Consider the following 183,679-nt stretch of genomic DNA (forward strand, 5'->3'; position numbering starts at 1 on the left):
ACCGCTTTGTTTTTGTTTGTTCCTTTATTTCCGTGGTTTGACCCCCCCAACCCCCCCCCCACCCCCCCCCCCCCCCCCGGGGGGGGGGGGGGGCCCCCCCCCCCCCCCGCCACACGCGTGTCGGGACTCGTCGAAAGTTTCGACAGCATTCCGGATCATCTGACGAATGGCCGCGTCCATCCATGATCATCCAGTTCGAACTCCACCGTCCGGCCACTGCGGAACGCCCGGTCGAACCATCCGACGCCGATGCAGACGCTTCCGGAGCACTTCCGGAAGTTGTTGACGCGCCGGAAATCACGCTGCAATACTCCGATTCATTCAGGTCGATGCGATGAGCCTCGTCGGTGTCGATCGACCGTCCCACCCATACCCACCTGTCCGCCGCGCGCCGCCGCATGTCCAGGCGCGTGCGGGCTTGGCCGAAGGGGCACCAGATGAGCACAGTCTCCGCTGGCACGGTCGGAGGGCCCAAGCGACTTCGCGCGGCGCTCGCCGTCCTCGCCACCGCCGTCGCGACCTGCGGCGTCGTCATCGCCGCCACCGCCACCCCGTCGAGCGCCGCCACCTGCAACGGCTACGTCGGGCTGACCTTCGACGACGGACCGACAGGCAGCACCAGCGCGCTGCTGAACGTGCTGCGCGCCAACGGCGTCCGGGCAACGATGTTCAACGTCGGGCAGAACGTGCAGAACAACAGGTCGGCGGCCCAGGCGCAGGTGGCCGCCGGCATGTGGGTCGGCAACCACAGCTGGAACCACTCGCACATGACCTCGATGAGCCAGTCGCAGATGCAGTCCGACCTGTCGCAGACGAGCTCGGCGATCCAGTCGGCCACCGGGAGCCGACCGCAGTTGTTCCGCCCGCCGTACGGGGAGACCAACGGCACCCTGCAGTCCGTCGCCTCGTCACTCGGTATGCGGCAGGTGATCTGGGACGTGGACTCCCAGGACTGGAACGGCGCCAGCGTCAGCCAGATCGTCTCCAACGCCAGCCGGCTGCAGAGCGGGCAGGTCATCCTCATGCACGACGGGATCCAGAACACCCGCGACGCCATCCCGCAGATCATGGCCAACCTCACCAGCCGCAACCTGTGCCCCGGCATGATCTCGCCGTCCACCGGACGCGCCGTCGCGCCGGACGGCACCACCCCACCGACCGGCGGCGGCACCACCCCACCGCCCAGCGGCAGTTGCACAGCGGCGGCGACGACCACGAACGTCTGGGGTGACAGGTACAACACCTCGGTGACGGTCAGCGGCGCCAGCACCTGGACCGTGGTCGTGGCAATCCCCTCACCCCAGCAGGTCTCCACCACCTGGAACGGCACCGCCTCCTGGGACGGCAGCGGCAACATGACCATGCGGTCCAACGGCAGCGGCAACACCTTCGGCTTCACCACGATGTTCAACGGCAACAGCGGCGCCCGACCGCAGATCCGTTCCTGTACCGCCGGCTGAACGCCGACGGCTCCACCGGCCGTGCGTGGCGACTCGGCGGTCGCCACGCACGGCCACCCCGTGCCACCACCTCTCACCCCGCCGACGTGCCGACGCGTGGGGTGCAGCACGGCCACCCAGGTGCGTACAGTTCCGGGTCGGACGTGGGCGGGCCGGAATGATCCGGCGTGGGGAACGGGACGAGACGAAGACGCATGACGGCGGACAGCATTACCGAAAACGGTCAGGACGGGATCGACCAGGACCGGCTGGAGACCTGTCTCAGCGTCTTCGAGGCGCTGGAGTCCCTGCCACCCGACCACCCCGACGTGGTGCGGGTGCAGCGGGCCACCGCGAAGCTGTACAAGGTGATCAAGCAGCGGCGGCGCGAGGAACGGCGGGACGCCATCCTGGCCGCCGACCGCGCCGTGACGGAGGCCACCGCCACCGGCGCCCCGGGCCGGATCGACGACGAGACCCAGGGCATCCCCCTCGCCTCGCCCACCACCGGCACCACCGCCGGCTTCCTGCACAACCCGCGCGGCTGCTACATCTGCAAGCAGCGCTACCGCGAGGTCGACGCCTTCTACCACCAGCTCTGCCCGTCCTGCGCCGCGCTCAACCGGGAACGCCGCGACGCCCGTACCGACCTGACCGGTCGGCGCGCCCTGCTGACCGGCGGCCGGGCAAAGATCGGCATGTACATCGCGTTGCGGCTGCTGCGCGACGGCGCCCACACGACAGTCACCACGCGCTTCCCCCACGACGCGGTCCGCCGGTTCGCCGCGATGCCGGACAGCGCCGACTGGCTGCACCGCCTGCGGATCGTCGGGATCGACCTGCGCGACCCGGCCCAGGTGATCGCCCTCGCCGACTCGGTCAGCAGCCAGGGACCGCTGGACATCCTGATCAACAACGCGGCGCAGACCGTTCGCCGCTCCCCCGGGGCGTACGCCCAGCTCGCGGCCGCGGAGTCCGCGGCCCTGCCGGACGGTCCGCTGCCCGAGCTGATCACGTTCGCCAAGCCCGAGGGCCAGGGCGGCCCGGCGGGCAGCCTGACCGCCGGCCCGCAGTCGACCGCGCTCACCCCGCACGCGCTCACCGCCCTGGCGCTGACCAGCGGCTCGGCCTCACCGGAGCGGATCGCCGCGTCCACCGCCATCGACGCCGGGGGCCTGGTGCCGGACCTCGACCCGGTGAACAGCTGGGTCCAGCGGGTGCACGAGGTCGACCCGGTCGAACTGCTCGAGGTGCAACTGTGCAACGTGACCGCGCCGTTCGTGCTGGTCAGCCGCCTGCGCCCGGCGATGGCCGCAGCGCCGGCCCGCCGCAAGTACGTGGTGAACGTCTCGGCGATGGAGGGCCAGTTCGGCCGCGGCTACAAGGGGCCGGGGCACCCGCACACCAACATGGCCAAGGCCGCGTTGAACATGCTGACCCGCACCAGCGCCCAGGAGATGCTTACCGACGGCATCCTGATGACGAGCGTGGACACCGGCTGGATCACCGACGAGCGGCCGCACCCGACGAAGATGCGCCTGGCCGACGAGGGTTTCCACGCCCCACTCGACCTGGTCGACGGCGCCGCGCGGGTGTACGACCCGATCGTGCGCGGCGAGCAGGGCGAGGACCTGCACGGGGTCTTCCTGAAGGACTACGCGCCCTGCGCCTGGTGATCGACGTTCCACCCGCTCGACGAGGAGAAGACATGCCATCCGACCATGACCAGTGGCCGACGCTCGACGATCTGCTGCGCGAGGAGAGCGAGCTGGAACTCGCGGGCCTGACCGAGACCGACGCGTACGAGCTGGGTGTGCTGGCCGTCACGGCCGCCGCGCAGCAGCGGCTCCCGGTCTCGGTAGGGGTGTGGAGGGCCGGGCGTCAGCTGTTCCACTGCGGTCTGCCGGGCTCGACGGCCGACAACGACGGGTGGCTGCGCCGCAAGGGTCGGGTGGTCATGCGGTTCGAGCACTCGTCGCTGTACATGGCCCGGCTCTGCCAGGACAAGCAGACGACGCTCACCGAGAAGTTCGGTCTGCCCGCCTCGCGGTACGCCGCCGCCGGCGGCGCGGTGCCGCTGCGTGTTCGCGGCACGGGCGTCGTGGGCTGGTTCGGAGTGTCCGGGCTCCCGCAGCTCGACGACCACCGCTTCGTCGTCGACATCCTCGGCAGACTCCCGCGCTGACCCCGCCGCCCGTGGGCCGGACCCACCGGCCCGGCCCACGGGCGAGCGTCAGCGGCCGGCGCGCAGGTTGGCGCGCAGAGACCGCAGGAGAATCCCCGGGGTGCTCAGCGTGCGCGGATGCTCCCGCATCGAGACGACGTCGTTGAACCGCCTGGCGACCGCGACGTCGGTGACCGTCGCCGCCACGATCTGCCGGCCCGCCCAGCTGGAGAGCCGGTAGCCGCGCGGGTAGGGCCCCTCGACGTGGGGCAGCGCCAGGTCGGCCGATGTCGAGATCGACCAGGCCGCGTCCACCACGACCTTCTGCATGTCGAGGTACGCGCGGGCGGGCACGCTCAGGTCCGGGTCGGAGCGCAGGTACGTCGACAGGCACGCCGCGTGCAGCGCGGCCGCAGTCATCCCCTGCCCGTACACCGGGTTGAACGAGGCGACGGCGTCCCCGACGCTGACGAGCCCGGCGGGGAACCGTGCCAACGCGTGGAAGTCCCGTCGCCGGCTGTCCGCGTGCGCGTACGTCCGGACGTCACCGATCATCTCGCTGCCGGCGACCTCGCCGAACTCCGGCGGGAACTGCTCACGCAGCCGGCGTACGAAGTCCTCGGCGGTACGACCCGGGCGATGGTCCCCGTACCCGGCCATCATGGCCATCCACCTGCCGTCCTCGATGGCGAAGAACGCGGCACCCGCCACGTCCGAGGACATCTTCGGGCTGAGCAGCGCCATGACGACCGCCAGGTCGGGGCTCACCTCGGTGCGCCGGAACAGCGCCGTCGCGTAGTTCAGGTGCACAGTCATCCGCCGCGTGACGGGCCGCTCCCAGTCGCCCTGCTCCAGCCAGTCCGACAGTCTGCTCGACCGCCCCATGGCGTCCACCACGAGGTCGGCGCTCTCCGCGCCCGGCAGTCCGTCCACATCGCAGCGGACCCCGGCGACGGCGGCCCCGTCGAACACGAGGCCTGTGGCGCGGGCGACCACCGTCTTGACGTTGGGAAGCCGCAGCACCTGCTGGCGGATCAGCCCCTCCAGCAGCGGCCGGCTCCCCGCCAGGCTGTCGGCGTCGTCGGGCACGACAACCTTCAACCGACCGTCGAGGTACGTCCGTCTGGCCGAGGGCCGAGCCTCTACCGCCCCCGCCGCCAGGGCCTGCTCGCGAAAGCCGGGGAACAGCCGTTCGAGCTGGAGGAGCCCACCGGGCAGCAACGCGTGCAGCTGCGTGCCCTGCGGGACACCGGGCCGCTCGCCGGCCACCTGGAGGTCGTCACGCTCGATGATGACAACACTCTGCGCGTAGTCGGACAGCACCCGCGCGGCGAGCAGCCCGGCGACGCTGCCGCCGACCACGACGGCCTTGCCCACGACCGGCGACGCCTGGCCGGGAGGCGATGCGGCGTTGAGCGCGGCGAAGACCTTTGCCGGAGAGAGGGACATCGTGCTCTCCAAAAGTTACGGGGCGTGGCGCCTCCCCGAGCCCGTCGGCGGACGCTACGCGGGACGGGGGCGGTGGACGGCCGTTCAGACAATGCCCATCGATCGTTGCACACACGTCGGACGTCGCCCGGACGGCTCCACCCGGGTGTCGGATACCGGCCAGCACGCTGGACGAGGTCGACGTTCGGGTGAGCCGCTCTGGCGTCACCTTCCGTCGGCTGTCACGATCACCCGATGCCCATCGCCCGTCGTACCCTGCTCGGAGCTGGCCTGGCCGCCGCGACCTCTGCCCTGACCGGCTGCGGCGACCACGGCGCGACAGTCGGCGACGGCCCGACAGGCGCGGTCACCGCGACCGACGCGGCGGGCAACAGGGTGGGATTCGGCACGGCCGGGCAGAGCCCGGCGGCCTCCGGCGCCCCGTCCCCGAGTGGTGTCGCCCCGCCCGCCGGTCAGGCCCGCTACGCCGCGGACGTGACCGCCCTGCTCCGGCGGCACCTGCCCGGCACCCCGCAGACCGTCCAGCACAAGGGCTTCCCCGGCGCGGTCGCGGTCGTCCTGGTCGGCGGGAAGACGACTGTGCACACGGCCGTCGGTGAGGCGCTGCGGTACGGGGCCGGCCCCAGGCTGCTCCCCGCGAACCAACGCGTCGCGATGCGACCCGACTCCGTCTTCGATCTCGCCTCGGTCACCAAGGTCTACACCGCCATCCTGCTGCTCCAGCAGGTCGACAGGGGACGTGTCGAGCTGGCCGCGCCGGTCCGCGACTACCTGCCCGGCTTCACCGGTGCCGGCAAGGACCGGATCACCGTCGAGATGCTGCTCACCCACACCAGCGGCCTCCCCGTCGGCGCGAAGGTCACCGGCCTGCCGGACAACGCGGCCCGCTGGAACGCAGTGCTCGCCACGCCGCTGGTCTCCGGCGCCGTGCCCGGTGACACGTTCCGCTACTCAAGCGTCGGGCTCATGGTCGCCGGCAGGATCGTCGAGAAGGTCACCGGTCAACGCCTCGACCAGGCTCTCAAGTCCAACCTCACAGGTCCGCTGGGCCTGCGCGACACCGGCTTCAACCCCGCCACGTGGCTGTCCGCCGGTGCCCGGACCGCCCGCCTGGTCGCCACCGACGCCCGCTCCTCGCGCGGCCTGCTGCGCGGCACAGTCCACGACGACGTCGCCAACCACCTCGGCGGGGTCGCCGGTCACGCGGGCATCTTCGCCACCGCCACCGACCTCGCCGCCGTCGGTCAGCTCCTTCTCGACGGCGGCGCCTACCGGGGCAGGCGGATCCTCGCCGCGGCGACTGTGCGACGGATGCTCACCAACCTCAACGCCGGGAAGCCGGCCGTCGACCCGGAGCGCCCCCGCCGCACCTCGGCCCACGGCCTCGGGGTGGTGCTCAACCAAGCCTGGTTCATGGGTGGGCTGGCATCGGCGCGGACCTTCGGCCACACCGGGTTCGCCGGTCCCTCGCTCCTGGTGGACCCCGGCCGCCAACTCGTCCTCGCGCTGCTCACCAACCGGGCGCACCCCAACTGGAGCTGGGCGAACCCGGATCCGGTCCGGGCCGCCGTCGGCGACCTGCTGGCCACGAAGGTGCGCTGACCGCAGGCCGTCGGGTCCGCCGCGACCTCACCGTCGCCCCGCCGTACGCGCCCGCGTCGAGCGGCGGCCGAGGGTGAGCGCGATCATCACCAGGGCCAGCGCCCAGACGATCACGAAGCTCCGGAGCGGCCGATCCTGCGTTGACGCACCCACGGCCCCTCCGACGGCGTAGCTGACCAGGCAGAGCAGCCCGATCATGGCGAGCCGGCGAACACGTGAGGTGTCGCCACGACCGAAGACCCACTCGGCGAGACCCTGGGTGGTACGCAGCAGGGTCCCGGTCTGGTACGACGTCGCCGTCTGCACACCGAGGGTACGGACCACGAGGCCGCCGAGGATGCCGGTGGGGAAGGCGCACAGGACGGTCAGCAGGGTGCGTTCGGTCGGCGAATCGTGACCCGAGTCGAGCCCCAGGTCGACAAGTCCCCAGACGACGAGCAGCACGAACATGACGCCCAGTTCCACGGTGGGCGGTGCGATCGGACCGGCCGCCGGGATCCGTCGGAGGCCGGCACCGAGCAGACCACCGAGACCGAAGGCGACAAGAGACGCCAGGGCGGACTGCCAGGACGCAGGATGCCCGGCCAGTCCCACGCCTACGAAAACCACGTTTCCGGTCTGATTTCCCACGAAGACCCTGTACCGCAGGATCGCGAAGCCGTCGACCACGCCGGCCAGGACGACGCCCATCGTCAACGCGAACAACGGTCCCCGGAAGGCCACTTCGGTCGTCCGCCACCGGTCCGGTGAGACCTGGGTCGATCGTCCGGATCCGGCCTGCGACTTAGACATTCGACACCCTTCCCGAAACGCATGTCGTAAAACACCCGCTCAGGGCGGCCGAATGGCGCGATCGCGCGATTCACCAGGCGACTCCGGTGCGAAATCGTAGGCAGGGAGACACGAGGCGCGAGGACCAGCCGCCTTGCGACGACACCGGACGGAGAAGGAGGACGCGATGGACCAGGCCCGCATGGCCAGAATGCGCCTGAAGCTCTACTCGTTCGCCCTCGTGGCCGTTGCCGGAATCGTCGTCGGCGCTCCCCTGTGGAGCGTCCTGGCGCCGATCTTCATCTGTGTCGCCATTCCGTTCGCGGTCGCGGCCCAGGGCGTCGGGCCGGTCCGCGCGCTGCTGCTGCCGTCCCGGGGGCCTCACCCCGACGACGCCCGTCCACCACGCGCGGATCAGCTGACGGTCGAGGTGCGGCGCTGAGTTCCCACAGCGACTGCGGGGCTCAGACGCCGGGATCCCGGGCGTCCCAGGCTCGGGCGAGCGCCACCCTGCTCCGGACGCCGAGCTTGCCGTAGATGGCCCGCAGGTGGGTGTCCACGGTGTGGAACGACAGGAAGAGCTCGCTCGCCGCCTGCCGCTTCGTCGCGCCACGCGCCAGCAGTTCGGCGACCCGGGCCTCGGCGGGGGTGAGCGCGTCGACGCCGCCGGAGCGCGCCGGAGCGCCGCTCAGGTCCCGGTCGCCGATGGCGCGGTTGACCCGCAGGGCCTGGTCCTCGTCGCCGCTGGCGCCGAGGCGTGCGGAGAGCGCGGCGCAGGTCTCCGAGGCGGCGAGCGCCTCCGGCGCCGGGACCCCCGGTGAGCGGGCCAGGTCAAGCAGCGCGTCGGCCAACGCCGGGCGCGCGGACGTGGTCCGCAGCCGGGCAACGGCCGTCCGCAACGCGTCGGGATCACCCGTGACGAGCCCGTCCACGTGATGGGCGACGCCTCGCCACAGCCGGTCGTTCGTCCTGACGGCGACCCGCTTCAGGTGATTGGCGAGCGCCTGGGCCCGCGGCGTGTCGCCGAGCGCGAGCGCGGCACGGACCAGTCGTGGCCCGCAATGCGGCACCAGAAGCAGCTGAGCCAGCGAACGTCCGGTCATGTCGATGGTGGCCCGAATGAGCGCCCCGTGGCGTTGCGGTTCGGGATCCCCGGCGACGGCACAGCCCAGGCGGTACCACTGCATGCCGTCCGGCCAGTGCGGCGCGGGTTGCTCGGACGCCAGCAGCGCGCGTGCCACCGTCACCTCGCCCCGGTGCAGGAGAACCTCCACCACCGTGGCGAGCAGGCTGAGGCGTGCGCCGTCCAGCCGGGCGTCGCCGGGCCCCTTGAGCGCCAGCCGGGCACGCGCCTCGGCCTCGGAGAACTCCCCCACCGCGAGGCGCGCGACGCAGTCCAGGGCGGTGACCAGCGGCCGCGCCGCCACCTCGAAGGTGTCGATCTCCGTGGTGAGGGCGTCGAGGGCGGTTCGCGCCTCGGCGAAGCGGCCCCGCGAGATGTCGTTGGCGATCCGATCGACGCGCAGGAACAGCATCTGGCTCCGCGCCGCAGGTTCGGCGGCGTCCGCCTCGCGCAGGATCCGCCCGGCACGCGGCAGATGCCCGGAGCCGGTGGCGCCGGCCGCGCGGGCCATGGCCAACCGGACCGCGCCGCCGGCCGTCGGCGCGGTGGCCTGCGCCCGCTCGGCCTCGACGAGCAGCCGATCGGCGTCCCGGTGGCCGTACCGGGCCGCCACCTCGGCGAGCATCGTCAGGACCCAGCTTCGGCCTGCGGCATCCGGGTGCTGTTCCAGCGCTCGTTCCAGGTAGGCCATGGACAGGAAGGGGCGCTGGGACGCGTAGAAGGCGCCCATGCGGTCGAACACGACGGCGCGCTGGTGCGGCCCGTACCGGTCGGCGGTCACCTCGTCGTGCAGCAACGCCAACGCCTCGGTGAGCCGCGCGGCCAGGAAGAGGTTGTCGGCGGTGGCGATGAGCCAGTCCAGGCGGGCAGCCGGCTCGTCGGGCGCGCCCTGGGCGAGCAGCAGGTCCGCCGCGAGTGTCGGGCTCACCGCCGGTTCGGTCACGAGGTGGGCGGCCGCCGTCCGAGCGGCGGCGCTCGCCAGCGGCACGGCCCGCAGCATCTGACTGGCGGCCTGGGCCGGGTGTCCCGTCTCGGCCAGCACCACGGCCGCCGTCTCGTGCAGTGCGCGACGCTCGGGCGGCGCGACGGAACCCAGTACCGCGTCGCGCAGCTCGGGCGAGGCCAGTCGCAGCCCGACCGGCGTGTCGACCAGGAGATCGTCGGCGATCAACGCCGCCACCGTCGCGTCGAGGGGCCGTACCGGCTCGTGGCCTGATCGGGCGATCATCTGGTCGAGAAACCACCCGTCGCACGGGGCGTCCGCGACCGCGACCGCGAGGAGCACGCGGCGTTCGTCCGCTGCCATGGTCGACGGCCCGCCGGTGTGCACGGTGTGACGATTGGTCAACGACGTCTCAGGCAACGGAAACCCACCTCTGGTCAACGCTTCCCGACAACCGCCGCAGGCCGTGGCGTTGCGGGTCGGACCCGTCACCGCGAGGCTAACCAGGCCGAAAGCCGGTCAGGACCGATTCGGCGCACAAAGGCGAAACAGATTTCGGGCAGTCGGGCGAGCCGCGGACAACCCGATACGGACGGGCGGACCGAATGGCCGCGAACACCCCACCGGCCGTATCGTGGGAGACGGAAGCAACGATCCGTCATCTTCGATGAGGTGCCACCCGGGGTCGAGGAGAATCTGATGATTCATCTGGCGACGGTCATCGCGATCGCGGGTGTCCTGCTCGTCGGTGTCGTGGTACTGGTCCGCCGGCCGGTCGACACTCCGCACGTCGTCCGATGGTCGGCCCTCGCGATCACCGTTCTGGTGGCCGCCATGCTGACTCCCTTCACCGTGGACGATTCCGGGGCCGCGGCCAGCTACCTGCTCGGGGTGCCAGTCGTCGCCGCGATGCTGCCGGTCCTCGCCCAGCGGTTCGCTCGGGCGGACAGGCTCGCCGACCTGGTCGCCGCGCTTGTCATCGCCGGATGGGGGCTGCTGCTCGGGCTGGGCATCGGGGGCGCGTTCCTGCCGGCGGCGGTGCTCCTCGTCGCCAGCGCCGCCGGCGCGGGTGGGTCGCGGATGGCCGCGACCGAGCAGCCGTGACAAGCCACCGAGGCGGCGACCACGAGACCCCGGTCCGAAGTGGTGCCTCGACAGCGGGTCCGTGCGGCGAGGATCAAAGATGCGGAGTGTCGGCGACGCCGCCGATTACAGTCTTCCCAAAAGAAGCAGGTGCCCGAGTTCAACGTCGGCTGCACAACCACCTCGACCGCCGTTTCGTTGCGGGCGTCGAAGGCCACCACCTGCAATTCCCCCGACGACCAGTCCGCCTACCGGGTGCCGACCATGCACCAGAACGGCACTGTCGTCGACCCGACGGAGGTGACCGTCTACCACGGTTCCCGGCTCAAGGACCCGAGCAGGACGCAGCCGTTCCCGTTCGGCCTGCGCATGATCACCGGTAACGCCAAGAACCAGGTGGACGCCCCCGACAAGCAGGACAACCACTTCTGGTGCGCCGGAATCGGCGGCGAGATCGGCCGCAGCGCCGACACGACCTTCCCGGTGTGCGCGAAGACCGCGCACACCGTCCGGCAGATCACTGCCCGAAGAGCCACCCGGCGCCGGTCCCCTCGGTGTCGTTCGTCATCTCGTACCCGCTGAGCGCGAACACCGACGACATCACGCTCGCCTCCGGCATGTCCCGGGCGCGCAACTGCCTCGACCAGGGCGTGAAGTGCGACTCGGCCGGCAACTTCTAGTCGACGCTGACGGCGTGCACTCCGGCTGGCCCGCTGTGCCGATGTGCTGTTGAGCGATATACCTCAGAGGCATGAATATGACTCTGAGGTATATCGCTCACTACCGCTTACTCCCCGACGGATGTGACTGACAGTCACCGACGGCCGCTGGCTGCGCCCACCGCCCCAGTCAGGGTCAGGACTCACCCGTCTAGAGCCTCGCGGCGCCCGCCTCGGTGGCCTCCCGCACCGCCGAGGTACGGCGCACCTCGGCGCGCTCGTCGCCGGCGTCCTCCCGGTCCGGCGCGACCACCCGGGCCGCCCGGTTGGCGGTCGCGGCCGCCTGGTCACCGGTCACGCCGCCGCGGATCCGGTTGTTGGCGGCCACCTGGGCGGCCGGTTCGTTGCCCGTCACGGTCAACGCGCCGTTGATGATGTTGTCATCGACGGTGACGCCACCGGTGGTGCTGGTGACGCTGACGTCCGCGCCCCAGTAGCCGCCGGAGGCGCAACTGTCGAGGCCGCCGTTCGGGCCGAGCTGCACGCCGCCCAGGTTGCCGGCGAACGTGGCCTTGCCGCGCACCGCGCTGCCGCACACGACGCTGCCGGTGGCGCTGTTGAGCACCGACAGGGTGCCGTCGACGAACGAGTCGTGCACGTCCGTGTAGTAGGTGCCGGTGCTGCTGACGTTGCGCTGCACCTGGGTGCCCCTGTCGAGTCGCACCTCGCCGGCGCCGACTGTGACATGCCCGGCGACAGTCGACGCCTCGGCGAACAGGAAGCTGTCGATCGTCGCGGAGCCCTTCGGGCGTACGGTCACCGTGCCGGTGCGGGCGTCCTTCAGGAAGATCCCGTACCCGCCGGCGGCCAGCACCACCTGGCCGTCGACAGTCGTGTCGGTGGCGTCGAGGTAGCCGTCGGCGCTGACGCGTACCTCACCGCTGATCCGCCCGCCGGTCACCACCAGGTTGCCGCCGGCGGCGACCGTGACGTTGCCGGTGATCGTGGTGCCGGTCAGCGCGCAGGACTCGCCGGCCGGCACGTACAGGTCGTTGGGCACGGTCACCGCACCGCCGGTGCCGATGCAGTGGGTGACCAGGTCGGCGTGCGCGGTGGGCGCCACGGTCAGCACCGAGGCGGCGACGACGGCGCTCACGGTGGCCAGCTTGGCTACGGTACGTCCGGGCATCGTGGTTCTCCCTGTCGGTGAGATTCGAGGACTCATGCGCCGACCTCCGATCGGGCCGCGGCCCGGACGATGGCGCCCTGCTGCCGCTTGGTGAGCGTTCCGTCTGTCACCAGCGCGGTGGTGACCGTCTCGACGTGCCTGACGAAGGCGGCGTGGCCGGGGTAGTCGGCGTGTTCGTCGATCAGATCGTTGATGGTGCAGCCGTCACCGGTGTCGACGTTGGCGACTCCGGTGTCGTCACCGTCGATGACCACAGTGGCCCGGGTGTCGGATGCGGGGCAGGCGTCGGTGCCGTCGGCCACCACTGTGAACGTCGTCGACTGCTCGGTGGAGGCGTTCCCCGCGGCGTCGGTGGCCCGGTGCCGCATGGTGTGCGCGCCTGTCGCGCGCACGGTGACCGGGGCCGTGTACGCGGTCCAGGCGCCGGTGTCGAGCGCGTACTCGACCGACGCCACACCTGAGCCGTCGTCGGCGGCGGTGACTGTCACCGTCGCGGCGCCGACGTACCCGCCGTCGTCGTTCCGGTCGCCGGTGACCGTCACGGACACCGTGGGCGGGGTCTCGTCCTCCTCCGCCGGGGCGACGACAGTGAAGTGGGCCATCTGCTCGGCTGAGGTGTTGCCGGCGACGTCGGTCGCCCGGTAGTGCAGCATGTGCATCCCGACCCCGGTCACCACCACGGGGTTCGTGTACGGGGTGAAGGCGGCCCCGTCGAGGGCGTACTCGATGGTGGCGACACCGGAACCGGCGTCGGTGGCGGTGAGCGTGGCGGTGGCCGTACCCACGTAGTTGCCGTCGCCGTCGCGGTCGCCGGCCAGGGCGGCAGTGACCACAGGCGCGGTGGTGTCCTCCTGTGTCGGCTCGACGATCCGGAACGCCACCGAGCCGACGGCGCTGGCGTTGCCGGCCTTGTCGGTGGCGCGGAACTGCACCGAGTGGTCGCCCACGGCGGTCAGCCGGACCGGCTGGGTGTACGGCTGGAAGCTGGTGTCGTCGACCTGGTATTCGACGGTGTCCACACCGGATCCGGCGTCGGTGGCCGAGACGGTCACCGTGGCGGCGCCGATGTAGTTGCCGTCCGCGTCGCGGTCACCCGCCACGGCGGCGGAGACCGTCGGCGCGGTGGTGTCCTCACCACCTCCGCCGTCGGTGACCACCAGTTCGCCGACCATCTGGCTGTGCCCCGGGATCGCGCAGAAGTAGCGGTACCGGCCCGGGGTCAGCGTCACGGTCGCCTGGTGGCGGCCGTCGTTGGCGTCGAACGGGTTGGCCAGGATGTTCACTGTGACGTCGTGGTTGTAGCCCTCGGTGGAGGTGTCGAAGGTGAGCGTGTGCGGCATCCCCGTGGTGTTGCCGGTGGCCGCGCTGTTCTCCCAGATGATCGTGGTCGGGCCGGCCACCGCCTGGGTGGGCACCGACTTGTAGCGGGTGGTGTCGTCGTCGGCGGTCCAGGTCAGGACCTGGTCGGCGACGATCGGGGCGGCGGAGGCGGGCGTCGCGGCAAACGGGGTCACCGTGAGCAGCAGCGCCGACAGCGCAGCCGTGAGGCGTCTGATCATCGTGTCTCCTAGAGTTCCCGCACGCGGATGTTGCGGAACTCGGTCAGGTCGTTGTCGCCGTGGTTCTGCAGGCCGATGAAGCCGCGCAGGAACTGCCGCAGGTCGGTCGGTGGGTCGCCGGCCCGGGACGACTGCTTGCCGGGCGTGTTGTCGAACTCGTTGATCACCACGCCGTTGCGGATCATCGTGTAGTGCTGCCCGACCGCGCGGATCTCGTAGTCGTTCCACTGCTCCTTCGGGGTGACACCGGCCTGGGCCAGCGGCACGGGGTCGAAGTTGTAGACCGAGCCGGTCTTCTGCGGCTCGCCGGTCTCACCGTCGTAGATCTGGATCTCGTGTCCGCAGTAGATGGCCATCCAGGCCGGGGAGGTACGAGCCGAGCCGACGGTGCCGCAGCTGCCCGGTGGCCGCTGGTCGAGGGGGGTTCGCAGGTCAGGGAACCGGATGAAGACGCCTGTGTTGGCCCGGCCGGTGCCCGGTGCGATGTCGCGGAACTGCACCTTCAGCGAGAAGTCGCCGAGTTCCCTGGTGTGCCAGAGCATGCCCAGGCCGCCGCTGGAGCGCAGCGACCCGTCCGGCTGGATGGCGAACGAGCCCGACGGCGCCTGCTGCCAACCGCGCAGCGACTCCTCGGTGCCGTCGAAGAGCGGCTCGTAGCCGGTGTGCCCGTCCCGGCCGATCGGGGACGCGGCGGCCAGCCGGGTGAGCGTGCCCGCTTCCCTGCTGGTGAGCAGGTCGTCATCCTGCGCCGCGCGGGCCACCGCGCTCACGTGCCTGACGAAGGCGTCGTGGTCGGTCCAGGTGCTCTCGTCGTCGATCAGGTCGTTGACCGTGCAGCCCTGCCCGACCGTACGGCTGGGCACCCCGGTGTCCGTGTCGCCGAGCCACACGTTCGGCCGGGCGTCGGGCACCGCGCAGCCCACCGTGACAGTGGTCCGCACAGTTGCCGTCTCACCGTCGGCATACGTGACTGTCAGCTTCGCGGTGTAGCTCCCGACCCGGGCGTACGTGTGCCGGGGGTTCGCCTCGGTGGAGGTGGCGCCGTCGCCGAACTCCCACCGGTAGCCGACGCCGCCGGAGCGGGAGCCGGTGAAGGCGATGGTCAGGGGCTTGTTCTGCACGGCCACCGAGGTCGCGGCCGGCGCCGGGGTGGGAGCGCCACCGGTGTAGGTGATCCGGATCAGCTTCTGGTTCGGGTGCAGGCTGAAGAACCCGCCTCCGTAGTCCAGCAGGTACAGCGCCCCGTCCGGGCCGAACTTGGCATCCATCCAGCTCTGCAACCTGTTGTCGCCGTTGCCGCTCGGGATGATGGCCCGCAGCGACTCGGCGTACACGGGTGGGGCCGCGGTCGGCACACCGGCCGGGTCGACGGTGACCGCGACCCGGTTGGCCGCGTTCGACTGGTCGCCGATGAGCCACTTGCCGTCCCAGTGCTCCGGCCAGGCCACGCCGCTTGTCGTGTCGACGAGTTCCCGGTGGTAGGTCGGACCGGACATGATGGCCTGCCCGCCGCCGCGCAGGTACGGCTGGGTGTAGGTGGCGTCCGCAGCGACGTACGTCGGCAGGTCGCTGCCGTCGGTCCGCTTCGGGAACACCGGGCCGCCACCGCTCGGCGAGTACCAGATCATGTTGTCCCGGGCGGCCGGGATGTCCACCAGGCCGGTGTTGCGCGGCGAGGTGTTCTTCAGGTTGTCGCAGTCGTACCAGCCGGTCAGCACCGTGGCGTCGGTGTCGCTGCGGTCGCGGTACGGCTGCCTGTTGCCCATGCAGTACGGCCAGCCCTGGTTACCGGCCGAGGTGATGATGGTGGCGGTCTCGTACTTGGCCGGGCCCAGGGTGGGGCTGGGCGTCGACGCGTCCGGGCCGACCCAGCCGGCGGTCAGCCACTTGCGCACCGGGTCGAACTGGAGGCGGGCGATGTTGCGCACGCCCATCACGTAGATCTCCGGTCGGGTCTTCCCGGTCCCCGGTGGGAACAGGTTGCCCTGCGGGATGGTGTACGTGCCGTCCGGCTCCGGGTGGATTCGGATGATCTTGCCGGCGAGGTCGTTGGTGTTGCCCGAGGTGCGCCGGGCGTCCTGGAACGAGATCCCCTGGTACTCCTCGGTCCAGTTGTTGCCGGAGTAGCCCTGCGACCCCTCGGAGGAGTTGTTGTCGCCGGAGCCGACGTAGAGGTTGCCCCTGTCGTCGAACGCCATGCCGCCGCCGGCGTGGCAGCAGCTGTGGATCTGCACCGGGAACTGGAGCAGGTCCTTGCGGGTCGCCTGGTCGATGGTCTGCGCCTGGCGGTCGTAGGTGAACCGGGAGATCGTGCGCTGACCGACCCGCTTCACCCGGTCGATCGACTCGTGCGGCATCCAGTAGACGTAGAGCCAGCCGTTGTCGGCGAACGCCGGGTCGGGCACGATGCCGAGCAGGCCCTCCTCGTTCTTCACCAGCTCCGAGCCACTGCCCCGGTTACCCATCACCTTCAGCGTCGTCAGGAGCTTGACCTGCTTGCTGCGCGGGTCCCAGGAGTGGATGGTGCCGCAGCCCAGGCCGACGTTCGGGTTGGTCCAGTCCGCGACCGGGCCGCTCGGGCAGGCCGCCTTGCCGACGTAGAACACCGTGCCGTCCGGGGCGATGGTCAGCCCGTGCGGCTCACCGATCTGGTCGAGCTGACCGGTCTGGTTGGCCGCGGTGAGCCGCTCCACCTTGTAGTTCGCGGCGATCGTCGCCTGGCAGTCGCCGCGTACCCGGCCGGTGGTCCAGTTGAGGGCGCCGGTCAGGTGCGCGCGGAACGCCTCCTCGCCGTAGCTGCCCTCGGTGTGGCCCATGCCCGTGTAGAACGACCGGCCCCCGTCGTAGTCCCGGCACCAGGACACCGGGTGGAAGGGGCCGTTGGCGGCCGCTCCCGCGTTGTAGTGCCGCTCCTCGACCTGGGCGAGGGTGTGCACGCTGCCGATCGGGTTCGGGTCCCAGTTCTCCCACCGGTCGGACCGGGTGATGGTCAACGGCAGTGACGCGGTGGCCGGGTGCGTGCGGTCCAGGATGTTCACCACCGCGCGGTTCACCGCGGGCGGCTCCGGGGCGGTGGTGCTGCCGGTGAACAGGCGCAGGTCGGCGAGCTGGACCAGTGGTTCGCCGCTGTTCGCGGTGATGTTCAGCCGGTAGCGCGTGAACTCCTGCGGGGTGGCGATGTCGAACCGGCGGGTCTGGAACCGGTCCGGGAAGCTCTGGCCGGTGCGTCGGTCCAGATCGGACCAGGTCTGCCCGTCGGTGGAGCCCTGCAGGGTCCAGTCCTTCGGGTCGCGTCCGGCGGAGTCGTTGGCCGACGTCAGCGCGTACCCGGTGATCCGCTTGGGCGCGGCCAGCTCGTACGCCACCCAGGCGGTCGGGGTGCGGACCAACCACTTGGTGTTGGCGTCGCCGTCGGTGAGCTTCTCCTTCGTCTCGTTCGGCGCGTTCTCGCCGCTGGCGGTCACCCGGGCCACCGGCTCGGCCACCGGGATGGCGCCGGCCGGCCGGGTGCCGATCAGGCCGGTGAACCAGGTGGAGTCGACCTGCGCGCGGGCGGCGTCGGCGATGCCGACGAAGCCGCCGCCGGCCTTCATGTAGCTCTGGAGCGCCGACTCCTGGTCGCGGTTGAGCGCGGCGCCCGTCGCGGAGAGAAAGACCACGCTGCGGTACGCGGACAGCCCGGCCGTGGTGAACACGCCCGGGTCCGTGGTGGCCGTGACATCGATGTCATTACTGACAGCAAGCTGTCGGATGGTGTCCACGGCGCGCGAAACCGGGTCGTGCTGCTCGGCCACCGGGCCGTGGAACACGAGGACCGCTGTCTTCGTCTGCGGTGTCGCCGCCGCCGGCGCGGCGGTTCGCGGCGCGGCCGCGGCCGACGCCGTCGCCGTTGCTGGGATCAGTGTCGCGATTGCCGCTACCGCGGCGAGGGCTCGTCGTAGATCTCTGGTCATCCCCGTCCCCACTTTCGGTCAGCTTCCGTGCGTGTGGGTGTGGCCCTGGAACCGGTGGATCGCCTCCTCGGCTCCGGGCGGCATGCTGCCGTCGGCGTTGCGCACCAGGAAGATCCCGGCCATGCCGCCGTCGGAGTGGAACTGCACGTGGCAGTGGTACATCCAGGCGCCGGGGCCGACGTTCTCGCCGGCCAGCACCTGGAACCCGAACGAGCTGCCCGGGTTGAGGTCCTTGTTGTCGATCACGAGGCTCGGGTCGGCCGGACCTTCCAGCATCCCGGTGCGGTTGTCCGCCCACCGGTGCGCGTGCAGGTGGAAGGTGTGGAAGGTGCCGCCGTGCCCGATGGCGATCCACTCCACCCGTTCGCCGAGGTTCGCCTCGAACATCGGGGTGTCCGGTGCCATCAGGTTGTTGATCATCATGTCGTTGAACACGACAGTGAACTGCTTCGACGGCAGGATGTCGCCGCGCCGCCGGACGACGAGCGCCCCGTACAGTCCCTTCGCGACACCGCCGGTGCCGTGGTCGGTGCCCATGGCGTGGTCGTGGTAGTGCCAGTAGCCGGCGCTGCCAGGCATGTACCGCCGGCCCGCCGAGGCCACCATCTCGTGCGAGCGCCAGACGTACGTCCGCGTCTCACCGGGATTGTTGAACGAGGCGTTGAACGGGCTGCCGTCCGAGTCGGTGCTGTAGTCCACCCCGTGCGGATGGATGGACAGCCGCTGGTTGGTGGTGTTGACCAGGGTGATCTCCAGGGTGTCGCCCTCGTACATCTCCAGGACCGGCCCCGGCACGGTGGCCCGGCCGGGTGCGAGGCCGTACCCGAACAGCCCTCCGGGCAGCTGCTCGGCGTAGAGGGTGACCTTCCTGGTGACGCCGGCGGCGGCCCGGGCAGGGCTACCTCCGAACGCGGTGCCGAGCGTGGGAGCTGACGCGCCCAACGCTCCGGCGGCGAGCGCCCCGGTGGCGATCAGGGATCGACGGGACAGGTGGCGGTGGGAGCCAACGGCGTGATCGTCCATGGGTCTCCGTTCCCGACCGGGCGAAGACGCGACGAAGGGCAGGGTGCATCGACCGCCGAGCACGGGGTCCAGGCACGACTGAGGGTGAGGCTCGTCGCGGGCTTTGCTCGGAAGACTCAGAACTTTCGGTGGATGACAGCAACTTATGTAATCCATCGACGAAAGTACAGGTCTGATTGCAAAAAGATTACCTTGACATCACGACGTGCTTCGATCGAGCATGAACCTGCCGGTGCGGCGCCACCGCACGCACCAACGGCCCGCCGGCACCTGCCGGCGGGCTGTGGAGAGGTGCGTCAGATGCGGTGGCGGTCGTCGGCCGGCAGGCCGGGGGCCGCCGGCGGCTCGGGAGCCTGGTCGGGCTGGCCGAGCTGCGCGACACGGGTCGGGTCGAGGACCCGGGAGAGGAACGCACGGGTCCGTTCGTGCTTCGGCGCGCCGAGCACCTCCTGCGGCGGCCCCTGCTCGACGACCACGCCACCGTCCATGAAGACGACCCGGTCGGCCACGTCGCGGGCGAACGCCATCTCGTGGGTGACCACCATCATCGTCATGCCGTCCTCGGCCAGCTTGCGCATGACGGTGAGCACGTCGCCCACGAGTTCCGGGTCGAGCGCGGAGGTCGGCTCGTCGAAGAGCATCAGCTTCGGCTCCATCGACAGCGACCGGGCGATCGCCGCGCGCTGCTGCTGCCCGCCGGAGAGCTGCGCCGGGAACGCGTCGGCCTTGTCGCTCAGCCCGACGCGCTCCAGGTTGGCCCGCGCGATCCGCTCGGCCTCCGCCCGGCCACGCCGCAGCACCTTGCGCTGCGCGACGGTGAGGTTGTTCAGCACGGTCAGGTGCGGAAACAGGTTGAACGACTGGAAGACCATGCCGATGCCGCGACGCACGGCGTCGACCTCGACGTCCGGGTCGGTCATCTCGACGCCGTTCACCCAGATCCGGCCGGCGGTCGGCTCCTCGAGCAGGTCCACGCAGCGCAGCAACGTCGACTTCCCGGAGCCGGACGGCCCGACGACGCAGACCACCTCACCCTCGGCGACCTCGAAGTCGATGCCCCGGAGCACCTCGAGCGGCCCGAAGGACTTGTGCAGGTCGCGGATCTCGACGGCGGGACGGGATGGCGTGGTCGTCATGCGGGTCACCGGGCCTTGGCGTAGCGGAGTTCGAGGCGTCGTACCACCTGGGACAGCGGCAGGGTGATCACCAGGTAGGCGAGGCCGGCCACCAGCAGCGGGGTCGCGTTCACCCGGTCGTTGAGCATGTCCCGGCCGAACTTGGTGATCTCGATGGTCTGCGCCGTCACACCCAGCACGTAGGCCAGCGACGAGTCCTTGGTGAGCAGGATCAACTCGTTCGTCAGCGGCGGGATCACGATCCGGAACGCCTGCGGGATGACGATCGTGCGCATGGCGGTGAAGTGCGACATGCCGAGGGTGCGCGCCGCCTCCATCTGCCCCTTGGGGACGGCCTGGATGCCGGCCCGGATGGTCTCGGCCATGTACGCCGCCGCGGTCAACCCGAGGCCGATCGCGATGGAACCGAACACGCCGCCGGGGATCTGGCGCTCCGGGAAGGCGATCGGGATGCCGTACCCGACGAGGAAGAGCACCAGCAGCGCGGGCAGGCCCCGGAACAACTCGATGTACGCCGTCGCCACCCAGCGGTACGGCGCCACCCGGGACAGCCGCATGAGCGCCAGGATGGTGCCGAACACCAGGCCGAAGGCGAACGCGCCAAGCGTGTAGAGGATGGTGTTGCGCAGCGCGACCGTGATGATCGTCGGGAACATCGACTTGATGATGTCGACGCGGAAGAAGGCGTCGGCCAACCTGTCCCAGTCCGCGGCGAAGAGCACCGCGGCGATGACGGCGATGAACACCAGGTACTGGATACCGAGGGACAGTCGTTCCCGCTGACGGCGTCGCAGCTTCACGTTCGGTCGTTGCCTTCCCAGAGGGGGGTGCCGACGGGCAGGGCGCCGGGGCGCGCCCTGCCCGGTGGAGCGTCGATCAGGCGCTCGGCCGCTTGCCGATCCACTTCTCGTAGATCGTGTCGTACGAGCCGTCCTGCTTGGCCTTGGTCAGCGTCTCGTTGATCTTCTTGAGCAGCTCCGGGTTGCCGTCCTTCTTCACCGAGAAGCCGTACTGCTCACCGGTGTCGAACTCGGCGGCCACCTCGAACCCACCCGGGTTGTTCTTGAGGTACTCGGTCCAGACCGGCAGGTCGTTGATGGCGGCCTCGACCTGGCCGTTGGCGACGGCCTGCTGCAGGGCGGCGAGGTCCTCGAACTCGACCAGCTGCAGGCCCTTCTCCTTCTCGTACTTCTTGGCGTAGTCGCGGCCGGTGGTCGCCGCCTGGACGCCGAGCTTCTTGCCCCGCAGGTCGTCGAGCGACTTGTACGCCTTGCCGGTCTTGACGAGCATCGCCTGGGTCGCGTCGAAGTACGGGTCGGAGAAGTTCATCACCTTCTGCCGTTCCTCGGTGATCGTCATGCCGGCGGCGGCGGCGTCGCACTTGCCGGTGTTGAGGTCCTGGCCGGACTTGATCCCCTCGAACGGGGTGTCGATGATCGTCTGCTCGACGCCCAGCTCCTTGGCCACCAGGTCCATCAGGTCGACGTCGAAGCCTGTCACCTTGCCGCTGGCGTCCTTGGACTGGAACGGCGGGTACGGCAGGTGGGTGCAGACCGTCAGCTTGCCCGCCTGGACGAGCTTGACGCCGTTCGCCTGGACCTCGCTGTCATCCTTCTTGGCGCATCCCGCGGTCACCGCCAGCGCGGCGATCGTCACGAGGAGCCCGGCCTGGCGGGCTGCGCTTGAGAACCTCACGGCTGTGTCCCTCCGGTGCGGCTCCCCCTGTGACGGGGCAGCCAGGTTGGTGCGAAGACTGTGTGACAGGCGACGGTACCCGATCACACGGGCAGCACCCAGATCGCGGCAGGTGGCCGACCTCCGCGGAAGCGCGGAACACGACACTCCGCCCGCAACCGGGCGGCTCCCGCGGTCCCGACGCGGCGGCTAGCCTGTCCCCATGCGCGAGTCGGTGTCCGGGAGTGATCCCCATGGCTGACGCCGACGATCTTCGGAGTCTGGTCCGGTCGCTGCCGGACGTCGTCGAGATCGACAGCGAGGGCTTCGACTTCCGGGTCGCCAACAGGGGCTTCGTCTGGTCCTATCCCGAGCGCAGACCCGGACAGCGCCGCCGCATCCGTACCGACGTCGCGGTGCTGTACGTGGGCGACGAGGCGGAGAAGCAGGCGCTCCTGCTCGGCGAGCCCGAGCTGTTCTTCACCGCGCCCGGGTACGACGGGCTGCCCCTGGTCCTGCTGCGGCTCGAGCGGGTGGACGTGGAGCGCCTGACCGAGCTGGTCACCGACGCGTGGCGGATGCGCAGCGCCGCTCGCTCGGAGTAGCAGCCCCGGCACACGACGTGCCACAGTCGCCCTATGTCGGACGGGGACCAAAAGATTTGTGGAGTTCCTACAACTGAGGGCCGGTTGGTTCGGTGATTGCGTCATGGCGCCGCCCGCCCGCAGCCGGAAAAGTGATCACTGCCGGGAGTCGTCCACTCGCGGCGCGCAGGCCATGGTCTACCAAAGGGGTCAGTCGGGTGTTCAACCGTATCGCCATCGTCAACCGAGGTGAGGCCGCCATGCGGCTCATCCACGCGGTCCGCGAGCTGGCTGCGGAGACCGGCGTCCCGCTGGAAACCGTCGCCCTCTACACCGACGTCGACCGCACCGCCACCTTCGTCCGCGAGGCGGACATCGCCTACGACCTCGGTCCGGCGTCCGCCCGCCCGTACCTGAATCTCGCCACGCTGGAGCGCGCCCTGGTCGAGACCGGGGCCGACGCCGCGTGGGTCGGCTGGGGCTTCGTCGCCGAGGACCCGGCGTTCGCCGAGCTGTGCGAGAAGATCGGCGTCACCTTCGTCGGGCCGAGCCCGGAGGCGATGCGCCAACTCGGCGACAAGATCGGCTCGAAGCTCATCGCCGAGAAGGTAGGCGTGCCTGTCGCGCCGTGGAGTCGCGGCGCCGTCGAGACGCTCGACGCGGCGCGGGCCGCGGCGGCCGAGATCGGCTACCCGCTGATGCTCAAGGCCACCGCGGGCGGCGGCGGGCGCGGCATCCGCGTGATCACCAGCGAGGCCGACCTCGCCGAGGCGTACGAGCGCACCAGCCAGGAGGCGGCACGGGCCTTCGGCAGTGGCATCGTTTTTTTGGAGCGGCTGGTCACCGGCGCGCGGCACGTCGAGGTCCAGGTGATCGCCGACGGGCAGGGCACCGCGTGGGCGCTCGGCGTGCGGGACTGCTCGGTGCAGCGCCGCAACCAGAAGGTCATCGAGGAGTCGTCGTCGCCGGTGCTGGACCGGTCGCAGGCGGCCGAGTTGAAGGCGTCGGCCGAGCGGCTCGCCGTGGCGGTCGGCTACCGGGGAGCGGCCACCGTCGAGTTCCTGTACCACCCGGGCGACCGGCTGTTCGCGTTCCTTGAGGTCAACACCCGCCTCCAGGTCGAGCACCCGATCACCGAGCTGACCACCGGCTTCGACCTGGTCAAGGCGCAACTGCACGTGGCCTCCGGCGGGCGCCTGGACGGTGCTCCCCCGGCCGAGCGCGGCCACGCCATCGAGGCCCGGCTCAACGCCGAGGACCCCGACCGCGACTTCGCGCCGTCCCCCGGCCGCATCGCACGGCTCGACCTGCCCAGCGGCCCCGGCATCCGGGTGGACACCGGCGTCAGCGAGGGCGACACCATCCCCGCCGACTTCGACTCCATGATCGCGAAGATCATCGCGTACGGACGCGACCGCGACGAGGCGCTGGGCAGGCTGCGGCGGGCCATGGCGAACACCACCGTGATCATCGACGGTGGGGCCACGAACAAGAGCTTCGTGCTCGACCTGCTCGACCAGCCCGAGGTGATCGACGCCAGCGCGGACACCGGCTGGATCGACCGGGTCCGAGGCGAGGGTCGACTCGTCGCGCACCGGCACAGCGCGGTCGCCCTGGCCGCCGCCGCCATCGAGTCGTACGAGGAGGAGGAGCGCGTCGAGCGCCAGCGGCTGCTGTCGACGGCGTCCGGTGGGCGCCCGCAGGTGCAGCACGCCAGCGGTCGACCGCTTGACCTCAAGCTGCGCGGCGTCGACTACCGCACCCGGGTGGCGCGGGTCGGCGCGCACCGCTTCCGGGTGGGCATCGAATCCGGTGGTGTGGTGCGCACCGCGGACGTCGAACTCGACCGCTTCGACAGGCACACCGGCCAGATCGTCGTCAACGGCATCCGGTACCGCCTGCTCACCGGCACGCACGGACCGACGCACCTGGTCGAGGTGGACGGTGTCACCCACCGGGTCAGCCGCGACGAGGGAGGTGTCCTGCGCTCCCCCATGCCCGCGCTCGTCGTCGCCACGCCACTGGAGATCGGCGACGAGGTCGAGGCGGGCGCGCCGGTGCTGGTGCTGGAGGCCATGAAGATGGAGACGGTGCTGCGGGCGCCGTTCCGGGCGCGGCTCAAGGAGTGCGCCGTCTCCGTGGGCAGCCAGGTGGAGGCGGGCGCGCCGCTGCTGCGCCTGGAGCCCCTCGCCGACGACGGCGACGCCACCGCGGACACCACCGCCACCCCGTCGGTCGAACTGGACCTGCCCACCTCCGCCGAGCGGTTCTCGGCGTCCGAGCGCAGCCGGCGCGGCCAGGAGGACCTGCGCGGCCTGCTGCTCGGCTTCGACGTCGACCCGCACGACGACCGCCGGGTGCTCGACGACTACCTCACCGACCGCCGTGCGGCCATCGAGGACGGCCACCGACCGCTGGCCGCCGAACTCGACCTGCTCACCGTGTTCGCCGACCTGGCCGAACTGAGCCGTAACCGGCCCACCGGCGAGGACGGCGGCGCGCACGTGCACAGCGCCCGCGAGTACTTCCACACCTACCTGCAGAGCCTCGACGTCGAACGCGCCGGCCTGCCGGACGCCTTCCAGGCCCGGCTCGGCAAGGCGCTCGGCCACTACGGTGTCACCGACCTCGACCGCAGCCCCGACCTCGAAGCCGCCGTGTTCCGGATCTTCCTGGCCCAGCAGCGCGCGTCCGCCGACGCCACTGTCGTCGCGGCGCTGCTGCGCGCCTGGCTGCGGGAGACCCCGCCGGACGAGACGCTGCGCGAGCCGGCCGGCCTCGCACTGGAACGGCTGATCGCCGCCACGCAGGTGCGCTTCCCGGTCGTCGCCGACCTCGCCCGCGGTGTGGTGTTCGCCTGGTTCGCCCAGCCGCTGCTGCGCCGCAACCGCGCCCGCGTCTACGCCGAGGTCCGTGGACACCTGCGGCACCTGGACGCCCAGCCGGACTCGCCGGACCGCGCCGAGCGCGTCGCCGCGATGGTCCGCAGCACCGAACCGTTGGTCCGGCTGCTCGGCCAGCGCCTCGTCCGCGACCACCTCGACAACACGGTCATGCTCGAGGTGCTCACCCGCCGGTACTACGGCAACAAGGCGCTCACCAGCGTCCGCACCCGCACGGTCGCGGACTGCTCGTTCGTGGTCGCCGAGCGCGCCGACTCCAGTGTGGTCTCCGCCGCGGTGAGCTTCGACGCGTTGGACCGGGCCCTGCGCGGGCTCGCCGACCTGGCCACCGGCGAGGAGTCCGTCGACGCCGACATCTACCTCGGCTGGGAGAACCAGCCGGAGGACTTCGACGCGATGGCCGCCGCGCTGCTCGCCGTCATCACCGCGCACCCGCTGCCCCCGCAGGTCCGCCGGCTCACCGCCACCGTCGCGGGTCGCGGCGGTGCCGTCATGCACCACCACTTCACGTTCCGCCCGTCCGGCGCCGCCCTGGCCGAGGACCGGCTGATCCGTGGCCTGCACCCGTACATCGCCGAGCGGATGCAGCTGGAGCGGCTGCACAAGTTCGACCTGACCCGGCTGCCGTCGTCGGACGAGGAGGTCTACCTCTTCCAGTGCGTGGCGCGGGAGAACCCGGCCGACGAGCGCCTCGTCGCGTTCGCCCAGGTGCGGGACCTGACCGAGCTGCGCGAGCAGGACGGCCGCCTGGTGGCGCTGCCGACGACCGAGGACGCCATCGCGGCCTGCCTCGACTCGATCCGCCGCGCCCAGTCCCGCCGGCCGTCGAAGACCCGGTTCAACACCAACCGGATCGTGGTCTACGTCTGGCCGCCCAGCGAGCTGACCCGCGAGGAGATGGAGATGATCGCCGGGCGGGTGCGCCCGACGACAGTGGGCGCCGGGCTGGAGGAGATCCTGTTCATCGCCCGCCAGCGGGACCGCCGGACCGGCGAACTGGCCAAGATCGCCGTACGGATCTCCTTCGACGCCACCGGCGGCGCGGAGCTGGCCGTCGGTGAACCGCCTGTGGAGCCGGTCGAGCCGCTGGACGAGTACCGGCTGAAGGTGCTGCGGGCGAGCAGCCGCAACACGGTGTACCCGTACGAGCTGACCGGCCGGCTCGGCGACTTCGTCGAGCACGACCTCGACGACGCGCACGTGCTGGTGCCGGTGGACCGGCCCAAGGGGCGCAACCGCGCCGCGATCGTCGCCGGCGTCGTGACCACCCCGACCGAGCGGTACCCGCAGGGTGTCACCCGGGTGGTGCTGCTCGGCGACCCGACGAAGTCACTGGGCGCCCTGTCGGAGCCGGAGTGCCGGCGGGTCATCGCCGCCCTGGACCTCGCCGAGCGGATGCAGGTGCCGCTGGAGTGGTGGGCGCTGTCCGCAGGCGCCCGGATCTCGATGACCTCCGGCACCGAGAACATGGACTGGGTGGCCGCCGCCCTCAAGCGGATCGTCGAGTTCACCCAGGCCGGCGGTGAGATCAACATCGTGGTCGCGGGCATCAACGTCGGCGCGCAGCCGTACTGGAACGCCGAGGCGACGATGCTGATGCACACCAAGGGCGTGCTGGTGATGACACCGGACTCGGCGATGGTGCTCACCGGCAAGCAGTCGCTCGACTTCTCCGGTGGCGTCTCCGCCGAGGACAACTTCGGCATCGGCGGCTACGACCGGGTGATGGGACCGAACGGGCAGGCGCAGTACTGGGCGCCGAACCTCACCGCCGCGCGGGACGTGCTGATGGCGCACTACGACCACACGTACGTCGCGCCCGGCGAGGACGCCCCACGGCGCGCGACCACCACCGACCCGACCGACCGCGACATCTCCGCCTTCCCGCACGACGTGGCGGGCAGCGCCTTCACCACCGTCGGCGAGATCTTCTCCGCCGAGGCCAACCCGGACCGCAAGAAGCCGTTCGACATCCGTACGGTGATGCGCGCCCTCGCCGACCAGGACCACCCGGTGCTGGAACGCTGGGCGGGCATGGCCGACGCGGACACCGCCGTCGTGCAGGACGTCCACCTCGGTGGCATCCCGGTCTGCCTGCTCGGCATCGAGTCCCGCTCGGTGCCCCGGCACGGCTTCCCGCCCACCGACGGCCCCGACACCTACACGGCCGGCACGCTGTTCCCCCGGTCGTCGAAGAAGGCCGCGCGGGCCATCAACGCGGCGAGCGGCAACAGGCCGCTGGTCGTGCTGGCGAACCTGTCCGGCTTCGACGGCTCACCGGAGTCGATGCGCAAGCTCCAACTGGAGTACGGGGCCGAGATCGGCCGGGCGATCGTGAACTTCCGCGGACCCATCGTCTTCTGCGTGATCTCGCGCTACCACGGTGGAGCCTTCGTGGTGTTCTCCAAGGCGCTGAACCCGAACATGACGGTGCTGGCCCTGGAGGGCTCGTTCGCCTCGGTGCTCGGCGGCGCCCCCGCCGCCGCCGTGGTGTTCTCCGCCGACGTCAACGCCCGTACCGCTGCCGACCCGCGGGTACGTGACCTGGAGGCGCGCGTCGCCGCCACGTCCGGCACCGAACGCGCCGCGTTGACGGCCGAACTCGACGAGCTGCGCTCGTCGGTGCGCGCGGAGAAGCTCGGCGAGGTGGCCACGGAGTTCGACCGGGTGCACAACATCCAGCGGGCCGTCGAGGTCGGCTCGGTGGACGCCGTCATCCGCGCCGCCGAACTGCGTCCGCGCATCATCGAGACCATCGAGACGCGTCTGCGGTAACGGGCGCGGCGCTTCCGCGTCCGGTCTGGGCCACGAGGTCGGGCATGCTCCAGGAACGCCACAGCTGGCTGTACCCTCCGCCGGCCTCCAGCAGCTCGGTGTGCGTACCCTGCTCGGCGATGCGCCCGTGGTCCAGGACGACGATGCGGTCCGCGGTGGCCGCCTGGCTGAGACGGTGGGCGACGACAAGTGTGGTCCGGCCCTCGGTGGCCGCCACGGCGGCGCGGTCGAGGTCGCGCGCGCCCGCGCTGCCCGCCTCCGCGGTGGCCTCGTCGAGGACCGCGACGGCGGGGTCGGCGAGGACGAGGCGGGCCAGCGCGAGCTGCTGGGCCTGTGCCGAGGTGAGCTGTCGGCCCCCCTCCCCCACGGCCGTGGCGAGGCCGTCCGGGAGGGTACGCAGCCAGTCGGTGGCGCCGACGAGGTCGAGGGCGGCGGTCAGCTCGGCGTCGGTGGCGTCCGGGTCGGCCAGGCGCAGGTCGTCGGCGAGCGGGCCGGCGAAGACGTGCACCTCCTGGCTGATCAGGGCGATCTCGCGACGGAGGCGGTGCTCGCCGAGGTGCGCCAGCGGCACGCCGCGCAGGCGCACCGAACCGTGGCTGGGCGTGATGATGCCGGAGATGATGCCGGCGAGCGTGCTCTTGCCCGCTCCGCTCGCGCCGACGAGCGCCACCCGCTCCCCCGGTGCGAGACGCAGGGTGATGTCCCGCAGGACGACGGGCCCGTCGTCGTAGCGGTGCCGCGCGACCGTCACCTCCAGCGCCGCCGGTTCGGGCCGGTGCTGTCGGGCGGGTTCGGGGTTGGCCGGGGACGCGGTGGTGTCGGGCAGTGTGGTGACGCCGACGAGCCGGGCCAGGCTCGCTCCGGCCTGCAGCACGGAGTCCGATTCGAACAGCAGCAGGCCGATGGGGTTGAAGAGGCGGTGGAAGTAGAGCGCGGCGGTGGTGGCCGCTCCCACTGTGGCGAGGTCGTCGCGTACCAGCAGGAAGCCGGCGAGCAGCACGGCGGCGAGCCCCACGAACTCGGACCTGTTGATGCGCAACCCGAACCGCGTGAACAGACCGAAGATCTCCAGCGACAGGTCGCGGGCGACAGCGGAGCGATCCGCGATGCGGGTGACGTGGGCGTCCTCCATCCGGTACGCACGAACGGTCGCCGAGCCGCGCAGCGCCTCGGCGGTCGCCTGCGTACGCTCGCCCGTCGCCACGCGCTCACGCGCGTAGTAGGAGACCGACCGCTTGAGGTACCAGCGCAGCGCCAGCGCGTACGCCGGCACGGCGACCAGCCCGGCGATGCCGAGTCGCCAGTCGAGGGCGAAGAGCCCCGCCCCGGTCAACACGATCGTCAGCAACGCGCCGAGGAAGGCGGGGCCGCTGGTGGCGATCACATTCGTCACCACTGCCACGTCGTCGCCGGCCCGTGCCACCAGGTCCCCGGTCCCGGCTCGCTCCAGGGTGGCCGACGGCAGGTGCAGGGCGCGGTCGAGGACCCGCTCCCGGAGCCGGGCCAGCACTGTCTCGCCCAGTCGTGCGGCGATCGCCGCCCCGACCGCCGTGAGGAGTCCGGCGAGCACCGCGGCGCCCGCGATCACGCCCGCCCAGGCCACGATGCGTCGCGTGTCGGACCCGGCGATGACGTCGTCGACGAGGCGGCCGAGCACCCACGGTGCCACGAGCCCGGTCGCGGCCGCGGCGACAAGCAACGTGCCGGCGAGGAGGCTGAGCCCCGGAAGGCGCGCCAGCTCGGTACGCAGGGCCACCCACGTCTGCCGGCCGGTGGCCGTCGGCAGCAGCCGCCGGGACTCGACACCGGTCACTGTGGACTGGTCGGTCATCGCAGGATCTCCTCCCGGTAGCGGGCGTCGCTGGCGAGCAGCCGCCCGTGTGGCCCCTCGGCGACGACCCGCCCACCGTCGAGCACGGCCACCCGGTGGGTGACCCGCAGCAGGGCCGGGCTCGTGGTGATGAGCACCGTGCCACGGCCTCCCCCGCCGCGAGCGGAGGCCAGACCCTCGGCGAGCAGCCCCTCGGTCACCGCGTCGACAGCAGTGGTGGGGTTGTGCAGCACCAGCACCGGCGGGTCGGCGACGAGTGCCCTGGCCAGCCCGATGCGCTGCCGCTGCCCGCCGGACAGGTTCGCCCCCCGCTCGGTGAGGACGCGGTCGAATCCGTGCGGGTGCGCGGCGAGCACGTCCTGGGCCGCGGCCGCGCGGACGGCGGCGCGCAGGACCGAGTCGTCGAGGTCGGCGCCGGCGCTGAGATTGTCCCGCAGGGTCCCTTCGAACAGCGCCACGTCGTGCTGTTCGACCAGGACTGTGGCCCGTACGGCGTCGATGTGCAGCTCGTCGGCGGGTACGCCGTCGACGTGCAGCGTTCCCCGGTAGTCCTGGCGTGGGACCCGTCCCGCCAGCAGCGTGACAAGCGCCTCGGCGTCGCTCGGGTCGTAGGCGAGCACGCCCAGGATCTCACCGGCGCCGACGCGCAGGCTGACGTCGTCGAGACCGGCGTAACGGACCGAGTCGAGGGCGAGGCGGGACGACGCCGGTGCGGGCGGGTCCGCGCTGCCGGGACGGTCGACGGGTGCGGCGCCGACGATCCGGGCGACCCGGCCCGCGGAGGCGCGGGCCATGGCGAACAGCTGCACGCAGTACCCGAGCGTCTGCACGGGCTCGGCGATGAACTGGGCCAGCCCGACGACGGCGACGAGTTCACCGATGGTGAGTCGGCCCTGTAGTGCGAGCCACCCCGCCACGCCGGCGACCGTCGCGAGGAAGAGGCCGTTGACCATCGTGGTGAGCCCGAGGTGCAGGCCCTTGGTGGTGGCGGCGCGCAGGGTGACGTCGAGGGCGTGCCGGCTGGCGCCGGCGTACCGGCGGGCGGCGTGGTCCTGGGCGCCGATGCCACGCAGCACACGCAGGCCGGTGACGAGGTCGACGGCGAGCGCGGTCGTGGCCGCGAGAGCCTCCTGTTGGGACGTGCTGCGCCGGGTGAGCAACGGTGCCATCCGTTGCAGGGCGACGACCAGCAGCGGTACGCCGATGAGCACCCCGAGGCCGAGCGGGATGTCGACGACGACAAGCGCGACGGCCGCGACCACGATGGCGGTGAGCGCCGCCGCGGTGAGTCCCGCGACCCGCACGACGAGTGCGGACAGCTCGGCGTCGGAGGCGGTGACGGACAGCAGCTCTCCGTCGCGCATGCCCGAGCGGTGCCCGTGCGGGTCGAGCGCGCTTCTGGCGATCTCGACCCGGATGGCGTGCGCCTCGTGTTCCACAGCGGCGTACGCCATCCGGGCGCCGGTCCGGTAGGCGAAGGCGAGGACTGTGAACAGGACGGCGAGGCCACCGAGCGAGAGCGCCAGCGCGCGTACGTCCCCGGTGGCGACCGCACGGTCGATGACCACGCCGATGGCGACCGGAATGAGGGCCTCGGCGGCCTGGTGGGTGCAGAGCAGTGCGATGCCGAGAACCACACGTCCACGCTGTCGGCGCAGCGCCCGACGCAGCACCGCCGCGCCGCTGACTCCCGGGACAGCCGTCACCGGCGTCACGACCGGGCGACCTGGACGAGCGCGTCGTCCGGCCGGTCGGTGGCCGGGACGACGTGGTGGCGGCCGATCGGCAGCATCAACGGCTTGCCCGACGTGGGATCGATGACGACAGTGCTGTCCAGCCCGAAGACGGCGCGTACGCATTCCTGGGTCAGGACCTGCGCCGGCTCACCTGCGGCGTGCAGCCGCCCGCCCGTCAGGGCGATGAGGTGGTCCGCGTACCGGGCGGCGAGGTTGAGGTCGTGCAGCACCATGACGATAGTCGTTCCGCGCGTCAGGTTGAGGTCGGTGAGCAGGTCCAGGACCTCGATCTGGTGACTGACGTCGAGGAAGGTCGTCGGCTCGTCGAGCAGCAGCAGGTCCGTCTGCTGGGCCAGGGCCATGGCGATCCACACCCGCTGTCGCTGGCCGCCGGAGAGTTCGTCGACCGAGCGGTCGGCGAGGTCCGCCGTCCGTGTCGCGTCCAGGGCGGCCGCCACCGCGGCGTCGTCCTCCCTGCTCCAGCGCGAGAGCATCCGCTGGTGCGGGTTGCGCCCGCGCCCGACGAGGTCGGCCACGGTGATCCCCTCGGGCGCGGTCGGCGACTGGGGAAGCAGACCGAGGGTACGGGCCAGTTGCTTGGCCGGCAGCCGGTGCACCTGTTTGCCGTCGAGCAGGACGTGACCGGTACGGGGTGCGAGGAGGCGCGACATCGACCGCAGCAGTGTGGACTTGCCGCACGCGTTCGCCCCGACGATCGCCGTGATCTTCCCGGGTGGCACGTCCAGGTCGAGCGAGGAGATGACGACCCGGTCCCGGTAGCCGAGGGTCAGACCCTCGACCGCGAGCGTATGGGTGGTGGTCACAGCGATCCTCCCGCGCGGTTCGTCCGGATGAGCAGGTAGATGAGGTAGGGGGCACCGAGCACGCCTGTGACGACACCCACTGGGTAGCGCGTGTCGAAGGCGAACTGGCCGACGAAGTCCGCGGTGAGCACCAGGAGCGCGCCGACCAGCGCGGACGGCAGCAGCAGTGAGCCGGACGGGCCGACGAGCCGGGCGGCGATGGGCCCGGACAGGAAGGCCACGAAGGCGATCGGCCCGGTCGCCGCGGTGGCGAAGGCGATCAGACCCACGGCCGCGATGATGACGAGGATCCGGGTGCGTTCGAGGCGCACCCCGAGCGCCGCCGCGGTGTCGTCGCCGAGCCGCATCATGGACAGGTTGCGGCCCTGGCTCAGCAGCACCGGCACCAGGACGGCCACGGCGACTGCCACCGGACCGACCTGCTTCCAGGTGGAGCCGTTGAGGCTGCCGGTCAGCCAACGCAACGCCTCCTGCAGGTCCCACTCGGCGGCCTGGGTGAGCACGTACGCGGTGAGGCTGTCGAGCATGGCCGCCATGCCGATGCCGATCAGCACGAGGCGCGTACCGGCGACGCCGTCGGAGAACGACAGCAGGTAGATGACCACCGCCACCGCCAGCCCGGCGACGATCGCGAAGGCGGACACCCCCGCCCCTCCGAGCTGCAGCGTCACGATCGCGAAGGCCGCCGCGGCGCTCGCGCCGGAGCTGATGCCGATCATGTCGGGGCTGGCGAGCGGATTGCGGAGCATCGTCTGGAAGGTGACGCCGCCGAACCCGAAGCAGGCTCCGACCAGAACCGCGAGGACCGCCCGGGGCAGACGCAGCGTGCCGACGGTGAACGACGCTCCGGGGACGTCCTGGCCGGCGATCACCGCCAGGACGTCGGCCGGCGGGTAGAACGAGCGTCCCGCCATCAACGAGACGGCGAACGCCCCGACGACGAGGACAGCGAGAACGGTGAGAACGGCACCGCGGCGGCGTGTCCGGCGGACCCGGCCGTTGGTGACGGCCTCAAGGGTCGTGGTGCTCACAGCTCGCGAACCTTCTGCCGTCGGACGATGTAGATGAAGAAGGGGGCGCCGATCAGTGCCGTCACGATGCCGACGTCGATCTCCGCAGGGCGTGCCACCACCCGGCCGACGACGTCCGCGGCGGTCAGCAGCGCCGCGCCGATGAGCGCGGAGAACGGTAGCAGCCACCTGTGGTCGAGCCCGACGAGGAGGCGGCACACGTGCGGGACCACCAGACCGACGAACCCGATGGGTCCGGCGACCGCCGTGGCGGCGCCACACAGCAGCACGGAACCGGCACCCGCGACGCCGCGCACCACGGCGACCCGCTCGCCGAGCCCTGCCGCGAGGTCGTCACCGAGGGCGAGCGAGTTCAGGGCCCGGCCGGACAGGAGGCAGATCACGAGACCCACGGCGAGGAACGGCAGGGCCTGCCGGATGCTGTCGTAGGTGGCGCCACCGACCCCGCCGATCTGCCAGGAGCGGAAGTTGCCGGCGATGTCGTTGCGGGGCAGCACGAAGGCGCTGATCAACGACGCGAGTGCGGCGGACGTGGCAGCGCCCGCGAGCGCGAGCTTGAGCGGCGTCGCGCCGCCGCGTCCCAGCGAGCCGACGGCGTACACGAAGACGGCCGCGAGGGCGGCGCCGAGGATCGCCACCCACAGGTAGCTGGTCGGCGAGGAGAGGCCGAACAGGACCATTCCGGTGACCACCGCGAGCGACGCCCCCATGTTCACGCCCAGAATGCCGGGGTCGGCCAGCGGGTTGCGGGTCACGCCCTGCATCACCGCCCCGGCCAGGCCGAGTTCGGCGCCGACGAGCACGGCGAGCAGGGTCCGCGGGATCCGTTTGGTGACGGCGGCCTGTTCCATCGTCTCGTCGGCACCCTGGAACGCGGCGACGATGTCGGACCACCCGACGTCGCGGGATCCGAGGGCGACCGACGCCACCATGAGCACCAGGAGCACCGCGGTAGCCACGAGGAACCACACCAGGCGTACCCGTGCCGGACGCCGCACCACGGCGACGTCCGGCACGGTACGCGGGTCGAGCGCGGTCATGAGACCCGGTCAGCAGCCTTGGCGAGCATCGCGACGTAGTCGTCCAGCACGAACGGGAGGGCCAGCGGGGTCGGGTTCGCCGCGGTGCCCAGCGGGGTGGCACCGGAGAGCATGACCACCGAGCCGCGCTTGATCGCGGGGATCTTCGACAGCAGGGGGTCGGCCTGCGCGGCGGCGAGGAGCTTGTCGTCGCCGTACGCGACGATGACGTCCACGTCGTCGAAGACCTGGATCTGCTCGGCGCTCTGCTCCAGGCTGAACTTGTCGGTGCCGGCGGAGAGCGTGGCGATGCTGGCCGGCACCTTCAGGCCGAGGTCGGTGAAGAACTGGGCCCGGGTGTCGTGCGTCGTGTAGAAGCCGATCTTGCTCAGGTCGGTCGGGTCGACGTGCGTCATGAACATCGCCGACCTGCCTGCCAGCTGGGGGTGCTTCGCGGCGGTGTCGGTCATCCGCTTCTCGAAGTCGGCGATCAGCGCGTCGCCTTCCTTCGCGAGGCCGAGGGCCTGGCTCTCCAACTTGATCGTGTCGCGCCACGCCGTGGCCCAGGGCGCCTGCGGGTAGGCGACCACCGGTGCGATCTTGCTGAGGGTGTCGTACTCCTGCTGCGTCAGCCCGGAGTACGCGGCGAGGATGACGTCGGGCCGGGTGTCTGCGACCGCCTCGAAGTTGATGCCGTCGTTCTCGTCGAACAGCACAGGCCTGGTGCCGCCGAGCGATGTGAGCTTCTCGGCGACCCAGGGCAGGATGCCGTCGTTGTCGTCGTCGCCGAAGTTGGCCTTGGCCATGCCCACGGGAACGATGCCGAGGGCCAGCGGAACCTCGTGGTTCGCCCAGGCCACTGTCGCGACCCGCTTCGGCTTCTCCTTGATCGTGGTTGTGCCGAGCGCGTGCGTGATCGTGATCGGGAAGGCGGCGGCGGGGCTGCCGTCGGCGGCGTCCTCGGCCGTGGACGACCCGCCGCAGGCGGCGAGCGCCAACGTCGCGGCCAGGGCGACGACCCCGGTCAGGAAACGGTTAGCACGCATAGAACTGAGCTCCATCGCTAGGTAAGGGAAGGCTAACCTAACACAGCGATATGAGTCGTTCTCGCGACCGGGTCAGGGGTGTGTTCGGTGGCTGGGCCTTCCCTTCCTGGGTCGACGGGCCGGCAGAGGCTGGGACCGCGCCTCAGCGCGCGGCGCCGCCCGGTCGACGCGTGCCGCCGCCGGACGGCCGGTGACCGATGCGCGGCGCCCGTACCGCCGAGGGCCTGGCCGACTCCGGACGGACGTCGCGGGCCGCGCTGGCCACCATCTCGTCGGGATCGCGCCGCAGTGCCTGCCGGATGTGCGCCGGGACGACCTCGGACTTCGCAAGCGCCAGTCGGACCTGCACGGAACGGTCGTCCACCAGTCGGGCCAGATCCGCGTCGTCCAGCTCGACCGCGCCGACGAGGGCGACACGGACGTCGACCACCGGGTCCTGGGCGAGCGCGCTGCGCTGCTCGGCGGTGGTCCGCGGATTGCGGGCGAGCCCCTTACGGACACGGGCGGTGCGATCGGCGAGCAGCGCGGTGATCACGTCAGGGTCCCGGGTGTGGGTGGCGAGCCGTTCCCGCACCTCCGGTGAGACGTCCTCGACCAACCTGGCCGCCAGCTCCGGCTCCAACTCGCGCGACTCGGCGAGGAGGCCGCGAAGCTCCTTGTCCGCCGCCTCCGACATCACCCGACGAACCGACTCGTCACACGCCGGGTTGCCGGCGACCGCCCAGCGGACCCACCGGTCGGCGTCCTTGACGAGACGCACCAGGTTCGCGATCGACGCCGAGGGGTTTCTCGCCACGGCCTCCCGTACCCCACGGTCAGGGTCCCGGGTCAGCGGGCGCAGAGCCTGGGCGGGAGCGTCGGCCCGCGACGCGACGGCCTTACGCACCGCCGCCGACGGGTCGGACGCCAGGTCGAAAAGGGTCATCTGTGGCGTTGCGGGATCCTGGGCGAGGGCGAGCCGCGCGTCGACGTCGCCATCGATCGCGCGCTCGTCGGTGGTGCCTGACCCGCTGTGACCGTCGGACCCGCCGACGTCCTGCTGCTTTGCCATGGACGCAATCATGTCACTGACCTGCTGCGGCATCGCGCGCCCGGACCAGGGCACTGACGACTGTCGAAGCGGTGCGACCCGGGCGGGAGCACTCGTTCGTCCCCGGCGGGCTCCCCGCGGCGGTCGTACAGTGGGGAAGGTCCTGGCCCCAGTGATCGTGGCGGGCACGTTCCCGGCCCGCCCGGAAGGAGCACAGTGAACCGTCCCCTCCGGACCGCCCTCGGCGTCGTCCTGAGTGCCGCACTACTGACCACCGCCGCGCCCGCGCCCGCGCAGGCGCACGGCGCGGGTCGCCCGCCCGCCGTCATCGCGCTGCCCGACGGGTTCCAGCCCGAGGGCATCGCCACCGCCGGCCGGTACGCGTACCTCGGCTCCCGCGCCACCGGCGCCATCTACCGGGTCGACCTGCGCACCGGTCGGGGCGCGACGATCGGCGCACCCACAGGCACGCCGTCGCTCGGCCTGAAGGTCGACCCGCGCGGTCGGCTGTTCGTCGCCGGCGGCACCGCCGGCGACGCCCGCGTCCTGGACACCCGCACCGGCGAAGTGCTGGCGAGCTACCAGTTCGCCACCGCCCCGACGTTCGTCAACGACGTCGTGCTGACCCGCGACGCCGCGTACTTCACCGACTCCAACCGGCCGGTGCTCTACCGGCTGCCGCTCGGCCGTGATGGCGCCCTGCCGCCCGCCGACGGGTTCACCACCATCGCGCTGACCGGCGCGTACGAGCAGGTGGGCACGGGCGTCAACCTCAACGGCATCGTCAGTACGCCGGACGGCAGAGCGTTGATCGTCGTGCAGTCGACCACCGGCGCGCTGTTCCGGGTCGACCCGGCGACGGGCGCCACCACGGTCGTGGACGTGCCCGGCTACACCTTCACCAACGGCGACGGGCTGCTGCTTATCGGCCGCACCCTGTACGTCGTACAGAACCGCCTCAACCAGATCGCGGTGGTCACGCTGAACCGGGCCGGCACCGCCGGAACGGTCACCGGCACCATCACCGACCCGAACTTCGACGTGCCCACCACTGTCGCCCCGGCACTGGGTCGGCTCTACCTGCCCAATGCCCGCTTCTCGACCACCCCGACGCCGACCACGCCGTACTCGGTGGTCGCCGTCCGCGCCCGCTGAGCGACAGCCGCGCCCACTGACGAGCCCCGGTCGATCCTTCGCGGATCGGCCGGGGCTCATCGGTGTGGCTGTCAGGCGATGTCGAACCTGTCGTTCTCCATGACCTTGGTCCAGGCCTTGACGAAGTCGGCCACGAACTTCTCGCGCGCGTCCTGGCTGGCGTAGACCTCCGCCAGGGCCCGCAGCTGGGAGTTGGAGCCGAAGATGAGGTCGACAGCGGTGGCCGTCCACTTCACCTCGTCGGTGGACAGGTCCCGGATCTCGTACACGTGCTCCTCGGACTTCGACGCCGTCCACCGGGTGCCCGGGGAGAGCAGGTTGGCGAAGAAGTCGTTGGTGAGCACACCGGGCCGGTCGGTGAGAACGCCGTGCGTCGCACCGCCGACGTTGTTCCCGAGGGCACGCAGGCCGCCGACGAGGACGGTCATCTCCGGCGCGGTCAGGTTGAGCATGAAGGCCCGGTCGACGAGCAGCACCTCCGGCTGGGTCTTCTCGCCCGGCCGCAGGTAGTTGCGGAAGCCGTCCGCGCGGGGCTCCAGGACGCGGAACGAATCGACGTCGGTCTGCTCCTGGGTGGCGTCGGTGCGGCCCGGCCGGAACGGCACTGTCACCTCGACGCCGGCGTCACGCGCCGCCTTCTCGACGGCGGCCGAGCCGGCAAGCACGATCAGGTCCGCAAGCGAGATCCGGGCGCCGCCGGCCGCGTTGAAGTCCCGCTGGATGCCCTCCAGGGTCTCCAGGACCGTGGCGAGCTGCTCGGGCTGGTTGACCTCCCAGTCGCGCTGCGGCTCCAGACGGATCCGCGCCCCGTTGGCACCGCCGCGCTTGTCGGTGTGCCGGAAGCTCGCGGCGGACGCCCAGGCGGTGGAGACCAGCTGGGCGGTCGTGAGACCGGAGTCCAGGACCTTCGCCTTGAGGGCGGCGATGTCGGCGTCACCCACGAGCTCGTGGTCGACGGCCGGCACCGGGTCCTGCCACAGCTGCGGCTCGGCCACCCACGGCCCGAGGAAACGGTCGATCGGGCCCATGTCGCGGTGCAGCAGCTTGTACCACGCCTTGGCGAAGGCCAGCGCGAACTGGTCCGGGTTCTCCAGGAACCGGCGCGAGATCTTCTCGTACGCCGGGTCGAACCGCAGCGCCAGGTCGGTCGTGAGCATCGTCGGCTTGTGCTTCTTCGACGCGTCGAACGGGTCCGGGATGATCTCCGGGGCGTCCTTGGCGACCCACTGCTTCGCGCCGGCGGGGCTCGTGGTGAGCTCCCACTCGAAGCCGAAGAGGATCTCGAAGAAGCGGTTGCTCCACTGCGTCGGCACGTCGGTCCACGTCACCTCGAGACCGCTGGTGATGGTGTCCCGGCCCTTGCCGCTGCCGTGGGTGCTCAGCCAGCCGAGGCCCTGCGCCTCCAGCGGGGCGCCCTCGGGCTCCGGACCGACGTGGTCGTCTGCGGGAGCCGCGCCGTGGGTCTTGCCGAAGGTGTGGCCGCCGGCGATCAGCGCGACGGTCTCCTCGTCGTTCATCGCCATCCGGCCGAAGGTCTCCCGGATGAAGTACGCCGCCGCCCGCGGGTCCGCGTTGCCGTTCGGTCCCTCCGGGTTGACGTAGATGAGGCCCATCTCGGTCGCGCCGACCTCGGGCGCCATCTCGGACTCGCCGACGTAGCGCTCGTCACCCAGCCAGGTGTCCTCCGGACCCCAGAAGATCTCCTCGGGCTCCCAGATGTCCTCCCGGCCGAAGCCGAAGCCGAAGGTCTTGAAGCCCATCGACTCCAGGGACACGTTGCCGGCGAGCACGAGCAGGTCGGCCCAGGAGATCTTCTGGCCGTACTTCTGCTTCACCGGCCACAGCAGGCGGCGGGCCTTGTCGAGGTTGGCGTTGTCCGGCCAGCTGTTGAGCGGCGCGAACCGCTGACCGCCGTCGCCGGCGCCGCCACGGCCGTCGTGGATGCGGTACGTGCCGGCGGAGTGCCAGCTCATCCGGATCATCAGGCCGCCGTAGTGGCCGAAGTCCGCCGGCCACCAGTCCTGCGAGGTGGTGAGGACCTCGACGATGTCCCGCTTCAGGGCCTCGACGTCGAGCTTCGCGAACTCCTTGGCGTAGTTGAAGTCCGGCCCCAGCGGGTTGCCCTGGGGCGAGTTGCTGTGCAGCACCGACAGGTCGAGCTGGTTGGGCCACCAGTCCCGGTTGGTGCGCGGGCGACCGCCGGTCTTAGGCGTCGGCGAGTCGATCGCCGGGTTCTCGCTCTCGCTGCCGTGCGAAGTCACCGAGTCGTGCGCGACCGGGCAGCCGGCCGCCTCCTTCTTGTCCACGCCCTGTGCGCTGCTGGGGGCCTGGTCCTGGGTGTCGCTCATGTACTTCCTTCCGAACTGGCGGATCGCTGGGCGGTGCGTTCGGTCGCGCAGTCGGGGCAGACGCCCCAGAAGACGACCTCCGCTTCGTCGACCACGAAGCCGTGGTCGTCGGAAGCGGTGAGACAGGGGGCGTCGCCGACGGCGCAGTCGATGTCGGCGATCGCGCCGCAGGAGCGGCACACGATGTGGTGGTGGTTGTCCGCCACCCGCGCCTCGTAGCGGGCGGTGGCGCCGGCGGGCTGGATGCGCCGCACCAGACCCGCGTCGGTGAGCGCCCGCAGGACGTCGTACACCGCCTGGTGCGAGACAGTGGGGTGCTCGGCGCGGACGAGCCGGAGCACGGTGTCGGTGTCGACGTGCGGATGGTCCCGCAGCGCGGCGAGCACCGCCAGCCGGGGTCGGGTCACGCGCAACGAGACGGCTCGTAGCTGCGCCTCGAAGCCGGACCTCATGTGCCGAACATTAGTCCACTCTTTTGGAATGAATCAAATTTCGCCGAATTTCGCCGCGTCCGTTTCCTGCCGATCGTGCCCGATCAGCCCCTCCTGCGTCGAACGACCCGCCGGGCGGCCAGGTACGCGACGCCTCCGGCCAGCAACCACGGCGCCGCGACGACGACTGGGTCCAGCGGGTGGTGCACCCGGTCCACCCGCTTGCCGCGCAGGCGCGAGGAGAGGCCGTGGTGGGTGAACTCGCTCAGGACGCCGGTCTCGGTGACCGGGTTGTCGGGGTGCCGGGTCAGCATCGAGCGCAGGGAGCTCTCCACCGCGTCCACCCGGTCAGCCGCGAGCAGGAGCAGCCAGTGGGCGGCCCGCGCCTCGCTGTACGTCCGGTAGGAGTACCGGCGGATCACTCCGGAGAGCCCCCGCGGCGGGCACGAGGTGCCGAAGACCGGGGTGAGGAACTTGTGCTCGATCGACATCTCCCGCGGCCACCTCTCCGGCTGCCGCTCCGGGAACTCCCAGTGGGCGCCGTTGAGGCCCGGGTCGAACCGCTCCTTCGGCACCGAGGGGCGGTCCCGGGGGTCGAGGTCGACACCCCACCCGGGAATGCGAGCACGCAGCTCGTCGGTGGATTCGGCAAGCTTCGGCTTGTCCGGCGTGTAGGGCATGGCGGCGCTCCCGGTCGGTCAGGCGGCGTTCGGGACGATGATCGGCTTGATGCAGCCGTCGAGCTTGGCGGAGAAGATGTGGTACGCCTCCGCGACGTGCTCCAGCGGGATCCGGTGGGTCACGATGTCGCTGGGCTTGAGGTGGCCGTTGCGGATATGCTCGAACAGGCGCGGCCACTGCCGCTTCACCGGGCACTGGTTCATCCGCAGGGTCAGACCCTTGTTCAGTGCGTCGCCGAACTTCACGGCGCTGAACATCGGCCCGTACGCGCCCATGACCGAGATCGTGCCGCCCTTGCGGACAGAGTCGATCGCCCAGTTGAGGGCCACCGGGGAGCCGCCCTGGAGCTTGAGCTTCGTGGCGGTGACGTGCTGGAGGAAGTTGCCGTCCGCCTCGGCGCCTACCGCGTCGATGACCACGTCCGCGCCGAGGTGGTCGGTGATCTTCTTGAGGTGCACGACGATGTCGTCGTACTCGGCGAAGTTGCAGGTCTCGGCCTGGGCGAAGGACGCAGCCTTCTCCAGCCGGTAGTCGAGGTGGTCGACGACGATGACCCGGCCGGCGCCCATCAGCCAGGCGGACTTGGCGGCGAACAGACCCACCGGGCCGGCGCCGAAGACCACGACCACGTCACCCTCGGCGATGTCGCCGAGCTGCGCGCCGAAGTAGCCGGTGGCGAGCGCGTCGGTGAGCAGGACGGCGTCGTCGTCGTCCATCCACTCGGGAATCGGGCTGGGGCCGACGTCGGCGAACGGCACGCGGACGAACTCGGCCTGGCCACCGTCGTAGCCGCCGCTGGTGTGCGAGTAGCCGTAGATGCCGCCCACGGCTGTCGCGTTGGGGTTGACGTTGTGGCAGTTGCTGAACAGGCCCCGGGCGCAGAAGTAGCAGGAGCCGCAGTACACGTTGAAGGGGACCATCACCCGGTCGCCGGGCTTGACGTTCCGCACCGACGATCCCACCTCGTCGACCACGCCGATGAACTCGTGACCGAAGGTCATTCCGACCCGGGTGTCGGGCATCATCCCGTGGTAGAGGTGCAGGTCGGACCCGCAGATCGCGGCCCGCGTCACCCGCACGATGGCGTCGTTGGGGTGCTCGATGGTGGGGCGGTCCTTCTCCTGCACCCGCACCCGGTAGGGACCGCGGTAGACCATTGCGCGCATTACTGCCTCCTGGACCAGCGTGCTGCCGGACAATCCGCCCCGGCACCACCCGAAGCACAGGTGTCCCTACCCCCGCGTATCGGAGGCAAACTGGTGGCCGGGTCCTGTGCGCCAGCCCGGTCCAGGTCCGCGAACCGCGCAGGCGGGTGCGGCCCTGACCGCCAGGTCAGGGCCGCACCGTCCATTCCGGTCAGCTGGCGTACGTCTCGAACTCGCCGACCCTGGGCGCGCCACCCGAGCTGGTGATCGTGAAATTAATCTTGGTCAGTGACGTCGCGGCGAAGGTGATGGCGCCCGCCCCGCTGCCGGAGGCGAGGACCGCCCCCGTGTCGTTGTTGACGAGCTGCCAGGACCCGATCGAGCCCTGGGTGCCGGACGGCTCCCGGATGATCACCCGGGAGACGCGGGTGGCGGAACCCCACTTGATCGAGATGGTGCCCGTCGACCCGGCGGGCGACCAGTACGTGCCGAGACTGCCGTCGCGCACGTTGCCGTAGCTCGTGCCGCTGGCCTTGCTGGAGCCGTCGGCGCCGGCGCCCAGGCTCAGGTTGGTGCCGCTACCCGGCGGCGGCGTGGTCGGCGGGGGCGTGGTCGGCGGCGGCGTGGTCGGCGGGGGCGTGGTGGGCGGCGGCGTGGTGGGCGGCGGGGTCTGCGGCGAGCAACTGCCGTCGGACACCCGCAGACCCGTGTTGGCGCCCACCGTCTGACGGACGACGTCCGGCACGCAGCTCGCCCCGTCCAGCCGGTACGAATACGGGATGCTGACCGTCGTGTTGGACGTCGGGTTCGGGCCGGCCGGGTACGTCTCGCTGCCGGCGCCGGACCACGTCACGTTGTCGAAGATGTTGCCGCTGACCTGCCAGTAGCCGCGCTCGGTGGTGTAGAAGGTGCCCAGCACGTCCTTGGAGTCGCGGAAGTAGTTGTTCTCCACCTTCGCCCTGGCGCCGGCCCGGGAGTTGATGCCGGACTCGTGCAGGCTCACGTAGTGGTTGTTGTAGATGTGGGCGACGCCGCCGCGCAGCAGGGGCGTACGGGAGTCGATGTTCTCGTACAGGTTGTGGTGGTACGTGATGAAGCCGTTGGAGAGGTCGCTCTCGCTGGATCCGATCAGGCCGCCGCGACCGGAGTTGCGCAGGATGCTGTAGGACAGCGTCACGTACTGGGTGTTGTCCTTCATGTCGAACAGGCCGTCGTACCCCTCTGACTCCCCGCCCGACGCCTCAAGGGTGACGTGGTCGACCCAGACGTTGCGCACCGTGCTCTCCATGCCGATGGCGTCGCCGCCGTTGGAGGTGGGCGAGCCCGACTTCTTGACGTTCCGGACGGTCACGTTCTGGATGATGATGTTGCTGGAGTCGCGGATGTGGATGCCGAGCTGGTCGAAGACCGCGCCGCCGCCGACCCCGATGATGGTGACGTTGCTGATCTGCTTGAGCTCGATCACGCCGGCGGCGGTGTTGCAGCTCGACCCCGACACCTTTGTGGTGTTGCCGTGGTTGATGGTCCCGGAGACCTCGATGGTGATCGGGGTGCTGCTGCTGGCCCGGCCGCACAGGGCCGCGTGGATCGCGGTGCCGGTGGTGGCGCGTACCGTCTGCCCGCCCGCGCCGCCTGTGGTCCCGCCGTTCTGGGTGGCGTAGCCGGTGGCGCTGCCCACCGCGGCCGAGGCCTGCGGCATGGCCAGGGCCACCCCTACCGCCACACCGACTGTCACCGTTGCGAGCACTGCCTGAAGTCGCAGCGCGACTGGTCGTCCCATCTCGCCTCACCTTCGCCTTCGAATTGCTTTCCTGATGACCCGAAAATTGCCCACAGTGAATGCGCGCAGCCTCGCTGGGAGCGCGGAATGGGCACGTCACTGATGGCGTCACTCGAATTCGTTCGGCCGGACGAAGAATGAGACATCGACGTGACGCAATCGTAGGAAAGCGGTTTCCCTCGATGCAAGGGTTAGCGTTTGCAGGTTGTTTGCAGTCGTGCGGGCCTGGCGGGTGCCGCAGCACCCGCCAGGCCCGCTTCCGACTACTCCCTCGTGCCGATGTTGTCGACAGGCGGAACACGCAGCAGTCGCCGCACCGGCAACACCGTCGTCGCCAGCGCCAGCAGGGTCGCGCCACCGAGCACGGCCACGCCGCCGAGCGGCGGCACGTACGGGATCGGGCTGCCCGTCACCGCGTTGACGATCGCGCCCAACGTCAGCGCCGCGACCGTCGCGCCGACGAGCACCGCGACACCGAGCAGCCCGGCCTGCTCGGCGTGGACCATCCGGCGGATCTGCCGGCGGGTCAGACCGACGAGTTGCAGAAGGGCCAACTCCCGGCGGCGGGCCAGCGCGGCGAGCACCATCGTGGTGGCCGCGGCCAGTGCCGCGTACCCCACGAGCACGCCGATCAGCAGCCGGTTCAGCCAGGCGCCGAGCGCCAGATCCCCGCCGATCAGCCGGGTACGGGTGGCCGCGTCGAGCACCGCGCTGCCCGGATGCCGGGCCGACCAGTCGGCGAGCGCCGCGTCGGCGTCCCCGTCGGCGCGGACCAGGATCTCGTCGTCGGCGACCCCGTCGGTGTGCCCGACGACCGTCTGGGCGGCCAGCGTGACGTCGCCGAAGCCGAGGCCCCGACCGTAGACGGCGATCACCCTCAGCTCGGCCGGGGTGCCGTCACCCAGCCAGAGTCGCGCCGTGTCACCGACCCGCCAACCGGACGCGGACGCCTGGGTGGCGGACAGCGCGACAGTGTCTTCGCGCAGCTCGGTCAGGCTGCCCTCGCGCACGTCGAGGTCCATGGTGGAGGTGATCTGGTCCGGGTCGACCGCCTGCGCGGCGACCGGCTCGATCCCGTCGAACGAGCGCACCACCACCTGCGTATGGCGTACCCCGGTGGCCGCCCGCACCCCGGCCAGCTCGCGGACCTCCCGGGCCGCCTCGGGCGCCAGCCCACCCGGGGCGGCCAGCACCCGCTCGGCGACCGTTCCCGCCCGGCTCTGCTCCACCGTCTGCCGCTCCAGGTTGGTCTGCAGGAACCAGACCGAGCCGCCGAACCCGATCGACAGCACCAGGGCGGTCAGCACGGTGGCCATGCCCTGCGCGTTGGCCCGCAGGTTGGCCGCCGCCAGATAGCCGCTGACCGGCGAGAAGCGGGACAGCGCGGGGGTGAGCAGGCGTGCCGCGTACGCGTTGAGCCTCGGCGCGAGCAGCGCCACCGCGATGACGAACAGGTACAGCATGCCGACCGCGGCGGCCAGCGCCCCGGTCGCCCCGGAGCCGCTGAGGGTGAACGCGCCGGACGTGACGGCCCCCGCCAGCGTCAGTACACCGGCGACCAGCCGCACGCGACCGCTACGTCGCGGTTCCACGGCGATCTCGCCGAGCGCCTCCACCGGCTTGATCCCGGCGACCCTGCGACCGGCGATCAGCGCGGCGAGCACCGCCACGAGCACAGTCGTACCTACCGCGGCGGGCACCGCGAGCAGGCCACCGGCCATCGGGAAGTCGGCCGGGACGAACCCGCGCCCGACCAGTTCGCCCCGCACCCACCGAGCGGCCAGCAGACCGGCGGGCGCTCCGATCGCGGAGCCGACCAGGCCCAGCAGGGCGGCCTCGGCGATCAGCATGCGGCGGATCTGGCCCGGTGTGGCCGCGACCGCCCGCAGCAGCGCCAGGTCACGGCGACGGTGCCGGACGGACAGCCCGATCGTGCCAGCCACCACGAACACGATGAGCAGGATGACGTACCCGCCGAACGCCGAGCCGGCCGTGACGAGCATCGACTGGGCGGCCAGGTTCGCCGACTGCTCGGCCTGCCCCCGGTCCCCACCGGCGTACGTGCTCGCGCCGGCCGCCGAGGCCATCCGACGGACCTCGTCGGCGACCGCGCCACGGTCGGCGTCGGCGGCCACCCGCACACCTATCGCGTCCACCCGACCCGGCCGCGCGGACAGCCGTGCCGCCTGCGCGTCGGTGAAGAACACGTCGGCCGCGCCGGTGTCGGCGATCGCGCTCACCAGGTACGACCGGCTGACCCCGCCGACTGTCAGGGTGAGCCGGTCCCCCGGTGCGGCGCCCAGCCGTGAGTCGGCCAGCACCTCGTCGTCGGCGCGCGGGGCGACGCCTGAGGTGATCGGGCGACCGGTGAAGGCGTACGTGCCCCAGCTGTGCCCCACCGCGGCGGGCGCCCCGATCACCACCCGGTCGTCGCCGGTCACCGCCGCCACGCCGGGCAGCCGCCGGATCTGGTCCACCAGCGCGGCGTCCACAGTGCCGCCCTCGGGCAGCGCGGCGGTGCTCGTGGTCATCTCGCCGTCGAACTCCCTACTGGTGTGGCTGACCGTCCGGTCGGCGACGACCAGGTCGGCGCCGACCCAGATCCGGGGCTCCGGCCGGAAGCGCAGTCCGGACTCGACGAGGGTGCCCATGGCAACCAGGATCATCACTCCGGCGAGCAGGGCGAGCAGCGTGGCGGCCGACGGGCCGGCGCGGTGGCGCAGCAGCCGGGCCGCGAGCGCGGTCATCGCGCGACCCGCCGATCCAGCGACGCCAGGTGCTCGGCGATGCGGGCGGCCCCGAGCTGCGGCAGGTCGGCGACGATCCGGCCGTCGGCCAGCACGAGCACCCGATCGGCGTACGACGCGGCGACCGGATCGTGGGTCACCATCACCACCGTCATCCCGTGCTCGTCGACGACCGCGCGCAGCAGCGTCAGCACCTCCGCGGCGGTACCTGTGTCGAGCGCGCCGGTGGGCTCGTCGCAGAAGATCACCTCGGGACGGGTGGCCAACGCCCGCGCGATCGCCACCCGCTGCTGCTGGCCGCCGGACAGGGCCGCCGGCCGGTGGTGCAGCCGGTCGGTGAGCCCGACCCGCTCGATCACCCGGGTCAGCCAGGCGCGATCCGGACGGACGCCTGCCAACCGCAACGGCAGGACGATGTTCTCCTCGACGGTGAGCGCGCCGATCAGGTTGAACGCCTGGAAGACGAAACCGATCCGGGTACGCCGCAGCTCGGTGAGGCGGGTCTCGGACAGCGGCGACAGGTCGACGCCCCCGATGAACACGCGACCGGAGGTCGGCCGGTCCAGGCCCGCGGCGTTCTGCAACAGCGTGCTCTTGCCCGAACCGGACGGCCCCATCACGGCGGTGAAGGTGCCGCGGGTGAAGTCGGCGTCGACCCCGGCCAGCGCGTTCACCCGGTTCTGGCCGGTCTTGTACACCCGGGTGAGGTGTTCGACGCGTACGGCGGCGTCGACTGTGGGTACCGGACAGGTGGACATCCTGGTGGCCTCTCTGCAGGTCGTCGTTGTGGTCTGCGCGCACCACGAACGCTATTGACCTGCGGAGACGGTCACCATCCCGCGTGCTGCCGGGACGGGGTACAGCAGGCGCTACCGCTGGCCGCCGTCGAGGTAGCGCAGCACCGCGGTGACCCGACGGTCGGCACGGTCGTCGGGCGGCAGTTGCAGCTTCGCGAAGATGCTGCGGATGTGCTTGTGCACCGCGCCGTCGGTGACGAACAGCCGCTCGGCGATCGCCGTGTTGCCGAGCCCCTCGGCCATCAGCCCCAGCACCTCGCGCTCGCGCGGCGACAGCTCGCTCAGCGCCGTGTCGGGGCGGCGGTTGCGGGCAAGCAACTGCGCCACCACCTCCGGGTCGATCACGCTGCCGCCGTCCGCCACCCGGCGCAACGCGGCGAGGAACTCCTCCACCCGACCCACCCGTTCCTTCAACAGGTAGCCGAGCCCGACGGCACCGACCGCGAACAGATCGGTGGCGAACGCCTGCTCCACGTACGCCGACAGGACCAGCACCGCGAGACCGGGCCGGCGCCGGCGGGCCTCCACGGCGGCCACGATGCCCTCGTCGGTGTGGGTCGGCGGCATCCGCACGTCCACGATCGCCACGTCGGGTGCGTGCTCGTCGACCGCGACCAGGAACTCCCCAGGCGTGCCCGCCGTGGCGACCACGTCCAGCTCCTCCGCCCGCAGCAGCAGCGCCAGCCCCTCGCGCAGCAGCGGGTCGTCCTCGGCGATCACGATCCGCATGGCAGCTCCACGTGCATCCTCGTCGGCCCACCGGGTGGGCTGGTCAGTGTCATCCGGCCGTCGTACGCCTCGACCCGCCGGCGGATGCCGGTGATCCCGGAGCCGCGTGCCTCGTCGGCGTCGCCGCGCCCGTCGTCCTCGACTGTCACCAGCAACCGGCCCCGCTCGCGGCGGACGGCGACGTCCACCTGGCTCGCCCCGCTGTGCCGGACCGCGTTGGTCAGCGCCTCGGCCACCACGAAGTACGCGGTGGCCTCGACGGAGGCCGCGCAGCGCACCGCCACGTCCACCTCCAGCCGGCACGGCATCGCGCAACTGCCGGCCAGGCCCGCCAGCGCCCCGGCGAGGCCCCGGTCGTCCAGTACCGGCGGCAGGATCCCGCGCACCACCGTACGCAGCTCGGCGAGCGCCTGTTCGGCGGCGTCCTGCGCCTGCCCGAGGATCTCGTCGGCCCGGTCCGGGTTGCGCCGCACGGCCCGCCGCGCGGCGCCCAGCAGCACGTTCACCGCGACCAGCCGGTTCTGGGTGCCGTCGTGCAGCGACCGCTCGATCCGGCGCAGCTCCACCGCGTGCGCGTCCAGTGCCGCGGCCCGGGTGGCGGTCAGCGCGGCGACCCGCAGCGACAGGTCCACCCCGGGCGGTGGAGGCAGCAGCCACCGGCCCGGCCACGCCTGCAAGCGGGCCAGGGCCGGAGTGAACGCGACAGTGGCGGCGAGCCAGCCCACCCCGACCACAGCGACCAGGAGCGCGTCGGGCAGCCCGTCGATGCGCCACCAGAAGATGCCGGGCGCGCCGTCCTCGGGTGAGAGCAACCGGTACCACAGCGGAAACGTGATGTCCTGCGCGGCGTAGAGCGGGAGCGCGACGCCTACCAGCCCGGACGTCAGGCCGGTGACCGAGTGGAGCGTCACCCAGCCGACCTCCCGGCGGACGAACGGGTCGCGTACCGCCGCCCGCAGCCCGGCCGGCACCGGCCCGGGCGTGGGGATCGGCGCACCCAGGCGGGACAGTCGGGCACGCTCGCGGTCGGCCACCGCACGCACCGCCCGCAGCGCGCCGGGCGCGGCCCACAACCCCACCCCGATCAGGCAGGCCACCGCCACGACGAACGTCCAGAGCAGCGCGCCGAACGCCAGCACGGCGGTGCCGAGCCCGCCGACGAGGTGCCGCACGACGCGGACCCGCCCCCACACGTACGCCATCGGTCACCTCCCGCGCCACCATAGGCCGCCGTGCGCCGCGCGGACGACGTCCGGCGCGGAAAGTACAGCAGGCTGTACCCGCCGACGGTCCCCGGCGCGGTCGCCGCGGCCGGGTACCCGGCCGTACCGGCCGCCCATGGACCGGAAAGCCTCCGGAAATTTCGGCTGCGACAGGCCGCCCCCAGGAGCCGTCAGGTGCGGCGCGGAGGTGACCTGCGGGATTCCAGATCGACTACTGACCTGGCGGGACTGTCGTCGGCCCGGCCGCCGGCACGGTCCAGGACGTTTCCGCGAGGCTTCCGGAAAGTGTTGACATCTTGACGGTCGGGTTAATACGGTCGCCATCGACGGGGCTCTATCACCGTCACTGGCATAACCGCGACCCACTCCTCCGGTCGTCGTGCGGGACGACCGGCCACCACCACCAGGCGGCACGACGCCCGGTGATCGTCCCCCGGTCACCGGGCGCGGGCCGCCACGAGGAGGAACAGGTTCATGACCGACACCCACCACACCCCCGCCAGACCGAGGAGGCGCGGCCGCATGCGGCTGCTCCTCGGCACCGCCTGCGCCGCCGTCCTGGCCGTCGCCGGCACGATGACGGCGACGAACGCGTACGCCGAGGCCGACCGGACCCTCACGTCGAACCTGGTCGGCACCCACAACGGCTACTACTTCTCCTTCTGGAAGGACAGCGGCAACGCCAGCATGACGCTGCGCGCCGACGGCCGGTACTCCAGCAGTTGGGACCGCAGCACCAACAACTGGGTCGGTGGCAAGGGCTGGGCCACCGGCTCGCGGCGGACGGTCAGCTACACGGCCAACTACAACCCGGGCAACAACAACACCTACCTCGCCCTGTACGGATGGACGCGCAACCCGCTCATCGAGTACTACGTGGTGGAGAACTTCGGCAACTACAACCCGAGCAGCGGCGCCCAGCGGCTGGGCACCGTCACCACCGACGGCGGCACCTACGACATCCTGCGCAGCCAGCGGGTGAACGCCCCCTCGATCGACGGCAACCAGACGTTCTACCAGTACTGGAGCGTCCGGCAGCAGAAGCGTTCGAGTGGCACCATCACCACCGCCAACCACTTCGACGCCTGGGCCCGCGCCGGCCTGAACCTCGGCACCAACCACGCCTACCAGATCCTGGCCACCGAGGGCTACCAGAGCCAGGGCAGCTCCGACGTCACCGTGTGGGAGGGCGGCGGCGGCAGCCCGACCACCCCGCCCCCCACGACCGGCAACCCGGGCGGTGGCAACTGCACCGCGACGCTCTCGGCCGGGCAGCAGTGGGGTGACCGGTTCAACCTGAACGTCGCGGTCAGCGGCACCAGCAGCTGGGTGGTCAGCCTCGGCCTCAACGGCGGTCAGAGCATCCAGAACAGTTGGAACGCCTCCGTCAGCGGCACCTCCGGCACCGTCACCGCGAGACCGAACGGCAACGGCAACAACTTCGGTGTCACCATCATGGCCAACGGCAACTGGACCTGGCCGACCGTCACCTGCCGTACCGGCTGACGTCGACCACCTCCTGACACCACCCTCTGGCGTGGCGGCACCGGCCGCCACGCCAGAGCCGTCGTCGCCGCCGCGCCATCAGGCGCCTCCCCGCGAAAAAAGATCCGCGATCCGGCAGAGCGCCATGTCGAGAACGCGTGGCCGGCTTCGTCCCCGGTGTGAGAGCGACCATGATGGGTCGCAGTCGCACCGAGGAGACCTGACCATGGCGAAGTACCTGCTGCTCAAGCATTACCGCGGCGCCCCGAGCGCGGTCAACGACGTACCGATGGACAAGTGGACGCCGGAGGAGATCTCGGCCCACATCGCGTACATGAGGGATTTCGCCACCCGGCTGGAGCAGACCGGCGAGTACGTCGACGGCCAGGCGCTCGCCCCCGAGGGGACGTTCGTCAGGTACGACGGCGAGGGGAACCCGCCTGTCACCGACGGGCCGTTCGCCGAGACCAAGGACCTGATCGCCGGGTGGATGGTGATCGACGTCGACAGCTACGAGCGGGCCGTCGAGCTGGCCGGGGAGCTGTCGGCAGCCCCCGGGGCCGGAGGAAAGCCGATCCACGAGTGGCTGGAGCTGCGGCCCTTCCTCACCGAGCCGCCGACCATCACGGAATGACCGCTCAGTTGGACGAGGCTCTGCTGCGGAGCCTCACGCCAGGCGTCCTCGGGGTCCTCGTCCGCCGCGGAGTGACATTCGCGGCGGCCGAGGACGCCGTGCAGGACGCGCTGGTCGAGGCGGTACGCGTCTGGCCGGCCGACCCACCACGGGATCCGAAGGGCTGGCTGGTCACCGTGGCGTGGCGGCGGTTCCTCGACACGACCCGCGCGGACGTCGCCCGGCGACGACGCGAGGACCTCGTCGACGAGGAACCGCCGCCCGGGCCCACGCCCTCGGTGGACGACACGCTCCAGCTCTACTTCCTGTGCGCGCATCCGTCGCTGACGCCGTCGTCCGCGGTCGCGCTCACCCTGCGTGCCGTCGGCGGGCTCACCACCCGCCAGATCGCGCACGCCTACCTGGTGCCCGAGGCGACGATGGCGCAGCGCATCAGCCGGGCCAAGCGCACCGTCTCCGGCGTGCGGTTCGACAAGCCCGGCGACGTCGCCACGGTGCTGCGCGTGCTGTACCTGGTCTTCAACGAGGGCTACTCAGGTGACGTCGACCTCGCCGCCGAGGCCATCCGGATCACCAGGCAACTCGCGGCCGTGATCGACCATCCGGAGGTGGCGGGGCTGCTCGCCCTCATGCTGCTGCACCACGCCCGGCGCGCCAGCCGCACCGCGCCCGACGGCAGCCTCGTACCGCTCGCCCAGCAGGACCGCGGCCGGTGGGACACCACCTCGATCGCCGAGGGCGTCCGGATCCTGCAGGCGGCGCTCGCCCGCGACCGGCTCGGCGAGTTCCAGGCCCAGGCCGCCATCGCGGCGCTGCACGCCGACGCGCCCACCGCCGAGGAGACCGACTGGGTGCAGATCGTCGAGTGGTACGACGAACTCACGCGCCTGACCGACAGCCCCGTCGTCCGGCTCAACCGGGCGGTGGCGGTCGGCGAGGCCGACGGGCCGCGCGCCGGGCTGGCGGCGCTCGCCGCGCTTGACGACTCGCTGCCCCGCCACACGGCGGTCGCCGCGTACCTGCACGAGCGCGACGGCGAACTGGCGACGGCGGCACGGTTGTACGTCGAGGCGGCCCGCCGGGCATCCAACCTCGCCGAGCGCGACCACCTGACCCGGCAGGCCGCCCGGCTCAACGCCCGCCGCTGACGGGCCGCGTCACGGCGCGCTCGCGTCGTCCCGTGTGTCGAGGTACGTGCCGCAGCGCAGGCGGTGCCGCGACCGGGCGGGCTCAGCCGTCGCCGGGGCGTACCAGTCCGCTCTCGTACGCGATGACCACGAGCTGGGCGCGGTCGCGGGCGTTCAGCTTGTGCAGCAGGCGACTCACGTACGTGCGGGCGGTGTCCGGGCTGAGGTGCAGGGCGGCGCCGATCTCCACATTCGACCGCCCGGCGCCCACCTGGGCGAGGACGTCGCGTTCGCGGCCGGTGAGCCCGGCCAGCCGCGCCGGATCGGCAACCGGCGAGCGTGCCGCCGCGGCGAGCACCCGCCGGGTGACGGCCGGCGACAGCAACGCGTCCCCACCGGCCACCACGCGTACGGCGTCCCGCAGGGCGTCGGGCGGGGTGTCCTTGAGCAGGAAACCGGAGGCACCGGCGCGGATCGCCTCGAAGAGGTACTCGTCGTCGTCGAACGTGGTCAGCATGACCACCCGCACGTCCGCCAGCACCGGGTCGGCGAGGATCCGCCGGGTCGCCTCGATGCCGTCGCCGCCGGGCATCCGGACGTCCATCAGGACCAGGTCGGGCCGCTGCTCGCGAACCACCGACACGCCGGTCCCGCCGTCGCCTGCCTCGCCGACCACAGTGATGTCCCCGGCGCGCTCCAGCAGCGCGCGGAGTCCCGTGCGCACCAGGTGCTGGTCGTCGACGAGGACGACACGTACCGCGCTCACGTGACGACCCCGGCCAGCGGCAGGCGGACGGCGACCCGGAAACCGCCGCCCTCGGCGTCGCCGGCTTCGACGGTCCCGCCGAGCAGGGCGACCCGCTCCGACATGCCCCGCAGCCCCTGACCGCGCTCGACGCCGTCGGCGCCCGCCCCGCGGCCGTCGTCGACCACGTCCAGCGCCAGTGCCGACGCGGTGGCCCGGACCGTCACCGCGACGCGTGTGGCCCACGCGTGACGTACCACGTTTGTCAGCGCCTCCTGCACGATCCGGTAGACGGTGCTGCCCACCACCGTGGGCAACGCGTCAACGGGCCCGTCGACGCGCAGGTCGACAGTCAGTCCAGCGCGGCGGACACCGTCGACGAGCGTCTCCAGCTGGGCGAAGCCCGGGACCGGCACGCGCGGCCCGGAGCGGCGCAGCGTGCCCAGCGTCGCGCGCAGCTCGGCCATCGCACTGCCGCTCACCGAGTGGATCGCCGCCAGGGCGGTCTCGACCTGACCGGGCTCGGCGTCGGCGAGCGCCTCCCGCGCCACCGCCGACTGCAGGGTGATCACCGACATCGTGTGCCCCAGCGTGTCGTGCAGCTCCCGGGCGATCCGCAGCCGCTCGGCCTCGACCTGAAGGGCGGCCTCGCGACGGCGCTCCTCCTGCGCCGCTGCCGCCTGGCGCAGCAGGGCGGCCCGCAACGAACGCCTGTTGCGCACGGCGTCACCAAGCGTGATCACGGCGAGCATCAACGCCGCCTCGGTGCCGAGTTCGGCCCCGATCACGACGGAGACGTCGTCCCCCTCGATGAGCCGGGCGGCCACCGACACGACAAGCAGACTCCCGCCGACGGCGGCGGCGGGGACCACCCGGCCCCGCTGGGCGGCCACGTAGAGAACCGCGGCGGCCGGGCCGGCCAGACCGATCGGCGGCAGGTCCAGCGCGTAGTAGCAGAGGATGCCGGCGGCCGTGGCCAGCAGCGCGGCGACAGGCCATCGCCGGGCCACCAGCAGGAGCACCGCCCACCCGACGCCGAACACGTAGGCGAGCGCCGCGCGGGCGGGCGCCGCGTCGTCGGTCACCACCGCCGCCGTGATCAGCCCCAGGATGGCCACGGCGAGCAGCGCCTCGGTCCGGGTGGGTGAGATGGCCTGCACGTGCGTGAGCCTAAGTCGGCGCGCGGGCGGGCCGCTGCCGTCCGCAGGCATCACCTCGGCGCCGGCACGTACGTCGAGAAGCGACAACAGCTCGCGCGGCCGCGCGGCAGACGGTCCCCCTCCGCCGACCTAGCGTCGACGGCGACAACGCAGAACGTGTCCCCGAGGGGACCGACCGAGGAGAAGTGCCCCCGTGTCCCGTACCAAACTGACGTGGATCGTGCTGATCGTGCTCGTCTGGACGGCGATGATGTCCTTTGGTGGGGTCGCCGCCGAGACCGTCACGCTCTACCCGAACATCTTCGGCGACGCGCCCGCGTCACTGGACCGGGCCCGTGAGTTCCTCGTCGCGGGCGGCCCGAGCGACTACTTCCCGCCGCTTGGCGCCACAGTCGTGCTGAGCAGCCTCGCCGCGATCGCGCTCACCTGGCGCAACCGGCGGCTGCGCTGGTTCGTCGCCGCCTCCGCGGCGACCTTCATCATCTGCGAGTTCCTGTTCTCCGCCGTCTTCTTCTGGCCGCGCAACGAGATCATGTTCGTCGACCCGGTCGGCACGCACTCCCCCGAGTACCTGCGTCAGGTCGCCCGGGAGTTCGTCGCCGGCCACTGGGTACGCCTTGTCGGGGGCGCGGTGACCTCCGCGCTGGCGTTCACCGCCCTGCTGCGCTTCGCCCGGGAGACCGCGCCGGAGCGGCCCGCGCGGTGAGCTGGACGCCCCGTTGAAGGGTGGCTCAGTCGCAGCCGAGTGTCTGCGTCGTGCGCGGCCAGGCCTCCACCCGCTGCGAACCCGGGTAGACCACGTACGCGAGGTTGTCGGCGTCGCTCGGCGCCAACCACAGCTGCTGCCCGTCCGGGCCTGTGTAGTCGGTGGTACGGGCGTCGGCGGGCAACTCGGCGCGCGGGGCGTAGCTGGCGCGTACCTCAGCATCGAGCTGACCCGCCGGATCCCTGACGTACTGCCGGTTCGCCGGCTCGCCGGTCTGCCCGGTCAGGGGCCACCGGACGTGCAGGAAGGTCAGGTCCTGCCACCCGCAGTGCGCCGAACCGGCGTACGACTCGACGGCCTTGTCCTGGTCGGTACCGTTGCTCCAGTACGCGACCTCGGCGTCGTCCGACCCGCAGGCCGTGACGAGGAGCGTGGCGCCCACCAGCGCGCAGAGAGGGAGCCACCGGGATCTGACGTCGAACACGTGGCCCCCTCCGCAGGTGAGCTGTCAGGTCACCGACTCGCGTACCCGCTACTTCCGGGCCAACGTAGCAAGCTCGGCGACCGACGTGGTGATCCCGTTTCCGGGCAGCGAGCGCAGCCCGTCACCGGACTCGACCGGGTACTGCGCCTGCACCGGATTCAGGAGCGAGGCCGGCTGGTCGGGATACGTCTCCAGGAAGAGCGTGTACTGGCCGTTCTCCCGCAGCGGCACGCCGTGCTCCTCGGTGTAGGTCACCCCGTCCAGCTTGCCGCCCAACTGCTTGACCTGCACGACGTCACCCGGCTTGACGGCCCCCTTGAAAACCCGGGAGACCTTCACCGTACGGACGGTCACGACCATCCCCTCCCGGCGCTCCGCCTCCACCGGCGCCGGCAGCGCCTGCCCCGGCGGTGCCGCCTGCACCAGGCGGACGACCCGCTGGGCGGACTCGACATGCCCCTGCACCACCACGCTCGCCCCGGCGTACAGCTCACCGGCTGTGGCGTACGACGGATAGTCGGCGCGGTACAGGACGTTCTGCGGGTGGGGGGCGTCGCCGTGGTCGGCGTTCGCGGAGCACGCGGTGGCCGCCGCCAGCAACAGCGCGCCGACGGCGCGGACGATCAGTGGTGTCCTCATTCGAAACTCCTGTTCAGGTCGATGACTGTGAACTGCTGGTCCCGGGCTGTACGGCGTGGTCGGCCGTCGGCCTAGTAGTAGGCGTTGACGTCCGCCACGTCGTGGGACTGCGGAGTGGTCATCGAGTTTCGATTGCGGCTGTGATTCATGATCGATGCGGACAGGTCGTTGTGCGCGAGGTTCAACGCGTGACCCAGCTCGTGCACCACCACACTTGTCACGAAATTGCTGAAGTTGCTGGCGTCCCGGTTGATCGTCCGGGAGTTCACGCGTACGTACATGCAGCTCGATCCGCACGCCTGGTAGTAGCCGTACCACGTGTCGCTGTACGACGTCACCGTCAGCGTGGAGCTGGACAGCGTGTCCTTGTAGAAGTACGCGGGACTGGCGGTGCCGTTCCAGTTCGAGAGGGAACGGTCAAGGGGCGCCATCCAGGTGTTGTTGTAGTTGTACGGGTAGATGCTGATGTACGCGTTGAGCTGGCCCGTGCCGTTCCAGTGGGCGAGGGCTGGGGCCGGCACTGCCTGGGCAGCGACGAGCGCCGCGGCCAGCGCGGCGGCGGCGAGTGACGAACGTCGGGCGGAAGGTCGGCGGAAGGGCACAGGCGTCTCCTCATCGTGGGCTTCGATCGCGATGGAGGCGCGTGAGCGTGCAACACACGGCATGCATCCAGCTCCCCCGTTGAGCCGTTCTGCGAATGGTGCGGTGCTGATGGAGGTTCGTCGCCGGATGGTCGGACGGCCGTCGTTGTGCCGTGCTCGGATGATGTGCTTCCGGCGTGCCGCCAGCCTATCGGCAAATAGGCGTCGGTCAATAGGCTGTTCGGCGCCACCGGTGGCGTGACGCGAGCGCGGCCAGTCCGGCGCCGGCGGCGTTGAGCAGCACATCGTCCACAGAGGACACGCGGTCCAGGCGCAGGGCGTACTGCGCGGTCTCGACGAGGATCGAGCAGGCCGCCGCGAGCGCCAGGATCCGCGGCACCGACGCCAGCGCCGCGAACCGCTGCGGCGCGAGGTACCCAAGCGCCGCGAACACCAGCAGGTTTCCGACGACCTGGACGGTAAGCGTCAGCGGCCTTCCGTCGGAGACGATGGTGAACAGGTCCCGCAGCGGCACCAGGCTCAACCGCCCGCTGACGGCACCGGCCCGTTCGCCCGGCAACAGGATCATCCACACCCACGGGACCGTGCCGTAGACGACGCCGACCTCGGCAAGCGACATCCGCCAGGCCGACGTGGCGCCTGTGGCACTCCGCCAGCGGGCCAGAGCCCACACCGCCAGTGCGGCCACCGGCAGCGCGGCCACCGTGATGAGGACGACGCCGGTGAACGTACTGACCCAGTCCTGCCAGCCCATGCTCACACCGCCCCGCCGGCTGCTCAGGCGACGGCGGCGGCCATCCGGCGTACCGCCTCGGTGATCAGCTCCGGTGCGGTCGCCAGATTCAGCCGGACGTGACCGGCGCCGCCGGTGCCGAAGGCCGAACCGGAGTTGAGCGCCACCCGCCCACGGTCGAGGAACACGGCGGCGGGATCGTCGCCGAGGCCCAGGGCGCGGCAGTCGAGCCAGGCGAGATAGGTGGCCTGGCCGGGCCGGTACCCGATGGTCGGCAGGTGCTCGGCGAGCAGCGCGGCCAGGAGCCGGCGGTTGTCGTCCAGGCCGGTCAACAGGGCGTCGAGCCACTCGCCGCCGTCGCGGAAGGCCGCCGTGTGGGCGATGACGCCCAGGTGGCTGGTGCTCACACTCGCCTCGAACGGCACGCGGGCGAGGTCCCCGGCCGCGGCCGGACCGGCGATGAGGAGCCCGCCGCGCAGGCCGGCCAGGTTCCATCCCTTGGAGGCGGACATCAGCGACAGGCCGTTCTCCGCTCCGGGCACCGAGAGGTACGGCGTGAAGCGCGCTCCCCCGGCCACCACCGGAGCGTGGATCTCGTCGGCGACCACCCGCACCCCGTGCCGCCCGGCCAGATCGGCGACGGCTGCCAGCTCGTCGGGGGTGTGGATGACACCTGTCGGGTTGTGCGGGCTGCACAGCAGGTACGCCGCCGGTCGCCCACCGGCCCGCGCGCCGCGGAAGGCGACCTGCAGGGCGTCCAGGTCGATCCGCAGGTCATCGCCGAGCGGGGCCTCCACGATCCGGCGGCCGGCGTGCGCCACGAACTCGTAGAACGGCGGGTAGACCGGGCAGTTGACGACCACCGCGTCCCCCGGACCGGTGACCAGCCGCAACGCCTCGACGACGCCGTGCATCACGTCGGGCACCAGCGCGGTGCGCTCCACGGCCAGCCCGTCCCACCCCCACCGCCGCCGGGCGAACTCCGCCAGCGCGCGCGGGTACGCCGTACCTGCGGCGTAGCCGGTGTCGCCGCGCGCGACGGCGTCGGTGATCGCCCGGGCGACCGGCTCGGCCAGCGGCACGTCCATCTCCGCCACCCAGAGCGGCAGCACGTCGTCCGGGTACTCCCGCCACTTGAGGCTGGTCCGTTGACGGAGCTGGTCGAGCGTGAGCTGCCGAAGGGGGTTCGTCGTGTCCCGGGCACCGCTGAGCACACCACTCATCGCTGAAGCCTATTGCGCCGCGCCGGCCGGCGCAGTACCGGCCGCCGCGCCCAGCTCAGGGCGGAACAGGTGTCATCGAGCCGGGCCACCCACGCGACCAGAACCGACCGGGAGGCCACGCCCGCCTTGCGGTAGATCCCGGTCGGTGTGCGCGCCTCGGCGTGAGCGTGCCAGGTGTCGCCACCGTCGAACCAAGCCGCGTTGACATCCACCGGGCTGGCTGATCACCCCTGTCGCATGACTGCCGGTCCCGGCACCGGCCCACGCGCCACGAAGGCGCGGGCGCAGGTCGCGGCGTCGCGCAGGTGGCGCGCGATCCGCTGTGCGGCGGGCTGGTCGGGGGCCAGGAACGCCGTCGTGGCACCGGTGCCGCAGACCATCCCCGCGAGGGCTCCGACCGAGCGGCCCGTGGCGAGGGTCGCGGCCAACTCGGGTCGCATGCCGACGGCGACATCGTCGAGATCGTTGCGCAGCGCCGCCGCCAGGCGCCGCACCGATCCCCGTGCGATCGCTTCCAGCACCTCCCCGCTCGGCTGGGGAGGCGGTACCTGCGCTGCGGTGTGCGGCAACCCGGCGGCCCGGCGCTGCGCCTCCTTGGCCCGGTAGACCTCCGGCGTGGAGAGCCCGTGGTGAGCCTCCGCGAAGACCCAGTGGTAGGTGCCCCGGCAGGGCAGGGACGTCAACTCCTCGCCCCGGCCCCGGCCGAGAGCGACACCGCCGAGCAGACTGAAGGGAACGTCGCTGCCCAGTTCGGCGGCCAGAAGCAGAAGGTCGTCGCGAGGTGTGCCCAACCGCCACAGCGCGTCGCAGGCGACGAGCGCCGCAGCGGCGTCGGCGCTCCCACCCGCCATCCCGCCGGCGACCGGCAGATGCTTGGCGATATGGAGGTGAATCCGGGGATCGAGACCGGCCCGTCGGGCGAGCAGGATCGCCGCCCGAACCGCCAGGTTGCTCTCGTCCTGCGGGATGCCAGAGGTGCCGTCACCGGAGACCGTGACGCGGAGCCGCTCGGCCGGGGACGCGGTCACGACGTCGTACCGTGACACCGCCATGAAGACGTTCGCCAGCTCATGGAACCCGTCCGGCCGACGGCCCCCGACGGAGAGTTGCACGTTGACCTTGCCGGGGGCGCGTACGGACACCGCCTGCCGACCCGTCGTCGCTGGCCAGTCGGCGCGGTCCGGGACGACGAGGTCGGTCCTGTCCACCATCGGCTCAGTTCTCCGAGGCGACGCTACGCAGGCTCCACAGGAGCGTCCGCATCGATCGTGGCTGGGTCAGGACGTAGGAGATCGCCTCGGCGATGTCGTCGGGGCGCATCATGTCCTTGAGCTTCGGCATGTCCGGGGTTCGCCCCCGCCCCATGGCGAACTCCGTCTCTGTGGCGCCCGGGCACAGGGCGGTGACGCGGATGCCGCGCTCGCGCAGCTCACGGTCCAGCGAACCGGCGAGGCCGACGACGCCATGCTTCGTCGCGGCATAGACCGCCTCGTCGGGCCGACCGCGCAGCCCGGCGACAGAGCTGATCAGGACGATGTCGCCGCCGTCGGCGAAGTGCCGGACCGCGTGTCGGACCGACCACACCGTCCCCGTGAGGTTGGTGTCGACCAGGTCGCGCACATCCTCGTCGGACAGGTCGAGGATCCCGCCGTACGCCCCGATGGCCGCGTTGGCGACGAGGCAGTCCACCCGGCCGAAGGTGTCCACGGCGCAGGAGAAGAGCGCCTCCACCTGCTCCGGCACGCGGATGTCCACCTCGGCCCACGTGACGCGTGCCGAACCGAGTTCGTCCGCGAGTTCCTTGAGCCGGTCACCGCGTCGCGCGCCCAACACCACCTGTGCGCCGAGCCGATGCAGCTGCCGGGCCGTGGCGGCCCCGATGCCCGAGCTGGCACCGGTGATCACGATCGTCCTTCCGTCGAGGCCCCTCATGCCCGCTCCTGCGCGTTGCTCCCGGAGGCGGTCGACTGCGCGAGAACGGCACGTGCCTGCCTGAGGTCGTGGGGATATGTGATCTTGAAGTTGTCCCAGTCCCCCGGAGCCGCGATCACCGTCGCACCGGCCCGACTGGCCAGACCCGCCTCGTCGGTGTGCTCCTCGCGGTGGGCCATGGCCCTGTCGTACGCGGCTGCCAGACACTCGCGGCGCAGGACCTGTGGCGTCTGGGCCGCCCGCAGTGAGGCACGGTCCGCCGGCTCGGCGAGCAGCGGCGGGTCGCCCATCAGGTGCACGCTGTCCACCAGCGGAAGCGTCGGCACCACGCCACACGGACGGGAGACCGCCGTCGAGTGCCGGACGCCGTCGCGGAGGTTGCCCAGGAGGCGGTCGATGATGCCGTGCGGGGTGAAAGGCCGGGCGACGTCCGTGACCGCGACCCATCCCAGCGTGTCCGGCAGGGCGGCCAGGCCGCGACCCACGCTGGCCTGCCGGGTTCCACCGCCGGGCACGACAGTCACCGGCACCGTCATCTCGGCATCGGCGACGACACGGTCGAAGGCGTCCACCAGGTCCGCCGGCGCGGTGACGGCGACCGCGCGGACGCTGTCGTTGGCGGACACGGCGTCCAGCACGTGCCGAAGCAGCGGCCTGCCACCGAGGTCGATAAGTGCTTTGGGCCCGTGACCCAGGCGTTCTCCGTACCCGGCGCCGAGTATCACCACGCCGACCTGCCACGGCTCATCGACGCCGTACGGATGATGGTGCGAATGGTTCATCGAATCCCCCGTTTGTTGCTGATCCACGCGTGCCGCGCGCGGCGCCGAACCGCTGGAAAATCGCAACGACCAAGCGGGCCGAGCCACGGTTCGCAGTTCTGCGCCAATTGGGAACAGATTGCAGGAGGACCATGTCCTCACGCGGCCACAGAAGCTTCGGGCCCACCTTCGGCAACGGCCCGTCACAGATGACAGGCCGGCCGTGGCGGGCCTCAGCTCCAGCCCGACACTAGCCACATCGGCCCGCGTGGCACAAGGTCGTCATCGATGCGTCGTCGATCGGAGGCGACCGCTTCCGGGAACCAGCACCGGGCGGCGGACCTGCTTCCGCGGCACCAGAACCGCTGGTCAGACCGGGTCTGCACAGCTCGGCTGCGGCCGGCGCTACCGCGACGAGAGCCATCCAACCGATCCCTGGCACGTCGTCGACGGGTTACCGCGCGGCCCCGGAGGTCATCGATTCACGGGTTCCACGCCCGCCGTTCGCCGGGGTAGGATATTGGCGGCAAATAGAGCGAGCCAAGCACGGACTCGTCGCACCTCGGCACACGACGATTCGCCGTCATTTCGCGCGGATCGACGACGAGGATCCGCGGTGGTTCGACCCCACCGACTCCGAGGACGACGTACACGAAGGGGTGCTGAATTGGTGTTCGTCGGGCGACTGTTGCCATGACCTGGATAACGGCGTCCTGGATCCAGCGGCACCGACTCGGGCAGATCCTGAAAGAGGCCGAGGCCGGTCGCCACAATCCGCACCACGTCGTCTGGCTCGTCGAGCTGACCGGGCCGCTGATGGTCGAAGCCCTGAACGATGCCTGGACGGCATTGCAGCGCCGCCATCCGGTGCTGCTGTGCGGCTTCGACGCCGAGCGGGAGAGGTGGCACGTCGGAGAACCCGCCGATCCCGGCGCCGTCATCGTGTGTGACGGCGATGCCGGCCAGAAGGGCGTGGAGGCCGCGGTACGCGCTCCGTTCGCGCTCGACTCCGGCCCCCTGTGCCGACTTGTCGTGGCGCAGACGGCGCCCGATGTGCATATCGTCGCCCTGGTCGTCGACCACCTGGTGTGCGACGGGCAGTCGATGGACCTGCTGACGGCCGACCTGGACGCGCTCTATCGCGCACAGCTCGGCAACGACGACAGGCCGCTCGCGCCGCCCGGGCGGTCGTACGTCGACGTCGTCGTGCGCGAGAACGCACACCTCGACTCCTCGGCCGGACGGCGCGACATCGCCGCCGCGCTGGCCGCCATCGAGCCACTGGGGGCACTTCCCGACATCCGGCTCCCGGGTTTCGTCGCCCGTCAGGACATCGACTACACGCGTCACGAACGACTCGTCGGCCGGATCGAAGCGGACGAGACGAGCGCGCTCAGGGCGTTCGCCCGCACGACCGGGCTGACGCTCTCAGGGCTGCTGTGTGCCACCACCCACCTCGCGGTCGCGGAGCTGTCCGGCGCACCCCGGATCGGCACCCCGGTCGTCACCAGCAACCGCCGCCGCCGCGCGGACTTCGATGTCGTCGGCTGGATGGCGACGAAGTTCGTGCTGACCTCGCGGCCACTGGATCATCCGGGTGCCGACTTCCTCGCCCACTTCCGGGAACGGTTCTACACCGCGCTGCGGACGCCGGCGGTGTCGTGGCAGCGGCTCCTCTTCGAGCAGCACCCTGACGTGTTCGGCGACTTCACGAGCGTTCCGTACCTGACGTTCAACGCGATCGACGCCTCCCCGTCCGCGTCCGCCCCGACCTTCGCCGGCATGCCGGTGCGGGAGTTGCCCATTCGCATCGGCGGGCGGGACGACTCCATCAACGCTGTCTGGGTCACCTCGGACGAGACGACCGTGTCGATCGACTTCAAGTCCGACTGGTACGGCTACGAAGACGTCGACGCGCTGTGGTCGGCCGTGCGGGGCATCCACCGGCGGTGGCTGTCACACAGGTGAACGAGACGGCGCCGCGCCGGGCGGCCCCCATACGGCGGAGGCGGACCGGGCACGCGAGAGGGTGGCGGAACGTGAATCTCACCTAACGCGACATTTCTCCCCCTATGTTCGATGCGCAGGACGCAGCCGAACCGGGGAGAGACGTGGACAGCTATCCGGCGATCGAGGATCACGGACTCATCGGCGACCTGCAGACCGCCGCGCTGGTGACGTGTGACGGGACGGTCGACTGGTTCTGCGCGCCGCGCTTCGACTCGCCGAGCATCTTCGCCGCGCTGCTGGACAAGGAGAAGGGCGGCTACTTCCGCATCTCACCGCACGACGTCCGGTACGTCACCAAGCAGCTCTACCTCCCCGGTACGCCCATCCTGATCACCCGGTTCATCAGTGCCGACGGCGTGGCCGAGGTGATGGACTTCATGCCTGTCACCGGCGAGCGGGCCACCGACGCGCACCGCCTGGTCCGCATCGTCACCATGGTCCGGGGCACCATGCGCTTCCGGGTGGAGTGCCGGCCGCGGTTCGACTACGCCCGCGAGGAGCATCAGCTGGAGCGGCACCGCAACGGCTACGTCTTTCGCAGCCGGTCCGCGACGATGACGTTCAACCCGGTCGACCCGGTGCGGCGGCTGCTCGCCGAACGCGGCGACGTCCGCCTCGAGGGCGGCGACCTCGTCGCGTACGGCACCCTGAACGAGGGCGACACCGGCGGCGTGGTCCTGGAGACGGGCGGCACCGAGCCACGGATCTTCCCGCCGGAGGAGATCCAGGGCATGTTCGAGTGGACCAGGGACTACTGGCGGCGCTGGCTCGAACGCTCCCGCTACACGGGTCGCTGGCGGGAGATGGTCGAACGCTCCGCCATCACGCTGAAGCTCATGACGTACGCGCCGACCGGCGCGATGATCGCCGCACCCACCGCCGCGCTGCCCGAGCTGGTGGGCGGGACCCGCAACTGGGACTACCGCTACACCTGGGTACGGGACACGTCGTTCTCGGTGCACGCGCTGCTCGGCCTCGGGTTCACCGAGGAGGTCAGCCGGTACATGGACTGGTTGGACGAGCGGATCCGCGAGGCCAGCGACCACCAGGACCCGCTGAAGATCATGTACCGGGTGGATGGCTCCTCCGACCTGCACGAGGAGGTTCTCGATCACCTGGAGGGCTACCGGGGCTCGCGGCCGGTGCGGATCGGCAACGGCGCCGCCGACCAACTCCAGCTCGACATCCACGGCGAGGCGCTCTACGCCATGCATCTCGCCGACGAGCAGGGCATCCGCGTCTCACACCAGGTGTGGAAGAGCACCGTCCGGCTTGTCGACTGGCTCTGCCACAACTGGGATCAGCGCGACGCCGGCATCTGGGAGAGCCGGCACCACCCCCGCAACTACACGTTCGGGCGGGTGATGTCCTGGGTGGCGCTGGACCGGGCCATCCGCCTGGCCACCCGCACCGGCCGCCCCGGGGACCTGACCTGCTGGTCCGAACAACGCAACCGGATCTACAACCAGGTCATGGAGCGTGGGTACGACAGGGGTCGCGGCACCTTCGTGCAGGCGTACGACGAGGCGGTGCTGGACGCGGCGTTGCTCGCCATGCCCGCTGTCGGTTTCGTCACGCCGAGCGACCCCCTGTGGCAGTCCACCCTCACGGCGATCGAACGCGAACTGGTCTCCGACAGCCTGGTCCACAGGTACGACCCGGTCCACTCCCCCGACGGCCTGCCCGGCCACGAGGGCACCTTCAACATGTGCACGTTCTGGTACGTCGAGGCGTTGGCCCGGGCCGGCCGGCTCGACGACGCCCGACTCACGTTCGAGAAGATGTTCACCTTCAGCAACCACCTCGGCCTGTACGCCGAGGAGATCGCCGCGACCGGGGAGCAGATCGGCAACTACCCCCAGGCGTTCAGCCACCTGTCGTTGATCAATTCGGCGCTGACGCTCAACGACCTGCTCGACGCCGAGGCCGACTCCCACCGCCGCCGTTAGCGCAGGCGGTGGCCCTCGCCGTCGGGCCGGCGTTGGGAAGTTCTTGACGCGCCCACGTCCATCACGCATCGTCGATCTACATCGACAGTCTCGAATGTGTTGCCACGGGGAGGACGCATGAAAGCCTTCGTCACCGCCGCCTCGGTCGCGGCCCTGCTGCTCCTGAGCACCGGCGGCGCGTCGTACGGCCGGCCCGCGGCCGACGCGCCCTGCGCCGGGCAGATCCACCCGAACCCCGGGTTCGAGCGCGGCACCACCGGCTGGACCGCCGGCCCCCGCATCGTCGTGCTGGGCGACGCGACCCGGCCCGCGCACACCGGCCGCGCGTACGCCAGCTTCGCGGGCCTGGACGTGACCCACAGCGACCTGCTGCGCACCACCGTCACGGTGCCTGCCGACTGCGACCTGACGGTCCGTTTCTGGGTCCGGACCATCACCACGGAGACCAGTCGCAGCGACTACCTGAACGTCGGCCTGGCGGTCACCGGGATACCCCCGAAGACCAGGTTCTCGCTGGCCTTCGACGGCGGGGCGCAGTGGCGGCAGTACAGCATGTCGACGGGGACGGCGACGACCGAACGCACCGCGACGGCCAGCTTCTTCGCCAGCGAGACGGCCGGCAACGGCGCCACCGCCTTCGACGTCGACGATGTGACCTTCACACTGAGCTGAGCGGCACACCGCTGGACCACCCAGCGCGGCGCGACCTCGGTCGTCCCGGTGGTCTCCGCAGGATGCTCCACACCGCTCGACGCAGTGGAGCATCCGGTCATCCTGCTGCACGATACGGCTGTGGCATCGATTTACCGGACCCCTGCCGGCAGGGACAGCGTTCGCCAGTGGTGCGTGGATCAGCTGGATTCCTGGCCGGTTCAGCACGGTCGCCGTGTGATCCGTGCGCAGGATGAAGACACGCATGTCGTCACCGCGGGCGCGGGTCCAGCCACAGTCGTCCTCCTCGCTGGTGACCGCTTCAGCACAGCCGCCTACCTGCCACTGCTCACGGCCCTGGCTCGGCGTTACCGGGTGGTCGGCGCCGACGTCCCCGGCCAACCCGGGCTCAGCGCCGGTGCGGCGGGTACGGCAGGTGGCCGGCTCAGCTGGTACGGCTCGTGGCTGGACGAGGTCGTCGAGGAGGCCACCGCCGGGCCGGTGGTCGTCTTCGGGCATTCGTTCGGCGGGGCTGTCGCGCTCACCGCGGATCATCCCCGGATCCGGGGCAGGGTAGCCGTGGCCCCGGGAGGACTCTGCCGGCTCAGGATCACCCCCCGTGTCCTGCTCGCATTCCTGGGCTGGCTGGCGCGGCCCGGAACCGCCTCGAGTCTCCGGTTGCTGCGCCTCCTGTCCGCCTCCGGCCGAACGCCCCGCGCCGACCTGGTGGAGTGGATGACCCTTGTCGCCCGGCACACCCGTCCGGTGAGTTCGGACGATCTCGTACCGGAGTCGCGTCGCACGGTGCCCACCGTGATCGCGGGCGGAGACCAGGACGTGTTCCTGCCGCCGGCCCGGCTGCGCTCGGGGGCACGACAGCGGATCCACGTCGACGCTGACATCGTTCACGCTGCCGGCCACCTCCTCACCGACGAACACCCCGATCGTCTCGCCGCGCTCGTCGGTCGGCTCGTCACCTGACCCGCGCTGATCGCCCGGCAGGGCAGCGGATTGCCGGCATCGTCGGCATCGGCTCACCGCGACAGCGCCCGGGGTACCGGGTCGAAAGTCCCTCGGCGGACGGCTTCCGGACCTTGGCCGGCGTCTTCGGCTGGGCCTAGCGTGACTGTGACAAGCCGAGATCTGTGAAAGGAGCCACCGTGACGGCGGTCGTATCCGAACCCCGCATGCTCGCCGAGCTCGACGACACCGACATCGCCGGTCTGGACGCGTGGTGGCGGGCGAACAACTACCTGACCATCGGACAGATCTACCTACAGGGCAATCCGCTTCTCCGCGAACCCCTGTCGGCCGAGCACATCAAGCCGCGCCTGCTCGGTCACTGGGGAACCAGCCCCGGCCTGTCGCTGATCTACGCGCACGTCTCCCGGCTGATCCGGCACACCGGTCAGCAGGCGATCTACCTGGCCGGCCCGGGCCACGGCGGCCCGGCACTGGTGGCCGCCGGCTACCTGGAGGGCACCTACAGCGAGATCTACCCGCAGGTCAGCCAGGACGAGGCCGGGATGCTGCGGCTGTTCCGGCAGTTCTCCAGCCCCGGCGGCATCCCGTCGCACGTGTCGGTGACCACCCCCGGCTCCATCCACGAGGGCGGCGAGCTGGGCTACGTCCTGGTCCACGCGTTCGGCGCGGTCATGGACAACCCGGACCTGCTGGCCATCGCGGTGGTGGGCGACGGTGAGGCCGAGACCGGGCCCCTGGAGGGCTCCTGGAAGGGCGTGTCCTTCCTCAACCCCGAGCGCGACGGCGCGGTCCTGCCGATCCTGCACCTCAACGACGCCAAGATTTCCGGTCCCACCGTGCTGGGACGCAAGGATCCCGAGGAGGTACGCAACCTGCTGCGGGGCCACGGCTACGACGTCATCGAGGTCGAGGGCTCCGACCTGCCCGGCATGCACCACCGCTTCGCCGCCGCCCTCGCCACCGCCTGGACGAGGATCCGCGACATCCAGACCGCCGCCCGTGACGGTTCCTGGGACGGCACCCGCCCGGTCTGGCCGCTGATCGTCCTGCGGTCACCGAAGGGCTGGACCGGGCCGGACTCCGTCGACGGGATCACCGTCACGGGGACCTGGCGGTCACACCAGGTCCCGCTGTCCGGCGTCAAGGACAACCCGGAGCATCTCGCGCTGCTCGAGCGCTGGCTCAGGTCGTACCGTCCGGAGGAGCTGTTCGATGCCGCCGGCGCGCCCGTGGCGTTGGTCCGGGACCAGGCCCCCGACGGTGACCTGCGGATGAGCGCCAGCCCGCATGCCAACGGCGGGAGACTGACCCGGGATCTGGACCTGCCGGACTTCCGTGCCTACGCGGTCGACGTGCCCCGGCCCGCGCAGCGGCGGGCCGAGTCGACGCGCAAGCTTGGCGAGATGATGCGGGACATCTACACCCGCAACCCCGACCGATTCCGGTTGTTCTGTCCCGACGAGACAAACAGCAACCGACTCGGTTCCGTCTTCGAGGTCTCTGACCGCGCCTTCATGGAGCGGGTGACGCCGGAGGATGTGGCGATCAGCCGAGCCGGCCGGGTCATGGAGGTGCTCAGCGAGCACAACTGCCACGGATGGCTGGAGGGCTACAACCTGACCGGCCGGCACGGCATGTTCGCCACGTACGAGGCGTTCGCCATGGTCAGCGCCTCGCAGACCGTGCAGCACGGCAAGTGGCTGCAGGAGGCCAAGCACCTGCCCTGGCGCGAGAAGGTGCCGAGCCTCAACGTGCTGCTCACCTCGACGGCGTGGCGCAACGACCACAACGGCTTCTCCCACCAGGGGCCGGGCCTGATCCAGGTGGTGCTCACCCAGCGCGGCGACGTCGCCCGGGTCTACCTGCCGCCGGACGCCAACACCCTGCTGTCGGTGGCCGACCACTGCTTCCGGTCGCGGTCGTACATCAACCTGATCGTCATCGACAAGCAGCCGCAGCTGCAGTACCTCTCGATGGACAAGGCGGTCGAGCACTGCGCCCGCGGCGCGGGTGTCTGGGACTGGGCGGGCACCGAGGACGGCACCAGCGACCCCGACATCGTCCTCGCCTGCGCCGGCGACGTCGTCACCATGGAGACGCTCGCGGCGGCGCAGATCCTGCGCGACCGACTGCCCGGCTTCAAGGTCCGCGTGGTCAACGTGGTCGACCTGATGACCCTGGTCCGGCCCAAGGACCACCCGCACGGCATGAGCGAGACCCTGTTCACCGAGCTGTTCACCGACACCGTCGACGTGGTGTTCTCCTTCCACGGCTACCCCGGCGCGATCCACCAACTCGTGCACGGCCGCCCGGACGCGGACCGGTTCCGTGTCCGCGGCTTCATCGAACAGGGCACGACCACCACCCCGTTCGACATGACGGTGCGCAACAGGGCGTCGCGGTACCACCTCGTGATGGACGCCATCAACAACGCCAAGCGCCTCCCGCGCGGCGCCGCGGACCTGAAGGCGTGGTGCCAGAGTCAGCTCGACCGCCACGAGACGTACGTGGTGGAGCACCTGGAGGACATGCCCGAGGTCCGCGACTGGGCGCTCGGCGACTGGGCCGAACGCGGCTGAGGCCAGAGGTCCCGGACGGTCCCGACCCGTCCGGGACCTCTGGCCCTGAACCGCGGGTTGTCGCTCGGCAAGGCTGGGAGGAGACGAAGGAGGGGCAATGGCCACCACATCCCACGAAGCCTGGCGCGGGTTCCGCGGCACCGGCTGGCGCGAGACGGTCGACGTCGGCGGGTTCATCCACGACAACGTCGAGCCGTACACCGGTGGGCCGGATTTCCTGACCGGGCCGACGCCCCGTACCGAGCGGATCTGGGGCCAGCTTCAGCACTTGTTCGTCGAGGAGAGCCGTCGCGGGGTCCACGACGTGGACGTCCAGACCCCGTCCACGATCACCTCGCACGAGGCGGGCTACCTCGACCAGGACCATGAGCTGATCGTGGGCCTGCAGACCAGCGCACCGCTGCGCCGCGCGATCATGCCGAACGGTGGGCTGCGGATGGTGGAGGCCGGGCTCAAGGCGTACGGCTTCACCCTCGACCCGGCCGTGCGGACGATCTTCAGCCGGTACCGCAAGACGCACAACGACGGTGTCTTCGACGCCTACCCGGCCGACGTGAAGGCCGCCCGCCGTTCGCACATCATCACCGGCCTGCCGGACGCGTACGGTCGTGGCCGGATCATCGGCGACTACCGGCGCGTCGCGCTGTACGGCGTGGACCGCCTGATCGCCGAGCGACAGGCGCTCAAGGCGTCGCTCGACGCCCACCTGTCGTCGGAGGACGTGATCCGCGACCGTGAGGAGTTGGCCGAGCAGATCCGGGCGCTGGAGGAGCTGCGACTGATGGCCAGCCGGTACGGCTGCGACATCTCCGGCCCGGCGGGCACCGGCCGCGAGGCGATCCAGTGGTTGTACTTCGCCTACCTGGCGGCCACCAAGGAGCAGAACGGCGCGGCGATGTCGCTGGGCCGGACCGCCACGTTCGTCGACGTCTACCTTCAGCGCGACATCGCCGAGGGCCTGCTCACCGAGCGGGAGGTGCAGGAGTTGGTCGACGACTTCGTCATCAAGCTGCGGATCATCCGGTTCCTGCGGACGCCCGAGTACGACCAGTTGTTCTCCGGCGACCCGACCTGGGTGACCGAGGCGCTCGGGGGGATCGGCTGCGACGGCCGCCCGCTTGTCACCCGCACGAGCTTCCGCTACCTGCAGACCCTGTACAACCTGGGTCCGGCCCCGGAGCCGAACCTGACCGTGTTGTGGTCGCCCGCGCTGCCCGAAGGGTTCAAGCTGTTCTGCGCCCAGGTCTCGATCGACACGAGCGCCATCCAGTACGAGAACGACGACCTGATCAGGCAGGCCTACAGCGACGACACCGCCATCGCCTGCTGCGTGTCGGCCATGCGGGTGGGCAAGGACATGCAGTTCTTCGGCGCCCGCGCCAACCTCGCCAAGGCCCTGTTGTACGCGATCAACGGCGGCCGCGACGAGATGACCGGCGAGCAGGTATTCGTCGCCGAGCCGATCACCGCCGACGTGCTCGACTACGACGAGGTCCTGGCTGCGTACGACCGGACGCTGGACTGGCTGGCGGAGACCTACGTCGACGCCCTCAACGTCATCCACTACATGCACGACAGGTACGCCTACGAACGCCTCGAGATGGCCCTGCACGACTACCCCGTGCACCGCTTCCTCGCCACCGGCATCGCCGGCCTGTCGGTCACGGTGGACAGCCTGAGCGCCATCAGGCACGCCCACGTCAAGGTGCTGCGCGACGAGAACGGTCTGGCCGTCGACTACGCCGTGGACGGCGACTTCCCCGCCTTCGGCAACAACGACGACCGCGCCGACGCGATCGCCGTCGACCTGGTCGAACGGTTCATGGCCAAGATCCGGCGGCAGCCCACCTACCGTGGCGCCGAGCCTTCGCTCTCGGTTCTCACGATCACCTCGAACGTGGTCTACGGCAAGCACACAGGCAACACGCCCGACGGGCGGCGCACCGGCGAGCCGTTCGCGCCCGGCGCGAACCCGATGAACGGCCGCGACAGGCACGGCATGGTCGCCGCCGCGCTGTCGGTCGCCAAGCTGCCGTACCGCAGCGCGCGCGACGGGATCTCGCTGACCATCACCGTCACCCCGGACGGCCTCGGCCACGCCCGCGACGAGCGGATCACCAACCTCGCCGGAGTGCTCGACGGCTACACCGACGGCGGCGGTTTCCACATGAACGTCAACGTGCTGAACCGGGCGACGCTCGAGGACGCCATGGCCCACCCGGAGCGGTACCCGCAGCTGACCGTGCGGGTCTCCGGGTACGCGGTGAACTTCGTCAAGCTCACCCCCGAGCAGCAGCGCGACGTCATCTCCCGGACCTTCCACGGGTCGCTGTGATGACCGTCGTCACGGCGCCGGTGACCGGCTCGCTCCACTCCTTCGACATCTCCACCGGAGTGGACGGGCCGGGCACCCGGTTCGTCGCGTTCCTGGCCGGGTGCCCGCTGCGCTGCCTCTACTGCCACAGCCCCGACACCCAGTACCGCCGTTACGGCAAGCCCACCTCGGTCGACGACCTGCTCACCGAGATCCGGCGCTACGAACGCTTCCTGAAGGTCGCCCACGGCGGCGTCACAGTCAGCGGCGGCGAACCGCTGCAACAGCCCGTCTTCACCCGCGAGGTGCTGCGCCGCTGCAAGGACCTGCGGCTGCACACCGCCCTGGACACCAGCGGCCTGCTCGGCGAGCGCGCCGACGATGCCCTGCTGGACGCCACCGACCTGGTTCTGCTCGACATCAAATCCGGCGACCCGGGCACCTACCGGACCGTGACCCGCACCGGGCGGCTGGCTCCGACCGTGCGGTTCGCGCACCGCCTGGCCGACCGGGGCACGCCGATCTGGGTCCGTTTCGTCCTCGTGCCCGGCCTCACCGACGACCCGTTGAACGTCCACGCCGTCGCGTCCATCGCGGCAGGCGTGCCCACCGTCGAACGCGTCGAGGTACTGCCCTTCCACCGGCTCGGCGCCCAGAAGTACGCCGCCCTCGGCCTGCCGTTCCCGCTGGCGGACACGCCGCCGCCGGATGAGGCGCTGCTGCGTCGGGTCCGTGGCCAGTTCCGCGATCACGGATTGACCGTGTACTGACCGCCCACCGGCCCGGTCGAGCCGGCGGATCGGGTGTGTGGCCCGGACTGAACGGCGGGGAACGTCACCCCGGTGAGGTCTTCGGAGACGGCCCACAGCCGCTGCTGGACGGCCACCTCGTACGACGCGGGGCTGGAGGTGACGAGCCGGGGGTGACCCTTGATCTCGCCGCGTCCGCCGGGGCCGTAGTACTGGCCGCCGAGCGCGGCGGGATCGATGGCGGCACGCAGGGTCGGCAGCGCGCCCATCGCCGGCGCCTGACCGACCAGCGGCGCGAGCCAGGTCATCGGAAGCCGCAGGAGCGCGGGGGCGTGGCGGGCGAGTTCGGTGCTGGAGATGCCGGGGTGCGCGGCCACCGCGACTGTGGTGCCGTGCGGGGCGAGCCGGCGCTGGAGTTCGTACGTGAACATCAGGTTGGCGAGCTTGGCCTGACCGTAGGCGGCGACCCGGCTGTACGACCGCTCCCACTGCAGGTCGTCGAAGTGGATCGCGGCCTGGATGCGGTGGCCGGTGCTGCTGACCGTCACCACGCGTGAGCCGGGCACCGGCAGCATCAGGTCCAGCAGCAGCCCGGTGAGCGCGAAGTGGCCGAGGTGGTTGGTGCCGAACTGCATCTCGAAGCCGTCCCGGGTGGTCTGCTTCGGGGTGTACATCACGCCCGCATTGTTGATCAGCAGGTCGAGCCGGTCGAGCCGGGACCGCAGCGCCGCCGCGGCGGCACGGACGGAGTCGAGCGAGGTCAGGTCCAGCGCCTGCACTGTCACGTCGCCTGTCATGCGGGCCGCGGCCTGTTCGCCCTTCTCGACGTTGCGGACGGCGAGCACCACTGACGCTCCTCGCTCGGCGAGCGCCTTGGCCGTCTCGTACCCCAGGCCGGTGTTGGCGCCGGTCACCACCGCCACCCGTCCGCGCTGGTCCGGAATGCTTGCCGTCGTCCACGTGTGGTTCATGTCCCTGCCCCTAACGTACCGTCGGTATCTTGTACCGACGACAGTAAAGTACCGCCGGTACGTTGTCAACGTACCGGCGGTACGTAAGTTAGGCTGTGATCGTGACTTTCCAGCGGGCGCGAAGCGGGGAGCAGCGGGAGATCCGCCGCCGGGCGATTCTCGACACGGCGTCGGCGATGCTCGACGAGATGTCCGTGACCTCGGTGACCCTGAACGAGCTCAGTCGCCGGGTGGGCCTGGCCAAGCCGAACGTGCTGCGCTACTTCGAGTCCCGCGAGGCGGTGCTGCTGGAGCTGCTGGACCGCCTCCTGGCGGAGTGGCTTACGGAACTGGCGGGCGAGCTGGCCGCCGGCATCGACGACAGCCTGCCGATGACCGAGCGGGCGACGGCGGTGGCCGCGATCCTCAGCCGCTCACTCTCCGGCCAGCGGGTGATGTGCGACCTCTTCGGCGCGCAGGGCAGCGTCCTGGAGCACAACGTCTCCGTCGAGGTCGTCGCACGCTACAAGCGCGCCTCCCTGGAGCACCTGACCACCATGACCGCCCTGGTGGAGAGGCACCTGCCGGAACTGGGCGAGAACGCGACACTGTTCAGCCTGCAGACCATGGTGATGGCCGGGGCGGTGTCGGCGTACAGCACACCCCCACCCAGCCTGCGGGCCGCCTACCAGGCCGAACCGGAACTGGCCCGCTTCCACCTGGAACTGGGGGACTACCTGGAGCAGGCCCTGACCGCGACCCTTCTGGGCGCGCTACCCCGCCGCTGACCCGCGACGCACCGGCCAGACCGCAACGACAGACGGCGGCCGAACCCGAATCCACGCTGATGGTCATCGATGTTGCCAGAGCGGGTCCAACCGTGTTGGAATGGCTCACATCGCCGCGGCGCGGGGGCAACCGTGCTGGGAACGGCAAGCACGGGAGCATCACAGCGCCGGCAGCGTGCCGCTTTTGACGGGCACCCGCATGCCGCACCGCCGGGCCACCTCCGTGACGACGGGCAGCCATCCCCGCCCGCGTCCGCATCCCCGGTACGCGCCCTCGACGGCCGACGCGCTCGACGTCCGACCTCACCCGGGGTGCCCGATCCGGCCTGCCAGCGCACCAGAACCGGCGACGAGGTGAAAAACAGCAATGATTTCCCGAGAGAGTCTCGCGGGTTGGTACCGCAACCGCTTCGTGTGGGTGGGGGTGACCCTGCTGGCGGTGTCGGCCGGCACTGTCGTGCTCCTCAACCGGGCCGACCCAAGGACGGAGCCGGCGGATCTACAGGGGCAGATCGTGAGCCGGATGCGCACCACACTCGAACAGGCGGACCCGGGGCAGCACAACCACGCAGGGCACAGCGCCCAGCAGGCGGCCACCGAGGAGAAGAAGCCGCCGGTGATCTGCGGGGTCCGCGTCTACGGCTACGAACCGGCCGAGGTCACCGCGCTCGCCGACGTACGGACGGTCTACGGCTTCCACCTCTGCGGGATCGCCGAGCCGAAGCGCCCCTGGGACGTGGCGGTCAAGCTGGCCGGCCCCGTGATCATGGACATGACCACCGAACCACCGGGCATCCAGGTGGTCGAGGCGACCGCCGACGTCAGGTTCGTCGACCGGCTGCGGGAGATGTTCCCGGACAGGTACGAGGAGTTGGCGCTCAAGGAGGCGCTGACCCCGTCGGAGATGGCCGACCAGCGCCGCAGGTACGACGCCGCAGCCGGGCTGTGACCATGCCGGTCGGCCGGGTCTACCCGACGGTAATAACGGTCAACTCGATCCACATCCGACTTTAGGTAGATCAACGTTGATATTTACAGCCATGGATGTAACAGTTGTCTGGGAGCGTTCCCAATCTGATCTCCAGTCCCGAAGAACGGAGGATGAACAGTGCGTCCACACACGTCCGATCTATCCGGCGGGCGATCCCGGTCAACCGTCCGCCAGTCCCTCCGAGTGCTCGTCCTGCTGTTCGCCATGGTGGTCGGGACGCTGCCGTGGACCAGCGCGGCCCAGGCCCACGGCACCGTCATCAACCCGGCGAGTCGCGCGTACCAGTGCTGGAAGACGTGGGGCAACCAACACACGAACCCGGCCATGCAGCAGCAGGACCCGATGTGCTGGCAGGCGTTCCAGGCCAACCCCGACACCATGTGGAACTGGATGAGCCAGCTGCGGGACGGCCTCGCCGGCCAGTTCCAGGCCCGCACCCCTGACGGACAGCTGTGCAGCAACGCCCTCTCCCGCAACGACGCGGTGAACCAGCCCGGAGCCTGGAAGGCGACCACCGTCGGCCGCAACTTCACGGTCCAGATGTACGACCAGGCCAGCCACGGTGCTGACTACTTCCGGGTCTACGTCACCAAGCAGGGGTTCAACCCGGCCACCCAGCGGCTCGGGTGGGGCAACCTCGACCTGATCACGACGACCGGGCGGTACGCGCCGGCGCAGAACATCTCGTTCAACGTCTCGGTCTCCGGCCGCTCCGGAAGCCACGTCCTGTTCGTGATCTGGAAGGCGTCGCACATGGACCAGACCTACATGTGGTGCAGCGACATCAACATCACCTGATCGGCAGGACCGGTCCACTCCGGCCCAGGGCGTCGTCGTCCTGGGCCGGAGTGTTGCCGCCCGGGCCGGTCACCCCGGCAGCGGCGCGCCGAGTCCCTCGTCGCGGGCCAGGGCGATCGCCTCGGCACGCGTGCCCACGCGCAACTTCACCAGCAGGGTCGAGACGTTGTTGCGTACCGTCTTGGGGCTCACCCCCAGGCGTTGGGCGATGCCGTCGTTGGGCAGCCCTCGGGCCAACAGGTCGAGCACCTCGCGTTCCCGTTCGGTGAGCTGGGGAAAGGGCGCCGGGCCGGCCGACCCGGCGCGGAAGAGCAGATTGGCCCGGCCGGCGACCGCCGCGCCCAGCACCAGGTCGCCGCTGGCCACGCCGCGGATGCTGCGTTCCACGTCCGCGGCGGTCGCCCCCTTGAGCAGGTACCCCCGCGCGCCGGCACGCATCGCCGCAACAAGCGACGCGTCGTCGTTGAGCATTGTCACCACCAGCACCCCCACCTGCGGGTGATCGCTGGTGAGGGTCCGGGTCGCCGCGATACCCGAGTCCTGCCCGAAGTGCAGGTCCATCAGCACCACAGTCGGACGTACGCGGGCCACGAGGGTCAACGCGTCGGCCACGGTGGCGGCCTCCCCCACGCACTCGATCCCGTCGAGGGTGGACAGCAGGGCGCTCATGCCCAACCGGAAGACGGGATGGTCGTCCACCACGACGACCCGGATCGGTGCGGTCACAACGGCTCCAACGGAATTCTCAGACACACGGTGGTGCCCCGGGGCAGCGCCGGGGCGACGTTCAGAGTCCCGCCGACACCGTCGGCGCGTTCCCGCATGGCGTGCATACCCACCCCCGGGCCCATCGCGCCGGCGGCCAGACCCCGACCGTTGTCGGTGACGGTGACCCGCAACCTGTCCCTGCCACGATCCAGGGTCACCACGCACCGCTGCACCCCGGCGTGCCGCTGAACGTTGCGGAGCGCCTCGGCGGTCACGCCGTACGCCGCGGTGGCGACGGCGTCGGAGAGAGGTTCGAGCGGCACCGGAACGCGAACGACAACTGTCAGGCCGGCCAGCGCGTAGCGCTCGCGCAGCAACTCCACCGCCGGGCCGAGCCCGCCGTCGGCGAGCACAGGTGGCAGCAGCCCGTGCGCCAGGTCCCGGACGTCCTCGGCCCGGCTGGTCAGCTCGACGATGAGTCGCTCCAGCAACTCGTCCGCGCGGCGCGGGTCACGGGTGAGCAGGTTGCGGCTGGCCGACAGTCCGAGCGCGATGCCGCTCAACGCCGGCCCGAGCCCGTCGTGCAGATCCCGCCGCAGCGCTCGCCGCTCCTCGTCACGTACCTCTGCCAACCGCCGCTGGGAGCGGCTCAGGTCGCGGTTCGTCCGGGCCAGATCCACGACGGCTGCCACCACCGGGGCCAGTCCGGTGAGCGCCTCGGTCACCCGGGCGCCGAGCAGCTCACCGGGACGTGGCCAGGCGTGCAGGTGCCCGACCAGGCGTTCGCCGCTGACCAGCGGTACGGTCACCGGCGGTCCGCCGTCGTACGCCGGCGGCTCCGGGCCGTCCGTGCTGACCCGGACCTCGGCCAACCGCAGCGCTGCGGCGACGGCCGTACCGACGTCGCTCGGATTGCCCAGGCTGTGCGCGACCCGGTGCAGCAGCGGTTCCGGGCCCTCCCCGTGCACGAGCCGGTCCACCCGGCGCTGCACCGCCTCCCGCACCGGCTGGAACGCCGCCGCGATGACTCCGGTGACGAGGAGCTGCGGCACCGGCGAGGTGATCGGCAACAGCCGGTCGAGCACTGTCACGGAGACGCTGTACGCGCCTACCACTCCCCCGGTCATCAGGTACCAGACCAGGGTCCGGCGCACCGCCAGCCGGAGGCCCCACAGTTGCTGGCGCAGCACCACCACGGCGACGGCGGCGGGAAAGAACGCCTGGGAGGCGAGAATCAGCAGCGCCGGCACGGTCGCCGGCACCACCGGGGGCAGCACGGTGACCAGGAAGGCGACGGTCAGCAACACGCTTCCGGTGGTCACCCAGCCCATGCCGTGGCGCTGGTCGGCCGGGCCCCGTCGCCACCGCCACGCCGCCCCTGCCGCGGCGAGCAGGCCGAGCGCCACCAGCACGTACGGCAACACCGGCGCCAGCGGGCGGGCAAGCGTGTCCCGCACGTCGCGTACGCCGGACGGCAGCGGGAACAGCCCGACGGGCGGCGGCCCCGTGGCCAGGAGCAATACCAGAAGCGCCAGGTAGCCGAGGCCCACCCCGACGGCGACCCGGTCGACAGTTGTCCAGCGCCGGTCCGGCAGGAGCCACGGCATCACCACGACCAGGGCGTACAGGCCCGGCACCCACGCCCAGTGGTGAGCCGAGAGCAGCCAGGCCGGTCCCGGGTGCAGCAGTGTCCACTGGGCGGCGAACGCGGACAGCGAGCCGCCGAGCGCGACGCTGGCGACGATCCAGCCGGCCATCGTGCTGCCGGTCCGCTGCCGGGTCAGCACGAGCCAGGCCACACCGCCGTAGACGACACCGTCCATCAGGTCGACGAGCGAATACAGCTGAGTGGCGGTGAACGCCGGCAGCGCGACACACCAGGCGACGACAGCACCGACGGTGAGCGCCGCGGTGGCCGTGAGGACGGCCCAGGCGGCGACCCGGTGTGACCTGGGAACGTTCGACATGTCCAGTCCACTGTGCCGGTCCGGCCGGGCGGGTGAGATCCCCCGCCCGGCCGGAGCTGGCGGGGAGCCGGTCCGAACCGGCCCCCGCCACTGTCAACTCTGAGCGACAGCGGTGCCGGTGACCCGGATCTGGTCGAGCACCGAGGTCACCTGGGGCAGCCGTTCGACGTACACGTTCGCGGCGAGCCGCTGCGAGTACGTCTCGTACAGGTCGGCGAGGTGCCCGGCCCGCTCGATGGCCACCGCGTGGATGCAGTTGCCGAGATACTCGTTCGGCGAGCCGGGGCTGTCCGCGCCCGAGCAGGTCGGCGAGTAGATCGGTTTCTGCCCCACCCGGGGGTCGATCTCGGTCGTCGCGTCCGGGCAGGGATCGCCGGCGGCGGCCTGGGTGCACGGGGCGTAGTTGGCCTCGGCTGTCCCGTACGCCTGGATGATGTTCGTCTGCGGTGTCTCCCGGCCGACCGGTGCGCCCGGATGCCGGTAGTCGCTGGGCAGCAGCAGATCACCGAAGAGATGCCCGTCGAGCGATCCGTCCGCCTCCAGCGCCACCGGGAAACCCAGTTTGGTGTACGCCTGAAGCAGCCGCAGCGCCTCGGTGATCTTCTTGTTCCTGGCCCGCAGCGGTGACGTCGGGTCGGCGAACGCGTCGTTGACCACCTGGTAGTACTGCTTCTGCTTGCCCCAGAGCATCCGGTCCGCCTTGGTCCGGGCGATGGTCAGCCGCTCCGGATTGTCGGCGAACCCGGCCCCCGCCTCGAACGCGGCACGGTGCCCGCCGTCCTCGTACCGCATCACGTACGCCTCGTCGTGGCAGTAGCCGTCGGGCAGATCACCCCGCACGCTCCACGAGCAGATGATGCCCGCCGGGCTGGTGTTGCGCCAGGTGCGCACGTCCATCCAGAAGCCGCCCTGGTCCAGGCTCATCTGCGCGTGCACGGTGAGCTGGAGATCGGCCTTGGTGATCTCCAGGCGGGGTCCGGTGGTGGTGACGTGGTTGACGAACTCCGCGTCGTAGCAGAGCCGGAAATGCGGCTCGAACCGCTCCTTGGTGCCGTGCGCGAGCAACTGGAACGCGTTGGGCAGGTCGGCCAGGCGCACGTTGGCCGGCATCAGCACCCGGGGCAGACCACTGAACGGCGCGCAGCCGGACATCCGGCTGTCGGCGTTGTAGCTCTTGACCTGTCGGCCCTGCTGGTCCAGGGTCGGTGACCAGTACTCCCGCGTGTTGGACAGCCGTACCGGGGGCGCCTGGTCCGGGCCGTACCAGGGGTTGTATCCGCCGCCGGTGACCGTGTCGCGCAGCCGGCGCATCTCCGCCGACTGGGCGTTGACCGCGCCCCGGTAGTTGTCCACCAACCCGGTGAACAGCGCGTTGCGGTGTCCGTCGGAGGTGGGCTCACTGAACCGGCTGCCGGCGTCGACGATGCCCTGCCCGGCACGCCGGATCCGACCGGCGAACGAGTCGTCGCCGGCCATGTCCCCGGCCAGGCTCGGATTCTCCAGGGCCAACGCGTTGAACGCCCGCGCCGACATGGTCCACACTCCGGCGTGCGGCACCTTGCTGGTGGCCGGGTAGTTCGGGTCCCAGGTGCGCGCCAGGTAGGACAGGTAGTCGATCGCCCCGTACGGGCTCTTCTCGTCGAGCACCCGGACCGGGTCCACGTTCGGCTGGGACCACTCCGCGGGAGTGAACACGAACGGCGCCCCGGTGCTGATCGACGTGGCGGCGGTGAAGAGACGGCCCTCGGTCTCGTCGTACTGCGGAACGGAGAGGGTCCGGCCGGTCCGGATCTTGTAGCCGACGAACGTGTTGGTGACGTACTCGGCATCGTTGAGCGCGCTCTTCTTCAGCGCCTCCTGGATGGAGAGGCTGAGCTGGTCCACCCGGGTCTCCAGGCCGTAGATCTGCCGCTTGATCGCGTCGAGGTCGCGGATCACCCCGCCGAGGTCGTTGCTCATCCGCTGCATGATCGACATGACGTCGTCGTAGATGGCGGTGAGCATCGCCTCGACCCGGTCGAACCGGTCGTGCATCTCGGTACGCAGCTGACCGACCTGCTCGCGCAGCTTGCCGATCTCCTGCATGACCAGTTCGTGCTCGGTGGGACCGGACCCGAAGAAGATCGGGGCGAGCGTCATCACCGCGCCGAGCACGTTGCCGGTGAGCATCACGGTGCTCAGCGAGCCGATGGCGTCACTGAGGCCGAGGCCGACGACCGTCGGGAGGTACTGGTTGATCGCGGTGGCGATGCTGATCGCGGCCTTGCCGATCGCGAGGACGTCCTTGCCTGCCTTCTCGTCGGCGAAGCCGGCGAGGGTGGCCAGGATGCCGACGGCAGAGCCGGCCGCGTCGATGGCGACCTGGCGGCTGGCGGCTTCGGCGAGCGCGTTCGTGTAGTCCTGCGGGGTGGGCTTCGGCCCCGGGCCGACCGGGTACTTGAGGTCCGCTGCGGCCATCCGGTCGAGGATCTCGCTGTTCTGACCGGAGACCCGGTCGAGGGCGGCGCGCAGTTCGGTACGCAGCGCCGCCAGGTACGCCTGCTCGTTGCCGAGATGCTCCAGGATCGCCTCGGTGTTGACGTACGTGGCGAGCAGCGGGTCGGCGAGCAGTTGCTCGGTGGTGGCGGTCGCCCGCACGTTGAGTTGCGCGCCGATCGCCCCGTCCCAGGCGGCAGCCAGGTCGGCGTCGAGTGCCGCGGCCCGGGTGAGCTGCCCCCACGCGCGTTCCTGGACCGCGTACAGCGCGTCCATCCAGCGGTAGTTCTGGTAGGCGCTGGTCACCGCGTCCTCGACCTCGGCGGACGCGCTGATCGTGCCGCCGATGGTGGCGTCCAGCAACGCCTTGACCATCGGCGTCCCGATCGACACGCCGGGCACCCCGGAGACCGCGTCGATCACCTTGATGACCGTGGCGTACGTGGTCCGGGCCGAGGTGTCGGAGATGCCCGCCGCGTTCACGGCCTGCCGGGTCGCCACCATGTGCCGCACCACGTCGTCCCGGCTGGCGGAGGGGTTGCGCTCGCGCCAGTCCAGCAGCTCGGCGGTGAGGACCAGGTTCTTCAGCCCGGCCACCCCACTGTTGTGCGCCCGCATGTAGGCGGAGAACGCTCCGTCGTGGAACCGGGCCGCCTGGTAGTCCACCGGATCGGCGGCGACCGCCGGACTCTGCGTCAGCACCACGACCGCGGCCACGACGGCGGCGAACAACACCCGCAGGCGCCCGCCCCGCCGGCCCGGTCTCAAAAGCACACGCACTTCGGGATCCTCCTGGTCTGCTCCGCGTCCGCCGACCGGCGGACGCAGGCGCAGTGTCCGAAGTGAGCCGTCCCGCGAACCAGGGGCAGGTGTCCCGGGCGGGCGGGATTTCGGTACGCGGTCGCGTCCGGTTCTCCACGCGCTGTCGGCCGGCAGGCCGGTCAGGACGTCCGACGGGATCAGCCGCTTCGGCGGTTGCCCCACTGGCGCGGGCTCTGGACCGAGCCCCGGCCGCCGAAGTGCTGACCCTTGCCGTGCGGTTGGGGCGAGGTGCCCTTGCCCTTCGCGCGTCGGGCGGCCCGATTGGCGTGAACGGCAGGCTGCTCGGTCTCGGCAGTGGCCGGGGTGTCGGCATCCGCCGCGTGATCGTCTCGGACGGGCTCAGGCTCCGGCATCGGCATCTCCCTGGATTCGTGGGGCGCCCTGCGGGCCATCGACAGCCGCCGGACGCGGACTGTTCGGTGCCGGTGCGGGCGTCCTGACGGTAGCGCAGTCCGAACGACGGTCTCCGGCCGGTAGAGGGGTGGCACGGCCCGTGGCAGCCGGTACGCGAGGGTCCCACCCCGCCCCGCTTGGCGGCAGGGTGGGCGCACGTTCGCCGGAGATCCGCGGGCCGTGCCTGGTCAGGTCACGCGGTGGAACGTGACGAACGACGTCAGCAGCCGAGCCGCCGGGCCGAGAGAGCGATGTCGTCGATCCACATGTCGAATTCGCCGGGTGTGGTGCCGCCCTGATAGAGCTGCCAGCCGACCTTGACCGTGTTCACGGTCGGCAGGACGAAGGGCACGTCGTTGCCGCCGTGTTCGGTGGTCGACGCGGTCAGTTCCGGTTGGGCCACGTTGTCGATCCACACCGTGACGCGATTGTCCGTCGGGTCGAGTTTCCACTCGAAGCACTGCCAGGTGTCCTCGACGACAGGGGCGGACTCCCGCCAGTTGGTCCAGTCGCCGGTCGGGCCACCGTCGGCGCCCACACCCCAGAAGGTTCCGGGGACGGTGGGGGCGTACTGGCCGCCGACCGGGCGGACGACCTCCGTACTGCCGGTGCCGGTCGCCTCCACGAGCGTGAAGTGCGCCCAGTCGGGGGCGGTGGGAAACGCGTCGACGCGCAGTCGCATCCGGCCGTAGAAGCGGTTGCCCGGCGCGGAGAAGCCGTCGACGCGCAGGAACGCGCGTCCGTTGTCGACAGTGTGGATGTGCAACACCTGGTTGCCGTGGCGGGCGCGTTCGACGGTGAGCGTGCCGTTGCGGGTGTCGACGCCCCAGTCCAACGTGCTGGCGCCCCCGCGCGGCAACCGTTCGAAGTCTTCGCAGAAGAGCAGGCCACCGGTGCACGAGCGGGGGGAGGCACCCGACGCGCCGGCCGGGATGCTGCCGGCTGTGGTGCCGAGGATCAGTGCTGCGGTGAACACCGCGAGGAAACGGCGCATGGTCATCCTTCAAGGCGTTGAGCCCTCTGCCGCGGCAAGGGCCGGAACAGTGCTTACGGACATGGCGATCGCTGCCACCTCGTCGCGGGTTCAGGTACGACACCTGCCCGTCGTCGTGGAGGTGATTCGGCGGTGCGGCGCGCGTCCGCCAGAACGGCGCCCTGCCGGCACTTCCATGCTCCCGCGCTGACCGTTCCCAGCGCGGTTGCCCCCACGCTGCAGCGATGGTCGCCATTGCAGCACACCTGCGACCGATCGGGCAACATCGATGGCAGTCGCTGGTTCGCGAACCGTCGACAAGCCAATCGCGATTCGACGAGGCCACAGACGTCCCGCGATCGCAAGGATTGAGATTCCTGTCTCTGCCGACGGAGTTCCTGGTCGACGAGTGGACATCGACTCTATGCTTGCCGCCGGAATAGCCCGCGGCTGATCCGGGCCGAGGGGGAACACCAATACGGGGATTGGCGAATGCGCCGGGATTCTGCTCTGAACAACGGCGCTGCCGGCGTCAGTGACGTGGCACCACACGACGGACCTCCGACCCCCACCGCACCGGGCGGCACGCTCCGGTCCGCGGTCGCCGAGGAGCAGGAGTTTCTCGACCTGGCCACGGCCCGGCGCGACAGGCTCGCCGAGCACCTGCGGGCCGAGCTCTCCGCAGGGGCCGTGGACGCACTGGAGCGGGCCCGGCACCGCATGCTCCGCCAGCAGTACGAAGAGCTACGGCAAGCACGGGAAGGCCTGGTCTTCGGCCGCCTCGACGGCCTCGACGGCGTTGTACGGCACGTGGGCCGTGTCGGTCTCCGCGACGATGGCGAGGACGGCGAGCCACTGCTGGTGGACTGGCGCGCTCCGGCGGCTCGGCCGTTCTACACCGCGACGGCTGTCGACCCCCAGGGCCAGGCGCGGCGCCGCCACATCCGCACCGAGGGATCGACGGTCGTCGGCGTGGACGACGAGCCACTGGACGGATCCACAACGACGGAACTCGTCGGCGAGGGCGCCCTGCTTGCCGCTCTCGACAAGCGGCGTACCGGCCGCATGTCGACGGCGATCTCCACGCTGCAACGCGAACAGGACGACATCATCCGGGCCGAGGCGACCGGGCCGCTCATCGTTCAGGGCGGCCCCGGCACCGGCAAGACCGTTGTCGCTCTCCACCGCGTCGCCTACCTGCTGTTCACCCACCGCAGGATGGCCGACCAGGCGGTCCTGGTTCTCGGCCCCTCGCCGCGATTCCTCACGTACATCGCCCAGGTGCTGCCCGCGCTCGGTGAGACGGCAGTCGTCTCGGCGACCTGCGACACTCTGCTGGCCGGGATCAGCGTGCAGCGCGACGAGAGCCGGCTCCTCGCCGAGATCAAGGGCCGTGCCCTCTGGCAGAGCGCGCTCGAAAACCACGTCACGTCGCTGCTCCCCCGACCTCGTGAGCTGAAGGTGCGCTGGGAGGGCGAGTTCTACGTCATCACCGCCGCGACGGTGGCGCAGGCACTCGCCTCGGCGGTGCAGGGACGCCCGTACCATCGTGCCCGAGCGGCGTTCGCCGAGCAGCTGCACCACCTCCTTGCCGAAGTCGTCGTCGAGCAACGCGAGACGCTGCTGGACGAGATGGAGGAGGGCTTCGAGGACATCCTCGCCGGCGTCGACAAGAGCATGCAGAACGACCACCGGCCCGTCAGGACGTCCACCGGCAGTGACGTCGACGGCCTGTTCTCCGACGACGAGATTGACGACCTGCGTCATCGGATCGCCGAGAACGCCACCATCGCCCGGTTCATCGAGGCCTGGTGGCCCACCCTCGACACCGGAACCCTGCTGCGTGACTTCCTGGCCGACCGCACCCTGCTGGCCCGGTTCGCCCCGCAACTCTCCGCGGAGGAGATCGCCGCTGTCGCGGCCGAGCCCGCCACGTGGGCATCGAGCGACATCCCCCTGCTCGACGCCCTCGCCGATCTGCTGGGCCGGGTCGAAGCCCCGCAACCACAGGGCGAGTTCGTCGCCGAGCGGGCTCGCCGGCAACGCGACTGGGTGTACGGCCACGTCGTCGTCGACGAGGCCCAGGAGCTGTCCGAGATGCAGTGGCAGATGGTCCTGCGGCGCTGCCCCAGTCGCTCCATCACGGCGGTCGGCGACATCGACCAGGCCGAGGCGGCACACCGGCACACCAGCTGGGCACAGGCGGTCCGGGCTGTTTTCGGAGACCGCTGGACCGCCGCGGAACTGACCATCTGCTACCGGACCCCGCGTGAGGTCATGGACCTCACCGGCCCGGTCTTGACGAAGGCCGGCAGCCACAACCCGCCGCCGCGGGCGGTGCGCTCCTCCGGCACCGCCCCCTGGGAGCTCGCGGTCACGTCCGCGGAGCTTCCCGGCGCCGCCGCCGAAGTTGTCCGACGACTGCGGCAACGGTGGCATGAAGGCACTGTCGGCGTCATTGCCCCCGCCCACCGTGTCGCAGGGCTGGCAGCGGTTCTGCGTGACGTGCCGGTCCTCACCGCGTCCGAGTCCAAGGGACTGGAATGGGACGCGACACTCCTCGTCGACCCGCAGGGCATCGCCGCTGAACCGCGCGGCTGGAACGGCCTCTACGTCGCGCTCACCCGATGCACCCAGGAACTCGGACAGCTGATCCTCACGCCGCACCCAGGACAACCTCACCATCGTGGTGTCACTGGTGTCGCGCATGGCGACCGTGCCTGGTGAACGCAGCCGGGCCGGGACGGGAACGGGAAAGCCCCGGCCGGTCTACCGCGGTACGGCACGGAACCACGCCTCCCGGTCGCCCGGGTCCGGTCCGCGCCGGGGCAGGGTGGGCGGGTCCGCACCGGTGACCGGCGCGTAGTGGTCGAACGTGGTGGTCAGGACAGCCTCCCCGCCGGTGAGGTCGGGAAGAGCGGCGACGACCTGCGGTACCCGGGAGGACGGCAGAGTGCCGCTCACCTCGAGGTAACCGCCGGCGACGGCGGTCTCGTGGACCACCCCTCCCGTCCTGCCGAGCAGCGCCAGCACCGTCTCCACCGTGTGCTGGGGAAGGTTGACGTCGAACCGCTCGATCGGCTGGCACACCCGGGTACCGGCCTGGCGCAGCGCCGCGGCGAGCACGACCGGGGCGAGGTTGCGGAAGTCCGCCGCCACTGTCGAAATGGACTTGTCGAACTTCTGATGCGGCCTGCTCTGGCGCGGGAAGTACCGGGAGGCCGTCATGGTGACCACACAGTCGGTGACCGGCCAGCCGTGCCGGCCGTGCCGCATCGCGGCCCGTACGCCCTCCTCGGTGGCAGCGACGAATGCCGGTGGCAGCCGGCCGGGTTCGACGCCGGGACGGAACCCGATGCCGTGCCCGACCGGGGCGGCCTCGATCCGTAACCCGAGCCCGGCCAGGTACGGGTTGCCACGCTCGTGCACCCGCTCCTCGAAGGCTCCGGTGCCGACGACCCGCTCGATGCAGGCCGTCAGCGTGCCGGAGAAGCGCACCCGGACGCCGTACCGGTCCTCCAGGAGGGCGGCGAGCACCTCCTTCTGCACCTCTCCGTGCAGACGGATCACCGCCTGCGCCTGCTGCTCGTCGAGCCGTAGGTCCACCAGCGGATCCTCATCGGCCAGCTCGGCCAGGCCGGCAAACATCGCGAGCCGCTGCTCCGGCTTCACCGGCTCGACGACCGCCTGCCGGGTGGGTGGCGGAAACCGGTAGCCGTGCCGCCTCGGCGGGTCCCCGATGTGCTGGCCGATCCGGGCCGAGACACCACGCACCGCGGCGATCTGGCCGGCGGACACCGACTGGCGCACCAGCACGCCTTCGGGCTCGATGACGGCGATCTGGGTCACCGTCTGCGGGCGGGCTCCGGCAAGCTGCACCCGATCTCGCACCCGCAGACGGCCGGACCACAAGCGCAGCCAGGCCCGCCGGCCGTGGCCGTCCCGATCGACGGCGAAGACCGTGCCCGCCAGCGGACCGTCCCGCTGCTCGCCGCGCGGCAGCAGGTCGGCCAGGAGGTGGCACAGCTGCCGTACGCCTGCTCCCGTGATCGCCGAACCGCACGCCACCGGCGTGAGCTCGGCGCGGCGCACCGCGTTCCGGATCGCACGCCGGATGTCGCGGATACGTACCGGCTCGTCTGTCAGCCACCGCGCCGCCACCGCGTCGTCGACCTCCGCCACCGCCTCCAGCACCGGCTCGGCGTCGAGGCCGACGGCCCGCACCCGCACGTCGCGACCGCTCTGGCCGGTGACCGTGGTGAGCAGGACCGGACGCGCCCCGAGCCGCTGGCGTACCTGGGTCAGCACCCGGTCGACGTCGGCACCGCGGCGGTCGACCTTGTTCAGGAAGACGACCGTCGGTACGCCGATCCGGCGCAGCGCCCGCCAGATGGCGACGGTCTGCGGCTGGACCCCCTCGACGCTCGACACCACGAGCACGGCGGCGTCGAGCACGGCCAGCGACCGTTCGACCTCCGCGATGAAATCCGGATGTCCGGGGGTGTCCAGCAGGTTGATGTTCAGATCACCGATGGCGATCGACGTGACGGCCGCCCGGATGGTGATACCGCGCCGCCGCTCCAGCTCCATCGAGTCGGTCCGTGTCGTGCCAGCGTCGACGCTACCCAACTGGGACACGGCGCCTGCCTCGTAGAGCAGACGCTCGGTCAGGCTGGTCTTTCCGGCATCAACATGGGCGACGATTCCAAGGTTCAACAAGGCCAAAGCAGAACTCCACGATAGGACGGTCAAGGGTCCGGAGCGTGGAAGCTGCTCGCATTGTCACTCCTCGTCATGGTCAGGTGCCGCTGTCCTTCACCGCGTGCAGCGGTGAGGCGTCCTGAGGTTCGCACGCCCGCTATGACCGCCGCCACCGAATTCGGTCGCGGACGGCACCGCCACGGTCAGCCCCACGCATCAGGCCGCGCCGAAGCGCCTCGCGTCGCCGTGCCACTGCCTGCACGTCCGGCACTCGGGTGGACCGCTGCCCCCGTACAACGGGTGTCAGGCAGCGCGGCTGAGGGACGTGGGCGGCGAGAATCAAGCAGGGTACGACGCCGTGCCGGCGGCGCGCGCTTCCGGGATACCGGAGAGTTCGCTGGGGCGCCGCCTGCCGTACTCGCTGATGCCGACGGCGGTCAGCACCTGACTCAGCCACGTCTGGTCGGTCTTCGCGTACGCCAGCCGCAGTGGCAGCGTGACGTTCTCCTGCACGGTCAGCGCGCCCAGCAGGTTGCACGCCTGGAACAGGAAGCCGATCCATCGCGCCGCAGCTCGGTCAACTCGGTCTACGACTGCTGGGACAGGTCCGTGTCACCCAGCAGGACCCGGCCCATCGTCGGCCGGTCCAGGACCGGCCGCACAGTTCAGAAACGTGCTCTTGCCCGAACCGGAGGGGCCCATGACGGCGGTGAACGTACCGGGCCGGAATTGGGCCGTCACCGCGTCGAGTGCGCGTACCGCGTTCTTCCCGACCCGTACTCCTTCGTCACCGAATCCGGGCGTACCGCGTACGGCGATGCCGTGACGGTCGGTTTCGCTGGAGTGTCCGGCGAACCGCTGCAACCGGTCCCGGCCTACGCGACACGCCGTCTCGACAGGCCCCTCGTTGATCTCATGCCATCCGACGTCAGGTCTCGCGGCGGCCTGGATCGATACCCCGTACTCCCGGACGGGAGGTACAGCTGGCTGCAGTGCTATTCAGAGACTGTCCGCAGGACCGATGGCCGGTGTCAGGACAGTTCGTAGTCGAACCAGATGCGGTGGGTGCCGTCCGGGTCGACCGTCATGCCTCCCGTGCCGCGGATGCCGGCCAGGTCGCCGGTGCCGCTCGTGGGGACGATCGTCAGGAACTCGGCCTGCCGGTCCTCACCCGTGGTGGTGGCGGAGTGCGCGAAGTTGAAGGTGCCCGCGTGGCCGGCGATGCCGCCCTCGAAGGACTCCATCGCGACGTACGTGCCGGTGCCGGTCTCGGCGTCGAAGGCGGCTGTGAAGAGCGTCTCGGACCGGCCGCCGATCTCGCCGGTGTACGTCTTGCGCATGGTGGCGACGCCGACCGGTACGCCGGTCTTGATCTCGGATGTCGGCACGGCGGCCGGAGTGAAGTCGGCTACGTCGAATATTCCGGTCGCTCGCATGTCCCGGATGGTACGGCGCTGAACCGGGCGGCGTGGGACACCGCGCTCCGACAACCGGAAAGCGGCCGACACCCCCGGATGTCGGCCGGCTCCGACGTTGCCACCCACTTCGGCGGCGCGAACATCAGGTGGTACGCCCCCGGCAGTTCGCCCACCTTCTGGTGGCGACCTGTCCAACCGGAACGATCCGCTAGTTGCTCCCCCGGTCGTGCGGGACGGTGACTGTGACGGTGCACCCGACCGGCCGCCCGATCTCGTCGTGGCCGGCATACGTGAGGTGGTACACCCGGTCCCCGCCGTTGCCGGCACGTTCGGCGCGTAGCCTGCCGCTCGTGTCCGGCGCGCCGACGGTGAAGCCACTGACGTCCGTGGCGTCGCCCCCGGTCACGCCGGTCAGGGTGAACGCGTTCGGGCCGAGCACACCGTCGCGCAGGTCAACTGTGAGGTTGACGTCGACCAGCTTGTGGTTCGGTGGCCACAGGACCGGTCGGTCCGCCGCGCAGTCGAGCTGCCGTACCGGCAGCGGCTCCGCCAGGGTGGCGGTGGCGTGTCCGATGGTCGCGGTGAGCCGACCACCTGCTTCGTAGTACATGTGCGCGGTGCGCCCGTCGAAGTAGAACGTCGGTGCGGCCGAGCGGCCGAGGTCGGGAGCCGCGGACATCGAGTCGTGCACGACGCCGAGGTGGATCTCCTGGTCGAAGTCCTGCCCGACGTCGACCGCGTGCATGTTGCCGTCGGCGGCGTGGTAGATCACCAGGTTGCGGTCGTTCCAGCGCAGGAAGAACGGACCGGAGGCGTTCGGTCCTTCGATGCCCTGCGGTGTCACGAGCGGTTCGGGCTGCATGGTCCAGGTCCGCGCGTCGTTGGAGACCGCCCAGCGGATCCGCCGCGACACCGGCCCGGTCGGTCCCGGCAGCGCGGCGGTCGGATTGTCCATGAAGACCATCAGGTACCGGGTGCCCAGGCGGGGCACGGACTGCTCGAACACGCGGGCGTAGGAGGTCTCGCCGCCCGTCGAGTAGTTCCGGCTGACCGCCGTCCCGCCGTAGTCGAAGTGGATGCCGTCGTCGGAGGTCGCGTACCTGGTGATGGAGTTCTCGCCGTGGAAGTAGAGGAACAGCTTGTTCTCGCCCTCGATCCACACCGCGTGCGGTGAGGAGATGTGGCTGACCGTGGCGTAGTGCGGCAGCCAGGTGTTGCTGATCAGGGGGTTGGCGTCGTACTCCGTCCACGGACCGTCGATCGAGTCGGAGTACGCGAGGGCGATCCCGCCGGGACGCTCGTGCGGCGCGTAGTACAGGTAGTAGGTGCCGAGCGGGTTGGGGAAGTAGTCGGCGGCCCGGATGACGCTCGGGAAGATGAACTCGTTCGTCGGGTTGTAGGCCAGGGCGTCCTTGTCGAACGCGGTGCCCTGGTAGGTGAACTGGGGGAAGTCGAGCGGGGGCTCGGCGGCTGCCGGTCGGGCGCCGGCCAGTGCGGCGACGAGCAGGCCGGCACTGGCAGCCGCCAGGGTGGCGCGTCGGGACGACGGGGCGGGTGGTCTCGTCATGCGGCTTCCTCTTCGGTCGGTCGGATCGGCGGCACGAACGGCGCGATGTGACGCTCAGTAAGAACGCAGGGGACATCGATCGGCGAGCACCCCTGGCAGCGCCGAGCTAATACGTATTAGCATCTATGTTTCTCGAATGTTGCGCGACCGGCGGCGCCGCTGTCAAGAGGCGGCGTCCACCCCGGGCCGGACGCCAACCCGCCGCGAACCCGGACCGCTAATGCGCATTACTCCAGCGGGTTTACCGCGCCGAAATCTCTCGTCCACCTCTTGACACACGCCGGACCACCGGCCAAGCTCCTTCCCAACGCCGATCGCTAATACGCATTAGCAGCACCGAAGGGACCCGACGTGACCGCTCCCCCCAGACGTGTCACCCAACGTGACATTGCGCGGATGGCTGGCGTCAGTCAGGCGACGGTGTCGCTGGTGCTCAACAATCGGACCGACGCTGACGTCCGCATCGCCCCGGAGACCCGGGACCGGGTGCTGCGGGTCATCGCCGAGACCGGCTACGCCGCCGATCCCGTGGCCCGTCGCCTCGCCTCACGGTTCAACCGGATCATCGGCGTCTTCACGTACGAGCCCGCCTTCCCCAGCGGCAGCCGGGACTTCTTCCACCCGTTCCTGCTCGGCATCGAGGAGTACGCCGAGAGCGTCGGCTGCGACCTGCTGCTGTTCACCAGCGCACCGGTGGTGGACGGCCGGCGACGCATCTTCCACCAGGACAACCGGCTCCGTCTGGCCGACGGGTGCATCCTGCTCGGACGCGAGATCGACGGCGCGGAGCTGCAACGGCTCAACCGCGACGGCTATCCGTACGTCGCCGTCGGGCGCCGCGACGACACCGACGGACCGGTCCCCTACGTCGGCGCCGACTACGCCTCGGCGGTGGCCCAGCTCGTCGAGGTGGCGCTGCGGCACGGTCACCGCCGCCTGACGTACGTGAGCATGGGCACCACCGCGGAGTCCTCCGAAGACCGGCGCCGTGGGTTCCACGCCGCCGCGGCGACCGCGGAGAGCGCCGGGCAGATGTCGGCGCTGGCCGGGGAGGCCGAGACGACACTCGACACGCTGCTGGCCGCCGGGACCACAGTCGCCTTCGTGGAGGACTTCGCCACCGCGGTCGCGCTGGAGTCGGCCACCCGCCGGCGTGGCCTCACCGTGCCCGGCGACCTGTCGATCGTGACCCTCGGCGACCCGACCGTTCCGGTCCCCACCGACATCACGTTCACCGGGTTCCGCATTCCCCGCGAGGAGATGGGCCGCCAGTCGGTCGAGGTGCTCACGGGCGTCATCGACGGAAGTGCGGACGGCGTCCAGCAGCGACTTCTCCCCTGCGAACTCGTCGAGGGCAGCACCCTCGGCACCCCTGATCAGGCGGTTGACCGGAGCTGAGCGGTCGACCGAGCAACTGGAAGGAAACACGTGGTACTCATGCGTACGGACGTCCTCGTCGTCGGGGGCGGACTGGGTGGCGTCGCCGCGGCGCTCGCCGCGGCCCGGGCCGGCCGGTCCGTCATCCTGACCGAGGAGTTCGACTGGCTCGGCGGGCAACTCACCAGCCAGGCCGTCCCCCCGGACGAACACTCCTGGATCGAACAGTTCGGCGCCACCGCCAGCTACCGGGAGCTGCGCAACGGCATCCGCGACTACTACCGTCGCCACTACCCGCTGACCGAGCGGTCGCGGGCCTGGACCGACCTCAACCCCGGTGCGGGTTGGGTGAGCCGGCTCTGTCACGAGCCGCGGGTGGCCGTCGCCGTCCTCGATGAGATGCTCGCCCCGTACCTCGGTTCGGGCCGGCTCCGGGTGCTCCAGCCGTACCGGCCGGTGGCCGCGGAGACCGACGGGGACCGGGTGACCGGCGTGACCCTCGCGCACCGCGACCGGGACCAGCGGATCGACGTGGTCGCGCCGTACATCCTGGACGCCACGGAGACCGGCGAGCTGCTGCCGCTGACCGGCACCGAGTACGTCACCGGGTTCGAGTCGCAGGCGCAGACCGGTGAGCCGAGCGCTCCGGCCGAGGCCCAGCCGATGAACATGCAGGCGGTGTCCGTCTGCTTCGCCCTGGACCACGTCGACGGCGACCACACCATCGACCGCCCGGCGGGCTACGACTTCTGGCGCGACTACAAGCCGGACTTCTGGGGCGACCGGCTGCTGTCCTGGAAGTCGCCGCACCCGCGCACGCTGGAGATCGTCGAGCGCAGCTTCACCCCCAACCCGGACGACGACCCGTTGAGCGTCAACGCCGACCAACGCGTCAACCCCGGCGACGGCAACCTGTGGACGTTCCGCCGGATCGCCGCGCGGCGCAACTTCACCGACGGCGCGTACGACAGCGACATCACGCTTGTCAACTGGCCGATGATCGACTACTTCGAGGGCCCGGTCATCGACGTGCCGAACGCGTCGTGGCACCTGTCCAAGGCCCGCGAGCTGTCGTACTCGGTGCTCTACTGGATGCAGACGGAGGCGCCCCGACCGGACGGCGGCACCGGCTTCCCCGGCCTGCGGCTGCGCGGCGACGTGACCGGCAGCGCGGACGGCCTGGCCCAGGCCCCGTACATCCGCGAGTCCCGCCGGATCCGCGCCGAGTACACGGTGGCCGAGCAGGACCTGTCCCTGGCGGTCCGGGGCGACCACGGGGCGGTCAGCTACCCGGACGCGGTGGGCGTGGGCATGTACCGGATCGATCTGCACCCGTCGACCGGCGGCGACAACTACATCGACGTCGGCTCCTGCCCGTTCGAGATCCCGCTCGGCGCGCTGATCCCGCAGCGGATGGAGAACCTGCTTCCGGCCGGCAAGAACATCGGCACCACCCACATCACCAACGGCAGCTACCGGCTGCACCCGGTCGAGTGGAACGTCGGCGAGGTCGCCGGTCTGCTCGCCGACTTCTGCCTGGCGCGGGGCGAGTCCCCGCGTGCGGTCCGCAACACCCCCCGTCTGCTGGCTGACTTCCAGGACCGCCTCACCGCGGCCGGCGTGGAACAGCGCTGGCCGCAGATCGCGGGCTACTGAACACACCCCCGGTAAGGAGAATATTGTGAGAGCAGGAAAGGCCCTGCGCGGCGTCGCCGTGGCGATGGCCGGCGCGCTCGCCCTGACCGCCTGCGGCGGCGGTGGCGAGGCCGACGACAGCGGCCCGGCGAAGCTGCGGATGACCGTCTGGTCGGCCAACGAGGCACATCTCAAGCTGTTCAACGAGATCGCCGACGAGTACCGCAAGAGCCACCCGGACGTCACCGAGATCAAGTTCGATCCGCTGCCGTTCGACACCTACACCACGACCCTGACCACTCAGATCGCCGGCGGGAACGCACCCGATCTCGCCTGGGTGTTCGAGAACTCCGCCCCCGACTTCGTCGCCTCGGGCGCGCTGCTGCCCCTCGACGACACGCTGAAGAAGGCCGAGGGTTACCAGTACGACGACATCTCCCCCGCCACGCTCAAGCTCTGGCAGGACGGCGGCAAGCTGTACGCGTACCCCTTCTCCACCTCGCCGTTCGGGGTCTTCGTCAACACCGACATGCTCAAGAAGGCCGGGCAGAAGACTCCGGCCGAGCTGATCGCGGCCGGTCAGTGGACCTGGGACAACGCTCTGGCAGCCGCCGGCGCGACGGCGGCGGACTCCGGCAAGGCCGGCCTGGTCATCCGGGACTTCGACTACAAGGGCTGGGACAACCTGTCCACCTTCTGGACCGGGTGGGGGGCCCAGGCGTGGAGCGAGGACGGCAGGTCCTGCGGCTTCAACAGCCCGGAGATGGTCGACGCGATGACCACCCTGCACAAGGCCACCTTCACCCAGAAGGCGCTGCCCGGCCCGGGCACGACCGCCGACTTCTTCGCCGGGGACGCGGCCATGACGGTCACCCAGATCTCCCGCGCCTCGCTGCTCAAGGACGGCGGCTTCGGGTGGGACCTGGTGCCGCTGCCCGCCGGCCCGAAGGGGAACTACGCGGTGGTCGGCCAGGCCGGCGTCGGGGTCATGAAGAAGAGCCCGCACGCCAAGCAGGCGGCCGACTTCCTGGCCTTCTTCACCAACCCCACCAACTCGGCGAAGCTCGCCCAGTTCTTCCCGGCGCCCCGGCAGTCGCAGCTGACCGCCGAGACCCTCGCCAAGACCAACCCGAAGCTCAAGCCGGAGCAGTTGCAGAAGGTCGTCATCGACGGCATCACCAACGGCGTGGTCAAGCCCAGCCACTCCGGCCAGGCCGAGCTGAGCCAGCAGGTCCGCGCCGGGCTCGACCCGCTGTGGCAGCCGAACGCGGACGTCAAGGCCGTACTCGACGGCGTCTGCGCCAAGATCCAGCCGCTGCTGGCGAAGTAGGGCCAACGACCATGACCCAGACGGACACCAGGGTGGGCTCGGCTGCTGCCGGGCCCACCCCGGGCCCGGCCCGGCCGTTCTGGACCAGCCGCCGCCGGGACCAACTCGCTGGTTACCTGTTCATCGCCCCGCAGATGCTCGGCAGCGTCGTCTTCGTGATCCTGCCGCTGATCCTCGTGCTCTGGTACAGCCTGCACGAGTGGAACGTGCTCGCCGGCACCTTCGAGTTCGTCGGCGGCGACAACTACAAGGCCCTCGCCGACGATCCCAACCTCGGCTCGGTGCTGCGCGCCACCGGGTTGTTCTCCATCGGCCTGGTGGTGCTCAACCTCGGCCTGGCCCTGCTGCTGGCCGTCCTGCTCAACCAGAAGCTGCGGGGCACCATCGTGTTCCGCACGCTGTTCTTCTCCCCAGTCGTCGTCTCGCTTGTCGCCTGGACCATCGTCTGGGGCTTCCTGCTCCAGGACAACGGCGGCATCAACGGGCTGCTCGACACCCTCGGCGTGGACGGCCCGAACTGGCTGCGCGGGGAGAGCACCGCGATGGTGTCCGTGATCGTCGTGCAGGTGTTCAAGAACGTCGGCCTGAACATGGTGCTGTTCCTGGCCGCCCTGCAGGGTGTGCCGGGCGAGCTGTACGAGGCCGCCGAGGTGGACGGGGCGAGCCGGATGCGCCAGTTCTGGCGGATCACCGTGCCGCTGATCAGCCCGACGATCCTGCTGACCTCGATCATCACCGTGGTCGGGTCGTTGCAGGTCTTCGCGCAGATCTCGGTGCTCACCCAGGGCGGCCCCGGCACATCCACGACGGTCCTCGTCTACTACCTGTACCAGCAGGCCTTCCAGTTCCATCACTTCGGCTACGGCGCCACGCTGTCGATCGTGCTGTTCGCCATCGTGCTCGCACTCACCGTGCTGCAGTGGCAGATGCGCAAGAGGTGGGTCTTCCATGAGTCGTGACCTGTCCCGCCGGACCAAGCTGGTGCTCTACGGGGTGCTGCTGGTCCTGGCGATCCCGTTCGTCTTCCCGACATGGTGGATGGTCACCTCGTCACTGAAGCCGGTGGCGGACATCTTCGCCTTCCCGCCGCAGCTCCTACCGACGAACCCGCGCTTCGACGCGTACGAGCGGGTGTTCGAGTTGCAGCCGTTCGGGCAGCAGTACCTGAACAGCCTCTACATCGCGCTTGTCGTCACGGTCGGCACCATGGCGGTGGCGGCGCTTGCCGGGTACGCCTTCGCGCGCATCCGGTTCCGGGGCCAGAACGTGTTGTTCCTGGTCGTCCTCGCGGGCCTGCTCATTCCGAGCGAGGTGACGATCGTGCCGCTGTTCCAGATGTTCTTCAAACTGGGCCTGGTCAACACCCACTGGCCGTTGATCCTGGTGCCGATCTTCGGCGCGCCGAGCGTCCTGGCGACGTTCATCATGCGGCAGTTCTTCATCAGCCTCCCCGGTGAGCTGGAGGAGGCCGCCCGGGTCGACGGGCTGGGCCGGTTCGCCACCTTCTGGCGGATCGCCCTGCCGCTGTCGCGGCCGGCACTGGGCGCGGTGGCCATCTTCACCTTCCTGCACAGCTGGAACCTCTACCTGGAGCCGATCGTGTTCCTCTCCTCGCCGGAGAAGTTCACCCTGCCCCAGGCGCTCACCCAGTTCGTCGACGCCTACGGCGGCCCCATGTGGGACGTCCAGATGGCCGCGGCGTCGATGACCGCCCTACCCGTCCTGGTGGTCTTCGTCATCGCGCAGAAGCAGTTCGTCGAGGGTCTCGCGCACACCGGCCTCAAGGGATGACGACACCGGTTGTCGGCGTCGACATCGGCGGCACCAAGACGGCGGCCGCGCTTGTCGACCGGGCCGGGCGGGTGCTGGAGCGCCGCGAGGCGCCCACGCCCGCCCGGGCCGGGCCCGAGGCCGTGCTGGGCGTCGCCGCCCGGTTGGCCACCGACCTGCTCGGCGCGACCACCGGGCCGGTGGGCGTGGGCACCGCCGGCACTGTCGATCCGGCGACCGGCGGCATCCGGTACGCCACCGACAGCCTGCCCGGCTGGACCGGCACCCCGGTCGCCGGCGCGCTGGCCGCCCGGCTGGGCCGCGACGTTCGGGTCACCAACGACGTGAACGCCGCCGCGCTCGGCGAAAGCTGGGCCGGCGCTGGACGGGACCGCGCCCACGTGCTGCTGGTGGCCGTCGGCACCGGGCTCGGCGGGGCACTCGTGCGCGACGGTCGCGTCGAGGCCGGCGCGCGCGGGGCGGCCGGCGAGGTCGGGCACCTGCCCGCTCCGGGCGCCGAACGGCTGCGGTGCGGGTGCGGCCGGTACGGGCATCTGGAGGCGCTCGCCTCCGGCAGCGGGCTGGCCGCCGCGTACGCCATCGAGACCGGTACCCACGTGACCGGGCGGACCGTGGCCGAGCGCGCCGCGACCGGCGACGGCGTCGCCCGGCGGGTCGTGGAACGGGCCGGAGCCGTCCTCGGCGCGACCCTGGCCGGGTTGGTGGCGCTGCTCGACCCGGACGCCGTCCTGGTGACCGGCGGGGCGGCCAGTTCCCTGCTGCCCGCCGCGTCGGCTTCGTACTCGGCCGAGCTGCCCTCCGGCTGGGCCGACGTTCCGCTGCTGCCCGCCACGCTGGGCGCCGACGCCGTCCTGGTCGGCGCCGCCCGGCTGGCCATCGACACACCGGAAAGGACCGGCAGGTGAGCGTGCTCGACGACCTGGCCGGCGGGCTTGTGGTGTCCTGCCAACCGCTGCCCGACGACCCGGACGACCCGATGCGGGACCCGTACGTCCAGGCCCGCGTGGCGGCCGCGGTCGTCCGCGGCGGCGCCGTGGCGGTCCGGGTCAACGGACCGGACGACGTCCGAGCGGTACGCCGCGCCGTCGACGTTCCGGTGATCGGGCTGTACAAGCACGGCACCGACGGCGTCTTCATCACCCCGACCGCGGCCCACGCGCTGGAGGTGGCGCTGGCCGGGGCGCACATCGTCGCGATCGACGCCACCGACCGCCCCCGACCGGACGGCCGCGCCTTCGCCGACACGGTCCGCGTGCTCCGCGAACGGACCGACGCGCTGGTCCTGGCCGACGTCTCCACCACCGCCGAGGGCGTCGCAGCCGTCAAGGCCGGCGCGGACGCCGTCGCCACCACGCTGTCCGGCTACACGCGGGCCAGCCCATCGACCGTCGGGCCCGACCTCGGGCTCGTGGAGCGACTCGTCGCACTGCTGCCCGTGCCGGTGATCGCCGAAGGGCGGTACCGCAGCACGGAACAGATCGGCCAAGCCTTCGAGGCGGGTGCCCACGCGGTGGTGATGGGCAACGCCGTCACCTCACCGCTCTGGATCACCCGCCGGCTCGTGCCGGCCACCCCCCGCGCGGCGAGCGCGCCGAAAGAGAAGGAGTGAGCATGAGAAGGCGTACCCTCCTGGCCACCGGCGTGGCCGGGCTGACCACCGTGGCCATCGGCCGACCCGCGTTCGCCGGCCCCGCCAAGCGGCAGCTGACCGTGGCGCTGGTCCCGTTGGACGACCGGCCCGTCAACACGTACGCGGCGCAGATGACCGCGGCCAGCGCCGGCGCCCAGGTGCAGCTGCCGCCACGGGAGTCGCTGGGCCGCTTCTTCACCCCCGGCGACGGCGCGGCCATCGCCCGCTGGCTCGGCACCACCGACGGCGTCGACGGGTACGTGATCTCCGTCAGCATGCTCGCGTACGGCGGCCTCATCGCCTCCCGAACCGCCGCCCCGACCCTGGCGGCCGCCCTGGCGAACCTGGCCGCGATCCGCGCCCTGCGCTCCACCCGGCCGGGGGCGGTGATCGAGGTGCACGACACCATCCAGCGCCTCGCCATCACCAGCACGGGCACCGAACTGGACCGGTACCGCGACCTGCTCGTCTCCTGGGCGAAGCTCTACGACCAGGTGACGAACCTCGGGCAGGAGGAGCTGCGAGCGCAGCTCGACGCCGCCCGCGCGCAGATCCCCGACCAGGTCGTCGAGGACTATCTCGCCGCGCGGGCCCGCAACCACCAGGTCAACCGGCTCATGGTCGAGTGGGTCGCCGACGGCACCATCGACCACCTCGTCCTCTCCGAGGACGACACCGCGCCTGTCGGCCTGGCCCGAGCCGAGCGGGTGGAGTTGGAGGCACTCGTCGACCAACTCGGCGTCGGCGAGCGGGTGGAGATCTTCCCCGGCGCCGACGAGGTCAACGCGCTGCTGGTCGCGCGGGTGATCGCGGCCGGCACCGGACCCACCTACCGCGTGGAGTACGCGGGCGTCTCCGGTGAGGCCTGGACCGCACAACTCGAGGGCATCCCGTTCGCGGAGAACATCCGGCGGCACGTCACCTCTGTCGGAGGACGGGTCGTCGGCGGCGACGCGGACATCGTGCTCGCCGTGAACACCCCCTCGACGGCACCCGGGCAACGGGCCGCCGACCTGGACGCCTTCGTCGGACGGGTCGGCACGCTGCTGACCGCCGGCACCCCGGTCATCGTGGTGGACCCACTCATCGTGAACAAGGCCGACCACGACCTGGTGGCGCGGATGGAGAACCACCTGGATCTCGCGGCGCTGCTGTCGTACTCGGGGTGGAACACCGGTGGCAACGCGCTCGGCCTGGCGCTCAGCCACGGCACCGCCCGGTGGGCGTACCTCCGCGCCTCCGGCAGCGGGTTCGGTGTGCCCGACCTGCGCGCGCCCGCCCAGGCGCACGCCGAGTACCTGCTCTACCGGTTCGTCAAGGACGACCCGTGGAAGAACATCGTGCAGGTCGAGGCGTACGCGCACGCACGGGCGCAGGGCTGGGACCCGCTCGCGCTCACCCCCGAGCAGAAGAGCTACTTCGACGGCTGGGTGCGTGAGCGGCTGGTGCCCCTGACCGAGCGGTACTTCGCCGACCACTTCGCCGGGCACCGCATCGTGCTGGGCCGGCGGGGCGCGAAGACCTTCACGGCGACCCTGACCCGCTTCGAGTCGGCGCGCGTCGAACTGCCGTGGGACCGGCTCTTCGAGGTGATCCTCGAACCTCGGCTGCACCTGTCCTGACCGACGGTCCACGCCGTACCTCGGCCCGCCGCCGCCTCCCCACCTGCTGATTCCCTGCCCGGCCGTGGGCGGGGAATCAGGAGGTGCGGGCGGTGTTCGTGAACCCTTCGCGAACGGGGTACGGCCCCGAGTGGCGATCTCCTTGCGGCCGGTCGCACCGTCGATGAGCTCGGTGCGGTTCCGTCGGACCGTCGTGCCATGATGCCGGTCACCTCAAGGCAAGGAGCACGGCGCGATGGCCACGGTGACGGTTCGGGACGAGACAGCGACGGGCAGGGCTATCGACAAGTGGCCGTTGACCGGGCTGCCGGAGCGCATCTCCGCGCGGGAGCTGGTCCGGTTGCGCGTACGCGAGGAGGTGGCCCGGTTCAACGCCGACCAGGCCGACGTCTTCCGGGGTCTGGTGCGGCCCACCGACGCGGAGGCGACGTTTAACGGTTACCGGGTCGGTCGGGGCCGGCGGCTGGACTGGGAGCGTCAGGCGGACGCGGCGTGTGCCGCCTTCGCCCGTAACGGCTTCGTGCTGCTGGTCGGTGACCGCCAGGTCGAGGATCTGGACGAGGAGATCGACCTGCTCGCGGATCCCGAGGTGGCCTTCGTGCGGCTCGTCCCGCTGGTGGGTGGCTGACGTGGGTGACTGGAGGTCGTTGCTTCCCGCTCTGACCGCGTCGGAGCGTCGGGAGGTGGAGGCCGGCCTGGTGGAGGCCGATGCCCAGATTCGGCAGGTGCTCCGGAAGACGACAGCCGACTACTGGGCGGCGCAGGTGACCAACACGCCGGAGTGGGCCGTCACCGAGTCGTGGCCGGCCGAGCTTCGCCGCCGTGCCGCGCTGGCCATGCATCTGGAGGCGTCGACCAGTTCGACGCCGAGCGCACTGAACCACGTCGTGCTGAGTCTCGCCGACGGCGTGCGGGAATGGACCCGGGCGGATCTGGTGTGGTGCCTGGACGTCGCCGGACGGGGCTGGGGCTACCAGAACGCCGCCGAACTGGAGTTGCCTGCCGCGATCGCCGGGCGACTGTCCCCTGCGGACCTGGCCGACCTGGTGCCCGCGCTTTCGGGCCTGTTCGACGCACTCGCCAGGAACCACTTCGTCTCCGCCGGTCCCCGGCTGCGGGTCGTCACGCTGCTCGGGGAGGCGCTCGACCGCGCCACCGGTCGCCGACTGCCGTCCCGGTTGCTGCACAACGGGGACGAGTTCGGTCCCCTCGTCCGCGCCGACCTGGGCGACGCCCTCGCCGCGCCGGGCGTACCCGAGCTGCTGGTGCACTGCGCCTCGCTCGACAAGCCGGCGGCGCCGGCGGGATGGCTGCGCGCCCTCGACGGGCACCTCACGACCGCGACCGAGGGGACGAAGGCGGTCCGCCGGGTCCTGGAGGTGTTCGTCGCCCACCGGCAGTCCGTGCACGACGACTCGGACCGACTCCTGCGTGGTCTGGTGTGGGCGCTGTCGCGGGAGTCGGACGACGACACGACGGAGCTGCTGGCGATGGTCACCGCCACCGCCGCGGGCGCTCCCCGGCACGCGTCCGGCTTCCCGCACGCCCAACGCACCGCGATCGCCGCCGTGCAGCTGCTGGCGGGGCGCGACGGTGAGGTGCCGGTGCGGACCCTGGCGCGGCTCGCGGTGACCGTCAAGAACAAGGCCGTACGCGGTCGGGTGCACACCTCGCTGGCCCGCCTCGGCGCGCTGCGCGGATGGTCACTGAGCGAGGTGATGGAACTCGCCATCGACGATCACGGGCTCGACACCGCCGGGAGCCGGCGGACGCAGGTCGGCCCGTACGAGGCAACGGTGCGGGTCGCGGGTGAGAAGGCGCGTCTGACCTTCGCCCGCGGCGACGTCGGGCTCAAGGGTGTCCCGGCCGCGGTGAAGGAGACGCACGGCACCGAGCTGAAGCAGCTGCGCGACCTGGTGAAGGGCGTCAACGCGACACTGGCCGCCGAGCGTCAGCGGGTGGAGTCGCTGCTGTCCGAGGAACGCACCTGGGCGTACGCGGACTGGGTGTCCCGCTTCCTGGACCATCCGATCACCGGAACGTACGGGCGGCGGCTGGTCTGGGAGACCAGCGCCGACGGGCGCGACTGGTCGGCGGGCCTGCCCCGCGAGGACGGCGACGGGTGGGCGATCGCCGGCCTGGACGGGCGGCCGACGCGCGGTGAGCGGGTCCGGCTGTGGCACCCCATGCGCGCCGGCGTGGACGACACCCTCGCCTGGCGTGAGCGCGTGCTCGCGGCCGGCCTGACGCAGCCGTTCAAGCAGGCGTTCCGTGAGGTCTACCTGCTCACGCCCGCCGAGGAGCAGACCAACTCCTACTCCAACCGGTTCGCCGCGCACATCCTGCGCTACCGCCAGGCGAACGCGCTCATGCGCACCCGCGGCTGGCAGGCCAGCTACCTCGGCACCTGGGACGGCGGGTACGACAGCGAGGCCACGAAGGTCTTCGGCGGTGGTGCGTGGCGGGCGTCCTTCCGCCACGAACTGGTCGACACGGACAATCTCGGCGACTACCACGTCCACTACTGCTCGACGGACCAGGTGCGCTTCGCCCGGCAGGAGGGTGCGACCTGGCAACCCGCACCGATCACCGCCGTACCGCCGCTGGTGTTCACCGAGGCGATGCGGGACGTGGACCTGTTCGTCGGCGTCACCTCGATCGCCACCGACCCGCAGTGGGCCGACCGCGGCGAGGACCGGTTCCGGGACTACTGGCACAGCACAGTGGTCGGGGCCTTGACCCCGTCGGCACAGGTACGCCGGGACGCCCTGGCCCGGCTGCTCCCCCGCATGGCCATCGCCGACCGGGTCACCCTCGCGGACCGGTACCTGCACGTACGAGGGAACCTGCGCGGCTACCGGATCCACCTCGGCTCGGGCAACATCATGATGGAGCCCAACGACGCCTACCTGTGCATCGTCCCGGCGCGTGGGGGCACCGGGCGCCTGCACCTGCCGTTCGACGACGACCCGATGCTGTCGACGATCCTGTCGAAGGCGATCATGCTCGCCGCCGACGACATGATCACCGACCCGACGGTGCTGCGGCAGTTCGCCTCGTGACCGACCGCACGTCAGCCTGATGCGGCGGTCCCACTCCGCACCGCAGGCACTCGCGCGCACCCTGAATCGGGTACGCGACCAACGCGGGTCTTGCCTGGCCCGGCGTCGCCGGTGAACCCTTGTCCACAGACGAAGGCACGCCAGTCGTCCGGAATTCGCACGGCACGGCCGGGAGGACGCGGTGAATCCGTTGCGGGCAGGCCACCAGCGGGGAATCCACTGCGTCGTGGCCGCCGCCGGTTATGGCAAGACCACCGCGCTGCACCGTTGGTTTCCCCGCGAGGAAGCCCACTGGTGCCGGGGGGACGAGGCACCCGTACGCCAGCTCGTCGCCGACGCCGTCGCGGCCGGCGACCGCCTGGTCGTGGTCGACGACCTGCCGCCGACCTCGGCGGAGCAGTTGCACCTCCTGCTCAAGGAGGTCATGCGGTGGGAGGACGACGTCTCCGTCGTCCTCGCCTCGCGGTGGCCCCTGCCGGCACCGGCCACCCGCCTGCTCGGCAGCGGCCTCTGGACCGAGCTGGGCCCGGCCGACCTGGCGCTCTCCCCGGAACGGGTCGCCGACCTGATCGCCGAGGAGTACGGTCTCTCCACACCGGACCTCGCCGACCGGGTGTACGCGGCGACCGGCGGCTGGCCGGCGCTCGTCCACCTGTCGGCCGAGACTCTGCGGCTGGGTGGGGTGCCGTCCGGGCCGCTCGCCCCGATCCTCAGTGAGCCCGGCGGGCCGATCGCGCGCTACGTCGCCGACGAGGTCCTGGCCGCGCTACCGGCGGAAGCGCACCGGCTGCTGCGTCAGGTAGGTGCGCTGACACCGGTGAGTGTGGGGCTGTGCCGTGCCCTCGGGCATCGCGGCGCCCCGCGCATCATCGACCGGCTACGCCGCACCGGCCTGCTGACCCGGCCGGCCCGAGCCGCGGCCGGGCCTGGCGCACCGCCGCCCGAGGAGCTTCTCGTGCCGATCGTCGTCGAGACCGCCCGGCACGGGCGCCGAACACCGAGCGCCGAGCAGATCCGCGACACGGCCGCCGCCGCCGCAGACTGGTACGACGCGCACGGGCCGCCGGTCGCCGCGGCCCGGGAGTACCTGCGGGCCGGCGACCATGCCGCGGGCGCCCGGGTGCTCGAAGCGTACGGCGATCGGATGATCGCGGCGGGTCGTTCCGTCGCGGTGACCGAGCTGGTCCGCATGCTGCCGGAACGGCATCGCAGCCGGCGGCTGCGCCTGCTGCTCGGCGACGCGTTGCGCACCCTCGGCGACCTCGGCGCGGCCACCCACGAGTACGACACCGCCGCCGAGGAGACCTGGGACGCCGGCGTGGCCTGGCGGCTGGGTCGGATCCACTACCAGCGGGGTGACGCCCGGGCGGCCCTGGCGATCCTCGACCGGCCACTCGCCCGGTCGGCGCCGCTCGCCGATCAGGCGCTGCTGCTCGCGTGGACGGCACACACGCACCTGCTGACCGGCGACACCGGGACCGCCACCGCATACGCGCGGAGGGCGCTGGCCGCCGCGACCAGCGCCGGGCAGGACGACGTGCTGGCCTCGACCCACCTCAGCGTCGCCCTGTGCCTCAGTGTGGCCGGCGACATCGCGGGCAGCCAGGAGCACTTCGCCCTGGCGTTGCCGATCGCGGAACGCATCGGCGACGTCCTGCTGCTCACCCGGATCCACACCAACCGCACCCACCAGTTCCTGCGTACCGGCCGGTTCGCCGAGGCGCTGACGACGGCCGAGCGGTCGGCCCGCTACGCCGCGCTTGCCGACGCCCCGAGCCTGCGCGCCATCGCGACCAGCAACGAGGCGGAAGCGCTGGCGATGCTCGGCCGTTACGACGAGGCGGTGCGGCGGTATGAGGCGGCGCTGGGCTTCTACCAGCAGAAGGGCTCCCGCCGGTTCATCCACGCGCTACTCGGGCTGGGTGAGCTGTACCGGCGGCGAGGCTGGCGTGAGCAGGCGCGCGCCGCCTACGAGGAGACGATCCGGGTCACCGAGGAGACCGGCAACGTGCACGTCCTCGTGTCCGCGCTCGCGGGGCTGGCGCTGGTGCGACTGGACGACGACGTGGCGGCCGCCGCGCGGCACGCCGACCGGGCCGCTCGGGACGTCGGGGACGAGATCGTCGTACCGGCACTGCTGGCCCAGGGCTGGGTCGCGCTCCGGATGGCCGAGCCCGACCGGGCCACCGTGCTCGCCGGCGAGGCGGCCCGCATCGCACGCGTTCAGGGCGACCTGGCCGGGTTGGCCGACGCGCTCGAGCTGAGGGCTGCGGCCGAGCCGGACCTCGGGCGCGCCCGCGAGGCGCTGCGCGAGGGGTACGCCATCTGGACCCGGGCCGGTGCGGCGGTCGAGGCGGCCCGGCTGCTCGTCCTGCTCGGGCGGTTGCCCGGGGCCGACATCGACGATCGGCTGGCCGGTCTGCTCGCGGGCGAGCAGGTCGCCCTCGCCGGCGCCCTGGTGGATCGGACGGCGAGCGGCTTCGGCGGGTGGGCGCCGGGCGCGGGGCCGGTCTACCAGCGGGTCGTGATCCGGGCCCTCGGCCGGTTCGAGGTGCATCTCGACGGCCAACCGGTGCCGGCCTCGCGCTGGCAGTCCCGCAAGGCGCGTGACCTGGTGCGTATCCTCGTCGCTAGGCGTGGCAGGCCGGTGCCACGAGGCGAGCTGTGCGAACTCCTCTGGCCGGACGACGACCCGGATCGCACCGGCCACCGACTGTCGGTCCTGCTCTCGATCGTCCGCGGGGTGTTCGACCCGACGAAGACGTTCGCGCCCGACCATTTCCTCGTCGCCGATCAGGCGTGCATCGCGCTCGACGTCAGCCGGTTGCGGGTGGACGTCGAGGAGTTCCTCGCGCACGTCGCGCACGCGCGACGCCTGCTGGAACGAGGGGCGCTGGTAGAGGGGCGCACGGTGCTGCTGTCCGCCGACCGGCAGTACCGCGCCGACGCGTTCGAGGATGAGCCGTACGCCGACTGGTCCGGCCCGCTGCGCGAGGAGGCGCGGGCCGCGTACCTCGGCCTCCTGCGCATGCTGGCCCAGGTCAGCCACGCCACGGCGGACCCGGCGGCGGCGGTGCCGTACCTGCTGCGGCTCCTCGAACGGGATCCGTACGATCAGCCGGCGCACCGGGCGCTGGTGCGCGCGCTTGTCGCCGGCGGCCAGCACGGCGAAGCACGCCGGGCACTCGCCCGGTACCGCGAGGCGATGCGGGCCATCGGAGTACACCCGCCGGACGAGATCATCCTCGCGCCGGCCCGGCCGGGCCGACAACCACAGGCCACCGTTCGCCGGGTCCCGCCGGCCGCTCGCAACGGCCGGCGGAACCCGGCGTCCGATCGCGGGCGTTGACCGGCGGGGACCGCCACCGGCCCCGGGTCGCCGGTCAGCGAACGGCACCGTCAGTGGAAGACTGCCATCGTCAGAACGGATACGGCGAGCGATCCCTCGCCGTCGCCCGCGGCATCGTCCCGGGCGGCGGACGCCCCCGGCAACTGGCTCGCCCGAACGCCCTCGGCGCCCGCCTGCCGCAGGTTCGGGCCGGGGACGATCGCGCTGAGGAAGAACGGTCCCGCGCCCGTCACGCGGGCGCCGACGGCGTACACGTGGGCGGCCGGGCCGGCGTCCGCGGTGACGACCGTCTTCGGCCACGTGCCGTCGTACCCGCTGGCGGCCTCGACGCGTTCGCCGGGCGGCCCGGTCGGTTGGGTGGGCTCCTTGCAGATTCCGACGGCGGTGAGGCTCGCCGGCTCGACGTCGCCGCCCGCATGCACCCGCACCGTCCGCAGTCCGGGGCCGAAGCCGACCTCGTCGACGTACGTCTGGTCCACCGGTCCTTCCAAGCGGAAGCCGGTGCCGACCACCCTTGTGCTGCCCGGGCAGTTCACCTCCACCGTTGACGCTGATCCGACAGTGGCCGTCGCCCGCACCGGCGGGCTCGTCGACCAGTCGCACGTGGCGTAGGCCACCACCGACCACGCGCTCGCGTGCCCCGTGCGGGCTTTCGCGGTGACGGTCACCGTGGTCAGTTCCGCATCGGGCTCCATCGCGGTCAGCACGACCCCGCCGTTTCCGTTCACGATCCGGGCGCCCGCCGCGAAGACGGATCGCGCTCCCGGGCAGGTCGCGGTGACGACCTTGGTCCCGCTCCCGTCGCTCTCGCTGGCCTCCTCGACCCGTACCGGTGCGAGGCCTCCCGCGTGGGCGGGCCGGTCCGGCGCGGCTGCCCCAGCCGCCGTGCACAGCGCGACAGCGACCGCTCCTGCCACAGTCCGTCGTGCGATGTCCATTGTGCGCATGTCGCTCCTTCGCTCGCCGACCCGTCCGGGTCAGGCTCTGGTCGATCTCGCCCGCCCGGCGGGTCGGGCGAGGTCGGTGTCGCCGGCCCACTCAGGCCGGGCATCACCGATGGTCCGGTCGGACCTCACGGTGGCGTCATGGTGAGCCGGCCCCGAGCGGCCACCCGGAGCGGATCGTGACGTGACCCTGACGCCCCTGCCGAGACTCGATGACGAACGCCGCGCAGAGGCCGCGGCGCGATCGAGGAGGAACGACATGCGATTCAGCAGAACCGCCACCCGGCTCCTGGTGTTGCCCGTGGTGTGCGCACTCGGGCTGATCGGGGCGAGCCCGGCGCAGGCCGCGGTGCAACGGACCGACAGGTTCTCCATCACCCAGCCACACTTCGACTTCGGCGACGGCGACCTGGGCAACATCTCCGGAGATCCCAAGGCTGACGGCCGGCTGGAGTGGGATCTGGTCAACGGCACCTGGGAGCCTCGGCTGCTCGGCCGCATCTACATCAACAACGCGTCCGGCGAGTGTGTCCGAGTCCAGATGGTCGTCACCTACCAGAACAGCGTGGTGGTGACCTACACCGACAACGCGTCGGACTTCTGCGCCCCGAACGGGAGGACCTGGTACAGCGACGTCGATTTCCGGCCGGTCAGCTCGGCGTACGTGGCGAACGTCGTCGTGAGGCTGCAGAGCGCTCCGGCGGGCGGATGGTCCTTCTCGAACGAGGGAGCGTCGGCGCCGTACTTCGCACCGTGGTGGTTGCCCTAGTCGCTACGGGGCAGAAACGGCCAGTCTCTCTGACCGCACCGCCGTACGGGGTCGTCCGGCGTCGAGGATGCAGGTGGGCCGCCGAGGCGCAGAGCGCGCGTCGGCGGCCCACCGTCTCAGCCGTTGTCGATCAGGCTGGCGATCTCGTTGTAGATCAGGTGCGCTTTCGCGCCCTGGTTCGACGGACAACCACCCAGGTGGTGCAGGGCGATCACCCGGTGGCTGGCGTCCAGCACTGGTGAACCCGAGTTGCCGCCGGAGGTGTCACAGCTGTAACTGATGTTCCAGGTGTTGTAGTTCGCGTTCCGGACCGCGCAGGTCGGGCCGTTCTGGGCGTCCTCGTAGATCGACAGCCGCTTCGGGCTGCCGTCGCCGTGCCCCGGGACATAGATCCGGGTGCCGTTGCTGGTGGCGGTGGTCGCCAGGAACAGGGTGCCGAACCCCTGGATGGCGGCGAAGTTGTTGACCGAGAACAGGGTGTAGTCCAGCTGGCTGGAGCCGCCGCTGCTCACCTTGTAGAGGGTGGCACCGCTGACCTTGGTGCCGGCGCCGGGATTCGCCCCGCCGCAGGTGGCGCACTGGTAGTTGAACTGCATCTCGCTGCCGCTCACGGCGGACTGCGTCGAGAAGCAGTGCTTGTTCGTCAGCATCCGGTTGGTGTTGCCGACCCGCCAGGTGGTGCACAGTCCACCGCCGCTGATCAACAGCCGCGCCACCGCCCGGCCGCGGGCGTACTCGGTGGGGTGGCTGTTCTGGTAGCAGACCACGTCCCTGCGGGCGTCGGTGCTGCACACGGACTGGGTGGAGAAGTTGTGCGCGGCGATCTCCGTGCGGTCGTATCCGCGCCAGAACCTGTCGATGGTCGCGGCGCTGCCACGTGAGGGGCGGCTGCTGTGCAGTGTCACCACGGCGGTGTCGCCCTCCACCGACATCGCCCAGAACCCCGGCTGTCCGTCGGTGGTGTAGTCCGAACCGGTCCCCCGGTTCAGGTGGCGGTCGTACCTGTAGCTCTCCTTGCCGTCGCGGCTCGACACGGTGACGTAGTCGCCCTCGGCCAGTCGCAGCGCGCTGAAATGCACCTTGACGTAGGTGGCACCGGGGTGCTGAATGATCTGTGTCCCGCCGTTGGGGGCGTAGGAAAGGGAGCTGTCGACGGTACGGAGTTCACCGACGGTGGTCACGCCCTCTGCCGAAAACTGGTTCGATTCCGGCGCCCGCTCGGACTGCGGGGCGAGAGGGACAACCGGGTACGCCTCGGCGGCGGGTACCGACAGCAGGCTCAGCCCAAGTGTGCAGGCAGCGAGCGCGACCGCTCCGGTTCGTAGGCGGCGCAGGGCATGATGCATCCGTCGCTCCTTCTCAGGAATCAGCACCGGGACGTGCCTTCGGCATTCATACCTGAGACGACGCAAGACATCTAATCTCATCTATGTCATAGCGTCCGTCGTTCCGTCTCCACCTGGGTGGGACACGACGGGCGGCTGACCAGCCTCAATGGATGTCGTCGGTGTGGGCCCTGATCCGGCTGGCGGCTCTGGGCCACGCGACGGTGGGGCAGGCGTGTCCGTCGGTGGCGCTGCACCCGTCCTGATCGCGGAGGCGACGCCACCGCTCGTGCGCAGCGAAGATGCGGCTCAGGCCGTCATGCTCGTCGCGCAGCTCCAGGAACTCGTCGAGCAGGTCGAACAGGGTCTCGACGGTACGGGCGTCCAGGTCCGGGTCCATGGTGCGGACGTTCGTGAGGCCGATGGGTTCGGTCAGGTAGGCGACGATGCTCCACCAGGTGTGGTTGTCGAGGCAGCCGGCCCGTGTCACCAGCCACGGTTGGAAGCCGATCAACAGAGTCCGGGCGTTCGCCTGGTTGCACCCTTCGACGAAGGCCGCGACGCTTGCGAAATCCCCGCGGATGAGCCACATCTTCGGCCGCATGCGGACGGTGGCGAACAATTCCCGGTAGTTGGTGATCGTCACCAGCCGAATTCTGCCTGGCCGTCGGCTGTCCACGCACCCCCACGCTCGAGGTCTCGGCACCCCCGCCGCGCTGCCGGATGGTGCGACGGGAGGGCACCGCGACGGTGACGGCGCGGAGCGTCAGCGGCCCGTACGTCGCAAGGCCTGTGCGTTCGCGGAGAGGAAATCCCGCACCGTCTTCGGCGCCGTGCCGGTGACCTAGGCGACGGTATCGGTCACCTCCGCGAAACCGCCGGCGCGCACACGCTCGAACGTCAACCTGTTGAGGTCTCGTTCGAAGCCCTCTGTCCCGGCCACGGCCTCGTCTATGGTCAGGTCCCGGTGGATCACCGGATGTCCCACAGCGGCAGAGAGCAACTCCGCGGTACGTGGCAACGACAGGCTCTCCGGTCCGGAGAGCTGGTACGTCCGACCGGCGTGCCCGTCCTCGACCAGCGCCCGCTCGGCGACCGCCGCGATGTCACAGGCATCGATCCAGGCCATGGCGGCGTCGCCGCTGGGGAACGGCAACTCCCCCGCGTCGGCGATCTGGTGGGCGTAGAAGCGCGGGTCGGTGAGGACCTGCATGAACCAACCCGGCCGCAGGATCGTCCAGGGCCGTCCACTCCCGCGTACCACGCGCTCGACGCTCGGCGCCCAGCCTGCCGGGAAATCGGAGCCCGGGTGGCCGCCGTCCTTGTCGGACAGCAGGACCACCCGGGTCGAGGGTGGGGTCCCCGCCACGAGCGCCCCGACGAGTTCCGGTGCGTCCACGCGATCCGGCCGGACCACGTACACGGCGTCGACGCCATCGGTCGCCGCCGCCCACCCGGCGGGCTCGTCCCAGGAGAAGGCAACCGGGTGTACGCCGACGATGTCCACGGCGGACGGATCACTACTGCCGCCGCGCACCTCGACGCCCTGCCGAGCCGCGAGTGACGTCGCCAGCGGTAGTCCCGTCTTGCCACGGACCCCGGTCACCAGGATCCGGATCACGTCGGTCCCGGTCGAGTTCGCATGCCGCATCGTGCGATCCTCCTGTTGGCTCCATGAATGAGGTGGTCGACGGCAGTGACCGGCGCGCGCCGCACCAGACGTCGAGCGCGACGCGCCGGAGTTCCCTGGTGATCGGTCACGGCCGCCCGAACAGAGCGGCCAGCTCGGCATCCGACACGGCCAGGGCGGCCCGGTCGAAGGTGCTGCCGGAGGCGACGAGTTCGGCGGCCCCGGTGCGGTCGAGCAGCTCGGCGAGCTGACGTTCCACCTGGGCCGGCGTGCCACTGATCGCCCTCGCCGCGGTCTGCTCAAGGTGCTCCTGCTGGCGCGGGGTGCGGGGTGCGGACCGGGCCACCTGCACCGGTTCCAGCGGCGGGAACACCCCGGTGGTCCGACTCTGCGCCATTGCCCATGCCTCCGGAAGCAGCAGGTCCGCGGCCTCCCCGGCGGTGTCGGCGATCAGCACGTCGAGGCTGACCGCCACCCACGGCTCCGGTTGCTGCGACGAGGGTCGGAACGCGCGCCGGTACTCGGCCAGGGCCGCCAACCCGAGTGCGGGGTCCCCGCCGACTCCCAGGAGGGGGCCGCCCACGATCACCGGCAGGCCCAGCTCGGCCGCGATCTGTAGGCCGCTTCCGGTGGCCAGCGCGTACAGCGGCACCTGTCCCTGCGGCTGCGGGTGCAGGGTGACCTCCGCCGTCCCGTTGAGGAACCCGTGCAGCTCGGCGAGGTCCGCGGCGAAATCGCCGTCGGTCTGCCGCAGCGCACGGCGCACGGGCGCGGTGAACCCCGGCGAGCGGCCCAGTCCCAGGTCGATCCGGCCCGGGGCGAAGGCGGACACCGTCGCGAACTGCTCGGCGACCACGAGCGGTTGGTGGTGGGGAAGCATCACCCCGGCCGAGCCGAGCCGGATGGTGCTCGTCGCACCGGCTACGGCGGTCAGCAACACCGCCGGGGCCGCTCCGGCGATCCCGGGGACGCTGTGATGTTCGGCGACCCAGAAACGGTCGTACCCGAGCCGTTCGGCGTGCACCGCACGTCCCACCGTACCCCTGAGCGCCTCGGAGTCGGCCTCGCCGGCGCGGGTCCGGGACCGGTCCAGCAGTGACACGCGCAGGCCGTTGTCCATCACCACAGGTCCAGCATGGCTGAACCCGGGGTTGTTCCCGGCGCATACCCGGTTCCTCGGGGATGGGGCGAGCGCGGCATCGGTACGAGATGGCGCCGGGGATCGCCACGGTGCTGCCGGCCGCCGCCCCGTGCCGGGCCGGCAGCACCGTCAACGGGCCTACGCGAACGCGAACTCCGGGGCGTCGGCCGTGAGCAGCGCGGTCCGCGACGGCACGGGCAGGGCGTCGGCCAGTTCGGCGAGCATCCGCCGCACCGTGGCCGCCCCGCCCGCGTGCATCGCCTCGATGACCACCAGCACCTCGTCGGTCCCGGCGCGCACCGCCGACGCGCCGCTCTGCCGGTGGGTCCAGCGCCGGGAGTGCGCCTCGCCGGCCGCGTCGGCGAAGACCACCTCGCCCGGCTCGGGCTGCTCCGTCTCCCCGCCGAGGGTCAGGTACGTCTCCGCCCCGGTGGCCCGGCACACCGTCAGGTCGCCGCCGATCCGCGCCAGGTCGAGCACGGCCACCGGGACCGCGTAGGCGAGGGAGAGCGCGTTGCCCAGGTCGACCAGGGGGTGCAGCCGGGGCAGCTCACCGTCGCGGCGGAGACGGCGCAGCAGCGACTCGGCGGCGCACCGGTAGCGGGTCGGCGCCAACCCCATCCGGCCGAAGGCACGCCGCCACGCCTGGATCTCCGGGAAGCCGCTCTCCGGGCCGCCGGCGAGGCGGGCCCGGGCCGTGTCGGCGTACCGGTCGAGGCGGTATCCCACCTCGACGGTGCCGTCGAGTCCGGTGGCGTGCAGCACCCCGCAGCTCAGCTCGGGGAAGGTCGACCAGACGTGGGGGGAATGGTGGAAACGCAACGAGGTCTCCGATCAGGCGGTGAGAGCCAGGCCGAGGCCGAGGGCGAGGAAGCTGGCGGCGAAGCCGTGCCGCAGCAGGGCGGTGACCCGGGGCCGGGCCAGCACCCGGCGGCGCAGCGCGCTGGCGAGCAGGGCGAAGCCGGCGAAGACCACGAGCGTGACCAGCACGAAGACGGTGCCGTGCAGCAGCATCCCGAGCGTCGCGTCCGGCGTGTCCGGTGGGACGAACTGCGGCAGAAAGGCCACGAAGAACACTGTCACCTTCGGGTTGAGCAGGTTCAGCAGCACCCCGTCACGGATCACCCGTGCGGCCGGTGCGGGTGGACGCCCGTCGTCGACCGGCAGCGGGCCCCGGTCGCGCAGCGCGGACCAGGCCATCCAGAGCAGGTACGCCACACCGAGCCAGGTCACCACCCGGAACGCCGGAGTGCCGACCCGCAGCACGGCGGCCAGCCCGGTGACGGCGGCGGCGAGGTGCGGAAGCAGGCTGACCGTGCAGCCGACGGCGGCGAGCAGCCCGGCCCGGCGGCCGGCGGCCAGTGCGGTGGAGAGGGTGTAGATCACTCCGGTCCCCGGGGTGATCGTCACGACCAGGGCGGTCAGCAGGAAGGCGATGCTCATGCGGTCCAGCCTGCGGCCATAATGGCCCCGTGGACAGGGCCAAACAAGGCGACGAACGCGGGTCCATAACGGCCGGTGCCGACTTCCTCCAGTTGGACGTCGGCGAGGCCCCGCCCGGTGGCCGCGCCGCCTGGCTGGCCGGGCGGTTACGCGCCGCGATCGCCGACGGGCGGGTGCCGGTAGGCGCCCGGTTGCCCGCCAGCCGGGTGCTCGCGGTCGAGCTGGGCGTCTCCCGGGGCGTGGTGACGGAGGCGTACCAGCGGCTGACCGAGGATGGGCACGTGGTCGGCCGGGGCCGGGCCGGCACCGTCGTGGTGGCCACGCCGGCCGCGGTGGTCCACCGCGCGCCCGTCCCCCGCCGCCCGCCGGAGGTGTTCGCCGACCGGCCGGACACCACGGTCTTCGACGCGCTGCGCACCGCCCCGGCCGAGCTGGACCTGACGCCCGGCGTACCCGATCTGGCGGCCTTTCCCCGCGCGGCCTGGCTGCGCGCCGAACGCGCGGTGCTGCACCGCCTTGCGCCCGCCGACTTCGGGTACGGCGACCCGTCCGGTACACCCGCGCTGCGGTTCGCTGTCGCCACCTGGCTGGCCCGCAACCGGGGCATCCGGGTGGACCCGGCCGAAGTGGTGGTGGTGGCCGGGGTGTCCCAGGCGCTCGGCCTGCTCGCCCAGCTGCTGCACGCCGACGGCGTGTCCACTGTGGCCGTGGAGGACCCTGGCTCGCTCGGCGTACGCCAGCACCTGAACAACTGGCGGCTGGACACCCCGCCGGTGGCGGTCGACGCCCAGGGCCTGCGGGTCGACCAGCTGGCGGCCGGGGGCGCCCCGGCGGTGATGCTGACCCCCGCGCACCAGTTCCCGACCGGAGTGGTGCTCGACGGCGACCGGCGGCGGGCACTGCTGCGCTGGGCCGAGCGGGGCGGCCTGGTCATTGAGGACGACTACGACGCGGAACACCGCTACGACCGCCCGCCGGTGCCGGCGCTGCGCGGCATGCTGCCCGACCGGATCTGCTACACCGGCAGCGTCTCCAAGCTGCTGGCCCCGGCGCTACGGATCGGCTGGGTGCTGGTCCCGCCGCGGCTGCACGCCGACCTGGTCGCGGCCAAGCGGATGGCGGATCTCGGCAACGCCGCCCTGCCGCAGCTCGTCCTGGCCGAGCTGATGGCCTCCGGGGCGCTGGAACGCCACCTGCGACTGCTGCGCCACCGGCACGTACGCCGCCGGGACGCGATGATCCGGGCGGTCCGCGCCCACCTGCCCGGGGCGGTGGTACACGGCGCCGCCGCCGGCCTGCACCTGCTGGTCACCCTCCCCGGCGACCTCGACGACACGGCACTGGCCGCGGCGGCCCTGCGCCGGGGCGTCAAGGTACAGCCGCTGTCCTGGCACGCCCAGCGCCCGCAACCACCCGGCCTCGTCCTCGGCTACGCCGCCAACCCGCCCCACCACATCGAGCGTGCCCTCGCCACCCTCGCCGTCGCCCGCCAGACCCTCCCCTGACCTCGGTTACCCCACCGCCTCCAGCCCGTTCGCCGAGGAGGTCGACACCGACGCGAGCCTCTTGATCGACGCGGGGCGTGCGTGGGGAGGCGGATGGGTAGGGGGGTGGGATGGTGACGGGTGGGGACGGGGCGCGGGCGCGGGGGGTGCTCGGCCGGTACGCCGCCGGAGCGGTGCTGGTGCGGCTGGCGGACGAGGGGGCCCGCGTGGCCCTGGTGCTGCTGGCCATGGAGCGGACCGGCAGTGCCGCCTACGGCGGGGTGCTCGTGGCGGCGCTGATGATCCCTCACGTCGTCGCCGGGCCGGTGGTGGGCGCGATCGCCGACGGGGTCCGCCGCCGCCGACTCTTCTACCTCCTGACCCTGCTCGGGTACGGCGGCGCGCTGCTCGCCGCGGTGGCCCTGGCGACGGCCTCCCGGCCGCTGTCGGTGGCGCTCGTGGTGCTGGCCGGCAGTCTCGCACCGGTCATGCTGGGCGGGCTGACCAGCCTCCTGCGCGACCTGGTACCCGACCGGCTGGACAAGGCGTTCGGCCTCGACGCGATGTCCTACAACCTGGCCGGCATCGCCGGGCCGGGGATCGCGGCGGTCACCGCCGGGTTCGCCGGGGCGACCGCCGCGACGGCGGTGCTGGTCGCGCTGGTGGCCGTCGGCGTCCTGGTGCTGTCGACGCTGCCCATCCGGGACCGGCCGGCGCGCGCGTACCGCCACGACGGGTCCGGCCGGGCCACGCCGCTGGCCGCCGTGCCGCTGCTGTGGCGGCGGCGCCGGCTCGGTGCCGTGACCCTGGCCAGCAGCATCGGTTACCTGGGCATCGGGGCCCTGCCGGTGGCCGCGGCGCTGCTCGCCGGCCAGTTCCGGCACCCGTCGTACACCGGCCTGTTCCTGGCGGTGGCGTCGGCCGGCGGGCTGGTCGGCTCGCTCTGGTGGGCCCGCTACCCGATCCGCTCGCAGCCGCCCGAACGGGTGGTCCTGGCCAGCCTGCTCGCCACTGCGGTGCCGTTCGCGCTCGTACCGGCCATGCCGACGGTCTGGGCCACGCTGCCGCTCTTCGCCCTGGTCGGCGTCCTGAGCGGGCCGCTGTTCTGCAGCGTGCTGGCAGTACGTGACCAGGAGGCGCCACCGGCGGTGCACACCCAGGTCTTCACCCTCGGCGCCGGCCTGAAGACCACCGCCGCGGCAGGCGGCGCGGCGCTCGCCGGTGCCACCACCGGCGCTGGCGCGGCCGTCCTGCTCCTCGGCGTCGCCGCCTGCCAGGCCCTCGGCGCGGTCGCCGGTGCCGCAGTGCTGCGCCGCGGGTCAGCCCGACGGCCGGCGGTAGAGGACGCCCAGCGCGGCGGCGGTGCGCGCGAGCCGGTCGCGCGGCGCGGCCGGGGCGAGGACCTCCACGTCGGCGCCGAGCTGTAGCAGGTCACCGCGGGCGTGGGTGAGCGACTCGACGAGCCCTTGGCCCTCAGGCAACCAACACGGTTCACTGACCTGCTCTTTCACAGGTTCTGAGCTGCCGGATGGTCCGCCGGTGTCCATGCTCGTCCGTTGACGTCCAACCCGGTCGGCGTTGACAGTTCCTCGAATGCACCTACGCGCGCCGTGACCGGCGCGCCAGCCTGCTGGAGGCGTTAGCCGACTCCTCTGCGCCGCTGTGGATTGTTGAGTTCTTCGTGACTCCCGACGAGGCAACGACCCGGTTCCGGAAGCGGCGTCAGGCCACGGATCTCGACGAAGATCTCGTCCGCGAACGCGTCGACGCCTTCCCCTACTCCGAGCAGGCCCTCCGCGTGGAGTCGTCCTTCGGGGCACCCGAGGAACACGCTCGGCGCATCACGTGGCTGCAGCAAGGCCTCGACCAGTCGACCAGGACGTGTGGGCCGAGGATGGAAGGGACTGGAGCTGACAGGAACCCGGACATCGGCAAGAGGCCGAGGCCTCACAGACCGGCCGTCGTGACAGTCCGCGTCAAGGGCGGTACAGGGCACCCTCAAGGCCTGGGTAACCCGTCAAGCGGAGTACGACAATGGCGGCGGCCGGCGGAACCAGTAGCGGCGGTGGCGCTGGATCCCATCAAAATCGTGCTCGACGACAGGCGGGTCTGGCAGGCGCGGCGAGGACGAGCGGACCGCCGTCACGCCGCGGCCGCAGCCTGGCGATCCCCGGCGTCGCCGTCGGCGAGCCCATTGACCTCCGCCGGTTGCCTGGCCATGATCATTCGTATCACCACCTCGTACGCCGGCGGACCACACCGAATCGTCACCGAGTCGCCTACCCGTGAGCCCGGCGTGCGAGGCTCAAGCTCCGCGACCAACGGGCCACGCCGCGTGGCCCGGCCACTACCGCCAACCCCCGCACAATTCCTGGCGTGACAGCAGCCCTCAACCCACACCCCTTGTGCCCGGAGGAACGCAGACCATGGACCACGCATCTCAGCTCATCCAGGAGCGGAGTGCCCCGCCGGCCACGCTGGTGATCTTCGGTGCCTCCGGTGACCTGACCCGGCGTAAGTTGCTGCCCGCAGTCGAGAGCCTGGCTCGCCACGAGCGGCTTTCGGACCAGTTCGCGCTGGTCGGCGTCGCGCGCACGTCGATGACCGACGAGCAGTTCGCCGAGAGCGTCCTCGGCGAACGCACCCTCGCCAGCAAGCGCCAGCTCCAGGGCGGCGTGCGGTACGTGGCCGGCGGCTACGACGATCCGGAGACCTACAAGCGGCTCGTGGAGACCCTCGACGAGCTGGACGCACAGCGGGGCACGTCCGGCAACCGGCTCTTCTACCTGTCCACACCGGCCGGGGCCTTCGAACCGGTGATCAACGGACTGGCCGGTGTCGGGCTCAACCAGCCACGCGAAGGCTCCTTCTCCCGCCTGGTCATCGAGAAGCCGTACGGGCGCGACCTGGTCACGGCCCGCGAGCTGGACGGCGTGGTGCACAGCGCGTTCGACGAGCACCAGGTCTTTCGTATCGATCACTATCTGGGCAAGGACACCGTCCAGAACGTGTTGGCGCTGCGCTTCGCGAACTCGATCTTCCAGCCCATCTGGGATCGCTCCTGGGTCGACCACGTGCAGATCACCGTCGCCGAGACCCTCGGCGTCGGCAGCCGCGGCGGCTTCTACGAGGACGCGGGCGCGATGCGGGACATCGTGCAGAATCACGTGCTCCAGGTCCTCGCGCTGGCACTGATGGAGCCACCGGCCTCATTCGAGGCCGAGGGTCTGCGCAACGAGAAGGTGAAGCTGCTGCAGGCGATCCGGCTCCCCACCGACCGGGACATCGCCGAGGCGGCGGTCCGGGGACAGTACACCCGGGGCGGCACCCGCGAGGACCTGATGGCCGGCTACCGCGAGGAAGCCGGCGTCGACCCCCTGTCGCGGACCGAGACCTACGCCGCCATGCGGCTCAACGTGGACAACTGGCGTTGGGCCGGGGTGCCGTTCTACGTACGCACCGGCAAGCGCCTGCCGGCCCGGCTCACCGAGGTGGCACTGCAGTTCCAGCGGCCGCCGCACCTGCCGATCCCGACCGACCAGCTCACCGGCCTCGACGCTGACGCGCTGATCCTGCGGATCCAGCCGAACGAAGGCATCTCGCTGCGCTTCGGTGCCAAAGTGCCGGGCCACTCCTTCCGGGTCCGCACCGCCACTATGGAATTCTCCTACGACCAGACGTTCGCCGAGGAGTCCCCGGAGGCGTACGAGCGTCTGCTGCTGGACGCGCTGGTCGGTGACGCATCGCTGTTCATCCGCAGCGACGAGGTGCAGCAGTGCTGGCGGATCGTCGGCCCGATCATCGACAACTGGGAGAAGGACAACTCGCCGATCCCCACCTACGAGGCCGCCTCCTGGGGCCCGACCGACGCCGACCGGCTGATCGGCCGGCACGGCCGCAAGTGGCGCAACTCCGCGTGACACGGCGTTGTGGGGTTTCGGGCTGTGGGCGGGCGGCGTCGACGGTCTAAGAGAGCGTTTCGCATGTCTGTCGGTCGGGTGTGTTGAAGGTCCGGGGTTGTTGGCGGGTGGCGGGTCCGCCTCGGGTGAGGCGGCCGAGCATGCCGGCGATGGCGGCCCACCGGATCATGGCTTCCGAAGTGGCGGGGCGGGTTTCGTAGTCGCGGGCCAGCCGGCGGTGGGCGGTCAGCCAGGCCAGGGTCAGCTCCACCACCCAGCGGCGACGGTGCACGACGAACCCCTGCTGGCCGGCGGGCTTGCGCACGATCTCCAAGGTGGTGCGCAGCGTGTCACGGGCCCAGTCGACCAGACGGCCGGCGAACCCTCTGCTCGGTGATCGACCCAACTTCAGCCAGTTCTATACACAGCTCTTGAGCTTCTCGCCGTCAATCAGCCCTGCGCCCGCCGATGATCTACGGCCATCCATAACGGACCCTCGCCGGGCCAGCAGCCCTCTCGTAGAATGTCACCCGTGGTAACGACACGGGAGCCGGGTTCGTACGAAGTCCGCTTCGGCGCAGCGTCGGCGTACACCCTGCTCATGCTCGTCGTCCTGATCCTGCCGGTCGTCGTCCTGGGTGTCCTCAACTGGAGACAACTCAGCTTCATGGAGCTTGTGGTGGCTGCTTTATGCGCCCTCGCCCTCGCCCTCGCCGGCGGTCCTCGCGTCCGAGGGATCCTGGAGCGCCGGAGCATTGTCCTCATCGACTCGCGCGGGGTGCACCTGGGACAGGTCGACCGCGACACCCCCGCGGTGCTGGAGCCTTGGTCGGCAATCGACGCGGTGGTGTATTTCGACGCTAGAAGGGGCGACACCGACGACAACTGGAATCACTTCTTCGGCGTCGTGCGCGGTGGCAGGATCGTCAAGTATCGCCACTTGGTGGACCGCAAACTGAACGTGGTGGGGTCCGCCGATGCCACCGCGCGCTTCGGCGGTGGCACCCCCTTCCGGGAGGCACCCAATGTCAGCAATTTGCCGGAAGTTACGTTCGTCGGCCTGCCCCTGCCCAACGAGTGGTTGCAGTGGGACATGCGACCCGACAACCGAGCGATCCGCCGTCCGAACGAGCGAAAGCGGGGCAGGCTGTTCTAAGGGATCCGCCCGCTGGGCAGCCCCGAGCGACTGTACGAGCTTGTCAGCACGCACGACGCGGCCATGCCGTGTCGACCACATCGCGTGATCGTGTCCGTGCACCTGCCGAGAATGAGTGAGGCTGACGAGATGGTGGACGTGTCGGTCGACATACCGTCGCCCCTGCGCACGTGCATCGTCTTTTGCGAGGTCGAGTGTGTCCGCGGGTGCTGCGGGATCGACGCCGTCTCTACCGATTCGGCCCTTCTCGAGGCGTGGTGTCGTCGAGTGGGGTCAAGCACGGTGGTCGAGGCTCGGCTTCAGCTCGCCGAGCTGATCGAGGTGGTCGAGGACCGCTCGCACCACGTCACGTCGACATTCCTGAACCACCGTACGCACGACTACGCCGCCCGGCGTCAGTTGCTGGAATTCCTGGCCGCCCTTGAAGCGGGACTGGCGGCCGGCGATGCGTCGTGAGCGGTCAGGGCGCCGGAAATCCGTGTCGGCGCGGCACAGTTCGCTCCGGACCCTCTGGTCGCGTCCGTTGTGACGGCGGCCTACCCGGCAGTGCCTTGTCGTGGTCTTCAGCCGACGGGCGTGCCGACACCGCCGCGCTCCATGGTGGCGCGTAGCCGTGTCAGCGCTCGACCGAGTTCTGCGATCTGGGCCGGGGCGATCGACAGGCCGATGTGCGTGGCCAGGTGTTCCTGAAAGGTGTCTTCGGCGTCATCAACGACTTCCGCGCCCTGTGGGGTCAACTCCAACAGCAATGACCGGCCGTCGGCGGGGTTCGGCACCCGCCGTACCCAGGCTCGGGCCTCGAGCCGTCCCACACCCTTGCTCGTCGCTCCGACCCCGATCGCGAAAAACTCGGCGAGATCGGCGACCCGCGATCCAGGATGGTCACGGAGGTAGCGAAGAAACTCGAACTGCGAAGCCACGATGCCGTGTTTCCGACGCAACGTCTCGTTCAAGGCGTTGTAGAGCCGGGTCTCACAGCGGACCAGATCACTGAAGACCTGGGCGAGTGTGCCGGACACGGCACCGGAAGAAGATGCCGTGGCAGGTATATTAGCTTCCACGGCATCTATTTTACGCCAGTGGGAGGCACAGACATGAGCAGGGCACAGCGAGCGGCAATCAGCGCCAGGCTGGGTAACGGGCCGAAGGACTTCGTGCCTGAGCCGATCGAGACGATGCGGGAAAACTTCGCCGCGCTCATGGCACTGTTCCCGGTTCCTCAGGCGCGGACCTCGAACCTGAGCCTGGGCGGCCGTCCGGCGGTGCTCGTCGAACCGGAGGGCGAAACCCGCCCGGGCACGATCCTGTACTTTCACGGCGGCTCGTTCGCGCTCGGATCTCCGCAGACCGCGATGGGTCTGACCGCGAGTCTGGTCACGCGCACAGGAGTGCGGGCCTTCTCCCTCGACTACCGGCTGGCCCCGGAGAACCCGTTCCCGGCCGCGATCGAGGACTGCCTCGCGGCCTATCAAGCCCTGCTCCACAGCGGCATCGCCGCCGAGTCGATCGCGTTCGTGGGCGATTCCGCCGGTGGTGGCCTCACGGTGACCACCACCCTCGCCGCCCGAGACGCCGGGCTGCCTCTGCCGGGCGCGCTGGTCGCGTTCTCGCCCGGCCTGGACCACACCCGCACGGGCGAGTCGATGGACACCAAAGAGGGTGTCGACCCGTTCTTCACCCGGCAGGGCATGGCCCACACGGCAGGGCTCTACCTCCGCGACCAGGACCCCAACCAGGAGCTCGCCGCGCCCGCCGTGCTCGCCGACCTGACCGGTTTCCCGCCGATCCTGCTGCAGGTCGGCACGAACGAACTGCTGCTCGACGACTCGGTCCGGCTCGCGAAACGCGCCCGCGACGCCGAGGTCGACGTCATCCTCGACATCACCGCGGGCGTTCCGCACGTCTTCCAGTCCTTCATCGGCCAGCTCGACGAAGCCGACCACGCCCTGGACCGCGCCGCCCTGTTCATCACGCAGCGACTACAAACCCCCTGAGCGCTGTCAGAAGCGCATTCCTACCGACCTGCCCCTGGACCGTAGGGGCGGTGGCGCATCTTCCCGTACCAAGAATGTTTGCTCGGCTGTCGATGGACGACCAGGCTGACTCGTCGGAAAGGTAGGTGGGTCCGACCGGGCTCCAGACGACGGGACACGGGACATGGCGAAGTATCTGATCCTCATCCACGGCGACGAGCGGCAGTGGGCCGCGATGCCACCGCCGGAGTTGCAGAAGCGCGACGAGGCCCACCGCGCCTTCACCACCGCGGCCGGGCCGGCCATCCTCGACGGCCGGCAACTCGAGCCGGCGACGATCGCGACCACCCTGCGCACGGACCCGGCCGGTCGACTGGCCATCACCGACGGCCCGTTCCTGGAGACCAAGGAGGCGGTGGGCGGCTACTACCTGATCGAAGCAGCGGACCTCGACGAGGTGATCGAGCTGGCTTCGCAGCTCTACGAGGTCTCCGCCGGGCACAGCGGGGTGGAGATCCGTCCGGTTGTCGAGCACGGATGAGCGCCGAGGTCGTCGCGGCGGTCGCGCAGGCGCACCGCCGCGACTGGGCGCACGTGTTGGCGGCGACGGCACGCCTGACCCGCGATCTCGACCTCGCGGAGGAGTGCACCCAGGACGCCTACGCCCAGGCGCTGCGGACCTGGCCGCAGATCGGCGTCCCCGATCGCCCCGGCGCGTGGCTCACGACAGCCGCTCGCAACCGGGCACGGGATGTGCTGCGGCGGGAGTCGGCGATGCGCCGAGCCCTACCGCTGCTCGTACCCGATCAGGTGGTAGCCGGGCCCGAGGACGGTCTCGACGACGACCGCCTGCGGCTCGTGTTCACCTGCTGTCACCCGGCCCTGTCCCGTGACGCCCAGGTCGCGCTGACGCTGCGGCTCGTGTGCGGCCTGTCCACGGCCGAGGTGGCCCGCGCATTCCTGGTGCCGGAGCCCACCATGGCCGCGCGGATCACCCGGGCCAAGAAGAAGATCACCAACGCCCGTATCCCGTACCGCGTGCCGTCACCCGACCACCTTGCCGCACGCGTCAACGCCGTCCTGGAGGTCATTCATCTGATCTTCACGACCGGTCACACGGCGCCGACCGGCGCGCACCTCGTCCGGCGGGACCTCGTGGACAGCGCCATCGGCCTCGCCCGGATGCTGCACCTGCTCATGCCGAACGACGCCGAGATCAGTGCCCTGCTGGCGCTGCTGTTGCTCGTCCACGCGCGCGCCGACAGCCGCCTGTCCGCCACCGGGCGGCTCCAACTGCTCTCCGAGCAGGACCGCGGGCGCTGGGACACCCAACTGATCAGCGAGGGCGTCGCGCTGCTGACCGGTGCGCTGCACCGCCAGCCGCCGACGCGGTACGCCGTCGAGGCCGCGATCGCCGCCGTGCACACCGAGGCGCCGACCTGGCGGGAGACCGACTGGGTGGAGATCGTCGGACTGTACGACGTCCTGCTCAACCTCTGGCCCTCCCCCGTGGTCGAACTCAACCGAGCCGTGGCGGTGGGGATGCGCGACGGTCCGCAGGCCGGCCTGGACGCGCTGACACCGCTGCTCGCCGAGCCGGTGCTGGCCACCTACGGCTACCTCAGCGCCGCCCGCGCCGACTTCCTGCGGCAACTCCACAGGTGGGCAGAGGCGGCCGACGCGTACCACGAGGCGATGACCCTCACCGACAACGGCGTCGAACGCGCCTTCCTCGCCGAACGGCTCGCCGAGGTGCAGCGCGCAGTGTCCGGTCGCGGGCTCGTGTCGGTGTCCCGGCGGATCGCCGCGCCGGCGGCAGACATCTTCCGGATCCTCGCGGATCCACGGCGACACAACGACATCGACGGCTCCGGAATGCTGCGGGGCGCCGTCTCGGACCAGGTGGTCTCGGCCGTCGGTGACGTGTTCGTGATGAGAATGCACTACCCGCCGTACGGCGACTACGAGATGGACAACCACGTCATCGAGTACGAGGCGGACCGCCGCATCGGCTGGAGGCCCGAACCTGGCCGGGGCCACCCGGACACCACACCCGGCAGCACGACGCCCGGGAGTTGGGGGCACTGTTGGACCTACGAGCTGACCCCCGACGGGCCGGACGCGACCGTCGTGACCGAGATCTATGACTGTTCCCACGTGCCCGAGGACCGGCGGGAGTCGATGGACGGCGGCCGCATCTGGCTCACCAGCATGACCGAGACGCTGCAACGACTGGATGCGCTCTGCGCCGAGGAACGCCACACCCCCGACATCCACTGAGAGACCCGGAACGCACCGGGGGCGCGGCGGTTACCGCTTGCAGCCGCCAGGACAGGCCGCTGGCGAAGCCGCGGAGCTCTGGGTGTCCGCCGTTGTGGGCACGGGTCGATCCAGGCGCGGACGGATCTATGCCGGCTCGCGCACGCCGCCGGCGTTGCCACCGTCGTCCAGCCTCGGTTCGGCCGGGGCCTCGGGCAGTTCGTCCGGCGCGCCAGGCAGAAGGACGCTCGCGTCGTCGGGCACCGGTTCACGCGGGTCGATGGGAGGATACTGATCGGGGTCGAGATCCGGTCCAGTCATCAGGAGAGTATCCGTCGTCTTCCTGCCTGCCGCTCGTCGGGCCCGCGAGCCGGCGGTCCCCTGAGCGGGAACCGTCGGTGCTGTTACGCGGCTCTCCGGTACCTGCCGGGTGCAGTGCCGTATTGGCGTTTGAACGCGTTGGCGAACGCGAACTCCGACGTGTAGCCGGTCCTGTGTGCGACGGCGCTCAGCGGCGCGTCGGACCCTTGGAGCAGCCGAGCCGCGGTGGTCATCCGCCACCAGGTCAGATAGCTGAGCGGCGGCTGGCCGACGAGGGTGGTGAAGCGCCTGGCGAATGGTGCCCGGGACAGCCCCGCCTCAGCGGCCAGAGTCGCTACCGTCCAGGGCTGCGCGGGGTCGCGGTGCATGGCCCGCAGCGCGGCCGTGATGGCCGGGTCATTGAGTGCCGCCGCCCAACCTGTGGTGGCCCCACGTGCGGGCTGCTCGTCGAACCAGGCGCGCAGGATGTACAGCAGGAGCGTGTCGAGGAGGGCAGGCACGATGGCGTCGGTGCCGAGGCGAGGTCGTTCCAACTCGGCGGCGAGCAGGTCCACGGTGGCGCGCAACTCGGGGTGGCGCCCGAGGTGCGCCGGGAGGTGGATGAGTTCGGGCAGGTCGTTCAGGAGCGGATGTGCGCGGGCTGGATCCAGTTCGTATGCGCCGCAGAGCGTCACGGTGGTAGGGCCATAGGTACCGGCGGGCTCGCCCACGGTGGCGGTTGAGTAGCGCTGGAGGAACTGCGATTCGTTCGGGTCGCAGGCGGGTGCGGCCACCGGGGTCGACGGGCTGTCGGCCAGCACGTGCCCCCGCCCGTGCGGCAGGAACACCACGTCCCCGACGGTCAGCGACACGGGGTCGGTGGCCGGCGGAACGAGCCAGCACGGACCCTGCAGGATCACCTGAAAGCCGGCGCTTCCCGGCACCGAGGCGAATCGCTGCGCCCACGGGGCACGCCACACCACCCGCGCTGATCGCGGCTGACCGGTACGCATGACCGGATCACGTCACTGAGCACGTCCATCCAGCGACAGTACCTACGTGAAGACGATCGAGTATCAATCGAGGACCAGCACACATGGTTCGTCGTCAGCTGGCTCCATATGTTCGGTGGCATGAAAGCCGCACGAATACATGAGTACGGTGACGCGTCAGTCATCCGATATGAAGACGTCCCACGCCCGGTGCCCGGCCCGGGTGAGGTGCTGGTCCAGGTCGCCGCGTCCTCGTTCAATCCGTCCGAGACGGCGCTACGTTCCGGGCTGCTGCGTTCCGTCCTCCCGCTGAATCTGCCGTACACGCTCGGCTGGGATGTGGCCGGCACCGTGATCGAGATCGGCAGCAAGGTGCACACGCTCGCCGTCGGCGACCGAGTCGTCGGCCGGCTCGACGGCGGGGGCGCAGCGTCCGAGTACGTGGCCGCCCCAGCCGACACCCTTGTCCCGGCACCCACCGCCATCCCGCTCGCTAACGCCGCCGCCATCCCTGTCGCCGGCCTCACCGCATGGCAGGCGGTGTTCGACCATGCCCGCATAACGCCCGGGCAGCGGGTACTGGTCAACGGCGCGGGTGGCGGCGTAGGCGGATTCGCCGTCCAGCTTGCCAAGCACGCCGGGGCGCAGGTCATCGCCACGGCAAGCCCGCGCAGCGCAGCTGCGGTCCGCCAACTCGGCGCCGACCAGATAATCGACTACAGCGCCGCACCCGTGAAGGATGCGGTGGACAAACCGGTCGACACCGTCCTCAATCTCGTCGCGATCAACCCCTCGGAGGCCGCAGCCCTGATACCGCTGGTTCGGCCCGGTGGTGTCATCGTCTCAATCGCCACCCCGATCGTGCCGTCCGCCAACGCCTCAGTGAGCGCAATGCACATGGTCGCCCGCAACGACGTGAACCACCTCGCCGCACTGGTGAAACTCGTCGACGCCGGCACGGTCCGCCTGAATATCGACTCGTCCCGCCCGCTCGCCGACCTGGCTGCGGTGCATCGCGAGGCCGAGGCGGGCAACACCCGGGGCAAGACCATCCTCATGCCGTGAAGGAGTCCCTGACCACCACTTCCGCCTTCCGGATGATCAAGGTGGCTCCAGACGGGCGCGCTCGCGGTCGGAAGCGCCCTCGTGGCTACCACGCGACGCGATCAAGGACATCGCACGGTGCTGCCGTCCCTGCGCGCCCAGCGCAGCGGTCACATCATCAACATCTCCTCGATCCTCGGTCTGACCTCCTTCCCGGGCTGGGGTCTCTACTGCGCCGGAAAGTACGCCCTCGAAGGGCTGACCGAGTCACTGGCCGCGGAAGTCGGCGATTTCGGCGTGCAGGTCAACCTCGTGGAGCCCGGCTACATGCAGACCGATTTTCTGCGTACGCACTCCCTTGGCCTGCCGCCGACCACCGTGTCCGGCTACGAGTCGATCCGGAAGATGACCGAGGCGCACCTGGCGATGCCGGGCACCCAGCTCGGTGACCCCGTCCGAGCCGCAACCGCCATCATCGAGGTGGCGGTCTCGGGTAAGGCTCCTCTGCACCAACTGCTCGGCTCGGACTCCTACTCGCTGGCCAAGGCCCGCATCGACGCGCTGACCTCCGACGTGGAGGCGGGCCGCGAGCTGGCGTACACGACGGACATCCCGCAGCACAGCTGACGGCTCTCCGCGGCCTCCTGGCGTTGCCCGGCCTGGTCTCACTGTCCAGGCCGGGCCCGCCGCCGTTCAGCCGGTGACGAGGTCGAACCTTTCCGACTTACCACCCCTAACAAAATGATGTTGGGCGTAGCCCCGGGATGTGAGAGTCGCTCTCTCTGAGCGTGAGGAGGGGTCAGCAGCCGCCGTAGATCGTCATGGACGACCTTTGGGCCGAGATCGCACCGCTGCTGCCGCCCCGACCACCACGGAGCCACCGGTTCCCGGGCCGTAGCCTTCGACGACCGCAAGGTGTTCGTGCTCTACACCACGATCCCGTGGGAGTACCTGCCCCAAGAGCTCGGATTCGGGTCGGAGATGACCTGCTGGCGCCGGTTACGGGACTGGAACGACGCGGGCGTGTGGCAACGCCCGCGCGAAGTCCTGCTCGGGAAGCCGCGGGCCGCCGACCATCTGGACATGTCCCGGGCGGTGATCGGGGGCACGCACATCCGGGCCCTCAAGGCCGGCCCAAAACCGGTCCGAGCCCGGTCGACCGCCGCAAGCCAGGCTCGAAAGACCAAGTCATCTCCGACGCGGGCGGCATCCCCTCGCGGTCAACCTCGTCCAGATCACCGACTACATCGCCAAGTGCGTCACCAAGAGCACCGGAGTAACCGGCCTGACCCTGCGTGTCAACCACAGTCCGCCGACTCAGGTAAGGCCACACCTGGAGCCGCAGACCGGGCAGTACCCGCGCTTGGCGTTCGAGGTCACTCTCGTATTGCACTTCGCACATTCGCCTTCGTTCCAGAGGCCCTGGTCGGCTCCGAGGCCACCGTCGTAGTAGTCCCGGTCAGGCCATACGACGAGCGCAAGGTCAGGCAAGTCCCGGGTGTCCTCATCAGTGGTCGCGGTAGCCAGGAGCAACACCGATCGGAGACCGTCCTCGTCCCCGGCGTGGTGCGGCAAGACCCGCCGCATGACATCCACGAGTTCATGGACCGGGAGCGCCACGAGCTGTGCGGCGAGCCGCTCGCGATCTTCATCAGTACTCACCGGGTCACCGTACGCAGCTCCCGCCAGTTGCGGCCGCACCGCTCGTCACCGCATCACTCCCCATCAGTCGGTCCACCGGGTCAGCGAGACTAGGTACACCTCCCGGCCCATGACGGCCGAAGGTCGCCAGCAGGCTGGGGCCGGGCCGGCGCAGTCCGCCTCACCGCCATCGACGGCCAAGCCCGCGTCACCTGACGTCGATCCACTGGTTCGCCATTCCACCAGCTACCCGGCCTCGCGCAGGCCACGCGCTTCGAGATGCTCCTCAATCCCTGCCGTCATTCGCGCGAACTCCGCAGCCAAGTCGACGCCGTATCGGTCAGCAAGGACCAAGACCGACCAGAGACAGTCGGCCAGCTCATGACCGAGCCGCTCACGAGCGTCAGTGATCTCACGGCGCCCGTCAACAGCCATCACGAGCTTCGCGAGATCCCCGACGTCACCGACAAACCCCAGCGCCAGATCGCCGGTGCTCCACGCTGCACGACCCGCCGCAACGTTGTGACGGTCATACGAGTCAGCGATCGCAACCGCTCTCAACCTCAGGCTCTCAAGATCCATAACCGCAACCTACAAGACTGAGCATGGGAACGCGGATAGGCCTGCAAGGCCCACGACAGGTCGTCGTCGACATGAGCTTCGGGCTTGAGCGCAGCCAGCAGGGTGTTCGTCAGCAGTCGCACTCGCGTTAGGTGCACCACCGGGTCGACTTGAATTAGCTCCCAAATATGGCACCGATTATCATTATCCGATCTAGCGCGACGTTAATTGGGTCGCCATCGGCCGACAGCTACATTCCGCGGCGTGTAGCGCACTTCCTCGCATGGAAGGACGCCTACGCTACTCGACCACAGGTCGCGACGAAGTCCGATTCTGCAGCGGTGCCTCAGTTCGCCACGACCGCCGGAAATGGTCGCGCACGTCGTAATTATTGGCGAAGTATCGCATAAGCTCATCGTGACGGAACTGGTAGGCGATTCCAGCGACGCGAACAAACCCGAGTCCACACATTCGCCGCAAAAATCGGGCAGGGGCGAGTGGTAGCCGGAACGCCGAGGCCACGATCATGGCGAGATAGCGCCGCCATAGCGCACAAGCAACCGTCTCGCCGACAACTGCGCAATAGAGCAACGCCAGAGGGATACCCCACAGCACGCCCCATTCCAGGCTGAATCCCCATGCCAGGATCGGAAACATGACGGCGGCCGACAGTCGCGACACTGTCCGCTCGCGGCGCAGGACGCCCAACGGGCCGACGATTTCGGGTCTAGTGTCCGTCGCCAGAGTCTGACCGAAGCCGACGGTCAACCCGATCGCAAGCCAAGCAGTGACGAAACTTATCAATGCTATCCACGGGCCCAGCACCAGCCATGCCGCCACCGCAATGGCCAGTGCGGTAGCCGTCTGACGCAGCGAGAACCTCAGGTCGGTCAGCCGTGACCAGTCCGGCGTAGCGGCTGGCATCCACGGCTTTGTGCTTGTTCGTATGAGCATGGCCGACCAGACGGCGGCGCCGAGCAGAAGTCCGCCACGCGCTACCCAACCAAGATCCCAAAGAAACATGGCCGCCCATACGAACCCCGGAACAGACAGCAGCACGCACAAGATGAAATCCGTGACCAACGCCGCCCGCCCGGCGACCGGCCAAAGCCGGTGCAGAATGATGTCTCGCGCAGGCAAGATACGCCCAGCCACGACCCTCTGCGAAGACCGGTTTAGCTCCAAGTACTTGGCGTAGCGCGACAACCACCATAGGTCCAGCACGTTTCGCAGTCGTATCGGAAGCGCTGCCCGGACGGTGCCGACGGACTCCACATAGTTCGCCACCAAAGACGCGGCATTGGCCGTCTCCGCCGTCGTGACCAGCATGCGGCCAGGGTCGGTGCGATGCGTAGCTAGGCGACTCCTGGCCAGTTCCGCGATGAGGCTCAACTGCCAGGGGCTGGCGAGCAGAGCTCCGCGGCCTTCATCCTGCAGTGACGTCGCCAAGTCGAGCGCCTGGGCGAAAACGTCAGCGCCGCCAATCGACCGGGATAGATACCTTGTCGCCTCGGCGTAGCCGACGGGCCGGATGGTGTACACCCGCAGGGTGTAATGGTCGCGCAATTCCTCATCGATGGCACTCCAAGTGACTCGCCGGCAGGTGGCCAGAAAGCGCGCCGGCTCCTCGCGCAACCGCCACTCGGCGAGTTGGCGCAGCAGCCGCTCGGCAGGCTCAACGATCGTTTCATCGATGCACAGCTCGTCAATGCCGTCAAGCACTGGGAAGATCCGGCCCGACCCGATGAGGTCTTGGGCTGAGCCACGGGATACATTGAACTCGGTCGCAATGAACTTTGGAAGCCAGGCGTCGATCGCTTCGCCATCAATCCAGCGGCCGACCGGGACTACCAGCGGCACGACCGCAGGATCCTGTTTCAGGATCTCAAGGGCAACCTGCAGCGCGGTGTACGACTTCCCGCGACCGGGATGACCCAAAAGCACAGCACGCTGAGGTCCGCGCAACACCGCCTGCGCAAGCGCCTCCAGCCGCACCTCCGATGGCTCACCAGCGCTCCGGTAGCTGAGTGCGATGTGTTCCGATGTACGTCGAAGGTGCCGGAGCCGGGCACTGAGTTCACGGAGGAGATCCGATCTGAGCTGCTCGATCACGGCGGCTGGCTTTTCCCGACGCACTAGGCCAACCAACTGCTGCACCAGAAAGGCGATAAGGCTGACGGCGCCCAGAATTGTGCCAAGGTATCCAGCTTTGCTGCTCAACGTCTTGTCAGCCATATAGGCAGGCACGAACGTCGCAGTCGCCACCACGATAATTGCGCTCAGTAGCGTGACCAGGGCACCAGCTGTCCAGCGCAGAATCCGACGCCGGCTACCTGGTCTCATAGACGAATTCCTTCTGCTGGCCAGGAGATGTGACCACTGCCAAGCGCATCAAGGACAGCGACCTTGGTCGACCAATGCTCACGTTGCTGGCCCCGCTTAGAACCCAGAACAAGCGTGGTCCGATCGTTGCAAGTCTCCCACCAGTCAAGCTTTGACTGCGCAAAGGCGCTCTGATGTCGCAGCAATCCCAGCCTAGCGCTCGGCCGCCGCGGGCGAGATCGCCAAAGCCGCCCCAGGCGACGCCACAGCCGCCGAAAACCACCAGGTCGCCCCACCAAGAGAGTCCAACCACCAGCACAGGATACCGATAGCGATCAGCCGGCTACAGGCCCGTTCGTCCACATCAGACGTCCATTCTTAGTCAGGTAGCGACCTTCTGCGCCGGTCGTAGGTGCTGGCTCGTGTCCGAAGGATCCTCCTCCGACTACATGCCGGGCCCCAGCGATCCTGGGTGCAGAGTCTGAGCCGTCACTGACGCCTTCGGGTTCGCGGAAGAGGATGCGCTGGTCGCGACGGCGCCTGTGGCGTCTCGAAGGATCGCGAGGCGACTGCCTCCCATCTGCGCAATTGGTCCATCACGGACAAGTCGCACCGCGCCTCCGCGGAGTCAACCCGTGACCCGATGCGTGGCAGTTATTCATATCGATATAGATCGTCGCTTAACTGTCCTGGCAAGCCGATGTTGACCCTTGACGGGGGGCTTCTGCCACAGTCTAATTTGGTGCACATAGGGGAGGCCGACTTGCGGGAGAGTTCCAGTTCGCCGTTCCGACGTCCATGCGTCGGCTCGCGCGGCAGTCGGGATCCCGAACAAAGCCAACGACATCCGCTGCCCGATAAGGGCGGCAGGTCTGCGCTCCCGCCCGCTGGAGATCGACCCTTCGGAAGGAATCGGAGATGAGTATGAGTTCCTTGAGTCGGCGGGATTTACTGCGTCGAGTGGGAGGCACCTTCATTGCCGGCGCAGGCATCGCCTTGTTTCCGGCCGGGTTCGCATCGGCATCGCCCAGGACCGGCCTGACATCGACGCCCGGCAGTACATCCGGCGGACCGGCGTATCCGGGAGACCCCGGTTTTGTCGCCAGGACGCCGGCGGAACTGGGTGCCGCTAAGGCCAGTTGGGAAACGCCGGAGTATGGCTACTACACCGGCCACAATCCTGCCAACCCTGGCACAGCGATCGACTCCCCCTGGCAGCTCGTCGCGGTAAACGCGTCCACCGCCTACGCCCTTGGGTACCGCGGGCAGGGCGTCGCGCTGGGCATGATGGATTCGGGCTACCGGCCTACCCACGAAGGATTCCAGACCGGTCTGATCGTTCCGGTGAGAGCGGAGGGGTTCTACGGAACGTCCGGCTTCGGGTACCGGAACTCAGCAACCCCGTCGAACCCGTTTACTGCGGGACAGCGGTTCACTGTGGCCGGCGACCAGGCGCGAACGAGTGACTACAGTCACGGGACCGGCATGCTTGGCGTCACCTCTGGCATTCGCGATGGAAAAGAGCAGCACGGCATCGCCTTTGGCTCGACGATGTATGTCGCCATGACCGGCGGTTCCGACACCCAGTCCCACGGCCCCTTCCACGACTACGTGTACTGGCGTACGGCCAACAAGGCCCTGGTTGACGCAGGCGCCCAGGTCATCAACAGCAGTTGGGGCTCTTATGTCCAGACTCTTGACAGGAGCCGCTTCGACGGCCTGGGTAACGACCTTGGGGTCAATGGCAACCTCGCCAACGCTTACCAACTGCGCGGCAAGGACAGCGCCAGCGCCACGGCGATGGCGATCATCATCCCCAACGAGCATCTGAAGGACCTGGAGTACCAGTACTTCCTCTTCAAGAAGAGCTATTCGAAAGACGGTATTCAATACAACCCGAACCACCCCGGACGCTCCTTCATGGATGCCATCTGGGACGCTATCAAGGATAGCGGCACCGTCAACGTGAGGTCGGCCGGGAACAACGACTGGAGCAACCCGTACTTCCGCCCGGCGTACCCCTTCTTCAATCCCGCGGCGGAGGCGCAGTGGGTATGCGTCGGCGGGGTGCAGCCTCCCACTGCGGCCGACCCCGAATACACGAAGCAATTCGGGTACAACGAGGCGGGGCTCGCCAAATGGTGGACCGTGTCCACTCCGTCGAACAGTGTTCGGACCACGAACAGCGGTGGCGACACCAACTATTCGAACTCGAGCGGAACGTCTCCGGCGACGCCCGTTGCGACAGCGGTGATGGGGGTTCTGCTCTCCCGCTATCCGAACATGGACGCCAAGCAGGTCCGTGATCTGATGTTCACCACGGCGAACAACAAGATGTCCGATGGTGTGCGGTTCCTCGGCACGGGTCAGACCTCCCCCTCCGGGGCATCCATCGCCTGGACCGCTCCCGACGGGGTTCCGGACGCGCGCTGGGGCTGGGGCATCCCCGATCTGGACAAGGGCATGTATGGCCCCGGCCAGTTCCTGGGCCCCATGACCTACAACATGGACAAGGCTCCCCTGGACGTGTGGTCGAACGACATCAGCCAGGTCGCGATCAAGGAAAGGGAGCGGGAGGATCGGGAGTGGCTGGCGGCCTACAAGAAACAGGGCATCGCCTTCGCCGGTGAATTCAGCCCCAACGTACTGAGCCCGGATGGAAAGCTCAGCGAAAACGCCTTCATGCTTCAGGGCATTCTGGCTGATCCTTACGTCCAAGCCATCACCAACGGCCACCCGGAACTGTACGACAAGATCAGCTATGAGGACGCCACCAAGTGGCGTAAGGAATGGATGGACGCGCGCGCGGCCTTCATTCGGAACAACATCGACAACAAGCTCTACACGGCGTCTTTGACCAAGCAGGGCTCCGGGATGCTGATCATGTCGGGCCACGCCACCTACGAGGGCGGCACGACGGTGGAAGGCGGCAAGCTTTCGATCGCTGGCTCGCACGCAAGCTCGGTCGCCGTCAAGGGCGGCACGCTCGGCGGCAGCGGTTTCGTGGGAGGCAGCATCCGCGTCAACAGCGGCGTGTTGCAGCCCGGCCTGTCGGCCGCGGAAGCGGCGTCCGCATTGTCCGTCAGTCTCACCGACGTTCCGCAGGGCAACGTCCTGAAGGTCGGCGGCGACGTGACCATCAGCCGAGCGGGTCGCCTCGCCATCACCATTTCCGGCGACCGCGAGTACACGAGCGTGCGGGCCACGGGTGCCCTGGTGCTGGACGGCGAACTCACCCTGGACGTCCGCGCGCCCATCACCCCGGGCACGGTACTGACGATCATGAGCGGGGCCTCGATCAAGGGCAACTTCCACTCGATGCCGGAACGGCGGGTCCTGAACGTGGACGGCCACATGTTCCGGGTGTCCTACAAGGGCGGCGCCATGACGCTGACCGCCGAGCGGACGCTGCCGGGGGCACGGTCCGGCAACGCCTGACCACACGTGGCCTGGTCAGCCAGGCTCAGGTTCGCCTGAGCCTGGCTGGCCAGGCCCTTGCCCGAGCAGAAATCACGACCGCGGTGGACATCCTCGCCTGGTTGATCCACCTACCCGACCGCAGGCGACGCCCCACGCCCGCATTGCCCAACGATGCCCAGGTGTGACGAAACGATTCGCCACACGTCCACGCACGTCACACTCGCTATCCCCAAGATCAGGCCGTGCGGTCAACGTCGTGCCGCGCACCAGCGCGCAGGCCGTTTGGTCCCCACCTGGTCCCCGGGACGTTCACACGCTCGATGACCGCAGCGCATGGTTTGGGAGGCAGCGTAGCCTCGGTCCTCGTGAGTTGGTTGCCTGCGGACTTCGTCCACCCCCTGTACGTGCCCGTACCCAACACTGCGCTTCACCTGCGGCCGATCCGGGAGGCGGACACCGCGCTCGACTACCCCGCAGTAATGGGCTCCCGAGAGCGCTTGTGGGAGATCTTCGGCCCGGCCTGGGCTTGGCCGAAGGAGACGATGACCAATGACGAGGACCGCATCGACTTGCTGCGGCACGAGAAGGAGATAGCCGCGCACCAGTCGTTCAACTACGCGCTGCTGGACGAGGAGGAGACGGCGATCTTCGGCTGCGTCTACATCGATCCACCCGAGCGCACCGGCTCCGACGGGGAGATTTCCTGGTGGGTGGTGAACGACCTCGTCGGCAGCGAGGCGGAGCGAGCCCTCGACGCTCTGGTGCCAGGGTGGATCGCCGCCGACTGGCCCTTCCAACAGCCCCGTTACCTGGGCCGCGACATCACCTGGCAGGACTGGCTGGCGCTGCCGCGCGCTTCGTGACACGTCCGGGGCGGTGCAGACGTAGCCGCGGACTAGGCAGTCGCGGCCGGGGCATACTCGGGCTCGCGATCGTCGCTCGCATCCGTGGCGATGTCGCGGTCCGCTGTGGAACGCCGTACCACCAGCGCCAGCCCGGCGAGGACGGTCGCGGCTGCGGCCAGCTCCGTCGGGCCGACGGGCTCGTCGAGCAGCAGCCACGCCGCGCTGAGCCCGAAGACCGGCACCAGGAGGCTGAACGGCGCCACTCTCGCGATCGAGTACTGGGCGATCAGCCGGTTCCAGATACCGAAGCCGACGAGGGTCGACACGTACGCGACGTACGCCACGGCTAGCAGCCCGCGCCACGACAGACCGGTGATCGCATCCAGCACCGCGTGTCCGCCGTCGACAACGCCGGCCAGGCCGAGCAGCGGCAACGGCGGCACCAGGCTCGACCAGACCAGCAGCGAGAGCGGTCGCGTCTCGTCGCTGGCCCGCATTACCAGGTTTGCCAGGGCCCAACTGGCCGCCGCGAACAGCGTCAGCACGAAGCCGATCACGGAGGCGTGGCCGCCGCTGTGGATCGCCAGCAAGCCGATCCCGACCGATCCGACCAGCACGCCGGCCACCTGCGCCCGCGCCGGCCGCTCGCCCAGCACCGCCGCCGCCAGCAGCACCGACATCAGGGCCTGCGCCTGCAGCACCAGCGAGGCCAGACCGGCCGACATGCCAGCCGCGAGCGCCGTGAACAGCGCGCCGAACTTCAGGACGCCGAGCACCAGCCCGTAGGCGACCACGTAGCGGAGCCGGGCGCTGGGGCGCGGCACCAGGAAGACCAGCGGCACCGCCGCCGCGACGAAGCGCAGCGCGGTCAGCACGAGCGGCGGCAGGTCGCGCAGCCCCAGCTCGATGGCGACGAAGTTGACGCCCCAGATAGCGGCGACGAGCAGGGCGAGAAGTCGGTGTGATGCTTTCATGCCGGCTACGCTGCCCGAGGCAACGCTTAAGGACCAGTTCAACGTTCTTCATTGCTGCTGTAGCGTGGCTACATGAATCTTGACGTGCGCCGGCTCCGCGTGCTGCACGAGGTCGCGCTGCGCGGCAGCGTCACCGCCGCCGCCGCGGCGCTGCACGTCACTCCGTCGGCGGTCTCCCAGCAGCTCGTCCAGCTGTCCCGAGAGGCCGGGCACGAGCTTGTCGAGCGGGCCGGGCGCGGGATCGTCCTCACCCCGGCCGGCCAGGTTCTGGCCAGCCACGCGAAGGACGTGCTGGGCGCGGTGGAGCAGGCGGTGGCCGGACTCGCCGCGCTCCGCCACGGCGTCAGCGGTACGGTGCGGGTCGGCGCGTTCGCGTCCGCAGCCGGCGCGCTGGTGGCTCCCTCCGCCGCCCGCCTGCGGGCGAAGCACCCGGAGCTGGACGTGCGGGTGATCGAGGCCGAAGACCAGCAGAGCCGCCTCGACCTGCGCTCCGGCACCCTCGATGTGGCGGTGCTGCAGGAGTACGACCACGTGCCCGCGCCGCTGGTCGACGACCTGGACCGGCATCCGGTCGCCACCGACCCGATGCACCTGATCACCCCGGTCCGGTGGCGTCGTCACACCGGCCGGCTGACCGAGCTGAGCGACGTGCCATGGATCGCCAGCGCCGAGCACACGCCGTGCCTCCGGTCCACATTGCACGCTTGCCGGCTCGCCGGCTTCGAGCCGGACATCCGGCACCGTGCCGTCGACTTCGCGCTCACGCTGGACCTCGTCGCGGCCGGGCTGGGCGCCGCGCTGGTGCCGGAGCTGGCGCTGCGCCACGTGCCACTCGGGGTGCACGTGGAGCCACTGGTCGAGCCGGTCACCGAGCGACGCATCTTCGCAGTCACTCGCGCCCTCGGCGGCACGCCGCAACGGCCCGCGGTGGACGCCCTCCTGGCGGAGCTAAGCGGCTCGGCCCACCATCGCGCACGACGCGTGGTCCCCTCCTGGTCCCCGGTCGCACAGGTCGGCCGCGAGCCGCGCGCGGTGCCCGGCGATCGCCCCGCCGTAGACTCCAGGAGCTGACCGCCGTTGATCCTCGGCTCCCGTCCCATCGGGCGCGGAGCGGGCACGCCCAGCTGCCCTCGGGTCGCCCGGCATCGCTGGCTGTCATGCGGTACGCGCCTCTCGGATCACTGATCTCCTGCCCGCCGTCAATCCGGCTGGCTGGGCAGTGGAATACAGGTGCTTTCGCCGGTTCTCAGGAACCAGCGCACCTGACCGGGTTCTGGCATGGGCAACGGGTCACCGAACGAGTGGACCTCCAGCTCCGCGAGCTGCCCGCTGGCAAGGAAGAGCAAGATGCCTCCGAACCACTGCCCTTCTTGATCGGGAAACTGCCCTTGTACGCGTACCGGAGTCTGTGCCGGTGAGGCGGGAAGGTTTTCGCCTTGTGGAAAGAGATGGACGGTTCCGCATCCACACCCGCAGCCCGGGCGGGCCATGACGTCTCGCGCTTGCACGCGGAGTTCTTCAGCACCTGCGACGTTGTGGCGGAGAAGTGCTTCCAGGACACCGGCCTCGTTCGTGCTCAGGTGTCGTAGTGGTGGATCTGGCTCTGTCACGGCAGAAACTCTAAGCGCGGTTGGCCGAAGCGCCTTGGAGCCCATCTCTGTCGTCGGTCCCCCGGACCATCCAGTCGATCGACCGGGTGCCAGTGGCTCCCGGCGGCAAGCCCGACAAGCGCGCCCTGTCGCAGCCCTGGGCTGGAACAGCTACGTGACGCGGTAGGCGGTGTAGCGCACCAGGTCGGCCTCACGGATCGCCGACGCCACGAAGACCGACTGCTCCAGGACGGCCAGCGCGGGCATCGACGTCTCCAGTCGTACGCCCAGGCGGAAGTAGTACTCGGACGGGTCGACGGCGTCGCCGCGCAGCAACGCCTCGAGGATCTCCGGGCGGCCGCTGCGGACACCGAACGTCCGCAGGTAGACGTGACCGCCGTCGGCGGTACGCGCCGAGTAGCGCGTGTCGATCTCGATCGCGCCGTCGGGGCGGACCACCTGCCAGTCGGCGCCGCCGGGCAGGATGTCGGCCTCGAAGAGACCGGTGACCCGGCCGCCGACAACAGGCACCACGCGACGGTGACCGGCACGGGTCATCCCGTGGTCCTGCAGCGCGCCCAGCCGCACCTCCACCTCGAACGCGGCCTCCAGCCCGGGAACCGGCGGGGCAGCCACGGCGTCCCGACCGGCGGCTCGGCGCGTACTCATGGAGTGTCCTTGGCGTGCGCGAGGGCGTCGCGGAGGCGTTCCAGCGCGGGCACCGCGGCGGCGAGGGCCGCGCGGTCCGCCGCCGGCAGGGTCGCCGCGGCGCGGGCGACCAGGTCTCCGCTCGCGAGGTCGAAGCGGTCGAACAGGTCGAGGGCCTTCGCTGTGGCGAGGACGTCGACGTGGCGGTGGTTGCCGGGACGGGGGCGACGCTCGACGAGACCGTTGCCCTCCATCGCGGTGAGCAGGTTGCTGACCGTGGATCGGCTCAGGCGCAGCCGCTCGGCCAGCTCACCGGGGCCGGCCACGGTGCCCCTGGGCAGGGCCCGCACGATCTCGATCTGCGCGTCCGGGATCTCCGGCAGGTGCTCGGCGGCCCGGGCTGCGGCGAGCAGCGTGCGGCGCAGCGGTGAGATCACCGACGCCAGTCGCACCGCGTCCAGTTCGGTCGGCTCCGGGCCGGTCACGGCAGGACGCCCGGGAAGGCCGTCGGCGTCAGGGAGGCCCGTTCGTTGAGGTCGGCGGGTAGGAAACCGGCCGCCTTCTTGTAGCCGGTGGCGATAGCGGTGAGCTCCTCCGGCGGGATGACGTCGTGGATGTGCATGAACCCGTCCGGCGCGCGCTCGTGGGCGAGCACCATCACCTGTTCCGGGCCCTGCCGCCGGTTGCTCAGCACGAGCGCGGTGGTCGCGGGCCGCCGGTCCGCCTCGTAGGCGTCGAGCGCCGCCCGGACCGTCGGCGCGGTGGCGAGGTGGAAGGCGAGGGTACGTGCGTCCAGGATCGCCTGCGACGCCCCGTTGGAACCGTTCGGATACATCGGGTGGGCCGCGTCGCCGAGCAGCGTGGTGTTGCCGTGGGTCCACGTGTCGATCGGATCGCGGTCCACCATGGGGTATTCGAGGATCTCGTCGGCGGCGGCCAGCAGTTCCGGCACGTTGAGCCACGCGAAACGCCAGTCCGCGAAGAGCGAGACGACCGGCGCGGGGTCGACCGTCCGGTTCCAGTCCGCGTTGGGCCCTGCGAAACCGGGCCCGCGCCGCTCGGCGACGACGTTGATCAGGCCGGCGCCGATCGGGTACGCCACGAACTTCTGTTCCGCGTCCCCGGCCATGATCATGGTCCGCCCGTCCAGGAATCCGGGTGCCCGTGCCGTCCCCCGCCACAGTGTCAGCCCGTTCCACAGTGGCTCCCCCTCGCCGGGTCGATGGTGGCGGCGCAGCGCGGAGTGGATGCCGTCCGCTCCGACGATCAGGTCGCCGGCGACGCTCACCTCCCCCGCCGTCGTCTCGAAGTGCGCGACGCCGTCGCGGACGCCGATGAGCCGGTGCCCGGTGCGCACCGCGTCGGCGCCCAGCCGTTCCCGCACCACGGCGAGCAGTTCCATCTGGAACCGGCCGCGGTGCACGGAAAGCTGCGGCCAGCGATATCCGGCGTCCAGTCCGCGTGGCTCGCTCCAGATCTGCTGACCGTAGCGGTTGTAGTAGGCAAGCGTGCCGGGTGCGGCGCCCAGCCTTTCCATGCGTTCCCCGAGACCCAATTCGGTCAGCTCACGGACGGCGTGCGGGAGTAGATTGATTCCGACGCCGAGTGGGCGCAGCGCGGCGGCGCGCTCGTAGACGGTGATCTCACGGAAGCCGGCCCGGTGCAGGCTGAGCGCGGTGGTGAGGCCACCGATACCAGCGCCCACGATCACGATTGCCACGTCGTCGCCCTCTCCGCCCCGCGCCACCAACCGCACAGTTTGGTCACAAAATCGTCGGCCGTCAAGACGTGTTCTCAATCGCCATCGGACCACTCGCACCGCTATGCGATTCGCCCTTTGGGAATTCTTGACAATCAATCGCTTCTGCATGACGCTGATCGACGCGGTCGGATGCTTTCGGCACTCCGTCGACCCCACTCCTCAGGCTGCACAAGCGCTGCGCACGGAAGGGCCCGTCCATGAAGAAGGTCACTGCCCTCGCTGTTCTCGCCGGCGTCGTGATCGCCCTGACCGGCTGCACGGATTCCGATGCCACCGATCCGTCCCCCGCTGCGAGCGGCGACCTGCGGAAGGTCCGCGTGGCGGCGCTGCCGATCAGCGAGACGGCCGCGCTGTGGGGCGGCATCAAGGCGGGCATCTTCCGGGAGCAGGGGCTCGACGTGGAGGTGGTGCCCGCACAGGGCGGCGCCCAGGCCATCCCGGCCATGATCAACGGCGACATCGACTTCGCCATCGGCCAGCCGTTCGGCCCGTTCCGCGCCGATCTGCAGAACCTCGGCGTGGTGATCATCGGGAACTACGCGTCGTCCTACGCCGACGGCGACGACATCAACGCCGTGGTGGCGTCCGCGAAGTCCGGTATCACCCGGCCGGCCCAGCTCGCCGGACGCAAGGTGTCGGTGAACAGCCTGGGCGCCGCCGGCGACGTCACGATCATGGCAGCGGTCGAGAAGGACGGCGGCGATCCCACCAAGGTCAAATTCGTCGAGGTGGCCTTCCCGGACGCACCGGCCCAGCTCGCCGCCGGCAACATCGACGCCGCCTGGGTGACCGAGCCGTTCATCACCCAGATGCGTAAGCGCGGTGACGTTCTCGTGGTCGCTCCATACCAGGCCACCGTTCCCGGACTCACCACCCTGACCACGATCACGTCGAGCAAGCTGAAGGACTCCGACGCCACGCTTGTGGCGGACTTCTCGTCGGCGATGAAGAAGACGCTCACCTGGGCCAACGACCCGGCCAACCAGGCCGGCCTGCGGCAGGCCATCAAGGACAACCTCGAACTGCCGGATGCGGTAGCGGACTCCGTCCGGCTCCCGGCGTTCGGGTGGGAAATCGACCGGGCCGGCCTGGAGCAACTGGCGACGCTCGCTCAGAAGTACCGCGTACTCGACCGGCAGCCCGACTTCGACCGTCTCGTCCAGCAGCAGTAGCCGACCGATGCGCAAGATCCTGCTGGGCGCCGCCGGCCTGCTGGGGTTCCTCGCCGTCTGGCAACTGCTCCCGGCTCTGGGGCTGGTCGACCGGCACGACCTGCCGTACGCCACCGACGTGTTCGGACGGCTGTTCCACGAGGTCCGCGACCTGGCGTTCTGGCGGCGGCTCCGGCTCACCATGACGTCGTGGGCGATCGGCCTGACGGTGGCGACGCTCGCCGCGGTCGGGTTGGGGACGGTGGTCGGACTGGTGCCGTTCCTGCGTCGCGCCACGCACACGACAGTCGAGTTCCTGCGGCCGGTGCCGTCGGTCGCGCTGATCCCCCTCGCCGTGCTGATGTTCGGCCTGCAGATGCGCGCCGCACTCGTCATCATCGTCTACGCGGCGTTCTGGCAGGTGTTCGTGCAGGTGATCTACGGTGTCGCCGACGTCGACACGGTCGCCCGGGACACCGCGCGGAGCTTCGGCCTCACCCGCTACGAACGGCTGCGGTATCTCGTCCTTCCGACCGCTCTGCCGTACCTGATGACCGGCCTGCGCCTCGCCGCGACGGTCGCGCTCATCCTGGCCGTCACCGCGGAGATGGTGATCGGCAACCCCGGCCTCGGACGCATGATCGAGCTGTCGCGCTCCGCCGGGGACGCCGTCGGCCTGTACGCCCTCGTCGTGGTCACCGGGCTCCTCGGCGTGGTGGTGAACGTCGTGTTCCGCTTCGCCGAACGCCGCTCGTTGGCCTGGCACCAGTCGGTGCTCGCGGACGAGGCAACCCGGTGACCGCCCTCGGTGCGGGCAGGACCGCCCCTCGCGGCCTCGGCGTCCGGGTCGCCGAGGACGTCCTGTACGCGGTCGGGCTTCCCGTCCTGGCCGTGGGGCTCTGGGCCGTCTGGTCCACCCGGTCGGCCAACCGGTTCCTCGTCGGCCCCCGCCCGCTCCTCGACGCGTTCCGGCAGACCTGGATCGGCCCGGCGTTCGTCGACGACGTGCTGCCGAGCGTGTACCGGCTGCTGGCCGGCCTGTTCGCGTCGGTCGTGCTCGGCGTCGCCGCCGGCGTCCTCATCGGCCGGTCCCGCCCGCTACGCGAGATCCTCGAACCGCTGCTGGAGTTCTTCCGCGCGATTCCGCCACCGGTGCTGATTCCGGTCGCGATGCTCCTGCTCGGCATCACCGACACCATGAAGGTCGTCGTCATCGTGTCCGGCGCGATCTGGCCGATCCTGCTGAACACGATCGAGGGCGTCCGGGCGACCGACAGCGTGATGCTGGAGACCGCCGACTCGTACCGGATCTCCCGATGGGAACGGGTGTGGCTGCTGATCCTCCCGGCGGCGAGTCCGCGCATCATGACCGGCGTACGGCAGGCACTCTCGGTGGCCCTGATCCTCATGGTCATCTCGGAGATGTTCGCGTCCTCGGCCGGCCTCGGCTACCGGATCGCCTACTTCCAGCGCAACTACCTCATCGCCGAGATGTGGAGCGGCATCCTCCTGCTCGGCCTCATCGGCGTCCTTCTCGCCGTGGCCTTCGGCGTCGTCGAACGCCGCGTCCTGCGCTGGTACCACGGAATGAAGGAGGTCACCCGTGCCTGACGCAAGCCCGCTGCTGCGGGTCGAGCACCTGCGGAAGGTCTACGCCTCCGGCCGGGGCGAGGTCGAGGCGATCGGGGATCTCAGTTTCACCATGATGCCCGGCGAACTGCTGTGCGTCGTCGGCCCGTCGGGCTGCGGAAAGACCACCCTCCTGAAATGCCTCGCCGGACTGCTCCGGCCCACCAGCGGCCTCGTCGAGATGGAGGGATCCGCGGTGACGGGCCCCAGCCCGGCGATGGCAGTGGTGTTCCAGGAGTACGGCCGCAGCCTCTATCCCTGGCTGACGGTCCGGGGCAATGTGGAGCTTCCCCTTCGACACAAGAAGCTCTCCCGCGCCGAACGCGACCGGAGGGTCGCCGACGCCCTCGACGCGGTCGGACTGCCGCAGTCGGCGCGCAGCCATCCGTGGCAGCTCTCCGGCGGGATGCAGCAACGGGTGGCCATCGCGCGCGCCATCGCGTACCGGCCCGAAGTGCTGATCATGGATGAGCCGTTCGCGGCGGTGGACGCGCAGACCCGCGCGGACCTGGAGGACCTCGTACGCGACCTGCACCTGAACCGCGGTATCTCCACTGTCTTCGTGACGCACGACATCGACGAGTCCGTGTATCTGGGCCAGCGCGTGCTCGTCCTGTCCCACTCGCCGACCCGGGTGCAGGAAGACCTCGTGATCGACCTCCCGCGGGAACGCGATCAGCTCACCACCCGGGCGCTGCCCCGGTTCACCGAGCTGCGGACCCACGTCTACGCGCAGATCCAGCGGGCCAAGCGTGCGCCGGCCTCGGCGACCGGTGGTCGTAACTCGCGCACGCTGCAGGGATGACGCTGCTGGTCCCGCAACCCCCCTACGGCCCCGCCGGCCGATAACCATTTCGCTCTCGAAGCCGACGCGGCGCGTGCCGCCGGGATCGACGCAGCGGTGGTCGACGGCGACGCGCTGACCCCCGCTGGACCCGGCTGATCCTCGCCGCCTACGCCCAGCTCCGCCTGGCCCGCGACGAAGACCACGGACCCCCGTCCGCGCCGAACAGGTTAAAGATCAATTTAGTTCCCTCATGGCGTGGTCTCGGCCCGCTGCCGGGTCCGACTGTGCTCTGCCGCCAGGAGGTCCAGCAGTCCGGGAAAGCGGGCGTCGATGTCGGCGCGTCGCAGCCTGATGCCCTTCCGGTTGCCGTAGTTGAAATCCCGGATCAGGCCGCTGGCACGCAGGGTCTTGAAGTGGTACGTCGACGTCTGCTTGGAGACGGGCAGGCCGAAGGATTGGCAGGTCCGCTCGGGGTCGCTCCGGTCGGCGGCGAGCTCGGCGATGACCCGCCGACGGTGAGGATCAGCCAGCGCCTGGAGGATCGAACCCAGATCCAGGTCTGCTGTCGCAGGGTGTGTCGTCTCCATCACGTGGCCTTTCCTGAGGTACGACTTGCATCGTACCTCAGCTCCGTGCTCTTCTTTGGTACGAAATATCTCGTACCTAGGAGGAGTGTCAATCGTGGTTTCACCCAGGCCGACCAAGGCGAACTTGGTCCTGCCCGTTGTCCTGCTGGCAATTTTCGTGATGCCGATCAGCATCGCTGGCACCGCCCTGACTCTCACCGCAGTCGCGGAGGACCTGGGGGATTCGCCCGCAGGGCTGCAGTGGGTCGTCAACGGCTTCAACCTCTCGGTGACGATTGGGACGCTCGCGTGGGGGGCGGTCGCCGGGCGGCTCGGCTACCGGCGGGTCTTCGCCGTCGGCAACGCCGTCATGGTCGCCGGTTCCGTGCTGAGCTTCACCGCCCCGAACCTGCTGATCTTGGACATCGGTCGCGTGCTGGCGGGTGTCGGCGCCGCGGCGATCGTCACCGGAGGGTCGGCACTGATCTCGCACGCCTTCACGGGCAAGGCCCGAGCCCGGGCGTTCGCGCTGCTCGGTACGACCATCGGCGTCGGGTTGGCGGCCGCTCCCACCATCGCGGGCCTCCTGGTTTCCGCGGTCGGCTGGCGTGGCATCTTCGCCCTCCTCGGTGGCGTCTCGTTGCTGATGCTGTTGGCCACAGGGTTCCTGCCCACGTCGGAGACGGTCAAGGAGCCGGGCAGGGTGAAGATTCTGGACTTCTCGCCGCTGCGGAGCCGTGCCTTCACGGCCGCCATGCTCGTTCCAGTCGCCGGGTCCGTCGCCTACGTAGCCGTGCTGACCTACCTGCCGGTGGCGCTGAGCGCCGTCCGTGGCATGGACGCCCGGCAGGCGGGGCTGTACATGCTCTTCCTCACGCTGCCGGTGTTGGTCGCCCCAATGCTGGCCACCTCCCTCATCCATCGGGTATCCGGGATCACGCCGGCCCGGATCATCCGGGCATCGCTGGCCCTGCTCGTCGCTGGCGACCTGCTCATGCTGCTTTTCACGCCGACGATGCCGTTGGCGGTGCTGATCGTGCCGATGCTGCTGCTCGGCTTCGGCTGGGGGCTGCCGGTGGGTCTCATCGATGGTGAGGCTCTCGCCGCCGTCCGACCGGCGGCCGCCGGTGCCGCCGCCGGGGTGTTGAACTTCGCGCGATTGGGCAGCGAGACGCTCGCCGTCGCCGGGTTCGCGGCCGCGCTGAGCAGCCTGCTGGTCGGCGCGACAGGCGATACCGCTCTCGCCTACAGCGCAGCGGCCGGAGGTCCCGGTGCCGCTGCCCCCTACGCGGACACCTTCCGGCTTCTAATGGTGATCTTGGCGGTGGTGACCACCGCGATCTCGGTGTGGGTGATGCTGCTGCAGCGCGCGCAGCACCGTGCCACCTCTCGTATCGACGAATTGGCGGTGGAACAGGCATGAACAAGCGCATCGGATTTCTGAGCTTCGGCCATTACGGACGAATCCCGGGCACCAGCACACCGACCGCGCGGGATGCTCTCACGCAGACCGTGGAGCTGGCCGTCGCCGCCGAGGAACTCGGCATCGACGGCGCCTGGATCCGCGTTCACCACTTCCAGCAGCAGTTCGCGAGTCCGTGGCCGCTGCTCGCGGCGATGGGCGCGCGCACACGGCGCATCGAACTCGGCACCGGCGTCATCGACATGCGCTACGAGAACCCGCTCGCGATGGCGGAGCAGTCCGCTGCGGCGGATCTGATCAGCGGCGGCCGGCTCCAGCTCGGCATCAGCCGGGGATCGCAGGAACCCGCCCTGCGCGGGTACGAATCTTTCGGGCACTTCGCGCCGGAGGGCGGCACGGACGCCGACCTGGCCCGGGAGCACGCGGCCCGCTACCGGACCGCGATCGGCGGAGGCCCGGTCGCCTTCACCGATCCGAATGCTACCGGCGTCCGAGCCGGACTCACCGTCCAACCGCACTCGGAAGGTTTGAGCCAACGGATCTGGTGGGGCTCATCCACCCGCTCCAGTGCCCGATGGGCTGGCGAACAGGGAATGAACCTGATGAGCAGCACCCTGCTGTCCGAGGACACCGGCATTCCGTTCGCCGAAGCCCAGGCAAAACAAATCGACGTCTTTCGCAGCGCTTGGCGGCATGCGGGACACACTGGTGAGCCTCGGGTCTCCGTAGCCCGCTCGGTCCTGCCCATCACCACCGAGCGCGACCGTCAGATATTCGGCGCCGACATGGTCCACAGTGCCCAGGAACAGGTGGGTGTGCTCGGCGGTGCTGTTTCACGATTCGGCAAGAGCTTCATCGGCGAACCCGACAGAATCGCCCAGGAGTTGAGCGACGACGCAGCCGTGCGGGCTGCCGACACGCTGCTGCTCACGATCCCCAACCAACTCGGAGTCGACGAAAACCTGCGACTACTCACCACCATCGCCCAGACCATCGCTCCGGCCATCGGATGGCAGCCCCCTACCAAGTGACCTGAGCTCCACCCCAGTCCAAAGGCCGTCTCCGCTAGTCGGAGACGGCCTTTTCGATTTTGCTCGGCAGTGGATCCGGCCCGAGGTCGCCAGTCAAACCCCAGTTGTTCTCGGCGGCCCCCTCCGCGTCGCTGAGAGCGCCGCCGCTGTGCGGCCGTCTACTCGGCAACTCGATCGGTCCCGCCCCGTCTGGTCCAGCTCGCCCCGGTGGCTCCCACGCGTGGCTTCCAGAGTCAGTGCGCAACGGGCGGATCAACCTGACGGTGCCGGAGTCGCGATCACCAGGCCGCCGGGCACGGAAGGCAAACACCAGAACCAGAACGGTGGCCGCCGCGGCGGCGGCCCAGACAGTCAGCACTACCGGCTCCGCCACAGGGCTCTCCGCTGGTGGTGGCAGTACCACCATGTTGAGAGCCGCGCCGATGGGAGCAACGAGGGCCGCTAGAACTCCGATCAGCCCAGGACGCCGAATGGTGGCCCCCACCGCCCCGAGCGGCAATCCCAGCACCAGGCTTGCGACCAACCAGAATGGCGTCTGACCCCACCCGAAGCCTTGGTGGAACGGGAACAGCATGGGCACGGCGTCGTAGACGATGGTGGCTTCGATGAGCGCGACGCATCCTGCCAGCGCCCCTGCGAGCACCCCAACCACCGGTCGGAGGCCCCCGCTCACCAGCCAACCAACGGCCACAGCCATCGCGGCCCATGCCCAACCGGAGTCGAGAATCAGGCTGGCGAACTCCGCAGTCTGCGACCAGGCGCTCCGGTCTGCACGGGCTCTGCCGCCCTCGCCGAGCAGGAGCGGCACACTGTTGACGACGGCCGCGGCGGCGCCCAACGCCGCACCGACAACCAGAGTGGTCGCCATCCCCCGAATCAATCGCACCCCATCACTGTAGGGATGCCGTCAGAGGCCATGCCGCCGGTCCGCGCCCACGTAAACCGCTCCTCCGCCTAAAGTCCATCTCTCGAAGATCCCCGCCGGAGGCATCGGCTCTAGGTACTCGGGTGCGGCTGCGAGTATCGGCCGGCGCGCCGGCCGATGCGGCGCTCGCGCCGCCAGCAGGCCGAGCGCGGCCGGCTTGCGGGCCGCCTCGATCCAGAAAGCGAACGATTCGGCAGCCATCCCGCCTGGACACTTGAGACTTGACCGTCGGTCAAGCAGCGCTAGGCACGCTTCAACTTGGCTGATCTTGGTCCCCAGAACGGCGAAGGGCCGACCCGATATCCGGATCAGCCCTTTGACCTGCGTCGGGACGGCCGGATTCGAACCGACGACCCCTTGACCCCCAGTCAAGTGCGCTACCAAGCTGCGCCACGTCCCGCCCTCGCAGGGTTTCCCCTGCGACAGCCGGTACAGCTTAGCGCAGCTGCTCCTGCCAGTCCGCACAGGCCCCACCCGGTCGTGTGCACCGCGAACCACCGCACAACCCCTAGAGCGTCCTAGGAGGGTGGGGTAGAGAGAAGCCGGGTGGGCCGATCACGGCCCACCCGGCTTATCGGAGGTGACAGGTCAGCCGTGCGCCTTGCCTCGGCCGCCGGGGCCGAGCTTCTTGCGCGGGCGGACGGAGATCTCGATGGGGCTGCCCTCGTACCCGAACTCCTCGCGGAGCTTGCGCTCGACGAAGCGCTGGTATCCGGCGTCGAGCGGCCCGGTGGTGAAGAGGACGAACCGCGGCGGCGCAACGCCCGCCTGGGTGGCGAACAGGATGCGCGGCGCGCGCCCACCGCGCACCGGGTGCGGGGTGGCCTGCACCAGGGCGGTCAGCCACTGGTTGAGCTGGGCGGTCGGCACCCGGGTTTCCCAGCTGGCCAGGGCCTTGTTGAGGGCCGGGGCCAGCTTGTCCACGGCGCGGCCGGTCATCGCGGACAGGTTCAGCCGGATCGCCCAGGGGATGCGGCGCAGCTCCCGGTCGATCTCCTTGTCCAGGTAGTAGCGGCGGTCCGCGTCGACCAGGTCCCACTTGTTGAACGCGATGACAAGGGCCCGGCCGGCCTCGGTCACCATCGTCAGGATTCGCTGGTCCTGCTCGCTGATCGGCTCGCTGGCGTCGAGCAGCACCACTGCCACCTCGGCGGCCTCGATCGCGCCTGCGGTGCGCAGGCTGGCGTAGTACTCGGTGCCGCTGGCCTTGCCGACCCGCTTGCGCAGACCGGCGGTGTCGACAAGCTGCCACGTCTGACCGCCGATGTCGACAAGGCTGTCGACCGGGTCCACAGTGGTGCCGGCGACCGAGTCGACGACAGCCCGTTCCTCACCGGAGAACCGGTTGAGCAGGCTGGACTTGCCGACGTTGGGTCGGCCGACAAGCGCGACCCGGCGTGGCCCGCGCGGACGGTTCTCGACGATCGCCGGGGCCTCCGGCAGCGCCGCGAGGATGGCGTCCAGCAGGTCGCCGGAGCCGCGCCCGTGCAGGGCGGACACCGGGAACGGCTCGCCGAGGCCGAGCGACCACAGCGAGGTGGCCTCCATCTCGATGGAGGTGTTGTCTGCCTTGTTCGCCACCAGGATCACCGGCTTGGCGCTGCGCCGCAGCATCTTCACCGCGGCCTCGTCCACGTCGGTGGAGCCGACCATGGCGTCGACCACGAAGAGCACCACGTCGGCGGTGAGCACCGCCGTCTCGGCCTGCGCCGCGATGGCCGCCGCGCGGTCCTTCGCGTCCGGTTCCCAGCCGCCGGTGTCCACCACCGTGAACGACCTGCCGTTCCACTGCGCGTCGTACGGGACCCGGTCCCGGGTCACCCCGGGCACGTCCTCGACGACCGCCTGCCGGCGGCCGATGATCCGGTTGACCAGTGTGGACTTGCCGACGTTGGGGCGGCCGACCACGGCCACCACCGGCTGCGGGCCGCTCGGTTCCTCGACGGCGAGGTCGGGCTCGCGCAACTCCACCCAGCCGCCACCATCGCTGCTCATGCCACACCCCGCTCGGTGAGCAGGTCACGCAGTCGCGCGACGACCTCGTCGATGCCCAGCTCGGTGGTGTCCAGCACGACGGCGTCCGGCGCCTGGGCGAGCGGGTTCACCTTGCGGGTCGAGTCGAGCCGGTCCCGGCGGGCCAGGTCGGCGGCCGTGGCCGCCACGTCGGCGGCGTCCTCGGCGCTGCGCCGGGCTGCGCGGGCCGCCTCGGAGGCGGTCAGGAAGACCTTCAGGTCAGCGTCCGGCGCCACGACCGAGCCGATGTCCCGGCCCTCGACCACCATCCGACCAGCGTCGGCGATCATCTCGCGTTGGCGGGCGACCAGCAGCTCGCGGACCGCCGGCACGGCGGCGACGGCGGAGACCGCCCCGGTCACCTCCGGGCCCCTGATGTCGGCGTCCACGCCCACCCCGTCGATGGTCACGGCGTACCCCTGCGGGTGGGTGCCGATGCGCAGGTTGACCTCGCCGGCGACCTTCGCCACCGACGCGGCGTCGGCGAGATCCACGCCGGAGCGCAGCACGGCCCACGTGATCGCCCGGTACATCGCCCCGGTGTCCAGGTAGCGCGCACCGATGCTCGCGGCGAGCCGCCGCGACACGGTGGACTTACCCGAACCGGACGGCCCGTCCACAGCGACCACACATCGCCCGGCCCGTACGTTTTTCTCCACCGTGTCCTCCTCAGCCCGTACCTCACGGATCGCCCGGTGATCTGGCGCCGCAAGCGGTTGTCAATCGTCATCAATCATGCCCGGGTGCGCTAACGAACCCCCGCGCGACGCCGCCGGAGGCGACCCACGCCACCCGGGCGGCCGCGTTCCGGCCATCGGTGGAGCCTACCGGCTGCCGTACCCCGAACTCCGGGGTCAGTCACCCACCGCGTTGAACAGGGCGGCGACCTCCGCGTTGGTCAACCGTCGGATCCGCCCCGTGCGCAGGTCACCCAACCGGATGGGACCGATCGAGGTACGCACCAGCCGGGTGACCGGGTGACCGACCTCCTCCATCAACCGCCGGACGATGTGCTTGCGGCCCTCGTGCAGGCTCAGCTCCACCTGGGCGGATTTGCCCAGGGTGTCCACCACCCTGAACGAGTCGACAGTGACGGGTCCGTCCTCCAGCTCGACGCCGGCCAGCAGCCGCTTGCTCAGGTTGCGCGGGATCGGCCCGACCACCTCGGCCAGGTAGGTCTTCAGCACCTGGTACGAGGGGTGCATGAGCTTGTGCGCGAGGGTGCCGTCGTTGGTGAGCAGCAGCAGGCCCTCGCTGTCCGCGTCGAGCCGCCCGACGTGGTAGACCCGCTGCTCCAGCCGGGCGCCGATGAAGTCGGACAGCTCGTTGCGTCCCTTTTCGTCCGCCATGGTGGTGACCACCCCGCGCGGCTTGTTCATCGCCACGTAGACCAGGCGGACGTCGACCTGGAGGCGCTCGCCGTCCACGTGGATCACCGCGGTGGCCGGGTCGACCTTGTCGCCGAGCTTGGCGACCCGCCCGTCCACCGTGACCCGGCGCCGGAAGATCAGGTCCTCGCAGGCACGCCGGGAACCCACGCCGGCGGCGGCGAGCACCTTCTGCAGGCGCTCGGCACCCTCGTAGACGGGGGCGTCGGGTTTCGGGGAACGGTTATCGGGTCGCATCGGCAAGCTCTTCTACGTCGTCGGGCAGGAAAGGGGCGAGCGGTGGCAGTTCGTCGACGGTGTTCAGCCCGAGCTTCTCCAGGAACAGCGTGGTCGTCCGGTAGAGGAACGCCCCGCTGTCCGTTTCGGTGCCGCACTCCTCGACCAGGCCGCGGGTCACAAGCGTACGGATGACTCCGTCGCAGTTGACACCACGGATGGCTGAGATGCGCGACCGCGTCACCGGCTGCTTGTACGCGACGACGGCGAGGGTTTCCAACGCCGCCTGGGTCAGCCGGACGGACTGCCCCTCCAACACGAACCGCTCGACGTACGTAGCGTATTCCGGCCGGGTGTACAGCCGCCAACCGCCGGCCGCCCGGCGCAGCTCGAACCCGTGCCCGGCCGCCGTGTAGCCGGCGGCGATCTCGTCGAGCACCGGCCCGATCCGCTCGGCCGGCTGCTCCAGCACCTGGGCCAGGACCAGCTCGCTGACCGGCTCGTCGACCACCAGCAGGATCGCCTCCAGCGCGCCGCGCAGCTCACCGTCGGACAGCTCCGGCGCGGGCTCCGGCGCGGCCGTCACCCGCCGCCGCCCTCCAACCGCCCGAGGGGGTACGCCGGCGCGCCCCGCCTCTCCAGCCTCGCCGGTCGCGTCTGCCCCTCGGGTCTCCCCCGCGGTCGTGGAAGGTTCCGGCCCTCGCGGGGGCGGTTCGCTTCCAGGATCCTCAGGGGTCAGCGGCGGGACGGTGGCGACCATGGGCCCGGCCTGGTCGCTGTCGCGTTCGTCGGCGGCCTCTCCGGTCGAGGCGCCCGCTACGTCGGCCGGGACGGCCACGGCGGCCGCCTGGGTAGAGGCGACCTCTTCGTCGTCGGCCGAGACGGTCTCGGCGGCCTCGTCGTCGGCCGAGGCGACGTCGGCTGCCCCGGCCGGTGCGGCGGCGGACGGGGCGGGAGTGGTGGGGTCGGGCTGGCGGGGGCGTTCCCACGGGGGGACCCAGGCGGCAGCCTGGTCGGCAAGCGAGTCCCGGCGTTCCTCGTCACTCATCCCGCTCATCCTCCGTCGTTCCCGTCCCGGCCGGCCCCCCGGCCGGCTCCGGCCCGACGGGCTCCGACCCCGCCGGCTCCGGTTGTGGCGCTCCGGCCGGCTCCGGGTCGGCAGGGGTGCCTGCGTACTCGTCGACGTGCAGCTCGGTGTCACCCTCGGCCGGGCCGGTCCAGCGCACTGTCAGCTCCTCCAGGGCCTGCTCCTGCACGAAGGCCACCAGACCCTCCCGGTACAGCTCCAGCAGCGCGAGGAACCGGGCCACCACCTCCAGGGTGGCCTCGCAGTCGGCGCAGAGCAGCGAGAACGTGGCCGTGCCGGCGCGGCGCAGGCGGTTGGCGAGGATCGCCGCGTGCTCCCGGACACTGACCCGGACCATGTGCACGTGGGCGATGGAGACCTCCGGCACCGGCTTCGGGGTCATCGCCTTCACGGCCAGCTTCAACAGCCGCTGCGGGCCGATGCCGAGCACCAGGTCGGGAAGGGCCTCGGCGTACCGGGGTTCCAGGCTGACCGCACGTGGATAGCGGCGACCGCCGACCGCCTCCAGCTCGGCGATGTGCGCGGCCGCCTCCTTGTACGCCTTGTACTGCAACAGGCGGGCGAAGAGCAGGTCCCGTGCCTCCAGCAGGGCGAGGTCCTCCTCGTCCTCCACGTCGGCGGCGGGCAGCAGCCGGGCGGCCTTCAGGTCGAGCAGGGTCGCGGCGATCAGCAGGAACTCGCTGGCCTCGTCGAGGTCCCAGTCGTCGCCCATGGCCCGGATGTACGCGATGAACTCGTCGGTGACCGTGTGCAGGGCCACCTCTGTCACGTCGAGCTTGTGCTTGCCGATCAGTTGCAGCAGCAGGTCGAACGGGCCGGTGAAGTTGGCCAGCCGCACCGTGAAACCGGCGGACGGTGCGCCGTCGACCACGGCCGGAGCAGCGGTCCCGGGCGGGTCGAGGGGTGGCGCGGTCACCGCACGACCGTAGTGCACGAGACGGACACCTGGCGTTCCGGCTACCGCTCCGACTGGGCGGCGATCACCTCGCGGGCCAGCTGACGGTAGTTGCGTGCCCCGGAGGACGCCGGGTCCATCGTCGTGATGGGGGCGCCGGCCACGGTGGACTCGGGGAACTTCACCGTCTTGGTGATGACCGTCTGGTAGACCTTGTCGCCGAACGCCTCCACCACCCGCTGCAACACCTGGCGGCAGTGGGTGGTGCGGCTGTCGTACATGGTGGCGAGGATGCCTTCGAGTTCCAGGTCGAAGTTGAGCCGCTCACGCACCTTGTCGATGGTGTCCAGCAGAAGCGCCACACCACGCAGGCTGAAGAACTCGCACTCGAGCGGGATGAGCACGCCGTGCGCGACGGTCAGCGCGTTGATCGCCAGCAGACCGAGGGACGGCTGGCAGTCGATCAGGATGTAGTCGTACTCCTTGCGGACCGAGCGCAGGACCCGGGCCAGGGCCATCTCCCGGGCGACCTCGTTGACGAGCTGGATCTCGGCGGCGGAGAGGTCGATGTTGGCAGGCAGCAGGTGCAGGCCCGCCACGTCGGTCTTGATGAGGACGTCCTCGGCTGTCACGTCGTCCTGCATGAGCAGGTTGTAGACGGACAGGTCGAGGTTGTGCGGGTTGACCCCCAGGCCCACCGACAGCGCGCCCTGCGGGTCGAAGTCGACGAGCAGCACCTTGCGGCCGTACTCGGCCAGGGCGGCGCCCAGGTTGATGGTGGTGGTCGTCTTGCCGACGCCACCCTTCTGGTTGGCCATCGCGATGATGCGCGCCGGGCCGTGCCGATCGGTGGGCATCGGCTCGGGGATGGGCTTGCGCATCGTGTAGGCAGCCGGATCCGCAGGACCCAGGTCCGCACCGAGCGTGGCCTGCTGCTCGCGGAGCTCCGACGTCCAGGTCTCGGCACGGTCACCGTTGCCAGCCATGTCCTCGTTGCCCCCTCCCGACGACCCACCCGGCGTCGGAGCCGTCCGACGTCCTTCGCGGCGCCGCTGCGCACCCCGGTCGTGTCGCTCCAGGAGGTCCGCGCCGATGCCGACTGTACGCCACCGACCAGCAGGGGGTTCGGCACCGGCCCGGCGTGTCGGGCCCGACCGCGACCGGTGCCCTCAGCCCCGGGCGCGCGGGTGGGCCGTGGCGTACACCTCGCGCAGCCGTTCGACGGTGACGAGCGTGTAGACCTGGGTGGTGGTGACCGAGGCGTGGCCGAGCAGTTCCTGGACCACCCGTACGTCGGCACCGCCGTCGAGCAGGTGGGTGGCGTACGAGTGGCGCAGGGTGTGCGGGGACACCGCGGCGGGTCCGTCGACCGGCAGTCCGGCGTGGGCGGCGGCCCGGCGCAGGATCATCCAGGCGCCCTGGCGCGACAGCGCGCCGCCCCGGGCGTTGAGGAACACCGCGGGGGTGCCCCGGCCCGCCGCGGCAAGCCCGGGGCGGGCCCGCACCAGGTAGGCGCGCACCGCCTCGACGGCGTACCCGCCGATCGGCACCAGCCGCACCCGGCCGCCCTTGCCGCGCAGCAGCACGGTGCCCTCGTCGACGTCCAGGTCGTCGACGGCGGCGCCCACCGCCTCGGAGATCCGCGCGCCGGTGCCGTACAGGAACTCCAGCAGCGCCCTGTCGCGCAGCGCGAGCGGCGCGTCGTCGCCTGTCGCGGTGACCGCGCCGGCGGCCTCCAGCAGCCGGACCACGTCGTCGACCGGCAGGGCGCGGGGCAGCCGACGCGGTGGGGTGGGTGGGCGCACGTCGCGGCTCGGGTCGACGCCGGTCAGTCCCTCGCGTAGCGCGAAGCGGTGCAGGCCGCGTACCGCGCTGGCGGCGCGGGCGGCGGAGGAGACCGCCAGCGGCGGGTGCTCGTCGTCGCCGGCGCGCAGCCGGGCCAGGTGCGATTCGACGACGCCGGCGCCGACCGACGCGAGGTCGGCGACGCCGGCGTCGGCGAGGGTCGCGAGGTAGCGGTCCAGGTCCCGGCGGTACGACGCCAGGGTGTTCGCGGACAGGCCGCGTTCGACGGTGAGGTGGTCGAGGTACGCGCGCACGGCGCGACGCAGCGCCGGCGCGGACCGCTCGTCCGCGCCGGCGCTGGCCGTGATGCCGGTCAGCCCGCCACCGCTCAGTTCAGCGCGTCGGCCAGCGGGAGCACGTCCATGCCGTGCGCCTCGGCGACCGGGCCGTAGGTGACCCGACCGGCGTGGGTGTTCAGGCCCAGCGCCAGCGCCGGGTCGCTGCGCAGCGCCTCGCGCCAGCCCTGGTTGGCCAGCTCCAGGGCGTACGGCAGGGTGACGTTCGTCAGCGCGTACGTGCTGGTGTTGGGCACCGCGCCCGGCATGTTCGCGACGCAGTAGAAGATCGACTCGTGCACCTTGTAGACCGGGTCGGCGTGCGTGGTGGGACGCGAGTCCTCGAAGCAGCCGCCCTGGTCGATGGCGATGTCGACGAGCACGCTGCCCGGCTTCATCCGGGAGACCAGCTCGTTGGAGATAAGCGTCGGGGCCTTCGCGCCGGGCACCAGCACCGCGCCGATGACCAGGTCGGCGTCGAGCACCGCCCGCTCGACCTCGTACGCGTTGGACGCGACGGTCTGCAGGTGGCCCCGGTAGATGGCGTCGGCCGACCGCAGCCGGGCGACGTTCTTGTCCAGCAGCAGCACCTCGGACTGCAGACCGAGCGCGATGGCGGCGGCGTTCATGCCGGAGACGCCCGCGCCGATGACGACGGTCTTGGCCGCGTACACGCCGGAGACGCCGCCGGGCAGCACACCGCGCCCACCGCCGGTGCGCATCATGTAGAAGGCGCCCACCTGCGGGGCGAGCCGGCCGGCGACCTCGGACATCGGGGCGAGCAGCGGCAGCGACCGGTCGGGCAGCTCGACGGTCTCGTACGCGATGCCGGTGACCTTGCGGTCGATGAGCGCGTCGGTGCACTCCTTCGAGGCGGCCAGGTGCAGGTAGGTGAAGAGCACCTGCCCCTCGCGCATCCGGTGGTACTCCTCGGCGATCGGCTCCTTGACCTTGAGCACCAGCTCGGCGGTCTCCCACACCTCGTCGGCGGTGGCGAGGATCTTCGCGCCGGCGGCGGCGAACTCCTCGTCGGTGATGCTGGAGCCGACCCCGGCGCCGGACTCGACGAAGACCTGGTGGCCGCTGCGGGTGAACTCGTTGACACCCGCTGGCGTGATCGCCACGCGGTACTCGTGGTTCTTGACCTCGCGTGGGATTCCGACCTTCACGATGCAGACACCTCTCTTCGGGGCTGCTCTCCCCCGACTGCTCGGTGCCGCGATGGCCCCATTGCCACCACGGTCCACCGGTCCCGCCGGCGGCAGTCTAGGCGCGTCCGACGCCGCCGCGGGCCAGCACAGTGGCATCCGGTGGCCGGGTGTCCTGACGATGTGTCAGGGCAGCCGGCGCGGTACGACGGTGGAGCGTCGCCTCAGCCGTCAGGACAATCTTCGGCCATTATCGTCCCATCTGCCGGGTGGCGGTGCGGACAGCAGGCGAGTGGATCACTAATGTGACCGCCCATGACCACTCCTCCTTACCAGCCGGGGTACGCCCCGGGTTACTCCGACAAGAGCAAGGTCGTCGCGGGCATCCTCGGCATCCTGCTCGGCACCTTCGGGGCCGGTCGGTTCTACACCGGACACACCAAGATCGCCGTTCTTCAGCTCGTCGTGAGCTTCGTGACCTGCGGTGTCGGCGCCCTCTGGGGCGTCATCGACGGCATCCTGATCCTGGTCAACGGCGGCACCGACGCGCAGGGTCGCCCGCTGCGCGACTGAGCGGCCGGATCGACGCGCGAAGGGGCCCCGCGGCTGACCGCGGGGCCCCTTCGCGTACCCCCGCCGGATGGACCGGCGGCGGCGCTCAGCGCGGCAGCGGCGCGTCCGCCCGGCGCAGCGTCGTGAAGCCGGTGTCCCGGGCGCGGGCCGCGGCCAGCAGCCCGGCCACCGCGGACGCGTTGGTGACCTCGCCGGCCAGGACCATGGCGACCGCCTCGTCCAGGTCGATCCGCACGACCTGGAGATCGGCCTCCTCGTCGTGGCGCTCGTGCCGCTCGTCCAGGGGCACGTCGGCGAGGTCCCGGGCCAGGAACACCCGGACGACCTCGTCGGTGAAACCGGGCGAGCTGTGCAGGTCGACAAGCACGTCGACCCGCCCGGCGGTGAGGTCCGCCTCCTCGGCCAGCTCCCGCAGCGCCGCGGCCGGCAGTTCCTCGCCGGAGACGTCCATCAGCCCGGCCGGCAGCTCCCACAGGTGCCGGCCCACCGGATGCCGGTACTGCCGGATCAGCACCACCTGGCCGGCGTCGTCGAGCGCCACCACGGCCACCGCCCCGACGTGCCGGACGAGGTCACGCACGCCCGTTCCGCCGCCCGGCATGGTCACCTCCTCGGTGACCACGTCGAAGATCCGCCCCCGGTACCGCTCCTCGCGGGAACGGACCTCGTAGCGGTGCTCGAGGTTGCTCACGAGGCGGACGCGGCAGTCGACGCGGCGCCGTTGCGGGCGGCCTTGCGCGCCGTCGGGGCCTCGGCCGCGTCCAGGTCGACAGGGAGTTGGTCGGCCTGCGAGTACGCCACGGCGGCCTTCACGAACGAGGCGAACAGCGGGTGCGGGCGGGTGGGACGGCTCTTGAGCTCCGGGTGCGCCTGCGTGGCCACGAAGAACGGGTGCAGGCTCCGGTCCAACTCGATGAACTCGACGAGCCGGCCGTCCGGCGAGGTGCCGGAGATGTGCAGACCCGCCTTGGTCAGCGCGTCCCGGTAGGCGTTGTTCACCTCGTACCGGTGCCGGTGCCGCTCGCTGATCTCGGTGCTGCCGTACGCCTCGGCGACGATCGAGCCCTCGGTCAACGTCGCCGGGTACGCCCCGAGCCGCATCGTGCCGCCCAGGTCACCCCTGCCGGCGACGATGTCCTCCTGGTCGGCCATCGTGGCGATGACCGGGTGGGCGGCCTGCTCGTCGAACTCGAGGGAGTTCGCGCCGTCCAGGTCGGCCAGGTGCCGGGCCACGTCGATGGTCATGCACTGCAGGCCGAGGCAGAGGCCGAGCAGCGGGATGCCGCTCTCGCGGGCGTACCGGGCGGTGCCGATCTTGCCCTCGATGCCGCGTACGCCGAAGCCGCCGGGGATCAGGATGCCGTCCACGCCGGCCAGGGCCGCCGCCGCGCCGGCCGGGGTGACGCACTCGTCGCTGGGCACCCAGCGCAGCTGCACCCGGGCCCGGTGACCGAAGCCCGCCGCGCGGATCGCCTCGCTCACCGACAGGTACGCGTCAGGCAGGTCGACGTACTTGCCGACCACCGCCACGGTGACCGTGTGCCGGGGCCGGTGCACCCGCTCCAGCAGGTCGTCCCAGCTGGTCCAGTCCACGTCCCGGAAGGAGAGCCCGAGCCGGCGCACCACGTACGCGTCCAGACCCTCTCGGTGCAGCACCTTCGGGATGTCGTAGATGCTCGGGGCGTCCGGAGCCGCGACGACCGCCTCGGCGTCGACGTCGCAGTAGAGCGACAGCTTCTCCTTGAGCTTCACCGGGATCTCCCGGTCGCAGCGCAGCACGATGGCGTCCGGCTGGATACCGATGTTGCGCAGCTGCGCCACCGAGTGCTGCGTCGGCTTGGTCTTCAGCTCACCCGACGGCGCCAGGTAGGGCACCAGCGACACGTGCAGGTAGAAGCAGTTGTCGCGGCCCAGGTCGTGCCGGACCTGGCGGATCGCCTCCAGGAACGGCAACGACTCGATGTCGCCCACCGTCCCGCCGACCTCGGTGATCACCACGTCGGGCTGCTGGCCGTCGTCGTCCGGGTCGGCCATCGACAGGATCCGCGACTTGATCTCGTTGGTGATGTGCGGGATGACCTGGACGGTGTCGCCCAGGTACTCGCCACGCCGCTCCTTGGCGATCACGTCGGAGTAGATCTGGCCGGTGGTGACGTTCGCCTTGCCGGACAACGCCCGGTCCAGGAAACGCTCGTAGTGCCCGACGTCGAGGTCGGTCTCGGCGCCGTCCTCGGTGACGAACACCTCGCCGTGCTGGAACGGGTTCATCGTCCCCGGGTCGACGTTCAGGTAGGGGTCGAGCTTCTGCATCACCACGCGCAGCCCGCGCGCGGTCAGCAGGTTGCCGAGGCTGGAGGCGGTGAGGCCCTTACCCAGCGAGGAGGCGACGCCCCCGGTGACGAAAATGTGCCTGGTCGTCCGTGCTGATGGGGCCAAGGCCTGCTCCCGTGTCGTCTGTCGCGGTCATGCAGACCGCCGTGCTTGATCAGCTCACTGATCACGCGATCCACGGGATTCGACGGTAACACCTCCCGGGCCGGTACCCGCAGGCCGCACCCCGGCTGCGACACCACAGGGGTCACCGCGACGACAGCCGACGCTCAGGGAGCGGCAACCTCGGTCGATGATCGGGTGACCTGCCGGGGCGGCACCACGGCGGCCGTCGGTTCCGGCCCGTCCTCGACGTCCGGGGACCGTTCGGCCGGCGGCGACACCTGGGGTCGGGGTGGGCTCGCGGGCGGACCGCTGATCGGCCGGGGATGCACGGCGCCCAGCGGCCCACCACCGCCGGTCGGGCCGCCACCGGCCGGACCGACACCGCCGGGACCCGCGTCACCGCCCGGGTCAGCGTCGTCGGCGGCGCCCGCCCCGTCGCCGGAGGCCGCGTCGTCTCGCAGGCGGCCCATACCCGGGCGGGTCCGGTCCGCGGCGTGCCCGAGCACCCGCAGCGACGCCAGCGCGGCCATCGGCACCACAAGCGCGGCGGCGGCGCCGGCGACGTCGAGCGCCGCCCCGTCGAGCACCCCACCGAGCACCGCGGCGACCGCCGTGCCGGCCAGCGCGGCCCGGACCGCCGGATAGATGCCGAACAGCCGCATCAGGCCGCCCCACGGCTGGAGCAACGCGAACCACACAAGCAGCCCGCCGGCCAACGCCAGCACGGTCAGCGGACTGTTGACGAGCGTCTCGAAGTTCTCCGTACTCGACCGGTGCACGGTGAACCCGCCGGTACCGTCGCCGACGGCCGACAGGAACCGGCCCAGGCTGCCCCGCTCCGCCGGCGGGCGGCGCAGATCCACCACGGCGAAGCCGACGGCCACCGCCAGCGCGGCCATCGACGCCCACGCCAACCGGCTGATCGTCAGCCAGCCGCCACCGCTGATCACCGCGGCCACGCTCAGACCGGCGGTGAGCGCGATCGCCCCCACCGGATCGGCGCCCAGGTACGGGCTGCCGACGACCACCACTGCGACGCCACCCACGGCCACCACCACCGCGGGCCGCCAGCCCCGGGGCACCCGCTGGGCGAGCCAGCCACCGCTGAGCAGCGCCCCGGCGAGCAGCACGCCCAGCCCGACGGTGCTCAGACCCGAGTACCGGCCACCCTGCAACGCCGAATAGCCCACCACACCGTTGAGCTGCAGCCGCGCCCCGGTGAGCACGTCCAGCCCCACGACGAGCGTGGTGAGGCCGGCCACCGCGCCGAGCGGACCGAGGGTGCCCGCCCAGCCGGGCGCGAACCGGACCGCCGCCGTACCGGCCGCCACCAGCAGCGCGGTCACCCCCGCGAAGATCCAGCCGGGATGCTCGCCCCGCCACCAGGGCACCGCGTCGGCGAGCAGCGCCGCCGGCACCGTCAACGCCGCCGCCACCAGCAGCACCTCGACCGCCGCCACGAGCCGCACCGGCACCGGCGTCGGACCTGTCGGCCCGGCGTGCGGCCGCGCCCGGCGCAGCAGCGGCAGCACCGCCAGGGCCAGCAGCACCTGCACCACGGCCAGCACTGTGAAGAACCCGCCGGAGACGGTCCGTTGAGCTGCCGCCTCCCGGTCGGCGTCCGCCGGGGCGTTGACGGCGTCCGCCAGGTCGTCCGGGCGGTCACCCGTGCTGATCGCCGGCCGGCCGAGGAAGAGCCGCTCCGGCATCGGCCGGCCCAGCGCGGCAAGCGCGGTCGGCGCGAGGTCGACAAGTTGCAGGTACCCGTCCCGGCCGGTGCTGGCCGAGGTGAGCCACCCCCGCGCCCAGCCCGGCCCGTCGGCGACCACCACGTGCAGCCGGGACGGCCCGGCGGTGTCGGAGATCCCGGCGACAAGCACCAGCGACCGTGGCGGGCGGGCGGCCATCACCCGGGCGAGCTGGGCGTCCGCCTCGCGGGCCTCCTGGGCGCGCGTCGCCGGGTCGGTCCCGGTGACCGTGCCGAGGTCGACGATGCTCAGCACACACGAGCCGAGCAGCAGGCGGGGGTCGTCGGGCAGCGCCGAGGCGTACCTGTCGACCCGGCCGAACGGTCGCGCGGCCGCCACGGCCGCGCCCGGCCCCACGGCGACCGAGCAGCGCACCGACTCCGACAGCGAGCCGGGCATGGTGTTCCACGGCAGCCGCTGCTGGTTGTACTGGACGACGCTCTCCTGGTCGGGCAGGTTGGCGCCGATGCCGTCCGGCTGCTCCACGGCCACCCCTGCCGCCGGGCAGCCACCGTCGGGCCGGCTGCCGTTCCACGCGGCGAAGCTGCCCGCGCCGAGGGTGAGCCACCCGTCCACCGGGCAGGTGGGCCGGTGCGCGGACCGCACCGACAGCGAACCGATCGCACCCTGCTGGGCCATCCGCCACAGCGTCGGGGTGTGCTGCGGATCCACGTCCTCCCAGCGCAGACCTGCGACACCCGCGAGGACCACGAAGTCGGCGGTGCGCTGCGGGGTGCCCTGCGGTGGCCGCACGGCCAGCCCGGCGACACCCAGCGCCACCACGAGCACCGTCAACACGGCGGGCGCGAGTCGACGCAGCATCAGCGCTGCCCCGTTCCGGGCGCCCGGGTTGCCGTCGGACCGGTGGGGGCGGTCAGCTCGGCGTAGAGCGCGGTCAGCGCGGCCACCGTGTCCGCCTCGGTGGGCCAGGTCAACGCCCGCTCGGCGCCGCGGCGGCCCAGTTCGGCCCGGGCCGCCGGGTCGTCCAGCAGGGCGCGCACCGCCGCGTCGAGGGCTTCCACGTCACCGGGCGGAACCAGCGCCGCGGCGTCCCCGACCAGCTCCGGCAGCCCACCGACAGCGGTGGCCACCAGGGGTACGCCCGCGCGCAGCGCCTCCTGCGCGAACAGCTGCCGGGCCTCCCAGTCGCTGCTCACGACCGCCAGGTCGGCACCGGCGAGCAGGTCCGCCACGTCGGTACGGTGCCCCAGCAGGGTCACCGGCGCGCGGGCCGCGGACGTCCGGGCGGCCAACGGCAGGTACGCCGGTCCGCTGCCGGCGATCACCACGACCGGCGGCGGTGTACGGGTACGCCAGCGGGCCGCCGCGTCGATCAGCACGTCGTAGCGCTTCTGCGGGTGCAACCGGCCCACCGACACGATGAGCGGCTGGTCCGGGCGTACGCCGAACTCGGCCCGCACCGCCGCCGGACGTCGGCGCGGCTCGGGCAGGGTCGGCGCGGCGACCGGGGCGAGCCGGGCGTCGGCGGCGCCCAGCGCGGCGGCCCGGTCCACCAGGTCCGCGGACGCGCCGAGGGCCACCCGGGCGCCCCGGGCCACCACCCGCTCGACGAGACGGGACACACCACCGCGCAACCCACCGGCGAGGACAGCGTTGTGCCAGGTCACCACCAGCGGGGCGGCCGGACGGGCCAGTACGGCCACCAGCCCGGCGCGCAGGCCGTGGGCGTGCACCACGTCGACCCGGGCCTCGGCGAGCACCCGGCGCACGGCGAGCACCGCGCGCGCGTCGGCGGGGGTCGGGCTGGCCGGGACCTCCACCGGCTCGAACCGGGCGCCGACGCTCACGAAGTCGAACTGCTCCTGCGTCGCCGCCGGCCCGCACACCAGCACCCGCGCACCTGCCGCGACGAGCCCACGTGCCACCGACCGGACGTGCTGGCCGACACCACCGGTGCTGGAGGCGAGCACCAACGCGACACTGCCCGACCAGCCGGCCTGCTGAGCTGGCTCACGTCCCCCGCTCACTGGCCCACCGTCTCCTTCCCGTCGCCCCGCTCCGGCGCGGTCGACGTCGACCCCCCGCCGGGCTGTCGCGGCCCCCGCCGGTTCAGGCGGCGCAGCGCCCCGGCGAGCAGCGGCCGTACGTCCCGCCGGTCGACGAACCAGACCACGGCGAGGAACACCACCCCGACCAGAACCCCGGACAGCATGCCCTGACCGAGTGCCGCCGCCATCGTCGGGGTGCCGCCGTCCGGCGTGTCGAGCAGCCGGGTGACGCCCAGCCCGACGAGAGCGGCAAGCGACCCGGCGAGGGCACCTGCCGTCCCGGCCCGCGCCGCGCCGCCCAGTGCCGCGCGGCCGGCGCTGCGCCGCACCGCCGTGAGCAGCAGCGCCCCGAGCACCAGCATCCCCACCGAGTTGGCGGACGTGACCGCGAGGACCCGGTCCCGCACCGGCAGCAGCGCGCCGAACAGCAGGACGACTGCCGGCACCACCAGGAAGCCGACGGCTGTGGCGCCGGTTGCCGCCCGGGTCTCGCCCCGGGCGTACAGCGCCCGGGTGAGCACCGCGAAGAGGCCGTAGCCGAGCAGGCCCGGCGCGTACCCGATGATCGCGGCGGCGGCGGTCGAAGCGGCCGTCGCGGACCCGGGGAAGAAGAAGTGCCCCACCGGGCCGGCGGTCCCGATCAGCGCGGCGGCGCCGAGGCAGCTGAACAGGAGCACCCCGCGTACGGCGGGGGCGAGGGTCGAGCGGTAGGTGTCCTCGTCCCCTGTCGTGTGTGCCGCGGCCAGGGTCGGGTAGGCGGCGATGGCCAGCGGCACCGCCAGCACCGCCCACGGCAGCAGGTAGACGGTCTGCGCCAGGTTGTAGACGCCCGGGTTGCTGACCGCGCCAACTGTCACCTGCTTCAGGCTGACGATCAGCGCGATCTGCTGCGTGGTGACGGTGACGGCGCCGGCGACCGCCAGGGCGCCGACCCGGGCCCGCGCGTCGGCGGGGAACCCGAAACCGGCCCGCAGCCCCAGCCGCAGCCGCCGGACCGGAACGAGCAGCGACAACGACAGCACCACCACGCCGAGCGTGGTGCCGGCCGACAGCAGCAGCTCGCCGTCGCGGCTCACCCCGCCCACTGTGGCGTACCGGCCCTGGGTCGCGGTGAACCCCAGGTACACGACGATGACGGCGAGACTGGACAGCAGTGGGGCGAGCACCGGCCAGGCGAAGCGGCGGTGCGCCTGGAGCACCCCGGCGAGCACGATGCCGACGCCGTACAACGGCAGCTGCGGCGCGAAGACCCGCAGCATCCGTACGCCGCTCTGCTGCTGGGCGGCGCTCAACCCGTCGCCGAGCAGCCCGATCACCGGCCCGGCGGAGACCACCACGAGCAGCGCGAGCGGCACCAGCAGGGCCAGCGTCCAGGTCAGCAGCGTCCCGGTGGTCCGGGCAACCGCCGTGCGGTCCCCGGCCGCGACCGCGCCGGCCAGCAGCGGTACGACGAGACTGGCCAGCGCTCCCCCGGCGACGATCTCGAAGATGAAGTTGGGTACCGCGTTGGCCACCACGTAGGCGCCGCCGAGGTCGGTGGGCGCGAGGCTCCAGGTGAACACGGCGGTACGGCCGAAGCCGGCGAGTCGGCTGGCCACGGTGAGAACGGCGATGAGCGCGGCTGCCCCGGCCAGCCGGCCGGCGCCGGCGAGGGGTGCCGGTCTGGTCACGTCAGTCGGCGCGCCGGCCCAGTGCGTCAAGCTCCCGCAGCCCCGGGGTCTGCTGGATCACCGACGTGAAGCTGACCTTCTCGCTGGCGGCGGTGAGCCCGGCGAGCACGGCCAGCAGACCGGCCCGGCCGAGCGGGCCGGTGCGGGCGGCGAGCGCGACGCCGAGCAGCGCGCCGAGGGCGTTCGCGCCGCTGTCGCCGAGCATGACGTCCTCGGCCAGGTCGTCGCGCAGCAGGCCCGCGGCGGCGCCGGCGGCACCGGCGGCGATCCCGCCGTGCGGGCCGCCGGTCAGCGGCGCGGCGAGCAGCAGCCCGGACTTGATGGCCCGGCCGGGTCGCAGGTCGAGAAGGTTGAGCAGGTTGGCGGTGCCGGCGATCACGCCGGCGCCGAGCAGCACGTCGACGCCCCTGCCGAACGCGCCGTGCCGCTGCCGGCGCGGATGCGCCGCGACCCGGGCGTCGGCGGCGAGCAGGGCGGCGGCGCCCAGCCCGGCGGCGCCCACCCCGACGACCTTGACCAGGCCCGCGGTGACCCGCCCCTCGCGCAGGGCGGCGAGGTGACCGGCGAAGCCCTTCGCCGCCTTCTGTTCCGGCCGGCCGCCCACCACGTCGTCGTACAGCCCGACACCACCCGCGCCGAGGCCGGCGACCAGGGCCGCCGCACCGGAGGCGCCGCTTGTCGCGCCGAACGCGCCGACGGTGGCCGCTCCGGCGGCGAGCGCCGGACCGGCGGCCAGGGTCACCGTCCGCCCACGGAAGTTGGTGCGCTCCAGCGCGGGCCCGACCGGGGCGCTGCGCACCTCGCGCAGCGCGTACCGGGCCGCCGCGGCGCCGGCGCCGGCGATCAGCAGCCGGCCCAGCGCCCTCACGCCGCCACCTTCTCGATTACGGACACGCGGGTACGTCGTTCGCTCACTGGGGCAGTCTAGGCAGCAGGGAGGCGGCGTTGTCGCCGACGCCGTACTGACCCGCCTTCTTCTCGGTGAGCTGCTGCACCAGGGCGAGGCTGGTGACCAGTTGACCCTGCACGGTGTTGGCGTTGTCGACCGTGGAGATCGTCTGCGCGAGCACCGGGTCACCGCGGACCACCGAGACCAGGTTGCCGCCGACCGAGCCGTTGCCGCCCACCACGATCGACCCGGTCCGGTCGAACTGCTCGGCGATCTTGACGACGGACTCGTCACGCTTGTCGGAGTCCTTGTCCACGTACGGCTGGCCGCTGACCACCACGACCGCCTCGGCCGAGCCGGTGACCTTGTTGTTGTCGGTGGTCAGGTAGCCGGCGTTGTTGTACGCGGCGAGCACCGCACGCCGGTCGGCGTCGCTGACCGGCGCGACGCCCTGCGCCCGGTCCAGCAGGACGCTGGCCAGCAGTGCGCTGGAGGTCTCCACGCCGTGCCCGTTGCCCGGCAGACCGGTGGTCTGCGCGGTCGGCCGGGCCGCGGTGACGGCGAGTTCCAGCAGGTTGGAGTTGTTGTCCGGGTTGATGAACTTGTCCTGCAGGTCGACCCGGCCGGTGATGGTGGCGCCGGCGAGCTGGAGCTTCTTGAGCACACCCTCGGTGTGGTCGCGCCCGTTCGGCAGGCTCAGCACCACGACCCGGCGGCCGGTGAGGGTGCCCGGCAGGACGACCTGGGACATCTCCTCGGCGAACTCCTCCTCCAGCCCGAGCTGCTTCTCCATGTTGCTGACCTGCTGACGCCACTGCTGGTTGTCCTTGCGCAGCCCGGTGACCTGCTCCTTGAGCGAGTCGGCGACCGGGCCGTTGAGGGCGGCCGTGCCGACCACCAGGCCGATCGCCAGAGCCAGGAAGACCGCGGTGAGGGACACCACGTGGTAGCGGAAATTGATCACGCTTGCAGCCTCTTGATCGGTCGGGAACTAGAACAGCCGGTACAGCTGGAACACGAAATTGTCCCACCACTCGGCGACGACGCCCAGGTACGCCTTCCCGACTGTCGACACGGCCACCGCGGACGCCATCGCGGCGATCGCCGACAGCACCAGCAGCAGCAGCGACGAGCCGGAGATGCTCTGCCGGTAGAGCCGGCTCACGCCCTTGGCGTCGACAAGCTTGCCGCCGACCTTCAGCCGGGTCAGGAACGTCGAGGCCATCCCGCCGCGACCCTTGTCCAGGAATTCGACGAGGGTGGCGTGCGTGCCGACGGCGACCAGCAGCGAGGCGCCCTTCTCGTCGGCGAGCAGCATGGCCAGGTCCTCGCTCGTCGCCGCAGCCGGGAAGGTGATCGCCGGCACGCCGAGACCGTTGACCCGGGGCAGCCCCGGCGCCCGCCCGTCCGGGTAGGCGTGCACGATCACCTCGGCGCCGCAGCGCAGCACGTCGTCGGTGACCGAATCCATGTCCCCGATGATCATGTCGGGGGTGTAGCCGGCCTCGACAAGCGCGTCCGCGCCGCCGTCGACGCCGATCAGCACCGGCTTGAACTCCCGGATGTACGGGCGCAGCACGTCCAGGTCGGCCTTGTAGTCGTAGCCGCGCACCACGATCAGGCAGTGCCGACCCTGGATCTGCGTCTCGATGTCCGGTACGCCCACGCCGTCGAGCAGCAGGTCCCGTTCCTGGCGCAGGTAGTCCATCGTGTTGGCGGCGAACGCCTCCAACTGCACCGACAGACCCTCCCGCGCGTCGGCCATCGCCTTGGCGATCGACTCGGCGTCCTGCAGGGTGCCGTGCGCCACCGGCTCGTCGCCGGCGAACACCGTGTTGCCCTCGATGCGCACCTGGTCGCCCTCGCGGATCCGCTCGAACACGCCCTCCCCGAGGTCGTCGAGCAGCGGAATGCCGGCGGCGACCAGCACCTCCGGGCCGAGGTTCGGGTAGCGACCGGACACCGACGGCTTGGCGTTGAGCACCGCCGCGACACCGACGGCGACCAACGAGTCGGCCGCCACCCGGTCCAGATCGACGTGGTCGATGACCGCGATGTCACCCGGGCGCAGCCGGCCGACCAGGCGCTTCGTCCGGCGATCGAGGCGCGCGGTGCCGAGGACTCTGCCCGGCTCCGCGTTTCGGTTCCGGCGCAACGTGGGTAGACGCATCGTGACCATCCTGGCATGTGAGGCAGGCTTTTCTGTCGCGACATGCCTGAGCAGGGCCGCCTACCCAGGGAAGCACACACCGGCACAAGCCGGTGTGCTTGCGCTCACAATACGCGGGGTCACGGCCGCCTTTCCTTCGCGGCTACCGCCAGAAGCTCCTCGGCGTGAGCGATACCCAGATCCGAGTCGGGCAAACCAGCGAGCATCCGGGCCAGCTCCCGGGCCCGCTCGGTGTCCTCCACCACCCGTACGCCACTTGTCGTCACGGCACCTCCGGTGTCCTTCGCCACCACCAGATGCCGATCGGCGAACGCGGCCACCTGCGGCAGGTGGGTGACCACCAACACCTGGTGACTGCGGGCCAACCGGGCCAGGCGCCGACCGATCTCCACCGCCGCCTGACCGCCGACGCCCGCGTCGACCTCGTCGAAGACCAACGTGGGCGGGCCTCCCGAGCCGGCGAAGACCACCTCGATGGCGAGCATCACACGGGACAACTCGCCGCCGGACGCGCCGCGCTGCAACGGCAACGACGGGGCTCCCGGATGCGCCAGCAACCGCAGCTCCACCTCGTCACCGCCGTCCGGGCCGACACCCACCTCCACCCCGTTGACCGGCAACGCCGGCTCGGCGCGACCGGCCGGGCGGGGCAGCACCGCCACCTCGATCCGGGCGTGCGGCATGGCCAGACCGGCAAGCTCGACAGTGACCTGGCCGGCGAAACGCACCGCCGCCTCCTGCCGCGACGCCGACACCCGACCGGCCAGGTCGGCCACCTCACCGGCCAGCCGCTGGCCCTCGCGCTCCAGCTCGTCGAGCAGATCGTCGGACGTGTCCAGATCGGACAGACGGGTGCGGGCCCGATCGGCCCAGGCGATCACCCCGTCGACGTCGTCGGCGTACTTGCGGGTCAACGCGCGCAGCGCGGCCCGCCGCTCGTAGACGTGCTGCAACCGGGCCGGGTCCGCGTCGAGCGTCGCCAGGTACGCCGACAGCTCCGCGGACACGTCGGTGACCAGGGTCGCGGCCTCCTCCAGCCGGGCCGCCAACTCGCCGAGCGCCGGATCGGTGCCGGCCTGCGCCTCCAGGGTGCGCCGGGCCGTGCCGAGCAGCGCCGCCGCGTCCGGTGTCTCGTCGGCCGCCTCCGCGCCCCCGGCCACGCACAGCTGCGCCAGCTGCGCCGCCGTCCGCAGCCCCTCGGCGTGCTCCAGCCGCTGCGCCTCGGTCTTCAGCTCGTCGTCCTCACCCGGCTGCGGATCGACCCGGGTGATCTCGTCGAGGCCGAGCCGCAGCAGGTCGGCCTCCTGGTTGCGCTCGCGGGCGTTGCGCCGCCTGTCGGCCAGGTCGTCGACGATCCGCCGCCACCCCGTGTACGCCTCGCGCAACGCGTCGAGCAGCTTCTCGTGCGCCGGGCCGGCGAACCGGTCCAGGGCGGCACGCTGCTCGGCCGGGCGTAGCAGCCGCAGCTGGTCGGACTGGCCGTGTACGGCCACCGCCTGCTCGCCGACCTCGCCGAGCATCGACACCGGCATGCTCCGGCCACCGACGTGCGCGCGGGAGCGGCCCTCGACCGTCACCGTGCGGCTCAGCAGCAGCGAGCCGTCCTCGTCGGGCTCGCCGCCGGCGTCGGAGATGCGTGCGTACACCACGTCGGCTACCCGGCCGTCCAGCCGCAGCCGACCCTCCACCAGGGCCCGGCCCGGTTGGGCACGGACCCGCCCGGCGTCGGCCCGGCCGCCGAAGAGCAGGCCGAGGCCGGTGACCACCATCGTCTTGCCCGCACCGGTCTCGCCGGTGATGACGTTCATGCCGCCGGTCAGCGGCAGCGTCGTGTCGTCGATGACGCCCAGCCCGGTGATGCGCAGCTCTTCCAGCACAGCAACCGACAGTAGACGCGTGCCCCGACAGTTGACCAGCCGACGGGCCCCGCCGGTGGGCCGCGACGTGCCCCCCACCTGGGCGACGTACAGTTCTGCCCCGTGTTGGACGTGATCGGCCTGACCCCCGCCGAGGAGGAGCTGTACCGCTGCCTGTTGCAGCTCACCACGGCCCGGATCGACGAGTTGGTCCGCCGGCTGAACCGGCCCCGTGAGCAGGTCGTCGCCGAGGTCGAGGCGCTGCGCGCCAAGGGCCTGGTGCAGCCCACCGACGCCGACCCGGACGCGCCCCTGCGCCCGAACGCCCCGGACGTCGCCCTCGGCGCGACACTGCTGCGCCGGCAGGAGGACCTGGAGGCGGCCCGTCACCGGGTCACCCAGCTGGCCGAGGAGTACCGCTCCGGGCTGCGCCGGCACCACGTCGACCACCTGGTCGAGGTGATCACCGGCGCCCGGGTGCTCCGCGACCGCCTGCGCGACCTGCAGAACTCGGCGCGTACGGAGGTGCTCTGGTTCTGCCGGGCCAATCCCCTGGCGATGGCCGGGCCGGAGAACCTGGAGGAGTTCGACGCGCTGGCCCGCGGGGTGAGCTACCGGGCCATCTACGAACGGGAACTGCTGCTGGAACCGGGCGCGCTCGCCGACCTGGCCAAGGGCGTCGGCGCCGGCGAACAGGCCCGCGTCCTGGACCGCCTGCCGGTACGACTGGCCATCGTGGACGCCCGCACCGCCATCTGCCCGCTGGTGCCCGACCGCGACGGCGGCGAGCCGAGCGCCGCCGTGATCGGCCGCAGTCAACTGCTCGACGCGTTGCTCGCCCTGTTCGAGAGCCACTGGCGGGTGGCCACCCGGCTGCGGCTGGAGGATCCCCTCACCGGCGCCGGCCGCGAAGGCTCGCACACCGAACGCCCGGCCGACGGCTACCGGCCGGACGCCGACGAGGCGCGGCTGCTGTCCCTGTTCGTGGCGGGCGTACCGGACAAGTCCATCGCCTCCCAGCTCGGGGTGAGCCGGCGGACCGTGCAGCGACGACTCGCCGACCTGATGGACGCCGCGGGCGTGGACACCCGACCCGGGTTGGCGTTCCAGGTGGCCCGCCGCGGCTGGATCTGACGCCGCCGGGACCCCGGGGGTGGGACGGCCCGAGCCGCCCCACCCCCGCGCCCGTCAGCGCAGGCCGTACGCGTCGACCACGGTCTGCTCGACGGTGTTCCCGGCCCGGTCGCGGGCGTGCACCCGCAGCGAGACGGTTCCGCGCCCGGCCGGCACCGTCGCGGTGTACCGGGTGCCGGAGCCCCGGGTCGGCGCGGACCGCCAGGTGACGCCCCCGTCGAAGGAGACCTCCACCCGGACGCTCGCGCCCTTGGGCGCGGGCACCCCGGCCGGCTGGCGCAGGGTGAGCCCCACCTGGTGCGACCGGTTGCCGCGTACCGTGTTCAGCAGGTCGGCCGGCACCCGGTAGTCCACCTGCAGCAGCGACAGCGGGACGGCAGCGCCACCCGACGGCCTCGCCGAGGTGAACTCCCAGGCCGTCTCGGTACGCGTGGCGTAGCGCCACGCGGCCGAGGCCCGCCGGGTCGTCAGGTCCAGGCGGTAGCGTGCCGCCGCCGCGCTGGTCGGCACCGGCGCCCAGCCGTCGGACAGGTCGGCGATCTGCCGCCCGTCGCGGCTTACCCGCGCCTCGACGGTGTCCGACTCCTCGCTGTTCCCGGCCACCGTGTAGTGGCCGCCTGCGTCGACGAACTCGGGCACCCGCAGGTCCAGGCTGTCACCGGTGCGCGTCGGCACGGTCGCCCCGCCGGCCGGTACGGCCGGACGGACCACCGGCGCGTGCCAGCTCTCGCGCTCCCGGTCGTCGGCGTCGTACCGCCGCGGCGCCTCGGTGAGACCACCGGTCAACTGCCCCCACTGCATGAACATCGACTTGTGCAACACCCGGTGCTGCCACCAGTTGTCCCCGGCGCTGACGAACTCCTGCCTGGTGGTGCCGTTGCGGACGATCCGCTGGTCGTCGTTCCAGGCGTACTCCTGCCACGGACGCCAGCCGAACCGCTCCTCGGTGGCCCAGCCCGCGCCCATGTCGGCGTAGCTGGCGGTCACCTCGGCGGTGTTCTTCGCCGTCACGGTGTGCACGATCCGCTCCGGCACCCGCCCCTTGGACACCTGCCACACGTCGTACAGGTAGGGGCTGTCCACGGTCAGCGTCAGGTCCAGCGTCGCCCGACCCCGGCGGGCCGCGGCGATCAGCCGCTGCCCGTCGTCGTACGCGACGACCATGGCGGGGATCGGCAGGCGCTCCCCGGCCGGCCGCCACACCGTCCACGCGGAGAAGTCGGCCGGCCGGACGATCAGCACCACCGCGGCGCCGGCCTTCGCGGCGGCGGCCACCTGCTCCTCCTCGGAGAGGTTCGGGTCGGCGGCGAGCAGCGCGGCGGCGCCCCGTGCCCGGGCCAGCTCGGCGGGTGTTCCGGCGCCGGCCCAGACCAGCGGCAGTTTGCGCCGACCGGTCGGCGCCGGCGAGGTACCCAACAGGTTGATGTCCGACGGGCCGGACACCCCGCTGACCGTCGCCTGCACCATGGGCGCGACGAGCTGCCACCGCGAGGCGAACTCGAACTCGCCCTGGCGCACCTGGCGGGTGGGCGTGACGTTCACCTGCTGCACGGTGCTGTAGGCCATCACGCCGTGGTCGATCTGCCGGCCGTTGCCCAGCACCCGGTGCACGTAGAAGCTGAGCGTGGCCCGCTGCTCGCTGGGCTTCGGCGTCTCGATCCGTACCGGGGTGCCCTTGCGGGCGTCGAGCACCACCGTCAGGTCCCGGTCGACTGTCAACTCCGGCTCGACGGTCTGGGTCAGCTGCTCGTCCAGCGGGGCGCCGTGCTCCACGAGCGCGGTCAGCAGGTACGTGCCCTCCTCGACCCGCAGGGTGCCCTCCCCCGGCCACCAGCCCCAGTAGTCCGACTCGGGCTGCTCCCCGAACATGGTCAGCCCGGGCGACAGGGTCAGCTGACCCTGCCGGTCCAACACCTTCACCGTGACGTCGTGCAGGGGGCCGCTGACGGTGAGCCCGACCGGCGTCCGCACGGCGACGCCGTCCGTACCTGTCGCCACCAACCAACCGCCGTGCGGACCACGGGCGAACTTCGCCGGGTCGGCGCGCAGCGGCACCGCCACGCTGCCGCCCGCCGGTACGCTCACCTCGCCGGATCCGAGCGCGACCCCGTCGGTCTCGGCCGCACCGCTGTCCAGGTTGCGCAGTTCCAGGGCCAGCCGCAGGGTCTGCGCGGTAGTCGTGCCGTTGGTGTACGTCACGCTCCGCTCGGCCGTCGCGCCGCCGGTGGTGATCCGGCCGAAGTCGACTGTGGACGACGCGTACACCCGCTGGGTGAGCGCCCGCGCCACATCGACCCGGCCGCCGCCCTGCTCGAAGACGGTGAGCGCCGGGTTGGCCTTCGTGGTGCTCACGAGGGCGTCCTTGAGCTTCCCGGCGGCCCAGTCGGGGTATTCCTGGGCGAGGATCGCCGCCGCGCCGGCCACGTGCGGGGTGGCCATCGACGTCCCGGACGCGGTCGTGTAGGCGTCGCCCACAGGCGTACCCATGGTGGTGCCGGCGGCCCGCGCGGCGACGATGCCGACGCCCGGTGCGGTGATCTCCGGCTTGAGGCCGTTGTCGCCGAGACGCGGACCGCGGCTGGAGAACCCGGCGAGGTTGTCGTCGCGGTCCACCGCGCCGACGGTGAGCGCCGCGGTGGCCGCGCCCGGAGAGCCGACGGTACGCGCGGCGCCCGAGTTGCCGGCGGCGACGACGAAGAGCGCGCCGGTCTCGGCGGTCAGGTCGTTGACGGCCTGGCTCATCGGGTCGGTGCCGTCGGTCGGGTCACCGCCGAGGCTCATGCTGACGACCTTCGCGCCGGAGTGGGCCGCCCACTCCATGCCGGCGATGATCGCCGAGGAGCTGCCGGAACCACCGTCGTCGAGCACCTTGCCGACCAGCAGGCGCGCGCCGGGCGCCACGCCCTTGCGCAGCCCCGCCGACGCGGCGCCGCTGCCGGCGATGGTGGCCGCGACGTGGGTGCCGTGGCCGTGGCCGTCACGGGCGCTGCCGCTGTCGGAGAAGTCCCGCGCCTCGGCGATCCGCCCGGCCAGGTCGGGGTGGGTGGCGTCGACGCCCGTGTCGAGGACCGCCACCGTCACGCCGTTGCCGTCCCGGCCGGCCGCCCAGGCCTGCGGTGCGCCGATCTGCGGCACGCTGTGCTCCAGCGCGGGGCGTACCCGGGCGTCCAGCCAGACGCGGGCGATGCCGCCGCCCAGCGTGGGGGCGGCGGCCGTGGCCCGGGTGGCCGGCGTGGCGGCGAGGGTGGACCACAGGCCGCCGAGGTCGCCCTTGCCGACCCGCAACGCGGCACCGTTGATGCTCGCCAGGGGGCGGGCGTCGGCGGCGACGGTGAGCGGCCGGACCCGACCGGCGGCCGGCTCCTGGTAGCGCACGATCAGCGGCAGGTCGCCCTGCGCGGCGTCGCCGTAGCCGTCGGCGGCCAACTCCTGCACGTCGAACAGGTTGGCGTCGAGAACCCCGCTGGACACGTAGGGCACCGCGTCGCTGGGCAGCACCCGCAGCCCGCCGTCGACCTCCAGGGTCTGGAAGATGACCCGCTCACGCCCGGGGCCGGGGCGGACGGTGGCGGCGACCCGACCCGGCGCCGCCGGCGCGAGCTCGACCTGGTCTCCGGTGATCAGGGTGACACGAACGGGCGTGGCGCCGGGGGCGCTCGGGCCCGGGTTGGGGCCGGCGGGCCGGGCGGGCGGGTCGGCGGACGCCGGTGCGGCGAGCCCGACCACCAACGCGCCGACCGCGCCGGCGGTGAGCCAGCGTGGGGACCAGTGCATGCGATGCGCTCCTCTACTCCTGTGGGCCCCCATCCGTAGACGAGGGCCGATCGGAGTCTGCGTCGGAGCGTGTCACCAGGTCACTAGTCGTCGGCCGCCGCAGCGGCGACATGTCGTCAGGTGGACAACCACCGTGTACCCACGGTGTGCCCGACGGTCACCTGCGGCTGCCCCGCCACCCGTGCACGGGAAGGCCGAACTTGGCGACCAGACGGTCGGTGAACGGGCGTGCCCGCAGCCGCACGATGCGCACCGGCAGGGCGCCCCGACGCACCGTGACCCGGGCGCCGGGCGGCAGGTCGTACACCCGTCGACCGTCGCAGGAGAGCACGGCGAGGGTGGTGAACGGGTCCACGGTGATGACGAACGTGGACGTCGGCGCGGTGACCAGCGGGCGGCTGAACAACGCGTGCGCGCTGATCGGCACCAGCAGCAGCGCCTCCACCTCCGGCCAGACCACCGGGCCGCCTCCGGAGAACGCGTACGCGGTGGAACCGGTGGGGGTGGCGCAGACGACGCCGTCGCAGCCGTAGCGGGACAGCGGCCGGCCGTCCACGTCGACGAGGAGTTCGAGCATCTGCGCCCGCTCGCCCTTCTCGACGCTGATCTCGTTGAGCGCCCACGACTCGATGGTGGGGCCGCCGTCGAACTCGGCGGTGACGTCGAGGGTGAGCCGTTCGTCCACCGTGTAGTTGCGGCTGACGACGTCCCGGACCGCCGTGTCCAGGTCGTCGATCTCCGCCTCGGCCAGGAAGCCCACCTTGCCGAGGTTGATGCCGAGCAGCGGGGCCTTCGCCGGCCTGGCCAGCTCCGCCGCGCGCAGGAAGGTGCCGTCCCCACCGAGCGCGAACACGATCTCGGCGCCCTCGGCCGCCTCCGGGCCGGCGACCGGCACCACGCCGGGCAGGTCGAGGTCCTCGGCCTCGTCGGCGACCACCCGTACCTCGAAACCCGCAGCGATCAGGTCGGCCGCGACCGACCGGGCGTGCTCGGTGCTGCGCCGACGGCCGGTGTGGGTCACCAGCAGCGCCGTACGACCGCTCATCGGAGCGGCCGCCTGTCCACCGTCGCCCCGGCACGGCCGCGTGCCGGTGCGCACCGCTCGCTGTACGCGTTCACCCTGCGACCTCCTTAGCCGCCGCGGCCGGCACGTCGCCGGCCGTCGTCGGGCCGTCCGGCCCGGCCGCCACCACGGCCCGCACCCGCGTCGGGTCGGCCGGTGGTGCGCCACGGCGCAACCATACGAAGAACTCCACGTTGCCGCTCGGCCCGGGCAGCGGGCTGGCCGCGACGCCGGCCAGGCCAAGGCCGAGCTGCCCCGCCGCCGCCGCCACGTCGAGCACGGCCTCGGCGCGCAGTTCCGGGTCGCGGACCACGCCGCCGGCGCCCACCCGCTCCTTGCCGACCTCGAACTGCGGCTTCACCATCAACGCCAGGTCACCGTCGTCGCGGGTGCAGCCGGCCAACGCCGGCAGCACCAGCCGCAGTGAGATGAAGGACAGGTCGGCCACCGTGAGGTCGACCGGCCCGCCGATCGTCTGCGGTTCGAGGGTACGGACATTGGTGCGCTCCAGGACGCGGACCCGGTCGTCGGTGCGCAACGACCAGGCGAGCTGCCCGTAGCCGACGTCCACGGCCACCACCTCGGCGGCGTCGGCGCGCAGCAGCACGTCGGTGAAGCCTCCGGTCGAGGCACCGGCGTCCAGGCAGCGACGGCCCGCGACGCGCAGCCCGCCGGGGCCGAACGCCGCCAGGGCCCCGGCCAGCTTGTGCCCGCCGCGCGAGACGTACTCCTCGGTGGGGTCGTCGCCGGTGACCAGGAGCGGGTCGGCGGGATCGACCATCGCGGCGGCCTTGCGCGCGGGCACCCCGCGCAGCTGGACCCGGCCGGCCTCCACAAGTGCGGCGGCCTGCTCGCGGGAGCGGGCCAGACCGCGGCGGACCAGTTCGGCGTCCAGCCGGTTGCGACGTGCCATGGGTGGTTCTCCGGTCTCGCTCAGGTCTGGTCGATGGTGGCGAGAGTTTCCCGCAGCGTCTCGTAGGCCGCCTCGTACTGGGCGATCTGGTCGGCCGGGGCGAGCGTCGCCGCGTTCGCCATCGCCCGCACGGCGGCGTCGACCGCCGGGTGCCGCGCGGCGTCGGTGTCGTCACCGACCGCGTCGAGGTCGGGTCGGACGCTCGGTGGCGGACCGGGGTGCGCACCGAACCCGCCGGCCGGCGGGCCGGGGCGGACGCCAGGGGGCGGACCGGGGCGCGCACCGGGCGGCCCCGGGCGGACGTCGCCGTTCATCGGACGCTCCACCGGGACGCGGGCGTCACGACTCACCGTCCGGGCGACGCTTGCGCACGGCCTTCTTCGCCGGCATCGCCGCCGGGGTCGGGGCCTCGTCGCTGGTACGGCTGATCGTCGCCGGCGGCTTGCGCGCGATGGCCTTCTTGGCCACTGCCTTCTTCGCGACCGCCTTCTTCGCCACCGGCGCGGAGACCGGGGCGCCGGCCGGGCCGTCCGACGGCACCAGGGCGGCGTCGGGCTGCGCGGCGCGGGTCGGGTCGGGCTGCGGCGTGGCGGCCGGTGGCGTGGCGGCAGGCTCGACGGCCCGCGCCTCGCGGAGCTGCCGTTCCAGGTCGCGCACCCGTCGTGTCAGCTCGGCCACCTCGTCGGCGGTGGCCAGTCCGACCGCGCCGAGCGCCCGGTCGACCTCGAACCGGACCAGCTTGGTCAACGCCTCCCGGTTGGCGGCGCCGGTGCTCACCAGCTCCTCGCCGAGGGCCTGGAGCTGGGCGGCGGTCGCCCCGCCGGAGCCCACGAGGCGACGCGCCACGTCCTGGGCCTTCTTCCGGGGCGCCTCCGTGAGGCCCATGGCCAGTTCGAGGTAGGCGCGCCACGCGTCCTGCATGCCTGAGTCCTTCCCTGGGGCGGGGTGTGCAGGTGTCACGCTACCGGGCACCCCGCACTGTCCTGTGCGGTACGGTGCCGGGGACGGCGTGGCGATCAGCGAGGGGGAGATGTGGCCAGCGTGGACGAGTGCCGGCAGGCGTTGCAGGAGCTGGCCGCCCGGTTGGATCGCAACGCCGAGACGGTACGCGACCGGATCGACCTGGACCGGACGCTCGCCTGCCGGATCACCGACCTGGACACGGCGTTCCACGGCCGGATCAGCGGCGGCCGGCTGGTGGAGCTGACCGACGGCGACGACCCCAAGGCCAAGATCGCGCTGAGCACGTCAAGCGACGACCTGCTGGCCCTGGTCCGCGGCGATCTGGACGTCACAAGCGCGGTGACCTCCCGCAGGGTGTCGATCAAGGCGAACCCGTTCGACCTGCTGAAGCTGCGCAAACTGCTCTGACGAGCCCCCGGGGCCCGTCTCACCCGCCGCTGGGCAGTCCGAAGCTCTCCAGGGCGTGGGCCGCGTCGGCGCCCACCGCACGGATCTTCGGCACTTCCGGCGCCGACCAGGCCGCCGCGCAGAGCGCGGCCAGCGCGTCCAGCGGCCGACCCGAGCCGGCCAGCTCCACCAGGCCGTCCTGGACCGTCACGGACCACTCCGCGGCGTCCCCCGGGACCGCCACGGCGCCCTGCGGGTCGAAGAGTCCCGCCAGGTCCCGCGCCACGTACGTGGGCCGCCGCTGAGGGCTGGCGGCCAGCAGGTCGGGGATGCCGTGGACGCCGGTGAGCACGAGCAGACTGTCCAGCCCGGCCCGGCGCGCGCCCTCGATGTCGGTGTCCAGACGGTCACCGACGACGAGCGCCCGGCCACCGTCGCTGCGCCGGGCGGCGGTCTCGAAGAGGGCCGGCTCCGGCTTGCCCACCACCACGTCCGGATCCCGCTCCAACGCGGTCCGCAACACGGCGACGAGCGAACCGTTGCCGGGCAACGGTCCACGATTGCTGGGCAGCGTCCGGTCGGTGTTGGTGGCGATCCAGATCGCGCCCGACCGGACGGCCACCGACGCTTCCGCAAGCTCGGCCCAGCCCACCTGCGGGCCGTACCCCTGCACCACAGCGGCCGGCTCCTCGTCGGCGCGGGACACGGGCGTCAGGCCCACCGCGCGCAGTTCGGCGCGTAGCGCCTCCGCGCCGACCACGAGCACCGACGCACCGGCGGGCAGCCGGTCCCGCAGCAGCTCAGCCGAGGCCGCGGCGGAGGTGAGCACCTCCTCCGGCCGGGCCGGCACCCCCATCCCGGTCAGCAGGTCCGCGACCTCGCTGGACCGTCGGGAGGCGTTGTTCGTGGCGTACGCCACCGCCCGCCCCTCGGCGTGCAGCCGGTTCACCGCGTCGACCGCGCCGGGAATCGGCCGGTCGATCAGGTAGATCACCCCGTCCAGGTCGAAAACGACAAGGGTGTACCCGTCGACCAGCCGCTTCCCGGCGTCCGCACTCACCGCTGCGTCTGCCCCGACTCGTCGCCCCGGGCGGGAGCGGTCTCGTCGGCGTTCACCGCGTCCGCGACCGGCGCGGTCCGGTCCGCCGACCCGGCGCTCCCGCTCTGGTCGGGATGCTGGTCCTCGTCCTCGTCGTCGAAGCCCTCGTCGTCCGCCGAGCGACCGACAGCGTCGCCCTGCTCGTCGTCGTCGAAGTCCTCGTCGCGGTCGTCGTCTTCTTCTTCGTCGTCGTCGTCGTCGTCTTCGTCGCCTTCGTCTTCGTCGTCGTCGTCTTCGTCGTCGGCTTCGTCGGCTTCGTCGTCGAAGTCTTCGTCGTCGTCCGCGTCCCGGTCCGCCGTGTCGTCGTCACCGGCCGCCAGGTCGGTGTCCGGCTGGGTCGGGACCGCGCCGGGAGCGCCCGGACCGGCGGCGATCTCCTCGGCTTCGTCCTCGTCGTCGCCCTCGATGACCACGCCGTCGAGTTCGAGCAGCCGCTCGGCCGCGTCGGTCTCCCCCTCGGTGTCCGCGTCGGCGGCGCGGGAGAACCACTCGCGGGCCTCCTCGCGCCGACCCACCGCCAGCAGGGCGTCGGCGTACGCGTACCGCAGCCGCCCGGTCCACGGCACCGTGGCCTCGCTGGTGAGGTCCGGCACCTGGAGCATCGCCACGGCGGCGTCCTTCTGCCCGAGGTCACCCCGGGCGCCGGCGGCGACGATCAGCAGCTCGATCGCGACGGCCTGGTCCAGCTTGTCCTGGTCGGCCCCACGGAACAGGTCGATGGCCCGCTCCGGCCGACCCAGGGCCCGCTCACAGTCCGCCAGCACGGCGATGTGACTCTGCAGGCCGCTCATCCGGTGGTACGTGCGCAGCTCGGCGATCGCCGTCTGCCACTCCCCCGCGTGGTACGCGGCCAGACCCACGGCCTCCCGGACAGCGGAGATACGCGAGGCGAGTCGACGGGCGGCCAGCGCGTGCGCCAGCGCCTCCGCCGGGTCCTCGTCGATCAACTGACCGGTGGCGACCAGGTGCCGGGCCACCGTCTCGGCGACAGGCTTGTTCAGCGACAGCAGCTCGGCGCGAACGTCCTTGTCGAGGTCCGTCGCGACGATGTCGTCAGGCAATGCCGGGGCGGACGTACGCCCACCCTCGTACGACTCGGAGCCCGCACGGTCGTCGCGGCGGGTCTCCTCGCGACGCGGCCTGTCGTCGGCCCGGAAACCGCCCTCACGACGGTCGCCGCCCCGGAAGCCACCCTCACGGTCGCCGCCACGGAAACCGCCCTCACGCGGGCCGCTGGGACGGGAACCGTCCCGATCGCCACCCCGGAAGCCACCCTGGCGGTCGCCACCGCGGAAGCCACCCTCGCGTGCAGCGCCGCCCTCACGACGGTCACCGCCACGGAAGCCACCCTCACGCGGCGGACCGGAACGGCCACGGTCGCCACCCTGGTAACCACCCTCGCGACGATCGCCACCACGGAAACCGCCCTCGCGACGGTCGCCGCCACGGAAGCCGCCTTCACGGTCGCCGCCACGGAAGCCACCTTCACGCGGAGCGCCCGGGCGAGAACCGCCACGGTCGCCACCACGGAAACCACCTTCGCGGTCGCCGCCACGGAAGCCACCCTCACGGGGCGGGCCGGAACGGTCACGGTCGCCACCCTGGTAACCGCCCTCACGACGGTCGCCGCCACGGAAGCCACCCTCGCGCGGCGGGCCGGAACGGTCACGGTCGCCGCCCTGGTAACCGCCCTCACGACGATCGCCACCACGGAAACCGCCCTCGCGGTCGCCACCACGGAAGCCACCCTCACGCGGAGCGCCCGGGCGAGAACCGCCACGGTCGCCGCCACGGAAGCCACCTTCGCGGTCGCCGCCACGGAAGCCACCCTCACGCGGCGGGCCGGAACGGCCACGGTCGCCACCCTGGTAACCGCCCTCACGACGATCGCCACCACGGAAACCGCCCTCGCGGTCGCCACCACGGAAGCCACCCTCACGCGGAGCGCCCGGGCGAGAACCGCCACGGTCGCCACCACGGAAACCACCTTCGCGGTCGCCGCCACGGAAGCCACCCTCGCGGTCGCCGCCACGGAAGCCACCCTCGCGCGGCGGGCCGGAACGGCCACGGTCGCCACCCTGGTAACCGCCCTCACGACGATCGCCACCACGGAAACCGCCCTCGCGGTCACCACCACGGAAACCACCTTCGCGGCGGTCACCGCTGCGGAAGCCACCCTCGCGGTCGCCGCCACGGAAGCCACCCTCGCGGGGCGGGCCGGAACGGTCACGGTCGCCGCCCTGGTACCCGCCCTCACGGCGGTCACCGCCACGGAAGCCACCCTCACGCGACGGGCCGGAACGACCACGGTCCCCGCCCTGGTAGCCACCCTCACGACGGTCACCGCCACGGAAGCCACCCTCGCGGTCGCCACCGCGGAAGCCACCTTCGCGGCGGTCGCCACCACGGAAACCGCCCTCACGGTCACCGCCACGGAAGCCACCCTCACGCGGGCCACTGGGGCGGGCGCCATCGCGGAAACCACCCTCACGACGGTCGCCGCCCCGGAAGCCACCCTCACGCGGGGCACCGGACCGGGAGTTGTCCCGGTCGCCACCACGGAAGCCACCGTCACGGGGCGCACCCGAGCGCGCACCGTCCCGGAACCCACCCTCACGGCGGTCACCGCCGCGGAAACCGCCCTCGCGGTCGCCACCACGGAAGCCACCTTCGCGGCGGTCACCGCCCCGGAAGCCACCCTCACGCGGAGCACCGGACCGCGAACCGTCCCGGTCGCCACCACGGGAACCACCATCGCGGCCGCCGGCGTATCCGCCACGGGTGCCGCCAGCGTTGTCGCGGTCGCCCCGGTACGGGGGCCGGTCGCGGTCGTCGCGGCGCGGGCCGCGGTCGCGTCCAGCCGAGCCGTCGGTACGGTCTTCGTAGCGACGGGGACGATCTCCGCCCTGCGGTCCTGAACTCACAGGTACATCCTTCCTGATTGCGCCACCAATGGCGCTACGCAGTCGAGGGCCGACCCGGATGGGGCGGCCCTCGACTGGAAGATTGTCCGGCGGCGTCCTACTCTCCCACACCCTCACGAGTGCAGTACCATCGGCGCTGGAGGGCTTAGCTTCCGGGTTCGGAATGTAACCGGGC

At 71.2% G+C, this 183,679-nt stretch carries 149 protein-coding genes, 1 tRNA gene, 1 rRNA gene and 4 pseudogenes; 62 read left to right on the forward strand and 93 right to left on the reverse strand.

What is annotated here, in order from left to right; translation table 11 throughout:
- The first annotated feature begins 437 nt into the window (after window positions 1-437).
- The 3 genes from ACZ6N8_RS24720 (at window position 438) to ACZ6N8_RS24730 (ending at window position 3,624) form a co-directional block, all read left to right on the forward strand.
- A complete protein-coding gene (locus ACZ6N8_RS24720; protein WP_466012905.1) occupies window positions 438-1,460 on the forward strand; it encodes a polysaccharide deacetylase family protein in 1,023 nt (340 codons plus the stop codon).
- Between the two features lie 194 nt (window positions 1,461-1,654).
- Window positions 1,655-3,115, forward strand: a complete 1,461-nt coding sequence (locus tag ACZ6N8_RS24725; RefSeq protein WP_387122661.1) for an SDR family NAD(P)-dependent oxidoreductase — start codon at window positions 1,655-1,657, stop codon at window positions 3,113-3,115.
- A 32-nt stretch (window positions 3,116-3,147) separates the two neighbouring features.
- On the forward strand, window positions 3,148-3,624 hold the full coding sequence (locus ACZ6N8_RS24730; protein ID WP_466012906.1) for a heme-degrading domain-containing protein: 477 nt from the start codon (window positions 3,148-3,150) through the stop codon (window positions 3,622-3,624).
- 48 nt (window positions 3,625-3,672) lie between these two features.
- On the opposite strand, the gene ACZ6N8_RS24735 is transcribed toward ACZ6N8_RS24730, so the two are convergent.
- Window positions 3,673-5,052, reverse strand: a complete 1,380-nt coding sequence (locus ACZ6N8_RS24735) for an NAD(P)/FAD-dependent oxidoreductase (protein ID WP_466012907.1) — start codon at window positions 5,050-5,052, stop codon at window positions 3,673-3,675.
- Window positions 5,053-5,286: 234 nt separating this feature from the next.
- Here ACZ6N8_RS24735 and ACZ6N8_RS24740 point away from each other — a divergent pair, with 234 nt between their 5' ends.
- On the forward strand, window positions 5,287-6,654 hold the full coding sequence (locus tag ACZ6N8_RS24740; RefSeq protein WP_466012908.1) for a serine hydrolase domain-containing protein: 1,368 nt from the start codon (window positions 5,287-5,289) through the stop codon (window positions 6,652-6,654).
- 27 nt (window positions 6,655-6,681) lie between these two features.
- Here ACZ6N8_RS24740 and ACZ6N8_RS24745 read toward each other — a convergent pair whose 3' ends face one another.
- Window positions 6,682-7,377: a DUF1275 family protein gene (locus ACZ6N8_RS24745; RefSeq protein ID WP_466012909.1), complete on the reverse strand. Its 696-nt coding sequence runs from the start codon at window positions 7,375-7,377 to the stop codon at window positions 6,682-6,684.
- 235 nt (window positions 7,378-7,612) lie between these two features.
- Here ACZ6N8_RS24745 and ACZ6N8_RS24750 point away from each other — a divergent pair, with 235 nt between their 5' ends.
- Entirely contained in the window at window positions 7,613-7,867 is a 255-nt protein-coding gene (locus ACZ6N8_RS24750; protein WP_466012910.1) for a hypothetical protein, read from the forward strand.
- Window positions 7,868-7,889: 22 nt separating this feature from the next.
- Here ACZ6N8_RS24750 and ACZ6N8_RS24755 read toward each other — a convergent pair whose 3' ends face one another.
- The gene (locus ACZ6N8_RS24755; RefSeq protein WP_466012911.1) at window positions 7,890-9,911 is read right to left on the reverse strand and encodes a LuxR C-terminal-related transcriptional regulator; all 2,022 of its coding nucleotides are present in this window, start codon (window positions 9,909-9,911) and stop codon (window positions 7,890-7,892) included.
- 279 nt (window positions 9,912-10,190) lie between these two features.
- On the opposite strand from ACZ6N8_RS24755, the gene ACZ6N8_RS24760 reads away from it, so the two are divergent.
- The 3 genes from ACZ6N8_RS24760 to ACZ6N8_RS24770 all read left to right on the forward strand — a co-directional run bounded on the left by ACZ6N8_RS24760 (window position 10,191) and on the right by ACZ6N8_RS24770 (window position 11,254).
- Window positions 10,191-10,595, forward strand: coding sequence for a hypothetical protein (locus ACZ6N8_RS24760; RefSeq protein WP_466012912.1), 405 nt, complete (start codon window positions 10,191-10,193; stop codon window positions 10,593-10,595).
- Window positions 10,596-10,724: 129 nt separating this feature from the next.
- Window positions 10,725-11,156, forward strand: a complete 432-nt coding sequence (locus tag ACZ6N8_RS24765; RefSeq protein WP_466012913.1) for a DUF1996 domain-containing protein — start codon at window positions 10,725-10,727, stop codon at window positions 11,154-11,156.
- Window positions 11,129-11,254 (forward strand): hypothetical protein, encoded by a 126-nt coding sequence (locus ACZ6N8_RS24770; protein WP_466012914.1) that lies wholly within the window; start codon window positions 11,129-11,131, stop codon window positions 11,252-11,254. The genes ACZ6N8_RS24765 and ACZ6N8_RS24770 overlap by 28 nt, the downstream gene beginning before the upstream one ends.
- Window positions 11,255-11,444: 190 nt before the next feature.
- Here the strand turns inward: ACZ6N8_RS24770 and ACZ6N8_RS24775 are convergent, their stop codons facing one another.
- From ACZ6N8_RS24775 to ACZ6N8_RS24805, 7 genes are all read right to left on the reverse strand, one after another.
- Window positions 11,445-12,422 carry a hypothetical protein gene (locus ACZ6N8_RS24775; protein WP_466012915.1) on the reverse strand — a complete coding sequence of 326 codons (978 nt, stop codon included), beginning with the start codon at window positions 12,420-12,422 and terminating at the stop codon, window positions 11,445-11,447.
- Between the two features lie 32 nt (window positions 12,423-12,454).
- Window positions 12,455-13,981, reverse strand: coding sequence for an OmpL47-type beta-barrel domain-containing protein (locus tag ACZ6N8_RS24780; RefSeq protein ID WP_466012916.1), 1,527 nt, complete (start codon window positions 13,979-13,981; stop codon window positions 12,455-12,457).
- An 8-nt stretch (window positions 13,982-13,989) separates the two neighbouring features.
- Entirely contained in the window at window positions 13,990-17,934 is a 3,945-nt protein-coding gene (locus ACZ6N8_RS24785; RefSeq protein WP_466012917.1) for a ThuA domain-containing protein, read from the reverse strand.
- 18 nt (window positions 17,935-17,952) lie between these two features.
- Complete coding sequence (locus ACZ6N8_RS24790; RefSeq protein ID WP_364375711.1) at window positions 17,953-18,957, reverse strand: multicopper oxidase domain-containing protein; 1,005 nt, start codon at window positions 18,955-18,957, stop codon at window positions 17,953-17,955.
- A gap of 296 nt (window positions 18,958-19,253) precedes the next feature.
- Window positions 19,254-20,093, reverse strand: a complete 840-nt coding sequence (locus ACZ6N8_RS24795) for an amino acid ABC transporter ATP-binding protein (RefSeq protein WP_364375714.1) — start codon at window positions 20,091-20,093, stop codon at window positions 19,254-19,256.
- Window positions 20,094-20,098: 5 nt separating this feature from the next.
- A complete protein-coding gene (locus ACZ6N8_RS24800) occupies window positions 20,099-20,893 on the reverse strand; it encodes an amino acid ABC transporter permease (protein WP_139585342.1) in 795 nt (264 codons plus the stop codon).
- A 76-nt stretch (window positions 20,894-20,969) separates the two neighbouring features.
- Window positions 20,970-21,788, reverse strand: coding sequence for a basic amino acid ABC transporter substrate-binding protein (locus tag ACZ6N8_RS24805; RefSeq protein WP_364375718.1), 819 nt, complete (start codon window positions 21,786-21,788; stop codon window positions 20,970-20,972).
- A 233-nt stretch (window positions 21,789-22,021) separates the two neighbouring features.
- Between ACZ6N8_RS24805 and ACZ6N8_RS24810 the strand changes: the two genes are divergently transcribed.
- Together ACZ6N8_RS24810 and ACZ6N8_RS24815 are read left to right on the forward strand one after the other, a co-directional pair.
- Window positions 22,022-22,372 (forward strand): MmcQ/YjbR family DNA-binding protein, encoded by a 351-nt coding sequence (locus ACZ6N8_RS24810; RefSeq protein ID WP_466012918.1) that lies wholly within the window; start codon window positions 22,022-22,024, stop codon window positions 22,370-22,372.
- Window positions 22,373-22,569: 197 nt separating this feature from the next.
- The gene (locus ACZ6N8_RS24815; protein WP_466012919.1) at window positions 22,570-28,029 is read left to right on the forward strand and encodes an ATP-binding protein; all 5,460 of its coding nucleotides are present in this window, start codon (window positions 22,570-22,572) and stop codon (window positions 28,027-28,029) included.
- On the opposite strand, the gene ACZ6N8_RS24820 is transcribed toward ACZ6N8_RS24815, so the two are convergent.
- The 7 genes from ACZ6N8_RS24820 to ACZ6N8_RS24850 all read right to left on the reverse strand — a co-directional run bounded on the left by ACZ6N8_RS24820 (window position 27,998) and on the right by ACZ6N8_RS24850 (window position 36,567).
- Window positions 27,998-29,860 (reverse strand): ABC transporter ATP-binding protein, encoded by a 1,863-nt coding sequence (locus ACZ6N8_RS24820; protein WP_466012920.1) that lies wholly within the window; start codon window positions 29,858-29,860, stop codon window positions 27,998-28,000. The two genes, ACZ6N8_RS24815 and ACZ6N8_RS24820, sit on opposite strands and share 32 nt — an antisense overlap.
- Entirely contained in the window at window positions 29,857-31,566 is a 1,710-nt protein-coding gene (locus ACZ6N8_RS24825) for an ABC transporter transmembrane domain-containing protein (RefSeq protein WP_466012921.1), read from the reverse strand. The genes ACZ6N8_RS24820 and ACZ6N8_RS24825 overlap by 4 nt, the downstream gene beginning before the upstream one ends.
- 5 nt (window positions 31,567-31,571) lie before the next feature.
- Window positions 31,572-32,420 (reverse strand): ABC transporter ATP-binding protein, encoded by an 849-nt coding sequence (locus tag ACZ6N8_RS24830; protein ID WP_466012922.1) that lies wholly within the window; start codon window positions 32,418-32,420, stop codon window positions 31,572-31,574.
- On the reverse strand, window positions 32,417-33,451 hold the full coding sequence (locus ACZ6N8_RS24835) for a FecCD family ABC transporter permease (RefSeq protein WP_466012923.1): 1,035 nt from the start codon (window positions 33,449-33,451) through the stop codon (window positions 32,417-32,419). Before ACZ6N8_RS24835 ends, ACZ6N8_RS24830 begins: the two co-directional genes overlap by 4 nt.
- On the reverse strand, window positions 33,448-34,491 hold the full coding sequence (locus ACZ6N8_RS24840) for a FecCD family ABC transporter permease (RefSeq protein ID WP_466012924.1): 1,044 nt from the start codon (window positions 34,489-34,491) through the stop codon (window positions 33,448-33,450). The genes ACZ6N8_RS24835 and ACZ6N8_RS24840 overlap by 4 nt, the downstream gene beginning before the upstream one ends.
- Complete coding sequence (locus ACZ6N8_RS24845; protein WP_387122714.1) at window positions 34,488-35,516, reverse strand: iron-siderophore ABC transporter substrate-binding protein; 1,029 nt, start codon at window positions 35,514-35,516, stop codon at window positions 34,488-34,490. Before ACZ6N8_RS24845 ends, ACZ6N8_RS24840 begins: the two co-directional genes overlap by 4 nt.
- 142 nt (window positions 35,517-35,658) lie before the next feature.
- Complete coding sequence (locus ACZ6N8_RS24850; RefSeq protein WP_466012925.1) at window positions 35,659-36,567, reverse strand: hypothetical protein; 909 nt, start codon at window positions 36,565-36,567, stop codon at window positions 35,659-35,661.
- A gap of 195 nt (window positions 36,568-36,762) precedes the next feature.
- Here ACZ6N8_RS24850 and ACZ6N8_RS24855 point away from each other — a divergent pair, with 195 nt between their 5' ends.
- Complete coding sequence (locus tag ACZ6N8_RS24855) at window positions 36,763-37,701, forward strand: SMP-30/gluconolactonase/LRE family protein (RefSeq protein WP_466012926.1); 939 nt, start codon at window positions 36,763-36,765, stop codon at window positions 37,699-37,701.
- A gap of 71 nt (window positions 37,702-37,772) precedes the next feature.
- On the opposite strand, the gene katG is transcribed toward ACZ6N8_RS24855, so the two are convergent.
- From katG to ACZ6N8_RS24900, 9 genes are all read right to left on the reverse strand, one after another.
- The gene (gene katG / locus ACZ6N8_RS24860) at window positions 37,773-40,049 is read right to left on the reverse strand and encodes a catalase/peroxidase HPI (RefSeq protein ID WP_466012927.1); all 2,277 of its coding nucleotides are present in this window, start codon (window positions 40,047-40,049) and stop codon (window positions 37,773-37,775) included.
- On the reverse strand, window positions 40,046-40,501 hold the full coding sequence (locus ACZ6N8_RS24865) for a Fur family transcriptional regulator (protein WP_466012928.1): 456 nt from the start codon (window positions 40,499-40,501) through the stop codon (window positions 40,046-40,048). Before ACZ6N8_RS24865 ends, katG begins: the two co-directional genes overlap by 4 nt.
- Window positions 40,502-40,584: 83 nt before the next feature.
- Window positions 40,585-41,160 carry a hypothetical protein gene (locus ACZ6N8_RS24870; RefSeq protein ID WP_466012929.1) on the reverse strand — a complete coding sequence of 192 codons (576 nt, stop codon included), beginning with the start codon at window positions 41,158-41,160 and terminating at the stop codon, window positions 40,585-40,587.
- Between the two features lie 18 nt (window positions 41,161-41,178).
- Window positions 41,179-42,327 (reverse strand): zinc-dependent alcohol dehydrogenase, encoded by a 1,149-nt coding sequence (locus tag ACZ6N8_RS24875; protein WP_466012930.1) that lies wholly within the window; start codon window positions 42,325-42,327, stop codon window positions 41,179-41,181.
- A 190-nt stretch (window positions 42,328-42,517) separates the two neighbouring features.
- Entirely contained in the window at window positions 42,518-44,086 is a 1,569-nt protein-coding gene (locus ACZ6N8_RS24880; protein WP_466012931.1) for a pectate lyase family protein, read from the reverse strand.
- Between the two features lie 263 nt (window positions 44,087-44,349).
- Window positions 44,350-46,833 (reverse strand): ABC transporter permease, encoded by a 2,484-nt coding sequence (locus ACZ6N8_RS24885; RefSeq protein WP_466012932.1) that lies wholly within the window; start codon window positions 46,831-46,833, stop codon window positions 44,350-44,352.
- Window positions 46,830-47,591 (reverse strand): ABC transporter ATP-binding protein, encoded by a 762-nt coding sequence (locus ACZ6N8_RS24890; RefSeq protein WP_466012933.1) that lies wholly within the window; start codon window positions 47,589-47,591, stop codon window positions 46,830-46,832. Before ACZ6N8_RS24890 ends, ACZ6N8_RS24885 begins: the two co-directional genes overlap by 4 nt.
- A gap of 111 nt (window positions 47,592-47,702) precedes the next feature.
- Window positions 47,703-48,359, reverse strand: a complete 657-nt coding sequence (locus ACZ6N8_RS24895; RefSeq protein ID WP_364375774.1) for a response regulator transcription factor — start codon at window positions 48,357-48,359, stop codon at window positions 47,703-47,705.
- Window positions 48,347-49,561, reverse strand: coding sequence for a sensor histidine kinase (locus tag ACZ6N8_RS24900; protein WP_466012934.1), 1,215 nt, complete (start codon window positions 49,559-49,561; stop codon window positions 48,347-48,349). The genes ACZ6N8_RS24895 and ACZ6N8_RS24900 overlap by 13 nt, the downstream gene beginning before the upstream one ends.
- A 543-nt stretch (window positions 49,562-50,104) precedes the next feature.
- Between ACZ6N8_RS24900 and ACZ6N8_RS24905 the strand changes: the two genes are divergently transcribed.
- The 3 genes from ACZ6N8_RS24905 (at window position 50,105) to ACZ6N8_RS24915 (ending at window position 52,849) form a co-directional block, all read left to right on the forward strand.
- A complete protein-coding gene (locus tag ACZ6N8_RS24905) occupies window positions 50,105-51,088 on the forward strand; it encodes a glycoside hydrolase family 11 protein (protein WP_466012935.1) in 984 nt (327 codons plus the stop codon).
- 205 nt (window positions 51,089-51,293) lie between these two features.
- Window positions 51,294-51,701, forward strand: a complete 408-nt coding sequence (locus ACZ6N8_RS24910; RefSeq protein WP_466012936.1) for a YciI family protein — start codon at window positions 51,294-51,296, stop codon at window positions 51,699-51,701.
- A gap of 8 nt (window positions 51,702-51,709) precedes the next feature.
- Window positions 51,710-52,849 (forward strand): RNA polymerase sigma factor, encoded by a 1,140-nt coding sequence (locus ACZ6N8_RS24915; protein WP_466013027.1) that lies wholly within the window; start codon window positions 51,710-51,712, stop codon window positions 52,847-52,849.
- An 82-nt stretch (window positions 52,850-52,931) separates the two neighbouring features.
- Here the strand turns inward: ACZ6N8_RS24915 and ACZ6N8_RS24920 are convergent, their stop codons facing one another.
- Both ACZ6N8_RS24920 and ACZ6N8_RS24925 read right to left on the reverse strand, forming a co-directional pair.
- The gene (locus ACZ6N8_RS24920; RefSeq protein WP_466012937.1) at window positions 52,932-53,594 is read right to left on the reverse strand and encodes a response regulator; all 663 of its coding nucleotides are present in this window, start codon (window positions 53,592-53,594) and stop codon (window positions 52,932-52,934) included.
- Window positions 53,591-54,733, reverse strand: a complete 1,143-nt coding sequence (locus ACZ6N8_RS24925) for a sensor histidine kinase (RefSeq protein ID WP_466012938.1) — start codon at window positions 54,731-54,733, stop codon at window positions 53,591-53,593. Before ACZ6N8_RS24925 ends, ACZ6N8_RS24920 begins: the two co-directional genes overlap by 4 nt.
- 193 nt (window positions 54,734-54,926) lie before the next feature.
- Here ACZ6N8_RS24925 and ACZ6N8_RS24930 point away from each other — a divergent pair, with 193 nt between their 5' ends.
- Window positions 54,927-55,439: a DUF1772 domain-containing protein gene (locus tag ACZ6N8_RS24930; RefSeq protein WP_466012939.1), complete on the forward strand. Its 513-nt coding sequence runs from the start codon at window positions 54,927-54,929 to the stop codon at window positions 55,437-55,439.
- A gap of 25 nt (window positions 55,440-55,464) precedes the next feature.
- Here ACZ6N8_RS24930 and ACZ6N8_RS24935 read toward each other — a convergent pair whose 3' ends face one another.
- The 8 genes from ACZ6N8_RS24935 to ACZ6N8_RS24970 form a co-directional block, all read right to left on the reverse strand.
- Window positions 55,465-55,923 (reverse strand): hypothetical protein, encoded by a 459-nt coding sequence (locus ACZ6N8_RS24935; protein ID WP_466012940.1) that lies wholly within the window; start codon window positions 55,921-55,923, stop codon window positions 55,465-55,467.
- 48 nt (window positions 55,924-55,971) lie between these two features.
- Entirely contained in the window at window positions 55,972-56,562 is a 591-nt protein-coding gene (locus ACZ6N8_RS24940; protein ID WP_466012941.1) for a hypothetical protein, read from the reverse strand.
- A 71-nt stretch (window positions 56,563-56,633) separates the two neighbouring features.
- Window positions 56,634-57,164: a matrixin family metalloprotease gene (locus ACZ6N8_RS24945; RefSeq protein ID WP_387122767.1), complete on the reverse strand. Its 531-nt coding sequence runs from the start codon at window positions 57,162-57,164 to the stop codon at window positions 56,634-56,636.
- A 208-nt stretch (window positions 57,165-57,372) separates the two neighbouring features.
- Entirely contained in the window at window positions 57,373-57,918 is a 546-nt protein-coding gene (locus ACZ6N8_RS24950; RefSeq protein WP_466012942.1) for a VanZ family protein, read from the reverse strand.
- 23 nt (window positions 57,919-57,941) lie between these two features.
- A complete protein-coding gene (locus ACZ6N8_RS24955; RefSeq protein ID WP_466012943.1) occupies window positions 57,942-59,120 on the reverse strand; it encodes a MalY/PatB family protein in 1,179 nt (392 codons plus the stop codon).
- Between the two features lie 224 nt (window positions 59,121-59,344).
- Window positions 59,345-60,331: a 4-(cytidine 5'-diphospho)-2-C-methyl-D-erythritol kinase gene (locus tag ACZ6N8_RS24960; protein WP_466012944.1), complete on the reverse strand. Its 987-nt coding sequence runs from the start codon at window positions 60,329-60,331 to the stop codon at window positions 59,345-59,347.
- Between the two features lie 4 nt (window positions 60,332-60,335).
- Complete coding sequence (locus tag ACZ6N8_RS24965; RefSeq protein WP_466012945.1) at window positions 60,336-61,052, reverse strand: SDR family oxidoreductase; 717 nt, start codon at window positions 61,050-61,052, stop codon at window positions 60,336-60,338.
- Window positions 61,049-61,834 (reverse strand): IspD/TarI family cytidylyltransferase, encoded by a 786-nt coding sequence (locus ACZ6N8_RS24970; RefSeq protein WP_466012946.1) that lies wholly within the window; start codon window positions 61,832-61,834, stop codon window positions 61,049-61,051. Before ACZ6N8_RS24970 ends, ACZ6N8_RS24965 begins: the two co-directional genes overlap by 4 nt.
- A 672-nt stretch (window positions 61,835-62,506) precedes the next feature.
- Between ACZ6N8_RS24970 and ACZ6N8_RS24975 the strand changes: the two genes are divergently transcribed.
- From ACZ6N8_RS24975 to pflA, 7 genes are all read left to right on the forward strand, one after another.
- Window positions 62,507-63,781: a condensation domain-containing protein gene (locus ACZ6N8_RS24975; RefSeq protein ID WP_466012947.1), complete on the forward strand. Its 1,275-nt coding sequence runs from the start codon at window positions 62,507-62,509 to the stop codon at window positions 63,779-63,781.
- A gap of 143 nt (window positions 63,782-63,924) precedes the next feature.
- Window positions 63,925-65,772 carry a glycoside hydrolase family 15 protein gene (locus tag ACZ6N8_RS24980; RefSeq protein WP_466012948.1) on the forward strand — a complete coding sequence of 616 codons (1,848 nt, stop codon included), beginning with the start codon at window positions 63,925-63,927 and terminating at the stop codon, window positions 65,770-65,772.
- 117 nt (window positions 65,773-65,889) lie between these two features.
- The gene (locus ACZ6N8_RS24985) at window positions 65,890-66,444 is read left to right on the forward strand and encodes a hypothetical protein (RefSeq protein WP_466012949.1); all 555 of its coding nucleotides are present in this window, start codon (window positions 65,890-65,892) and stop codon (window positions 66,442-66,444) included.
- A 216-nt stretch (window positions 66,445-66,660) separates the two neighbouring features.
- Window positions 66,661-67,404: an alpha/beta fold hydrolase gene (locus tag ACZ6N8_RS24990; RefSeq protein ID WP_466012950.1), complete on the forward strand. Its 744-nt coding sequence runs from the start codon at window positions 66,661-66,663 to the stop codon at window positions 67,402-67,404.
- A 206-nt stretch (window positions 67,405-67,610) separates the two neighbouring features.
- The gene (locus ACZ6N8_RS24995) at window positions 67,611-69,986 is read left to right on the forward strand and encodes a phosphoketolase family protein (protein ID WP_466013028.1); all 2,376 of its coding nucleotides are present in this window, start codon (window positions 67,611-67,613) and stop codon (window positions 69,984-69,986) included.
- Between the two features lie 97 nt (window positions 69,987-70,083).
- A complete protein-coding gene (gene pflB / locus ACZ6N8_RS25000; protein ID WP_466012951.1) occupies window positions 70,084-72,321 on the forward strand; it encodes a formate C-acetyltransferase in 2,238 nt (745 codons plus the stop codon).
- Window positions 72,321-73,070 carry a pyruvate formate-lyase-activating protein gene (gene pflA, locus ACZ6N8_RS25005; protein ID WP_466012952.1) on the forward strand — a complete coding sequence of 250 codons (750 nt, stop codon included), beginning with the start codon at window positions 72,321-72,323 and terminating at the stop codon, window positions 73,068-73,070. The genes pflB and pflA overlap by 1 nt, the downstream gene beginning before the upstream one ends.
- On the opposite strand, the gene ACZ6N8_RS25010 is transcribed toward pflA, so the two are convergent.
- Window positions 73,049-74,020 (reverse strand): SDR family NAD(P)-dependent oxidoreductase, encoded by a 972-nt coding sequence (locus tag ACZ6N8_RS25010; protein WP_466012953.1) that lies wholly within the window; start codon window positions 74,018-74,020, stop codon window positions 73,049-73,051. The genes pflA and ACZ6N8_RS25010 overlap by 22 nt on opposite strands.
- A gap of 101 nt (window positions 74,021-74,121) precedes the next feature.
- Between ACZ6N8_RS25010 and ACZ6N8_RS25015 the strand changes: the two genes are divergently transcribed.
- The 3 genes from ACZ6N8_RS25015 (at window position 74,122) to ACZ6N8_RS25025 (ending at window position 76,576) form a co-directional block, all read left to right on the forward strand.
- Window positions 74,122-74,787, forward strand: a complete 666-nt coding sequence (locus ACZ6N8_RS25015; RefSeq protein ID WP_466012954.1) for a TetR/AcrR family transcriptional regulator — start codon at window positions 74,122-74,124, stop codon at window positions 74,785-74,787.
- A 367-nt stretch (window positions 74,788-75,154) separates the two neighbouring features.
- Complete coding sequence (locus ACZ6N8_RS25020; RefSeq protein ID WP_466012955.1) at window positions 75,155-75,736, forward strand: hypothetical protein; 582 nt, start codon at window positions 75,155-75,157, stop codon at window positions 75,734-75,736.
- 225 nt (window positions 75,737-75,961) lie between these two features.
- A complete protein-coding gene (locus tag ACZ6N8_RS25025) occupies window positions 75,962-76,576 on the forward strand; it encodes a lytic polysaccharide monooxygenase auxiliary activity family 9 protein (protein ID WP_466012956.1) in 615 nt (204 codons plus the stop codon).
- A 69-nt stretch (window positions 76,577-76,645) separates the two neighbouring features.
- On the opposite strand, the gene ACZ6N8_RS25030 is transcribed toward ACZ6N8_RS25025, so the two are convergent.
- The 4 genes from ACZ6N8_RS25030 to ACZ6N8_RS25045 form a co-directional block, all read right to left on the reverse strand.
- On the reverse strand, window positions 76,646-77,302 hold the full coding sequence (locus ACZ6N8_RS25030; protein ID WP_466012957.1) for a response regulator: 657 nt from the start codon (window positions 77,300-77,302) through the stop codon (window positions 76,646-76,648).
- Window positions 77,299-79,251, reverse strand: a complete 1,953-nt coding sequence (locus tag ACZ6N8_RS25035; RefSeq protein WP_466012958.1) for a sensor histidine kinase — start codon at window positions 79,249-79,251, stop codon at window positions 77,299-77,301. Before ACZ6N8_RS25035 ends, ACZ6N8_RS25030 begins: the two co-directional genes overlap by 4 nt.
- Window positions 79,252-79,344: 93 nt before the next feature.
- The gene (locus ACZ6N8_RS25040; protein ID WP_466012959.1) at window positions 79,345-82,506 is read right to left on the reverse strand and encodes a hypothetical protein; all 3,162 of its coding nucleotides are present in this window, start codon (window positions 82,504-82,506) and stop codon (window positions 79,345-79,347) included.
- Between the two features lie 655 nt (window positions 82,507-83,161).
- The gene (locus ACZ6N8_RS25045) at window positions 83,162-83,935 is read right to left on the reverse strand and encodes a hypothetical protein (protein WP_466012960.1); all 774 of its coding nucleotides are present in this window, start codon (window positions 83,933-83,935) and stop codon (window positions 83,162-83,164) included.
- Window positions 83,936-84,406: 471 nt separating this feature from the next.
- Here ACZ6N8_RS25045 and ACZ6N8_RS25050 point away from each other — a divergent pair, with 471 nt between their 5' ends.
- A complete protein-coding gene (locus tag ACZ6N8_RS25050) occupies window positions 84,407-86,641 on the forward strand; it encodes a HelD family protein (protein ID WP_466012961.1) in 2,235 nt (744 codons plus the stop codon).
- A 42-nt stretch (window positions 86,642-86,683) separates the two neighbouring features.
- Here ACZ6N8_RS25050 and ACZ6N8_RS25055 read toward each other — a convergent pair whose 3' ends face one another.
- From ACZ6N8_RS25055 to ACZ6N8_RS25075, 5 genes are all read right to left on the reverse strand, one after another.
- Window positions 86,684-88,633: a GTP-binding protein gene (locus ACZ6N8_RS25055; RefSeq protein WP_466012962.1), complete on the reverse strand. Its 1,950-nt coding sequence runs from the start codon at window positions 88,631-88,633 to the stop codon at window positions 86,684-86,686.
- Window positions 88,634-88,954: 321 nt separating this feature from the next.
- Complete coding sequence (locus tag ACZ6N8_RS25060; RefSeq protein ID WP_466012963.1) at window positions 88,955-89,128, reverse strand: hypothetical protein; 174 nt, start codon at window positions 89,126-89,128, stop codon at window positions 88,955-88,957.
- Window positions 89,129-89,227: 99 nt separating this feature from the next.
- Entirely contained in the window at window positions 89,228-89,356 is a 129-nt protein-coding gene (locus tag ACZ6N8_RS25065) for an ATP-binding cassette domain-containing protein (RefSeq protein ID WP_466013029.1), read from the reverse strand.
- A gap of 290 nt (window positions 89,357-89,646) precedes the next feature.
- Entirely contained in the window at window positions 89,647-90,051 is a 405-nt protein-coding gene (locus tag ACZ6N8_RS25070; protein ID WP_466012964.1) for a DUF3224 domain-containing protein, read from the reverse strand.
- A 190-nt stretch (window positions 90,052-90,241) separates the two neighbouring features.
- Window positions 90,242-91,600: a glycoside hydrolase family protein gene (locus ACZ6N8_RS25075; protein ID WP_466012965.1), complete on the reverse strand. Its 1,359-nt coding sequence runs from the start codon at window positions 91,598-91,600 to the stop codon at window positions 90,242-90,244.
- A 351-nt stretch (window positions 91,601-91,951) separates the two neighbouring features.
- On the opposite strand from ACZ6N8_RS25075, the gene ACZ6N8_RS25080 reads away from it, so the two are divergent.
- The 11 genes from ACZ6N8_RS25080 to ACZ6N8_RS25130 all read left to right on the forward strand — a co-directional run bounded on the left by ACZ6N8_RS25080 (window position 91,952) and on the right by ACZ6N8_RS25130 (window position 107,396).
- On the forward strand, window positions 91,952-92,998 hold the full coding sequence (locus ACZ6N8_RS25080) for a LacI family DNA-binding transcriptional regulator (protein WP_364375846.1): 1,047 nt from the start codon (window positions 91,952-91,954) through the stop codon (window positions 92,996-92,998).
- A gap of 39 nt (window positions 92,999-93,037) precedes the next feature.
- Window positions 93,038-94,633: an FAD-dependent oxidoreductase gene (locus ACZ6N8_RS25085; RefSeq protein WP_466012966.1), complete on the forward strand. Its 1,596-nt coding sequence runs from the start codon at window positions 93,038-93,040 to the stop codon at window positions 94,631-94,633.
- Between the two features lie 25 nt (window positions 94,634-94,658).
- Window positions 94,659-95,942, forward strand: coding sequence for an ABC transporter substrate-binding protein (locus ACZ6N8_RS25090; RefSeq protein ID WP_466012967.1), 1,284 nt, complete (start codon window positions 94,659-94,661; stop codon window positions 95,940-95,942).
- A gap of 11 nt (window positions 95,943-95,953) precedes the next feature.
- Window positions 95,954-96,901 carry a carbohydrate ABC transporter permease gene (locus tag ACZ6N8_RS25095; protein WP_466012968.1) on the forward strand — a complete coding sequence of 316 codons (948 nt, stop codon included), beginning with the start codon at window positions 95,954-95,956 and terminating at the stop codon, window positions 96,899-96,901.
- Window positions 96,891-97,733: a carbohydrate ABC transporter permease gene (locus ACZ6N8_RS25100; RefSeq protein ID WP_354825975.1), complete on the forward strand. Its 843-nt coding sequence runs from the start codon at window positions 96,891-96,893 to the stop codon at window positions 97,731-97,733. The genes ACZ6N8_RS25095 and ACZ6N8_RS25100 overlap by 11 nt, the downstream gene beginning before the upstream one ends.
- Window positions 97,730-98,638: an ROK family protein gene (locus ACZ6N8_RS25105; protein WP_466012969.1), complete on the forward strand. Its 909-nt coding sequence runs from the start codon at window positions 97,730-97,732 to the stop codon at window positions 98,636-98,638. The genes ACZ6N8_RS25100 and ACZ6N8_RS25105 overlap by 4 nt, the downstream gene beginning before the upstream one ends.
- Window positions 98,635-99,342 (forward strand): N-acetylmannosamine-6-phosphate 2-epimerase, encoded by a 708-nt coding sequence (locus ACZ6N8_RS25110; RefSeq protein WP_466012970.1) that lies wholly within the window; start codon window positions 98,635-98,637, stop codon window positions 99,340-99,342. The genes ACZ6N8_RS25105 and ACZ6N8_RS25110 overlap by 4 nt, the downstream gene beginning before the upstream one ends.
- A 2-nt stretch (window positions 99,343-99,344) precedes the next feature.
- Window positions 99,345-100,985, forward strand: coding sequence for a DUF4127 family protein (locus ACZ6N8_RS25115; protein ID WP_466012971.1), 1,641 nt, complete (start codon window positions 99,345-99,347; stop codon window positions 100,983-100,985).
- Window positions 100,986-101,220: 235 nt separating this feature from the next.
- Window positions 101,221-101,613, forward strand: coding sequence for a hypothetical protein (locus ACZ6N8_RS25120; RefSeq protein ID WP_466012972.1), 393 nt, complete (start codon window positions 101,221-101,223; stop codon window positions 101,611-101,613).
- Between the two features lies 1 nt (window position 101,614).
- Window positions 101,615-104,047 (forward strand): DUF4132 domain-containing protein, encoded by a 2,433-nt coding sequence (locus tag ACZ6N8_RS25125; RefSeq protein ID WP_466012973.1) that lies wholly within the window; start codon window positions 101,615-101,617, stop codon window positions 104,045-104,047.
- Window positions 104,048-104,228: 181 nt separating this feature from the next.
- The gene (locus ACZ6N8_RS25130) at window positions 104,229-107,396 is read left to right on the forward strand and encodes a BTAD domain-containing putative transcriptional regulator (RefSeq protein ID WP_466012974.1); all 3,168 of its coding nucleotides are present in this window, start codon (window positions 104,229-104,231) and stop codon (window positions 107,394-107,396) included.
- A gap of 50 nt (window positions 107,397-107,446) precedes the next feature.
- Here ACZ6N8_RS25130 and ACZ6N8_RS25135 read toward each other — a convergent pair whose 3' ends face one another.
- Complete coding sequence (locus ACZ6N8_RS25135) at window positions 107,447-108,343, reverse strand: hypothetical protein (protein ID WP_466012975.1); 897 nt, start codon at window positions 108,341-108,343, stop codon at window positions 107,447-107,449.
- A 256-nt stretch (window positions 108,344-108,599) separates the two neighbouring features.
- Between ACZ6N8_RS25135 and ACZ6N8_RS25140 the strand changes: the two genes are divergently transcribed.
- A complete protein-coding gene (locus ACZ6N8_RS25140; protein WP_466012976.1) occupies window positions 108,600-109,109 on the forward strand; it encodes a hypothetical protein in 510 nt (169 codons plus the stop codon).
- Between the two features lie 116 nt (window positions 109,110-109,225).
- On the opposite strand, the gene ACZ6N8_RS25145 is transcribed toward ACZ6N8_RS25140, so the two are convergent.
- From ACZ6N8_RS25145 to ACZ6N8_RS25170, 6 genes are all read right to left on the reverse strand, one after another.
- Complete coding sequence (locus ACZ6N8_RS25145) at window positions 109,226-110,290, reverse strand: trypsin-like serine peptidase (RefSeq protein WP_466012977.1); 1,065 nt, start codon at window positions 110,288-110,290, stop codon at window positions 109,226-109,228.
- A 310-nt stretch (window positions 110,291-110,600) separates the two neighbouring features.
- Window positions 110,601-111,080: a hypothetical protein gene (locus ACZ6N8_RS25150; protein ID WP_466012978.1), complete on the reverse strand. Its 480-nt coding sequence runs from the start codon at window positions 111,078-111,080 to the stop codon at window positions 110,601-110,603.
- A 198-nt stretch (window positions 111,081-111,278) separates the two neighbouring features.
- On the reverse strand, window positions 111,279-112,085 hold the full coding sequence (locus ACZ6N8_RS25155) for a Rossmann-fold NAD(P)-binding domain-containing protein (RefSeq protein WP_466012979.1): 807 nt from the start codon (window positions 112,083-112,085) through the stop codon (window positions 111,279-111,281).
- 106 nt (window positions 112,086-112,191) lie between these two features.
- Complete coding sequence (locus ACZ6N8_RS25160) at window positions 112,192-113,184, reverse strand: MsnO8 family LLM class oxidoreductase (RefSeq protein WP_466013030.1); 993 nt, start codon at window positions 113,182-113,184, stop codon at window positions 112,192-112,194.
- A 159-nt stretch (window positions 113,185-113,343) separates the two neighbouring features.
- Window positions 113,344-114,027 (reverse strand): B3/B4 domain-containing protein, encoded by a 684-nt coding sequence (locus ACZ6N8_RS25165; protein ID WP_466012980.1) that lies wholly within the window; start codon window positions 114,025-114,027, stop codon window positions 113,344-113,346.
- 12 nt (window positions 114,028-114,039) lie between these two features.
- Window positions 114,040-114,648, reverse strand: a complete 609-nt coding sequence (locus tag ACZ6N8_RS25170; RefSeq protein WP_466012981.1) for a LysE family translocator — start codon at window positions 114,646-114,648, stop codon at window positions 114,040-114,042.
- 29 nt (window positions 114,649-114,677) lie between these two features.
- On the opposite strand from ACZ6N8_RS25170, the gene pdxR reads away from it, so the two are divergent.
- Together pdxR and ACZ6N8_RS25180 are read left to right on the forward strand one after the other, a co-directional pair.
- Complete coding sequence (gene pdxR / locus ACZ6N8_RS25175; RefSeq protein WP_466012982.1) at window positions 114,678-116,153, forward strand: MocR-like pyridoxine biosynthesis transcription factor PdxR; 1,476 nt, start codon at window positions 114,678-114,680, stop codon at window positions 116,151-116,153.
- Between the two features lie 113 nt (window positions 116,154-116,266).
- The gene (locus tag ACZ6N8_RS25180) at window positions 116,267-117,559 is read left to right on the forward strand and encodes an MFS transporter (RefSeq protein ID WP_466012983.1); all 1,293 of its coding nucleotides are present in this window, start codon (window positions 116,267-116,269) and stop codon (window positions 117,557-117,559) included.
- On the opposite strand, the gene ACZ6N8_RS25185 is transcribed toward ACZ6N8_RS25180, so the two are convergent.
- Window positions 117,452-117,679, reverse strand: coding sequence for a WCX domain-containing protein (locus ACZ6N8_RS25185; protein ID WP_466012984.1), 228 nt, complete (start codon window positions 117,677-117,679; stop codon window positions 117,452-117,454). The genes ACZ6N8_RS25180 and ACZ6N8_RS25185 overlap by 108 nt on opposite strands.
- Window positions 117,680-118,558: 879 nt before the next feature.
- Between ACZ6N8_RS25185 and zwf the strand changes: the two genes are divergently transcribed.
- Entirely contained in the window at window positions 118,559-120,052 is a 1,494-nt protein-coding gene (zwf, locus tag ACZ6N8_RS25190) for a glucose-6-phosphate dehydrogenase (RefSeq protein ID WP_466012985.1), read from the forward strand.
- Between the two features lie 46 nt (window positions 120,053-120,098).
- Here the strand turns inward: zwf and ACZ6N8_RS25195 are convergent.
- A pseudogene (locus ACZ6N8_RS25195) lies at window positions 120,099-120,416 on the reverse strand (transposase); the annotation flags it as partial.
- Between the two features lie 147 nt (window positions 120,417-120,563).
- On the opposite strand from ACZ6N8_RS25195, the gene ACZ6N8_RS25200 reads away from it, so the two are divergent.
- The gene (locus ACZ6N8_RS25200) at window positions 120,564-121,187 is read left to right on the forward strand and encodes a hypothetical protein (protein ID WP_466012986.1); all 624 of its coding nucleotides are present in this window, start codon (window positions 120,564-120,566) and stop codon (window positions 121,185-121,187) included.
- A gap of 129 nt (window positions 121,188-121,316) precedes the next feature.
- Complete coding sequence (locus tag ACZ6N8_RS25205; protein WP_466012987.1) at window positions 121,317-121,643, forward strand: DUF6331 family protein; 327 nt, start codon at window positions 121,317-121,319, stop codon at window positions 121,641-121,643.
- A 107-nt stretch (window positions 121,644-121,750) separates the two neighbouring features.
- Here the strand turns inward: ACZ6N8_RS25205 and ACZ6N8_RS25210 are convergent, their stop codons facing one another.
- Entirely contained in the window at window positions 121,751-122,206 is a 456-nt protein-coding gene (locus tag ACZ6N8_RS25210) for a MarR family winged helix-turn-helix transcriptional regulator (RefSeq protein ID WP_466012988.1), read from the reverse strand.
- A 75-nt stretch (window positions 122,207-122,281) separates the two neighbouring features.
- Between ACZ6N8_RS25210 and ACZ6N8_RS25215 the strand changes: the two genes are divergently transcribed.
- From ACZ6N8_RS25215 to ACZ6N8_RS25225, 3 genes and pseudogenes are all read left to right on the forward strand, one after another.
- A complete protein-coding gene (locus ACZ6N8_RS25215; protein ID WP_466012989.1) occupies window positions 122,282-123,181 on the forward strand; it encodes an alpha/beta hydrolase in 900 nt (299 codons plus the stop codon).
- Window positions 123,182-123,344: 163 nt separating this feature from the next.
- On the forward strand, window positions 123,345-123,701 hold the full coding sequence (locus ACZ6N8_RS25220) for a YciI family protein (RefSeq protein ID WP_466012990.1): 357 nt from the start codon (window positions 123,345-123,347) through the stop codon (window positions 123,699-123,701).
- A pseudogene (locus ACZ6N8_RS25225) lies at window positions 123,698-124,921 on the forward strand (RNA polymerase sigma factor); the annotation flags it as partial. The gene ACZ6N8_RS25220 and the pseudogene ACZ6N8_RS25225, both read left to right, overlap by 4 nt.
- Before the next feature lie 645 nt (window positions 124,922-125,566).
- Here the strand turns inward: ACZ6N8_RS25225 and ACZ6N8_RS25230 are convergent.
- Complete coding sequence (locus tag ACZ6N8_RS25230; protein ID WP_364375911.1) at window positions 125,567-125,740, reverse strand: hypothetical protein; 174 nt, start codon at window positions 125,738-125,740, stop codon at window positions 125,567-125,569.
- Window positions 125,741-125,823: 83 nt separating this feature from the next.
- Window positions 125,824-126,761 (reverse strand): annotated as a pseudogene (locus ACZ6N8_RS25235) (AraC family transcriptional regulator).
- A 91-nt stretch (window positions 126,762-126,852) separates the two neighbouring features.
- On the opposite strand from ACZ6N8_RS25235, the gene ACZ6N8_RS25240 reads away from it, so the two are divergent.
- From ACZ6N8_RS25240 to ACZ6N8_RS25250, 3 genes and pseudogenes are all read left to right on the forward strand, one after another.
- Entirely contained in the window at window positions 126,853-127,776 is a 924-nt protein-coding gene (locus ACZ6N8_RS25240) for an NADP-dependent oxidoreductase (protein WP_466012991.1), read from the forward strand.
- A 117-nt stretch (window positions 127,777-127,893) separates the two neighbouring features.
- Window positions 127,894-128,382, forward strand: coding sequence for an SDR family NAD(P)-dependent oxidoreductase (locus ACZ6N8_RS25245; protein ID WP_466012992.1), 489 nt, complete (start codon window positions 127,894-127,896; stop codon window positions 128,380-128,382).
- A gap of 294 nt (window positions 128,383-128,676) precedes the next feature.
- Window positions 128,677-128,778: pseudogene (locus ACZ6N8_RS25250) on the forward strand (IS5/IS1182 family transposase); the annotation flags it as partial.
- A gap of 294 nt (window positions 128,779-129,072) precedes the next feature.
- Here the strand turns inward: ACZ6N8_RS25250 and ACZ6N8_RS25255 are convergent.
- The 3 genes from ACZ6N8_RS25255 to ACZ6N8_RS25265 form a co-directional block, all read right to left on the reverse strand.
- Complete coding sequence (locus tag ACZ6N8_RS25255; RefSeq protein ID WP_466013033.1) at window positions 129,073-129,417, reverse strand: hypothetical protein; 345 nt, start codon at window positions 129,415-129,417, stop codon at window positions 129,073-129,075.
- Window positions 129,418-129,642: 225 nt separating this feature from the next.
- The gene (locus ACZ6N8_RS25260) at window positions 129,643-129,978 is read right to left on the reverse strand and encodes a nucleoside triphosphate pyrophosphohydrolase family protein (RefSeq protein WP_466012993.1); all 336 of its coding nucleotides are present in this window, start codon (window positions 129,976-129,978) and stop codon (window positions 129,643-129,645) included.
- 279 nt (window positions 129,979-130,257) lie between these two features.
- On the reverse strand, window positions 130,258-132,300 hold the full coding sequence (locus tag ACZ6N8_RS25265) for a hypothetical protein (protein WP_466012994.1): 2,043 nt from the start codon (window positions 132,298-132,300) through the stop codon (window positions 130,258-130,260).
- A 939-nt stretch (window positions 132,301-133,239) separates the two neighbouring features.
- Between ACZ6N8_RS25265 and ACZ6N8_RS25270 the strand changes: the two genes are divergently transcribed.
- Window positions 133,240-135,717: a S8 family serine peptidase gene (locus ACZ6N8_RS25270; RefSeq protein ID WP_466012995.1), complete on the forward strand. Its 2,478-nt coding sequence runs from the start codon at window positions 133,240-133,242 to the stop codon at window positions 135,715-135,717.
- Between the two features lie 524 nt (window positions 135,718-136,241).
- Complete coding sequence (locus ACZ6N8_RS25275; RefSeq protein WP_466012996.1) at window positions 136,242-136,562, forward strand: hypothetical protein; 321 nt, start codon at window positions 136,242-136,244, stop codon at window positions 136,560-136,562.
- Between the two features lie 32 nt (window positions 136,563-136,594).
- Here the strand turns inward: ACZ6N8_RS25275 and ACZ6N8_RS25280 are convergent, their stop codons facing one another.
- Window positions 136,595-137,518 (reverse strand): EamA family transporter, encoded by a 924-nt coding sequence (locus tag ACZ6N8_RS25280; protein ID WP_466012997.1) that lies wholly within the window; start codon window positions 137,516-137,518, stop codon window positions 136,595-136,597.
- A 72-nt stretch (window positions 137,519-137,590) separates the two neighbouring features.
- Here ACZ6N8_RS25280 and ACZ6N8_RS25285 point away from each other — a divergent pair, with 72 nt between their 5' ends.
- The gene (locus tag ACZ6N8_RS25285; protein WP_466012998.1) at window positions 137,591-138,589 is read left to right on the forward strand and encodes a LysR family transcriptional regulator; all 999 of its coding nucleotides are present in this window, start codon (window positions 137,591-137,593) and stop codon (window positions 138,587-138,589) included.
- Window positions 138,590-139,278: 689 nt separating this feature from the next.
- Here the strand turns inward: ACZ6N8_RS25285 and ACZ6N8_RS25290 are convergent.
- From ACZ6N8_RS25290 to ACZ6N8_RS25300, 3 genes are read right to left on the reverse strand one after another with little or no spacing between them, the layout of a single operon-like run.
- The gene (locus ACZ6N8_RS25290) at window positions 139,279-139,776 is read right to left on the reverse strand and encodes a DUF3237 domain-containing protein (RefSeq protein ID WP_466012999.1); all 498 of its coding nucleotides are present in this window, start codon (window positions 139,774-139,776) and stop codon (window positions 139,279-139,281) included.
- Window positions 139,773-140,240, reverse strand: coding sequence for a MarR family winged helix-turn-helix transcriptional regulator (locus ACZ6N8_RS25295; RefSeq protein WP_466013000.1), 468 nt, complete (start codon window positions 140,238-140,240; stop codon window positions 139,773-139,775). Before ACZ6N8_RS25295 ends, ACZ6N8_RS25290 begins: the two co-directional genes overlap by 4 nt.
- Window positions 140,237-141,475, reverse strand: coding sequence for a flavin-dependent oxidoreductase (locus ACZ6N8_RS25300; RefSeq protein WP_466013001.1), 1,239 nt, complete (start codon window positions 141,473-141,475; stop codon window positions 140,237-140,239). Before ACZ6N8_RS25300 ends, ACZ6N8_RS25295 begins: the two co-directional genes overlap by 4 nt.
- 239 nt (window positions 141,476-141,714) lie before the next feature.
- On the opposite strand from ACZ6N8_RS25300, the gene ACZ6N8_RS25305 reads away from it, so the two are divergent.
- Genes ACZ6N8_RS25305 through ACZ6N8_RS25320 form a run of 4 tightly spaced genes read left to right on the forward strand, consistent with a single transcriptional unit; the run spans window position 141,715 to window position 145,102 of the window.
- On the forward strand, window positions 141,715-142,689 hold the full coding sequence (locus ACZ6N8_RS25305) for an ABC transporter substrate-binding protein (RefSeq protein WP_466013002.1): 975 nt from the start codon (window positions 141,715-141,717) through the stop codon (window positions 142,687-142,689).
- A gap of 7 nt (window positions 142,690-142,696) precedes the next feature.
- Window positions 142,697-143,467 carry an ABC transporter permease gene (locus ACZ6N8_RS25310; protein WP_466013003.1) on the forward strand — a complete coding sequence of 257 codons (771 nt, stop codon included), beginning with the start codon at window positions 142,697-142,699 and terminating at the stop codon, window positions 143,465-143,467.
- A complete protein-coding gene (locus tag ACZ6N8_RS25315; protein ID WP_466013004.1) occupies window positions 143,464-144,279 on the forward strand; it encodes an ABC transporter permease in 816 nt (271 codons plus the stop codon). The genes ACZ6N8_RS25310 and ACZ6N8_RS25315 overlap by 4 nt, the downstream gene beginning before the upstream one ends.
- Window positions 144,272-145,102: an ABC transporter ATP-binding protein gene (locus ACZ6N8_RS25320; protein ID WP_466013005.1), complete on the forward strand. Its 831-nt coding sequence runs from the start codon at window positions 144,272-144,274 to the stop codon at window positions 145,100-145,102. The genes ACZ6N8_RS25315 and ACZ6N8_RS25320 overlap by 8 nt, the downstream gene beginning before the upstream one ends.
- Before the next feature lie 230 nt (window positions 145,103-145,332).
- Here ACZ6N8_RS25320 and ACZ6N8_RS25325 read toward each other — a convergent pair whose 3' ends face one another.
- A complete protein-coding gene (locus ACZ6N8_RS25325) occupies window positions 145,333-145,671 on the reverse strand; it encodes an ArsR/SmtB family transcription factor (RefSeq protein WP_466013006.1) in 339 nt (112 codons plus the stop codon).
- Window positions 145,672-145,696: 25 nt separating this feature from the next.
- Here ACZ6N8_RS25325 and ACZ6N8_RS25330 point away from each other — a divergent pair, with 25 nt between their 5' ends.
- Together ACZ6N8_RS25330 and ACZ6N8_RS25335 are read left to right on the forward strand one after the other, a co-directional pair.
- Window positions 145,697-147,073: an MFS transporter gene (locus ACZ6N8_RS25330; protein WP_466013007.1), complete on the forward strand. Its 1,377-nt coding sequence runs from the start codon at window positions 145,697-145,699 to the stop codon at window positions 147,071-147,073.
- The gene (locus tag ACZ6N8_RS25335; RefSeq protein ID WP_466013008.1) at window positions 147,070-148,104 is read left to right on the forward strand and encodes an LLM class flavin-dependent oxidoreductase; all 1,035 of its coding nucleotides are present in this window, start codon (window positions 147,070-147,072) and stop codon (window positions 148,102-148,104) included. The genes ACZ6N8_RS25330 and ACZ6N8_RS25335 overlap by 4 nt, the downstream gene beginning before the upstream one ends.
- 34 nt (window positions 148,105-148,138) lie before the next feature.
- Here ACZ6N8_RS25335 and ACZ6N8_RS25340 read toward each other — a convergent pair whose 3' ends face one another.
- The 10 genes from ACZ6N8_RS25340 to ald form a co-directional block, all read right to left on the reverse strand.
- On the reverse strand, window positions 148,139-148,972 hold the full coding sequence (locus ACZ6N8_RS25340) for a hypothetical protein (protein ID WP_466013009.1): 834 nt from the start codon (window positions 148,970-148,972) through the stop codon (window positions 148,139-148,141).
- A gap of 383 nt (window positions 148,973-149,355) precedes the next feature.
- Window positions 149,356-149,429: transfer RNA gene (locus ACZ6N8_RS25345), tRNA-Pro, on the reverse strand.
- A 188-nt stretch (window positions 149,430-149,617) separates the two neighbouring features.
- Window positions 149,618-151,024, reverse strand: a complete 1,407-nt coding sequence (gene der / locus ACZ6N8_RS25350) for a ribosome biogenesis GTPase Der (protein ID WP_466013010.1) — start codon at window positions 151,022-151,024, stop codon at window positions 149,618-149,620.
- A complete protein-coding gene (gene cmk, locus ACZ6N8_RS25355) occupies window positions 151,021-151,701 on the reverse strand; it encodes a (d)CMP kinase (protein WP_466013011.1) in 681 nt (226 codons plus the stop codon). Before cmk ends, der begins: the two co-directional genes overlap by 4 nt.
- A 195-nt stretch (window positions 151,702-151,896) precedes the next feature.
- Entirely contained in the window at window positions 151,897-152,667 is a 771-nt protein-coding gene (locus ACZ6N8_RS25360; protein ID WP_387122930.1) for a pseudouridine synthase, read from the reverse strand.
- Window positions 152,654-153,694, reverse strand: a complete 1,041-nt coding sequence (gene scpB / locus ACZ6N8_RS25365) for an SMC-Scp complex subunit ScpB (protein WP_466013012.1) — start codon at window positions 153,692-153,694, stop codon at window positions 152,654-152,656. Before scpB ends, ACZ6N8_RS25360 begins: the two co-directional genes overlap by 14 nt.
- Window positions 153,687-154,649 carry a segregation and condensation protein A gene (locus ACZ6N8_RS25370; RefSeq protein ID WP_466013013.1) on the reverse strand — a complete coding sequence of 321 codons (963 nt, stop codon included), beginning with the start codon at window positions 154,647-154,649 and terminating at the stop codon, window positions 153,687-153,689. Before ACZ6N8_RS25370 ends, scpB begins: the two co-directional genes overlap by 8 nt.
- Before the next feature lie 41 nt (window positions 154,650-154,690).
- Window positions 154,691-155,614: a ParA family protein gene (locus ACZ6N8_RS25375; RefSeq protein ID WP_088990243.1), complete on the reverse strand. Its 924-nt coding sequence runs from the start codon at window positions 155,612-155,614 to the stop codon at window positions 154,691-154,693.
- 183 nt (window positions 155,615-155,797) lie between these two features.
- Entirely contained in the window at window positions 155,798-156,781 is a 984-nt protein-coding gene (locus tag ACZ6N8_RS25380) for a site-specific tyrosine recombinase XerD (RefSeq protein ID WP_466013031.1), read from the reverse strand.
- A 20-nt stretch (window positions 156,782-156,801) separates the two neighbouring features.
- The gene (gene ald / locus ACZ6N8_RS25385) at window positions 156,802-157,917 is read right to left on the reverse strand and encodes an alanine dehydrogenase (protein ID WP_364376003.1); all 1,116 of its coding nucleotides are present in this window, start codon (window positions 157,915-157,917) and stop codon (window positions 156,802-156,804) included.
- 294 nt (window positions 157,918-158,211) lie between these two features.
- Here ald and ACZ6N8_RS25390 point away from each other — a divergent pair, with 294 nt between their 5' ends.
- A complete protein-coding gene (locus tag ACZ6N8_RS25390; RefSeq protein ID WP_139588187.1) occupies window positions 158,212-158,469 on the forward strand; it encodes a TM2 domain-containing protein in 258 nt (85 codons plus the stop codon).
- 85 nt (window positions 158,470-158,554) lie between these two features.
- On the opposite strand, the gene ACZ6N8_RS25395 is transcribed toward ACZ6N8_RS25390, so the two are convergent.
- The 9 genes from ACZ6N8_RS25395 to recN all read right to left on the reverse strand — a co-directional run bounded on the left by ACZ6N8_RS25395 (window position 158,555) and on the right by recN (window position 171,268).
- Window positions 158,555-159,160, reverse strand: coding sequence for an NUDIX domain-containing protein (locus ACZ6N8_RS25395; protein WP_387122940.1), 606 nt, complete (start codon window positions 159,158-159,160; stop codon window positions 158,555-158,557).
- On the reverse strand, window positions 159,157-160,905 hold the full coding sequence (locus ACZ6N8_RS25400; RefSeq protein WP_466013014.1) for a CTP synthase: 1,749 nt from the start codon (window positions 160,903-160,905) through the stop codon (window positions 159,157-159,159). The genes ACZ6N8_RS25395 and ACZ6N8_RS25400 overlap by 4 nt, the downstream gene beginning before the upstream one ends.
- 164 nt (window positions 160,906-161,069) lie before the next feature.
- Window positions 161,070-163,475 (reverse strand): serine/threonine-protein kinase, encoded by a 2,406-nt coding sequence (locus ACZ6N8_RS25405; protein WP_466013015.1) that lies wholly within the window; start codon window positions 163,473-163,475, stop codon window positions 161,070-161,072.
- Window positions 163,475-164,641: a glycosyltransferase family 4 protein gene (locus ACZ6N8_RS25410; protein WP_466013016.1), complete on the reverse strand. Its 1,167-nt coding sequence runs from the start codon at window positions 164,639-164,641 to the stop codon at window positions 163,475-163,477. Before ACZ6N8_RS25410 ends, ACZ6N8_RS25405 begins: the two co-directional genes overlap by 1 nt.
- Window positions 164,638-166,332: a murein biosynthesis integral membrane protein MurJ gene (gene murJ / locus ACZ6N8_RS25415; protein WP_466013017.1), complete on the reverse strand. Its 1,695-nt coding sequence runs from the start codon at window positions 166,330-166,332 to the stop codon at window positions 164,638-164,640. Before murJ ends, ACZ6N8_RS25410 begins: the two co-directional genes overlap by 4 nt.
- A gap of 1 nt (window position 166,333) precedes the next feature.
- Window positions 166,334-167,200 carry a hypothetical protein gene (locus ACZ6N8_RS25420; RefSeq protein ID WP_466013018.1) on the reverse strand — a complete coding sequence of 289 codons (867 nt, stop codon included), beginning with the start codon at window positions 167,198-167,200 and terminating at the stop codon, window positions 166,334-166,336.
- Window positions 167,201-167,243: 43 nt separating this feature from the next.
- Entirely contained in the window at window positions 167,244-168,185 is a 942-nt protein-coding gene (locus ACZ6N8_RS25425; RefSeq protein WP_364376027.1) for a copper transporter, read from the reverse strand.
- 27 nt (window positions 168,186-168,212) lie between these two features.
- Window positions 168,213-169,391, reverse strand: a complete 1,179-nt coding sequence (steA, locus tag ACZ6N8_RS25430; protein ID WP_466013019.1) for a putative cytokinetic ring protein SteA — start codon at window positions 169,389-169,391, stop codon at window positions 168,213-168,215.
- Between the two features lie 119 nt (window positions 169,392-169,510).
- Complete coding sequence (gene recN, locus ACZ6N8_RS25435; protein WP_466013020.1) at window positions 169,511-171,268, reverse strand: DNA repair protein RecN; 1,758 nt, start codon at window positions 171,266-171,268, stop codon at window positions 169,511-169,513.
- A 102-nt stretch (window positions 171,269-171,370) separates the two neighbouring features.
- Here recN and ACZ6N8_RS25440 point away from each other — a divergent pair, with 102 nt between their 5' ends.
- Window positions 171,371-172,381 carry a helix-turn-helix domain-containing protein gene (locus ACZ6N8_RS25440; protein ID WP_466013021.1) on the forward strand — a complete coding sequence of 337 codons (1,011 nt, stop codon included), beginning with the start codon at window positions 171,371-171,373 and terminating at the stop codon, window positions 172,379-172,381.
- 54 nt (window positions 172,382-172,435) lie between these two features.
- On the opposite strand, the gene ACZ6N8_RS25445 is transcribed toward ACZ6N8_RS25440, so the two are convergent.
- From ACZ6N8_RS25445 to ACZ6N8_RS25465, 5 genes are all read right to left on the reverse strand, one after another.
- Complete coding sequence (locus ACZ6N8_RS25445) at window positions 172,436-176,155, reverse strand: S8 family serine peptidase (protein WP_466013022.1); 3,720 nt, start codon at window positions 176,153-176,155, stop codon at window positions 172,436-172,438.
- Window positions 176,156-176,312: 157 nt separating this feature from the next.
- Window positions 176,313-177,200, reverse strand: coding sequence for an NAD kinase (locus tag ACZ6N8_RS25450; protein WP_357993268.1), 888 nt, complete (start codon window positions 177,198-177,200; stop codon window positions 176,313-176,315).
- A gap of 70 nt (window positions 177,201-177,270) precedes the next feature.
- Window positions 177,271-178,131 (reverse strand): TlyA family RNA methyltransferase, encoded by an 861-nt coding sequence (locus ACZ6N8_RS25455; protein WP_466013023.1) that lies wholly within the window; start codon window positions 178,129-178,131, stop codon window positions 177,271-177,273.
- A 20-nt stretch (window positions 178,132-178,151) separates the two neighbouring features.
- A complete protein-coding gene (locus ACZ6N8_RS25460) occupies window positions 178,152-178,445 on the reverse strand; it encodes a hypothetical protein (RefSeq protein ID WP_466013024.1) in 294 nt (97 codons plus the stop codon).
- A 25-nt stretch (window positions 178,446-178,470) separates the two neighbouring features.
- On the reverse strand, window positions 178,471-179,052 hold the full coding sequence (locus ACZ6N8_RS25465) for a phasin family protein (protein WP_364376049.1): 582 nt from the start codon (window positions 179,050-179,052) through the stop codon (window positions 178,471-178,473).
- Between the two features lie 111 nt (window positions 179,053-179,163).
- On the opposite strand from ACZ6N8_RS25465, the gene ACZ6N8_RS25470 reads away from it, so the two are divergent.
- Window positions 179,164-179,502 carry an SCP2 sterol-binding domain-containing protein gene (locus tag ACZ6N8_RS25470; protein WP_357993280.1) on the forward strand — a complete coding sequence of 113 codons (339 nt, stop codon included), beginning with the start codon at window positions 179,164-179,166 and terminating at the stop codon, window positions 179,500-179,502.
- 19 nt (window positions 179,503-179,521) lie between these two features.
- On the opposite strand, the gene ACZ6N8_RS25475 is transcribed toward ACZ6N8_RS25470, so the two are convergent.
- On the reverse strand, window positions 179,522-180,541 hold the full coding sequence (locus ACZ6N8_RS25475) for an HAD-IIA family hydrolase (protein WP_466013025.1): 1,020 nt from the start codon (window positions 180,539-180,541) through the stop codon (window positions 179,522-179,524).
- On the reverse strand, window positions 180,538-181,557 hold the full coding sequence (locus ACZ6N8_RS25480; RefSeq protein ID WP_466013032.1) for a hypothetical protein: 1,020 nt from the start codon (window positions 181,555-181,557) through the stop codon (window positions 180,538-180,540). The genes ACZ6N8_RS25475 and ACZ6N8_RS25480 overlap by 4 nt, the downstream gene beginning before the upstream one ends.
- On the opposite strand from ACZ6N8_RS25480, the gene ACZ6N8_RS25485 reads away from it, so the two are divergent.
- On the forward strand, window positions 181,546-183,498 hold the full coding sequence (locus tag ACZ6N8_RS25485) for a hypothetical protein (RefSeq protein ID WP_466013026.1): 1,953 nt from the start codon (window positions 181,546-181,548) through the stop codon (window positions 183,496-183,498). The two genes, ACZ6N8_RS25480 and ACZ6N8_RS25485, sit on opposite strands and share 12 nt — an antisense overlap.
- 90 nt (window positions 183,499-183,588) lie before the next feature.
- Here ACZ6N8_RS25485 and rrf read toward each other — a convergent pair.
- Window positions 183,589-183,679 (reverse strand): 5S ribosomal RNA (rrf, locus tag ACZ6N8_RS25490); the annotation flags it as partial.

The organism is Micromonospora sp. NPDC047521 (assembly GCF_055587305.1).

Bases quoted from the DNA above. Each gene is read 5' to 3' on its own strand.
- ACZ6N8_RS24975 (WP_466012947.1), top strand. From the start codon at position 62,507: ATGACCTGGATAACGGCGTCCTGGATCCAGCGGCACCGACTCGGGCAG.
- ACZ6N8_RS24870 (WP_466012929.1), bottom strand. From the start codon at position 41,160: ATGCCCTACACGCCGGACAAGCCGAAGCTTGCCGAATCCACCGACGAG.
- ACZ6N8_RS25375 (WP_088990243.1), bottom strand. From the start codon at position 155,614: ATGGCTGGCAACGGTGACCGTGCCGAGACCTGGACGTCGGAGCTCCGC.
- der (WP_466013010.1), bottom strand. From the start codon at position 151,024: ATGAGCAGCGATGGTGGCGGCTGGGTGGAGTTGCGCGAGCCCGACCTC.
- ACZ6N8_RS25070 (WP_466012964.1), bottom strand. From the start codon at position 90,051: ATGCGAGCGACCGGAATATTCGACGTAGCCGACTTCACTCCGGCCGCC.
- ACZ6N8_RS25075 (WP_466012965.1), bottom strand. From the start codon at position 91,600: ATGACGAGACCACCCGCCCCGTCGTCCCGACGCGCCACCCTGGCGGCT.
- ACZ6N8_RS25010 (WP_466012953.1), bottom strand. From the start codon at position 74,020: ATGAACCACACGTGGACGACGGCAAGCATTCCGGACCAGCGCGGACGG.
- scpB (WP_466013012.1), bottom strand. From the start codon at position 153,694: ATGAGTGACGAGGAACGCCGGGACTCGCTTGCCGACCAGGCTGCCGCC.
- ACZ6N8_RS25240 (WP_466012991.1), top strand. From the start codon at position 126,853: ATGAAAGCCGCACGAATACATGAGTACGGTGACGCGTCAGTCATCCGA.
- ACZ6N8_RS25050 (WP_466012961.1), top strand. From the start codon at position 84,407: ATGCGCCGGGATTCTGCTCTGAACAACGGCGCTGCCGGCGTCAGTGAC.
- ACZ6N8_RS25445 (WP_466013022.1), bottom strand. From the start codon at position 176,155: ATGCACTGGTCCCCACGCTGGCTCACCGCCGGCGCGGTCGGCGCGTTG.
- ACZ6N8_RS25455 (WP_466013023.1), bottom strand. From the start codon at position 178,131: ATGGCACGTCGCAACCGGCTGGACGCCGAACTGGTCCGCCGCGGTCTG.
- ACZ6N8_RS25290 (WP_466012999.1), bottom strand. From the start codon at position 139,776: ATGAGTACGCGCCGAGCCGCCGGTCGGGACGCCGTGGCTGCCCCGCCG.
- ACZ6N8_RS24950 (WP_466012942.1), bottom strand. From the start codon at position 57,918: ATGGGCTGGCAGGACTGGGTCAGTACGTTCACCGGCGTCGTCCTCATC.
- ACZ6N8_RS24885 (WP_466012932.1), bottom strand. From the start codon at position 46,833: ATGACCGCGCTCGCGGCCCGGCTGCTGCGCCACCGCGCCGGCCCGTCG.
- ACZ6N8_RS25260 (WP_466012993.1), bottom strand. From the start codon at position 129,978: ATGGATCTTGAGAGCCTGAGGTTGAGAGCGGTTGCGATCGCTGACTCG.
- ACZ6N8_RS24785 (WP_466012917.1), bottom strand. From the start codon at position 17,934: ATGACCAGAGATCTACGACGAGCCCTCGCCGCGGTAGCGGCAATCGCG.
- ACZ6N8_RS24880 (WP_466012931.1), bottom strand. From the start codon at position 44,086: ATGGGACGACCAGTCGCGCTGCGACTTCAGGCAGTGCTCGCAACGGTG.
- ACZ6N8_RS24795 (WP_364375714.1), bottom strand. From the start codon at position 20,093: ATGACGACCACGCCATCCCGTCCCGCCGTCGAGATCCGCGACCTGCAC.
- ACZ6N8_RS25160 (WP_466013030.1), bottom strand. From the start codon at position 113,184: ATGGACAACGGCCTGCGCGTGTCACTGCTGGACCGGTCCCGGACCCGC.
- ACZ6N8_RS24850 (WP_466012925.1), bottom strand. From the start codon at position 36,567: ATGGCAAAGCAGCAGGACGTCGGCGGGTCCGACGGTCACAGCGGGTCA.
- ACZ6N8_RS25265 (WP_466012994.1), bottom strand. From the start codon at position 132,300: ATGAGACCAGGTAGCCGGCGTCGGATTCTGCGCTGGACAGCTGGTGCC.
- ACZ6N8_RS25205 (WP_466012987.1), top strand. From the start codon at position 121,317: ATGGTGGACGTGTCGGTCGACATACCGTCGCCCCTGCGCACGTGCATC.
- ACZ6N8_RS25335 (WP_466013008.1), top strand. From the start codon at position 147,070: ATGAACAAGCGCATCGGATTTCTGAGCTTCGGCCATTACGGACGAATC.
- ACZ6N8_RS25325 (WP_466013006.1), bottom strand. From the start codon at position 145,671: ATGGAGACGACACACCCTGCGACAGCAGACCTGGATCTGGGTTCGATC.
- ACZ6N8_RS25465 (WP_364376049.1), bottom strand. From the start codon at position 179,052: ATGCAGGACGCGTGGCGCGCCTACCTCGAACTGGCCATGGGCCTCACG.
- ACZ6N8_RS24875 (WP_466012930.1), bottom strand. From the start codon at position 42,327: ATGCGCGCAATGGTCTACCGCGGTCCCTACCGGGTGCGGGTGCAGGAG.
- ACZ6N8_RS25310 (WP_466013003.1), top strand. From the start codon at position 142,697: ATGCGCAAGATCCTGCTGGGCGCCGCCGGCCTGCTGGGGTTCCTCGCC.
- ACZ6N8_RS24865 (WP_466012928.1), bottom strand. From the start codon at position 40,501: ATGAGGTCCGGCTTCGAGGCGCAGCTACGAGCCGTCTCGTTGCGCGTG.
- ACZ6N8_RS25305 (WP_466013002.1), top strand. From the start codon at position 141,715: ATGAAGAAGGTCACTGCCCTCGCTGTTCTCGCCGGCGTCGTGATCGCC.
- ACZ6N8_RS24940 (WP_466012941.1), bottom strand. From the start codon at position 56,562: ATGAGGACACCACTGATCGTCCGCGCCGTCGGCGCGCTGTTGCTGGCG.
- ACZ6N8_RS25215 (WP_466012989.1), top strand. From the start codon at position 122,282: ATGAGCAGGGCACAGCGAGCGGCAATCAGCGCCAGGCTGGGTAACGGG.
- ACZ6N8_RS25220 (WP_466012990.1), top strand. From the start codon at position 123,345: ATGGCGAAGTATCTGATCCTCATCCACGGCGACGAGCGGCAGTGGGCC.
- ACZ6N8_RS25020 (WP_466012955.1), top strand. From the start codon at position 75,155: ATGATTTCCCGAGAGAGTCTCGCGGGTTGGTACCGCAACCGCTTCGTG.
- ACZ6N8_RS24820 (WP_466012920.1), bottom strand. From the start codon at position 29,860: ATGACCGACCAGTCCACAGTGACCGGTGTCGAGTCCCGGCGGCTGCTG.
- ACZ6N8_RS24725 (WP_387122661.1), top strand. From the start codon at position 1,655: ATGACGGCGGACAGCATTACCGAAAACGGTCAGGACGGGATCGACCAG.
- ACZ6N8_RS25105 (WP_466012969.1), top strand. From the start codon at position 97,730: ATGACGACACCGGTTGTCGGCGTCGACATCGGCGGCACCAAGACGGCG.
- ACZ6N8_RS24985 (WP_466012949.1), top strand. From the start codon at position 65,890: ATGAAAGCCTTCGTCACCGCCGCCTCGGTCGCGGCCCTGCTGCTCCTG.
- ACZ6N8_RS24760 (WP_466012912.1), top strand. From the start codon at position 10,191: ATGATTCATCTGGCGACGGTCATCGCGATCGCGGGTGTCCTGCTCGTC.
- ACZ6N8_RS24995 (WP_466013028.1), top strand. From the start codon at position 67,611: ATGCTCGCCGAGCTCGACGACACCGACATCGCCGGTCTGGACGCGTGG.
- ACZ6N8_RS25230 (WP_364375911.1), bottom strand. From the start codon at position 125,740: ATGACTGGACCGGATCTCGACCCCGATCAGTATCCTCCCATCGACCCG.
- ACZ6N8_RS24970 (WP_466012946.1), bottom strand. From the start codon at position 61,834: ATGAACCATTCGCACCATCATCCGTACGGCGTCGATGAGCCGTGGCAG.
- ACZ6N8_RS24910 (WP_466012936.1), top strand. From the start codon at position 51,294: ATGGCGAAGTACCTGCTGCTCAAGCATTACCGCGGCGCCCCGAGCGCG.
- ACZ6N8_RS25155 (WP_466012979.1), bottom strand. From the start codon at position 112,085: ATGCGGCATGCGAACTCGACCGGGACCGACGTGATCCGGATCCTGGTG.
- ACZ6N8_RS24750 (WP_466012910.1), top strand. From the start codon at position 7,613: ATGGACCAGGCCCGCATGGCCAGAATGCGCCTGAAGCTCTACTCGTTC.
- ACZ6N8_RS25450 (WP_357993268.1), bottom strand. From the start codon at position 177,200: ATGAGCGGTCGTACGGCGCTGCTGGTGACCCACACCGGCCGTCGGCGC.
- ACZ6N8_RS25170 (WP_466012981.1), bottom strand. From the start codon at position 114,648: ATGAGCATCGCCTTCCTGCTGACCGCCCTGGTCGTGACGATCACCCCG.
- ACZ6N8_RS24720 (WP_466012905.1), top strand. From the start codon at position 438: ATGAGCACAGTCTCCGCTGGCACGGTCGGAGGGCCCAAGCGACTTCGC.
- ACZ6N8_RS25100 (WP_354825975.1), top strand. From the start codon at position 96,891: ATGAGTCGTGACCTGTCCCGCCGGACCAAGCTGGTGCTCTACGGGGTG.
- ACZ6N8_RS25275 (WP_466012996.1), top strand. From the start codon at position 136,242: ATGACCAATGACGAGGACCGCATCGACTTGCTGCGGCACGAGAAGGAG.
- ACZ6N8_RS24965 (WP_466012945.1), bottom strand. From the start codon at position 61,052: ATGAGGGGCCTCGACGGAAGGACGATCGTGATCACCGGTGCCAGCTCG.
- ACZ6N8_RS25360 (WP_387122930.1), bottom strand. From the start codon at position 152,667: ATGCGACCCGATAACCGTTCCCCGAAACCCGACGCCCCCGTCTACGAG.
- ACZ6N8_RS24890 (WP_466012933.1), bottom strand. From the start codon at position 47,591: ATGTCCACCTGTCCGGTACCCACAGTCGACGCCGCCGTACGCGTCGAA.
- ACZ6N8_RS24730 (WP_466012906.1), top strand. From the start codon at position 3,148: ATGCCATCCGACCATGACCAGTGGCCGACGCTCGACGATCTGCTGCGC.
- ACZ6N8_RS25035 (WP_466012958.1), bottom strand. From the start codon at position 79,251: ATGTCGAACGTTCCCAGGTCACACCGGGTCGCCGCCTGGGCCGTCCTC.
- pflB (WP_466012951.1), top strand. From the start codon at position 70,084: ATGGCCACCACATCCCACGAAGCCTGGCGCGGGTTCCGCGGCACCGGC.
- steA (WP_466013019.1), bottom strand. From the start codon at position 169,391: ATGCGTCTACCCACGTTGCGCCGGAACCGAAACGCGGAGCCGGGCAGA.
- ACZ6N8_RS25045 (WP_466012960.1), bottom strand. From the start codon at position 83,935: ATGCGCCGTTTCCTCGCGGTGTTCACCGCAGCACTGATCCTCGGCACC.
- ACZ6N8_RS24775 (WP_466012915.1), bottom strand. From the start codon at position 12,422: ATGCCCGGACGTACCGTAGCCAAGCTGGCCACCGTGAGCGCCGTCGTC.
- ACZ6N8_RS24845 (WP_387122714.1), bottom strand. From the start codon at position 35,516: ATGCGTGCTAACCGTTTCCTGACCGGGGTCGTCGCCCTGGCCGCGACG.
- ACZ6N8_RS25115 (WP_466012971.1), top strand. From the start codon at position 99,345: ATGAGAAGGCGTACCCTCCTGGCCACCGGCGTGGCCGGGCTGACCACC.
- ACZ6N8_RS25120 (WP_466012972.1), top strand. From the start codon at position 101,221: ATGGCCACGGTGACGGTTCGGGACGAGACAGCGACGGGCAGGGCTATC.
- ACZ6N8_RS24735 (WP_466012907.1), bottom strand. From the start codon at position 5,052: ATGTCCCTCTCTCCGGCAAAGGTCTTCGCCGCGCTCAACGCCGCATCG.
- ACZ6N8_RS25095 (WP_466012968.1), top strand. From the start codon at position 95,954: ATGACCCAGACGGACACCAGGGTGGGCTCGGCTGCTGCCGGGCCCACC.
- ACZ6N8_RS25135 (WP_466012975.1), bottom strand. From the start codon at position 108,343: ATGCGCACAATGGACATCGCACGACGGACTGTGGCAGGAGCGGTCGCT.
- ACZ6N8_RS24900 (WP_466012934.1), bottom strand. From the start codon at position 49,561: ATGGCGTACGTGTGGGGGCGGGTCCGCGTCGTGCGGCACCTCGTCGGC.
- ACZ6N8_RS25085 (WP_466012966.1), top strand. From the start codon at position 93,038: ATGCGTACGGACGTCCTCGTCGTCGGGGGCGGACTGGGTGGCGTCGCC.
- ACZ6N8_RS25140 (WP_466012976.1), top strand. From the start codon at position 108,600: ATGCGATTCAGCAGAACCGCCACCCGGCTCCTGGTGTTGCCCGTGGTG.
- ACZ6N8_RS25185 (WP_466012984.1), bottom strand. From the start codon at position 117,679: ATGGACACCGGCGGACCATCCGGCAGCTCAGAACCTGTGAAAGAGCAG.
- ACZ6N8_RS24790 (WP_364375711.1), bottom strand. From the start codon at position 18,957: ATGGACGATCACGCCGTTGGCTCCCACCGCCACCTGTCCCGTCGATCC.
- ACZ6N8_RS24810 (WP_466012918.1), top strand. From the start codon at position 22,022: ATGGCTGACGCCGACGATCTTCGGAGTCTGGTCCGGTCGCTGCCGGAC.
- ACZ6N8_RS25390 (WP_139588187.1), top strand. From the start codon at position 158,212: ATGACCACTCCTCCTTACCAGCCGGGGTACGCCCCGGGTTACTCCGAC.
- ACZ6N8_RS24840 (WP_466012924.1), bottom strand. From the start codon at position 34,491: ATGACCGCGCTCGACCCGCGTACCGTGCCGGACGTCGCCGTGGTGCGG.
- ACZ6N8_RS24905 (WP_466012935.1), top strand. From the start codon at position 50,105: ATGCGGCTGCTCCTCGGCACCGCCTGCGCCGCCGTCCTGGCCGTCGCC.
- ACZ6N8_RS24960 (WP_466012944.1), bottom strand. From the start codon at position 60,331: ATGGTGGACAGGACCGACCTCGTCGTCCCGGACCGCGCCGACTGGCCA.
- ACZ6N8_RS25340 (WP_466013009.1), bottom strand. From the start codon at position 148,972: ATGGCGACCACTCTGGTTGTCGGTGCGGCGTTGGGCGCCGCCGCGGCC.
- ACZ6N8_RS25405 (WP_466013015.1), bottom strand. From the start codon at position 163,475: ATGCTGCGTCGACTCGCGCCCGCCGTGTTGACGGTGCTCGTGGTGGCG.
- katG (WP_466012927.1), bottom strand. From the start codon at position 40,049: ATGAGCGACACCCAGGACCAGGCCCCCAGCAGCGCACAGGGCGTGGAC.
- ACZ6N8_RS24740 (WP_466012908.1), top strand. From the start codon at position 5,287: ATGCCCATCGCCCGTCGTACCCTGCTCGGAGCTGGCCTGGCCGCCGCG.
- zwf (WP_466012985.1), top strand. From the start codon at position 118,559: ATGGACCACGCATCTCAGCTCATCCAGGAGCGGAGTGCCCCGCCGGCC.
- ACZ6N8_RS25285 (WP_466012998.1), top strand. From the start codon at position 137,591: ATGAATCTTGACGTGCGCCGGCTCCGCGTGCTGCACGAGGTCGCGCTG.
- ACZ6N8_RS24955 (WP_466012943.1), bottom strand. From the start codon at position 59,120: ATGAGTGGTGTGCTCAGCGGTGCCCGGGACACGACGAACCCCCTTCGG.
- ACZ6N8_RS25460 (WP_466013024.1), bottom strand. From the start codon at position 178,445: ATGAACGGCGACGTCCGCCCGGGGCCGCCCGGTGCGCGCCCCGGTCCG.
- ACZ6N8_RS24895 (WP_364375774.1), bottom strand. From the start codon at position 48,359: ATGCGGATCGTGATCGCCGAGGACGACCCGCTGCTGCGCGAGGGGCTG.
- ACZ6N8_RS24780 (WP_466012916.1), bottom strand. From the start codon at position 13,981: ATGATCAGACGCCTCACGGCTGCGCTGTCGGCGCTGCTGCTCACGGTG.
- ACZ6N8_RS25280 (WP_466012997.1), bottom strand. From the start codon at position 137,518: ATGAAAGCATCACACCGACTTCTCGCCCTGCTCGTCGCCGCTATCTGG.
- pflA (WP_466012952.1), top strand. From the start codon at position 72,321: ATGACCGTCGTCACGGCGCCGGTGACCGGCTCGCTCCACTCCTTCGAC.